We start from the raw sequence: 191,281 nt of genomic DNA, 5'->3' as shown, positions 1-191,281 counted from the left end.
GGGGTGGCCGTGGCGGCTTCGACCGGCGCGACGACCGCCCCCGCGGCCCGCGCCGTGACGACGACCGGCCCTCCGGTGGCGGCTTCCGCCGCGACGACAACCGGGGCGGCGGCTTCCGCCGTGACGACCGGGGTGGCGACCGGAGCCGGGGCGGATACCGCGGCGGGCAGCGCGACGACCGCGACCGCGGGGGCTTCCGCCGCGACGACCGCGACCGGGACCGTGAGCCGATCAAGCGGCTGCCGATTCCGGAGGACGTCACGGGCGACGAGATCGACAAGGACGTGCGCCAGGAGCTCATGAGCCTGCCGAAGACCCTCGCCGAGGACGTCGCGCGCAACCTCGTCATGGTGGCCCGGCTGATCGACGAGGACCCTGAGGAGGCGTACGCGTACTCCCGTATCGCCCTGCGGCTCGCGTCCCGCGTCGCCGCCGTGCGGGAGGCGGCCGGGTTCGCGGCGTACGCGACGCAGAAGTACTCCGAGGCGCTCGCCGAGTTCCGGGCGGCCCGGCGGATGACCGGGTCCGTGGAGCTGTGGCCCGTCATGGCGGACTGCGAGCGCGGTCTCGGCCGACCCGAGAAGGCGCTGGCGATGGCCGGCGAGCCCGAGGTGCAGAAGCTGGACAAGGCCGGCCAGGTCGAGATGCGGCTGGTGGCCGCCGGGGCGCGCCGTGACATGGGGCAGATCGACGCCGCCATCGTGACGCTCCAGAGCTCCGAGCTGGCGTCGCACTCCGTCCAGCCGTGGACCGCCCGCCTGCGGTACGCCTATGCGGATGCCCTGCTGGAGGTCGGGCGCGAGGACGAGGCACGGGAGTGGTTCGGGAAGGCGCTGGAGGCCGACAAGGACGGTTCCACCGACGCGTCCGACCGCCTCGCCGAGCTCGACGGCGTGGAGTTCGTCGACGTACTCGACGAGGAGGCGGACACGGCGGACCCGTCCGGCACGGCTCACGCGGCGGAGGCGGACGACGAGACCGGGTCCGCGCCCGAGGGCCGCGACGAGCAGGACCGCCCGGCCGCGAACTGACGGCTGAGGCCGGCCCGTACGCCGGAGGGCGGCGGCTCCGATCGGAGCCGCCGCCCTCTTCGCGTTCTCCGCGCGCCGGTCGCGTCAGTCGAGCGCCAGGCTCCGCATGACCAGGCCCGTGGCCGGCTTCGGGCCGAACGACGTCGACTTGCGCGGCATCGTCACACCCTGCCGCGCCAGGTCCCGGACGACCTCTTCGCGTACGGGGTGCATCAGGACCGCCGTGGCGCCCAGGCGTTCCGCCTGTTCGACGGCGGCCGCGGTGTCGTGGATGTAGCCGATGTGCTCGGGGGCGTCCGGGACGTCCCACACCTCGTCGAGCAGCGCCGCGTGCAGGACCGTCGCGTCCAGGGTGCGCCACGCCTCGGGACGGTCCGCCCGGACCGTACGGGTCAGCAGGGCCGGATCGGGGCGGTCCACCAGATGGAAGCCGCCGTCGCCGGCGAGCAGGAACGCGTTGCCCTGTGCGGCGGCCCCGGCCAGCGCCTCCAGGGCGCGGGGAAGCGGGCCGTCGATCCGCTCGACGCGGAAGAGGCCGTGCAGGGCCTTCAGCGCCCGCGAGAGCGGCAGGCCGCGCAGAAGACGGTGGATGGCGCGGACCCGGAGCGGATGGCGGACCGTGTCGACCAGGAGGACGAGACCGTAGTCCCACGGCCCGGGAGCGGTCTCCTCCCGCTGGAGCCGCAGATAGGTGGCCCACCGGTGGTGGCCGTCCGCGATGAGCGCCTGCCGGCGGGCGAGGTCCGCCTCGGCCTCGGCCCGGTCTGCCGGGTCCGTCACGGCCCAGAGCCGGTGCCGGAAACCGTCCTCCGTCGTGGTGGCGAGCAGCGGCTCGCGCGCCGCCGTGCGCTCGATCACGGCCGCCGCCCCGGCCGGCTCGCCCGCGTCGCCGCGATAGGTCAGCAGCAGCGGCTCCAGATGGGCCCCCGTCGTCCGCATCAGCTCCGCACGGTCCGCGACGACGTCGTCCATGACGTCCTCGTGCGGCAGGACGACGCCGTCCTCGGCGGGCGAGAGCGCCAGCGCGCCGATCAGACCCCGCTGGAGGATCTCGCCGTCGCTCTGCTCGTAGACGTACAGCACCGGCTCCGGGTCCGGGGCGATGACCCCGTCGGCCAGCCAGCGGCCCAGGGTCGCCGCCGCCTGCCGGTGCCGGTCCCGCGCCGTGTCGGCCTGAGGGAGGATGAGACGCACGATGTTGTGCGGATCCGCGCACTCCAGATGGTGCAGCCCGTCGGGCCGGACGACCACGTCGTACGGGGGCGAGGTCACGGCGGCGAGACTGCCGACCCGCTCGGGGACGTAACGCAGTCCGCGGAACGGGATCAGCCGCAGCCCCTGCGCGACGGGACCTGAAGTCATCATCAGGGCATCGTATGTGCGCGGGGGGCACCCATGACGGCCGGGGCGGAAACAGAGCAAAGAGGAGCGAACCATATGAGCCACCAGCACCACAGGTCTCGGCCTTCGGGGAGCGGTACGGCACTGAACGAGGCGTACGACACGGCCCTCCTCGACCTCGACGGGGTCGTCTACGCGGGCGGGGAGGCCATCGCGTACGCCGTCGAGGCGCTGGCGGAGGCGCGGGCCGGGGGCATGCACCTGGCGTACGTCACCAACAACGCGCTGCGGACACCGGACGCCGTGGCGGAGCACCTGACGGAGCTGGGGGCGCCCGCCGAACCCTCCGACGTGATCACCTCCGCGCAGGCCGTCGCCCGGCTGGTCGCCGATCAGCTGCCGCCGGGCGCGCGGGTCCTCGCGATCGGCGGCGAGGGGCTGCGGGTCGCGCTGCGCGAGCGCGGTCTCGTGCCGGTGGAGTCGGCGGACGACGACCCCGCCGCCGTGGTCCAGGGCTACGGCGGGCCGGACATGGCGTGGGGGCGGTTCGCCGAGGCGAGCTACGCGGTCCGGCGCGGGCTCCCGTGGTTCGCGTCCAACACCGACCTGACCATCCCGAGCGCCCGGGGCATCGCACCCGGCAACGGCGCCGCCGTCGAGGTCGTACGGATCGCCACCGGGGCCGAGCCGCAGGTCGCCGGGAAGCCGCTGCCTCCGATGCACCGCGAGACCGTCCTGCGGACCGGGGCCGAGCGGCCGCTCGTCGTCGGGGACCGGCTGGACACCGACATCGAGGGCGCGTTCAACGGGGGAGTCGACTCGCTGCTCGTCCTGACCGGGGTGACCGACGCGGGCCTTCTCCTCGCCGCACCGCCGCAGCACCGCCCGACCTACGTGGACCGGGACCTGCGGGGACTCCTCACCGGGCAGCCCGAGGTGGTGGCGGCAGGGGAGGGATTCCGCTGCGGTGACTGGACGGCCGCCGTACGCGGGGACCGTCTGGTGCTGGAGACCGCGGGCGGCGGCGAGGACGGGGGCGACGCGCTCGACGGCCTGCGGGCCCTCTGCGCCGCGGCCTGGACGTTCGCCGGTGCGGACGGATGCGACCTGGAGGCGGCGAAGGCCATCGCCCGGCTCGGCCTCTGAAACGCTCCCGGCACCCCTGGGGCACGTCCGGCGGATCAGGACCGGACGGGCCTTGGCGGGCACGGGCGTTGGGGCCGGGGCGACCGTTCGCGTCGATGCCCGGGGCCAGGGGAGCGACGGGGAGGATAGGTTAACCTAACCTGGTGCTGCGCGGTGGTCCGCCCGTGCCCCGCGCCGCTCCACCTCACCGACTCCGGGAGTACGACCATGCAGCGCCTCACCGCAGAATCGGTGACCCTCGGCTACGACCAGCGGGTCATCGCCGAGAACCTCTCGGTGGAGATCCCCGACAACTCCTTCACCGTGATCGTCGGCCCGAACGCCTGCGGCAAGTCGACGCTGCTGCGCGCCCTCGCCCGGATGCTCAAGCCCAGCCGGGGCCAGGTGCTGCTGGACGGGCAGGCCATCCACCAGCTGCCCGCGAAGAAGGTCGCCCGGACCCTGGGGCTGCTGCCGCAAACCTCCATAGCCCCGGACGGGATCACCGTCGCCGACCTCGTCGCCCGCGGCCGCTACCCCCACCAGGGGCTGCTGCGCCAGTGGTCGCCGGAGGACGAGCGGGTGGTCGAGGAGTCCATGGAGTCCACCGGCGTCGCCGAGCTGGCCGACCGCTACGTGGACGAGCTGTCGGGCGGTCAGCGCCAGCGCGTGTGGATCGCCATGGCGCTGGCCCAGCAGACGCCGCTGCTGCTGCTCGACGAGCCGACGACGTACCTCGACATCCAGCACCAGATCGACGTCCTCGACCTCTGCGCGGAACTGCACGAGACGCAGGGCCGCACGCTGGTCGCCGTGCTCCACGACCTGAACCACGCCGCCCGGTACGCCACGCACCTCATCGCGATGCGGGACGGGGCGATCGTCGCGGAGGGGCCGCCCTCGGACGTCGTGGACGCGGCGTTGGTGGAGCGGGTCTTCGGGATGCGCTGCCAGGTGATCGACGATCCGGAGACCGGGACGCCGCTGGTCGTCCCGGCGGCACGCAAGGCGCGGAAGGTCGCCGCCTGAGCGTACGGGGGGCCGGCGGTCCAGCGTACGGAAGCTCGCCGTCCGGAGGTGCCGACGGCCGGGGCGCCCGCCCCCACCGGACGGACGTACCTGCCGGGCCCGACGCCCGGTGGGCCGTGAGCGCTCCTACAGCAGCGATTTCAGCTTCAGCAGGTCCCGGAAGCCCGCCTCCAGGCGTACGCGGCCCGCTGCCCACGCCTTCGCGAAGTTGAGGTCGCCGTCCACCAGCGCCACCAGATCGTCGCTCGTCATCGCGAGCCTGATCTCGGCCTTCTCCCGCGGCGGCCCTTCCAGCGTGTCCCGCACCTCGATCCGGCCGTCGGCCAGCCGGCCGGTGAACGTGATGTCCAGATCCTTGATGTGACAGCTCAGCGAGCGGTTCAGAGCAGCCGCGCCGCGCACGTCGCCGTCGGGAGCCGCGAGGTTGTCGGAGAGTGTGTCGAGTGCGCTGCGGCACTCCGCCATGGTCGCCATCGTGCTCGACGGTACACCGCCCGGTCGCGGTAGCGTTTCGGCATGAGCGACTGGACGCCGGAGGCGGGGACCCCGCCCGTGAGCACGCCCGACGATCCGGTGGGCGAGGAGCCGGCCGGGCCCGGCGAGGACGGGGCGGCCGGGCTGTCCGGCGCGCGCTCCTTCGAGCCCGCCGAGCCCGCGCCCCTCGGAGTCGTACGGACCCCCACCGGGCACGCCGCCGTGGACGCCCGGCTGGAGCGGCTGGCCGATGCCGACCACCTCCCGGCCGACGGACACATCGAGGTGTACGAGGATGTACACCGCGGGCTGCGGGCCGAGCTGACCTCGCTGGACTCCCGTCCGGCGGACGCCGCGCCCGGCCCCGTACGCCCGGGGCCCGCCCCTTCGCACCGCACGCACGACACGCGTCACGACAACAGGAGCTGAACCGAACGTGGCAGGAGTGGCACGTCGCCGCCTCGACGCCGAGCTGGTACGCCGCAAGCTCGCCCGCTCGCGGGAGCACGCGAGCCAGCTGATCGCCGCGGGGCGCGTCACCGTCGGCCGCACCACCGCGACCAAACCCGCCACCCAGGTCGAGACGGCCGCCGCGATCGTCGTCACGAAGGACGACGACGACCCCGACTACGTCTCGCGCGGCGGCCACAAGCTGGCGGGGGCGCTCGCCGCCTTCACCCCGCTCGGGCTGGAGGTGGAGGGGCGGCGGGCGCTGGACGCCGGAGCCTCCACCGGCGGGTTCACCGATGTGCTGCTGCGCGCCGGGGCCCGGCAGGTCGTCGCCGTGGACGTGGGCTACGGGCAGCTCGCCTGGTCCCTGCAGTCCGACGAACGGGTCGTCGTCAAGGACCGCACCAACGTGCGGGAGCTGACGCTGGAGGCCATCGACGGGGAGCCGGTGGATCTGGTGGTGGGGGACCTGTCCTTCATCCCGCTGGGTCTCGTCCTGCCCGCCCTCGCCCGGTGCGCCGGGCCCGACGCGGACCTGGTCCTCATGGTCAAGCCGCAGTTCGAGGTCGGCAAGGAGCGGCTCGGCAGCGGCGGAGTGGTGCGCAGCCCCGAACTGCGCGCCGAGGCGGTCCGGGAAGTGGCCCGGCGCGCCTGGGAACTCGGCCTCGGCGTACGGGGGGTGACGGCCAGTCCGCTGCCCGGCCCGTCGGGGAACGTCGAGTACTTTCTGTGGCTGCGGGCCGGCGCACCCGAGCCGGACCCCGCGGATGTCGACCGTGCAGTGGCGGAGGGGCCTCGTTGACGACGAATGCGGCACGAACAGTCTTCCTTTTGGCGCACACCGGCCGTCCGGCCGCGATCCGCAGCGCCGAACTCGTGGTGCAGGGCCTCCTGCGCAACGGACTCGGCGTGCGGGTCCTGGCGACCGAGGCGGCCGACCTGCCGCTCCCGGACACCGTGGAGACGGTCACGGACACCAGCCCCGCCGCCGTGGACGGCTGCGAGCTGCTGATCGTCCTCGGCGGTGACGGCACCCTGCTGCGCGGCGCCGAGTTCTCCCGGGCCTCCGGGGTGCCGATGCTCGGCGTCAACCTCGGACGCGTCGGCTTCCTCGCCGAAGCCGAACGGGACGACCTCGACCGGGTGGTCTCCCGGGTGGTCTCCCGCGACTACGAGGTCGAGGAGCGGATGACGATCGACGTCCTCGTGCACAGCAACGGCGAGGTCGTGCACACGGACTGGGCGCTCAACGAGGCGGCCGTGCAGAAGGTGTCGCCCGAGCGGATGCTCGAAGTGGTCCTGGAGATCGACGGCCGCCCGGTCACCGGCTTCGGCTGCGACGGGATCGTCTGCGCCACCCCGACCGGTTCGACCGCGTACGCCTTCTCGGCGGGCGGGCCCGTGGTCTGGCCCGAGGTCGAGGCGCTGCTGATGGTCCCGATCAGCGCCCACGCCCTGTTCGCCAAGCCGCTGGTGACCTCGCCCACGTCCGTGCTCGCGGTCGAGGTGCAGCCGCACACCCCGCACGGGGTGCTGTGGTGCGACGGCCGGCGGACGGTGGAGCTGCCCTCCGGCGCGCGGGTCGAGGTGCGGCGCGGCGCGGTGCCCGTACGGCTCGCGCGGCTGCACCAGGCGTCGTTCACCGACCGGCTGGTGGCGAAGTTCGCGCTGCCCGTGTCGGGGTGGCGGGGCGCGCCCCACTGACGTCGGAGGCCGCTTCCGGCCGGTCTCCGCAGGGCCTTCGCACGGCCTTCGTGTCGTCTCCGCGCGGCCTCCGCCTCCGGCCCCGGAACCCTCGGGAGAGTGAATCCCGGGACGGGGGCCGTCGCGCATGCGGTCGGGAACCTCGTAAGGTCATGTCCGTGTTGGAGGAGATGCGGATACGGTCGCTCGGAGTCATCGACGACGCGGTGGTGGAGCTGTCACCCGGTTTCACCGCGGTCACCGGTGAGACCGGCGCGGGCAAGACCATGGTCGTCACGAGCCTCGGGCTGCTGCTCGGCGGGCGCGCTGACCCCGCCCTCGTACGGATCGGGGCCAAGGCCGCCGTCGTCGAGGGCCGGATCACCGTGTCCGAGGGCGACGCGGCGGCGCTGCGGGCCGAGGAGGCCGGTGCGGAGCTGGACGACGGCGCGCTGCTCATCAGCCGTACCGTTTCGGCCGAGGGGCGCTCACGCGCCCACCTCGGCGGCCGGTCCGTGCCGGTGGGGGTCCTCACCGAGCTGGCGGACGAACTCGTCGCCGTGCACGGCCAGACCGACCAGCAGGGGCTGCTCAAGCCGGCGCGGCAGCGCGGCGCCCTCGATCGGTACGCCGGGGACGGGGTGGAGGTCCCGCACGCCAAGTACGCGGCGGCCTACCGGCGGCTGCGGGCCGTCGCCACCGAGCTGGAGGAGCTGACCACCCGGGCCCGGGAGCGGGCCCAGGAGGCGGATCTGCTGAGGTTCGGGCTGAACGAGGTCGCCGCCGTGGAGCCGCTGCCGGGGGAGGACGTCGAGCTGGCCGCCGAGGCGGAGCGGCTCGGGCACGCCGAGGCCCTCGCCTCCGCGGCCTCCCTCGCGCACACCGCGCTGGCGGGGAACCCGGAGGACCCGGAGAGCGTCGACGCCACCACGGTGGTCGCCGCCGCCGGGCAGGCCCTGGACGGGGTCCGGGCCCACGACCCGGCGCTCGCCGCGCTGGCGGACCGGGTCGGGGAGATCTCGATCCTGCTCGCCGACGTCTCCGGGGAGCTGGCCGGGTACGCCGATCAGCTCGACGCCGATCCACTGCGGCTGGCCGTCGTGGAGGAGCGCCGGGCCGCGCTGACCGCCCTGACCCGGAAGTACGGCGAGGACATCACGGCCGTGCTCGCCTGGGCCCAGGAGAACGCGGGCCGGCTCACCGAGCTGGAGGGCGACGACGAGCGGATCTCCGAGCTGACCGCCGAGCGCGACGGGCTGCGGGCCGAACTCTCGGTCCTCGGCCAGGCGTTGACCGACGCGCGGACGGAGGCCGCCGCCCGGTTCGCCGAGGCGGTGACCGAGGAGCTGGCCTCGCTGGCCATGCCGCACGCCCGGGTCTCCTTCGCCATCCGGCAGACCGAGGCGGCGGACGAGGCGTCCGGCATCGACATCGGCGGACGCAGCGTCGTCTACGGTCCGTCCGGAGCGGACGAGGTCGAGCTGCTGCTCGCCCCGCACCCGGGGGCCCAGCCCCGGCCGATCGCCAAGGGCGCGTCGGGCGGTGAGCTGTCCCGGGTGATGCTCGCGGTCGAGGTCGTCTTCGCGGGCTCCGACCCCGTGCCGACGTACCTCTTCGACGAGGTCGACGCGGGCGTCGGCGGCAAGGCGGCGGTCGAGGTGGGCCGGCGGCTCGCCAAGCTGGCCAGGTCCGCGCAGGTCGTCGTCGTGACCCATCTTCCACAGGTGGCGGCCTTCGCGGACCGGCAGCTGCTGGTCGAGAAGACCGTGGACGGCTCCGTGACCCGCAGCGGCGTCACTGTCCTGGAGGGCGAGGACCGGGTACGGGAGCTGTCCCGGATGCTCGCGGGCCAGGAGGACTCCGAGACGGCCCGCGCCCACGCCGAGGAGCTGCTGGCCACGGCGCGCGCGGACGGCTGAGCGTCCGGACCGGTCGGCCGCATCGCACGGCGGGCGACCGGCCCGGACGCGAGGGGAGGGGCGCGCCCGCGGGCGGGCCCCTTTTCCGCGGGTGCGGGCGCGCATGTGTCCGGTGCGGCGGGCACGGAGGCCGGGCAGCGGTCAGGCAGGCGTGATCGGGCGGCCGGGCGTCGAGCGGGCGGGCGTGATCGGGCGGTCGGGCGTCGGGCCGGTGGGCGTGATCGGGCCGGTGGGCGTGATCGGACCGGGCGTCGGGCGACCGGGCGGGATCGGGCGGGCTGCGGGCTCGATCGGGCGTCTGATGGCAACGCCACGCCTTGAAATTCACTCGCAAGGGTGGTGCGGCGCGGTTGGTTGCCGCCGGGGGCGATGCAGCAACGTTACGGCGGCACCGGACGTGCGTACGGACTGGCATCCTTGGCGCTGTCCTTTCCGCCGACTCGGGAGCCCCGGGGAGCCGATCAACGTGTCACAACTGCGTACGGTCCAAGTCCTGGGCGGCGGCAGTGCGGGCAGCAGCGCGCACGTCGGTTCGCTGGCCGCCGGGCTGGTGGCGCGCGGGGTGCGGGTGACCGTCTGCGCCCCGCAAGCGGTGGACAGCGCCCACGACTTCACGGCCGCCGGGTCGCAGTTCCTCCCGGTGCCCCGGCGCAGCGACCCGGCCGCCGTCGCCGCCCTGCGGGCCGCCTGCACGGGGGCGGACGTCGTCCACGCCCACGGCCTCCACGCGGCCGCCCGCACCGCCCTCGCGCTGAGCGGACGCTCCGTGCCCCTGGTGGTGACCTGGCACACCCGGCGGTACGCGGAAGGGGCCCGCCGCCAGATCCTGCACCTGCTGGAACGGCGCGCCGCGCGAGCCGCCGCCGTGGTCCTCGCGCCCACCTCCGACCTGGTCGACCTCGCCCGCGAGCGGGGCGCGCGCGACGCCCGCCTCGCCCCGCTCACCGTTCCGCCGCCGCGCGCGGTCAACCCCGGCCCGGCGGGGAACGGCATCGGAGTGGACAAGATGCGGGCCGAACTCGGCGCGGTCGAGCGGCCGTTGCTGGTCGCCGCCGGCAACCTCGTACCGCAGCACGGCTTCACCACCCTGCTGGACGCTGCCCGCCTCTGGCGGGACCTGGACCCCGAGCCGCTGCTCGTCGTCGCGGGGGAGGGGCGGGAGCGGGACGCGCTGCGACGGCGCATCCGGAACGAGGAGCTGCCCGTCAGCCTCGTCGATCCCGGCGAGGAGCCGGGGGAGTTGCTCGCCGCCGCCGACCTGGCGCTGCTGCCGAGCCGGTGGGAGGGGCGCTCCCGGTTCGCCCAGGAGGCGCTGCGCGCCGGAGTCCCGCTGGTCGCCACCGCCGTCGGCGGCACCCCCGAGCTGGTCGGCGGGGCGGCCGAACTGGTGCCGTACGGGAACGCCGAGGCCCTCGCCCGTGCCGTCGTACGGCTGATCGAGGAGCCGGCGGAGCGCGCCCGGCTCGCCGGGGCCGGGCGGGCGCAGGCGGCCGGCTGGCCCACCGAGGACGACACGATCGCCCATGTGCTCAGCGTCTACGACGAGTTGGCCCAGCCCCTGGCCGCCGGACGCGATCGCTGAACGGGGCGGGCGCGGCCCACGGGAGCCTTCTGACGGGTCAGTTGGTGTGGCGGCGGGCCCGCAGAGCCAGGCTCAGCGCCAGCACCGCCTCCGGATCGTCCAGGTCCGTGCCCAGCAGCTCGCCGATCCGGGCCAGCCGGTTGTAGAGCGTCTGGCGGTTGAGGTGCAGTTCGCGGGCGGTCTCCGCCTTGCGGCCCGCGTGCGCCAGATACGCCTGGAGGGTCGGGAGCAGCGGCGGGCGCGAGACGCGGTCGTGCTCGCGCAGCGGACCGATCGCCCGGTCCACGAACGCCGCCAGATCCGGATGGTCCCGCAGCCGCCACAGCAGCAGGTCGATGTCCAGGCGCCGGGCGTCGTACCAGGAGCGGTCGTCCAGGCCCTGCGCGGCCGTCGCCGTCTCCGAGGCGTGCCGCAGCCCCGCGCCCGCCGCCCCCCAGCCGCCCGCGACGCCCACGACGACCACCGGTGACCGCGAACCGGCCCGGTCCAGTCCGGCCCGCTCCACGCCCGCCCGCAGCGCCGCCGCCACCCGGTCCGCGACCGCCGTGCGCTCGCCCTCCGAACGCAGCCCCAGCAGCAGCGGAACCCGCCCCTCCACCGGGCGTACGCCCAGCAGCACCGGTACGCCGACCGAGGCCAGCTCCTCCAGGACCGCACGGGCAAGCAGCGACCAGTTGCCCGAGGGGGACAGCTCGGGGGTCAGCCGCATCACCACCGGCAGCAGCGGGGCCTCCCCGGGCCGGAAGCCGAGCACCCGGGCCTGCGCCGGGGCGTCCTCCGCGGCGATCCGGCCCTCCGCGAGGTCGGTCAGGAAGTCGCCCCGGCCCCGGGCGGCCAGCTCCTCCTCCTGCCGGGCCTGCATCAGCACGACGGCGAGGAGTCCCGCCGCCCGCTCCGCCGCCATGCGGTGCACGGTCGCCAGCGGCCCGGCCACCGCGAGCAGCACCAGCCGCGCCCGTACCGCGCCGGTCTCCGGCCCGCCGCCCGGCACGTCCACCAGCACCGCGCCGGCCGGCGGGCTCTCCCGGGCCGCCCGGTCACCGCGCATCCCCTCCCAGACCTGGAGCGGGTCCGCGCCCACCGGCCCGGTCCCGGTCGACGCCGCGTACAGGAGGCGGCCGTCGGGGGTCTCCAGGAAGACCGGGTTGGCGGTGAAGTCGGCGAGGATCCCGAGGACCTGCGGCACCCCGCCCCCGTCGAGCAGCGCCCGGGTGGCGCGCCGGTGCACCTCCTCCGCCTGCTGGAGCAGGGCGTAGTGCCCGTTGACGATCTCGGTGTGCACCTCCTCGGTCACCGCGACGAACGGCACCTCCCGGTGCAGCTGCACCAGCGGGAGACCCGCCGCGCGGGCCGCGTCCACGATGGAGGCGGGCAGCCGGCCGAAACGCGGTCCCAGCTCCACCACCAGGGCCGCGATGCCCCGGTCGGCGAGGCGGTGGACGAAGGCGCGCTGTTCGGCGGGGCGGGTGCCGAGGCCCAGCCCGGTCGTCAGGAGCAGCTCGCCGCCCTTGAGGAGGGAGGCGATGTTGGGGACCTCGCCCGCGTGGACCCAGCGCACCGTGCGGTTCAGCCGGTCGGCGCCGGCCACCACCTCCGGCAGTCCGGCGCGCAGCCCCGGCAGCTCCAGCGCCCGCTGCACGGTGATCCCGCTGTGGCTCTCCACGTACCCGGCCCGCTTTCCGTAGTGCCCGGCCCGGCGCTGTCCGGCGGCCGGGCGGTCGTCCTGTGCGGACTGTCCGGAAACAGACCGTCCTGTTCAGGACGCTACCGCCCGGGAAGTGTGACGCACACCGCAGGGGATGCGTACTGGCAGGTAACGAGCGGCGGGGAGGGCACCCGCACGGGTACGACGTGGGGGAGGGGCCCGGAGGCGGACGCCGCCGAGGGGCCCGGAACGCACCCCCTCGGCGAGGGGCCCGGAACACCCTCTCGGCCGCGAGGGCCGGAAGCGGCTCCCTCAGCCGTCGCCCAACAGCCCCGCCAGCGCTCCCCGGCTGAGCCGCAGCGCCTCGATCCGCTCGTCCATGACCGCCAGTTCGCCGTCCAGGATCTCCCGCAGCTCCGCGCACCAGTCGAAGCCCCGGTCGCCCCGGCTGCACGGCAGGACCCGGCGGATCACCTCGGTGGACAGCCCCGCCCGCAGCAGCGCGCGGATCTGTCCCACGGTGCGGACCGCGTCCTCGTCGAAGGCGCGGTAGCCGTTGGTCCCGCGCCGCGCCGTCAGCAGCCCCTGTGCCTCGTAGTGGCGCAGCGACCGTGCGCTGGCCCCCGTCCGCCGGGACAACTCCCCGATCAGCATGTGCCCGTGCCCCGTCCGCTCTTGACCTTGCCACCGGTGTCAGACCCTAACGTCCGTGCCATGAGCGAAGATTCCCCGTACATCACGCACCTCGACGGCCGCCCCGCCACCGCCGCCGACCTCGCCGCGCTCGCCTTCGCGGGCCACGCCCACTTCACCGCCGCGCAGGTCCGCGACGGCCGGTTCCGCGGCCTCGACCTCCATCTGGAGCGGCTGCGGTCCGCGTCCGTGGAGCTGTTCGGCCGGGCCCTGCCCGAGGAACTGGTGCGCTCCCGGCTGCGTACGGCGCTGCGCGACGGACCGGCCGACCTCTCGCTGACGGCCACCGTGCACTCCCCGGCCGGCGAGTTCACCGCCGCCGACGCCGGCCTCGCGCTGCTGGTGCGCACCGGCCCGGCCGCCACCGGCCCGGACGGCCCGCTCGCCCTCACGGCGGTCGGGCACGAGCGGTACCTGCCGCACGTCAAGCACGTCGGGGAGGTGGCCAAGACGCATCTCCTGCGGCAGGCCGCCGCCGACGGGTTCGACGACGCCGCGTTCCTCGACCGGGCGGGCCGGTTCAGCGAGGCGACCATCTGGAACCTGGCCTTCTGGGACGGCGAGGCGGTGGTGTGGCCCCGGGCCGACATGCTGACCGGGACGACCCAGGGCATCGTCCGCCGCCGGCTCGGAACGCTCGGGATCGCCCAGCGGACCGTCGACGTCACCCCCGCCGATCTGCCCGCCCTCGCCGGAGCCGTCGTCATGAACTCCTGGACGCCGGGCGTGCCCGTCCACCGGATCGGGGCCACGGACCTGCCCGCGGCCCCGCGCTTCCTGGACCTGCTCCACCGGGCGTACGGGGCCGAACCCCTCACCGCCCCCTGAGCGAGCCCGGGAAGCGACCGGGCCGGACACGACGAAGGCCGCCCCCGGCACCGGGCCGGGGGCGGCCTTCTCGCAGAGCCCGGGTCAGCCGACGTACGCGCCGCTCGCCGTCAGCCGCAGGGCGGTGTCGATCAGCGGGACGTGGCTGAAAGCCTGCGGGAAGTTGCCGACCTGCCGCTGGAGGTGGGAATCCCACTCCTCGGCCAGCAGGCCCAGGTCGTTGCGGAGCGACAGCAGCTTCTCGAAGAGCCGCCGCGCCTCGTCGACCCGGCCGATCATCGCGAGATCGTCGGCCATCCAGAACGAGCAGGCCAGGAACGCGCCCTCGTCGCCCGCCAGACCGTCGACGCCCGCGTCCTCACCCTCCGTCGGATAGCGCAGGATGAAGCCGTCCTCCGTGGAAAGCTCCCGCTGGATCGCCTCGATCGTGCCGATGACCCGCTTGTCGTCCGGCGGCAGGAAGCCCATCTGCGGGATGAGCAGCAGGGAGGCGTCCAGTTCCTTCGACCCGTAGGACTGGGTGAAGGTGTTGCGCTCCTGGTCGTAGCCGCGCTCGCAGACGTCCCGGTGGATCTCGTCGCGCAGCTCGCGCCACCGCTCCAGCGGGCCCTCGACGTCGCCGGACTCGACCAGCTTGATCGTCCGGTCGACCGCGACCCACGCCATCACCTTGGAGTGCACGAAGTGGCGGCGCGGCCCGCGCACCTCCCAGATGCCCTCGTCGGGCTCCTCCCAGTGCTTCTCCAGGTACTCGATCAGCTTGAGCTGGAGGCCCATGGCGTAGTCGTTGCGCGTCAGACCCGTCATGTGCGCCAGGTGCAGCGCCTCGGTGACCTCGCCGTACACGTCGAGCTGGAGCTGGTTGGCGGCGCCGTTGCCGACGCGGACCGGGGTGGAGTTCTCGTACCCGGGCAGCCAGTCCAGCTCCGCCTCGCCGAGCTCGCGCTCACCGGCGATGCCGTACATGATCTGGAGGTTCTCCGGGTCGCCGGCCACCGCACGCAGCAGCCACTCGCGCCAGGCGCGGGCCTCCTCGCGGTATCCGGTGCGCAGCAGCGAGGAGAGGGTGATCGCGGCGTCCCGCAGCCAGGTGTAGCGGTAGTCCCAGTTCCGTACGCCCCCGATCTCCTCGGGCAGCGATGTGGTGGGGGCCGCGACGATGCCGCCGGTCGGCGCGTACGTGAGGGCCTTGAGCGTGATCAGGGAGCGGACGACCGCCTCCCGGTAGGGCCCGTGGTACGTACACTGATCGACCCATTCGCGCCAGAACAGCTCGGTCGCCTCCAGGGAGTTCTCGGGCTCCGGGAGGGCCGGCGGCTCGTGGTGCGAGGGCTGCCAGCTGATGGTGAAGGCCACCCGGTCACCGGGGCCGACGGTGAAGTCGGAGTAGGTGGTCAGGTTCTTGCCGTACGTGTCCGCCTCGGTGTCCAGCCAGACCGAGTCCGGTCCGGCGACGGCGACCGTGCGGTTGTCGACCTTGTGCACCCACGGGGTCACCCGGCCGTAGCTAAAACGCATCCGCAGCTCCGAGCGCATCGGCACCCGGCCGCTGACGCCCTCCACGATGCGGATGAGCTGCGGGGCGCCGTCACGCGGGGGCATGAAATCGGTCACCCGTACGGTGCCGCGCGGGGTGTCCCACTCCGACTCCAGGACGAGGGAGTCGCCGCGATACCGCCGCCGGTCGGCCCTGGCCGGTTCTGTTCCTTCCGCTCTCGCGGGGCCCAGGCGCCAGAAGCCGTGCTCCTCGGTGCCCAGCAGGCCCGCGAAAACGGCGTGGGAATCGAAGCGGGGAAGGCACAGCCAGTCCGCTGTGCCGTCCCGGCAGACCAGGGCGGCGGTCTGCATGTCTCCGATGAGTGCGTAATCCTCGATGCGCCCGGCCACGTGTATCTCCAGTCGAACGGCCATGTCGCCCTGTCACAGGGCGCTTACTGCGGGTCAAGGGGGTCGTAGGGTCTTTCACCCGGGAAGATCCGACGAGTCCTGTACCGGTGGAGCGGCCTTGGATGGTGCCGTCGCCCGGCCGTCTCGGCAGCGAGTGTTTGAGCAGGATACGACGCAGCAACAAGATCCGCGCGACGGTCTCCGCAAGATCTCTGACCCGATCGAGTGGGACGTGAAACGCCTGCGGTGATGGTGTGACCTCTCTGTGGAGGGTGTGGCCGGAAGCAGCCTCCTCGCGTCGCTGTTACCCTGGTAGCCCGTGGACCGGTGGTCGTTCGCGAGAGCGGACGAGGCCCCCGAACCGCAGCGACGGCACCCCGGAATCCCCGGCTCGGTGGCCGGTACGCACCTCAGAATCGCGACCACGGGAGCCCCCTTTGGCTATGCAGCCCACATCCACGACGACCAAGCACATCTTCGTCACCGGGGGTGTCGCCTCCTCCCTCGGCAAGGGTCTGACTGCCTCCAGCCTGGGTGCCCTGCTCAAGGCTCGCGGTCTGCGGGTCACCATGCAGAAGCTCGACCCCTACCTCAACGTCGACCCCGGCACGATGAACCCGTTCCAGCATGGTGAGGTGTTCGTCACCAACGACGGCGCCGAGACCGACCTGGACATCGGCCACTACGAGCGCTTCCTCGACGTGGACCTCGACGGCTCCGCCAACGTGACCACCGGCCAGGTCTACTCGCAGGTCATCGCCAAGGAGCGGCGCGGCGAGTACCTGGGCGACACCGTGCAGGTCATCCCGCACATCACCAACGAGATCAAGCACCGCATCCGCCGCATGGCCACCGACGACGTGGACGTCGTCATCACCGAGGTCGGCGGCACGGTCGGCGACATCGAGTCGCTGCCGTTCCTGGAGACCGTCCGCCAGGTCCGCCACGAGGTCGGCCGCGACAACGTCTTCGTCGTGCACATCTCGCTGCTGCCCTACATCGGCCCCTCCGGCGAGCTGAAGACCAAGCCCACCCAGCACTCCGTGGCCGCCCTGCGCAACATCGGCATCCAGCCCGACGCCATCGTGCTGCGCGCCGACCGCGAGGTCCCCACCGCCATCAAGCGCAAGATCTCCCTGATGTGCGACGTGGACGAGGCGGCCGTCGTGGCCGCGATCGACGCCAAGTCGATCTACGACATCCCCAAGGTGCTGCACACCGAGGGCCTGGACGCCTACGTCGTGCGCAAGCTCGACCTGCCGTTCCGCGACGTCGACTGGACGACCTGGGACGACCTGCTGGACCGGGTCCACAACCCCGACCACGAGGTCACCGTCGCCCTGGTCGGCAAGTACATCGACCTGCCCGACGCCTACCTCTCGGTCACCGAGGCGATCCGCGCGGGCGGCTTCGCCAACAAGGCCCGGGTCAAGGTCAAGTGGGTCACCTCCGACGACTGCCGCACCGCGGCCGGCGCCGCCGAGCACCTCGGCGACGTCGACGCGATCTGCATCCCGGGCGGCTTCGGCGAGCGCGGGGTCGACGGCAAGGTCGGCGCGATCCGCTACGCCCGCGAGAACAAGGTCCCGCTCCTCGGCCTCTGCCTCGGCCTCCAGTGCATCGTGATCGAGGCGGCGCGCTCGCTCGCCGAGATCCCCGACGCCAACTCCACCGAGTTCGACGCCGCCACCTCCCACCCCGTCATCTCGACGATGGAGGAGCAGCTCGCCTACGTCGAGGGCGCCGGCGACCTCGGCGGCACCATGCGGCTCGGCCTCTACCCGGCCAAGCTCGCCGAGGGCTCCCTCGTACGCGAGGCGTACGACGGCCAGCCCTACGTGGAGGAGCGCCACCGCCACCGCTACGAGGTCAACAACGCCTACCGGTCCGAGCTGGAGAAGAAGGCCGGGCTGGTCTTCTCCGGCACCTCCCCGGACAACAAGCTCGTCGAGTACGTCGAGTACCCGCGCGAGACGCACCCCTACCTCGTCGCCACCCAGGCGCACCCCGAGCTGCGCTCCCGCCCGACCCGCCCGCACCCGCTCTTCGCGGGTCTGGTGAAGGCCGCCGTCGCGCGCCAGGTCGCCGCCGCGGACGGCGCGGAGGCGTAACACCGAGGCATTACGGTTGACCGGGGTACGGATCCGCTGCGGATCGGTGCCCCGGTTTCCTTTTGGTTCGTGGGAGGACGTACGCACATGGGTATCCAGGACACGCCCGAGGAGTGGCAGGTCACCGCGACGGTGACGCCCTTCACCGGCAACAAGACCAGCGTCCGCACCGACCAGGTGGTGATGCCCGACGGCTCCGTCCACGGCCGTGACTACCAGGTCCACCCGGGCTCCGTCGCCGTCCTCGCCCTCGACGACGAGGACCGCGTGCTCGTCCTGCGGCAGTACCGCCACCCGGTGCGCCACCGGCTCTGGGAGATCCCGGCCGGACTGCTCGACATCCCGGGCGAGAACCCCCTCCACGCCGCCCAGCGCGAGCTGTACGAGGAGGCGCACGTCAAGGCCGAGGACTGGCGGGTGCTGACCGACGTCTACACCACGCCCGGCGGCTGCGACGAGGCGGTGCGGATCTTCCTCGCCCGCGACCTCTCCGAGGCGGAGGGCGAGCGGTACGCGGTCGCCGAGGAGGAAGCCGACATGGAGCAGGCCCGGGTCCCGCTGGACGAACTGGTCCGCTCGGTGATCGCCGGGGACCTGCACAACAACTGCCTGGTCGTCGGGGTGCTCGCGCTCACCGCCGTCCGCGCGGGCGACGGCGTGGACTCGCTGCGCCCCGCCGAAGCGCCCTGGCCCGCCCGCCCGTTCGAGGCCTGACGGGCCGTCCGCCCGCCGCTCCACCCCCGATCGGACACCAGAATCGTTCATAAAGAATGAAGAGATTCTGATCCGATCGGGGGATGTTCGCCGTCCGCCGTCCCGCATCGCGGTGATCGTCCCCGACGCTGAACTACGCTCGAAAGGCGCCCGGCCGGAGCTCCGGCGGGCACCGCGTGCAGCGAAGTGGAGCGTGGCTCGTGACCGATCAGGCGGTGGACACCAGCGGCCCGGCGACGGCCCCGGGGGCCGAGGAGCCGTCCGGCGCAGCCCCATCCCGATTCTTCGGCCGCGAACGGGAGTTGAAGGCGCTGCGGGAGGACATCGAGCGCGCCGGCCTGGACACCCTGGCCGGCCGCAAGGCCCCCCGCGCGCGCGTCCTGCTCATCGCCGGCCGCCCCGGTTCCGGCCGCAGCGCGCTCGCCGAGGAGCTGGCCGGAGCGCTCACCGGGACCGACGCCGTCGGCGCCGCGGCGGCCGCCACGGGCGCGCTGCCCTGGTCCGTCCGCGGCACGGGCACCGGCGCCTACCCGGACGGGGTGCTCCGGGTCGGCCTCACCGATCCCGGCGGCGAGCCGGTCCCCACCGAACGCACCGCCGGTGAACTCCTCGGCCTCCTCGGCGTGCCGGTCCCGCCCGGCGCCGACCGGGACGAGCTGTCCGAGCTGGTCCGCGAAGCGCTCGCCGTGCGGCGGATCGTCCTGGTGCTCGACGACGCCGCCGACGCCGAACAGGTCGACCCGCTGCTCCCGGAGAACCCGGACTGCCTGGTCGTCGCCACCGCCACCGGGCCGCTGACCGGCATCCCCGACGTCCGGCCCTGCACGCTCGGCGGGCTGGAGAAGGGCGCGGCCGTACGGCTGCTGGCCCGCGCGATCGGGCAGGTCCGCGTCACCGTCGACCCGCGCACCGCTGAGCGGCTGGCCGAGGAGTGCGGGGGACAGCCCGCCGCACTCACGCTGATGGGCGGTCTGCTCGCCGCCCACCCCAAGGTCTCGGTCGCCGACGTGGCCGGGCAGCTGCACGCACTGCCCGACGCCGGGGAACAGCAGCCCGTCGGGGCCCGCCCGCTGGCCCGCGCGTTCCGGCTCGTCCACGACTCCCTGCCGCAGACCGCCGCCCGGATACTGCGACTGCTGGCCCTCGCCCCCGCCGGACTCGCCGACGCCCACACGGCGTCCGCGCTGGCCGGCTGCTCGGTCTCCGCCGCCCGCTCCACGCTCGACGACTTCGTGAAGCTCGGGCTGCTGCGCACGGACGGCGCGGTCCACCCCCTGTACGCGGTGCCCGGCTGCCTCGCGCCGCTGCTGCGGGCCCTCCTGGAGGACCGGGACCGGCCCGCCGAGATCCAGCTCGCCCGCGCCCGGATGCTGGAGCGGACCGTGCGCCGGCTCCAGTCCTGCCGCGCGGTCACCGAGCCGGAGGGCTCCACCGCCCACCGCAAGCTGGCCGGGCTGCCCCGCTCGCTGCGCTTCCCCAGCGCCGAGGAGGCGGGCGCCTGGCTGCGGGTCCGCCAGCCCGCGCTGCTGGCCTCGGCCCGGCTCGCGGTGGCCGACGGCGAGCTGGACACCCTGGCGCGCCGGCTGGTGGCGGCCCTGGTGCGGGCGCTGGCCGCGCACCGGGGGACCGAGGAGGCGGCCCCGGAGCTGTACGGGCTGCACGGCCTCGTCCTGGACGTGGCCCGCCGCCGCGAACTGCCCCGCGAACAGGCCGCCGCCCTGCTGAACCTCGCCGACCTGGACGCCCGCACCGGCCGCACCCGGGAGGCGCTGACCCGCTACCGGGCCGCGCTGGACGCCGGAAAGGCGGCGAAGGACCTGTACGCGACCGGCCGCGCGATGGAATCCGTAGGCGGTGCGTACGAGCAGCTGGGGGACTACCACCGGGCCGCCGACTGGTACGGCAGGGCGCTCGCCCAGCGCCTGCCCCAGGGGGAGCGCGCGGACGAGGCCCGGCTGTACGGGCGGCTCGGCGCGGTCCACACGTACGCCGGGCGCTACGGGGAGGCGCTGCGGAACTGGCGGGCCGCCGCGTCCGGCCACCGCAGGCTCGGGGACCTGCCGGCCCAGGCGCGGGCGCTCAGCGAGAGCGCCCGGGTCCAGGAGTACGCGGGCCGGCCGCACGACTCGCTCCAGACCTGCCGGGAGGCGGTGGAGCTGGCCCGGCGCGCCGGTGACGTGCGGCTTCAGGCGGCGCTGCAGCTGCGGCTGGCGGACACTCTGGACCGGCTCGGCGATCCCACGGCGGCCCGGTTGCACCGCAGCGCGGCCGACAGATTGCTGGGAGACGAGGCTCCTGCCTACGAAATCCGCAGCGCTTCGACAGAAAGTTAATGCTTTGTAAGGCTAGACAGCACGAAGTCCTTCATTAGACTGGCTCTGCCGCGCTCGTTCGTGGCGTCTCCTATTAAGCTGTATATGTCCGGGTATGCACCGCTGTGCCCGGGCGACCCTCCGAGCCAAGGACCGTGATCGACGTGAAGGTCGGCATCCCCCGCGAAGTCAAGAACAACGAGTTCCGGGTGGCGATCACCCCTGCCGGAGTGCATGAGCTCGTCCGCCACGGCCACCAGGTCGTCATCGAGCACGACGCCGGTGTCGGCTCGTCCATCCCGGACGCGGAGTACGTCGCCGCGGGCGCGCAGATCCTGGCCACCGCCGACGAGGTCTGGGCCGCCGCCGACCTGCTGCTGAAGGTCAAGGAGCCGGTCGCCGAGGAGTACCACCGCCTCCGCAAGGGCCAGACCCTCTTCACCTACCTGCACCTCGCCGCCTCCCGCGAGTGCACCGACGCGCTGCTGGCCTCCGGCACCACGGCCATCGCCTACGAGACGGTCGAGACCGCGGGCCGCGCCCTCCCGCTGCTCGCCCCGATGTCCGAGGTCGCCGGCCGCCTCGCCCCGCAGGTCGGCGCGTACCACCTGATGCGCTCCGTCGGCGGCCGCGGTGTGCTGCCCGGCGGCGTCCCCGGCACCCACGCCGGCAAGGCCGTCGTCATCGGCGGCGGCGTCTCCGGCTGGAACGCCACCCAGATCGCCGTCGGCCTGGGCTTCCACGTCACGCTGCTCGACCGCGACATCAACAAGCTGCGCGAGGCCGACAAGATCTTCGGCACCAAGGTGCAGACCGTCGTCTCCAACGCCTACGAGCTGGAGAAGGCCGTCGTCGAGGCCGACCTCGTCATCGGCGCCGTGCTGATCCCCGGGGCCAAGGCCCCGAAGCTGGTCACCAACGAGCTGGTCGCCAAGATGAAGCCCGGAAGTGTCCTTGTCGACATCGCGATCGACCAGGGCGGCTGCTTCGAGGACTCGCACCCCACGACCCACGCCGAGCCGACCTTCCAGGTCCACGACTCGGTCTTCTACTGCGTCGCCAACATGCCCGGCGCGGTGCCCAACACCTCCACCTACGCGCTCACCAACGCGACGCTGCCCTACATCGTGGAGCTCGCCAACCGCGGCTGGGCCGACGCCCTGCGTCGCGACGCCGCGCTGGCCAAGGGCCTCAACACCCATGAGGGGCAGGTCGTCTACCGCGAGGTCGCCGAGGCGCACGGCCTCCCGCACGTCGAGCTGAGCACGCTCCTCGGCTGACGGGTCAACCGCCACCGTCAACATCGCACGCCCGGCCGGACCTTGCCCCGCGAGGTCCGGCCGGACGCGTGTCGGGGCCCGCGCGCCCCTTGTGCGACTCGTCTCGAACGTAACCCTTTACCCGATTCGTTCGGCGGCGAAATGTGCGGCTTGGTCGCTGTGCGCCCTTGACAGCGGGGTGTTCGATTGCCGACACATCGGGTCGGGTCCGGCGGATTGTGTTGCTGCGAACCGGTGACACGCCATAGAGTCGCCAATCGTCGGCATGGTGCCACGCTGACCTATCGATAAGTTTCCTGGTCACGCCCGAGGAGGTAAGACGACTTGTGAATGAGTCGACAATTACTCCTGGGGGTGGTCAACCAGGGATGCCTGTACGGGGTCTGAGCCCGACCGGGCTCGAAGCTGTCGGCTCCGTCGCGGTCCGCACCTTCGCCACCCAACAGCACATGACGACAGCCCCCCAGACGATGGACGGCCCACACGTGAACGCCACGGCCGGCAACGAGAGCAGCCGGGACACCGACCGCTTCGCCGACTTCGCCGAGGTGCCCGAGGGGCACTTCTACGACCCCGACGCCGAGTACGAGCCCGACCCGGAGTACGCGGCCACCCTCGCGCCCGACGCCGCGCGCCAGCGCCGCGAGCGCATCGGCCCGACCGGACGGCCCCTGCCGTACTTCCCGATCCCGGGACCCCTGACCGAGCACGGCCCCGCGAAGATCATCGCGATGTGCAACCAGAAGGGCGGCGTCGGCAAGACCACGTCGACCATCAACCTGGGCGCCGCGCTCGCGGAGTACGGACGCCGGGTCCTGCTCGTCGACTTCGACCCGCAGGGCGCCCTCTCCGTGGGCCTCGGGGTCAATCCGATGGAGCTCGACCTCACCGTCTACAACCTGCTCATGGAGCGGGGCATGACGGCCGACGACGTGCTGCTCAAGACGGCGGTCCCGAACATGGACCTGCTGCCCAGCAACATCGACCTCTCCGCGGCCGAGGTGCAGCTCGTCAGCGAGGTGGCGCGCGAGTCCACGCTCCAGCGCGCCCTCAAGCCCCTGATGGCCGACTACGACTACATCGTGATCGACTGTCAGCCCTCGCTCGGCCTGCTCACCGTGAACGCCCTGACGGCCGCTCACAAGGTCATAGTGCCGCTGGAGTGCGAGTTCTTCGCGCTGCGCGGGGTGGCGCTGCTCACCGAGACCATCGAGAAGGTCCAGGAGCGGCTCAACCCGGAGCTGGAGCTCGACGGCATCCTCGCCACCATGTACGACTCCCGTACGGTGCACAGCCGCGAGGTCCTCGCGCGCGTGGTCGAGGCATTCGACGAGCACGTCTACCACACGGTCATCGGGCGCACGGTCCGCTTCCCGGAGACCACGGTCGCCGGCGAGCCCATCACCACGTACGCCTCCAACTCGGTCGGCGCGGCCGCCTATCGACAGCTCGCCAGGGAGGTGCTCGCCCGGTGTCACGCCGAGTGAGTCTGCCCGGGGCCGACGAACTGTTCCGTACCACCGGAGGCGGGATGGGCCTCCAGCCGTCCTCCCCCGCGGAGCGGCGGCGCAAGGCGAACGGCGAGCCGCGGGTCCCCGCGCCCGCCGGGGAGAGCGACCCCTCCGGCCCGGCCCCGCAGCCCGGCCGTGAGGAGCACGGCGCGGCCGGCGCCGACGGCGCCGACGCACGCGGCAGGGGCGGCGAGGGAGAGCGCCCGGCCGCCGCCGGGGCCGCCTCCGACGAACGGGCCGCCGCCGCGCCCGCCGAGCAGGCCGCGGCGGTCCAGCCGCAGCGCAGGCGCGGTGCGGGGCGCGGGGCCAACCGCCGCCCCAGCGGCCGGGAACGCCACGACGAGAAGATCACGGTCTACGTCTCCGCCGAGGAGCTGATGGACCTCGAACACGCCCGGCTCGTCCTGCGCGGCGAACACGGCCTCGCCGTCGACCGCGGCCGTATCGTCCGCGAGGCGGTGGCGGTGGTCCTGGCCGACCTGGAGTCCCGGGGCGACGCGAGCATCCTCGTACGGCGGCTGCGCGGCCGCTGAGCGCCACGGCGCGGGTAGCCTGCTGCCCCAGGGCCTGTCGTCACCTTCCCGCGTGCCGGGCGACGCCTGGCACGCGCGTTCGCGGCGTTGCCGAAACGGCCGAGTAGCTCCGCTACGCGACCGTCCCGGCGCCTCGCGACGCCGCGCACCGGACGCCGCCCGGCCGCCCTTCGGGCGACGACGGGAAGGTGACCACAGGCCCTGCCCCCGGCCGCCGGGACCCGCCCGCGCCGCCGCCCCACCCCCCCCTGGACCACCATGCCCACGCCCGACGACCCCGCCGCCCCGCGCCGACGCGCCCTGGGACGGGGGCCGGGCGTGGCGGCGCCGCCGGTTCCGGCGGCCCTGATGCCCTCGGCGGTTCCGGCGGCCTCGGCGGCCTCGGCGGTTCCGGCGGCCTCGGCGGCCTCGGCGGCCTCGGCGGTTCCGGCGGCCTCGGCGGAGGAAGCTCCCGAGGCGGTGGGGGAGCCCGCGCGAGCGGTTCCGGAGCCGGGCCCGGACGCCGTGGACGTGACCGGGGCCGGCGCCGAGGACCGGGGCGAGCCCGGGGCCGCCGAGGAATCCGCGCCCGAGGGCGAGTCCGGGGCGGCCGAGGGGGACGGCAGGCGCTTCACCGTGCGGCTGGTGAACTTCGAGGGCCCCTTCGACCTCCTCCTCCAGCTCATCTCCAAGCACAAGCTCGATGTGACCGAGGTCGCCCTGTCCGAGGTCACCGACGAGTTCATGGCGTACATCCGCGCCATGGGCCCCGACTGGGACCTCGACCAGACCACCGAGTTCCTCGTCGTCGCCGCCACCCTGCTGGACCTCAAGGCCGCCCGGCTGCTGCCCGCCGCCGAGGTGGAGGACGAGGCCGACCTCGCGCTCCTGGAGGCGCGGGACCTGCTCTTCGCGCGGCTGCTCCAGTACCGCGCGTACAAGCGGATCGCGGAGATCTTCCAGGACCGCCTGGAGTCGGAGGCCCGCCGCCATCCCCGTACGGTCGGGCTGGAGGACCAGCACGCGGCCCTCTTGCCCGACGTGGTCATCAGCATCGGGCCCGACGGCTTCGCGAAGCTCGCGGTCAAGGCCATGCGGCCCAAGCCGAAACCGCAGGTCTACGTGGACCACATCCACGCCCCGCTGGTCAGCGTCCGGGAGCAGGCGGGCCTGGTGGTGGAGCGGCTGCGCGCGGCCGGGACGGCGGTGAGCTTCGCGGCGCTGACCGAGGACGCGGCGGACACCCTCACGGTGGTCGCCCGGTTCCTGGCCCTGCTGGAGCTGTACCGCGAGAAGGCCGTCACCCTCGACCAGGACGAGGCGCTGGGCGAGCTGCTGGTGGCCTGGTGCGGCGGGGAGGGTGCGGAGCCGGTGCTGACGGACGAGTTCGACCAGGAGCCGGGCGGCGGGCCCGACGAGGAGGGCGTACGGGATGAGTGAGCAGCCGGACCGGGAGCGGGACGTGACCGAGGTCGCCTCGCTCGATCTCAAGCCCGCCCTGGAGGCGGTCCTCATGGTGGTCGACGAGCCCGCCACCGTCGACCACCTCGCCAAGGTCCTCCAGCGCCCCCGCCGGGCCGTGGCGGACGCGTTGCGGGAGCTGGCCGACGAGTACACCGTGCAGCGCCGGGGCTTCGAGCTGCGGCTCGTCGCGGGCGGCTGGCGGTTCTCCACCCGCCCCGCGTACGCGGCGGCGGTGGAGGGCTTCGTCCTGGACGGCCAGCACGCCCGGCTCACGCAGGCCGCGCTGGAGACGCTGGCGGTGGTCGCGTACCGGCAGCCGGTGAGCCGTTCGCGGGTCTCGGCGGTACGCGGAGTCAACTGTGACGGGGTCATGCGGACCCTCCTGCAGAGGGGTCTGGTGGCCGAGGCGGGCGCGGAACCCGAAACAGGTGCGATCCTGTACAGGACGACGAACTACTTTCTGGAGCGCATGGGCCTGCGCGGCCTGGACGAGCTCCCGGAGCTCGCGCCCTTCCTCCCTGAGGCGGACGCGATCGAGGCTGAGACGCTAGAGGGTGTGCCGTCGTTCGATCCGGACGCACCGGACACCCCGGATACTCACGCAGACGACAAGACGGAATTTTGATGCGAAGCAGTGGCAGGAACAGCGGAAGCGGCAGCGGCGGCCAGGGCGGTCGCCCCGGCGGTCAGGGCGGCGGCGGACGCGGCCAGGGCGGCCGCAGTGGCGGCGGGTCCTTCCGTCAGGGCCAGGGCGGCGGTCAGGGCGGACGCTCCGGCGGTCCCGGCGGCGGCGGACGCGGCGGCAGCGGCCAGGGCGGGCGTCCGGGCGGTCAGGGCGGCCGTTCCGGCGGCCCCGGCGGCCGTCAGGGCTTCCAGGGCGGACGCGACGAGCAGGACCAGCGTCCGCGCCGCCCCCGCCCCGAGGAGCGCCGCTACGACGTCGGCAACGACGCCCCCGGCGCCCGGGACGGCCAGGACGGCCCCCGCAAGGGACGCGGCGCGGCGGCCCGCGGCGGCGCCAAGGGCGGCCCGAAGCCCGCGCAGGGCGGCGGCCCCCGCGGCGCCGGCTTCCGGCGCGGCGGCGCCCCCTCGCGCCCCCGCGAGCTGGACGCCAAGATCGAGCAGCGCAACCGCGACCGGTACGCGAACAAGCCCGACATCAAGCTGCCCAAGACCCACCCGGGCGCCGAGGAGGAGGGCGAGCGGCTGCAGAAGGTCCTCGCCCGCGCCGGCATGGGCTCGCGGCGTGCCTGCGAGGAGCTGATCGACCAGGCGCGCGTCGAGGTCAACGGTGAGATCGTCGTCGAGCAGGGCATGCGCGTGGACGTCCACAAGGACGAGATCAAGGTCGACGGCCTGACCGTCGCCGCGCAGTCGTACCTGTTCTTCGCGCTCAACAAGCCCGCCGGCGTCGTCTCCTCCATGGAGGACCCCGACGGCCGCCAGTGCCTCGGCGACTACGTGACCAACCGCGAGACGCGGCTGTTCCACGTCGGCCGGCTCGACACCGAGACGGAGGGCATCATCATGCTCACCAACCACGGTGAGCTGGCCCACCGCCTCACGCACCCCAAGTACGGCGTGAAGAAGACCTACCTGGCCGCCATCCAGGGCCCCCTGCCGCGCGACCTCGGCAAGCGGCTCAAGGACGGCATCCAGCTGGAGGACGGCTACGCCCGCGCCGACCACTTCCGCGTCGTCGAGAACACCGGCAAGAACTACCTGGTCGAGGTGACCCTCCACGAGGGCCGCAAGCACATCGTCCGCCGGATGCTGGCCGAGGCCGGCTTCCCGGTGGAGCGCCTGGTGCGGACGTCCTTCGGGCCGATCCCGCTGGGCGACCAGAAGTCCGGCTGGCTGCGCCGCCTCACCAACACCGAGGTCGGCATGCTGATGCGCGAGGTCGGCCTGTAGCAGCGCCCCACCCCGTACGAAGGCCCGCGGCCGGTTCTGTTCAGGAGTGTCGAACAGAACCGGCCGCGGGCCTTTCGCCGTCCCCGTCCAACCTTTATAGTCATAGTGACTATTAAGAAGGAGGCGGGCGTGAGTCTCGCGGACGTACTCGAACCCCTGCGACAACCCCTGGTGACCGTCCTGGACACCCCGGTCAGCTGGACCGAGGTGCTCGGCTTCGGCAGCGGGGCGCTGTGCGTCTGGCTCGTGGCCCGCCAGCACATCGCCAACTGGCCGATCGGCATCGCCAACAACGTCTTCTTCATCCTGCTGTTCGCCCAGTCCGGCCTGTACGCCGACGCCGGCCTCCAGATCGTCTTCATCACCCTCGCCGCGTACGGCTGGTGGACCTGGACCCACGGGGGTGGATCAGGCTCCGCCGTCCTGCCGGTGCGCAGAACGACCCGTGCCGAATGGACCTGGCTCCTCGCGGCGGGGGTGGTGGGGACCGCGGCGATCACGCTGCTGCTCGCGCGGGCGACCGACTCCACCGTCCCGTTCTGGGACGCGCTGACCACGTCCCTGTCGCTGATGGCCACCTACGGGCAGTGCCGCAAGCGGCTGGAGTCCTGGTGGCTGTGGATCGCCGCCGACGTGGTCTACATCCCGCTCTACGCCCACAAGGGGCTGTACCTGACCTCGCTGCTGTACGCCGGATTCCTCGCGCTCTGCCTGGCCGGCCTGCGCAACTGGCACCGCGACCTGACCGCCCGCGCGGCCCGCCCGGTGGAGGTGGCCGCGTGAAGCGCTACGGACACGGCCTGGTCCTCGGCAAGTTCTACCCGCCGCACGCCGGCCACCACCACCTCGTCCGGACCGCCCAGGACCGCTGCGAGCGGCTGACCGTCCTGGTCTGCGCCGCCTCCGTCGAGTCCGTGCCGCTCGCCGACCGGGTCGCCTGGATGCGCGAGGCGCACCCGGACGCCACGGTGGTCGGCGCGGTCGACGACACGCACATGGACGTCACCGACCCCGCCGTCTGGGACGCGCACATGGCCGTCTTCACCGCCGCCGTGCCCGAGCCCGTGGACGCGGTCTTCACCTCGGAGGCGTACGGGGAGGAGCTGGGCCGCCGCTTCGGCGCCGCGTCCGTCCTCGTCGACCCCGACCGCACGCTCTTCCCGGTCTCCGGCACCGCCGTGCGCGCGGACCCCGCCGGCTGCTGGGACTTCCTCCAGCCGCCCGTACGGGCCGCCCTCGCGCGCCGGGTCGTCGTCCTCGGCGCGGAGTCCACCGGCACCACCACCCTCGCCCGCGCGCTCGCCGCCCACTACCGGGCGCGCGGCGGAGTCTGGGCCCGCACGGGCTACGTCGCCGAGTACGGGCGCGAGTACAGCGAGCACAAGCTCGCCGCCCTGCGCGAACGATGGCCCGGAGCCGCCTGGGAGGACGTCGTCTTCACCACCGACGACTTCCCCCTCATCGCCCGGACCCAGAACGACCGCGAGGAGGCCGCCGCCCGCGCCGGATCCCCGGTCCTCGTCTGCGACACCGACTCCTTCGCCACCACCGTCTGGCACGAGCGGTACGTCGGCGGCCGCAACCCGCTCGTCGAGGAGATCGCCGACCGGGTCGACCACCACCTGTGGCTCCTCACCGACCACGAGGGCGTCGCCTTCGAGGACGACGGACTGCGCGACGGCGAGGAGCTGCGCCCCTGGATGACCGACCGGTTCCGCGCCGAACTCACCCGCACCGGCAGGCGGTTCGTCGAGATGACCGGGCCGCCCGAGGCCCGGCTCGCCGCCGCGGTCGCCGCCGTCGACGAACTCCTCGCCACCGGCTGGGACTTCGCCGCGCCCCTTCCGGAGAAACGATGACCACCCCCGCCCCCGACGGCTACGACCCGTACGCCTACGCCCCGTTCGCCGTCACCGTCGATCTCGCCGTCTTCACCGTCCGCGAGGCCCGGCTGCACGTCCTGCTCGTCGAACGCGGCCAGGAGCCCTTCCGCGGCCGGTGGGCGCTGCCCGGCGGCTTCCTGCTGCCCCGCGAGTGCGCCGAGGACGCCGCCCGCCGCGAGCTCGCCGAGGAGACCGGCCTCGGCCCGGACACGGTCGGCGGCCTCCACCTCGAACAGCTGCGGACCTACACCGACCCGGACCGCGACCCGAGGATGCGGGTCGTCTCCGTCGCGTACGCCGCCCTCCTGCCGGACCTGCCCGAACCGCGCGGCGGCGGCGACGCCGCGTCCGCCCGGTGGTGGGACGCGGACGGCGCCGGGCCGCTGGCCTTCGACCACGACCGGATCCTCGCCGACGCCCGCGACCGGATCGGCGCCAAGCTCGAATACACCAGCCTGGCCACCGCGTTCTGCCCCGCCGAGTTCACCCTCGGGGAGCTCCAGCAGGTCTACGAGACGGTCTGGGGCGTCGAGCTGGACCGCCCCAACTTCCGGCGCAAGGTCCTGAACGCGCCCGGCTTCGTCGAGGCCGTCGAAGGCCCGCCGCGCCGCACCGGCGGCCGGGGCAAACCGGCCGCACTCCACCGCGCGGGCGACGCCACCGCCCTGCACCCGCCCCTGCTGCGCCCGCCGCGGACCGACCCCGCCGCCCCCTCCTCCGCAACGGAAGGACACGACCGATGACCCTCGCCACCCCGCCCGTGACCAAGCAGGCCGCGACCGGCGTCCTCACCGGGCTCGCGCTCGGCGACGCCCTGGGCTTCCCCACCGAGTTCAACGACGTGCCCTCGATCCTCGCGAAGTTCGGCCCCTGGCGGCAGCTGCCCCTCATGACGCCCGCCGTCGTCTCCGACGACACCCAGATGACGATCGCGCTCGGCCGGGGCATCCGGACCGCCATGGACAGCGGCCTGCTCACCCCCGAGCGCATGGCCGGCCCGGTCAGCGCCGAGTTCGTCGCCTGGTACCACGCGCCGGACAACAACCGCGCCCCCGGCAACACCTGCCTCACCGCCTGCCGCCTGCTCGAACACACCCGGATCTGGCAGGAGGCCAGCCAGCTCGACTCCAAGGGCTGCGGCGCCAACATGCGCGTCGCCCCCGTCGGCCTGGTCCCCGGCCTCAGCGACGAACAGCGCGCCGGGGCCGCCCAGCTCCAGGCCGCCCTCACCCACGGCCACCCCACCGCGCTCGCCGCCTCCGACCTGCTGGCCCGCGCGGTCCTCCTGCTCGCCCAGGGCTGCGAGCCCCTCGGCCTGATCGGGCAGTTGCGCAGCTACGCCGTCGAGAACCGGGGCCGCTACCACGCCCGCTGGCTCGGCGACCTCTGGACCCGCGCCGGCGACGCCACCCCGCAGGCGTACATCCAGCGCGGCTGGGACGAGTGCCTGGCGGCCCTGGAGACCGTCCGGGACGCCCTGCGCGACCCGTCGCCGGAGACCGACCCGTGCGAGCGGACCGGGGACGGCTGGATCGCCGAGGAAGCCCTCGCCACCGCCCTGCACTGCTTCCTGCTCTTCCCCGACGAGCCCGTCACCGCCCTGCGCCGGGCCGCCTGCACCCGGGGCGACTCCGACTCGATCGCCTGCCTGACCGGCGCCCTCGCCGGGGCGCACCTGGGCGCGGCGGCCTGGCCCAAGGAGTGGTCCGAGCGCATCGAGTACCGCAGCGACCTGCTGTCCCTGGCGGCGCTCTGGGACTCCTGAGCCCCGAGGGCGCCCCACCCGGCCGTGCAGCGGTGCGCCCACCGCCCGCCCGTTCAGCCGGACGCCCCCCGCGCCGCCGACGCCCGACGGGTCCGTACGAGGAAGTCCTCCACGGCCGCCCGGTCCGGCTCCGGCGGCAGCGGGGTGCGGGACGCCGCCTCGTCGTTCTCGGCGCCGAGGCGGTCCATGCGGCGCTCCACCTCCGGCCAGCTCACCTCGCCCCGCCGTACCGCCAGCAGCTCCTCGCGGGCGTCGCCCACGTCCACGCGCAGCTCGCCCGTGCGCAGCAGGTCCCGGCTGCTCGCCAGCAGCCGCAGCAGGTGCATCGCGTGCTTCCAGCGCGGTGCCCCGTGCACCCGCACGTCCGCCTCCAGCTTCCGGCGCTGACCCAGCGCGTACCGGACGAACGTGCCGTGCGCGAGCCGCGACAGGAACGCCCCGCGCAGCGCCAGCAGCTCGCGGCCGGTGCCGTCCGCGTACTCCACGAGGGGGGAGTGGAGGCACTCCAGCACGTTCGGATTGGCCCGCAGCGCCAGCTCGCAGAAGCGCTCCAGCTCCCAGGAGAACTGCTCCGGAGCGGGCCCGTCCACATGCGTCGGCGGCTTGTCGAAGCGCCAGAACAGCGGGGTGGGGGCCAGGAACACCCCGCGCCGGTCCGTATCGCTGTCCTCGGTGGCCAGGCCGAACGCGCGCGAGCCCATCACACAGGCGTACACCGTGTGGTCGCGTACGAGAGCCTCGTCGGCGGCGCTGATCATGGCCGTGAGGCTACCCGCACGCCCGCGCCCGTCTCACGGACGGAACGCCGTGACCGCCTCCGTCCCGGCCGATCTAGGGTGGGACGCGAGGAACCGGCGAGGAGCGAGGAGCACGACGTGGCGGTACGAGCGATCCGGGGCGCCGTCCAGCTGGACGCGGACGAGGCCGGGCACATGGCCGAGCGGGTCGGTGAGCTGCTCACCGCCGTCCTGGAGCGCAACGAGATCGTCGCCGACGACCTCATCAGCATCTGGTTCACCGCCACCCCCGACCTGCACAGCGACTTCCCGGCCGCCGCCGCCCGGGGGATCGGCATCGTCGACGTCCCGCTGATCTGCGCGCAGGAGCTGGACGTCGAGGGCGCCATGCCCCGCGTCGTCCGTATCCTCGTGCACGTCGAGACCTACCTCTCGCGCGCCGAGATCAGCCACGTCTACCTCGGCGCCACCGCCGCCCTGCGCAAGGACATCGCCCAGTGAGAACCGCCCTCGTCATCGGAACCGGGCTCGTCGGCACCTCCGCCGCCCTCGCACTGGCCGGCCGCGGCGTCCACGTCCACCTCGCCGACCACGACCCCGGGTCCGCCCGCACCGCCGCCGCCCTCGGAGCCGGCACGGACGAGGCGCCCGAGGGGACGGTCGACCTGGCCGTGATCGCCGTACCGCCCGCGCACACCGCCCACGTCCTCGCCACCGCCATGCGCGACGGGGTCGCCCGCGGCTACCTGGACGTCGCCAGCGTCAAGGGCGGCCCGCGCCGCGAGCTGGAGGCGCTCGGCCTCGACCTCGCCGCGTACATCGGCACGCACCCGATGGCCGGCAAGGAGCGCTCCGGCCCCCTCGCCGCCACCGCCGACCTCTTCGAGGGCCGGCCCTGGGTCCTCACCCCGACCCGGGACACCGACACCGAGGTGCTCAACCTGGCGCTGGAGCTGGTCGCCCTGTGCCGGGCCGTCCCCGTCGTCATGGACGCCGACGCCCACGACCGGGCCGTCGCCCTCGTCTCGCACACCCCGCAACTGATCTCCTCCATGGTCGCCGCCCGGCTGGAGGAGGCCGACGAGACCGCCGTACGGCTGTGCGGCCAGGGCATCCGCGACGTCACCCGGATCGCCGCCTCCGACCCCCGGATGTGGGTGGAGATCCTCTCCGCCAACCCCGGCCCGGTCGCGGACGTGCTCGCCGGGGTCGCCGCCGACCTGGAGGAGACCGTGGCCGCGCTGCGCGGGCTCGGCTCCGCCGACGAGGGGAAGCGGAGCGCGGGCACCCACACCATCGAGGACGTCCTGCGGCGCGGCAACGCCGGTCGCGTGAGGGTCCCCGGCAAGCACGGCGCGGCCCCCACCGCGTACGAGACCGTCGCCGTGCTCATCGGCGACAAGCCGGGCGAGCTGGCCGCGATCTTCGCCGACGCGGGCCGGGCCGGGGTCAACATCGAGGACGTCCGCATCGAGCACGCCACCGGCCAGCAGGCGGGCCTCGTCCAGATCATGGTCGAACCCAGCGCCGCCCCGGTCCTCGAAGCGGCGCTCCGGGAACGCGGCTGGTCGATCCGCGGCTGACCCGCCCCGGCCGAGCGGGGCGCCCCCGGCCGGGCGGGGCGTCGCCGCGCCCGCGCGATCCGCCCCGCCCCGGCGGAGGCCGCAGCCGGGAGGTCCGGCTGACCCGTACGGGGTACATGGGCGCGCCCGGCACTCGGTAACCTGGTACGAGGCCGTTCCCAGGCCCGTACGTCCCCGCCCCGTGTACCAGGAAGGTGTCCACCACCGTGGAAACCGCACGCTCCTCCGTGATCGTCGCCATCGACGGGCCCTCGGGCACCGGAAAGTCGAGCACCTCCAAGGCCGTCGCCGCCGCGCTCGGCCTGAGCTACCTGGACACGGGCGCGCAGTACCGGGCCATCACCTGGTGGATGCTGACCAACGGCGTCGACGTGAGCGATCCGGAGCAGATCGCCACCGCCGCCGCCAAGCCCGTGATCGTCTCCGGCACCGACCCCTCCGCCCCGACGATCACCGTCGACGGCGTGGACGCCTCCGGCCCGATCCGCACCCAGGAGGTCACCTCCAAGGTCAGCGCCGTCAGCGCGGTCCCCGAGGTGCGCACCCTCATCACCGCGCTCCAGCGCTCCATCGCGGCCGCCGCGACCGGCGGCATCGTCGTCGAGGGCCGGGACATCGGCACCACCGTCCTGCCCGACGCCGACCTCAAGATCTTCCTCACCGCCTCCCCGGAGGCCCGCGCCGCCCGCCGCAGCGGCGAGGTCAAGGGCTCCGACCTGACCGCCACCCGTGAGGCCCTGATCAAGCGGGACGCCGCCGACTCCGGCCGCAAGACCTCCCCGCTCGCCAAGGCGGACGACGCCGTCGAGGTGGACACCACCGAGCTGACCCTCCAGCAGGTCATCGAGTGCGTCGTCACCCTCGTCGAGGGGAAGCGGGTCGCCGCGTGAGCGATGCCACGGGCGCGCCCACGCTGCGCGGAGCGGCCGTCGGGCGGGCCATCGGCATCGGCCTGATGTACGGGCTGTGGAAGCCCCGGGTCCTCGGCGCCTGGCGGGTGCCCGCCGCCGGACCCGTCATCCTCGCGGTGAACCACTCCCACAACATCGACGGCCCGATGCTGATGGGCACCGCACCCCGCCCGGTGCACTTCCTGATCAAGAAGGAGGCGTTCGTCGGCCCCCTCGACCCGTTCCTGCACGGGATCGGCCAGATCGAGGTGGACCGCCGGGTCGTCGACCGCACCGCCATCGGCCACGCGCTCGGCGTGCTGGCGGACGGCGGAGCCCTCGGGATCTTCCCGGAGGGCACCCGGGGCGAGGGCGACTTCGCCTCGCTGCGCGCCGGACTCGCCTATTTCGCGGTACGGGGAGGGGCTCCGATCGTCCCCGTGGCGGTGCTGGGGAGCACCGAGCGCCGGGGACGGCTGATACGGGGGCTGCCCCCGCTGCGCAGCCGGGTCGACGTCGTCTTCGGTGACGCGTTCGACGCGAGCGCCGGCGACGGGCGGCGTACGCGCAAGGCGCTGGACGAGGCGACGCTGCGGATCCAGGCGAAGCTGACCGCCCACCTGGAAACCGCCAAGCGCCTCACCGGGCGATAGGCGAGACTTGACCTGACTTGAGTAGTGGACCGCGCTGATCGTGGTCCATCGATGATGATGCAAAGAGGAACGGACTTCATGAACGACCAGATTCACTCCGAGGGCTCGGGCCACGAGCACGGAGAACTTGGCGACGCCGAGTACGCGGAGTTCATGGAGCTCGCCGCGCAGGAGGGCTTCGACCCCGAGGAGGTCGAGGGCGCCCTGGACGAGGCCGGTCACGGCCCGCTCCCCGTGCTCGCCGTCGTCGGCCGCCCCAATGTCGGCAAGTCGACGCTGGTGAACCGGATCATCGGCCGCCGCGAGGCGGTCGTGCAGGACAAGCCCGGTGTCACCCGCGACCGCGTCAGCTACGAGGCCGAATGGGCCGGACGCCGCTTCAAGGTCGTCGACACCGGCGGCTGGGAGCAGGACGTCCTCGGCCTCGACGCCTCCGTCGCCGCCCAGGCCGAGTACGCCATCGAGACCGCCGACGCGGTCGTCTTCGTCGTCGACTCCACCGTCGGCGCCACCGACACCGACGAGGCCGTCGTCAAGCTGCTGCGCCGGGCCGGCAAGCCCGTCGTCCTGTGCGCCAACAAGGTCGACGGCCAGAGCGGCGAGGCCGACGCCACCGCGCTGTGGTCGCTCGGGCTCGGCGAGCCCTACCCGGTCTCCTCGCTGCACGGCCGCGGCACCGGCGACATGCTGGACGCCGTCCTGGAGGCGCTGCCGGAGGCCCCGGCCCAGAAGTTCGGCACGGCGCTCGGCGGCCCCCGCCGGATCGCCCTGATCGGCCGCCCGAACGTCGGCAAGTCCTCCCTGCTGAACAAGGTCGCCGGTGAGGACCGCGTCGTCGTCAACGAACTGGCCGGCACCACCCGCGACCCGGTCGACGAGCTGATCAACCTCGGCGGCATCACCTGGAAGTTCATCGACACGGCCGGCATCCGCCGCCGCGTCCACCTCCAGGAGGGCGCGGACTACTACGCCTCGCTGCGTACGGCCGCCGCCGTGGAGAAGGCCGAGGTCGCCGTCATCCTGATCGACTCCAGCGAGTCCATCAGCGTCCAGGACCAGCGCATCGTCACCATGGCCGTGGAGGCCGGGCGCGCTGTCGTCGTCGCCTTCAACAAGTGGGACACCCTCGACGAGGAGCGCCGCTACTACCTGGAGCGCGAGATCGAGACGGAGCTGGCGCAGATCTCCTGGGCCCCGCGCGTCAACGTCTCGGCCGTCACCGGCCGCCACATGGAGAAGCTGGTCCCGGCGATCGAGACCGCGATCGAGGGCTGGGAGACCCGCGTCCCCACCGGCCGGCTGAACGCCTTCCTCGGTGAGATCGTCGCCGCCCACCCGCACCCGGTGCGCGGCGGCAAGCAGCCCCGCATCCTCTTCGGCACCCAGGCGGGCACCAAGCCCCCGCGCTTCGTGCTCTTCGCCTCCGGCTTCCTGGAGCACGGCTACCGCCGCTTCATCGAGCGCCGGCTGCGCGAGGAGTTCGGCTTCGAGGGCACCCCGATCCACATCTCCGTGCGGGTCCGCGAGAAGCGCGGCCGCAACCCCAAGAAGTAGCCCGGCCGTACGACGAAGCCCCGGACCGCTCTCGCACGGAGCGAGCGGTCCGGGGCTTCGTCGTACGGTCCGTGCCCGTCGGGTTCCGGGGCGGGTCTCAGGAGTCCCGGGGGCCGGAACCGGGGGGCAGGGCGGCGGGGCGGGGGCGCCCCGCGTGCCGCCCGACCCGCTGCCAGGAGCCGATGCCGCCGGTGTGCTGGCTCTGCCCGCCGCCGCCGCCGCTGCCGCTTCCGCCCCGGCCGTCGTGGCCCGGATAGCCGCCCAGCGGGGCCCTGGTGGCGAAGAAGCCCGCGCTGAACGCCGGGAAGGAGAGGTTCTCCTCGCCGCTCCGATCGCCCGGCAAGGCCCGGAACGAGCGCCGGTACTCGGAGTACAGCGCGTCGTAGATCGGCGTGGGGGACACGCCCCCCGACGGATCCTGCGCGGGACGCATGGCGGGAATCTGACTCTGATGCTGGCGAGGGGAGTCGTATGAGTGCACGTAGGTGCCAACGACCTCGTCGCCCGTCGGATGCGGCCGCGCCGGAGAAAACGCCGCACGACGGGAGCGCCCGAGCGGGGCGGACATGCTCAGGTCCCGGCCAGCGGCATCGCCGCGGCGACCAGGACCCCGTTGGCCGCGGCCTTCTCCAGGGCGTCCCGCAGCAGGTCCTCGCGCGGCTGCTGGCCGATGGTGCCGGCCGGGGCGGCGAAGACGAGGACCTGCTGCGACTTGTTGACCGCGGCCCGCCAGCCCTCGGTCACCTGGAGCGGCTGGTGGGCCTGCCACCAGGCGACCGGGTTGCCGCCGCCGGCGCTCGGCTGCAGCACCGCGTGGAGCCGGCCCACCGCCAGCAGCACGGACCAGCCGGGCAGGACCTCCGGCAGCCGGTTCATGTCGGGGGCCGGGCGGAAGCCCTGCTCCAGCAGGAGCTGGAGGAACTCGTCGCCCCCGCTCCCGTCGGTGCCGGGCCGGGCGACCGGTCCGGTCGGTTCGACGACCAGCGCCGGGCGCAGATCGTCCTCGATGAGCACGAGTCCGCTGGTGATGCCGAGGACGGCCTGTTCGGGCATGAGCCCCTCCGTGTTGTTCCGCTCGCTGCCGGTGATGCTGCGCACCGCGCCCTGGAGCTGGTCCTCGGCCACCCTGACGACCTGCGAGGGGATGCACGTCGCGTGGGCGAAGGCGAGGACGGCGGTCTCGTCGCCGACGAACAGCACCGTGCTGGTGCGCTCCTGGTCGGAGTCGCCGGGGGTCCGGCAGGAGGTGCAGTCGTAACTGCCCGGGGCGTTGTCGCCGACGAGCAGCCGGTCGGCTTCGTCGTCGCCGATCTCGGCGCGTACGTCCTGGCTGACGTCGAGCATGCGCGGCACGGGGGCTCCTCGAACTCGGTGCGCGGGCCGGGTGGTTCCCGGCCCTTACCAAGGACAACGCCGGTTCGTGGAAGGGGTCACGCACGGGGCGGACGGAAGTGCGAAAAGACCGGCCGGGATCGATACATCGTCGTAGAGAGCTGTCGACACCTGCCGGTCCTCCACCGGCCGGAACCGGGCCCGGACCGGTCGGCGGGCGGCCTCAGCGGGGCTCCGGGCCGGTCGGCGGGCGGCCCGGGCGGGCGGTGGGGAATCTTTTTCGGGAAGCGCGGGCAACCTCCCGGCATTTTCCTACGTCAAGCACGGGGGAAGTGTCGGCGAACGGGTGGCGGGTAGGCGACCCGCTCACTACCACGACGGCCTGCGCGCGCGGTCCCGTTATTTTCGGGTGTCACCGGCAACCGGATTTCATCGTTCCGGAACCCGCAGGTCAGTGGCGGTCCGGCGGCGGAACGGGGACACCGCGCGCGCATGCGCGGAAGCCCCGGGATTTCCCGGTGCATTTCGGACGGAGAATCCGCCGGGAAGCGCCGCCATGACAAGGTCGGTCGACAGGGGAAAAAGCGACACCATGCATATTTCTTTCCTTCTGCACAATGCCTACGGAATCGGGGGGACCATCCGGACGACGTTCACGCTCGCCCGTACGCTCGCGGAGCGGCACGACGTCGAGATCGTGTCGGTCTTCCGGCACCGGGACGCCCCCGTCCTCGGCGCGCCCGAGGGTGTGACGCTGCGCCACCTCGTCGATCTGCGGAAGAAGAGCGCGACCTACGACGGCGGCGACCCCGACCACGCCCGGCCCGCCACGGTCTTCCCGCGCGGCGACAGCCGGCACAAGCAGTACAGCCGCCTCACCGACGCCCGTATCGCCGCGCACCTGCGCACCACCGAGGCGGACGTCGTCGTCGGCACCCGGCCCGGCCTCAACGTCCAGATCAGCCGGCAGACCCGGCGCGGACCGGTGCGCGTCGGGCAGGAGCACCTGACCCTCGACAGCCACGGCTACCGGCTGCGCCGCGAGATCGCCCACCGCTACACGATGCTCGACGCGCTCACCACCGTCACCCGCGCCGACGCCGACGACTACCGCGCCCGGCTGAAGCTTCCGGGCGTGCGGATCGAGGCCGTCCCCAACGCCGTTCCCGAGCCCGCCTGCCCGCCCGCGGACGGCGACCTGAAGTGGGTCGTCGCGGCGGGCCGGCTGCACCGCGTCAAGCGGTACGACCTGCTGGTGCGCGCTTTCGCCCAGGTCTCCGCGGCCCGCCCCGACTGGCGGCTGCGCATCTACGGCGGCGGCGACGCGACCGGTGACGAACGGGCCGCGCTGCACTCCCTCGTCGACGAGCTCGGCCTGCACAACCACGTCTTCCTGATGGGATCGGCCAACCCGATGGAGGCCGAGTGGCCCAAGGGGTCGATCGCCGCCGTCACCTCGGACCGCGAGTCCTTCGGCATGACCATCGTCGAGGCGATGCGCGGCGGCCTGCCGGTCGTCGCCACCGACTGCCCGCACGGACCGGCCGAGATCGTCGAGGACGGCGTCGACGGCCGGCTCGTCCCGGTCGGCGACCCGGACGCGATCGCCGCCGCGCTGCTCCAGCTGATCGAGGACGACGACCTGCGCCACCGGATGGGCGCCGCCGCGCTGACCGCCTCGGCCCGCTTCGACCCGGCGAGGATCGCCGAGCGCCACGAGAGCCTGTTCTCCGAGCTCGTCGCCCGCGGCGCCCAGGGGCGCGGGCACGGCGCCCTGCGCACCGCGCTGCACCGCACCCGGGGCGGTGTCCTCGACGGAGCGTACGCCCTGCGCTACAAGGCCGCCGACGTACTCCGCAAGGGGAGGACCTCATGAGCACCACCGCCGTACGGGCCGACTGCGCCGCCGATCCGGCCGGAACGCTTACCTTCGTCCTGACCGGCCCGGTCGCCGCCGCGCCCGCGTCCACGCTGCTCCTGCGCCGCCGGGGCGCGGCGGGCGCCAAGCCCGGCGGCACGGTGCGCATACCGCTCGGCGACTTTGGCCCCGGGCGGCTGCGCGCGGTGCTCCCGGCCTCGACACGGCTGGCCGAGGGGCGCTGGGACGCCTACGTCGAGGAGCGGGGGGTCGAGGGGACCCGGGCCCTGGAGCCGGGGCTGCGGGACCTGAGGGCCCTCGTCGACCGTAGCCCGGACACCGGGGCTCCGGGCGTCAGCACCCGGGTGCCGTACCCGACCGTCGACGGCCGGCTCGCCCTGCGCTGCTGGGTCCGCGCCCCGCACGCCGAGGCGGGGGCCGTCCTCGCCGGTCCGGACGGCATGACGGTCGAGGGCTTGCTGTACGGGGCCACCGCGGGGGAGGGCGCCGCGGTGGAGGCACGGCTGCCGGGGGACCCCGCCCGGACCCACACCGTTCCCCTCACCCCGGCCGCCGGGTCCGCGGGCTCCTTCACGTTCACCCTGCCCTACGCCCCGCCGGCCGCCGGGCCGGTGCCCGAGGCGCAGCTCTGGCAGCTGTGGCTGGTCCCGGCGGCGGGCGCGAAGGGGGTGCGGATCTCCCGGATCCTCGACGACGTGTGGTCCCGCCACACGTCCTTCGTCTACCCCGGCTTCCCGGCCGCCCCCGGAGTGCTCGCCACCCCGTGTTACTCCGCCGACAACGACTTCTGCCTCCGGCTGGAACCCGCACCGGCGGGCCGCTGAGAAGACGGGGTGTGGTGTGGGCTCGAACACCCGCCGTCGCGTCCACCCGGTATGTGGGGAAAGCGTGGAGAAAGGAAAGGGGGGCTTGAGAGGGCGGAAAATCCGGCCGTACCGGTCATTCGCCGACCGCCCGGCGGAGCGGGAAAAGAAGCAGGTCATGTCCCTGTTTTCGCAAGGTGGCGAACATCTTTTCGGGCGGATGGACGGAATGGATGGCTATTGCGCGCGGCTTCCCCGGATCGGCCTGTCGCGGCGGGCGGAATGGCGTATATCGGTGTGGGGATCTTGTGACACAAGCGTGACCGGCGCGGCACGTGGAGATGCGATGGCGGACCCGTCCGGCCCGGCCTTCCGTCATGGTCCGGGGCCGCCTACGGTGAAGGCATGGCATCTCAACCGACCCCTCCCGCACAGCCGGACGACGACACCGAGGCGTACGTCGGCCTCGCCGCCGACGCGGCCGAACAGCAGGCCAGGAGCCGCGGCTGGGACACGGTCCGGGCGGTCCCGCCGGGCACGTTCCTCACCATGGAGTTCCGGCACGGCCGCATCAACTTCCAGGTCGAGGACGGCGCCGTGACGCGCTGCTGGCCGGGCTGAGTCCAGGCCCCCTTGTACGTCGAAGGCCCCCACCGCGGTGGGGGCCTTCGACGTACAAGGGGGCCTGCGGCCGGATCAGCCGCCGGTCATCGGGCGCGCCGGGCTGCCGGCGCGCGGTCCCCGGTCGTTGTGCGGCGGCGGACGCCGGACCCCGGCCGGGGCGACCGGCATACCGCCCGGCCGCGCGGGGTGCCCGGTGTGGGCCCGCGCCCGGAGGGCCGTTCCCGCGTGTCCGGCGGGCAGGACCGGCCCCGGAGCGGCGGTCGCCACGGCCTCGGCGGCCGGGCCGTCGGTCGCCATCGACTGCGGCAGGAGCACCGGCTGCGGTCCGCGGCCGGGCGCGGACGCCGGGCGGGCCCCGCCGCGCCGCTCGCGCCACCGCTCCCGCCCCCGCTCGCGCATCGCGAAAATCCACATCTCGGCCCGGGCGATCAGCGGCTCGAACCACGGCAGCGCCAGCAGGATGAGCAGTCCGGCCGCCCATCCCAGCAGGACGTCGCTGAGCCAGTGCGTACCGATGTAGACCGTGGTCAGGCCGACGCCGAGCGAGACCGTCGCGGAGACGGCCGACAGATAGCGCCGGGCACGGGGCGTGGTGGCCAGATAGGCGAGGATTCCCCAGGTCACCACGGCGTTCGCGGTGTGCCCGGAGGGAAATATATCGCCGCCGGCGAACATCTCCGCCGAGCCGATCTGCGTCGCGTAATGCGGGCCGAGCCGCCCGAGCCCCAGCTTGACCGCGCCCACCGTCACGTTGAGCAGCAGCAGCGACGTGCCGAGGACCAGCAGCGGCCGCAGGGTGTGCTGCCGCCAGGAGCGCCAGCCCAGCCAGCAGGCGACCATGACGGCGGTGGGGCCGCGCTGACCGAGCACGACGTAGTAGTCGAGGAAGGCGTGCAGCTCCGGCCATTGCTGGTAGGGCCGGAACAGCATGACCTTCCAGTCCAGGGCCACCAGCCAGGAGGTGATCAGCACCGCCCAGACGATGGCGACGTAGAACGCCAGCGTCCCGCCGAAGAGGGCGATGCGGTGACGGCTCATCCGCGGTGCCTCTATCTTCGGCGGTTCCGGCTCCCGGTCCAGCCGGGCAAAGATGTCGGTACGCACCCAATCGACGTTACAGCGAGTGAGTGTGGGAGCAGGCCGAACCGGCCGCTTTGTGATGACGATGTGATGTGGACTTCGTCTCAGAGAGGCGCCCTTTTCCGGCCCCGGAGAACAATCACCGGGACCGTGGGCCCTATTGCCCGAAGGATTGCCCGCCGGTTCCGTTCGGCCGCGTGTTTGATCTCTCGAAAAAATAACCGCAGCCGAATCCCCGGCAATTGATACCGCCATTCGGGGGAGGCCGCCCCGGGCCTCACTGCCGTCCGTGTGCACCGGCGGGGACCCCGGCGGACCCTCGGTGGGGCCTCGCCGGGACGGGCCTCCGCACGCCTGCGGAGGGGAGCCCCCGGCCGGCCGCGAAATGGCGTACGCCACACTGTGCGGCGGGCCGGGGTATGACGTGGACCACGTGTGACCTCACCGAACTCGCGTACGCTGACGCTTCACTCGCCCGTCGATGCCGGGCCCGAGGGACGCGCACCCCGCGTCGCCGCCGGCCCGCCGAGCGCGAGGACTCATCGGGAGGTAGGCAGATGTCCGGGACGACCACGGCCGGTGGCCGACTGCGCCGGGCCGCCGACGGCGCCAACCGCTGGGTCGTCCTCGTGGTCCTCTGCCTCAGCCTCCTGGTCGTCGCGCTGGACGCGACCGTGCTCCACGTCGCCGTCCCCTCCCTCACCGAGGACCTCCGCCCGAGCGGCACCGCCCTCCTGTGGATCGTCGACGCCTACCCCCTGGTCTGCGCCTCGCTCCTCATCCTCTTCGGCACCCTGGGTGACCGGGTCGGCAGACGCCGTGTGCTGCTCATCGGCTACGCGCTGTTCGGCGTGGCGTCCGCGATCGCCACGACGGCGGACTCACCGTCCGTCCTGATAGCGGCCCGCGCGCTGCTCGGCGTCGGCGGCGCGATGATCATGCCCGCCACACTGTCGATCGTGCGTCAGGTCTTCCCCGACCGCCGGGAGCGGGCGCTCGCCATCGGGGTCTGGACCGCGGTCGCCGCGGTCGGCGCCGCCACCGGGCCGGTCGTCGGCGGCTTCCTGGTCGAGCACTTCTGGTGGGGCTCGGTCTTCCTGATCAACATCCCGCTGATGGCCGTGATCCTGCCGCTGGCCCGCTGGCTGCTGCCCGAGTCGCGCGGCGGCCAGGACGGCCCGTGGGACGTGCTGGGCGCGCTGATGGCCGCGGCCGGGGTGCTCGGCGTCGTCCTCGGCGTCAAGCGGCTGGGCGGCGGCGCGGGCCTCCTGGATCCGGTCGCGCTGGTACCGCTGGCCCTCGGTCTGGCGCTCCTGATCCTCTTCGTGCGCCGGCAGAGGCGCCGCAGGCACCCGCTGATCGACGTCACGATGTTCGCCCGACCGGCGTTCTCCACCGCCGTGGGCTGCATCGTGCTCGCCATGCTGGCCCTGGTCGGCCTCCAGCTCATCGCCGTCCAGTACCTCCAGCTGGTGCTCGGGCTCAGCCCGCTGGAGACCGGGCTGCGGCTGCTGCCGCTCACCTTCGCGGCGATGGCGGCCGGCGCCACCGGCTCGTACACCCTGCGTCGCCTCGGGCCGCGCCGGATGGTCGGCTGGGGCTTCGTCCTCACCGCCGCCTCGGTGCTGCTCCTCACCTCGATGGGCCAGCACGACCGGCCCGCCCTGCTCACCTGCGGCTTCATCCTGCTCGGCTTCGGCCTGCAGACCACGCTCTTCGGGGCGTACGAGTCGATGCTGAGCGACGCCCCGCCGGAGCGGGCGGGCGGCGCGGCGGCGATAGGCGAGACCTCCTACCAGCTCGGCGCGGGGCTCGGCATCGCGCTGCTCGGCAGCGTCATGAACGCCGCGTACGCCCCCGGCCTCGCCTCCCTCCACGAGCAGGGGGTCCCCGCCCGCGCCGGAGCGGCGGCCTCGCACTCCCTGGGCGAGGCGTACCAGGTGGCCGCGCGTCTGGGCGGCCCGACGGGCGACCTCCTGCGCTCCACCGCCCGGCACGCCTTCGTGGACGGCCTCCACATCACCCTTCTCGTCAGCGCCGGTCTCCTGCTGATCGGGGCACTGGCCGCGCTGCGGCTGCCGAGGGCCATGGACTGCCCGGCGAAGGAGGCGGACCCGGCCCTCGCGGAGCCCGCGGCGAAGGGGGCCGGGGCGGAGGCGGGCCCGGCTCTCGCGGAGCCCGCGGCGGAGAGGGCCGGGGCCTCGCCGCCCGGCCCCCGGACGCCCGGACCCGACCGGGCGGTCCCGCGTCCGAAGGTGCCCGCGCGTCGCGAACCGGCCGAGGCGACCGGCTCTGGACGAGCGGCACACTGAGCCGTAACGTCAGCACGACGCCCTGACTACCACTGCTAGTTTTCGGAGGGCGGGGGCGTATCCCGGTCCTCCGAGCACCGTGCGAGCCGCCGGAGGCACCCTCATGTCCAGCACCGAGTCCGCGAAGCCGTCGAAGCTCCCGCCGTTCGACGCCACGGATCCCCTCGGCATCGACGACCTGCTCGGCCCCGACGACCTCGCGATCCGCGACACCGTCCGCACCTGGGCCGCCGACCGCGTCCTGCCGCACATCGCCGAGTGGTACGAGAAGGGCGAGCTGCCGGGCATCCGCGAGCTGGCCCGCGAACTCGGCGCTCTGGGCGCGCTCGGCATGTCCCTGGAGGGCTACGGCTGCGCCGGGGCGAGCGCCGTCCAGTACGGCCTCGCCTGCCTGGAGCTGGAGGCCGCCGACTCCGGGATCCGCTCGCTCGTCTCCGTACAGGGCTCGCTCGCCATGTACGCGATCCACCGCTACGGCTCCGAGGAGCAGAGGCAGCGGTGGCTGCCCGGGATGGCGGCCGGCGAGACCATCGGATGCTTCGGGCTGACCGAGCCCGACCACGGCTCCGACCCGGCCGGGATGCGGACGTACGCCAGGCGCGACGGCGAGGACTGGATCCTCACCGGCCGCAAGATGTGGATCACCAACGGCTCGGTCGCCGGGGTCGCCGTCGTCTGGGCGCAGACCGACGAGGGCGAGGACGGCCGGGGCGTCCGGGGGTTCGTCGTGCCGACGGACGCCCCCGGGTTCTCGGCCCCGGAGATCCGGCACAAGTGGTCGCTGCGCGCCTCCGTCACCAGTGAACTCGTCATGGACGAGGTGCGGCTGCCCGCCGACGCGGTGCTGCCGGACGCGAAGGGGCTGCGCGGCCCGCTGAGCTGTCTCAGCCACGCGCGGTACGGCATCGTCTGGGGGTCCATGGGCGCGGCGCGGGCCAGCTTCGAGGCGGCCCTCGACTACGCGCGGGGCCGGGAGCAGTTCGGCCGGCCGATCGGCGGGTTCCAGCTCACCCAGGCCAAACTGGCGGACATGGCGCTGGAGCTGCACAAGGGCATCCTGCTCGCCCACCACCTCGGCCGCCGGATGGACGCGGGGGCGCTCCGGCCGGAGCAGGTCAGCTTCGGCAAGCTCAACAACGTGCGGGAGGCCATCGAGATCTGCCGCACCGCGCGCACGATCCTGGGGGCCAACGGGATCTCGCTGGAGTACCCGGTGATGCGGCACGCGACGAACCTGGAGTCGGTGCTCACCTACGAGGGGACCGTGGAGATGCACCAGCTGGTGCTGGGCAAGGCGCTCACCGGTCTCGACGCCTTCCGGTGACGGAGGTGCGCGGGAGCGCACGCGCCGACCGGCGGCGTTGACCGGATCCGCTTCCGGCGAGCGCCCTGCTCAGCTCTGGTTGAAGAAGCCGTCGGCCTTCCGGCCGGCGGCTTCGCCCGCCACCACCTGGGTGTCGGCGGGGGAGAGCAGGAAGACCCGGGTGGCCACCCGGTCGATCGAACCGCGCAGACCGAAGATCAGCCCGGCGGCGAAGTCCACCACGCGCTTGGCGTCGGCGGGGTCCATGGCCGTGAGGTTGACGATCACCGGGACGCCGTCGCGGAACAGCTCGCCGATGGCCCGCGCGTCCCGGAAGCTGTCCGGGGTGACCGTCGCGATCCGCCGGTCCTGCTCCTCGGCCGCCTCGGCGGCCACCTGCACCCGGGGGTCGGTGACCCAGGCGTGGTTCCCCGTGCCGGTCTCCGGGCCGTCGTTGTACTCGTCGTCGTAGTACCGCTCGTCGTTGTCCTCCACGAGGCCCAGCCAGGCACTTGCCTTGCGCACCGATCCCATGGATGCCTCCTCTCACCGCGGTTCTGTCGTGTTCCGCATCTCTTTCGTATCCCTATGGTCGTCCATGATGCGGATACCGCGCCAAGTAGATAGTCGGCTCGCAGGCGATTCGTGACGTGACTGGTGCAGAGGATGTGGCGGTTCGTCAGGGTTCGTCCCACATAAGGGGGGTTGAAAAAAGAAAATATGATGCTTCGGGCCGTACGGGTGATCCTGCCGACGTACGGGTGAACGGGTGGCTGGATACGATGCACGACGCTCCGGTGCGCGAGCGTCGCGCACCGGCTGGACGGCTCACGGGGGATCGTCGTGTTCGGAATCGTCAGGCCCTGCACCCACCGGCTCTCCGACGGCCTCAGGGCCGAGTGGATGGCCCATCTCTGCGGCCTCTGCCTGGCCCTGAGGGCGGATCACGGACAGTTCGCCCGCATCGTGACGAACTATGACGGCCTGATCGTCTCCGTCCTGACGGAGGCTCAGGCGGGCCGCACACCCGCGGGCCGGCGCACCGCCGGCCCCTGCCCGCTGCGCGCCATGCGCACCGCGCCGGTCGCCCGGGGAGAGGGGGCCCGGCTCGCCGCCGCCGTCTCGCTCGTCCTCGCCTCGGCCAAGGTGCGCGACCACGTCGCCGACCGGGACGGGCTGTTGGCCCGCCGCCCGGTCGCCGCCGCCGCGCGCCGGGTGGCGGCCGGATGGGACCGGGCGGGGGCGCGGACCGGGGCGGCCCTCGGCTTCGACACCGCCCTCCTGGTCGACGCGGTGGACCGGCAGACCGGCATCGAGAGCCTCGCCGGCCCCGGCACCCCGCTCCTGACGGTCACCGAACCCACGGAGACCGCCACGGCGGCGGCCTTCGCGCACACCGCGGTCCTCGCCGGGAAGCCGCGGAACGCGGCCCCGCTCGCGGAGGCCGGCCGGCTCTTCGGGCGCCTCGCCCACCTGCTGGACGCCGTCGAGGACCGGGAGGCCGACGCCGCCGCGGGCGCCTGGAACCCGCTGACGGCCACCGGCACCCCGCTCGCCGAGGCGCGCCGGCTCTGCGACGACGCGCTGCACGGCGTCCGGCTCGCGCTGCGCGAGGTGGAGTTCGCCGACGGCACGCTCGTCCACGTCCTGCTCGCGCACGAACTGCGCCGCTCGGTCGACCGGGCGTTCGGCACGTCCTCCTGCTCGCACCAGGAGGGCTCGGGGCCGCTGACCCCGGACGCCTCCTTCGGACCGCCGCCGGGCAACCCGTACGGGGCGCCGCCCGGAGACCCGTACGCCCCGGGCGGACCGGGCTCGCCGCCGCCCCCGCCGCGGCCGCCCCGCGACCGGCGCGGCCTGATCGCCGGATGCCTGGTCTGGGCCGGTCTCGCCTGCACCTGCCAGATGTGCTGCGGGACCTACGAGGACCCCTGGAGCCGGGAGCGGCGCGAAGCCCTCTGCAACAACTGCGGCGACTGCTGCGAGGCGTGCGACTGCTGCGGCCAGTGCGGCGAGGGATGCTGCTGCTGCGGGGACTCCTGCGGCTGCGACTGCTGAGAGGGCGCGGGCCGGAGCCGTATCACGTGATCTCGGGCGGCGAGATCTCCGAGGTCTCGATCGCGGACTTCGCGGTGCCCCACTTCTTCAGGATGCGCTCGTAGGTCCCGTCCTCCTTGAGCCGGTTCACCGCCGCCCGGAACGCCGGGGCCAGCGGAGTGCCCTTCTTGAAGGCGAACCCCACGTCGAGCCGTTTGAACTCGTTGAGGAAGCGCAGCCCCTCCTGCTGGCTCACCGCGTACCGCAGGCCGTTGATGGTGGACATCACCACATCGCTGCGCCCCTGCTGGAGCGAGATCCAGACGGCCGCCTGGTCGGCGTACGTCTTCACCTCGTAGGGCTTCTTGCCCGCCCGCGCGCACCGGGACCGGTTCTCCTGGAGCGTCACCTCGAAGGTGGTGCCCGCGCTGGTGGCCACGGTCAGACCGCAGAGCTGGGTGAGGTCGGTGACCTTCCCCAGCGTGCTGTCCTCGCGGACCGCGAAGCCCTGCCCGTCGTTGATGTACGTCACGAAGTCGATGGTCCTGCGGCGCTCGTCGGTGACGCCGAAGTTCCCGGTGCCCAGGTCGTACTTGCCGCTGCCGAGCGCCGGGAGGATCGCCTCGAACGACGCCACCTCGCGGTCCAGCTTCAGCCCGAGCACCCGTGCCGCCGCGTCCGCGAAGTCGATGTCGGCGCCTGCCGGGGTGGAACCGTCCTCCAGGTAGAAGGCCCCGGGCGGAGTGCCGACGGACGAGGCGATCCGCAGCGTGCCCGCCTCGCGCACCTTCGCGGGCAGCAGGGCGGCGGCGGCCTCGTCCTTGCGGACCTTCGAGACCACGTCCGTCGTCGGCGGCCTCCCCTTCGCGGCGGTCTCGTCGGAGCCGCCGCCCGCCGCACCGGTCGGCTCGGCGCAGGCGGTGAGCGTCAGGGCGGCGACGGTGATGAACGCGAACAGGGCGGTATGCCGGGGTCGGGACATGGCGGTGCGTCTCCGGGTTCGTCGAAGGAGGGCAGGCGGGGCGGGCCGATCGCCCCGGGGCGCGGCGGCGAGGAGCCGCGGCGGCCCGGAGAGGCGGCGGAGCGCCGGCGCGAGGCCGGGAGGGTTCAGCGGAGCGAGGGGAGGGCGGCGCGGTGTGGCGGAGGCGAAGTCACGCGGGGAACGGGGCTCGAACGCCGGAGGAAGGCGGCGTGAGCGGGAAGGAACCGGACAGCAGGGGGTCGGCTCAACAGGAGGAGGACCACACGCGACCGAAGTCGATGTGGGAGCGGGTGACCAGCCACTGCTGTGGATGCATGGGCTCAGTGGAACAGGCTTCCGACGGCGCGTCAACCGAAGTGAGACGTACGGCTCACAGTGTGGACAGGCTTGACAACTCCCCGTGTACGCCGCTTATCTCGGAGGCGGACCGGTGCTGAGGGGCCCGGTCCACGTGTGGTCTTTGGTGTGAAGGCACGCCCCGTGTTCGAGCTGAGCATCCACGGAGCTCCCGCATGCCCCCGCAGACCGTTCCGCCCCCTTCGCCGTCGTCCGCCGCCCCGGCCCCGTCCGCCGAGGCCGGCTCCGAGGCCCTTCCCCGGATCGTCCCGGTGCGCCGGACGGGCCGCTGGACGGCGGCCGTCGCCGTCCTCGTCCTCCTCGGGCTCGCGCTGGACTCGGTCGTCCGCAACGACGCCTTCCAGTGGGACGTCGTGCTCTCCTACTTCGCCACCGTCCCCGTCCTGCGCGGACTGTGGCTCACGCTCTGGCTCACCGCCGTGGTCATGGTGCTCGGATTCGCCCTGGGCGCCCTGCTCGCCGTCCTGCGGCTCTCCGGCAACCCGGTGCTCCAGGCCGTCAGTTGGGGGTACGTGTGGCTGTTCCGGTCCACGCCGATCCTGGTCCAGCTCCTGTTCTGGTTCAACATCGGCGCCCTGTACCCGCAGATCCTCGGAGTCTCCACGACCCGCCTCCTCGGCCCGGTCGCCGTCGCCGTCGTCGGGCTGACCCTGCACGAGGCCGCGTACGCCGCCGAGGTCGTGCGCGGCGGCATCCTCTCCGTCGAACGGGGCCAGGTGGAGGCCGCCCAGTCCCTCGGCCTCGGCCCCTGGCGGCGGTTCCGGCGCATCGTGCTGCCGCAGGCGATGCGCTCCATCGTGCCGCCGGCCGGGAACATGCTGATCGGCACCCTCAAGGGCACCTCCATCGTCAGCATCATCGCCGTCCAGGACCTGCTCTACTCCGTCCAGCTCGTCTACCACCGCACCTACCAGGTCATCCCGCTGCTCCTCGTCGCCACCGTCTGGTACGCGGCCGTCACCACGCTGCTGAGCATCGGACAGCGCTACGTCGAGCGGTACTACGCCCGCGGCACGGCGGGTGCGCGATGAGCGCCCGGCCCAGCCTCGTGGTGATCGGCGGCGGCCCGCGCGGCACCGGCGTCATCGAGCGCATCGCCGCCAACGCCGGTGAGCTGTACGGAGACACGCCCCTGGACCTCCACGTCGTGGACCCCCACCCGCCGGGCGGCGGCCGGATATGGCGGCCCGACCAGTCGCCGCTGCTGTGGATGAACTCCATGGCCGAGGACGTCACCATGTTCACCGACGAGACGGTGGAGCTGGCCGGCCCCGTCGTGGCGGGACCGGCCCTGGACGCCTGGGCCGACGACGTGCGCGCCGGGCGCGTCACCCCGGACGCCGACCCCGCCGTGCTCGCCGAGATCCACGGCCTCACCGGAAGCGACTTCCCCACCCGGCGGCTCCAGAGCGCCTATCTGCGCTGGACCTACGAGCGAGCGCGCGCCGCCCTGCCGCCCGGCGTCACCGTCCACGAACACCGCACCACCGCCCTCGCCGTCACCGGCCCGCGCGGCGGCCGCCAGCGCGTCCGGCTCCAGGACCGCCCCGAACCGCTCCTCGCCGACCTCGTCGTGCTCACCGTCGGCCACCTCGACGCCGAGGAGGAGCCCGAGCAGGCGGGACTGGGCGACTTCGCCCGGCGCCACGGCCTGGTCCACCTCCCGCCCGACTTCACCGCCGACAGCGACCTCGGCGCCCTGCGCCCCGGGGAGCCCGTCATCGTCCGGGGGTTCGGGCTCGCCTTCGTCGACCTGATGGTCCTGCTCACCGAGGGGCGCGGCGGCCGGCACGAGGACGGGGTCTACCTGCCCTCGGGCCGGGAGCCCGTGCTGTACGTCGGATCGCGGCGAGGCGTCCCGTACCACGCGAAGATCGGCTACGCCTGGACCGGTGAACGCCCGCCCCTGCCTCGGCACTTGGGGCCCGACTGGACCGAGGCGGCGCTGCGGTCCGCCGGGCCGCTCGACTTCCGGCGCGACGTCTGGCCGGCCGTCGTGAAGGAGCTGGGCCACGCCCACTACCACCGGCTGTTCACCGCCCACCCCGAGCGCACCGCCCTGGCCCACGAGGTCTTCGCCGACAAGTACGCCGCCGCCGACCCGGGCAGTCCCGAACTGGCGGCCCTCGTCGCGGAGGCCGTGCCCGACCCGGCCGACCGGCTCGACCTCGACGCGCTCGACCGGCCGCTCGACGGCGTACGCCACCCCTCGCCCGACGCCCTCCAGGATGCGCTGCGCGCCTACATCACGGACGACCTGGCCCGCCGCCACGACCCGGGGCACAGCGAGGACCTCGCCGTCTTCCTCGGGCTCCTCTCCGCCTACGCCCAGCTCGTCCGGCTCGGCGACATCGGCGGCTGGTGGCACGGCTTCTTCAGCTACCTGGCCTCCGGCCCGCCCGGCCCCCGCCTCCACCAGCTCCTGGCCCTGTCCCGGGCCGGCGTCGTCCGCTTCCTCGGCGCCGACCTGACGGTGGAGGCCGACGAGGAGCGGGGCCTCTTCCGGGCCCGGAGCGCCACCGTCCCCGGCGCGGCCACCGAGGCCCGTGCGCTGGTCGAGGCCCGGCTGCCCGACCCCTCGCTCCGGCACACCGCGAGCCCGCTGCTGCGCGCCCTGCGCGACGAGGGGGCGGCGGTCACCGGCTCCGGACTGCTGTCCGTGGACCCGGCCGACAGCCGGGTCCTGGACCGGGCCGGCCGCCCGCACCCGCGCCGCTTCGCGCTGGGGCCGTTCACCACCGCGCGCAACAGCGGGGCGTTCACCCGCCCCCGGACCGGCGGTCCCGCCTTCCGGCAGAACGACGCCGCCGCGCGCGCCGCGCTCACGTTGCTGCGCGACCTCTCCTGTCCCGGTCGCCTTCCCTCCTGACCCGGCCGCCGCCCTCCCGTACCACCCCGGTTCCGTACCGCCGCCTCCGTCTCCGCGCCCAAGGACTGCCTCCATGTCGCTGACCAGCGATCCACCCGTCGATCCGTCCGCCGGACCGCCCACCGACCCGTCCGCCGGGCCGTCCGCGCCTCCGCCCGCCGACCGCTGTGCCGCGAAGGGGGCCGGCGCCGGGAGCGAGACGCTGACGATCGTCCCCGCCCGCCACCCGTGGCGCTGGGCCGCCATCGCGGCGACGGCCGTCCTGCTCGCCCAGTTCCTCAACGGGCTGATCACCAACCCCGGTTGGGAGTGGGACGTCTTCGCCCGCTTCTTCACCGCGCCGACGATCCTCAAGGCCGTCTGGGTCACCCTCCAACTCACCGTCTACGGAACGGTCCTCGGCTTCGCCCTCGGGATCGTCCTGGCCTTCATGCGGCTCTCGGAGAGCCGGTTCCTGCGGGCGGTCGCCCACGGCTACATCTGGGCCTTCCGCTCGATCCCGCTCATCGTGCAACTGCTGTTCTGGTTCAACCTCGCCTACCTGTACGAGGAGTTGACCTTCGGCATCCCGTTCGGGCCGGGCTTCTTCGCCTTCGACACGATGAACCTCGTCGGCGCGACCAGCGCCGCCGTCCTCGGCCTCGCCCTGCACCAGGCGGCGTACGCGGCGGAGATCGTGCGCGGCGGCGTCCTCGCGGTGGACCGGGGCCAGTCGGAGGCGGCGGCCGCCCTCGGCATCCCGCGCCTGCGGCAGCTGCGGCGGATCGTCCTCCCGCAGGCCATGCGCTCCATCCTGCCCAACGCCGCCAACGAGATCATCTCGCTGTTCAAGGGCACCTCGATCGTCTCCGTCATGGCGATCGGCGAACTCTTCTACCAGGTGCAGGTGGTCTACGGCCGCAACGGCCGGGTCGTGCCGCTGCTGATGGTCGCCACCGTCTGGTACATCCTCCTCACCACCGTGCTCTCCGTCCTCCAGCACTACGTCGAACGCCACTACGCCAAGGGGGCCGTGCGATGAGCGCACCCAGCGACGCCATGGTCGAAATCCGCTCCGTGCACAAGAAGTTCGGCTCCCTGGAGGTGCTGCGCGGCATCGACCTCGCGGTCCGTCCCGGCGAGGTCACCGTCGTCATCGGCCCCTCCGGCTCCGGCAAGTCCACGCTCCTGCGCACCATCAACCACCTGGAGAAGGTGGACCGGGGCTGGATCAGCGTGGACGGCACACTGGTCGGCTACCGCAGGGACGGCGACAAGCTCTACGAACTGCGCGAACGCGAGGTGCTGCGCCAACGCACCAAGATCGGCTTCGTCTTCCAGAACTTCCACCTCTTCCCGCACCTCACCGTCCTGGAGAACATCATCGAGGCCCCGGTCTCGGCGCTGGGCCGCCCCCGCAAGGCGGCCGTGGCGGCGGCGGAGAAGCTGCTCGAACGGGTCGGCCTCCTGGACAAGGCGGCGGCCTACCCCGCACAGCTCTCCGGCGGCCAGCAGCAGCGCGTCGCCATCGCCCGCGCGCTGGCCCTGGAACCCCGCCTCCTGCTCTTCGACGAGCCGACCTCCGCCCTCGACCCCGAACTCGTCGGCGAGGTCCTCGACGTCATCAAGGACCTGGCCCGCGGCGGCACCACGATGATCGTCGTCACCCACGAGATCGGCTTCGCCCGCGAGGTCGCCGACACCGTCGTGTTCATGGACGAGGGCCGCGTCGTCGAACAGGGCCCGCCCGCCGACGTACTCGACCACCCCGTCCAGGAGCGCACCCGCGCGTTCCTCTCCAAGGTCCTCTGACCCGTCCCGCCCCCTCTTCCCTCCCAAGGAGTACGTACGTGTCCGTCCGCCGCAGCACCACGCTCGCCCTCGCCGCCCTGACCGCCACCGGTCTGCTCACCGCCTGCGGCGCCACCGGCTCCGCTGCCGATCCGGCGGCTCCGGAAGGCCACAAGGACGGCGGGGTCAACATCGGGCCCGACCAGGACCGGATCAGAGGCGAGAAGGCGGCGGCCGCCGCCGATCTCGTCCCCGAGGCGGTCCGCAAGCGAGGAACGCTGCGGATCGGGGCCAGCGCGGACGCCTCGCCGCCGCTCGGCTTCTACGCCACCGACGACCGGACCCGGATCGGCTCCGAGATCGACATCGCCACCCTCGTCGCCGACACCCTCGGCCTGGAACCGCGGTTCGAGGAGGTCTCCTGGGAGAACCTCTTCGTCGGCCTGGACAGCTCCAAGTTCGACGCCGTTCTCTCCAACGTCACCGTGACCGAGGAGCGCAAGGAGAAGTACGACTTCGCCACCTACCGGCTCGACAACATCGCCTTCGAGGCGAAGAAGGGCTCCGGCTGGAAGGTGAAGGGCCCCGCCGACGTCGCGGGGAAGAAGATCTCGGTCTCCTCCGGCACCAACCAGGAGAAGATCCTCGTCGACTGGAGCGAGGAGAACGTCAGGGCCGGGCGCGAGCCCGTGGACATCACGTACTTCCAGAAGGAGACCGACTACTACCTGGCCCTCCGGTCCGGCCGCGTCGACGCCCATCTCGGCCCCAGCCCCAACGCCGCCTACCACGTCGCCACGGCGGGCCAGTCCGAGATCATCGGCCAGCTCTCCGGGGCCGGCGGGGACCTCCAGGGCAAGATCGCCGCCACCACCAAGAAGGACAGCGGCCTGGTGAAGGCGTACGCCGCCGCGATCGACCACATCATCCGCAACGGCTCGTACGGCGAGGTCCTCAAGCGGTGGGGGCTGAGCGGCGAGGCCGTGGAGAGGTCGGAGATCAACCCGCCCGGCCTGCCCAGGCCCACCGGCTGACGTCCCGGGCCCGGCCGCGCGTCCCCTCGGCGCGCGGCCGGGCGAGCGGCCCCGCGACACCCCGACCGACCGCCGACCCGAGAGGTCCCGCCATGTCCGCCCGTACGTCCCTCCACCTCGCCGCCGAGATCGGCGGCCCGCCGCACTACGACGCCGGGCACTACCTCCGGCTCGCCCGGCTCGCCGAGGACGGCGCCCTCGACTACGTCACCCTCGGCGACTCCTTCGCCCGCCCCGGGCCCGACGCGCTCGCCGTCCTGGCCCGCGTCGCCCCCGGCACCGACCGGATCGGGCTCGTCCCGACCGTGACCACCACCCACACCGAGCCCTTCCATGTCTCCTCGGCCGTCGCCACCCTCGACTGGGTGAGCCGGGGCCGGGCGGGCTGGCAGGCGGACGTCTCGACCACCGGGGCGGAGGCCCGGCTCTTCGGCCGCCGCGCCGCAGCGCCCCCCGCCGAGCTGTGGCGGGAGGCCGGCGAGGTCGCCGACGTCTCCGGACGGCTCTGGGACAGCTGGGAGGACGACGCCGAGATCAGGGACGCCGCCACCGGCCGCTTCATCGACCGGGACAAGCTCCACTACGTCGACTTCGAGGGCTCCGCCTTCACGGTCAAGGGCCCCGCGATCGTGCCGCGACCACCGCAGGGCCGCCCCGTCACCGTCCTCGACGCCACCACCGCCCCGGCTCGCGAGGCGGCCGCCCGGCACGCCGACGTCGTCCACATCCGGGCCACCACCCCCGAGCAGGCGGCCGCCGTCCGCGACGAGGTGCGCACCAGGGCCGCCGCCCACGGCCGGGACCCGGAGAACCTGCGGGTCCTCGTCGCGCTCACCGTCGACCTCGGCGACGCGGAGACCGCTCCCGAGCCGGGGCTGGAGAGCGGGCCGCGGCTCGCCGGTGGCGGCACCTACTTCCGGGGCGGGCCCGTCGACCTCGCCGACCTCATCGCCCAGTGGCACCGCTCCGGCGCGGCCGACGGCTTCCACCTCACACCCATCACCCCCGAACGCGACCTCGAAAGGATCGTCAACGGCACCGTGGCCCTCCTCCAGCACCGCAGCCTCTTCCGTACCTTCCACCCCGGCGGCACCCTGCGCGAACACCTGGGGCTGCCGCGCCCCGCGAGCCGGTACGCCGGCGTCCGCACCGCCGCGAAGGGGGTCTGACCGTGCCGCGCCCGATGCACCTCGCCGCCCACTTCCCCGGGGTCAACAGCACCACCGTATGGGCCGACCCCCGCTCCGGCAGCCAGATCGACTTCGCCTCTTTCGAGCACCTCGCCCGGACGGCGGAGCGCGGGAAGTTCGACTTCTTCTTCCTCGCCGAAGGGCTGCGGCTGCGCGAGCACAACGGCCGCGTCCACGATCTCGACGTGGTCGGCCGGCCCGAGTCGCTGACCGTGCTCAACGCGCTGGCCGCCGTCACCGAACGGCTCGGCCTCGCCGCCACCGTCAACGCCACCTTCAACGAGCCCTACGAACTCGCCCGCCGGCTCGCCACCCTCGACCACCTCAGCGCGGGCCGCGCCGCCTGGAACGTGGTGACCTCCTCCGACGCCTTCACCGGGGAGAACTTCCGCCGCGGCGGCTACCTCGACCGCGCCGACCGGTACACCCGGGCGGCCGAGTTCGTCGCCACCGCCCGCGAACTGTGGGACTCCTGGACGCCCGACGGCGTCTCGCGGCCGTTCGCCCACGACGGGCCGCAGTTCACGGTCTCCGGGGAGTTCACCGTCCCGCGCTCGCCGCAGGGCCACCCGGTCGTCATCCAGGCCGGGGACTCCGACGAGGGCCGGGAGTTCGCCGCGTCGGCCGCCGACGTCATCTTCACCCGGCACGGCACCCTGGAGGCGGGCCGCGCCTTCTACGCCGACGTCAAGGCCCGGCTCGCGGCGTACGGCAGGGAGCCCGAGAGCCTCAAGATCATGCCCGGGGTCACCGTGGTGACCGGCGACACCGACGCCGAGGCGCAGGAGCTGGCGTACGAGATCCGGCGGCAGCAGGTCTCCCCGCAGAACGCGATCCTCGCCGCCGAACAGGTCTGGGGCACCGACCTCTCCGCGTACGATCCCGAGGGCCCGCTCCCCGCGTTCGACCCGGTGCCCGACTCCGGGATCACCCAGGGCCGGGTCCGGCACGGCGACCCCTTCGCGATCGCCGCCCGCTGGCGCGCGCTCGCCGAGGCCAAGGGGCTCTCGCTGCGGGGGACCGTCATCGAGACGACCACCCGGCAGTCGTTCATCGGCTCGCCCGCCACCGTCGCGGCCGAGCTGACCGCGTTCGTCGACGGGCGGGCCGCCGACGGCTTCATCCTCGTCCCCCACCTCACCCCCGGCGGCCTGGACGACTTCGTCGACCGGGTCGTCCCGATCCTCCAGGAGAGCGGGGCGTTCCGCTCCGCGTACACCGGCTCCACGCTGCGGTCGCACCTCGGCCTGCCGGAGCCGGTGTGGAAAGGTTGACCGCATGAGCACGGACGCACAGCAGCAGGAGCAGGGCGGCGGGCCGACCGCCGCCGAGGAGTGGCAGCGGTGGCACGAAGGGCGGGTCACCGCTGTCGCCGCCCCGTACGGCCCGCTCTCCCTGACCGGGACCCACTGGCTCTCCGACTACCCGGAAGGGCGAATTCCGGCCGTCCCGGGGCAGTGGCGCGAGGACGGCGACGAGGTGGTCCTCACGGCCACCGCCGAGGATCACGTCACCGTCGACGGCGAGCCGCTGACCGGCGAGGTCCGCCTCGGCGCCGACCGGGGGCCGATCGACGCGTCCCGGGTGGCGGCCGGTGACCGGCGGCTGGTGGTGCTGCGCCGCGAAGGACTGTGGGCGGTACGGGACTTCGACCCGGGATCACCCGCGCGGCGCGCCTTCTCCACCATCGACGCCACCCCGTACGACCCCCGCTGGGTGCTGCCGGGGACCTTCCGCCCCTACGACGACGACCGGACCGTACGGGTGGCCAACGCGGACGGGGTCGAGCGCGGTCTGGGCCTCGGCGGCGAGATCGCCTTCGCGGTGGACGGCGAGGAGCACACGCTGCGGGTCGCGGTCGAGCCGGACGGGTCGCTGTGGGCCGTCTTCGCCGACGCGACCAGCGGGAACGGTAGCTACCGCTTCCGCTTCCTGCGGCCCGCCGCGCCCGACGCCGACGGCCGGGTGACCGTCGACCTCAACCGCGCGCTGCTCCCGCCGTGCGCCTTCGCCGATCACTTCATCTGCCCCTTCCCGCCTCCGGGCAACACGCTCTCCGTCGCGGTCCCGGCGGGGGAGCGGAACCGGGTCGACGCCTGAGCGGACCGTATCGACGCCCGACACGGAACCGGCCCCTCCGGCCCCGGCCGCCCCACGGCTCCCGGGGCCGGAGGCAGGTGTGGCCCGCGTGGCCGAAAGGCATTCTTGCGCCCTCCGTTCGACCGCCTCGATACTCCGGGCAGCGATTGTCAGGGGCACGGCAAGTTCGGAATCCGGACCGGCCCCCGACTGCGCCTCACGGGCCCACCACCCCACAGGAGGGCCCCCGATTCCCCTCGGAGGAACCCGACGTGAGGATCAAGCGCACCAACAACCGCTCGGTCACGGCGAGACGCGTCCGGACCACGGCCGTCGTCGCGGGGCTCGCCGCCGTCGCGGCACTGGCCGTCCCCACCGCGAACGCCGAAACCCCCCGTACGTTCAGTGCCGACCAGCTGACCGCGGCGGGCGACGCCGTGCTCGGCGCCGACATCGCGGGCACCGCCTGGAACATCGACCCGCAGAGCAAGCGCCTCGTCGTGACCGTCGACAGCACGGTCTCGCGGGCGGAGATCGACCGGATCAAGAAGTCGGCGGGCCCCAACGCCGACGCCCTGCGCATCGAACGCACCCCCGGGAAGTTCACCAAGCTGATCTCCGGCGGCGACGCCATCTACTCCAGCACCGGACGCTGCTCCCTCGGCTTCAACGTCCGCAGCGGCAGCACCTACTACTTCCTCACCGCCGGGCACTGCACCGACGGCGCGACCACCTGGTGGGCCAACTCGGCCCGCACCACGGTGCTCGGCACGACCTCCGGGTCGAGCTTCCCGAACAACGACTACGGCATCGTGCGCTACACCAACACCACCATCCCCAAGGACGGCACGGTCGGCGGCCAGGACATCACCAGCGCCGCCAACGCCACCGTCGGCATGGCCGTCACCCGCCGCGGCTCCACCACCGGAACCCACAGCGGCTCGGTCACCGCCCTCAACGCGACCGTCAACTACGGGGGCGGCGACGTCGTCTACGGCATGATCCGCACCAACGTGTGCGCCGAGCCCGGCGACTCCGGCGGCCCGCTCTACTCCGGCACCCGGGCGATCGGTCTCACCTCCGGCGGCAGCGGCAACTGCTCCTCCGGCGGGACGACCTTCTTCCAGCCGGTCACCGAGGCGCTGAGCGCCTACGGCGTCAGCGTGTACTGACCGGCCCCGCCCGGCCGGGTACGGAGCTGTCCGTACATACGTGCCCCCGTCCGGAATTCCGGACGGGGGCTCCCGCTCGCCCGGGACCTGTTGAGAGGATGACGCCACGACGGGTCGTCGCGACGGGGTGACGGAGGAGCCGGGGGCGGGCGAGCCCCGGGCCGCCCTCCGCCGGCATCAGGGGGTAGCAGGTCCGTGTACCGCATCGGAGTGACCGGTCACCGCTCCATCCCCGCCGAGGCCCGGCCCCACGTGCTCGCGGGCCTGCGCGCCGCGTTCCGCGGCCGCGAGCGGGCGACGCACGCGCTCTCCAGCCTGGCGGTCGGCGCCGACCAGCTCTTCGCCGACCTGGCGCTGGCCCGCGGCGCCGAACTGACCGCGGTCATCCCCAGCGGCGACTACGAGGCGTGCTTCGAGAGCGCCGCCGACCTCGCCCGCTACCGGGCCCTCAAGGCGCGCGCGGTCCGGGAGGTGCGGCTCGACTTCCCGCACTCCACCGACGAGGCGTACTACGCGGCCGGCGCCTACATCGCCGACCACTGCGACCGGCTGCTCGCGGTCTGGGACGGGCTGCCGGCCCGGGGCCTCGGCGGCACCGGCGACATCGTGACGTACGCCCGCACGCTCGGCCGCCCGGTCACCGTGATCTGGCGCGACGGCGTGCTGCGCGGCTGACCCCGGCCGCACCCGGGCACGCCGGGCGGTCGGGGGCCGGCGCGAGGGCCCGGCCCGGCTGTCGGCGTACGGTGCGAACCCGCCGCCCACGCGGGCGAGAGGCCGCACAGGCTGCGGTCCGGACCGGCGAGAGGCCCCACGGCCTGCGGCCCCGACCGGCGAGTCGCCGCACAAGCCGTGGCCCGGACCGGCGGGAGCCCCGGCTCACACCCGGTGCCGCACCAGCCAGTCGGTGTGCTCCGGCGACACGATCCGCTCCGTCTCGAACACCGCCGACGGCCAGTGCCGCTCGGTCAGCGTGGTCTCCATGGCGGCCTGCATCGACTCCAGGTCCTGCTCCACCAGCGAATGCGCCGAGATCAGCGGATGGTGCCGGCGCGTCTCGTTCCAGGCGAGACAGGCAGCCGCCGCCGCGGACAGCACCCCCGTCAGCCCGAACGACCGGCCCACCCCGAACGCCTGGAGCGCACTCAGCGCCAGCGCCGGCAGCGTCAGCGCGACGACGGCGCCCGACCACAGCAGCGCCCCGCGCCGGGAGGCGTGCTGACGCCTGCGGTACCAGCGCCGCTGCTCGATGAGCCGGTCCCGTACGTACGTCTCCTTGCGGACCGTGTACGCCTTGCCCCGCAGCGCCCGCATCGACTCCGTGATGAGCCCGCCGGAATCCATCAGCTCCTCGCGCGGATCGGCCCAGCCCACCTTCCGCAACTCCTGGAGGCCGTCCTCCAGGCGGTTGGCGAACAACGCCTCCGGATGCTCGGTCGCACTGTCGAACGGGGCGCCGTGGACCGCGTACCGCCAGCAGTTGGACTTGATGAACTCGGCCGCCGAGCGGTTCAGCTGCCAGTGCGACTTCGCCTTGCGGTGGGAGGCGAGGAACGTCGTGAAGAGCACGCCGAGATAGGCCAGCACCGCCGCGCCGTGCAGGACGCGGGAGGCCGTCCCGTCCTCGGCGGACCACGGCAGCGCCGCCGGCACCGTACCGGCCACGAGGAGCGCCAACTGCGCCCGGGTGGTGTTCACGGCCTCACGCTGCCGGGCCACCGCGACCGCGTCCGTGTGGTGGAACAGGGCGGGCAGGTCGTCGTTCCTGAAGACCATGGATCTCAGCGGCTCGGGCAGCGCCGTCACGGTCGCCTCCGTCTGCAGTTGTCGTCTGACCCGGCCGGCCGTCCCCCCTGCCCGTCCGGGGCCATGAGAGTAGGGGTGGGGGCCGGGGGCGGCAAGAGCGCACCGGCCCCGCGGGCGGCCGTCGCGACGCGGTTCGGCCACCGCCGCGACCGCACCCCTTCCTCGCCCGGCGGCGCTGTGGCAGAGTTTCCCAACTGGGCTGTACAGCAGGGGAGTCGACGCCTTTTCGGCGATCGGATCACCTCGGGGCGGGGGAGGGGCCATCGACGAGAGGGACCGGCGGGGAGCGGCGGACGACGAGATCCCGCTCCAGGACGCTCAACGCAGGACGCGCCGCAGTCCGCTGCTCTTCACCGCACCGCTGGTGCTGCTCGTGCTCCTGGTCCTGATCCTGCTGTGGGAGGCCGTGCGGGCCAATGTCCCGCCGGGGGCCGGGGACGACTGGCCCTGGCGGCTGCGACTGCTGGACATGGAGGTGCTCGGAAGTCTGCTGGCCGTGGCGACGGGCGCCGTCCTGGCGCGGGCCCAGTACGCCCGCACGGTGCGGCCCTACCTCGGCTACCGGGGGTCCTGGCGCAAGGGGCTGCTCGCCGAGGGGAAACCGGCGTGGCGGGTGGGAATCCTGAACGGCGGTCAGCACATCGCCGTGGTCGACAGCTGGGAGTGCCGCGTCGTGCTGCGGGGCGTGTCCGACGAGGCGTCGGCGCCGTGGGCAGCCGTCCCGGACGTGGTCTCCACCCTGACCGCCGCCGGGCTCTCGGCGGGCCGGGACTACCAGCTCATCGCCTTCGGGGCGGGATTTCCGCTGGTCGGCACGGGGAACTACGACACTGTGCCGGTGGGCGTCTTCTCGCAGCGGTGCGTCGAGCGGGTCGAGTCGCTCCACATCCGCGTCCGGGTCACCGACGTCGTGGGCGACAGCCACGAACGCGTCCTGGACTGCATGCGGGGCGCCCGTGCGGAGTACAACGTCCCGGGCGCGGAACCGGTGAACGAGTGAGAACCGCCGCCCTCGCCCAGGTCTCGGGGCCGCCGCGCCGAGGCCGTCGCGGGCGCTTCGCGGTGCGCGTGCCGGGCCCCTGTGCGGGTGGTCCTCGGGCCCCCGCGCGCCTCCCACCTGCGAGAGCCGGCGGCGGGTGACCGGGGGCTCCGGCCCGGCGGTCCCGACACACGGGTCCCACTCGCCCGTGCGGTCGAACGGAGGGGGTGTTCCGGCTCGGAAAACACCGGGACGAAGGGCCGCTTCGCCGGCAGGTGAAGGGGGCGCGGCGGTAGTAAAGTGCGCATGCCGGACCGTGTGATGACACGGAATCCGAACGCGTTTGAATGTCCGGAAACAGACCCCCTCAGGACTCCCCTAGGACGGCCGTGAAGACCTACGGAAACACCCCTGCCCCCGCCCCGGCGAAGACCCGCGCGACTCTCGCGGCGACCGATGTCCGCAGCGCCGAGGCGGCCAGGAAGATCAATCGCGCGATGGGCGCGACGACGGCCCGGTCCACCCGGATCTCCACCTTCAGTTCCGCTCTCTGAACAAGCGTCAGAAGTGGCTAGAATGAAGGAATGACAGGACCCCTGGTCCCCTTCCGCGAATTCGTCCTCAAAGTGCACAGCAGGTGCGATCTCGCCTGCGACCACTGCTATGTCTACGAACACGCGGATCAGAGCTGGCTGACCCGACCCAAGGTCATCTCCGACGAGGCGGTTTCCCGGACCGCCCGGCGTCTGGCCGAGCACGCGACGACACACGCGCTCCCCTCCGTCACAGTGATCCTGCACGGCGGGGAACCGCTCCTGGCGGGGCCCGCGCGACTGCGACGGGTCTGCGAGGAGCTCGGTTCGGCCCTGAACGGCATCGCTGAGCTGGACCTCAGGATCCACACCAACGGCGTCCAGCTCAGCCCCCGCTATCTCGATCTCTTCGACGAGTTCCACGTCCGCGTCGGGATCTCGCTCGACGGCGACCGCGCCGCCAACGACCGCCACCGCCGGTACGCCGACGGACGCAGCAGCCACCCCCTGGTGCTGCGCGCGATCGACCTGCTCCACCAGGAGCGCTACCGCCACCTCGACCTCGGCCTGCTCTGCACGGTCGACGTCCGCAACGACCCGGTGGCCGTGCACGACGCCCTCGCCGGACTCGAACCCCCGCTCGTCGACTTCCTGCTGCCGCACGCCACCTGGGACGACCCGCCGCACCGGCCGGACGGCTCGCCCACCGCGTACGCGGACTGGCTGCTGACGGTCTTCGACCGCTGGACCGAGCGGGGCCGCCCCATGCCCGTCCGGATGTTCTCCTCGGTGCTCTCCACGCTGAGCGGCGGCCCCAGCCTCACCGAGTCCCTGGGCCTGGCCCCCACCGACCTCGTCGTCATCGAGACCGACGGAACGCTGGAGCAGGTCGACTCGCTCAAGAGCGCCTACGAGGGCGCCGCCGCCACCGGGTTCGACGTCTTCCGCAACACCCTGGACGAGGTCGCGGCCCACCCCGGCGTCCGGGTGCGCCAGCTCGGTCTGGCGGGGGTCGGCGACACCTGCCGCCGCTGCCCCCTCGTGCGCTCGTGCGGCGGCGGGCTCTACACCCACCGGTACCGCTCCGGCGGCCCCCCGAGCCACCCGGGCGGCGGCTTCGACAACCCGTCCGTCTACTGCGCCGACCTGGCCGCCCTGATCCGCGGCATCGAGGACCGGACGGCCGCCGCCACCGAGTCGCCCGCCCTCCGCTCGCCCGACGCCCTGCTCGCCGCCCACCAGGACCTGACCCGCACCCTGCTTGCCGTGCTCCACGACACCCTCGACGGGCACGGCGGGGAACTCTGGGACTCCTCCTGGCGGCTCGCGGCGGCGGTCGAGGCGGAGACCGGCGGGGCCGACGCGCTCGACGCGGTCCTCGCCCACCCCTACACCCGCACCTGGCTGCTCGACGCCCTGGCGGACGCCGACGCGGGGAGACCGCTCGCGGAACCCGCCGCCGAGCGGTTCGCCGCGACCGTGGCCGCCGCCGCCGTCCGCGCCCGGCTCGACCTCCCGGTGCCCGTGGCGTACCGCGACGGAAGCCTGCACCTGCCCACGCTCGGCACCGTGGTCCTCGGCGGGCCGGGGGACCGGGGCAGGGCGGTGGTGCGCCCGGCGGACGGCGGTCTCCTCGTCCGGGAGCCGGGCGCCGCGCCCGGTACGGAGGTGCGCGTCGCCCACGACGAGCCCGAAGGCCCGCGCTGGCTGCCCGTACGCGTCCTGCGCCGGGCGCCGGCCCCCGTACTCCTGCTGGACGACCTCGACCCCTTCCGCGACCGCTTCGACGCCCCGGCGGCCGACCGCCTCGGGGCGGAGGAGGCCGACGCCCGGGCGCGGCGGTTCGCCGAGGCGTGGTCGCTGCTGGCCGACGCCGTCCCCGGTCAGGCGGCCGAGGCGGCCCGGACGCTCACCACGCTGACCCCGCTCTCCGCCGGAGCCGCAGCCCCGGGGCGGCACGGCCCCGGGGCGCTCGGCGTCGGGCCGGCGGCGGACGCGAGAGGGCTTTCGCTCGGCCTGCTCGGCGCGTTCCGCCGGGCGAAACTGCGGGCGCTCGGCGAAGTGACGGATCTTTACGCCCTGGACGGCACCTGGGAACATCGAACGCCCTGGGGGAGCGAGCGCGTGACGTTCTCCCGGCTGCTGGCCGAGACATACGAACGGGCGGGGCTCGGGCTTTACGATCCGGGCTTCCTCGCGGGTGTTCCGGAAGCCCTCGACATGATCGAGAACGCGGCGGAGGTGACGGTCGACGGCAAACAGCTGGTCGCCGCTGTCCGCAAGGAGATCAGCGGAATCCGGAGCCCCGCCGCGACACCCCGGGACAAAAGCCTTTCACCCGCCGGGCATACGCCCGGAATTCCGGCGTCCGGCCGGAAAGTGATGTTCGAATGACCGAACGGCGAGGGGATGAAAGCGGTCCGCTCCGGAATGATGAGTTCGCTTGCACTCCCCTCCTCCCTCCGGGACGCGAGTGCTCACACAGGACGGGGGTCGTGTGCACGCATCGACGCACCAGCGAGCGGTGGGCCATCGGCCGTATTTCTTTCTGAGCTACGCCCACACGCCGGGATACGGCGCCGGCACGGACCCCGACATGTGGGTCGAACGGCTCTACCAGGACCTCTGCGGCCACGTGATGGCCATGACCGACTTACCCGCCGGGGCGCGCGCCGGGTTCATGGACCGGGAGATACGCTCCGGCGAGGGCTGGTCGGAACGGCTCGGTGACGTCCTCGCCACCTGCCGGGTCTTCGTCCCCCTGTTCTCGCCGCGCTACTTCGCCAGCGAGATGTGCGGCAAGGAGTGGTACGCCTTCGAGCAGCGGGCCATCCACCACCGGGCCCGCTCCAACGAACCGGCCGAGGCCATCGTCCCGGCGCTCTGGGTTCCGGTGCCGCCCAGCCAACTCCCCGGCCCCGCCGAACGGCTGCAGTTCAACCACCGGGACTTCGGGGAACGGTACGTCAGCGACGGGCTGTACGGCCTGATCAAGCTCAGACTCTTCGCCGAGGAGTACGAACGGGCCGTCTACGAACTGGCCAAACGCATCGTCAGCGTCGCCGACTCGGTCCGCATCGACACCGGCCGCCCCGTCGACTACCGCCTGGCCCCCAGCGCCTTCGGCTCCCCCGGCAGCGGAGTCGGCGCCCCCCGGCCGATGCGGATCACCATCGCGGCGCCCACCCGCCACGACCTGCCCGAGGGCCGCAACGGCGACCACTACGGGGACCACCCCCAGGACTGGAACCCCTACCACCCCGCCTCCGCCCGCCCCCTGGCCTACGTCACCGGGGAACTGGTCCGCTCGCTCAACTACCAAGCGGTGATCACCTCGTTCGACGAGGACCGGCACGACGCCAAGGCCGCCCCCAGCACCCCCGAAATCCTCATCGTCGACCGCTGGGCCCTGCGCGACGAGGACCACTGCCGCAGACTCGCCGCGTTCGACGCGGAGAACCGCCCCTGGGTGACCCTGGTCGTGCCGTGGAACCGCGACGACCACCAGAGCAGGGCGGCCGAGGCCGAACTGTCCCAGCGGCTCGAAGCCACCATGCCGGTCAAGATGGGCCAGGGCCGGGCCCTGTGCCGCGCCGCGGCCAAAGGAGTGCCCACGATGGAGGCGTACGTCCAACTCCTGCCCCAGGTGGTGGAGGTGGCCGCCCAGCAGTACCTCAAACACGCGAAGGCGTACCCGCCGGGGCCCGGCGGCGGATCCGGCGAACGGACCCGGCTCACCGGACCCATGGGCGCCACCAGCTACACACCCGACCCGCACGACCCTGCGACGGAAGCGGAGGACCTATGAGTGCCGGTCGTGACGGGCGCATCGTCACCTTCTACTCGTACAAGGGCGGCACCGGGCGCACCATGGCCCTCGCCAACACCGCCTGGATCCTCGCGGCCAACGGCAAACGCGTGCTGGCCGTCGACTGGGACCTGGAGGCCCCCGGACTGCACCGGTTCTTCCACCCCTTCCTCGACCCCGCCACCCTCGGCGCCACCACCGGCGTGATCGACCTGATCACCGAGTACGCCTGGGCCGCCACCAGCCCCGTGCAGCGCCCCGACGACTGGCACCGCGACTACGCCCGCATCCAGCCGCACGCCGTGTCGCTGACCCCGGAGTCGCTGGGCTGGGAGTTCCCCCGGGGCGGCACGCTCGACTTCGTCTCCGCCGGGCGGCAGAACCGCGAGTACAGCGCCACCGTCTCCACCTTCGACTGGGACAACTTCTACGACCGGTTCGGCGGCGGCCACTTCTTCGACGCGCTGCGCGACGACATGAAGGCCCACTACGACTACGTCCTCATCGACAGCCGCACCGGCCTCAGCGACATCGCCGACATCTGCACCGTCCACCTCCCGGACGTGCTCGTCGACTGCTTCACCCTCAGCGACCAGTCCATCGACGGCGCGGCCTCCGTCGCCCGCCAGATCGCCGAGCGCAACACCGGCCGCCCCATCTCCGTCTACCCCGTGCCGATGCGCATCGACGAGGGCGAGAAGGAGAAGGCGGACGCCGGACGGGCGCTCGCCCGGCTCAAGTTCGACCGGCTGCCGCGCAACCTGACCGGCGACGAACTCACCGCCTACTGGGGCGCGGTGGAGATCCCCTACCGCCCCTACTACGCCTACGAGGAGACGCTCGCCACCTTCGGCGACGAGGCCGGGCTCACCAACTCCCTGCTCTCCGCCTTCGAACGGCTCACCGCGGTCGTCACCGACCGTGAGGTCACCTCGATGCCCCCGGTCGGCGAGGAGGTTCGGCTGCGCATCCGCGACGCCTTCACCCGGCGCAGGCCCGCCCTGCCCGCCGATCTCCACCTCAGCTACGTGGCGGAGAACCGGATGTGGGCCGACTGGCTGGAGTCCGTCCTCACCCGGGCCGGCTTCCGGGTCGTCGCGCGCGACGTCACCGCCGACCGCCCCCCGGAGGAGCGGCCCGAGCCCGCGCCGGAGAACGCCGCACGGACCGTGGTGCTGCTCTCCAGCGCCTACCTGAAGTCCCAGCGGGCCGTCGAACTGTGGCAGCGGACCGCCGCCGAGGCCGTGGGCGGCGGCCACCGCCGGCTGGTCCCGCTGCGCGTCGGGGACGTACGCCTGTCCTCCCCGTACATCGACCGCAACCCGGTCGACCTCTTCCGGCTGGACGAGGTGCACGCCACCACCGCCGTGATGCGGGCCCTGGACCGGCCGGTGCAGATCACCGACGGCGTCCCGCCCGGCCCCCGCTTCCCCGGCACCGTTCCGAAGATCTGGAACGCCCCGCCCCGCAACCCCGGCTTCACCGGGCGCTCGCTCGTCCTGGAGCGGATGCGCGACCAGCTCGGCGGCGGCCTGGCCGTCGTCCTGCCGCAGCCGCAGACCCTGTACGGACTCGGCGGCGTCGGCAAGACCCAGGTGGCCCTGGAGTACGTGCACCGCTTCATGGCCGACTACGACCTGGTGTGGTGGATATCGTCCGAACAGCCCGACGACGTGGTCGCCTCGCTCGCCGAACTCGCCGCCCGGCTCGGGGCCCAGGGCGGGGACGACATGGCCGCCGCCTCCAAGGAGGCCGTCGACCTGCTGCGGCGCGGCGTGCCCACGGACCGCTGGCTGCTGGTCTTCGACAACGCGGACGACCCCGAGCGGCTGCGCCGCTACTTCCCGCAGGGAGGCTCCGGCCACATCCTGGTCACCTCGCGCAACCAGAGCTGGTCCCAGCACGGGGACGCCCTGCCCGTGGACGTATTCCTCCGCGAGGAGTCGGTCGAGCACCTCCAGCGCCGCGCCCCGGGGCTCAGCGACGAGGACGCCGACCAGGTGGCGACCGCGGTGGGCGACCTGCCGCTCGCCGTGGAGCAGGCGGCCGCCTGGATCGCGGAGACCGCCACCCCCATCGGCGCCTACCTCGAACAGCTCGCCCGCCAGGCGCCCCAGGTCCTCGCGCTCAACCAGCCCGCCGGGTACCCGCAACCGGTCGCGGCGACCTGGAACATCTCCATCGCCCGGCTCAAGGAACGCTCGCCCGCCGCCGTCCGGCTGCTCCAGCTCTGCGCCTTCTTCGCGCCCGAGCCGATCTCCGCCAACCTCCTCTACAGCAAGGAGATGATCGACGCGCTCAAGCCGTACGACTCCTCGCTCCAGGAGAAGCTGGTGCTGGGCCGGGTCATCCGGGAGATCGGCCGCTTCGCCCTGGCCAAGGTCGACCAGGTCTCCAACTCCGTCCAGGTGCACCGCCTCGTCCAGGCCGTGATCAAGGCGCAGCTCAGCGAGGAGGAGCAGCGCGAGGCCCGGCACGTCGTCCACCGCATCCTGGCCGGCGCCCGTCCCGACGACGACGAACCGATAGACAACCCGGAGACCTGGCCGCGCTTCGCGACGATCTGGCCGCACCTCGGCCCCTCCGACGCCCGCAACTGCAAGGAGCCGGAGACCCGCAGGCTCCTGATCGACCGCGTCCGCTACCTCTGGAAGCGCGGCGACACCAGGACCGCGTGGGCGCTGGGCGAGGAGCTGCGCGAGATCTGGCGCGAGGAGCTGGGCGAGCGCGACCTCCAGTACCTGTACCTCTGCTTCCACCTCTCCAACATCCTGCGCACCCGCGGCCGTTACGTGGAGGCGAGGGAGCTGGACGAGTTCACGCTGGAACGCCAGCGGGAGGTGCTGGGGCCCGAGCATCCGCACACGTACATGACCACCAGCAGCCTGGCCATCGACCTCGGTCTGCTCGGGGAGTACGACCGGGCCATCGAGATGGCGACCGAGGCCCACGAGGGGTTCGGGCAGATCTTCCACGACTCGCATCCGCGGACCCTGGCGGCCGCCAACAACCTGGCGCTGAACCTGCGCAACGTCGGCCAGTACGCCCGCGCCCGGGAGATCGACCAGGACGTCTACGATCTGCGCAGCCAGGTGCTCGGCCCGGAGCACCCCTACAGCCTCTCCTCCGCCATGAACCTGGCGCGCGACCTGCGGGAGGTCGGCCGGTACGAGGACTCGGTGGTGCTGCTCACCACGGCGTACGACAGTTTCAAGCAGACGATGGGCCGCACCTTCCCCGCGACGCTCAGCGCCGCGAAGAGCCTCGCGGTGTCGCTGCGCCGGGCGGGGCGGCTGGAGGACGCGCGCCGGCTCACGGTGGCGACCCGCGCCCGCTACCGGGCGAAGTACACCACGGCCAACCCCGAGTCGCTGGCCTGCGATCTCAACCTGGCGGCCGACCAGTTCGCGGCGGGCGAGAGCGCCGAGGCGCGGGACACGGCGCAGGAGGTCGTGGACCAGTACATGAAGGTGCCGGGGGAGAAGCACCCGTACACGCTGGCGGCGCAGAACAACCTCGGCGTCTATCTGACGGGGGCCGGGGAGCCGGAGGCGGCGGAGCGGGTGCTGAAACTGGTCGTCGCCTCGATGCGGGAGGCGTTCGGCCGGGAGCACCCCAACACGCTGTTCTGCGTCATGAACCTGGCCAGCGCGACGGCCGACCGGGGCGAGCTGGACATCGTGCTGGAGACCGAGCGGCGACTGGCCGTGCAACTGCGCGGGGCGCTCGGGGCACACCACCCCGAGACGCTGGCGATGACCTCGAACATGGCGGTCACGCTGGACTCCATGGGCCGGGAGGACGAGGCGGAGCAGCTGCGGTCGGAGCTGGTCGTCGAGCTGGTGCGCCAGCTCGGTGACGACCATCCGCTGGTCCGGATCGCCCGGACCGAGGAGCGCTTCCGCCGGGAGCTGGAGCCCATGGCGGTGTGAGGCGCGGCCGGCGCCGGGAGCCCCGTCCTCCCGGCGCGGCGGGCTCGCTCCTGTCCTGGGCGGTCCCGGGGGCGCGCGTTCGGCCGGGCTGCCGGCCGGGCGGCGCCGGTCCGTCCGCCGCGCACCGGGGTCAGCCCGCGTCCAGGTGCTCCCGGTCGTCCAGCAGCCAGTCAAGGACCCGGGGGAGTACGGACAGGGCGTCGAAGTGCGCCGCCGCCGGCTCCAGTACGGCGGTGGCGCCCGGGATCTGCCCGGCCAGCCAGCGCGAATGGCCCACGGGGGTGAAGACGTCCTTCTCCCCGTGCCAGAGCATCACCCGGCCGCTGATCCCGGCCGGATCGAACCCCCAGGGACGGCAGAAGGCGATGGCGTCGTCGATCCAGCCGTGCGCCGACGTCCGCAGCCCCTCGCTGTAGTTGCGCAGGAGCATGGACCGGATGCCCACATCGTTGACCACCACCCGGTCGGAGTCGGTCAGTTCCCGGCGCAGATCGTCCAGGAGTCGCACCGGGTTCTGCCGGATCTGGTCGGAGCGGAGGGTGAAGGTCTCCGCGAACCCGTCCGGGTCGGCGGCGGCGGTGGAGTACGCGTCCACGTTGGAGACGGCCATGCCCTCGAACCAGTCGAGCCCTGCCGCGTCCCGAGGGGCGAGGCCGACCAGCGCCGCGGTACGGGTGACCCGTTCGGGCAGCAGGGCCGCGCAGGCCAGTGCGTGCGGGGCGCCGCCGGAGCGGCCCACGACGGCGAAGCGCGCGAGGCCGAGGGAGTCGGCGATGGCCCGGACGTCCTCGGCGACGTCGCGGACCCGGCGGCCCGCGTGCCGGTCGCTGCCGCCGTAGCCCGGGCGGTCGTAGGTGATCAGCTGGGTGTGGCGTTGATACAGGACCATGGAGCGGGGAGCGGGGCCGAGTCTGCTGCCCGGCGTGCCGTGGAGCAGGAAGACCGGTCTTCCCCGCGGATCCCCCCGGCGCTCCACCACCAGATGCCGCCCGTCCGTCGCGAGCACCCGACTGCGCACCCGTGCCTCCTCCGCTCGGTCACCCGGCCGGCCCGGGCACGGTGTGCCCGGCGTGTGCCGCCGTTTCGATGATGACCCATCAGGGGCGTTACGGGGACTGCCGGACCGCGACGAACTGTGAAGGTCCCGGGAGGCTCCGGCGGACGTCCTCCCCGACAGCCGGGCGGTTCACCACGCCGTCCGGGCCGGAAGAGCGCATACCGGACAGGACGGGTGACGCGGGCCGGAGATCCGCCGCCCACCGCCGGCGAATCCCCGCCCCGGGTCACAGCCAGCCGTTGGTTTCCGCGATCCGGGCCGCCTCGGCCCGGGTGCGGGCCTGCGTCTTGCCGATCGCCGACGACAGGTGGTTGCGGACGGTGCCCCGGGACAGCCGGAGCACTTCGGCGATGTCGGCCACGGTGCCGCCCTCGGCGGTGGCGCGCAGCACGTCGGCCTCGCGTCCGGTCAGCGGGCTGGCACCGCCGGCCAGGGCCTCCGCGGCGAGGGCCGGATCCACGAAGCGCAGGCCGGCGTGGACGCGGCGGATCGCGTCGACCAGCTGTTCGGGCGGAGAGTCCTTCACGACGTATCCGGCGGCGCCCGCGGACAGCGCCCGCGAGAGGTAGCCGGGCCTGCTGAAAGCAGTGCAGATGATGGAGCGGCAGCGGGGCAGGGCCCGCTGGAGATCGGCGGCGACGCTCAGGCCGTCCCGGCCGGGCATCTGCACGTCGAGCAGCGCGATGTCGGGCGCGGTCCGTCGCGCGGCGTCCAGCACCTCGGTGCCGGCGCCGACTTCGGCGACCACGTCGAGGTCGGCCTCGAGCCGGAGCATGGCCGCGAGAGCGCCGCGTACGAGTGCCTGGTCGTCAGCCAGCAGGACGCGGATCACGTCGGGTCGGCTTCGTGGTGGGCTGCGGAGCGGACCGCGGGGGCCGGTCCACGGGCGAGGACGCGAAACCCCCCGCCGGGGGCGGGCCCGTGTTCGAGGGTGCCCGACACGGCGGCCAGCCGTTCGGTGAGACCGGTCAGCCCGTTCCCGGCGCACGCCCCGCCGCGGGTACTGCCGTTGTCGGTGACCTCGACCCAGTCGGGCCCGACGCGGACAGTGCACAGTTCGGCGTCGGAGTGACGCAGCACGTTCGTGACCGCCTCCCGCACGACGTAACCGAACACCTCGCCCAGTGCGGGGTGCACGGCGTCGGTCGCGGCGGGCAGTTCGGCCCGTACTCCGGCGGCACGCAGCGCCAGACGGGCGCCGGCCAGCTCGTTGTCCAGCGACAGGGTGCGGTAGTCCGAGATGGTGGCCCGTACGTCGGACAACGCGGTGCGCGCCATGGTCTCCAGCTCCGTGACGTGACCGACGGCGAGGGCCACGTTCCCGGAGGACTCCAGGATGCGCCGGGTCAGACCCAGTTTGACGGTCATCGTGGAGAGGGAGTGGCCGAGGACGTCGTGCATGTCCCGGGCGACCCGCTCCCGCTCCTGGTCCACGGCCAGCCTTCTGACCTGCTCCCGTGCGGCCCGCAGATGACCGATCGTGAAGTTGAGCGCGAAAACGGTGCCGAGCGCCGCGGTCACGCCGACGAGGACGGCCACCTGTGCCCAGGCCACCTCGCCCCGGGCGAGACGCATCCAGACGACCTGCCCCAGCACCGTGCCGAGACCGAGCAGCAGAGCACGGCGCAGCGGCAGCAGCATGAGCCCGACCGACAGGGCGAAGGTCAGGTCGGTCAGGTAGGACGGCGAGGCGAGGAGCACCGCCGGCGCCGCCCCGAGCAGGAACACCGCGGCCACGATGACGACGCGCTCCCGGCGCAGCGCCGTCGGCCCGTACCACGAGGCCAGGACACAGCCGATGCCGTAGCAGGCGAGCAGGCCGATCACGAGCGAGGTGAGCGGGCCGGAGCCGGTGTGGTGTGCGATGCCCACGGCCCGTGCGGTCAGGGCGAGGGAGGCCGATGCCATGGCCGCGGCGACGGCGACGCGGCCCCGGCCGGAGGAACCGCCCGACGGGGCCTTCCAGAAACTCCAGTCCGGCCACTGGCCGACGGAGAACTCGTCCTGTCCGCGTGCCCTCACGTTGGTCATCGTATGCGGGGCCGGCTGCCCGGTCATGCATGACAGATGGCATGGGGCCGGCGGGCGGGCCGGTGGTGGGGTGAGGTCATGTTGCACGCGAAGAGGAACGATCCGCCGAGCCAGCAGTACGAGATCACCGAGGACGGCCGGGCGCTGACGGCGTTCTCGCTGCGCAGAGGCCGCGTCGGCGCGCGCTTCACCCTGCACGGGGTCGACTACCTCGTCCGCACGCACCGTTTCAGCGGTTCCTACGAACTGCTCGGCGCCGACGGGACCGCCGTCGCGACCACGGACCGGGTACGCCGAAGCTGGCACATGACGTGCTCCGGGCGGGTCATCCCGTTCTCCCGGACCGCGGCGGCGGACCGGGAGCACACCATGCTCGACGACGGTGGTGAGCGCGTCGGCGCCATTCGCCTCACCGGACATCTCCGCTCCGAGGCGACCGCCGACCTGCCGGGTCTGGATTCCGGGCTCCAGGTCTTCGCGCTGGTCGTCGTGCTGCTGCGCAGGCGGCGCAAGCGCGCGGCGGCGGCTGTCCGGGGGGCCTCCCTCTCGGGTGGCTGACGCCGGACCGGAGCGTGACCACACCCACTGTTGCGGTAGAGCGAGGGGAAACGACCATGCGCAGGACCTGGCCGGCGGTGCTCGCCATCATGATGACCGCGGCGGCGGTGACCTCGTGCACATCGCGGACGACCGCGGCGGACACGCCGTCCCGGCCGTCGCTGCGGTGGGGCGAGTGCCCCGGCCCGGCGGAGGCGGCGCTGGAGTGCGCGAGGCTCGCGGTACCGCTCGACTACCGCCACCCCCACGGGCGGACGATCGACGTCGAGGTCTCCCGTCTGCCGAGCGGGAAGCCGGCCGAGAAACGCGGCGTGCTCCTGCTCAACCCCGGGGGCCCCGGTCTGCCCGGGCTCCGCGTCCCCGTCCTGATGAAACTGCCCGAGAAGGTGCGCGACCGCTATGACGTGATCGGGTTCGACCCGCGCGGCGTCGGCCACAGCACCCCTGTGAGCTGCGGCTTCACCCGTGCCCAGGGTGAGACCGCGGCCAATCCGCCTACGCCGGGCAGCGCGGCCGACGTGTCGAGGCAGGCCGCCTCCGCGAAGAGCCTTGCGGCACAGTGCACGACGGCGGGGACCGCGAACCTGCTGCCGCACATCACCACCGCGAACACCGCCCGGGACATGGACCGGATCCGAACTGCCCTGGGCGTGCCGAGGATCTCGTACTACGGCGAGTCCTACGGCACCTACCTCGGCGCCGTCTACACCACTCTCTTCCCCGGCCGCGGCGACCGCATCGTGCTCGACAGCAGCCTGCCGCCCGAGGGTTACGACGTCGAAGCCCTGCGCGGACAGGGCGCCGGCTTCGAGACGCGCTTCCCCGACTTCGCCCGGTTCGCCGCCGCCTCGGAGCGGCGGTACCACCTGGGCGGCACCCCGGCCGCTGTGCGCGAGAAGTACTTCCGGCTCGCCGCGCGCCTCGACGACAAGCCCGTGCGGGGATACGACGGCACGACGTTCCGCGTCGTCACCGCGGCGATGATCCGCGCGGACAGCGACCTCGCCGGCCTCGCCGCCGTCTGGCACGCCCTGGACACGAACCAGCCGCCGCCGGGGTCCGCCGCCCCCGGTGGGGGCGCGTACAGCGACAACTACCCCGCCGCCTACCTCGGGGTGATCTGCGGCGACTCCCGCTGGCCGACGGACCTCGCGACCTATCGGCACAACGTCTCGGTCGACCGCGTGCGCCATCCCATGTACGGCGCGTTCACCGCCAACATCCGGCCGTGCGCCTTCTGGCCCGCCCCCGCGGAGCCGAAAGTGAGGATCACCGACTGCGGGCCCTCCGACGTGCTCATGGTGCACAACCTCCGCGATCCGGCGACCCCGCTGTCCGGGGCGCTCCGCACCCGCAGGGCCCTCGGTGAACGAGCCCGGATGGTCACCATCGACCAGGGCGGCCACGTCGCCTACCTGTCAGGCGCGAACGCCTGCGGAAACGACGCCGTGAACGACTTCCTGGTCACCGGGAAGCGCCCTTCACACGACACGTACTGCCCCGCCGCACACCCGGTGCGATGACGTTGAAGCACCGGTGCCCGGATGCGGGTTGCCGGCTCGGCGCGATCCGACGACAGGCCCTGGGCGCCCACCGTCCGCCGGTCCCACGTCGATCCTGGCCGGGGGCACCGCGGGATCGTCGTCGTGCAGCCACCGCATCCAGGCTGCACGAAGAGCGGTGAGGGTGATCCACAGGAAACGTCTCAGTCCTCACCCATGGCCCTCTCCCGTCGGTCCGGGTGTTCGCGAACGGGACCGACGTGGCGTGCCCCGCGGTAAGTGAACGCCTCGCGCGCGAACCGTTGGTGTCGTGTGCACGTCCAGAAGTCGGCCTTGTGCGCGATTCCGGGCCTCGGAATAGTGGGCGGCCCATCCCCTCCGTGTACGGACACCCCACATGTCCCGTCCACGGCCCCACAGGAGGAGGCCGAAGTTGAAGCACCGACGCATATCCAGGAAGCGCACGATGGTCGCCGGGTCGGCCGTCGCCGCCCTGGTCGCAGCGGGACTCACGTTCCAGACTGCGAACGCCAGTGACGACGTACCCCGGTCCGAGGCCAGGACGCTCAGCGCGGACGCGGCCGGAAAGCTCGCCGCCACCCTCGACGAGGAGTTGGGCGCGGACGCGGCCGGGACGTACTACGACACCGGCGCGAAGGCCCTCGTCGTCAACGTCGTGGACGAGGCCGCCGCCGAGCAGGTCCGCCAGGCGGGCGGCAAGGCCAGAATCGTGGAGAACTCCCTCGCCGAGCTGAAGTCGGCCCGGCAGACCCTCACCGACAGGGCGACCATCCCCGGCACCTCCTGGGCGGTCGACCCGGTGACCAACAAGGTGCGCGTCACCGCCGACAGCACGGTCGACGGCGCGGCCTGGAAGAAGCTCTCGGCGGTCGTCGACGGCCTCGGCGGCAAGGCCGAACTCGCCAGGTCCAAGGGTGAGTTCAAGCCGCTGATCGCGGGCGGCGACGCGATCTGGGGCTCCGGCTCCCGCTGCTCGCTCGGCTTCAACGTGGTCAAGGACGGCGAGCCGTACTTCCTCACCGCCGGCCACTGCACGGAGTCGGTCACCAGTTGGTCGGACACCCAGGGCGGCTCGGAGATCGGGGCGAACGAGGGCTCCAGCTTCCCGGAGAACGACTACGGCCTCGTCAAGTACACCTCGGACACCGCGCACCCGAGCGAGGTGAACCTGTACAACGGCTCCACGCAGGCGATCTCCCGGGCGGGCGACGCGACGGTCGGCCAGGCGGTCACCCGCAGCGGCTCGACCACCCAGGTGCACGACGGAGAGGTCACCGGGCTCGACGCCACGGTCAACTACGGCAACGGCGACATCGTCAACGGCCTGATCGAGACGACGGTCTGCGCCGAGCCGGGCGACAGCGGCGGCGCCCTCTTCGCGGGCGACACCGCGCTCGGTCTGACCTCGGGCGGCAGCGGCGACTGCTCCTCGGGCGGCACGACCTTCTTCCAGCCGGTACCGGAGGCGCTGGCCGCCTACGGGGCCGAGATCGGCTGACGTACCACCGCTCCACGGCATGACGGAAGGGCCCCCGGTTCGCCGGGGGCCCTTCGCGCGGATGTCGTCCGCGGGTTCAGACGGCGGTCGAACCGCCGCTCGGCGCGGGGCCGGCGTCCGCCCCGCCGCCGCTTCGCGCCGGGGCGTCCGCCGGATCCTCGGGGCTCCGCTTCCGCATCGACATCAGCATCGTCATCGCTGTGCCGACGACCGCCCAGGCGGAGAGCACCAGCAGGGGCCCGGTGACCGCGTTGCCCCGGAAGTAGGCGATCGAGCGGGCCGTCCAGGTGCCCGCGCCCGGGGGCAGGGCCGGTCCGATCGCCCGCCAGAAGTCCGGGAGCATCGGGAGCGGGAACGCGCCGCCCGCGCTCGGGTTGCCCGCGATGACGACGATCAGGACGGCCAGGCCGATGCCGACGATCCCGGTGAGGGCCTGCAGTGCGAGGGTGATCATGCCGACGGCGAAGACGACCAGCGCGCCCAGGCCGGACAGTCCCCAGAAGCTGCCGGGCAGGGCGCCGAGGATCGGGCCGACGACGATCGCGCCGCCGATGCCGCCCGCGATCGAGTACAGCGCCATGGTCCCGGTACGGATCAGCGCGCGCTGCCGGTTGGCGGGTTTGGCGCCGGCGCTGATCGCCAGGATCGAGGCGCAGAGGTAGCCGCCCACGCACCAGCCGATCACCAGGTAGAAGGACGAGAGGCCGTTGAAGTCCTCGGACGATGCGCCGGCCACGTCCACGGTCTCCACCGTGCGCTTCTCGGAGCCCTCCGCCTCGGTGATGATCCTCTCCAGGGCTCCGGACAGCGCGGTGCCGCCGCCGGAGGCGACGAGCAGGGTGTCGGTGCGTCCCTCGGGGGAGACGATGAGGGCTCCGTAGAGGTCGCGGTTCATGATCTGCTCGCGCGCCTCGTCCTCGCTGCCCACCTCGCGGGGGTCGAGCGGACCGCCGGGGAGGCCGTCGAGATCGCTGACGAGCTGCTGGGACATCTGCTGCGGGGCCACCACCCCGAAGGCGACATCCGTCGGTTTCGGCTTGTGCAGCGCTCCGATGTAGGACGCGATGAACAGGATCTGCAGGGCGAGCACTCCGATGACGAGCAGGGCGGCCCGTGGGGTGACGGCGTTCTTCACCTCGTCGACGAAAGTCATGTCCCCACCGTCCGGGCGGTACCGCCTCGGCGCAGGCGGGACGGGGCCGAACGGCGTAGCCCGTCGGCCGTGGCGCGCGGTCGCGCCGGGTGGGCCGGGCGACGACGGGTGCGCCAGGAGGGGGAGGGCCGCGTCAGGGCGGTCGCGCCGGGACGGCCGGGAGGAGAGGAGGGGCGGGGGAGCTTCCGCCGGCGGGGCCTTCGCCCTCCAGCACTTTTTACCGACGCGTAACTTCCCCCCGGACCTTACCCGTGCGTAATTTGGCATGAGCACTTAAAGCTTGTGGCCCGGGCCACAGGGCGCACCGCCATCGCACCTCCCTTGAGCCGCAAGGAGACCACACGATGCTGCCCTGGTTCCGTGCCGCGCGCGTTCCCCGCACGCGCGGACTGCTCGCCGCCCTGCTTCTCGCCCTCACCCTGCTCATCGCCCCGACGGCCACCGCGACCGCCGCCCCCGCCGCCGCGACGGCCACCTCGCGCGGCTGGAACGACTACGGCTGCAAGCCCTCCGCCGCGCACCCCCGCCCCGTCGTCCTGGTCCACGGGACGTTCGGGAACTCGATCGACAACTGGCTCGTCCTCGCCCCCTACCTGGTCAACCGGGGCTACTGCGTCTTCTCCCTCGACTACGGCCAGCTCCCGGGGGTGCCGTTCTTCCACGGGCTCGGCCCCATCGACAAGTCCGCCGAACAGCTCGACGCGTTCGTCGACAAGGTGCTCGACGCCACCGGAGCCCCGAAGGCGGACCTCGTCGGCCACTCCCAGGGCGGCATGATGCCGAACTACTACCTGAAGTTCCTCGGCGGCGCCGACAAGGTCAACGCGCTCGTCGGCATCGCCCCGGACAACCACGGCACCACGCTGCTCGGCCTCACCAAGCTGCTGCCGCACTTCCCCGGCGTCGAGAAGTTCATCACGGACAAGACCCCCGGGCTCGCCGACCAGGTCGCCGGTTCGCCCTTCATCACCAAGCTCACCGCGGGCGGCGACACCGTGCCCGGCGTCCGCTACACCGTCATCGCCACCAAGTACGACCAGGTCGTGACCCCGTACCGCACGCAGTACCTGGACGGGCCGAACGTACGCAACGTCCTGCTCCAGGACCTGTGCCCGCTCGACCTCTCCGAGCACGTGGCGATCGGCACCGTCGACCGCATCGCCTTCCACGAGGTGGCCAACGCCCTCGACCCGGCCCGGGCCACCCCGACCACCTGCGCCTCGGTCGTCGGCTGACCCCGGACACACCGGAGGGCCGGGGTCCGGCGTCCGACGGAGAGGACGCGGACCCCGGCCCGTCAGGTCCTGCCGCGCCCGACGTCCCGGAGGGACGCGGCAGGAGTCTGGGGGAGGGGAACTGCGGGGTCAGTTGCCGCGGCGGCCCGTGGCGGTGGCCCGACGGCGCTGCGAGGTGAACAGCGCGGCCGCGCCGGCGGCGAGCACCGCGGCGCCGCCGATGGCGAGGTAGGTGGTGCTGCTGGAGCCACCCGTCTCGGCCAGCACCTCTTCGCCGGCCGCCGGGTTCACCGCGGGGGTGTCGCCGCCGGTCGTGGCCTGGCCGGTGCCGCCCGACGCCTGGCCCTCGCCCGCCGGGGCGGCGGTCTTGACCTTCGCGCCGGTGTTCGCGTCGTCGTCGCCGTGGCCGTTGTGCTCGACCGACGACTTCGCGGCGCCCTTGGCGATCGCGTCGTCGGACGGCGCGGTAGGGGTCTTGGCGCTCTGCGCGTCGACGCCGCCCTCCTTCTTCGACTCGCCGCCGAACGTCACGTCGGAGCAGGCGTAGAACGCCTCGGGGGAGTCGGAGCGCTGCCAGATCGTGTAGACGAGGTGACGGCCGGAACGCTGGGGGATCGTGCCGTCGAAGACGTACGAACCGTTCGTGAGCGTCGGGTCGGCGGCGCGGGCGAACGGCTTCGACTCCAGGTCCGACCAGGCGAGCGGCTTCGACGCGTCGTAACCGGGCTTGGTCATGTAGAGCTCGAAGAAGCCCTTGTGCGGCGCCGTCGCACGGAACGTGAAGGTGTGCTTGCCCGCCGACATCTTGCTGGCGGGCCAGTCGGCGCGCGGCAGGTCGAGGCCCTTGAACTTGTCGTTGGCCGCGCTGCAGAGCTTGCCGTCCGGGATCAGGTCGCGGTGCTTGCCGACCGCGTTGGCGATGTTCACGCCGTTCCAGTCGTACAGCGCCTGGGTGCCGCCCGCGGCGACGGCGGCCTTGCACGCCGCCGACTGCGGGTTCTCCGGGCCCTCCGCGTAACAGGCGGACACCCGGCTCACCGGGTCGGTGAGCGAACCATGCGCGACGGCGGGGGCGGCGGTCAGCCCGGCCAGCGCGAGCGGTGCGATACCGAGGGTGAGGATTCCGGCGGCCTTGCGACGAGCGGTCATGGATGGATCTCCTTCTGAGCGTCCCGGCAGCGCCGTCGCTGTGGCGCTGCCGTGGAGGGCGGCGATCAGAAAGCTAGCCGCTCGGAAGGCCGAAAGTCCCTGCTGGGAGGGGGTGATGACGATAATTATGGTGCCTTTAAGGAGTGGTTAGGCATGGGCTCAGGTATCCCCGGCCGAGCCGCTCCCGTCGCGCCGCTCAGCCCGTCCAGCGGTAGCGGCGTTCCGGTCGGCCCGTGCCTCCGTAGCGCAGCGTCACCTCGGCGCGCCCCGTACCGGCGAACCACTCCAGGTAGCGGCGCGCGCTCACCCGGGACAGCGAACCCGCCTCGGCGCACTCGGAGGCGGACAGGCCCCCGGGGTGGTCGCGCAGGGTGCGCTCCACCAGGTCCGCCGTGGGTGCGGCCAGCCCCTTCGGCAGCTCGCGCGAGCCGGGCGGACGGGTTCCGAAGATCTGGTCGACGTCCTCCTGACGGGCCTCCCCGAGGCCGTCCAACCGGGCCCGGAGCGAGGCCACATGGCGCAACTGGTCCTGGAGGGCGGACCGGTGGAACGGCTTGATCAGGTAGTGCAGGGCGCCCGCCCGCAGCGCCGCCCGGATCACCCCCGCGTCCCGGGCGGCCGTGATGAACAGGGCGTCCGTGCTGGGGCGCGAGGTGTCTCGCTCCTGTGCCGAGCGCAACGCGCGCAGGACGTCGATCCCGTCCATGTCGGGCAGATAGATGTCCAGCAGCACCAGATCCGGGCGCAGCCGCTCGGCCGCCCGCAGGGCCTCGGCCCCGTTGTGCGCCACCCCGACGACGTCGAAGCCGTCCATCGTGGACACATAGCGGCTGTGCAGCTTCGCGACCATGAAGTCGTCGTCCACCACCAGCACTGTCGTCACGCCGCCACGCTAGGGCGCGACCTCAACGACCACAACGTCCGTTGATACCGGAAGAGAGACAGGTTCTTAACGCGCGGGCAACATGTGGGCCACTTCACAGTGAAAGGCGGAACCCGTGCGACTGCGCACCCCCCTCGCCCTGTTCGGGGCCGCGTTGCTGGTGGTGGTCGGACCACCCCTGCTCTCCACCGGTGACGGCTCCGGCACCGGCACCCAGATCCCCGGCCTCCGCTTCATGGTCCCCAACACCCCCGGCGGCGGCTACGACATCACCGCCCGCACCCTGGCCAAGAACGCCGAGGACGCCGGACTCACCCACAACATCGAGGTGTTCAACCTGCCGGGCGCCGGCGGAACGGTCGGCCTGACCCGGCTCGTCGGCGAACACGGCAACGGCAAGCTCGCCCTCTCCATGGGCCTCGGGGTCGTCGGAGCCGTCCACACCAACAAGGCCCCCAGCACCCTGGCCGACACCACCCCGATCGCCCGGCTCACCGAGGAGCCGGACATCGTGGTCGTCGCCAAGGACTCCCCGTACCGGACCGTCGCCGACCTGCTCGCGGCCTGGAAGAAGGACCCGGCCCGCGTCCCGGTCGGCGGCGGCTCCTCGCCCGGCGGCCCGGACCACCTCGCCCCGATGCTCATGGCGCGCGCCGCCGGGATCGCCCCGAAGACGGTCAACTACGTACCGTTCGACGGCGGCGGCGAACTCCTCGCCTCCATCCTCGGCAACAAGGTCGGCTTCGGGGTGTCGGGCCTCGGGGAGTACCGCGACCAGATCGAGGCGGGCGAACTGCGGCTGCTCGCGGTGACCGGACCGAAGCGGGTGCCGGGCCTGGACGCCCCCACCCTGCGCGAGGCCGGACTCGACACCGAGTTCACCAACTGGCGCGGCATCGTCGCCCCGCCGGGCCTCTCGGACACCGAACGCGACAAGCTCACCGGCCTCGTCCGCGAACTCCACGGCACGAAGGAGTGGAAGGAGTCGATGAGGAAGAACGGCTGGGACGACGCCCTCCTCGTCGGCGAACCCTTCGGCGACTTCCTCGACGAGCAGGACCGGCGCGTCGCCACCGTCCTCAAGGAGCTGGGACTGTGACCACCGACCCCACCGAGCCCACAAGGCCCACCGGGCCCGCTGAGGCCGCCGGACCCACCGGCCCTTCTGGCCCCACCGGACCCGCCGACGCCTCCCGACCCGCTGACCCCACAAGGCCCACCGCCCCTGCCGACCCCACTGGCCCCGCCGGCACCACAAGGCCCACCGCCCCCGCCCGCCCCGGCGACGCCGAAGCCGCACCCCGGCCGGGCGGCACCCGCTCCTGGCTCCGCGACCACTCCGAACTCGGCGTCTGCGTCCTGCTGTTCGCACTCGGCGTCCTCGTGCTCACCGACGCCTTCACCATGAGCGTCGACATCGCCCAGCGAGGCCCCGTCGGCCCCCGGACGGTCCCCTTCGTCATCGGCGGCCTGTTCCTCCTCATCGCCGTCCTGCTCGCGGCGGACGTCCTGCGCGGCGGGCGCGGCGAGGCGGAGGGCGGCGAGGACGTCGACCTGGACGCTCCCGCCGACTGGCGCACCGTCCTCCTGCTCACCGGGGTCTTCCTCGGGGCCGCCGTCCTGATCGGCCCGCTGGGCTTCCCGATCGCCGGGGCGCTGCTCTTCTGGGGCTCCGCCTACGCGCTCGGCAGCCGGCACCACGGCCGGGACCCGCTCATCGCGGCCGGCCTCTCCCTCTTCACCTACTTCGTCTTCGACAACCTGCTCGGTGTCCCCCTTCCGGGCGGCCCGCTGATGGGGGTGCTCTGACCGATGGATTCCCTCAACTCCCTCATCGACGGCTTCGGTACCGCGCTCACCCCGATGAACCTGCTCTGGGCCGCCATCGGCGTCCTCCTCGGCACGGCGATCGGCGTGCTCCCCGGGATCGGCCCGGCGATGGCCGTGGCGCTGCTGCTCCCCGTGACGTACGGACTCGACCCGACCGGCGCGTTCATCATGTTCGCCGGGATCTACTACGGCGCGATGTTCGGCGGCTCCACCACCTCGATCCTGCTCAACACCCCCGGCGAGAGCGCCGCCGTGGTCGCCGCGATCGAGGGCAACCCGATGGCCAAGGCCGGACGCGGGGCCCAGGCGCTCGCCGCCGCCGCGATCGGCCACTTCGCGGGCGGCATGATCGGCACGATCCTGCTGGTCGTCCTCGCCCCGACCGTCGCGTCCCTCGCCATCGGCATCGGCGCACCCGACTACTTCGCCATCATGGTGCTGGCCTTCATCGCCGTCACCTCCGTCCTCGGCGCCTCCCGCATCCGGGGCGTCGCCTCGCTCCTCATCGGCCTCACCATCGGCCTCGTGGGGCTCGACCAGATGACCGGTCAGCAGCGCCTGACCTTCGGCTCGCTCCACCTGGCCGACGGCGTCGACGTGGTCATCGTCGCGGTCGGACTGTTCGCGATCGGCGAGGCCCTCTGGGTCGCCGCCCACCTGCGCCGCTCCTCCGGCGAACCGATCCCCGTCGGCCGCCCCTGGCTCGGCCGGGCCGACCTCCGCCGCACCTGGAAGCCCTGGCTGCGCGGACCCGTCATCGGCTTCCCGTTCGGCGCGATCCCGGCGGGCGGCGCGGAGATCCCCACCTTCCTCAGCTACGTCGCCGAGAAGCGGCTCTCCCGCCACCGCGACCAGTTCGGCAAGGGGGCCATCGAGGGCGTCGCCGGACCGGAGGCCGCCGCCTCCGCCTCCGCCGCCGGGACCCTCGTCTCGATGCTCACCCTCGGACTGCCCACCACCGCCGTCGCCGCCGTGATGCTGGCCGCCTTCCAGCAGTACGGCATCCAGCCCGGCCCCCTGCTGTTCGAACGCGAACCGGAGCTGGTCTGGGGCCTCATCGCCTCGCTCTTCGTCGGCATGGTGCTGCTGCTCGCGCTCAACCTGCCGCTGGCCCCGGTCTGGGCGAAGCTCCTGCGCATCCCGCGCCCCTACCTGTACGCGGGCATCCTCTTCTTCGCCGCCGTCGGCGCGTACGCGGTCGGCGGGGAGTCCCTCGACCTGGTGATCCTCCTGGTCATCGGCCTCATCGGGTTCGGCATGCGGCGCTACGGGCTGCCGGTGCTGCCCGCCGTCATCGGGGTGATCCTCGGCCCGGCCGCCGAACAGCAGCTGCGCCGCGCGCTCCAGATCAGCGACGGCAGCGTCTCGGGGCTGGTCGACACCCCGTTCTCCGTCACGGTGTACGCGATCGTGGCGCTGATCGTCGCCTGGCCGCTGATCGCCCGGCTGGTCGGGCGCCGGCGCGGCGACCGGAACGGGACGGAGGACACCCGCACTGTCGGTGGCGGCTGAGAGCATCGGCACCATGACCACGATCGACTGGGACGCGGCGGCACAGACCTTCGACCAGGAGCCCGACCACGGGCTCCTGGACCCGGCGGTGCGCGACGCCTGGGCCGGGCGGCTGGAGAGCTGGCTGCCCGCCACCCGCGGCGACGTGCTCGACCTCGGGTGCGGCACGGGCAGCCTCTCCCTGCTCGCCGCCGGCCAGGGCCACCGCGTCACGGCCGTCGACCGCTCGCCGCGCATGGCCGAGCTGGCCCGCGCCAAGCTCGCCGGGGCCGGGGCGGAAGTCCTCGTCGGGGACGCCGCCCGGCCCCCGGTCGGCGAGCGGTCGTTCGACGTCGTCCTCGCCCGGCACGTCGTCTGGCTCCTGCCCGACCCGGCGGCGGCCCTGGCGCACTGGTTCGGCCTGCTCAAGCCGGGCGGCCGCCTCGTCCTGATCGAAGGGGTGTGGGGCGGCGACGGCCTCTCCGCCACCGAGCTGACCGGACTGCTCCGCGCCCACACCGAGCGCGTCCACCACGAGGACCTGGCCCCCGACGCCCGGCTGTGGGGCAAGGAGGTCGACGACGAGCGGTACGCGCTGGTCGCCCGTGCGACGCCCCCGCACCGCCACACCGAGGTCGTCGACGTCCATCTGATCCTCCGCCGGGGCCCGGACGTCCTGCTCGCCCGCCGGGCCGGCACGGGCTACGCCGACGGGCTGCTCCACATGCCCTCCGGCCACGCGGAGGACGGCGAGGACGTCCGCGAGGCGATGATCCGGGAGGCCGCCGAGGAGATCGGTCTGCGCCTGGAGCCCGAGGAGTTGCGGGTGGCCCTCGTGATGCAGCACCGGGGGCCCGGCGGCGGCGCGCGCATGGGCTGGTTCTTCGTCGCGGAGTACGACCCGGCCCGCCCGCCGCGCAACGCCGAGCCGGAGAAGTGCTCCGAGCTGGGCTGGTTCCCGCTCGCCGCGTTGCCCGACGACATGGTCGCGTACTGCCGGGCGGGCCTGGACGGCTACCGGTCGGGCGAGCACTTCATGCTCCACTGGCACCGGGACGGGGAGCCGGTCGCGTACGTCCCCGGAGGCGCGGGGCGGGCCGTGGCGCTGCCCGCCGCCCGGGGGGCCGCCGGCCGGGTGCACCACATCGAACTGTGGGTGCCCGACCTCGCGGAGGCCGAGCGCGGCTGGGGCTGGCTGCTGGAGCGGCTCGGCCACGTCCCGTACCAGCACTGGGCGCACGGGCGGAGCTGGCGGCGCGGTGACACGTACGTCGTGCTGGAGCAGTCGCCCGACCTGGTGCCGGGCGGCCACGACCGCCGCCGCCCCGGGCTCAACCACCTGGCGTTCCACGCCGGGGACCGGGCCGCCCTCGACGCCCTGACGGCCGAGGCCCCGGCGTACGGCTGGCGGCTGCTGTTCCCCGACCGCCATCCGTACGCGGGCGGGGAGGGGCACCGTGCCGCCTATCTGGAGGACCCGGCGGGATACGAGGTCGAACTCGTCGCGGACCCCGGGTCGCCCGCCTGACGCGGGGCCGCCGGGAGGCCGCGGGCCCGACGCCCCCCGTGCGCCGGGTGACCCGTCAGGCCAGCAGGGCGGCCAGGCCCTCCGCACGGGCCAGGCGATCCAGCTCGTCCAGCGCGGCGACCGCCGCCCCGGCCGCAGCCGGATCCCGTCCGGCCAGGCCGCTGTCCGCGAACTCGTCCTCGTCCAGCCGCAGGACCGACGCCCCGTCGGCCGAGACCCACAGGTCCAGGTCCAGGTCCTCGACCGTCAGCACCCCGCCCGCCAGGACGGCGGGTCGGGCGATGTCGCAGTACCAGCCCTTGAGCACGCCGTCCCCGCCCCGGACCTCCTTCACCGCGAACCACCGGTCGCGCCAGTAGTGCTCGGTGAAGACGTCGCCCGGCTCGAACCGGACGAACCCGAAGTCCCGCACCCCGGGCGCCGCCCACGCCGCGCGGACCGTGACGCGGACCCCGTCGTCCCGGACCAGCTCCGCCGGGTACCGGATCTTGGTGCGGCCCGCCTTGGTCAGGGCCACCACCACCTCCCGCGCACCGGCGGGCGCGGGATCAGGGGAGAGCGCGGACATGGCGGACCTCCGTCGCGCAGACCTGGTAGCCGAACCACCGGTTGACGGCCAGCATCGGACCGTTGCCGGTGTCGTTGGACGTGTAGGCGTCCGTGTACCCGGCGGCCCGCGCCCGGTGCAGCGAGTCGTTCTTGGCGAGCTTGGCCAGACCCCGCCCCCGGAACGCCCGCAGGGTGCCGGTCATGGCGCTCAGATAGGTGTGCGCCCCGTCGGTGGTGGCCGCGCTGAACGCCGCCACCCTTCCGTCCACCAGCGCCACCGAGGTGAGCCCCTGGTCGAAGGCCGGATGCCCCCAGATGTTCGTCAGCCAGTCCTCGTAGTCGTCCAGCTCGGAGGTGATGTCGCCCGGCTCGTCCGCCGTCACCTCGGCGTCCGCCTCGAACAGCGCCCGGGGATCGTCCGCGAAGTCGGCCCCGGTCCGCAGCTCGACACCCGGCGGGAGATCCTGACGCGGCGGCAGAGCGCCGTCCGCGAGAGCCAGCCGCTGGAAGTGGGCCGAGCGCTTGGGCTCGTAGCCCCGCCTGCGGGCGAACGCCAGGCTCTCCGGGTCGTCCAGCACCCACGCGTACAGCACCGTGGCCCCGACGCCGGCCAGGTGCTCCTCCGCCGTGCGCAGCAGCAGCGAGCCCGCCCCGCGCCCGGTGCGGCCGGGGAGCGTCTGCGGGGTGAAGTACCCCTGACCCGGCTCCGGGCTGTCGTGGGCGATGCCGGCCTGGGCGGTGGCGATGATCTCGCCGTCCTCCTCGGCGACCAGCAGCCGGTAGTGCCGGTCCGGATGGGCGTGCGCCCGGTCGTGCAGGATCTGTTCGGGAGTGGCCACCATCCAGGGGACCGAGGCCCGGCGGACCCGGGTCCACTCCTCGGCGTCGGACGGCCGGAAGTCGCGCACGATCACAGTCATGCGGGGACCGTATGCGCGACGCCGCCGCGGACGCCTCCCCTTTTTCCCCGGGTGGGGGAGAATCGGGGCGTGACTGACATGATCGTCCTCGACCCGGACTCCGGCATCGCCCCGTACGAGCAACTCCGCGCCCGGCTCGCCGAACTGGCCCGGTCCGGAGCCCTGCCCGTCGGCCACCGGCTCCCGACCGTACGCGGCTTCGCCGAGGAGCTGGGGCTCGCCGCCAACACCGTCGCCAAGGCGTACCGCGCCCTGGAGGCGGACGGGGTGATCGAGACCCGGGGGCGCAACGGGACCTTCGTCGCCGCCGCCGGCGGGGCGGCCGAACAACGGGCCGCGGCCGCCGCCCGGTCGTACGCGGAGACCGCCGAGCGGCTCGGCCTCACCCGTGAACAGGCGCTGTCACTGGCCCAGGACGCCCTCCGGGCCGCGTACGGGGACTGACCCCCGCGCCGGGCCGCCGTCCCGGTCCCGCCGTCCGGCCCGCGCACCGGGCCGCGTACGGAGACCGGCCCACGCACCGGGCCGCGTACGGAGACCGGCCCACGCACCGGGCCGGGTACGGAGACCGGCCCACGCATCGGAACGCGTACGGGACCGGCCCCCGCGCCGCCCGGCGTCAGAGGTACAGCCCCGCGGTGGCGCTCGCGTCCTGGCGGGGCAGCGACGCCGGGCCGGCGCCCCGCCGCAGCGCGTACAGCTCGGCCAGGGAGTTGCCCTCCCGGCCCACCCCCTCGTCCGTGCCCAGCCAGGCCGCCGACTCCTCGCGGGTCAGCGGGCCGACCTCGATCCGGGCCAGGCAGCGGCCGGGCCGCACGACCGCCGGGTGCAGCCGCTCCAGGTCCTCGTTGGTGGTGACCCCCACCAGGACGTTGCGGCCCTGGCCCAGCAGGCCGTCCGTCAGGTTCAGCAGCCGGGACAGGGCCTGGCCCGCCGTGTGCTTGGCCTCGCCGCGGATCAGCTCGTCGCAGTCCTCCAGGAGCAGCAGCCGCCACCGGCCCTCCTCCGTGCCGTCGTCCTCGCCGATCGCGATGTTCATCAGGTAGCCGACGTCGTTGAAGAGCCGCTCGGGGTCCAGTACGCAGTCGACCTGGCACCAGTCGCGCCAGGCCCGGGCCAGGGTGCGCAGCGCGGACGTCTTGCCGGTGCCGGGCGGACCGTGCAGCAGGAGCAGCCGGCCGGCGACGTCGTCCGGGGTCACCTTCATCAGCCGGTCGAGGGCGCCGGCCACCGGGGCGGTGTAGTCGGGACGGGCCTCCTCCCAGCTCCGGGCGCTGATCCGGCGGGTCGTGCGGTGCGGCCCGCGGTTCGGCGAGACGTACCAGAAGCCCATCGTCACGTCCTCGGGCTGGGGCTCCGGTTCGTCCTTCGCGCCGTCCGTGGCCAGGGCGAGGACCTCCGCCGCGAGGTCCGGGGTGGTCGCGATGACGGTCACGTCCGCGTTCCGGCTCCAGCGGGAGGCCAGCAGGGTCCAGCCCTCGCCCTCCGCGAGCGTCGCGCTGCGGTCGTCGCCGCCGGCGTTCCGCAGCACGGTGGCGCCCGGCGGCAGCAGCGTCGCCCCGGCCTTCACCCGGTCGATGGAGGTGTTCCGCGCGTACGGCTGCTCGCCGTTGGCGAAGCGCCCGAGGAAGAGCGCGTCGACGACGTCGGACGGCGAGTCGCCGTCGTCGAGGGTGAGCCGGATCGGCAGAGCGGAGGCGAAGGAGTCGGGCATGGCGCTCATGATCCGCCACGGGTCCGCTCCGTGCACCCGGGTTTCGCGGGGTCCGGCGGACCGACCGGACCCGAGCTCCCGGGCTGAGGAGGCGACAGGGGCGCGCGGCGGAGCGTCCGTTGAACTCCCGGGGGCCGACAGAAGCACACCGGTCATATTTTTGGCATGGACACTACCGGTCGGGCGAGTCCGCTGCTACTACGGAGTAAGCAGACACCCCCTGCTCAAGGAGTCCAAGGAGTTCCATGAAAATGTCCAGACTCGTGGCGTTCTCGTCCTCCCTCCTGCTCGGCGCCGCCCTCGCCCTCACCGGCGTCGGGGTCGCGAACGCCGATTCCTCCGCCGCCGCCGTCGACTACGTGGCCCTCGGGGACTCGTACTCCTCCGGCGTCGGAGCCGGCGCTTACGACGGTTCCGACTGCAAGCGCAGCAGCCGCGCGTACCCCGCGCTCTGGGCCGCCGCCAACTCCCCGTCCTCGTTCGCCTTCGCCGCCTGCTCCGGCGCCCGGACCGGCGACGTCACGAGCGGTCAGCTCGGCAAGCTGAACGCCTCGACCGACCTCGTGTCGATCTCCATCGGCGGCAACGACGCGGGCTTCGCCGACGTGATGACCACGTGTGTCCTGCAGTCCGAGGCCACCTGCCTCAACCGGATCGCCACCGCCCGCTCCTACGTCGACTCCACCCTGCCGGGCCGGCTCGACTCGGTGTACTCGGCCATCCGCTCCAAGGCCCCCTCCGCGCGCGTCGTCGTCCTCGGCTACCCCCGCTTCTACCAGCTGGGCGGCGGCTGCATCGCCGGCCTGAGCGAGAAGGAGCGCTCCGCCATCAACGCGGCCTCCGACCACCTCAACACCGCCACCGCCAAGCGGGCCGCGGACCACGGCTTCGCCTTCGGCGACGTCAGGACGACCTTCGCCGGACACGAGATCTGCTCGAACAGCTCCTGGCTGCACAGCGTGAACTGGCTGAACATCGGCGAGTCCTACCACCCCACCGCCGCCGGGCAGTCGGGCGGCTACCTCCCGGTCTTCAAGTCGGCCGCCTGACAGGCGCGTTCCGTGCTCCGTCCTCCCCGGGCGGGATGCCACGCCCGGGGAGGCGACCCGCCCGTCGAGGCCGGGGAGAGGTGCGCCGTCGGCTGAGAGCCCCCGGCCAAAACCGGCGAACCGCCCCAAGTCGCCCTGGAATCGCGTGGATTCGGTAACGGGCCGTCAACCTCCGTATGTGTGTGCGCAATCCTGTGGCCGGGATACACGGGTGTCCCCGGGGAACGATAGGGTTAACCTGCCCGGACCGGGTGCCCTCGTACGGGTGGGGAGTGACATGGAACAGATAACGGTGCGGAGCAGGCCGCGTGTGCCTGCCATCACGTGTGGGACCGGCGCGACCAGCAGGCGCCTCGACCGCCATCTCGCGGTGCTCGGCGGCCCTGTCGTCCCGCAGCGCGAAGCGGCCGAGGCGACGCTGCTGATGCGCGAGCTGACCTCGCGCGACGTCGCGCACAGCCGCCGGAGCAGGAGCGCGCGCGTCTCGCTCTTCGCGCCGCTGCGGCGACTGCGGCGCTCGCTCTTCGGCAGCCGCCACTGACCCACCGCACGGCATCGCCCGGACCGCCCCTCCGCTCGGGACGGCTCAGGCGATCACCCCGTCCCGGCGCAGCACCGATGTCTGCTCGTCCGTCATCCCCAGGGCTCGCAGCAGCGCATCGGTGTGCTCACCCAGCGCCGGTACGGCGCCCATACGCGCCTCCGCGCTTCCCGGCAGCGTGATCGGCGGCAGCAGCGCCCGCAGCGGCCCCACCGGCGAACCCACCTCCCGCCACCGGTCCCGCGCCGCGAGCTGCGGATGCGCCGCCACATCGGCCACCGTGTTCAGCCGGGCGCAGGCGATGCCCGCCGCCTCCAGCCGGGCCAGCGCCTCACCGCCCGTCAGGGCCGCCAGGGCCCGGGCCACCGTCGCGTCGGTCCGCTCCCGGTTCGCGGTCCGCGCCGCGTTCGTCGCGAAGTCCGGATCGTCGGCCAACTCGGGCCGGAAGAGCACCTGTTCGGCCAGCCGCCGCCACTCCCGGTCGTTCTGCACGGAGAGCAGCACCTGCTCGCCGTCGGCCGTCGCGTAGGCGTCGTACGGAGCGATCACCGAGTGCGCGAGTCCGGTACGCGCCGGGGGAGGCGAACCGTGCATGCCCTGGTGGAGCGGGTGGCCCATCCACTCGGCCAGCGCGTCGAGCATGGAGACCTCCACCGGGCCGCCCCGCCCGGTCGTCGCCCGCCGCAGAAGGGCCGCCAGCACCCCGGAGAAGGCGTACATGGCCGCCGCGATGTCCGCCGCCGGAATCCCCGCCTTCACCGGCTGCGCCGCCGTCCCCGTCACCGAGACCAGACCGGCCTCGCACTGCACGAGCATGTCGTAGGCCCGCTTGTGCGCGTACGGCCCGCCCGCCCCGTACCCGGAGATGTCCACCGCCACCAGGCGCGGATGGGCCGCGCAGAGCGAGGCGGCGTCGAGCCCGAGCCGGGCGGCCGCCCCCTGGGCCAGATTCTGTACGAACACATCGGCCCCGGCCACCAGTTCACGGACGATCGCGAGGCCGCGCGGGTCCTTGAGATCGACGGCCAGGGACTCCTTGCCGCGGTTGCACCAGACGAAGTGCGAGGCGAGGCCGCGTGCCGCCGTGTCGTAGCCGCGCGCGAAGTCGCCGCCGTCCGGGCGCTCCACCTTGACGACCCGGGCGCCGAGATCGGCGAGCTGGCGGGTGGCGAAGGGGGCGGCGACCGCCTGCTCGACGGCCACCACGGTGACGCCTTCGAGAGGGAGAGGGGTGGTGTTCATGCCCCGTGCATACCCTCCGACCGGCCCTTTCGTCACCCCTCCCCGGCCCGGCCCGGCGGGGCGTACGGCGGCACGAGCCGCGACAGCGCGGTGGACGCCCGGCCGGTGGCAGCCGCGACAGTACGGCGGGGTGCCGCGCCGGCGTGGGAGCCCGGCCCGGCCGCTCGTCACAGCAGCGCGAACTGCCCGTCCGGGCCCTCCTCCTGGTGTCCGAGCACCGACGCGGGCCGCCGCGACCGGGCAGGGGCCGGGAGCACCCCCGTCGACCGCAGCTCGGCGGGCCCGATCAGCGGGCCCGCGTCCAGCCGGGCCGCCAGTTCCTTCCGGCGCTCCGCCGCGCCGTCCACGAGGGCGAGCACGGTGATGAGTTCGAGCAGCTCCGACGTCCACTCCCGGGTCCAGCCGCGCGCACCGACCGCGTCCAGGCCGTCCGGGACCTCCCCGTCCGTCCGCAGCCCCGCCGCCGCGGCGGCCCGGAGCCGGAACCACCGCTCCAGCACCCGCACCCCGCCCGCCGTGAACTCCCAGGCCGCCGCGGGCACCGGCGCGATCCGGCCCTCGCCTGCCGTCAGCGCCTCGTCACCGGCGTCGTATGACAGCTCGCCGGGCCGGGCGGGCAGCGCCGCCCGCACATAGGGTCTGCGCCCGCCCGGCAGCCGGGGCCGCTCGCCGTCCCGCCCCCCGCGCGTCTGGAGCCACGTCAGCTCACGGCCGAGCGCCACCCCCGCCGCCCACACCTCGCCGTCGCCCGGCAGCGGGACGAGGGGCCCGGCGGGAGAGGGACGGGCGGCCGCCAGGAACCAGGCCAGCACGGCCTCCGGGGTGAACGCGTCCGGATCCGCCCCGCCGCCGAGCCGCCCGCGCAGCAGCTCCGGAAGTCCCGGCGCGAGGTTGGCCTCCGTACCGCCGGGCCTGCGGAAGAGCGGCCTGATCCGGCCGGGCCGCCCGGCGGGGGAGTACCCGTCGGGCAGCAGCGCGGTCACCGACAGGGCGGGCCCGGAGTCCTCGGGGACCGCGCCGTGCTCGACCGCGAAGAGCTGCCGCCCGTCGGCGACCCGCCACAGCTCCGGACGGGCCGCGTCGATCAGCCGGTGGTCGGGCAGCAGCCACTGTTCGTCGTACGGGCCGTGCAGGACGCGTACGGGGTCGGGGCAGGGGCCGGGCGCGCGGGCGAACCGGGCGGTACCGGTGGAGTGGCCGGGCAGCGCGGCGACCGAGGTGTGCGGCGTACGGGACCGGGTGGGCGCGAACAGCCGCTCCCGCTCCTCGGCTCCGGCGGCGGCGAGGCGCTCCCAACGGGCCCGCAGCGCCGCCGGGTCGGGCCCGCTCACCCAGGTGCGGCCGGGCCTCAGCGGCCGTACGGACCAGGGCATCAGCTCGTCGAGCGGGCAGAACGCGTCGAGCGGCGAGGACTCCGTGTCCCCGCCGGGCGCGGCTGCCGCCGTCCTGCGCGCTGCCACCGAGCCGTCCTCCCCTGTCCGCCGTGACCCATCGCATCGTAACGGCGGTCGGCGGCCCCGCGGGCGGGGTCAGTGGGCCTCCACCGTCACGGAGAAGGCGAACCGGTCGCCCCGGTAGCGGATCCGGGCCACGTCCACGACCTGCCCGTCCTCGTCGTACGTCACGCCCGTGTAGTGCAGGATCGGGCTGAGCAGGGGGACCTGGAGCAGTTCGGCGGTGACGGGGTCGGCGAGCCGGGCCTCCACCGTGTCGGTGATCCGGGAGATCCGCACCCCGACGACGTCGCGCAGCACCTTGGTCATCGGCCAGCGTTCGAGGTCGGCCACGTCGATGCGGGCGGCGATCTCGGGGAGCACCGCGTTCTCCGCCCAGTTGGTGGGCTCGTCGCTGCCGCCGTCGCGGCGCAGCCGCCGGAAGCAGGCGACTTCGGCGCGCCGGGGGAAGAACTCCGCGAGATCGCCCGGCACCGGCACGGTGCCGTGGTCGAGCACGGTCGTGGCCTCCCCGGACTGCTGCGCCACGATCGCGTCCACCGAGCCCAGCAGCCGGACCGGGGAGACCCGCCGGGCACGCGGCTCGATGAACGTGCCGCGCCGCCGGTGCCGGCTGATCAGCCCCTCCGTCTCCAGCTCCTTGAGGGCCTGGCGCATCGTGAGCACGCTGACCCCGTAGTGGGCGGCGAGCTGCTCCTCGGTGGGCAGCCGGGCGGGGGAGCCCTGCGGGCGGCCGAGTATGGAGGCGCGCAGGGACTGGGAGACCTGGTACCAGAGCGGCAGCTTCCGGTTCAGGACCAGGGAGTCGGGGGCGAAGGCGGGCGGGGCGGAGGCGGGCGGGCCCGGCACGGGGTCCGCCGGTGCGGCCGTGTCCGCCGCACCCGCCCCGGCGTCCGGGGCCGCGGTCACGGCCTCCGCCCCGGCGCCGGCGGCTTCTTCGGGCTCCCCGCCGTCCGCCCCGGCCTGTCCGCGGCTCATCGTCACGTCGTCCCCGTCCCCGTCCGGTCCCGTCCCTGGGCCCTTCCGGCCGTCTACGGCCGGAAGGCGCGGGTCAGACCCTGCCACACGTCGTCGTACCCGCGCTGCAGATGGCCGGCCGAGGCCGCCTGCGCGGTCGCGGTGACCGGCCAGCGGGTCTCGAACATGAAGGCCAGCCCGTCGTCGATCTTCTGCGGCTTCAGCTCCGCCGCGCTCGCCCGGTCGAACGTCTCCCGGTCCGGCCCGTGCGCCGACATCATGTTGTGCAGGGAGCCGCCGCCGGGCACGAAGCCGTCCGCCTTCGCGTCGTACGCCCCGTCGATCAGCCCCATGTACTCGCTCATCACGTTGCGGTGGAAGTACGGCGGGCGGAAGGTGTCCTCGCCGACCAGCCAGCGCGGCGCGAAGACGACGAAGTCGACCCCGGCCAGTCCCGGGGTGTCGGACGGCGAGGTCAGCACGGTGAAGATGGACGGGTCGGGGTGGTCGTAGCTGATCGTCCCGATCACGTTGAACCGGTGCAGGTCGTAGACGTACGGGGTGTGGTTGCCGTGCCAGGCCACCACGTCCAGCGGCGAGTGGTCGTACGTGGCCGTCCAGAGGTTCCCGCAGAACTTGTTGACCACCTCCACCGGGCCCTCGCGGTCCTCGTACGCGGCGACGGGGGCGAGGAAGTCCCGGGCGTTGGCCAGGCCGTTGGCGCCGATCGGGCCGAGGTCGGGCAGCTCGAACGGGCGGCCGTAGTTCTCGCAGACGTACCCGCGCGCGGTCTCCTCCAGCAGCTCCACCCGGAAGCGGACGCCGCGCGGGATCAGCGCGACGTGGCCCGGCTCGGCGCGCAGCAGGCCCAGCTCGGTGCGGAGCAGCAGCCCGCCGCGCTCCGGGACGATCAGCAGCTCGCCGTCGGAGTCGCTGAACACCCGGTCCGTCATGGAGGTGTTCGCGTGGTAGAGGTGGATCGCCATACCGGCGCGCTGGGTGGCGTCGCCGTTGCCGCCGAGCGTCCACAGACCGCTCAGGAAGTCCGTGCCGGGCGCGGGGTCGGGCAGCGGGTTCCAGCGGAGCCGGTTCGGGTCCGGCACGGTCTCGGTGAACGGCGCGGAGCGCAGCCCCCCGTTGTCGGTGCGCGTGAACGCCGGGTGGGCCGCCGAGGGGCGGATGCGGTAGAGCCAGGAACGGCGGTTGTCCGCGCGCGGTTCGGTGAACGCGGAACCGCTCAGCTGCTCCGCGTAGAGCCCGAGCGGGGCGCGCTGCGGGGAGTTGCGGCCGTGCGGCAGCGCCCCCGCCACCGCCTCCGAGCTGTGCTGATTGCCGAAACCGGCGGAGTGGTCGAGCCCCTCCGCGGTCTTCCTCGCCTGCTCGATGCCGCTCATCCGCGCTCCCGGTGCCGAAGGAATCCTATGGGCAACAGTAGGAATCGAATCGGGGCGCGTCAACGGCATTCGTCGCGCACAGGGGGTTCCAGAAGATGAACAATGCTCTACTCTCTCGCACATGTCGTGGACACGAAGACTTCTGGTGGTCCTGGCGGCGCTCGCGGCCGCCCTCCTCGCGGCCCCCACAGCACAGGCGCACGAAGAACGTCCGGTCGAACTGCCCGACGGAACCGGAAGCGTTCCCGTGCACCGCACGGGCGAACCCGATCTGCTGGTGTGCAAGGGCGACCGGGCGGACTTCGAGCGCCGGGTGGCGGCCTTCCCGGCCCGGCTGCGCGACCGGAACCTGGAACTCTTCGACCGGTGCCTGGAGTCCGGCTTCCGCCATCTGCAACAGGCGGTCGACGCGGTCGACAGGCCCGGCATGAACATCGCGGTCCTGCCCGGCCTGTACGAGGAGGAGCCCTCGCTGCCCGAACCGGCGGGGGAGTGCGCCCGGCTGAAGGCCCCGGACTCCCAGCTGGGCTACCAGATCCTGTCGTACGCCCAGCAGGAGCGGTGCCCGCACAACCAGAACCTGGTGGCGATCCTCGGCAAGAAGAACCTCCAGATCGAGGGCACCGGCGCCGAGCGCACGGACGTGGTGATCGACGCCAAGTACCGGAAGCTCAACGCGATCCGCGCGGACCGATCCGACGGCGTCTACTTCAAGAACTTCACCGCCCAGCGCACCACCTTCAACTCCCTGTACGTCCTGGCGCAGGACGGCTTCGTCATCGACGACGTCCTCACCCGGTGGAACGACGAGTACGGCTTCCTGACCTTCGCGAGCGACCACGGGCTGTACAAGAACTGCGAGTCGTACGGCAACGGCGACTCCGGCATCTACCCCGGCAGCGCCTCGAACATCAACGACGGCTACGGCTACGACGTACCGCGCTACTCCATCGAGATCACCGGCTGCCGCAGCCACCACAACATGGTCGGCTACTCGGGCACGGCCGGCGACTCCGTCTACGTCCACGACAACGAGTTCGACCACAACATGGGCGGCGCCTCGATGGACAGCGCCTTCCCCGGCCACCCCGGCCTGCCGCAGAACCACGCCCGCTTCGAGCGCAACCTGATCCACGACAACAACGCCGACTACTACCGGTACGTCGCCGACGGCACCTGCGCCAAACCGCCCGTGGAACGGGGCTACGAGGACGGCGTGGTCTGCCCGCAGATCTCCATGCCGCCCGGCTCCGGCATCATCACCGCGGGCGGCAACTGGAACCTGTACGAGAACAACTGGATCTACGGGCACCGGCGCACCGCCTTCTACCTGTCCGCCGTCCCCGCCTTCATCCGGGGCGAGGACGCGCTGTCCAAGCAGGCCGACACCTCCCACCACAACCGGTACGCGGACAACCACCTCGGCAAGGACCGGGCGGGCAACTCCCGGCCCAACGGCGCCGACGTCTGGTGGGACGGCCAGGGCGGGGGCAACTGCTGGCAGGCGGACACCGGGGCGTCGTCCCCGCGCACCCTGCCCACCTGCGGGGCCGAGCGCGGCACCGTGTCCGGCGGCAGCGACCGGCTCGTCGGCGAACCGGTCAAGCTGGCCCAGTTGATGGTCTGCGCCGACTACAACGTGCAGGCGCGGCGGCTGCCGGCGGGCTGCGACTGGTACGGCGCGCGGGGCATCGAGCGCGTCGAGACGCAGGCGACGCTGGCGATCTCCGTGGTGCTCGCGCTGGTCGGCGGGGTGCTGTGGTGGCGCAGGCTGCGGGGCAGCCGGTCCGCCACCGTCGTCACGGCGCTGGGGGCGATCGGCCTCGTGCTGGACGTCGCCGGTTCGACGACGGGGCTCGCCTCCTCCTACGTGCCCGCACTGGCCCTGCTGCTGACCGGGGTGTGGTGGACCGGGATCGGGCTCGTGCTGCGGCGCGGACGGCCGTGGCTGGGGTGGACCACGGTGGTGCTGGGCGCGCTCACGCTGCTGGACGCCCTCGACAAGGCGGTGTTCATGATCCCGTGGATCCCGCTCGGCCCGGCCTGGGTGCGCGGACTCCTCGGCGTGGTCTGGGTGGTGTGGGCTGTGATCGCCACCGCCCGGCACGGCGGACGGGGCGAGGACACCGGGACCCCGGAGACCGCTCCGGCGCCGGAGGCACCGACGGCACCGGAGGCACAGACAGCGCCGACGGCATCGGCGACGGCGACCGAGCGGGCCGCGAAGGCGCCGCGGACCTCGGAAGGGGACGGAGCATGAGGCGTCTTCGCAGGCGGCCGGGGGCCGCCCGGCCGGTCGTCACGGCCGTCACCGTGCTCACCGCTGCCGCCCTCGTGTTCGGGGCGAGCGCCTGCGGCGGGCGGGCCACCACCCATCACAAGCCCGGCACCAGCCACGAGCAGGCCGACGGGGACACCGGCCGGCTGCTCACCACCGACGACGGCTCGGGCAACCGGCTGCGCGAGGTCGACGCCGAGGGCGCCCCCGCCGTGACGGTCGCCGTGCGGCGGGACTCCGAGGACGGGTGGAACGTCCAACTCTCCGTGCGGAACTTCAGGTTCACCCCGGACAGCGTGGGCGGCGCCGCCCTCCTCGGGCGCGGCCACGCCCGGCTGTTCCTCGACGGCCGCCCGCTCGCCCGCGTCTACGGCTCCTGGTACCACCTGCCCGACTCCCTCGTCCGCGGCGCGGGCGGCGGCACCGGCCTCACCGCCGGGCTCTACGCCGACGACCACACCGCCTGGGCCGTGAACGGCGCCCCCGTCCGGGCCGGCGCCTCCCTCGTCGCCTCCTCCGCGAAGCCGGCCCCGGGCACGGCCCGTTCCGGACAACCCCGCTCCGAGGAGCCCCGGCCCGACACGGTCCTGGAGATCACCGTCTCCGGTGGCAAGGTCAGCCCCGCCCCCGGCCGCACCGAGGTCGAGAAGGGCGGGACCGTACGGCTGCGGGTCCGCAGCGACCGCGACGACGAACTCCACGTCCACGGCTACGACAAGGCGGCCCGGCTGCCCGCGGGCCGCACCGCCACCCTGACCTTCACCGCCGACCGCGGCGGGCTCTTCGAGGTCGAGACGCACGGGTCCGGACTGCTCCTGACCCAACTCGTCGTACGGTGACCGCCCTCGCCCACGGCATCGGCTCCCAGCACGACCTGCCGCTGTCCCCCTTCTACGCCTTCGCCGGAGCCTTCACCGCGCTCTTCGTCTCCTTCCTCGCGCTCGGCCTGCTCTGGTCCGCCTCGCGGTTCTGCGGCGACCGGGCGGGCCGTCCGGTCCCGGCCGCCGTCCAGCGCCTCGCCGACGCCCGGCCCACCCGTACCGCCCTGCGCGCCCTGGGGCTCGCCGCCGGGCTGTTCGTCGTGCTCCACCTGCTCCTCGGACCGGATGACCCGGAGCGCAACCCGGCTCCCGGCGCCGTGTACGTGCTCCTCTGGGTCGGGCTGGTACCCGTCTCGCTCCTCCTCGGCCCCGTCTGGCGGCTGGTCAACCCGCTGCGCACCGTCCACCTCGCCGCCTGCCGGCTGCTCCGCCGCGACCCGGGGGAGGGGCGCCCCCTGCCCGCCCGGCTCGGGCTGTGGCCCGCCGCGGCCGGGCTCCTCGCCTTCACCTGGCTCGAACTCGTCGCCCCCGACCCCGCGTCGGCCACCACCCTGCTGCTCTTCCTCACCCTGCACGCCGCCGTCCAGCTCGCGGGCGCCGCGCGCCACGGCGCCGGATGGTTCGACCACGCGGACGCCTTCGAGGTCTACTCCGGCCTGCTCGCCCGGCTCTCCCCGCTCGGCCGCCGCCCCGCCGACGGCCGGCTCGTACTCCGTTCCCCCTTCAACGGCCTCGACGCCACTCCGCAGTCGCCCGGGCTCGTCGCCACCGTCTGCGTCATGCTCGGCTCCACCGCCTACGACGGCTTCTCCGACTCCCCCTCCTGGATCACCACCGTCCAGACCTCGCCCCTGGGCCGCACCGCCGCGGCCACGCTCGGCCTGCTGGCCGCCGTTGCCCTCGTCGCCACCCTCTACGCCCTGTGCTCCGGGGCCGTCCGGCTGATATCCGGCCGGATCCGCCACCCGCTCCCTTCCTTCGCGCACGCGCTCGTCCCGATCGCCCTCGGCTACCTCGTCGCCCACTACTTCACGCTCTTCGTCACCGAGGGGCCGCGCACCGTCCTGATGGCGTTCGGCGCCGACGACCCCGCCCCGCCCGATCCGCTCCTGGGACCCGGCGGCGTCGCCACGCTCCAGGTCCTCGCGATCGTCCTCGGCCACGTGCTCGGCGTCGTCGCCGCCCACGACCGGTCCGTACGCCTCTTCCCGCCCGGCCGCGCCGTCGCGGGGCAGCTCCCGCTGCTGATTCTGATGATCACCTACACCGTCGGAGGGCTTTCGCTGCTCATCGTGTGAGCATCGACGGTGGTCGGCCACCCGTCGCAGAGGAGACCACGGCATCATGGAGCCCGTGTCCCACGTCAACACGAACCTCCGTCGCGCCCCCGTGCAGCAGCGCAGCGCCGAACGCCTCGCCCGGATACTCGACGCCTGCGCCGAACTCCTCGACGAGACCGGCTACGAGCAGTTGTCCACCCGGGCGGTGGCTGCGCGCGCCGAAGTGCCCATCGGCTCCGTCTACCGCTTCTTCTCCAACAAGCGCGCGCTGACCGACGCGCTGGCCCGGCGCAACCTGGACAGCTTCGCCGAACGCGTCACCGGCCGCCTGACCGCCATCCCCACCACCGACTGGCGCAGCGCCATCGACGCCGTCCTGGACGAGTACCTCGCCATGAAGCGCTCCATGGCCGGTTTCGCCCTGGTCGACTTCGGCGTGCCGGCCCCCGTCGACGACCCCGCCGACGACGCCAACCGCCGGGTCGCCGGCCGGCTCGCCGAACTGCTCTCCGGGTACTTCGGCCGGGCCCCCGAGGAGGAGCGGCTCCGCGCCGTCCTGGTCTGCGTCGAGACCGCCGACGCCGTCCTCAGGCTCGCGTTCCGCAGTGACCCGGAGGGCGATCCGGACATCATCACCGAGACCCGCCACCTGCTGCGGGCCTACCTGGCGCGGCTCCTGGACTGACCCGCATGAGCGGGGCCGGACCGCACCCGGCGAGTGAGCACCGCGTTGACCTGGTGTTTTGCTCGTATTGCTCACGCGTCAACGTCTTGTTAACGCTGTGAGGCGGCCCCTAACGTCGTCCGGACCGACCGCCGAGACCGGTGGGAGTTCAACGATGAACGTTAGGTATCCCCCATGCTGACCATCCTCGGCTTCGCCATGATCGCGACCTTCCTGGTCCTGATCATGACGAAGAAGATGTCGCCGATCGCGGCGCTGGTACTGATCCCCGCACTGTTCTGTGTCGCCGTCGGGCAGGGCGCGCGACTCGGCGACTACGTCATCGAAGGCGTCGGCAACCTCGCCCCCACCGCCGCCATGCTGATGTTCGCCATCGTCTACTTCGGCGTGATGATCGACGTCGGCCTGTTCGACCCGGTGGTCCGGGGCATCCTGCGGTTCTGCAAGGCCGACCCGATGCGGATCGTCGTCGGCACGGCGGTCCTGGCCGCGATCGTCTCGCTGGACGGCGACGGCTCGACCACCTTCATGATCACTGTCTCGGCGATGTATCCGCTCTACAAACGGCTGAAGATGAGCCTGGTCGTGATGACCGGTGTCGCGGCCACCGCCAACGGCGTCATGAACACCCTGCCCTGGGGCGGTCCCACCGCCCGCGCCGCCACCGCCCTCAAGCTGGACGCCTCCGAGATCTTCGTGCCGATGATCCCGGCGCTGGCCATGGGCCTCCTCGCCGTCTTCGTGCTGGCGTACGTCCTGGGCCGCCGGGAACGCAAACGGCTGGGCATGCTCACCCTCGACGAGGCGCTGGTCCGGGACGCCGAGCCGGAGACCGTGACGGTCGGCGCCGGAGGGGGCGGCGGCGACCGTCTGCGCAAGAGCCCTGCCGGCGGTGGCGCGGCGAGCACGGAGGAGACCGCCGGGGACCGGGACGCGGACGGCGCCGACGACGAGGAGTTCCAGGGCCTCGACCCGAACCGGCCGACGCTCCGCCCGAAGCTCTACTGGTTCAACGCCGGGCTCACCGCCGCCCTCCTGACGGCGATGATCATGGAACTCATGCCGATCCCGGTGCTCTTCCTCCTCGGCGCCGCCCTCGCGCTCACCGTCAACTTCCCCCACATGCCCGACCAGCGGGCCAGGATCGCCGCCCACGCCGACAACGTTTTGAACGTCTCCGGCATGGTCTTCGCCGCGGCCGTCTTCACCGGCGTCCTCACCGGCACCGGCATGGTCGAGCACATGGCCGACTGGGTCGTCGGCGCGGTCCCCGACGCGATGGGCCCCCACATGGCCGTCGTCACCGGCCTGCTGAGCCTGCCGCTCACCTACTTCATGTCCAACGACGGCTTCTACTTCGGGGTCCTCCCGGTCCTCGCCGAGGCGGGCGCGGCCCACGGGGTCTCGCCGCTGGAGATCGCCCGCGCCTCCCTGGCCGGCCAGGCCCTGCACATGTCCTCGCCGCTGGTGCCCGCCGTGTACGTCCTCGTCGGCATGGCGAAGGTCGAGTTCGGCGACCACACCCGCTTCACCGTCAAGTGGGCCGTGCTCACCTCGCTGGTGGTGCTCGCGGCAGGCGTCCTCTTCGGCATCATGTGATGGCCCGCCGACCGCGATCCGGGCCCGGCAGGGGCTGGCTGCTGCGCCTCGTCATCGCCTTCGCCTTCGCGCAGGGGGCGGTGTCGATGGCGCGGCCCGCCGTCTCCTACCGGGCCCTCGCGCTCGGTGCGGACGAAGCGGCCGTCGGCGTCATCGCCGGGGTGTACGCCCTGCTCCCGCTGTTCGCCGCCGTCCCGCTCGGCCGCCGCACCGACCACGGCCGCTGCGCGCCCCTGCTGCCGCTCGGCGTCCTGCTGATCTCCGGCGGCTGCGCGCTCAGCGGCCTCGTCTCCTCGCTGCCCGCGATGGCCGCCTGGAGCGGGGTGATGGGCCTCGGACACCTGTGCTTCGTGATCGGCGCGCAGTCGATCGTGGCCCGGCAGTCCGCCCCCGACCAACAGGACCGCGACTTCGGGCACTTCACCATCGGCGCCTCGCTCGGGCAACTCGTCGGCCCGGTCGCGGCGGGCGCGCTGATCTCCGGTCAGGGCGGCGCCCTCGGCCGGACGAGCGCACTCGCCCTCCTCGTCTCGGCCGGGGTCTGCGCCCTCGCCCTCACCTCCCTCTGGCGCATCGAGCACCGCCGCACCGCAGACGCCCGGCCGCGCGCCGCCGGAAAGGTCCCGGTCCGCACGATCCTGGGCGCGCGCGGCGTCCCCGCGGGCATCCTCATCAGCATGGCGGTGCTCTCCGCCACCGACATCCTCACCGCCTATCTGCCGGTCGTCGGCGAGCACCGCTCCATCGCGCCCGCCACCGTGGGGCTGCTGCTGAGCCTGCGGGCCGCCGCCACGATCGCCTGCCGGCTGGTGATGACGCCGCTGCTGCGCCTGCTGGGCCGCCGGGCGCTGCTGACCGGCAGCTGTCTGATCGCCGGACTGCTCTGCGCGGCCGTCGCGCTGCCCGTTCCCGTACCCGTGCTCGCCGCCGTGCTGGCCGTGCTCGGGTTCTGCCTCGGCGTCGGCCAGCCGCTGTCCATGACCACGGTCGTCCGCGCCGCCCCCGACGCTGCGCGCTCCACCGCGCTGGCCCTCCGGCTGACCGGCAACCGGCTCGGCCAGGTCGCGGCCCCCGCCGGGGCGGGGCTGATCGCGGGCGCGGTGGGGGTGGCGGCCCCGTTCGTCCTGCTCGGGGCGGGGCTGATCGGCGCGGCGGGGCTCGGCCTGCGCGGAGAGGGGCGTACGCGGCCGGCGCCCGAGCCCGTGGGGCCGGGGGTCGACCGCGCGCCCGCGGGGCCGGATGCGGAGTGCCCGGGTGGCGGGCGGTCGCCCGGGCCGCCGGGCGGCGGGGCCGTCAGCGGCCGGTCGAACCGTCGATCAGCTCCCTGAGGATGTCCGCGTGACCGGCGTGCCGGCCGGTCTCCTCGATCAGGTGCGTCAGGGCCCAACGGGCGCTCGGGGACGGCTTCGAGGACCGCCCGTCCCCAGGGAGGGCCACCGGCGCGCCGAGGTCGGTGCACCCGTCGAGCACCGCGTTCGCCTCCGCGACCGCCTCCCGGTAGCGGGCCACGACAACGGCTGCCCCCACCTCGGCCGGGGCGTGGAAGGTCGCCTGCCAGTCGGCCACCCGCTCGCCCAGGAAGGTGGCCCGCTCGACGTGGGTCAGATGGTGGAGCAGGCCGAGCAGGCTGGTGCCCGAAGGGACCTGGGCGGTACGGGCCGGCGCGTCCGGCGCGCCCTCGACCTTGGCGGCGACCGAGCCCCGCAGGTAGTCGAGGAACCCGCGCAGCACCTCCGCCTCGCTGCCGCCGGTCCGGGGCGGCGGGGTGTCACGGCGTCGGGATCCGGGTGCGGCGGTCATGGTGGCTCCTCGGCTGGGGGTCGGCAGCGGCGGGTCGGTCGGCAATGGCGGGTCGGTCGGCAGCGGCGCGGCGGGAGCGAGAGCCCGGAGGCGGTGGACCGCGAGCGGCGTGGGCCCGGCTCGGCCCGGCACGCCCCCGTCGCGGATCCGGCCGCGCCCGCCTCGGTCCAGTCTCGCCCCGCCGCCCACCACCGGGGCAAGCCGTCATGCCGTTCCGGCAAGTCCCGCCCCGGCGAGGGTGATCGGACCCGGTTCGCGGGTGGCCGCACCGGGAAGCGGGTAGAGGCCCTCGGGCGTACGCGCCCGACGTGACCGGCGTCTCGGAAGGCTCCCTGGCGCCGGAAAACTAACGGCGCTAGTTTGGGCGGGTGCGACGTGCGCCCGCGCCGCACGGCTTCGGCGCTCCGCACAGCACGTCCGGGAGGAATCAGCCATGAGGGCCCATGACGAGATGTACATCGACGGCGCGTGGCGGCCCGCCGCCGGGCGGGACACGATCGCGGTCGTGAACCCGGCCGACGAACGGGTCATCGCCCGGGTCCCCGCGGGCACGGCCGAGGACGTGGACGCGGCGGTACGGGCCGCGCGCGCCGCCTTCCCCGCGTGGGCCGCGACCCCGCCCGCCGAGCGCGCCGCCCGGCTCACCGCCCTCGCCGACGCGCTGGCCGCCCGCAAGGACACGCTGGCCGAGACGATCACGGCCGAGCTGGGCTCGCCGCTGCCGCTGTCGCAGATGGTCCACGCGGGCGTCCCCGTGCTGGTCGCCGCCTCGTACGCCGAACTGGCCGCCCGGTACGCCTTCGAGGAGCGGATCGGCAACTCCACCGTTCTCCTGGAGCCGGTCGGCGTGGTCGGCGCGATCACCCCCTGGAACTACCCGCTCCACCAGATCGTCGCCAAGGTCGCCCCCGCGCTCGCCGCCGGCTGCACCGTCGTCCTCAAGCCCGCCGAGGACACCCCGCTCACGGCCCAGCTCTTCGCCGAGGCCACCGAGGCGGCCGGACTGCCGCCGGGGGTCTTCAACCTGGTCACCGGCCTCGGCCCGGTCGCGGGGCAGGCGCTCGCCGAGCACGAGGGCGTCGACCTGGTCTCGTTCACCGGATCCACCGCCGTGGGCAAGCGGATCGGCGCCATCGCCGGCGCGGCCGTCAAGCGGGTCGCGCTCGAACTGGGCGGCAAGTCCGCCAACGTGATCCTGCCCGGCGCGGACCTCGCCAAGGCGGTCAACGTCGGCATCGCCAACGTGATGACCAACTCCGGCCAGACGTGCAGCGCCTGGACCCGGATGCTGGTGGACGCCGAGCGGTACGACGAGGCCGTCGAGCTGGCGGCGAACGCCGTCACCAAGTACGTGGTGGGGGAGCGGGTCGGACCGCTCGTCAACGCCGCGCAGCAGGCCCGGGTGCGCGGCTACATCGCCCGGGGCGTCGAGGAGGGCGCCCGGCTGATCGCGGGCGGCCCGGACGCGCCCCTGGAGACCGGCTTCTACGTCAGCCCGACCGTCTTCGCCGACGTCACCCCGGACATGACGATCGCCCAGGAGGAGATCTTCGGCCCGGTGGTCTCGATCCTGCGGTACGAGGACGTGGACGACGCCCTGCGGATCGCCAACGACACCGTGTACGGGCTCGCCGGGGCCGTGTGGGCCGCGGACGACGAGGAGGCGGTGGCGTTCGCCCGCCGGATGGACACCGGCCAGGTCGACATCAACGGCGGCCGGTTCAACCCGCTGGCCCCGTTCGGCGGTTACAAGCAGTCGGGGGTCGGCCGCGAACTGGGGCCGCACGGCCTGGCGGAGTACCTCCAGACCAAGTCGCTCCAGTTCTGACCCCGTTCACCCCGTACGGGCGGGCCCCCGGGCGCGCCCGTACTCCCCTCCGTACGCCCCGGGCCGCCGGCGCACCACCGGGCGCCCCGCCCGCGACCGTACCGCCGTACCGCCCCTGTCCGTCCAGCCGTTCGAAGAGTCCTGGGAGTCTGCTCGTGGTCCGCGCTGCCGTCCTGCCCGCCGTCGGAGCTCCGCTGGAGATCACCGACATCGTCCTGCCGGAGCCCGGCCCCGGCCAGGTGCGCGTCGCGCTCGCCGCCGCCGGGGTCTGCCACTCCGACCTGTCCCTGTCCGACGGCACCATGCGCGTCCCGGTGCCCGCCGTCCTCGGCCATGAGGGCGCCGGTACGGTCCTGGCGGTCGGCGAGGGCGTCACCCACGTCGCGCCCGGCGACGGCGTGGTCCTCAACTGGGCCCCCTCCTGCGGGTCCTGCTTCCACTGCGGGATCGGCGAGGTCTGGCTCTGCGCCGACGCCCTCAAGGGCGCCGCCCGCCTCCACGCCCGTACGGCGGACGGCACCGGCCTCCACCCCGGGCTGAACGTCGCGGCCTTCGCGGAGGAGACCGTCGTCGCCGCCAACTGCGTGCTGCCCGCCCCCGACGGCATCCCGCTCACCGACGCCGCCCTCCTCGGCTGCGCGGTCCTCACCGGCTACGGGGCCGTCCACCACAGCGCCCGGCTCCGCGCGGGGGAGAGCGTCGTCGTCTTCGGGGTCGGCGGCGTCGGCCTCGCCGTGCTCCAGGCCGCCCGGATCGCCGGGGCGTCCCGGATCATCGCGGTCGACGTCTCACCGGCCAAGGAGGAGCTGGCCCGGCAGGCCGGGGCGACCGACTACCTGATCGCCTCCGCCACCACCCCGCGCGAGATCCGGAAGCTCACCGGCGGCCAAGGCACGGACGTCGCCGTCGAGTGCGTCGGCCGGCCCGCGACCATCCGGGCCGCCTGGGAGTCCACGCGGCGCGGCGGGCGCACGACGGTCGTCGGCATCGGCGGCAAGGACCAGGAGGTCACCTTCAACGCCCTGGAGATCTTCCACTGGGGCCGGTCCCTGACGGGCTGCGTCTACGGCAACAGCGACCCGGCGCGCGATCTGCCCGTCCTCGCCGACCACATCCGCGCGGGCCGCTTCGACCTGTCGATGATGGTCACCGAGCGCATCGGCCTGGACGGCATCCCCGCCGCCTTCGACAACATGATCGCGGGCAAGGGGGGCCGGGCCCTCGTCGTCTTCCCGTGACGCGGGGCGGTGTCCGGCGCCTCAGGAACCCTCCGGGCGGGCGGCCGCCTCCGCCGGGGCCGGGGCGGCCGCCCCGCCCCCGGTCCCGCCGCGTGCGCGGCTCCGGGAGACCGCCACCCCGGCCAGGCAGAGCACGCCGCCCAGGACGCCGAGCGGCGTCGGCACCTCGTCCAGCAGCACCCACGCCATCAGCACGACGATGGCCGGGACCGCGTACGTCGTCGCGCCCATCCGGCCCGCGGTGGTCCGCGCCAGCGCGTAGCCCCAGGTGGTGAAGGCGAGCGCGGTGGGGAAGACGCCCAGGTAGACCATGTTCAGGGTGGCCGGGAGCGGGGCGTCGGCGGCCTCGGAGACCAGCACCCCGGTGAACGGCAGGCAGGCCACGGCCCCGATCAGGCAGCCGAACGTGTTGATCTGGAGCGAGGAGCCGTGCTCCAGGGCCGGCTTCTGGCTCACCACGCCCGCCGCGTACGCCACCGCCGCCAGGACGCAGAGCACCACGCCCAGCACCGACGAGGAACCGTGCCCGGACATCCCGAGCCCGACGACCACCGCGCCCGCGAACGAGACGCCCATACCGGTCAGCAGCCGGCGCGGCAGCCCCTCACCGAGCATCCTGGCCCCCAGCAGCGCCATCAGGATCGGCCCGATGTTCACCAGCATGGCGGCCGTCCCCGCGTCGACCTCCTGCTCACCCCAGTTCAGGGCCACCATGTACAGCCCGAACCACAGCACGCCCGAGGTGACGATCCCCGGCCAGGCGCCCCGCCGGGGCAGCCCCTCCCGGCGGACGAGCAGGATCGCTCCGAGCACCAGAGCGCCCGTCGCCAGCCGCCCCAGGGCCAGCGCGCCGGGGGAGTACGCCTCGCCCGCGCTGCGGATGGAGACGAAGGCGGAGGCCCACAGCACGACGGTGGTGCAGGCGGCCGCCACCGCGCGCCGGCGCTGGGAGGGCGGTGAGACGGGGAGCGGCGTCGGGGTCGTCGTCATGCCCACGACCGTAGAGCCGCATCGCTTCATCCCCCACCGAATTGTCGATCCCCGTCAATCGGCGTCCGCGCGTACTGCTCGTACTGGAGCGCCAGCCCGTCCAGCAGCGCTCGCAGCCCCGTCTCGAACGCCCCCTCGTCGACCTGGCGGCGGTGGTCCGCCAGCCGGTGGGCCTGGCCGAGGTGCGGGTAGTCGGCGGGGTCGTAGGCGGTCTCGTCGTCGACGAACCCCCCGGCGAAGGAGCCCAGCGCCGAACCGGTGATGAAGTACCGCATCAGCGCCCCGATCCGGGTGGCCTGCGCGGGCGGCCAGCCCGCGCCCGTCATCGCCCCGAACACCGCGTCCGCCACCCGCAGCCCCGCCGGCCGCCGCCGGGGGCCCCGGGCCAGCACCGGGACGATGTGCGGGTGCGCGGCGAGCGCGGCCCGGTACGACAGCGCCCAGTCGTGGAGGGCCGCACGCCAGTCACGGGGGTCCGACGGCTCGAACATCGACAGGTCGACCTGGGCGGAGACCGCGTCGGCGACCGCGTCGAGGATCTCCTCCTTGTTGCGGAAGTGGTTGTAGAGCGAGGGCCCGCTCACCCCCAGGACGGCCGCCAGACGGCGGGTCGAGACGGCGTCGAGGCCCTCGGAGTCCACGAGCGCGCTCGCCGCGCCGACGATGCGGTCTCTGCTGAGGAGGGGCTTGCGCGGTCGGGCCATGCGGCTCATAGTAGGCCCTGGAAACCAGAAACTAGCAGTGCTAATTAAGTGATCGTGGGAAGCGGGGTGGCGCACGATGGACCTGGCGCTCAGCGAGGAGCAGGAAGCCGTCCGGAAGCTGGCCGAGGACTTCGTCGCGCGCGAGGTCGCCCCGCACGTCGTGGACTGGGACCGCGCCGAGGACGTCGACCGCTCGATCGTGCGGAAGCTCGGCGATGTGGGCTTCCTCGGCCTCACCGTCCCCGAGGAGTACGGCGGCTCCGGCGGCGACCACCTGTCGTACTGCCTGGTCACCGAGGAGCTGGGTCGCGGCGACTCCTCGGTGCGCGGCATCGTCTCCGTATCGCTCGGGCTGGTCGCCAAGACCGTCGCGGCCTGGGGGAGCGAGGAGCAGAAGCGGGCGTGGCTGCCCCGGCTGACGTCGGGCGAGGCGATCGGCTGCTTCGGACTCACCGAGCCCGGCACCGGTTCGGACGCCGGGAACCTCGCCACCCGGGCCGTCCGCGACGGCGGCGACTACGTGGTCAACGGCGCCAAGACGTTCATCACCAACGGCACCTGGGCCGACGTCGTCCTGCTCTTCGCACGTACCGGGGAGGCCCCCGGCCACCGGGGCGTCTCCGCCTTCCTCGTCCCCGCCGACACCCCCGGCCTCACCCGCCGCACCATCCACGGCAAGCTCGGCCTGCGCGGCCAGGCCACCGCCGAACTGGTCCTCGAAGACGTCCGGATACCCGCGTCCGCCCTCCTCGGCCCCGCGGGCAAGGGGTTCTCGATCGCCATGTCCGCCCTGGCCAAGGGGCGGATGTCGGTCGCGGCGGGCTGTGTCGGCATCGCCCAGGCGGCGCTGGACGCGGCCGTGCGGTACGCGGGCGAGCGCGAGCAGTTCGGCAAGGCCATCGCCGGCCACCAGCTCGTCCAGGAACTGCTCAGCGACATCGCCGTGGACGTGGACGCCGCCCGGCTGCTGACCTGGCGGGTCGCCGACCTGATCGACCGGGGCCGGGAGTTCGCCACCGCCGCCTCCCAGGCCAAGCTGTTCGCCTCCGAGGCCGCCGTCCGCTGCGCCAACAACGCCATCCAGGTCTTCGGCGGCTACGGCTACATCGACGAGTACCCGGTCGGCAAGCTGCTGCGGGACGCCCGGGTCATGACGCTCTACGAGGGCACCAGCCAGATCCAGAAGCTGATCATCGGCCGCGCGCTGACCGGCGTCTCCGCCTTCTGACCCGCCCGCCGGTCCCGTTCTCCCGCCCGGCGCCCGCGCCGCGTTTCGCACGGATGTCTGAGTAGCCGGTCTGAGTAGGCGCGCGGATGTGGCGTGCGCCACGTCGGCGGGATGCTCGGCCCATGAGCGACACGAACTCCGTCAAGCAGCAGAGCACCGCCGCCTTCTACGGCCAGGCCGTCGCCTCCTTCATGGTGGCGATCGGCGCGGTGGCCCTCGGGATCTTCTTCCTCGACGCCGACGCCTGGGTGCGCGGCTTCCTCGCCATCGGGGTGCTCTACCTCGTCACGTCCTGCTTCACGCTGGCCAAGGTGATCCGGGACCGCCAGGAGGCCGGGCAGATCGTCAACCGGGTCGACCAGGCCCGGCTGGAGAAGATCCTCGCCGACCACGACCCCTTCCAGAAGCTCTGACCCGGCGGGACGCCGGGGCCGCCCTCCCGGCGGTGTTCGGCGGACCGGCGCCGGACACCGCCTAAGCGCTTGCTCAGGTTCGGGGTATGGTGTTCGTCCTGTTGACGGAGAGGGGCCCTGGGCGATGAGTGCGGCGGAGGAGACGACCGGCGAGGACGCGCCGTGGGGCGAGGTCACTCCCGAGGCGGCCAGGCGGCTCCTCGTCGCCGCCGTGGACGCCTTCGCCGAGCGCGGGTACCACGCCACCACCACCCGGGACATCGCCGGACGGGCCGGGATGAGCCCCGCCGCCCTCTACATCCACTACAAGACGAAGGAAGAGCTGCTCCACCGGATCAGCAAGCTCGGCCACGAGCGGGCGCTGTCCGTCCTGGAGGCGGAGGCGGACCGGGAGGGCGCGGCCGCCGACCGGCTCGCCGGGGCCGTCCGCTCCTTCGTCCGCTGGCACGCCGAGCGGCACACCACCGCCCGGGTCGTCCAGTACGAGCTGGACGCGCTGGGCGAGGAGCACCGCACCGAGATCGTCGCCCTGCGGCGCAGGAGCGACGCGGTGGTCCGCCGGATCATCGGCGAAGGCGTGCGGGACGGCGAGTTCGACGTTCCCGACGTGCCGGGCACCACGCTCGCCGTGCTGTCCCTCTGCATCGACGTCGCCCGCTGGTTCAACGCCCGGGGCAGCCGTACGCCCGACGAGGTCGGCGAACTGTACGCCGGTCTCGTCCTGCGTATGGTCGGGGCCCGGCGCCCGCCGCGGGAGCCCGGCGCCGCCCGGTAGCGGCGCGGCTCAGAAGTAGTAGCGGGAGACCGATTCGGCCACGCAGGCCGGCTTCTCGCCGCCCTCGCGCTCGACGGTGACGACCGCCGTGACCTGCACGCCGCCGCCCGTCTCCTCGACCTCGCGGAGCACCGCCGTGGCGCGCAGCCGGGAGCCGACCGGGACGGTCGAGGGGAAACGGACCTTGTTGGTTCCGTAGTTGATGCCCATCTTCATGCCCTCGACCCGCATCACCTGCGGCACCAGCGCGGGCAGCAGCGACAGCGTCAGATAGCCGTGCGCGATGGTCGTTCCGAACGGGCCGTCCTTCGCCCGCTCCGGGTCCACGTGGATCCACTGGTGGTCGCCGGTCGCCTCGGCGAACCGGTCGATCCTCTCCTGCTCGATCTCCAGCCAGTCGCTGTGGCCGAGCTGCTCGCCCACCCCGTCCCGCAGCTCCTGCGCGGACGTGAAGATCCTCGGTTCTGCCATGTTCCCGGTTCCTGCCTTCCGGCTCGGCGCACCATCCGGCGCGATGTCTAAGCGCTTGCTCAGCATCGTCGGGCGGCGCGGTCCTTGTCAACGACGAGGAAGTAGGTTGGGGGACGTGCCCCAGATCCCGCAGTCACTCCACGAACTCTCGGTCGGCCAGCTCTCGGCGCGCAGTGGCGCCGCCGTCTCCGCCCTGCACTTCTACGAGTCCAAGGGCCTGATCAGCTCCACCCGCACCAGTGGCAACCAGCGCCGCTACTCGCGAGACGCACTGCGCCGCGTCGCCTTCGTCCGGGCGGCGCAGCGCGTCGGGATTCCGCTGGCCACGATCCGCGACGCGCTCGCGGAACTGCCCGAGGAGCGCACGCCGAACCGCGCGGACTGGGCGCGCCTCTCCGAGATCTGGCGCGGCGAACTGGACGAGCGCATCACGCAGTTGCACCGGTTGCGCGACCACCTGACCGACTGCATCGGCTGCGGCTGCCTGTCGCTGGAGACCTGTGTCCTCTCCAACCCCGACGACGTCAACGGCGAGAAGATGACCGGCTCCCGCCTCATGCCCGAGCGCGCGCGGCTGCCCGGGCCCGAGCAGCCGACCGGGCAGCCGTAGCCCGGCGGGGCGCCGGCGCTCTCACGCCGCCGCGACCGTGGTCCGCTTCCGGTGGCGGGGCAGCCGTGCGCGGGCCAACGTGCGGTCGGTCAGGGCGGGTTGCGGCAGGGCGATCCCGCAGCCCGTGCAGACCGGGCCCGCCCACGGCTCGTCGCCCCGCTCCTGCCGCCACTCGATCCCGGTCCCCGCGCAGACGGGGCAGGCGGAGCCGGGGTCCGAGCCGAGGGCCGCGATCAGCCGGCGCAGCACCTCGGCGAGCGGCTCGCTGGGATGCACCTCCGGGTCCGTGCAGCGGGCCACCCCGTGGCCGCCCCAGGTGCGTCGGTGCCAGTCGTCGAACGCGCCGGGCCGCCGCAGCCCCGCGTGCTTCTCGCGCCGCCGCCGCTCGGCGAACCGCGCCTCGTACGCGAGCCAGACGGCCCGCGCCTCCTCCAGTTCGTCCAGCGCGCTGATCAGCCGCGCCGGATCGGGGGCCCGGTCCTCGGGATCGATCCCGTGCCGGGCGCACAGATGGTCCCAGGTCGCCCGGTGCCCGTACGGGGCGAACCTCTCCAGACACTTGCGCAGGGAGTACCGCCGCAGGGCGAGGTCGCCCAGCGGATCGCGGACCTGTCTCGCGAGACTCCGGAAACCGGCCATGTCACCGCCACCTCCGTCGTTCGTCCTTGGACGTCAGGGAATGGACGTACGCCTGCCCGTTTCGGCTCCATCGAAAGATGAAATCCGTCCATTGGCCGAGACTCCTCATGCCGGACCGGGTTCCGTACGGCGTGACGGGCGGCGGTGAAGCGGCGCACGCGCGGGGCGTGCACGGCTCGCGCGCTGCCCGGATCGCGGTCCGCGCCCTCGGCCTCCGCGCGGGCGTCGGAGCGGACCGTGCGGTCGCGTCTCCCCGCTGACCAGGGAATTCAGTGGTGGCACCGGTGTGCGATGAGGTTGTGTGACCTCATGACAACAGGATCCCTCCGCCTCGAAGCGGTCACCCCCGACACGGTGCTCGAAGCCTGTCGGCTGGACGTCGCGCCGGAGCAGCGGAAGTTCGTCTCGCCGGTGGCGCAGTCGCTGGCCGAGGCGTATGTGCACCCCGATACCGCCTGGCCCCGGCTGATCCGGGACGGCGACCGCGTCGTGGGCTTCGTGATGGCCTTCTTCGACGTGCGGTTCGACTTCGACGCCGGAGTGCCGGACGCACCGCTCCGCTCCGGCCTGTGGCGGCTGGCCGTCGCCGCGGGCGAGCAGGGCCGGGGGTACGGGCGGTTCGCGGTGGAGGCGGTGAACGACGAGATCCGGCGGCGCGGGGGAACGGTCTCGACCGTGACCTGGCACCTCGGGGAGGGCGGACCGGAGGAGTTCTACCTCCGCCTCGGCTACCGCAAGCGCGGTCTCACCGAGGACGGCGAGGCCCTCGGCGACCTGGACCTGACCGGCTGAGCGACCGGCTGAGCGCGCCAGGCGTACAACCGGGGGCGCCCGTGTTTCGCGGGCCCGGCGCGCCCGAGCCGTGAGCACGGCCGGGGGTCGCCCGTGCTGCGCGGGACCGGCCCGGCCGCCGACGCGTCCGGGCCCGAGCGCGCCCGGACGGTCCCGGCCGCCCGGTGAGCCCGCGCTACCCCCCGTACCGCAGATACTTCCGCCGCTTCGCCCGGAACGCCGACAGGTCCCGCTGCCACGCCCGTACCACCGCGTCGGTGTCCGCGCCCGCGTCGATCATCGTGCGGACCCGGGTGTTGCCGGTGAGCTTGTCGATCCAGTTGTCCGGCCGCCAGGCGAAACCGCTCCACGTCTGCTTCGCCGTGACGAGCAGGGCGATCCCGGTGCGGACCGGGTCGAACACCTCCCGGTCGTGCACGTGCACCTGCACCCCGCCCACCGTCTTCCCCGCGAACTTGGAGAAGGTCGGCGCGAAGTACGCCTCGCGGAAGGCCACCCCCGGCAGCCGCAGCGCGTTGGCGGCGGCCGCCCACCGGTGGTTGATGCCCTCCGCGCCCAGCAGTTCGAAGGGGCGCGTGGTGCCCCGGCCCTCGGAGAGGTTCGTGCCCTCGAAGAGGCAGGTGCCGGGGTAGACGACCGCGGTTTCGGGCGTCGGCATGTTCGGGCTCGGCGGCACCCAGGGCAGCCCGGTGGCGTCGAAGAAGTCCGAGCGCCGCCACCCCGACATCGTCACCACGTCCAGCCGCGCTGGACGCTCGTGGAAGAACTCCGCGTTGAAGAACAGCGCCAGCTCCGCCACCGTCATCCCGTGCGCCTGGGCGATCTCCCGGCGGCCGACGAACGTGCCGAACGCCGGGTCCAGCACTGGCCCCAGCGCCTCCCGCCCGGTCACCGGGTTCGGCCGGTCCAGCACGACGACGCGCTTGCCCGCGAGCGCGGCCGCCTCCAGGCAGTCGTAGAGCGTCCAGATGTACGTGTAGAAGCGCGCGCCCGCGTCCTGGATGTCGAAGAGGACCGTGTCCACGCCCGAGGCGGTGAACACGTCGGCCAGGTCCTGCCCGTTCTTGAGGTACGTGTCGTAGACCGGCAGCCCGGTCGCCGGGTCGTCGTAGCGCCCCTCGGAGCCGCCCGCCTGCGCGGTGCCCCGGAAACCGTGCTCCGGGCCGAACACGGCCGTCAGCTCCACCCGGGGGTCCGGATGCATGACGTCCACGATGTGCCGTACGTCGGCGGTGATCCCGGTCGGGTTGGTGACGATCCCGACCTTCTGGCCCCGCAGCATCCGGTAGCCGTCGGCCGCCAGCCGGTCGAAGCCGGTGCGCACCCGGCCGCGTCCGGGGCCGTGGCCGTGCGCGGGCGAGGCCGTCGCGGAACCGGTGCCGGCCGCCGTCGCCGCCAGGGCTCCCACCGCGCCTCCCGCGGCCAGCACACCACGTCGGGACAGGCTCATTCCGCTACCTCCATGATCGTGCCGACTGTCATGGCCACGCACGCTAGCGCGGGCCGACGCCGCGCGGAACGACCCGTGCGCCACGGATTCCCCGCGCCGGACAGCGGGACGGACGACGGGGCGCCGCCCGGTCCGCCGTCCGCCGGGGCGGAGCCCGCTGCCCGGACCGTGTCGTTCCTCACGGGCCGCCCGGCCCTTCCCGGATGACATACCGACTGGTTAGTCTGCCGGTGCGACCGGACGGAGAGGCGGGATGACGATGGGTACGGTGCAGGGCGTCGGCGTGGTGGTCACCGGGGCCGGAGGCGGCATCGGCGCCGCGCTGGCCCGCAGGTTCGCCGCGGAGGGAGCGCGGGTCGTCGTCAACGACCTGGACGCCGCGCGGATCGAACCGCTCGCGGAGGATATCGGCGGCTTCGCCGTCGCCGGGGACGCCTCGGGCATCGTGGACGCGGCTCGCGAGGCGCTCGACGGCACGGTGGACGTCTACTGCGCCAACGCGGGCCTCGCCTCGCCCGGCGACGCGTTCGCCGACGAGGAGGTCTGGGCCGCCGCCTGGGACGTCAATGTGATGGCCCACGTCCGCGCGGCCAGAGCGCTCCTGCCGGACTGGCTGGAGCGCGGCGGCGGGCGGTTCGTCACCACCGCCTCCGCCGCCGGGCTGCTGACGATGATCGGCGCGGCCCCCTACAGCGTCACCAAGCACGGGGCGGTCGCCTTCGCGGAGTGGCTCTCGCTCACCTACCGCCACCGGGGGATCAAGGTCCACGCGATCTGCCCGCAGGGCGTGCGGACGGACATGCTCACCGCCGCCGGCGCGGCGGGCGAGCTGGTCCTCGCCCCCGGGGCGATCGAGCCGGACGCCGTCGCGGACGCGCTGTTCGCGGCGATGGACGAGGACCGCTTCCTGGTCCTGCCCCACCCGGAGGTGGCCGGCTACTACCGGGCGCGTGCCACCGACCCCGACCGGTGGATGGGCGGCATGAACAAGCTCCAGCAGAAGTGGGAGGCGAGCGGAGCATGAGCGACCCGACGACCCCCGGCGCCCCGTCGCCCGGCGCACCCGCGTCCGGCGGCCACGGCACCGCACAAGGCCACGGCAGCGTGTCCGGCACCGCACAAGACCACAGCAGCGTGTCCGGCGGCCACGGCGGCGCACAAGGCCACGGCACCGCACAAGAGGCCCCGGCCTCCGGCCGCGCCACCACGCCAGGCGCTCCGGCCCCCGGCCGCGCCACCGCACCCGACGCCCCGGTCTCCGACGCCGCCTCCGGCCTCCCCGCCGGATCGATCTACGCCGCCCGGCCCTGGCTGGCCCTCCTCAGCGAGGCCCAGCGCGCCCCCGTCACCCCGCCCCCGAGCGTGCTCCACTCCTGGCGGGCCGCCGTGGAGCGGGCCCCGGACCGCACCGCCCTCGCCTACTTCGACGGCCGTCTCAGCTACCGCGAGACCGACGAACTGTCCGACTCGGTGGCCGGCCACCTCGTCGCCCGGGGGCTGCGGCGCGGCGACCGGGTCGCGATCATGCTCCAGAACAGCCCGCACTTCGTCCTCGCGCTGCTCGGCGCGTGGAAGGCGGGCGCCACGGCCGTCCCGCTCAACCCGATGTACAAGTCCGGCGAGGTCGCCCACGTCCTCGCCGACGCCGGGGTCACCGCGCTGATCTGCTCGGACCGGGCGTGGGACACGTATCTGCGGGAGACGGCCGCCGCCGCCCCGGGCCTCCGTATCGCGCTCACCGCGTGCGAGCGCGACCTCCAGAGCGTGGACGACCCCCGCGTCCTCGGTTTCGAACGGCTCCCCGCCCCCGGTCCCGACGACCTCGCGGACGACCTGCTGACCGCCGCCCGCGCCGGCCTCCCCGCCCCGGCGGACCCGCTCCTCACCGCCGCCGACACCGCGCTGATCAGCTACACCTCCGGGACCAGCGGCGCGCCCAAGGGCGCGATGAACGCCCACGGCAACATCACGGTCAACGCCGAACGCCAGCGCGCCGGCCACCCCGTCGCCGAGGGCTCCGCCTACTTCGCGCTCGCCCCGCTCTTCCACATCACCGGCATGGTCTGCCAGTTCGCCGCCTGCGTCGCCAACGCGGGCACCCTCGTCCTGGCCTACCGCTTCGAGGCGGGCGTCGTCCTGGAGGCGTTCGCCGCCCACCGACCCGCCTACACCGTCGGCCCGTCCACCGCGTTCATGGCGCTGGCCGCCCACCCGGACGCCACCCCCGGACACTTCGCCTCGTTCCGGGTGATCTCCTCCGGCGGCGCGCCCCTGCCGCCCGCGCTGGTGGAGAAGTTCCGCGCGGGCTTCGGCCCGTACCTCCGCAACGGCTACGGGCTCACCGAGTGCACCGCCCCCTGCGCCTCCGTCCCGCCCGAGCGCGAGGCCCCCGTGGACCCGGTGTCCGGCACCCTCTCGGTCGGCGTCCCCGGCCCCGACACCGTCGTCCGCATCCTCGACGAGGAGGGGCGGGAGGCGCCCTTCGGAGAGCTGGGCGAGATCGCGGTGCGCGGCCCCCAGGTCGTGTCCGGCTACTGGAACCTCCCCGAGGCCACCGCCGCCGCCTTCCCCGACGGCGAGCTGCGCACCGGCGACATCGGGTTCATGGACGCGGCGGGCTGGCTGTACGTCGTGGACCGCAAGAAGGACATGATCAACGCGTCCGGGTTCAAGGTGTGGCCCCGCGAGGTCGAGGACGTCCTCCACACCCACCCGGCGGTGCGGGAGGCGGCCGTCGTCGGCGTGCCCGACGCCTACCGGGGCGAGACGGTCCGGGCCTACGTGAGCCTGCGGCCGGGGGCCTCGGTGGAGCCCGGCGAGCTGAGCGCGTACTGCGAGGAACGGCTCGCCGTGTACAAGTATCCGCGCGAGGTCGAGATCCTGACCGAGCTGCCGAAGACGGCGAGTGGGAAGATCCTCAGGCGGGAACTGCGTTCCCCCCGTTAGAACAGCGTCGAAATCGCGCACGCACGGTACGAAAGGAAGGTGGCGGCTCATGTCCAAGGCGACGGACCAGAACGGCACTCCCGTCCCCCAGAGACTGCTGGCCGCCGCCACCCGGCTCTTCGCCGAGCGCGGGTACGACCGCACCTCGGTCCAGGAGATCGTCGAGGCGGCAGGCGTCACCAAGGGGGCGCTCTACCACTACTTCGGCTCCAAGGAGGATCTGCTCCAGGAGGTCTACGCCCGGGTGCTGCGGCTCCAGCAGGAGCGCCTGGACGCCTTCGCGAACGCCGAGGCCCCGGTCGAGGAGCGGCTGCGCGACGCGGCGGCGGACGTGGTGGTCACAACGATCGACAACCTGGACGACGCCTCGATCTTCTTCCGCTCCATGCACCACCTGAGCCCCGAGAAGAACAAGCAGGTACGGGTCGAGCGCCGCCGCTACCACGAGCGCTTCCGGGCCCTGATCGAAGAGGGCCAGCGCAGCGGGGTGTTCTCCTCGGCCACCCCCGCCGACCTGGTCGTCGACTACCACTTCGGCTCGGTCCACCACCTCTCCACCTGGTACCGCCCGGACGGCCCGCTCAGCCGCCAGGAGGTCGCCGACCACCTCGCGGACCTGCTGCTGCGGGCCCTGCGCCCATAGGAGGCCCCGCGCCGCCGGTACGGGACGGGGGCCCGGGCCTCCGTTGGCCCGCTCCGCCCGACGGGGTGAGGCTGGAAGCATGACGTATGTCCCGCCTCCCCACGAGAGACCAGGACGCACGGACGCGGGCCCGGCCGCCGGCGCGGGCCCTGCGGCTCCCGCCGTCCCGCACGTGAGACCGCCCGCCGGTCCGGAGGTGACGGCGCCCCTCGTCCCCGGGGCGACCGCGCCCGCCGTCCCGCACGTGGAGCCGCACGCCGTCCCGCTCATGAGACCGCCCGCCGGTCCGGCTGCCAGGCCGCCCGTCGGCACGCCGCCGAGGCCGCCCGTCGGCACGGTCGCCACCCTGTTCGTTAATAGAACGGTTCTGTCCGGTTTCCGCTCTTGACGGAGCACGGTCATTTCCTTGAGCATCGGTCACGCATTGCGCACCTACCGGGCCCCGCTTCTCCGGGGCCCACGCTCCAGGACCCGGCCGGATCACCACGCGGCCGGGGACCCCCCGCACGTTCCGTCAGTCCCCAACGGAATCCGGAGCCCGTCCCATGAGACCGAACCGCTTCACCCTGCGCAGATCCCCGGCGGCCGTCGCGGCCGTGGCCCTGACCGTCGCCCTCGGCGCCGGCGCCCCGGCCGCCCAGGCCACCGGGGCCGCCGCACCGGCGAAGGCCGCGGCCGCCGCCCCCGACATCCCCGTGGCCAACGTCAAGGCCCACCTGTCGCAGTTCTCGACGATCGCCGCGAACAACGGCGGCAACCGCGCCCACGGCCGTCCCGGCTACAAGGCGTCCGTGGACTACGTGAAGGCCAAGCTCGACGCGGCCGGATACACCACCACGCTCCAGCAGTTCACCTCCAACGGCGCCACCGGCTACAACCTGATAGCCGACTGGCCCGGCGGCGACCCCAACAAGGTCCTGATGGCCGGGGCCCACCTCGACTCGGTCTCCTCCGGCGCCGGGATCAACGACAACGGCTCCGGCTCGGCCGGCGTCCTGGAGACCGCCCTCGCCGTCTCCCGCGCCCAGTACCAGCCCGACAAGCACCTGCGGTTCGCCTGGTGGGGCGCGGAGGAGCTGGGCCTGGTCGGCTCGAAGTACTACGTCAACAACCTGCCGTCCGCGGACCGTTCCAAGCTCGCGGGCTACCTCAACTTCGACATGATCGGCTCGCCCAACCCCGGTTACTTCGTCTATGACGACGACCCGGTCATCGAGAAGACCTTCAAGGACTACTTCGCGGGCATCTCGGTCCCGACCGAGATCGAGACCGAGGGCGACGGCCGCTCCGACCACGCCCCGTTCAAGAACGTCGGCGTCCCCGTCGGCGGCCTCTTCACCGGCGCCGGCTACACCAAGTCCGCCGCCCAGGCGCAGAAGTGGGGCGGCACGGCCGGGCAGGCGTTCGACCGCTGCTACCACTCGTCCTGCGACAGTCTGAGCAACATCAACGACACCGCCCTGGACCGCAACAGCGACGCCGCCGCCCACGCGATCTGGACCCTGTCCGCCGGCTCCACCGGCGAACCGCCCACCGGCACCGTCTTCTCCAACGACGCCGACGTCACCATCCCGGACGCCGGGGCGGCCGTGACCTCGTCCATCGCCGTCACCGGCCGGAGCGGCAACGCGCCGGCCGCGCTCAAGGTCGACGTCGACATCAAGCACACCTACCGGGGCGACCTGGTCGTCGACCTGCTCGCCCCGGACGGCACCGCGTACCGGCTGAAGAACTCCAGCAGCGGGGACTCGGCCGACAACGTCATCGCGACCTACACGGTCAACGCCTCCAGTGAGGTGGCCAACGGGACCTGGAAGCTCCGCGTCCAGGACATCGCCCGCCAGGACACCGGCTACATCGACGCCTGGAAGCTCACCTTCTGACCGTCGCGCCCCACCGGCCCCCGGGCCCGTCCGCCGGTCTCCGGCGACACCGCCGCGGCCCCCTCCCGACGAGCACCTCGGGAGGGGGCCGCACCGCCGTCCGTCACCCGTACCGCTTGATCTCCCGCCGGGCCAGCGACCGCTGGTGCACCTCGTCGGGGCCGTCCGCCAGCCGCAGCGTCCGCGCCGAGGCCCACAGCTCCGCCAGCGGGAAGTCCTGGCTGACCCCGCCCGCGCCGTACAACTGCACCGCCGAGTCCAGGATGTCCACCACCGCGCGCGGGGTGGCGATCTTGATCGCCTGGATCTCCGTGTGCGCGCCCTTGTTGCCCACGGTGTCCATCAGCCAGGCCGTCTTCAGCACCAGCAGCCGCAACTGCTCCACGGTGACCCGGGCGTCCGCGATCCAGTTCTGCACGACGCCCTGAGCGGCCAGCGGCTTGCCGAACGCCGTACGCGCCACCGCCCGCCGGCACATCAGCTCGATGGCCCGCTCCGCCATCCCGATCAGCCGCATGCAGTGGTGGATGCGTCCCGGGCCCAGCCGCGCCTGCGCGATGGCGAATCCGCCGCCCTCCTCGCCGACCAGGTTCGCCGCGGGGACCCGCACGTCGTGGAAGACCACCTCGGCGTGGCCGCCGTGCGAGTGGTCCTCGTATCCGTACACCCGCATCGCACGCCGCACCTCGACGCCCGGGGTGTCGCGGGGGACTAGGATCATCGACTGCTGGCGGCGGATGTCCTCGCCGTCCGGGTCGGTCTTGCCCATCACGATGAAGACCGCGCAGTCCGGGTTCATCGCCCCGGAGATGTACCACTTCCGCCCGTTGACGACGTAGTCCTCGCCGTCCCGGATCATCCGCGTCTCGATGTTCGTCGCGTCCGACGACGCCACGTCCGGCTCCGTCATCGCGAACGCCGAACGGATCTCCCCGGCGAGCAGCGGCTCCAGCCACCGCTTCCTCTGCTCCTCGGTCCCGAACTGGGAGAGCACCTCCATGTTCCCGGTGTCGGGGGCGGCGCAGTTCGTCGCGGTCGGCGCGAGGTGCGGGGAGCGGCCGGTGATCTCGGCGAGCGGGGCGTACTGGAGGTTCGTCAGCCCCGCCCCGTACGCCGCGTCCGGCAGGAAGAGGTTCCACAGCCCCTGCCGGCGCGCCTCGGCCTTCAGCTCCCCGACGACCGCGGGCGTGTCCCACGGGGAGGCGAGCCGGGCCCGCTGCTCCTCGGCGACCGGCTCGGCCGGATACACGTGCTCGTCCATGAACGCGAGGAGCCTGCCCCGCAGTTCCTCGGTACGGGCGTCGAATGCGAAGTCCATGGGTCAGCCTTCCTGGAGGGTGGTGCGGCCGTGCTCGATGAAGACGGGGACGAGGTCGCCGATCCTGTCGAAGCCCGCGCCGACGGTCTGGCCGAGCGTGTAGCGGTAGTGGATGCCCTCCAGGATCACGGCGAGCTTGAACCACGCGAACGCGGTGTACCAGGAGATGGCGGAGGTGTCCCGGCCGGACCGGGCCGCGTAGCGCTCGATCAGCTCGGCGGGGGAGGGGTGGCCGGGGGCGCCGCTGGTGGTGGAGACCGGGGACTCCGGCAGCCCGAGGTCGGAGCTGTACATCACGAGCAGGCCGAGGTCGGTCAGCGGGTCGCCGAGCGTGGACATCTCCCAGTCCAGGACGGCCCTGATCCGTTCGTCCGGGCCGAGCAGCACGTTGTCCAGCCGGTAGTCGCCGTGGACGACGGTGGGCGCGGGGGAGGCGGGCAGGGAGCGGCCGAGGTCGGCGTGGAGCTCGTCGACGCCCGCCAGGTCGCGGTTGCGGGAGGCGTCGAGCTGCTTGCCCCACCGGCGCAACTGCCGCTCCAGGAAGCCCTCGGGCCGGCCGAAGTCCCCGAGGCCGACCGCTCCCGGATCCACGGCGTGCAGGTCGACCAGGGTGTCGACGAGTCCGAGGACCGCCGCCCGGGTGCGCTCGGGGCCCAGCGGGGCGAGCTGCTCGGCGGTGCGGTACGGGACGCCCTCGACGTACTCCATCACGTAGAACGGCGCGCCGAGCACCGCGTCGTCCTCGCAGAGCAGCAGCGGCTCCGGAACGGGCACGGCGGTGGGGTGCAGCCCGCTGATCACGCGGTACTCGCGCGCCATGTCGTGCGCGGTGGCCAGCACATGGCCGAGCGGCGGCCTGCGCACCACCCACTGCCCCGTCCCGTCGCCGACGACGTACGTCAGGTTCGAGCGGCCGCCCTCGATCAGCCGCGCGTGGAGGGGTCCGCTCACCAGTCCCGGCCGCTCGCGGTCGAGACGGGCCCGCAGCGACTCCGGGTCGAGACCTGGCGGGGGGACTGGGCTCATGGTGCGTACCTCCGGGCGGTGGGGCGTGGGCGTGTCCGAAGGATCAGGACCCGATCGGGGTCCGTCGGGCACGCCCGGGGCGGGACGGTCGGAGACCATGATGCCGACCAGTCGGTATGTCGTCCAGTGTCTCTCCCGATCCGATCGCTCCGGCTCCGGCGTCCGACCGGGGTAGCGGATCCGAACCCGCGCGCGTCCGGCGGGGTAGCGGATCCGAACCCGCGCGCGTCCGGCGGGGGAGCGGATCTGGACCCGCGCGCGTCCGGCGGCCCCGCGGCGGCCGTTCCGCTTCGCCCCGCCCTGAGTTGCGGCGGCCCGGCCCTGCGCGGAAGGTCGAGGGATGAAGGCGATCAGCTACAGCGCGTACGGCTCCGCGGACGTCCTGGAGTACGGCGAGCGGCCCGACCCCACGGTCGGCCCGGACAGCGTCCTCGTGAAGGTGCGGGCCGCCGCCGTCAACCCGGTCGACTGGAAGGCCCGCGAGGGCTATCTGCAGAAGGCGCTCGACGCCGTCTTCCCGGTGATCCCGGGCTGGGACGTCTCCGGCGTCGTCGTGCAGCCGGGCGTCGCCGTGGACGAGTTCGCGGTGGGCGACGAGGTCATCGGCTATGTACGGGAGGACTTCCTCTCCCGGGGTACGTTCGCCCAGTACGTCGCCGCCCCCGTGCGCACCCTGGCCCGCAAGCCCCTCAGCCTCAGCTTCGAGGAGGCGGCCGGTCTGCCACTGGCCGGGCTGACCGCGTACCAGGTGCTGCACCGCACCCTGAAGATCCGCGAGGGCGACGCCGTCCTGGTCCACGCGGCGGCCGGCGGGGTCGGATCGCTCGCCGTCCAGATCGCCCGGCACACCGGCTGCCGGGTCGTCGGCACCGCGAGCCCCCGCAACCACGACCACCTGCGCAGCCTCGGCGCGGAACCGGTGGAGTACGGCGAGGGCCTCGTCGAACGCCTTCGGGAGCTGGTCCCCGAAGGCTTCGACGCCTCCTTCGACACGGTCGGCGGCGACGCCCTGCGGGCCTCCGCCGACACTCTCGCCCCGGACGGCCGGCTCGCCTCCGTCGCGGACGAGGAGGTCTTCTCCTACGGCGGCCGCTACGCCTTCGTACGCCCCGACGCGCACGACCTGGCCAAGGTCGCGGAGCTGGCCGAGCGGGGCATCGTCACCGTCCACGTGGACCGGGTGTTCCCGCTGGAGGAGGCGGCCGAGGCGTACCGGCTCAACCAGGAGGGGCGGACCCGCGGCAAGATCGTGGTGACGGTGGACTGGGACGACTGAGGGACGGGGAAGCCCGCCCGCAGGGCGGCGTCACGTCCTCAGAACAGCATCGCCGCCGCGAACGCCGCCAGCGCCACCGTGCACAGCGCCGCCGTCAGCGCGCCGCGCGGCGCCAGCGCCGGGGGGCGGGCCGTCCCGAGCGCCACCACCCGGCGGTGGGCCACCAGCAGGAAGCCCAGCCAGGCGAGCGTGCTCAGCGCCACCGCGACCAGCGCCCCCGGCGTCGCCCCGCTGTGCAGAGCCTGCCGTACGGCCAGCAGCGCGACGACCGTGGCGGAGAGCGTCGTCCGCCGCCACGCCAGCCGCGTCCGCTCGGGCTGCAGCCCGGGGTCCCGCACCGCGGCCGTCACCCGCTCTCCCAGCCGAAGAGGACCACCACCACCATCGCCACGGCCACCACGGCGACCACGAGGCTCAGCAGCGTCGGGAACCGGGACACCGGCAGATCCTCGCCCCGCCGCATCGCCCGCTCGCACCGCACCCAGTGGTTGACCGCGCGCAGCGCGCAGAGCACCCCGGCGGCCAGCAGCCCGAGCGCCAGACCGGCCCGTACGCCCCACGCCAGATCCGGCAGGAACTGGTCCACCGCGAATCCGCCGCCGATCAGGGCCAGCGCCGTACGGACCCAGGCCAGGAACGTCCGCTCGTTGGCCAGCGAGAACCGGTAGTCCGGGGTGTTCCCTTCCTCCCGCACCCGCTGAGGCGCGAACCACAGCCGTACGCTCTGCGCGATCTTGTTCACACGTGAAACCCTAGGCGCTGCCGAATGAACGAGCCCGACCAGGGCCGATCGCATCCGATCAGGCCGGCCGAGATCGGGCCGCGACGACCGCGCCGGGCCCCGCCGGGACAACGGGGCCGGGGCGGCCGCGCCGGGAGGTCCGAGCCGGGACGACTGGGCCCGCACACCCCGCGCCGGGCCCGTCACGCCGGACGCGACTCCCGCAGCCGCCGGTACGCCTCCAGCCCGTCCGGCACCCACGGCCACTCCCCGAGCCGCCGCTCCACCTCCGCCTCGTCCAGGAACGCGTGCCAGGCGACCTCCTCCACCTGCGGCGAGACCGGAAGATCGCAGCGGACCCGGTAGACCGCCGACCACCAGGTGTGCGCGCCGTCCGCGTAGAGGAACCGGAACAGCGGCTCCGGCCGGGGCAGCCCCGTGACCCCCAGCTCCTCCTCCGCCTCACGCAGCGCCGCCTCGTCGTACGACTCGCCCGCGCCCACGACACCGCCGACGAACATGTCGTAGTGCGAGGGGAAGACCAGCTTCGTGTCCGTGCGGCGGTGGACGAAGAGCCTGCCCTCCGCGTCGCGCGCCTCGATGAACACGCACCGGTGCCGCAGCCCCCGCGCGGTCGCCTCACCGCGCGGAGCCTGCCCGACGACCACGTCGTTCTCGTCGACGATGTCCAGGATCTCGTCTGAGGGGTTCATGCACCTCATCCAACCGCACCCGGCCGGGAGGTTGACGTGGCCCCGGCGGATACCCAAGATCTGACGCACGGGTAACTTGAACGTTTCGCCGACCCCGCGCGGCCGGCCGTGCCCACCCGTCCCGCTCCCCCCGAGCCTCCCCGACAGGATGGAAACCATGGCGTACGACGCTGATGTGATCGTGATCGGGGCGGGACTCGCCGGGCTCGTGGCCACCGCCGAACTGGCCGACGCCGGACGCTCCGTGATCCTCCTCGACCAGGAGCCCGAACAGGCCCTCGGCGGCCAGGCGCACTGGTCCTTCGGCGGCCTCTTCCTCGTCGACTCGCCCGAACAGCGCCGGATGCGGATCAAGGACAGCCGCGAACTGGCCCTCCAGGACTGGTACGGCACGGCGGGCTTCGACCGCGAGGACGAGGATCGCTGGCCGAGGAAGTGGGCCGAGGCGTACGTCGACTTCGCCGCCGGCGAGAAGCGCTCCTGGCTGCACCAGCAGGGGCTGCGCATCTTCCCCGTCGTCGGCTGGGCCGAACGCGGCGGCTACGACGCGACCGGCCACGGCAACTCCGTACCCCGCTTCCACATCACCTGGGGCACCGGCCCCGGCGTCGTCGCCCCCTTCGAGCGGAGGGTGCGCGAGGGCGTCGCCAAGGGGCTCGTCCAGCTCCGCTTCCGCCACCGCGTCACCGGACTCTCCCGCACCGCCGGGGCGCTCGACACGGTCACCGGCGAGGTGCTGGAGCCCAGCGCGGCCGAGCGCGGCACCGCGAGCAGCCGGGAGGTCGCCGGAGCCTTCGAGCTCAAGGCCCAGGCGGTGATCGTCACCTCCGGCGGCATCGGCGGCAACCACGACCTGGTCCGCGCCCAGTGGCCGGAGCGGCTGGGCACCCCGCCCGAGAAGATGCTCTCCGGGGTCCCGGCGCACGTGGACGGCCTGATGCTCGGCATCGCCGAGAAGGCGGGCGCGCACCACATCAACCGCGACCGGATGTGGCACTACACCGAGGGCATCGAGAACTGGAACCCGATCTGGGCCCGGCACGGCATCCGCATCCTCCCCGGCCCCTCGTCCCTCTGGCTGGACGCGCGCGGCAAGCGGCTGCCGGTCCCGCTCTTCCCCGGGTTCGACACGCTCGGCACCCTCGAACACATCATGGGCTCGGGCCACGGCTACACCTGGTTCGTGCTCAACCAGCGCATCATCGGCAAGGAGTTCGCCCTCTCCGGCTCCGAACAGAACCCGGACCTCACCGGCAAGTCGGTCCGCGACGTGATCGGCCGGGCCCGCGTGGACGTACCCGCTCCGGTCAAGGCGTTCATGGACCGCGGGGCCGACTTCGTCGTGGAGAAGGACCTCGGCGCGCTGGTGCGGGGCATGAACGCGATCACCGGCGAGGGGCTCATCGACGAGGCGGGCCTGCGCCGCGAGATCACCGCCCGCGACCGCGAGATCGTCAACCCCTTCACCAAGGACCTCCAGGTCACCGCGATCAACGGGGCCCGCGCCTACCTGGGCGACCGCCTCATCCGGACCGTGAAGCCGCACCGCATCCTGGACCCGGCGGCGGGCCCGCTGATCGCCGTCCGCCTCAACATCCTCACCCGCAAGTCGCTCGGCGGGCTGGAGACGGACCTGTCCTCCCGGGTCCTGACCGCCGAGGGCGCCCCGCTCCCTGGGCTGTACGCGGCGGGCGAGGCGGCGGGCTTCGGCGGCGGCGGGGTCCACGGCTACCGCTCGCTGGAGGGCACGTTCCTGGGCGGCTGCGTCTTCTCGGGCCGCGCGGCGGGCCGGGCGGCGGCGGAAGCGACGGCGTAGCGGCGGATTTCCGGAGCCGGATTCCGCCGCTCGTACGGCAGGGGCTCGCGGGCCCCGCCCCGGGAGCGCCCTGCGTCGCTGGAGTGCCGCCGCCCCCGGGAGTGCCGCCCCGGCAGCCCTCCGGCTCGGGAGCGCCGCCGCCCCGCGGACGTACCCGGACCCCCGGTCACTCCCACCGCTCGACCACCCGGAACCGCTCCGCGACGATCAGCGTCCCGTCGTCCACGGTGAACGACGGGTCGCCCAGCGCCTCCCGCATCTCCTCGCTGTGCCAGAACCGCTCGTGCCCCGCCCGCCATTCGGCCACCGAGGCGTACCCCTCGCCCTCGTCCAGCGCGTGCCGCAGGTCCACGGCCCCCAGTGGCAGCACCCGTACGTCCGTCACCTCGACCACCGCCACCTCCCGCCCCTCCGAGTCGATGAGTGCCGAGCGTTCGCCGACCGGCGGCAGTTCCTCCTGTTCCAGCTCGTACTCGCACAGCAGCCCGGTGGTGGACACCTTCTCCCCGGAGAGCACGGCCGCCACCAGCCGGTCCCGCAACGGTCCGGGAAAGGCGAGAAGGTAGGGCTTCAGGGGTTCGCGTGGCTCCATGCGACCAGTGTGGCACTCGGTGCGGCCGCCCTCCGGGCGGCGGTGGCGGTGGCGGTTCGACGACAGGCCCTCGGAGGCGTTCTCCGGCCCCACGCCCCGGGCGCCGCCGGGCCGTTTTTCCCGCCCATTCGACCGGAACCGGCCAACTGGCATACCTATATGAGCAGTTGGCGGCCAACGCCTCTTGACTGAGAGCGCGACCGCCCGCTTTGCTGTGCGCGATCATCCGCTCGCACACCGCATCGAAAGAAGCCCGCGGCATGCCCCCGCCCCCGCCGCCTCCGCCGCCCCTGGGCCGCTCCCGTCGCCGGGGCAGCCGCCCGGACACCGCCTTCGACCCGGCGCTCGACGACGGCGAACTCATCACCGTACGCGGCCGGTTCGCCCGGGGCAGGTGGTCCGAGGCCCGCACCCTGCTGGTGGGCACCGGGCGGGACTGGGACCGCCGCGCACACCGGCTGCTGGCCCTCGCCGAGGTCCCCTCCGCCGCCGACTGGGCGGGCGACTGGCTGCTCGTCGAACCCGAGAGCGCCGACGCGGCCGTCCTCCTCGGCTGCGCCCGGGTGGTCCGCGCCCTGCGCCCCGGGGCGACGCCGCGCGACGCCGCCCACGCCCGCGAGGGGTGCCTGGCCGCCGCCCGCCTGGCCCCCGAGGACCCCACCCCCTGGCTGGCGCTCCTCCTGCTGGACCGGGGGAGCGACGACGGCCGGGACGAGACGGGCAGGCTCTTCGAGGAGGTGCGCTCCCGCCACCCGGACCACCACCACGCCCACCACGTGATGACCGCCCTGCTGGCGGAGAGCAGCCCCGAGAGCGGTCACGACCCGCTCCACGAGGTGTACGACTTCGCCGCCTGGGCCGCCGAACTGGCGCCCGCCGACTCCCCGTTGGCGGTTCTCCCGGTGATCGCCCACGCCGAGCGCTACCGCGTCCTGGTCGCCGCGGGCATCGAGTCGGCCGACCCGGCCGTCTCCGAGCACTGGACCGGACGCCGGGCCCGCCAGGTGATGAAGGCCGCCTTCGACTGGTGGCTGGAGTGGGAGCACGACGACCATCCGCGCCACCGCGTCGACCTGAACTTCCTGGCACACGCCAAGGTCCGCGAGGGCCGGACCGCCGAGGCCGCCGCCCTCTTCCACCGCATCGGCGACCACGCCACCGCCGCGCCCTGGTCGTACGCCGGCGGTGAGCCCCACGCCGCGTTCACCGCCGCGCGCTCCTACGCGCTCGGCACCCCGTGAAACGCGCTCCGGAACCCGCCGCCTCCTGAGAGACGCGCCCCCGCGCCGTACGAAGAGCACCACCCCACCGGCTCCACCACGAAGGAAGGGACCACCCCGCCATGTCGACCGGCAGCTCATTCTCCAGCGAGACCGACGCCCCCGGGAGGGCTGCCGGCACCGGTGGGATCAACACCTACAAGGGCGAGGAACGCGCCCTGCGGGCCGGCCGGCTCGGCACCCCCGGGCTTCTGCTGTCGGTGGTCGCGGCCAGCGCCCCCCTGATGGTGGTCGCCGGGGTGATGCCCACGGTCTTCGGCGTGATGGGCATCGTCGGCCAGCCGCTGCTCTACATCATCCTGGGCGCCGTGCTGATGCTGTTCAGCGTCGGCTACGCGGAGATGAGCCGGCACGTCCACAACGCGGGCGCGTTCTACGCCTACATCGCCCGGGGGCTCGGCCCGACCGCCGGCGCCGGGGCCTCGCTCGTGGCGCTGGTGGCGTACAGCGCGATGCAGGTCGGCATCTACGGCATCCTCGGCTTCGAGGTCTCCGGGATCTTCGCCGCCTACCTCGACATCGAGCTCGCGTGGTGGATCCCGGCCCTGGCCTCGGCGGCGGTCGTCGGCGTCCTCGGCTGGCTCAAGATCGACCTCAACGCCAAGGTGCTCGGCGTCCTCCTGGTCATCGAGTGCGCCCTCGTCGTCATCTTCGACATCGCCGCCGTGGGCAAGCCGGGCCCCGAGGGCCTGTCGCTGCACGCCTTCAACCCCGAGACGCTCGCCGGCGCCGGGCTCGGCACCGCGCTCTGCTTCTGCGTCGCCGCGTTCGTCGGCTTCGAGCAGGCCCCGGTGTACGCCGAGGAGACCAGCCGCCCGCAGGTCGTGGTCTCCCGGGTGATGTTCCTCGCCGTCGGCTACGCCGCGCTGTTCCTGGCGATCAGCTCCTGGGCCCTGACCGTGGCCGCCGGACCCGGCTCCATCGCCGACACCTCCCTCAAGGAGGGCCCCGGCATGCTGTTCGGCCTCACCGAGGAGCGGCTCGGCTCCACCTTCACCGACGTGCTGCACATCCTCTTCGTCACCGGGATGTTCGCGGCGCTCCTCAGCTTCCACAACGTGGTGGCCCGCTACGCCTTCGCGATGGGCCGCGAGGGGCTGCTGCCCGCCCGCTTCGGCCGTACCAACCGGGCGAGCGGCGCCCCCGGCACCGGCTCGCTGCTCCAGACCGCGGTCTCCGTCGTGGTCATCGCGGCGTTCGCGTTCACCGACGACAACCCGGTCGGCGACCCCACCGCCCCCGTCCTGCGGCTCTTCACCTGGATGGGCAACGTCGGCGCGCTCGGCGTCATCCTGCTGATGGCCGCCGCCTCCTTCGCCGTCATCGCCTTCTTCGTCAAGCGCGGGGCGGGCCGCGCGCAGGCCCCGCGCCTGGTCGCCTCCGCCCTCGCCGGACTCGCGCTCCTGGCGATCGCCGTCTTCACCGTCCGCGACTTCGACGTCCTCGTCGGTTCGGGCCCCGGATCGGCGCTCACCTGGCTGCTGCCCGGCGTGATCGTCCTCGCGCTCGTCGGCGGCCTGGTGTACGGAGCGGTGCTGCGCTCGGTCAGGCCCGGGACGCACGCCCGGATCGGCCTCGGCAACGAGGCGTTCCGGCTGGAGAGGGCCGCCGAGAGCGAGGCGTCCCGCCGCTGACCCCTCGCAGCCGGACGCGCGAACGCCCGCCCCGGACCGGGGCGGGCGTTCAGCTGTCAGCCGTACGGACGGCGTTCGCGTATCGGCGTACGGACCTGGCTACAGCAGCAGCGAGAGCAGCAGGATGAACGCCATCGCCACCACGGAGATGATCGTCTCCATGACGGACCAGGTCTTCACCGTCTGGCCCACGTTCATGCCGAAGTACTCCTTCACCAGCCAGAACCCGGCGTCGTTCACATGGCTGAAGAAGAGCGAACCGGCGCCGACCGCCAGCACCAGCAGCGCCGCGTGCGAGGTCGACATGTCGGCGGCCAGCGGGGCGACCAGACCGGCGGCCGAGATGGTGGCGACCGTGGCCGAGCCGGTGGCAAGGCGGATCGCGACGGCGATCAGCCAGCCGAGCAGCAGGGCGGGGATCGACCAGTTCTCGGAGAAGTCCAGGATCATCTGGCCCACCCCGGCGTCGATCAGCGTCTGCTTGAAGCCGCCGCCCGCGCCGACGATCAGCAGGATCCCGGCGATCGGGGCGAGGGACTTCTCCACCGTGCCGGCGAGCCGGCCCTTGGTGAAGCCGGCGGCCCGGCCGAGCGTGAACATCCCGACCAGGACGGCCGCGAGCAGCGCGATCAGCGGCGAACCGATGACCATGGTGACCTTCTGCAGGCCGTTGGCCGGGTCGTCCACCACGATCTCGACGAGCGCGTTGAGCAGCATCAGGAAGACCGGCAGCAGGATCGTCGCCAGGGTCGCCCCGAAGCTCGGACGGCGGTCCAGCTCCTCGGAGGGCCGCTGCGGGATCATGTTCTCCGGCGGCTTGATGTCCACCCAGCGCGCGGCGTAGCGGGAGAAGACCGGACCGGCGATGATCACCGTCGGGACGGCGACCAGCACACCGAGGGCCAGCGTCACGCCGAGGTTGGCGTCCAGCGCGTCGATCGCGACCAGCGGGCCGGGGTGCGGAGGGATCAGCCCGTGCATCACCGAGAGACCGGCCAGCGCGGGGATGCCGATCCGCATCAGGGAGTAGTTCCCGCGCTTGGCGACCAGCAGCACGACCGGGATCATCAGCACGATCCCGACCTCGAAGAACAGCGGCAGCCCGATGATCGAGGCGATCAGGACCATGGCCCAGGGCATCGCCCGGCCGCTCGCCTTCGCCAGGATCGTGTCGACGACCTGGTCGGCGCCGCCCGAGTCCGCGAGCAGCTTGCCGAGGATCGCGCCGAGCGCGATGAGGACGCCCACGCCGGCCACGGTGGAGCCGAGGCCCGCGGTGAAGCTGGCGATCGTGTCCGCCGGGGCCGCGCCCGCGAAGGAGCCGAGCGCCAGCGAACCGATGGTCAGCGCCAGGAAGGCGTGCATCTTGAGCTTGGTGATCAGGAGAACGATGACGGCGATGCCCGCCAGAACGGCGATGCCCAACTGAGCGTTGCCTGCCGAGGTGATCGGTTCGGCGGCGTCCGCTGCCAGCATCTCGACGCTGAGACTGGTCACGGTGAAGGTCCTTAGCTGTCGAGCCGGCGCAGTGCCGCGACGGCTCGCTGGGTGATTTCCGTAGGGGTGCCGGACACGTCGACGCTCACTCCGGCCTCGTCGGCCCGGAGCGGCTGGAGCGTCGCGAACTGCGAGTCGAGGAGCGCGGTCGGCATGAAGTGGCCCTTGCGGTCCGCCATCCGCTCCTCGATCAGCTCCCGGTCACCGGTCAGATGCAGGAAGACGGCGTCGGGCGCCCCCTCCCGCAGCCGGTCCCGGTAGGCCCGCTTGAGCGCGGAGCTGGAGACGACCCCGCCGAGCCCGGCCCGGCCGTGCGCCCACTCACCGATGGCGTCTAGCCAGGGCCACCGGTCGTCGTCGTCCAGGGGGGTGCCGGCCGACATCTTGGCGATGTTCGCCGGGGGATGGAAGTCGTCGCCCTCGGCGTACGGAACGCCGAGCTCGGCGGCGAGCAGCGGACCGATCGTGGTCTTGCCGGTTCCTGCTACGCCCATCACCACGACGACGTGGGGGGTGCTCATGGGGGGTGCGGTGTTCATGGGGGTGTCTCGCTGTCTTCTTCGACATCGGTCCGTCGCGCTACTGAAACCTATTAGGTACGACTTATTCAAGAGCCTGTGACGTAAACGTCGTACTTATTATTCTCGTCGGCCGCCGTTTAGGCTTGCTCCATGACCACACAGAGCCAGGGGCTGCATACGCATGTGCTGGAAACCCTGGGTCTGGAGATCTCCTCCGGCCAGTGCCCGCCCGGCAGCGTGCTGCGCACCGACGAGCTGGCCCGGCGCTTCGACGTCTCCCGCACGGTCATCCGCGAAGTGGTCCGGGTCCTGGAGTCGATGCACCTGGTCGAGTCCCGCCGCCGCGTCGGCGTGACCGTCCGCCCCGCCGCGACCTGGAACGTCTACGACCCCCAGGTCATCCGCTGGCGCCTGGCCGGCGCCGACCGCCCCCGCCAGCTCCGCTCCCTCACCGTGCTGCGCTCCGCCATCGAGCCGGTCGCCGCCTCCCTCGCCGCCCGCCACGCCACCGCCGAGCAGTGCGCCGAGCTGACCGAGCGCGCCCTCGGCATGGTCGCCACCTCACGCGGCCAGCAACTGGAGGGCTACCTCGAACACGACATCGCCTTCCACCGCGTCGTCCTCAACGCCTCCGGCAACGAGATGTTCGCCCGCCTCGGGGACGTCGTGGCGGAGGTCCTGGCGGGCCGCACCCACCACCAGGTGATGTTCGAGGACCCCGACCCGGCCGCCGTCACCCTCCACGTACGCCTCGCCGAAGCCGTCCGCGAGGGGGACCCGGAGGCCGCCGAGCGGATCACCAAGGAGATCGCGGTGGGCGCCCTGCACGAACTGGACGTGCTCGCTCCGTAGCGCGCCCGCCAAGGCGTACGGTGGTCCGCGATCGATCTTCGCGAAGCGCGGGAACAGGGAGAGCAGGGTTATGCCACAGCAGGTGCAAGCGGTCATCGCGCCGGGCAAGGACGAGCCGGTCAGGGTCGAGACGATCGTGATCCCGGACCCCGGACCGGGCGAGGCCGTCGTGAAGATCCAGGCGTGCGGCGTCTGCCACACCGACCTCCACTACAAGCAGGGCGGCATCAACGACGAGTTCCCCTTCCTCCTCGGCCACGAGGCGGCGGGCGTCGTGGAGACGGTCGGCGAGGGCGTCACCGACGTCGCCCCCGGCGACTTCGTCATCCTCAACTGGCGTGCCGTGTGCGGCCAGTGCCGCGCCTGTCTGCGCGGCCGCCCCTGGTACTGCTTCGACACCCACAACGCCAAGCAGAAGATGACGCTGCTCGACGGCACCGAACTGTCGCCCGCCCTCGGCATCGGCGCGTTCGCGGAGAAGACCCTCGTCGCCTCCGGCCAGTGCACCAAGGTCGACCCCGAGGTCGCCCCGGAGGTCGCCGGACTGCTCGGCTGCGGCGTCATGGCGGGCATCGGCGCCGCCATCAACACCGGCCAGGTCGGCCGCGGCGACTCCGTCGCCGTCATCGGCTGCGGCGGCGTCGGCGACGCGGCGATCGCCGGGGCCCGGCTGGCCGGAGCGGCGAAGATCATCGCGGTCGACATCGACGACCGCAAGCTGGAGACGGCGAAGAAGATGGGCGCCACCCACACCGTCAACTCCCGCGCCACCGACGCCGTCGAAGAGATCCGCGCGCTCACCGGCGGCAACGGCGCCGACGTCGTCATTGAGGCCGTCGGCCGCCCGGAGACCTACGAGCAGGCGTTCTACGCCCGCGATCTCGCCGGCACGGTCGTCCTCGTCGGCGTCCCCACCCCCGACATGAAGCTCGAACTGCCGCTCCTGGACGTCTTCGGCCGCGGCGGCTCCCTCAAGTCCTCCTGGTACGGCGACTGCCTGCCCTCCCGCGACTTCCCGATGCTCGTCGACCTCCACCAGCAGGGCCGCCTCGACCTCGCCGCCTTCGTCACCGAGACCATCGGCATCGGCGACGTCGAGCAGGCGTTCGCCCGCATGCACGACGGCGACGTCCTCCGCTCGGTGGTGGTCTTCTGATGGCCGCCCGCATCGACCACCTGGTCACCTCCGGCACCTTCGCCCTCGACGGCGGCGAGTGGGACGTCGACAACAACGTCTGGATCGTCGGCGACGACCACGAGGCGATCGTCATCGACGCCGCCCACGACGCCGCCGCCATCGAGGCCGCGCTCGGCGGCCGTACCCTGCGCGCCATCGTCTGCACCCACGCGCACAACGACCACATCGACGCCGCGCCCGACCTCGCGCGGGCCACCGGCGCCCCGATCCTGCTCCACCCGGACGACCTGCCGCTCTGGCTGCGGACCCACCCGGAGCACACCCCGGACGGCACCCTCACGGACGGCCAGGAGCTGACCGTGGCGGGCATCGTGCTCACGGTCCTGCACACCCCGGGCCACGCCCCCGGCGCCGTCTGCCTGTACGCCCCCGAACTGGGCGCCGTCTTCACCGGCGACACCCTCTTCCAGGGCGGCCCCGGCGCCACCGGCCGGTCGTTCTCGTCCTTCCCGACGATCATCGACTCGATCCGGGACCGGCTGCTCACGCTCCCGGGCGACACCGAGGTCCGCACCGGCCACGGCGACCCCACCACCATCGGCGCGGAGGCCCCGCACCTCGACGAGTGGATCAAGCGCGGCCACTGAGCGCCGCCCGCCTCACCCCTCCGGCCAGGCGGAGAGCCGCAGCCCGCTTACGAAGCGGCGCGGCTCCCCGCCGACCGGATCGGTGAACTCCAGCACCCGCGCCAGCAACTGCAACGGCCGCGAGAAGTCGTCGGCGGCCGACTCCGCCTCCACCACCGGGTACAGCGGATCGTGGACGATCGGCAGCCCCAGGGCGTTCATGTGGACCCGCAGCTGATGCGTCCGCCCGGTCGCGGGCAGCAGCCGGTAGCGCCCGGTCCCGCCCCGCCGCTCCACCAGCTCGATCCGGCTCTCGCTGTTGGCCTCGCCCGGCTCCTCACGGGCGGCGAGCACCCCGCGCTCCTTGACGATCCGGCTGCGTACGGTCCGGGGGAGCGCCACCGAAGGGTCGTACGGAGCCACCGCGTCGTACTCCTTGCGCACCCGCCGGTCCCGGAACAGCGTCTGGTACGCGCCCCGGTCCCCGGGCCGCACCACGCACAGCAGGAGCCCCGCCGTCAGCCGGTCCAGCCGGTGCGCGGGCTGCAACGCCGGCAGCTCCAGTTCCCGCCGCAGCCGGGCCACCGCGGTCTCGGTGACGTGCCGCCCCCGGGGCATCGTCGCCAGGAAGTGCGGCTTGTCCACGACCACGATCCGCTCGTCCCGGTACACCACCCCGACCGGGAACGGCACCGGCTCCTCGGGCGCGAAGTCCCGGTGGAACCAGAGGCACCGCCCGGCGGCGTACGGCTCCGACCCCCGCACCGCGACCCCGTCCGCCCCCACGAACCGCCCGGCCGCGACCATCCCGGCCACCCGGTCCGCCCCGATCGCCCCGCCGAACCGCGCCACCAGATACGCCCCGACGGAGCCCCACCGCCCCTCGGGGTCCTCCGGCAACCGCACCCGCACCGCGTCGATCCCGCCCCGCTGCGGGAGCGGCCCCCCGGCGGCCCTCCTGCGACCTCTCACCGCCGTCCCCATTTCCGCAACCGTCCGACAACGCGAAGGAGCCCCACCGAAGTGGGGCTCCCGCTGGTGTCCGAGGGGGGACTTGAACCCCCACGCCCGATAAAGGGCACTAGCACCTCAAGCTAGCGCGTCTGCCATTCCGCCACCCGGACAAGGTGTCTGTCTCGCGGGCCGTGCCCGTTCCGACGTGGAAAACCATAGCAAACATTCGAGGGTGCTCGATCACGCCCCGGTCCCTGTGAACGGTGCGTGACGGGGGGTGTGCGGCCTTGGGTGTACGCCGTGGGCGCGGGAGGATGAGAAGGAGCACCACAGCGACAGTGGAGGGAACCAGCGTGAGCGAGAGCAGCACGGGCCGGACCGTGACCGGTGGCAACGCCGAGCAGGAGGTCGTCGACCTCTGTCGCGACCTGATCCGGATCGACACCAGCAACTACGGCGACCACTCCGGGCCCGGTGAGCGGCTCGCGGCCGAGTACGTGGCGGAGAAGCTCGCGGAGGTCGGCCTGGAGCCGCAGATCTTCGAGTCCCACAAGGGCCGGGCCTCCACCGTCGCCCGGATCGAGGGCGAGGACCCCTCCCGCCCGGCGCTCCTCATCCACGGGCACACCGACGTCGTCCCGGCCAACGCGGCGGACTGGACGCACGACCCGTTCTCCGGGGAGATCGCCGACGGCTGCGTCTGGGGCCGGGGCGCGGTCGACATGAAGGACATGGACGCGATGACCCTCGCGGTCGTGCGCGAGCGGATGCGCACCGGCCGCAAGCCCCCGCGCGACATCGTGCTGGCCTTCCTCGCGGACGAGGAGGCGGGCGGCACGTACGGGGCCCGCTACCTGGTGGACCACCACCCCGGGCTCTTCGAGGGCGTCACCGAGGCGATCAGCGAGGTGGGCGGCTTCTCCTTCACCGTCAACGAGAACCTGCGGCTCTACCTGGTGGAGACGGCCCAGAAGGGCATGCACTGGATGAAGCTGACCGTGGACGGCACCGCGGGACACGGCTCGATGATCCACAAGGACAACGCCATCACCGAGCTGTCCGAGGCGGTCGGGCGGCTGGGCCGGCACAAGTTCCCGGTGCGGGTCACCAAGACGCTGCGGCACTTCCTGGACGAGCTCTCGGACGCGCTCGGCACCGAGCTGGACCCGGAGAACATGGACGAGACGCTCGCCAAGCTGGGCGGCATCGCCAAGCTCATCGGCGCCTCCCTCCAGAACACCGCCAACCCCACCCAGCTCGGCGCCGGCTACAAGGTCAACGTCATCCCGGGCCAGGCGACCGCGCACGTGGACGGCCGGTACCTGCCGGGGTACGAGGAGGAGTTCCTGGCCGACCTGGACCGGATCCTCGGCCCCAACGTCCGGCGCGAGGACGTGCACGCGGACAAGGCCCTGGAGACCACGTTCGACGGCGCGCTGGTCGACGCCATGCAGACCGCGCTGGTCGCGGAGGACCCGATCGCCCGTGCCGTGCCGTACATGCTCTCGGCCGGCACCGACGCCAAGTCCTTCGACGACCTGGGCATCCGGGGCTTCGGCTTCGCCCCGCTGAAGCTGCCGCCGGAGCTGGACTTCGCCGGGATGTTCCACGGCGTGGACGAGCGGGTCCCGGTCGACGGTCTGCAGTTCGGCGTGCGCGTGCTCGACCGGTTCATCGACCACTCCTGACCGCCCCGGCCGCCGGGCGACCGATCTTCCTCCGGATTCGTCCACCTGTGCGGAGATGTCCGAACGAGTGAAACGAGCCGTTCACACGTAGCCCCGCCACACCCTCCTCGTTACACGGTGTGCGGTCCGCGGCTGGGACCGCACTTTCCAACTAGGAGGAATCATGATCAAGAAGGTCGTCGCAGTTGCGGCTGCCACCGGTGGCCTCGTTCTCGCGGGTGCGGGCATGGCTTCCGCCGACGCGGGCGCCCAGGGTGCGGCCATCGGCAGCCCCGGCGTGCTCTCCGGCAACGTCGTCCAGGTCCCGGTCCACGTGCCGATCAACCTGTGCGGCAACACGGTCTCCGTGATCGGTCTGCTGAACCCCGCCTTCGGCAACACCTGCGTCAACGCCTGACGTTGAACGTCAACCCGTAAGGGTTTGAGCTCGACCGGTCCCGGAGTGCACTCCATGCGCTCCGGGACTGTTCGGCATTCGGCTCCCGCACGGTCATGTCCGGGGGTTTTTCGGAAGCCAGAAGGCAGGAAACGAACCTATGCGACAGGTCACTCGTAAAGGCCTGATCACCATGGCGGCTGCGGGCGGTGTGCTCGCTCTCAGCGGTGGATACGCCCACGCCGACTCCGGAGCGGGCGCCACGGCGGCCGGCTCCCCGGGCGTACTGTCCGGCAACTCGATCCAGGTCCCGATCGAGATCCCGGTCAACGTCTGCGGCAACTCCGTCAGCGTCGGCGGACTGCTCAACCCCGCCAGCGGAAACGACTGCGGAAACGGATCGGCGGGCTCCACGCAGGCCGACCGGTCCGCCGGCGCCCAGGACCGCTCGGTCCCCGGCGGCTCCGGCAACGGCGCCCAGGCCGGTGACACCACCGCGTCGGACCGCCACGGCGAGCCCGGCACCGGCCGCCACCGCGCACCGGGCGGCGGGGCCACGGCCGAGGGGGTCGCCCAGGGCTCGCCCGGCATCCTCTCCGGCAACTCGATCCAGGCGCCGATCGACATCCCCGTGAACGTCTGCGGCAACAGCGTCAGCGTCGTCGGGCTGCTCAACCCGGTCTTCGGCAACAGCTGCTCCAACGACTCCGAGGTTCCGCCCCCGCCGCCCGAGCAGCCGGAGAAGCCCCCGGTCACCCCGGAGAAGCCGGTCGAGCCGCCGGTCAACCAGCCGCCCGAGCCGAACACCCCCGAGCCGCACTTCCCCGAGGAGCAGCTCGCGCAGACCGGTGGGGACGGGCTCGACGTGCTCATCCCGGCCGCCGCCGGACTGCTGCTCGCCGGAGCGGGATCGGTGCTCTACCGCCGCACGCGCAGCGCCGCCTGAACCGGCGCGCACGGCGCGGCGGAGCCGCGGAATGAAGAGCGGGCTCCGCGATCGCGGGGCCCGCTCCCTGTCACCAGGTGGCCCGCAGTTGACGGATGATCCGTCGCCGCAGCCGCACCCTGCGGCTGCCGTCCCTGCGGAGCGTCAGGCGGTCCAGCTCCCAGTGCCCGTACTCGGCGTGGTCGGTCAGGAGTCGGGCCGCTTCCTTGCGGGACACCCCGCGCGGCACGTACACGTCGATGAATTCGTATTCCGGCATCGCATCTATTGTGCGGGCACAGCCCCGGTACGGATAGCGTCTGCACTATGTCTGATGCTGCGCAGCCCACCGCTGCCGAGGTACGTGCCGCCGCCGAAGCGGTCAAAACCGCGATCGACCGTCACCTCGACGCGGTCGAACGCCGTACCGGGGACGACGACCCCGCCGTCTACGACGCGTTCAACGCCCTGGCCGCTGCCGCCGAGGTCTACGACGAACTCCTCTACGACCGCCACGACGAAGTCACTCCTTTCGAGATCCCCGGAGCGGACGACTCCCTGCCTCCCTACGCCGGTCCCGCCGAGCCCAGCGCGCTCAGCGTCCTGATCCGGCGCGACTACGTGGTCGCGGAGCCCCCGCGCCTCCTCGCCCAGGCTCAGCGCCTCGCCGACCTCGACGCCGGTCCCGGCAGCCGGCCGGATACGGCTCCGGTGGTCGGCACCAGCGTCCACGCCGCGCTCGGTGTGCTCTTCGGCGAGTACGAGCCGGACGAGATCGCTTCGCGGCACAAGGAGTTCGGCCTGGAGGAGGGCGACTCCACGCTCTGGGTCTCGGCCGCCGAGGCCCCCGCGGAGCCGGGGGAGTGGCTGGGCGCCCCGTTCGAGGACGCCGACCCCGAACTGGTCGTCTGCCGCTTCGACGTCAGCGCGGTCTTCGACGAGGACGACGAGGACGACGACGATCTCGCCGGGCCCGCGGCGGGGGGCCGCTGACCCGCGCCGGGCATCGAGGGCGGGGCCGGTGCACCGGCCCCGCCCTCGCGCCTACCGGACGTCCCCGGTCATCCGGTCGAAGATGCCGCGTCCGGCGTCAGAAGCGCCTCCAGCAGGGGGCGGAGGCGGGTCGTCCGCTCCTGGGCCGGGACCTCCGCCACCGCGTGCGGCAGCGCCCGGTCGACCCCGTGGACCACGGACAGATGCCGCTCGCCCCGGCCGAACGCGGTGTACACCCACGGGCGGCTCAGCCCCTGCGCGGCGTCGCCCGGCAGCACGACGACCGCGGCGGGCCAGCGCATCCCGGCCGCCTGGTGGGCGCTGAGGGCCCAGCCGTGCCGCACCGACGACTCCACCCGCTCCTGCGGTACGACGACGGGGACGCCGCCGCAGTCCAGATGCAGGCCCTCCCCGTCGGCCGACCGCACCACCCCGGGCACCGCCCGTCCGGGCGCGGGCACATGGACCACCCGGTCACCCGGGTCGAACCCGCCGAACCGGCCGGGGCCCGGGTTGAGCCGCTGCTTCAACGCCTCGTTCAACGCCCTGGTCCCGGCGGCCCCGCCGTGGCCCACGGTGATCACCTGGGTCTCCTCGGCGGGGATGGAGAACGCCCGGGGCACCGAGTCCGCGACCAGCTGCACGGTGCGGTGGACCGCCTCGCCCGCGTCGCGGACCGGGACGATCACCACCTCCTTGCCGGGGGCGTCGACCTGGTTCAGCTCGCCGATGCCGATGCCGGAGACCAGTTCGCCGATGGGGCCCGGGTCCGGGGTGCGGGAGACGACCTGCGGACAGGCGCGGGCGGCCAGCACATCGGCGAAGACCCGCCCGGCCCCCGCCGAGCCCAGCACCCCGGGGTCGCCGCTGAGCACCAGCCGGGCCCCGTCGGCCAGCGCCTCGACCAGGACGGCCGCCCCCTCCACGTCCAGCTGCGGGGAGTCCAGCACGACCAGCAGGTCCAGGGCGAGCGCCCCGTCCTCGTCGCGCCCGGGGCCCTGCGCGCCGGAGAGCAGACCGGCCAGGGTGACCGCCGTCGCGGGATCACCGGTGGCCGCCGCGAGACGGCGCCGGCCGTCCTCGCTGTGGGCCGCGCCCAGGGCCCGCAGCCCGAGCCCGCGCGCCGCCGCGATCAGTGCGGCGGGTTCGGCCCGTGCCGCCTCGCCGCCGCTGTGCACGACCAGTCCTGCGGAGGCGACCGTGCGGATCAGCTCGGCGGCCGACGGGCTCGGCGCCCCGGCGGCGGCCTCCGTCCAGTCGGCGGTCTTCTCGCAGGTGTTGACGAGCCGGGCGAGGCCGTCCGCGAGGCTCTCCTCGGCCAGGGCGTAGCGGTCCAGGCCCAGGAACATCCGGACCGACGCCGCGTCGGCGTCCGCCGTCGAGTCCGCCTCGCGCACGCCGTCCTCGTCCGGCTCGCCGTCCTCCGCGTCCGTCTCGTCCGGCTCCGCGTCGCCGCCCTCGCCGAAGAGCAGGGCGACGCCCTCCTCGACGGCGTTCAGCACGGCGGCGTCCGGGTTGCGCACCGCGTGCCCGGCGAGCGCCGTCCGTACGGCGGCGGCGTCCAGTGCCGTGTGGCCCCGCAGAGCGGCCTGCTCCAGCAGCCGGCCGACCAGGGCCGCCGTCCTGCGCCCGTCGTCCGGGCCGCACTCGGAGCCCAGCAGGGCGCGGGCGAAGCCGTCGGCCTGCTCGGGCCGCACACCGGACACGGCGAGCAGATGCCAGGGGTCGGTGCGCAGCAGCTCGGCCGCCTGCTCGCCCAGGGCGTCGACGGCGGGGCGGGCCAGCGCCTCGGGGGCCCCGCCTTGCGCGAGCACCGCGCGCACCGCCTCCAGGGCCTCCGGGGAGGCGGCCTGCGGCGCGGGGACCTCGGGCACGGCGGGCCGGGGCGGCTGCGCGGCGGCCGGGGCGGGGCGGGGCGACGCCGGAGCGGGGGCCGGGGCGGGAGCGGTCCGGGCGAAGAACGCGGTGCCCGCCTTCTCGCCGCTCTCCACCGCCCGGACGGCCGCGAGCAGGTCGGCGGCCGTACCGCTCAGACCACCGCCGGCGGAGATGGGCGCGGCCTTCTCGGCCTTGCGCTTCTCGATCCGCTCCCGCAGCTCACGCTGGGCGGCCAGCTCGGCCTGCGCCTCGGACAGCTCCGCGGCGGGAGCGGCGTCGGCGGAACCCTCGGCGGTCTCCGAGTCGTCCGCGGAAGCTTCCGAGGTCTCTTCCGCCGCCGAGCCGTCCGCAGACGCCACCGAGGAGTTCGCGGCCTCCGACGGCTTCTCGGTCTTCGCGGACTCCTCCACGGCCTCGGGCGGCTCCTCCGAGGGCGCGGAGGCGGCTTCGGCGACCACGTCCACGGCGTCGGCCCCGGCCGCCCCGCCGGCGGCGGCCTCCTGGGCCTCCGCGGCATCCGGGCCCGCCGTCGGGCCGTCGGGCGACGGGCCATCGGCGCCGCCCCCGGGAGCGGGGGCGGCCGGCGCGTCCTCGGCCGGCGCGTCGTCCGTGCCGGGGGTCTCCCCGGGAAGCGCAGTCACAGGGTGCTCCAGTCCTGGTCGGGATAGCGGTGCACGGGCGCCGACACATCGTCGAGCGCCTGGCGGATCTCGTAGGGAAGACTAAGCGCCTCCACCGACAGAGCCTCTCTGAGCTGGGCGGCGTTGCGTGCGCCGACGACCGGGGCGGCCACGCCGGGCCGGTCGCGGACCCAGGCCAGTGCCACGTGCAGCGGGCTCGTCGCCAGGCCGTCCGCCGCCGTTGCCACCGCGTCCACGACCCGGGCCGCCGCGTCGTCGAGATACGGCTCCACGAACGGGGCGAGCCGCTCGGACGCGCCGCGCGAATCGGACGGGGTCCCCTGGCGGTACTTGCCGGTGAGCACCCCGCGCCCCAGCGGTGAGGACGGCAGCAGCCCGATGCCCAGGTCCAGCGCGGCCGGCAGCACCTCGCGCTCGATGCCCCGCTGGAGCAGCGAGTACTCCATCTGCGTACTGGCCAGCCGGGTGCGCGCCCCCGGTGCGGCGAGCTGCCAGGTCGCGGCCTTGGCCAGCTGCCAGCCGCTGAAGTTCGACACGCCCGCGTACCGGACGCGGCCGGAGGCGACGGCGTGGTCCACCGCCTGGAGCGTCTCCTCCAGCGGGGTCGCCGGATCGAAGGCGTGGACCTGCCACAGGTCGACGTAGTCCGTGCCGAGCCGCTCCAGAGAGGCGTCCAGGGCGGCCAGCAGATGCCCGCGCGAGCCGTTGACACGGCGGTAGGGGTCGGGGACGTTGCCCGCCTTCGTGGCGATGACCAGATCCTGACGGGGGACGAGGCTGTCGACGAGCCGCCCGAGCAGGAACTCCGCCTCCCCGCCCCCGTACACATCGGCGGTGTCCACCAGGGTGCCGCCCGCGTCCCAGAAGCCCTTCAGCTGGTCGGCGGCGTCGTGCTCGTCGGTGTCCCGGCCCCAGGTGAGGGTGCCGAGCCCGATCCGGGACACACGAAGGCCGGTACGGCCGAGATGCCTCTGCTCCATGGGGGCTGAGATTACTGGCCGGGGCCCCGCCGGGCGGAAGCCTGTGGACAACCCGAGGTCCGCCGGGCCTGCCGCGGCGCCGCCGCCCGCGCTAGAGTCCGGAGAAAGGGACGTTACTGATCAGTAAGAGGAGCGGTTATGCGGCTCGGCATCAATCTCGGTTACTGGGGCGCCGGCATGGACGGCGACAACCTCGCCGTCGCGCAGGAGGCCGACCGGCTCGGCTACGACGTCTGCTGGGCGGCCGAGGCGTACGGCTCCGACGCCCCGACCGTGCTGACCTGGGTCGCGGCCCAGACCGAGTCGATCGACGTCGGCTCCGCGATCATGCAGATCCCCGCCCGTCAGCCCACCATGACGGCGATGACCGCCGCCACCCTCGACTCGCTCTCCGGCGGCCGCTTCCGCCTCGGACTCGGCGTATCGGGCCCGCAGGTCTCCGAGGGCTGGTACGGCGTGAAGTTCGACAAGCCGCTGGCCCGCACCCGCGAGTACGTGGAGATCGTCCGCAAGGCCATGACCCGCGAGCGCGTCTCGTACGAGGGGGCGCACTGGACCCTCCCGCTCCCCGGCGGCCCGGGCAAGCCGATCAAGCTCACCGTGCACCCCCAGCGCGAGCACATCCCGCTCTACATCGCCGCGATCGGCCCCAAGAACCTGGAGCAGACCGGCGAGATCGCCGACGGCGCCCTGCTGATCTTCCCCTCCGCCGAGCACCTGGAGGAGACCGCGATCCAGCCGCTGCGCGCGGGCCGCGAGAAGGCGGGCAAGACCATGGAGGGCTTCGACGTCAGCCCGACGCTGCCGCTGGCGGTCGGCGACGACGTGACCGGCCTCGCCGACATGTTCCGCCCCTACACCGCCCTGTACGTCGGCGGCATGGGCAGCCGGAAGCAGAACTTCTACAACCAGCTCGCCCAGCGCATGGGGTACGAGAAGGAGGCCGCCGAGATCCAGGACAAGTACCTGGCCGGCGACAAGGCTGGGGCCGCCGCCGCCGTGCCGCACCAGCTCATCGACCAGACCGCGCTGCTCGGCCCCGTCGAGCGGATCGCGGAGCGGATGCAGGCGTACGCCGCCGCCGGGGTCACCACGCTGAACCTCGCCCCGGCCGGCTTCACGCTGGAGGAGCGGATCACCGCCCTGCGCGCCGGCACGGACGCCCTGGAGCGCTCCGGACTCGCGTGACGCCTCCGGGCAGCACTACGGCCGTGGTGGGGGCTCGGGGGTCTTCCCCGCCACGGCCGTCACCGGGAACAACGCGCCGGGCGCCCGGGAGTTACGCCGTGGCGGCGGGCCCGGCCCGCGCCCCCTCCGGTTGCCGACCGCCCCGCCGGGCCGTTGACTCTCCCTGCGGACTACTGCTCCGCGGGGTGCGGCTCCGCGGGCGACGGGTACGGAGGTGGCCGGCATGCTCTCAGCGCGGAACCTGTTCCAGGAGATCCTGGACGACGACGAGTCCTACCGGCTCTTCTGCTCCATCGCCGCGAGCGGAGAGGCCCAGGGCGGCTGGGAGAACGCCCGGATCGCCGCCCTCGTCCCGGAGAGCAGCCGCGACCTGGCCCCCAAGATCGTCCGGCACGGCGCCGACGAGGACAAGCACGGCCGGATCTTCAACGCCCTGCTGAAGAAGCGCGGACTGCCACCGGTCCAGGTCCCGCCGGAGACCGACTACACGATGCTCCTGGAACAGGAGGGCATCGGACTCGCGCACTCCCGGCTGCGCGGCGAGGAACGGCTCACCGAGCGCGACATCATCACCTATCTGGCCCACAGCCGCGTCACCGAGCAGCGCGCCTCCGAGCAGATGCGCCTGCTGCGCCGGTACTTCGCCGACCACCCCGACATCGGGCGCGCGGTGAAGATGATCTCCAACGACGAGGACAACCACCTCGCCTACTGCCACGAGGAACTGCTCCGCCTCGCCCGCGCCGGGCACGGCCGGACCATCCAGCGGATCATGCGCGAGTGCGCCCTCGCCGAGATCCGGATCTACCGCGACGTCAGCCTCGCCGTCATGGCCAACATGGGCCGCGTCCTGGGCTGGTCGCGCCCCAAGGCCGCGGTGCTCGCCGCGGGAATCCACGCGGTGTACGCGTACGAGTGCCTCGTCGGCTGGCGGCGCATGGTGCGCCTGGAGATGCCGGAGCGGCGCGACGCGCTGGGCAGCCCCGCCGCACCGGAGCACGAGTACGCCTGAGTCCCGGGCGCCCCGGGGAACGCGACCGCCCGCCACGCCGCGCGGGCCGCGGGCCCCTCAGAGCCAGCCGCGCCGCTTGAACAGCCGGTGCAGGCCGACCATCGACACGGCCACCAGACCGACCACCGCCGGATACGTCCACGGCCAGTGCAGCTCGGGCATGTGGTCGAAGTTCATGCCGTAGATGCCCGCCACCATCGTGGGGACGGCGGCCATGGCCGCCCAGGCGGAGATCTTGCGCATGTCGTCGTTCTGCCGCACCCCCATCTGCGCCAGATGCGCCGACAGGATGTCCGAGAGCAGCCGGTCCAGCCCCTCCACCTGCTCGTTGGCGCGCGTCAGATGGTCGGCGACGTCCCGGAAGAACGGCTGCGCGTCGTCGTGGACGAACGGCACGCCCGCCCCCGCGAGCCGGGCCATCGGGCCCGTCAGCGGACCGGCCGCCCGGCGGAACTCCAGTACCTGGCGCTTGAAGGTGTAGATACGGGCGGCGGTGTTCTTCGAGTCGCCCGAGCCGGCCGGAGCGAAGACCTCCGTCTCCAGCTCCTCCAGGTCGACCTGGAGCTCCCCGGCCACGTCCATGTAGTGGTCCACGACCGCGTCGCTGATCGCGTACAGCACGGCGGTCGGGCCGTGCTTCAGCACCTCGGGCTCGGCCTCCAGGCGGCGGCGCACGGCCGCCAGCGGGGCGCCCTCGCCGTGCCGGACCGTCACCACGAACGCGTCGCCGATGAAGACCATCAGCTCGTCGGCGCTGACCGTGTCGCTCTCCGGCTCGTAGACGACCGGCTTGAGCACGGCGAACAGCGAGTCGTCGTACACCTCCAGCTTCGGCCGCTGATGCGCCCGCAGCGCGTCCTCCACGGCCAGCGGGTGCAGGGCGAACTCCGCGCGGACGAGGTCGAACTCCTCCTCGGTCGGCTCGTGCAGCCCGATCCACAGGAACGCGTCGTGCGAGGCCCGTGCCTCGTCGAGGGCGTCGGAGAAGTCACGGGGCCGCTCGGTGCGGCGTCCGTCCCGGTAGATGGCGCAGTCCACGATCACGGCGGGCATTCTTCCCCCAGAACCGCCCCTCACGCACCTTTCCCGGCCCTCTACGCTGGCGGGTATGCCCACGCTGATCCTCGTACGCCACGGACGTTCCACCGCCAACACCGCCGGAGTGCTCGCCGGCCGCACCCCCGGCGTCGGTCTCGACGAGCGCGGCGCCGAGCAGGCCGCGGCCCTGCCCGCCCGGCTCTCCGCCCTCGCCCCGGTGCTCGCCGTCAGCAGCCCGCTGGAGCGCTGTCGGCAGACGCTCCAGCCGCTCCTGGACGCGCGCCCGGACCTCCCGCTGCACACCGAGGACCGGATCAGCGAGTGCGACTACGGCCACTGGTCGGGCCGGAAGCTGGCCGAGCTGGCCGACGAGCCCCTGATGTCCGTCGTGCAGCAGCACCCCTCCGCCGCGGCCTTCCCCGGCGGCGAGTCCATGCGCGCGATGCAGGCCCGCGCCGTCGACGCCGTACGGGACTGGAACGGGCGCGTCGAGGCCGCGCACGGCGAGGACGCCACGTACGTCATGTGCTCGCACGGCGACATCATCAAGTCCCTGGTGGCCGACGCGCTGGGCATGCACCTGGACCTCTTCCAGCGCGTCCACGTCGATCCCTGCTCGGTCACCGCGATCCGCTACACCCGGCTGCGCCCCTTCCTCCTGCGGCTCGGCGACACCGGCGACCTGGCCGCCCTGGCGCCGCGCGGGAACCCGGTCGGGGCGGACGCCGCCGCCTCCCCCTCGGGGGACCGCGCGGCGGACGGAGAGGTCGGCGGCGGCGCGGGCGCGCCGTGATCGCTCCGGGCAGTAGGGTGGACGCGCCGTAGCGCCGCCCAACCACCATCGAAGCTCAAGGGAGCAGGACGTGTCCCGTCAGGTGTTCCTCTACGACCCACCGGACCGATTCGTGGCCGGTACGGTCGGGTTGCCTGGCCGTCGTACGTTTTTCCTGCAGGCGTCCTCGCAGGGCCGGGTCACCAGCGTGGCCCTGGAGAAGACCCAGGTCGCCGCCCTCGCCGAGCGGATCGACGAACTGCTCGACGAGGTGGTGCGCCGCACCGGGGGCAACTCCCCGGTGCCCGCCGTGGCCCCCACCGACGTGACCGACACCGCGCCGCTCGACGTGCCCGTCGAGGAGGAGTTCCGGGTCGGCACCATGGCCCTGGCCTGGGACGGCGAGGAGCAGCGCATGATCGTCGAGGCGCAGGCCCTCGTCGAGCTCGACGCCGACTCCGAGGACGATCTCGCGGAGGCCGAGGAGAAGCTCCTCCAGGACGAGGAGAACGGCCCGCCGATGCTCCGCGTGCGGCTCAGCGGCGCCCAGGCCCGCGCGTTCGCCAAGCGGGCCCTGGACGTGGTCAACGCCGGCCGCCCGCCGTGCCCGCTGTGCAGCCTGCCGCTCGATCCGGAAGGACACGTATGCCCGCGCCAGAACGGATACCGTCGCGGAGCCTGACCGACCCCGGGCTGCTCACCCTGCTCACCGAGGGCACGCTCACCGTCCTCGGGCAGGTCGGCGGGGCGTCCAACGCGGTGCTGCACTGCACGGTGGCGTACGAGGGCGAGGAGCGCACCTGCGCCTACAAGCCGGTCGCGGGGGAGCAGCCGCTCTGGGACTTCCCCGACGGCACGCTCGCCCAGCGGGAGGTGGCGGCCTACGAGATCTCCCGGGCGACCGGCTGGGACCTGGTGCCGCCCACCGTGCTGCGGGAGGGACCGTACGGGCCGGGCATGTGCCAGCTCTGGATCGACGGCCCCGCCGCCGACGAGGAGCCGCCCCCGCTGCTGGCGCTCGTCGAGGACGAGGAGCCGGGCGACGGCTGGAAGGCGGTGGGCCTCGCGGACGTGGGGGAGGGCAGGACCGCGCTCCTGGTGCACGCCGACGACCCCCGGCTGCGGCGGCTGGCCGTGCTCGACGCGGTGATCAACAACGGTGACCGCAAGGGCGGCCATCTGCTGCCCGCGCCCGGCGGAGGGCTCTTCGGGATCGACCACGGGGTCACCTTCAACGCGGACGACAAGCTGCGGACCCTGCTGTGGGGATGGGCGGGCGAGCCGTTGACCGAGGAGGCCCGCCAGGTGCTGGAGCGGCTCGCCGCCCGGCTGGCGCCGGGGAGCGACCTCGCCACCCGGATGGCCGAACTCATCACCGCCGCCGAGCTGGAGGCCCTGCGCGAGCGGGTCGCCGGGCTGGTCGGGAGCGGTGTGCACCCGCAGCCGAGCGGGCAGTGGCCGCCCATTCCGTGGCCGCCGGTCTGACCGTCGGCGCCCGGCTGCTGCCGCACGCCGGCGGTTCTCGCAAGAGTGCCTCTTCGGACAGGATTACGGATCCGGTTCGTATCCGGAAGCATCATCCGGTTACGCTCATGGCATGCATGCCTGGCCCGCTTCTGAGGTCCCCGCCCTGCCCGGCAAGGGCCGCGACCTTCGGATCCACGACACCGCGACCGGCGGACGGATCACCCTTGACCCCGGTCCCGTCGCCCGCATCTACGTCTGCGGCATCACGCCGTACGACGCGACCCACATGGGTCATGCGGCGACCTACAACGCGTTCGACCTCGTTCAGCGCGTGTGGCTCGACACCAAGCGGCAGGTCCACTACGTCCAGAACGTCACCGACGTGGACGATCCGCTGCTGGAGCGGGCCGTGCGCGACGGCCAGGACTGGACCGAGCTCGCGGAGCGCGAGACGGCGCTCTTCCGCGAGGACATGACCGCCCTGCGGATGCTGCCCCCGCGGCACTACATCGGAGCGGTCGAGGCGATACCGGGCATCGTGCCCCTCGTCGAACGCCTCCGGGACGCGGGCGCCGCCTACGACCTGGACGGCGACGTCTACTTCTCCGTCGACGCCGACCCGCACTTCGGCGAGGTCTCCGGGCTGGACGCCCAGGCCATGCGGCTGCTCTCCGCCGAGCGCGGCGGCGACCCGGAGCGCCCCGGCAAGAAGAACCCCCTCGACCCGATGCTCTGGATGGCCGCCCGCCCGGGCGAGCCGAGCTGGGACGGGGCCTCCCTGGGCGAAGGCCGCCCCGGCTGGCACATCGAGTGCGTCGCCATCGCGCTGGACCACCTCGGTATGGGCTTCGACATCCAGGGCGGCGGCTCCGACCTGGCCTTCCCGCACCACGAGATGGGCGCCTCGCACGCCCAGGCGCTGACCGGCGAGCACCCGTTCGCCCAGGCGTACGTCCACGCCGGCATGGTCGGCCTGGACGGCGAGAAGATGTCCAAGTCGCGCGGCAACCTGGTCTTCGTCTCGGCGCTGCGCCGCGACGGCGTGGACCCCGCGGCCATCCGGCTCGCCCTGCTCTCGCGCCACTACCGCTCCGACTGGGAGTGGACCGACCAGGTTCTGGCCGACGCCGTTGAGCGCCTCGCACGCTGGCGTGCCGCCGTCTCCCGCCCCGACGGGCCGTCCGCCGACGCGCTGGTCGAGGAGGTCCGCGCGGCCCTCGCGGACGATCTGGACAGCCCCGCCGCGCTGGCCGCGGTGGACCGCTGGGCCGCGCTCCAGGGGGCGGAGGGCGGCACGGACGAGGGTGCGCCCGGCCTCGTCTCCCGTACGGTCGACGCCCTGCTGGGGGTCGCGCTGTAGCGGCCGCGCCCGGTCGGCTCGAACCGGCCCCGGACTTCTCCACGAAGTCCGGGGCCGGTTCCTTTCATCCTCGGCGACATGCTCCACGTCGCGCTGAATACCTCGCCGCGCCTGAGCCGGACCCGGGCTTCCACGCACCGGAGCGCCGCACGGGATCGTCTCCCCGTACGGCGCTCCGACCGGTCCGCTCCGGCGCGGGCTGTGCGGTCAGTCCTCCTCGGGACGGTCCGGGCCGCCGGCGGAGTCGGTCCCCGGCCCACCGGGCCCGTCCGCTTCACCGGATCCGCCTGCTTCACCGGGCCCGTCCGTCTCGCCGAAGCTGCCCGGTCCGCCGTGGGACGCCTCGCCGGGCCTGCCCGCCCCGCCGTCGGACGCCTCGTCGGAGCCCTTGGGGCCCGGGTCGTCGTCGGCGGTCCTGCTCCGGCCCGTCTCCGGGCGCGGCGGCTTCGGCGGGCGGGTCCGGCCGCTCGCGGTGTCCCGCAGATACGGCACGTCACCCGTCTCCGTGGCGTGGCCGCCCGGGCCCTGCCCGGGGCCGCCGTCCCGCCGCCGCAGATAGCGCTCGAACTCCCGGGCGATGGCCTCGCCGGACGCCTCGGGCAGCTCCGCGGTGTCCCGCGCCTCCTCCAGCGTCTGCACGTACTCCGCGACCTCGCTGTCCTCGGAGGCCAGTTGGTCCACGCCGACCTGCCAGGCCCGCGCGTCCTCGGGCAGTTCGCCCAGCGGGATGCGCAGACCGATCAGATCCTCCAGGCGGTTCAGCAGGGCCAGCGTCGCCTTGGGGTTCGGCGGCTGCGACACGTAGTGCGGAACCGCCGCCCACAGGCTGACCGCCGGCACCCCGGCGTGCGTGCACGCCTCCTGGAGCACACCGACGATGCCCGTGGGGCCCTCGTACCGGGTCTCCTCCAGGTCCATTGTCCGCGCCAGGTCCGCGTCGGAGGTGACCCCGCTCACCGGCACCGGCCGGGTGTGCGGCGTGTCCCCGAGCAACGCGCCCAGGATGACGACCATTTCGACGCCCAGCTCATGGGCGAAGCCGAGGATCTCGTTGCAGAACGACCGCCAGCGCATCGACGGCTCGATACCGCGCACCAGGACCAGGTCCCGGGGCTTCTCGCCGCCCACCCGCACCACGGACAGCCGCGTCGTCGGCCAGGTGATCTTCCGCGTCCCGCCGTCCAGCCACACCGTGGGCCGGTTGACCTGGAAGTCGTAGTAGTCCTCGGCGTCCAGCGCCGCGAACACCTCGCCCTTCCACTCCCGGTCCAGATGAGCGACCGCTGTGGAGGCGGCGTCCCCGGCGTCGTTCCAGCCTTCGAACGCGGCCACCATGACCGGGTCGACCAGCTCGGGCACCGACTCGAGCTCGATCACCCGGGCCTCCTTCCGCTGACTCCATGCGTACGGAGCAACCTTACGGCTTCCGGGGCCCCCGGCCGCAGCCCTCCCGCACGGCCGGGTGAACCCTGCCAGCAGGAGTGGATCAGCGCGCCGAACCGTGCATCATGCACCGCGCGTTCGGCGGCCCGGCGTCCCCATGACGGTCCGGCGCCCCGTCAGAACAGCGGCGAGGACGGCGCCTCCCGCCGTACCACCGGGGCGATCTCCTCCGCGAACCGCTGGAGCGTCTCCACCTGTTCCGCCCGCCCGAGGCCGAAGCCGTCCACGGTGATCGACTGGAGGTCGTGGCGGTAGACCTCGTGCCAGCCGAGGATCTTGTCGATGATCTGCTGCGGACTGCCGATCAGCTGCGGGCCGCCCTCGATCGCCTCCTCGATCGTGCGGAACGGGGTGTTGTACCCCGCCCTGCCCTCCAGATGCGGCTTGAAGGTCTGCCGCACCCGCGCCTCGTACAAGTCCTTGTACCGCGCCACCGCCGCCTGCGAACTGTCCGCGACGAGCAGCCCGCCCGAGCCCGCCGCCACCCGGGCGCCGGCCGGATCGTGCCCGTACGCCTCGAACCGCTCCCGGTAGTGGGCGATGAGCCTCGCGTACGCCTCGCGCGGCTGGATCGCGTTCGCCGTGAACAGCGGGTCGCCGTGTTTGGCCGCCAGTTCGGGGGAGTTGAGGCTGGTCGCCGAGCCGTGCCAGACGCGCGGCACCCCAGCGTACGGGCGCGGCACCGTCGTCACGTTCTTCAGCGGTGGCCGGAACTCGCCCTCCCAGTCGACGCCTTCCTCGCTCCACAGCCGCCGCAGCAGCTCGTACTTCTCCTTCTGGAGGTCCCACTGCCGCTCCTCGTCGAGCCCGAAGAGGGCGAAGTGGCCCGCCTCCGCGCCCTTGCCCACCACCAGTTCGATCCGGCCCCGGGAGATCTGGTCGAGCGTCGCGAAGTCCTCCGCCACCCGCACCGGGTCGAGGATCGCGACGACGGTCACCCCGGTGAGCAGCCGGATCGTGCTCGTCCGGGCGGCGATCGCGCCCAGCACCACGCCCGGACTGGACGAGAGGAAGGCCCCGGCGTGCCGTTCGCCGACGGAGTACGCGTCGAAGCCGAGCTCTTCCGCGACCGTCGCGGTGTCGATCACCTCCTGGAACCGGTCGGCGGCCGGGACGATGTCGCCGGTGAGCGGGTGCGGGTCGTGTCCGATCAGGGAGAGCACGGAGAATTTCATGAACTCCACTGTCCCCGCGCCGTATTGCGCGCGTATGGCGGGAGTGTGGCACCCGTCCGGACGCCCGCCCGCACGGGGAGAGGGGCGCCCGGGCGCGGGCCGGCGCGGCGAACGGGGGCTCGCGGACGCGGCGAACGGGGGCGGTCTCCGTGCGGAGGCCGCCCCCGTTCGCCGTACCCGTGGGGGGTGGTCGGTGGGTCAGTCGCGGTCGGCCAGCAGCTTCTCCACGCCCTCGCGGACGTCGTCCGTCGCCAGGCCGCGGATCGTCAGCGTGGTCCGGCGGCGCAGCACGTCGTCCGCCGTCTCGGCCCACTCGTGGTCCCGGGCGTACGCGACCTGGGCCCAGATCTCCGGGGCGTCCGGGTGGACGCGCTCGGCCAGCTCCGGGTGCTCGTTGGCGAGGCGGGCGATGTCGAAGGCGAGCGAGCCGTAGTGGGTGGCCAGGTGGCGGGCGGTGTCCGGCGCCATCCGCGGGCCGGGCGCGGGGCCGTCGACCAGCAGCCGGTGGGCGACCGCGTTCGGGTTGGCGATGCCGGGGAGGGGGAGCTTGCGCGGCAGCCGGTTCATCGGCTCCATGTCCTCGGCCAGCGGGTGGCCCGGGAGGGCGGCCAGCTTGTTCATGACGGTGCGGCCGATGTGGCGGAAGGTTGTCCACTTGCCGCCCGCGACCGACAGCATCCCGCCGCGGCCCTCGGTGACGACCGTCTCGCGCTTGGCCTTGGAGGTGTCGCCGGGCCCGCCGGGCAGGACGCGCAGACCCGCGAAGGAGTACGTGATCAGGTCGCGCGAGAGCTGCTGGTCCTTGATCGAGAAGGCCGCCTCGTCGAGGATCTGCGCCGTGTCGGCCTCGGTCACCGCGACGTCCGCCGGGTCGCCCTCGTACTCCTCGTCCGTCGTGCCGAGGAGCAGCATGTCCTCCCACGGCAGCGCGAACGTGATGCGGTACTTGTCGATCGGGGTGGCCAGCGCCGCCCGCCACGGCCGGGTCCGCTTGAGGACCAGGTGCGCGCCCTTGGAGAGGCGGATCGAGGGGGCCGCGTTCGGGTCCTCCATCTTCCGCAGGTGGTCGACCCAGGGGCCGGTCGCGTTCAGGACGAGGCGGGCGGTGACGCCGAACTCCGTACCGTCCGTGCTGTCCTTCAGGTCCGCGCCGGTGACCCGGCCCCGGGTGAAGCGCAGGCCCGTGACGGCGGCGTGGTTGAGGACGACCGCGCCGGCGTCGACGGCCGCGCGGACCGTCATCAGCGCCATGCGGGCGTCGTTCATCTGGTCGTCGCCGTAGACCGCGACGGCCTTGAGGTTGTCGGTGCGCAGTTCGGGGACGTCGCGCTGGGCCTTGGCGGGGGAGATGACGTGGCCGACGCCGTCGCCGAACGCGGAGAGCGCGGAGTAGGCGAAGACGCCCGCGCCGAGCTTGGCGGCCCCGTGCGGGCCGCCCTTGTAGACGGGCAGGTAGAAGGTGAGTGGGTTGGCCAGGTGCGGGGCCACCTCGCGGGAGACCGCGCGCCGCTCGAAGTGGTTCTCCGCGACCAGCTTCACCGCGCCGGTCTGGAGGTAGCGCAGACCGCCGTGGAGGAGCTTGGAGGAGGCGGAGGAGGTGGCGCCGGCGAAGTCGCCGGCGTCCACCAGTGCCACCCGCAGCCCGGACTGCGCGGCATGCCAGGCGGTGGAGATGCCCAGGATGCCGCCGCCGATGACCAGGAGGTCGTACGTGGCCCGGGACAGCTGGTCCCGGGTCTCGGCGCGGCTCGGCAGCGAGCCGGAGGCCGGGTGCGTTCCGAGGGCGGGAACGCTCTGCAGGGTGGTCATGGTGATGCTCCTCGTCAGCTTTCTTCGTCCTCGATCCAGCCCATGGTCCGTTCGACGGCCTTGAGCCAGCTCTTGTACTCGCGGGCACGGGTGTCCGCGTCCATGCGGGGTGTCCACTCGGCGGCCCGGCGCCAGTTGGCGCGCAGCGCGTCGGTGTCCGGCCAGAAGCCGACGGCGAGACCGGCGGCGTAGGCGGCGCCGAGGCAGGTGGTCTCGGCGACCATCGGGCGCACCACGGGCGCGTCCAGGAAGTCGGAGAGCGTCTGCATCAGCAGGTTGTTGGACGTCATGCCGCCGTCGACCTTGAGCGCGGTCAGCTCGACGCCGGAGTCCTTCGTCATGGCGTCGCTGATCTCGCGGGTCTGCCAGGCGGTGGCCTCCAGGACGGCACGGGCGATGTGCGCCTTGGTGACGTAGCGGGTGAGACCGGCGATCACGCCCCGGGCGTCGGGACGCCAGTAGGGGGCGAAGAGACCGGAGAAGGCGGGCACGAAGTAGGCGCCGCCGTTGTCCTCGACCGAGGAGGCCAGCGTCTCGATCTCGGCGGCCGACTTGATCAGGCCCATCTGGTCGCGCATCCACTGCACCAGTGAACCGGTGACCGCGATGGAGCCCTCCAGGGCGTACACCGGGGGCTTGTCGCCGATCTGGTAGCCGACGGTGGTGAGCAGTCCGTTGTACGAGTTGACCGGGGTGCCACCGGTGTTCATCAGCATGAAGGTGCCGGTGCCGTACGTGGACTTGGCCTCGCCCTCGGCGAAACAGGTCTGGCCGAACAGCGCGGCCTGCTGGTCGCCCAGCGCGGAGGCGACGGGCACGCCGTCGAGGATGCCGCCCTTGGCGTTGCCGTAGACCTCGGCGGAGGAGCGGATCTCGGGGAGCACGGCGGCGGGGATGCCGATGGAGGAGAGGATCTTCTCGTCCCACTCCATCCGGTGCAGGTTCATCAGGAGGGTGCGGGAGGCGTTGGTCACGTCGGTGACGTGGACGCCGCCGTCGGTGCCGCCGGTCAGGTTCCAGATGACCCAGGAGTCCATGGTGCCGAAGAGGATGTCGCCGGCCTCGGCGCGCTCGCGCAGCCCCTCGACGTTGTCGAGCAGCCAGCGGACCTTGGGGCCGGCGAAGTACGAGGCGAGCGGCAGCCCGGTCTCGCGCCGGAAACGGTCCTGGCCCACGTTGCGGCCGAGCTCCTTGCAGAGCGCGTCCGTACGGGTGTCCTGCCAGACCAGCGCGTTGTGCACCGGCTCACCGGTGTTCTTGTCCCACAGCAGGGTGGTCTCGCGCTGGTTGGTGATGCCGATCGCCTTGACGTCGGCGGACGTGATGCCGGCCTTGACGATGGCCCCGGCGACGACCTCCTGGACGTTCTCCCAGATCTCGGCCGCGTCGTGCTCGACCCAGCCGGGCTTCGGGAAGATCTGCTCGTGCTCCTTCTGGTCGACGGAGACGATCCGGCCGTCCTTGTCGAAGACGATGCAGCGGCTGGAGGTGGTGCCCTGGTCGATGGCCGCGATGAACGGGCCGGTGCCGTGGGTGCCGGTGGTGTGTGCGTCGGTCACGGTGTGCTCCCGGAGGTCTGTGGGGTGATGAAGGGGTCTCTAGGCGAAGGCGAGGTTGTAGAGCCCGCCGGCGAGTGCGCCGCCGACGAGCGGACCCACGATGGGTACCCACGCGTAGCCCCAGTCCGAACCACCCTTGTTCGGCAGCGGCAGCAGGGCGTGCACGATGCGCGGACCGAGGTCGCGGACCGGGTTGATGGCGTAGCCGGTCGGGCCGCCGAGCGAGAGGCCGATGCCGACCACGACCAGGGCGGTGATCAGCCCGCCGAGCACGCCGATGCCGTTGCCCTCGTCGTTGAGGCCCTGGGTCAGGATCGCCAGGACCAGCACGGCCGTCGCGATGATCTCGGTGACGACGTTCTGCACGCCGTTGCGGATCTCCGGACCGGTGGAGAAGATCCCGAGCACCGGGCCCGCCTTCGGGGCGGCGGCCCGGTCGACCATGCCCTCGTCGGTGGACTTCGTCCCGACGATCTCCGGGTCGGTCAGGTGGGCGTGGAACTGGCCGTAGTAGACCGCCCAGACCAGCAGGGCGCCGATCATCGCGCCGAGCAACTGGGAGCCCAGGTAGAGCGGCACGTCGCCCCACTCGGTACCGCCCTGGATGGCCAGGCCGACGGTGACCGCCGGGTTGAGGTGGGCGCCCGATACGCCGCCGGCGAGGTAGGCGCCGGTCAGCACGGCGAAGCCCCACCCGAAGGTGATGGCGAGCCAGCCCGCGTCCCGGGCCTTGGAGCTCTTCAGCGTGACGGCGGCACAGACACCGCCGCCGAGCAGGATGAGTACGGCGGTACCTATGGTCTCGCCGATGAAAATGTCGGAGCTGGACACCCGCGACTCCTTTGTCCTTCGTCCAGGGGAGAGCGGACCACCGGTCCCGCCGGTGTTCCGCGCCCCAGATGGGTATCCACGAAGCGTGGGCAGCCCACCTGTAAGGGCTTGACCGGCCCTTGGCACTGTCACACCCTAACGCGTATTGCCGTTAGGCGTTCGACAATGCCGACCGTTGAACGGCAGTGTTTCCCCCGAGTGAAGGAAGCGTCAAGGGTTGTGTGGTCCAGGACTCGGTGCGCGACGCGATCGTTACCGCACGTGTGGAGGGGGCGGGGGCGGCGGCTCGCCCGGAGGCGGGTTCCCGCTCGTGAGGTGACCGCCGGCTCCCCGGCGGGGCCTCGGCGCTTCCGTGAGCCCGGACGCGCGGCGGGCCGGATACGCGGCGGTCCGCGGTTCGGGCACGGGCGGCCCCTGCCTCGCCGGATGCGTCAGAGCCGCCTCACCGCAGACGTCAGGGCCGTCCCACCGCAGGTGTCAGGGCGTCGCCGGAGCTGTCCCCGGCCGCGTCAGAAGCGCCCGGCGCCCAGGTCCCGGGAGACCGCGCGGGCGCAGTCCCGTACGGCCGCGATCAGCTCGGGCCGCAGCGCCCCGCCCGGCGCCACCCGCTCCACCGCACCGGTCACGGCCACCGCTCCGACCGGCATCCTGCGCCGGTCGTGCACCGGCGCGGCCACGGCGGCGACGCCCTCCCAGGTCTCCTCGGCGTCGGCCGCCCAGCCCTGGGCGCGGACCAGGTCGAGCATCGCCTCGAAATCGTCGGAGGCGGTGACCGTACGCCCGGTGAAGGACCGGCGCTCCGCCTCCATGACCTCGCTGTGGGCCACCGGGTCGTACGCCGACAGGACCTTGCCCAGCGCCGTGGAGTGCAGCGGCTGCATCGCCCCGACCTCCAGCACCTGGCGGCTGTCGTCGGGCCGGAAGACGTGGTGGACGATCAGCACGCCGTGCTGGTGCAGCACCCCGAGGTGGACGCTCTCCCCGCTGGAGCGCGCCAGGTCGTCCGTCCAGACCAGGGCGCGCGCCCGCAGCTCGTGGACGTCCAGATAGCTGTTGCCCAGACGCAGCAGCTCCGCGCCCAGCTGGTAGCGGCCCGAGGCCGCGTCCTGCTCGACGAACCCCTCCAGCTGGAGGGTGCGCAGGATGCCGTGCGCGGTGCCCTTGGCCAGCCCCAGGGCGGAGGAGATGTCGGAAAGCCCGAGCCGGCGCTCGCCGCCCGCCAGTAGACGCAGCATCGCGGCCGCCCGCTCCAGCGACTGGATGTTCTTGGCCATCGCGCCGTACTCCTCCACCTCGGTTCGACAATGCTGAACACTATCGGTCGATGCCGACCTCCGCCGGACTCCGGGGGAAAGTCTCCGCCACCGCGCCCCTCGCACGGCACCCGCACAGCATGCGGTCCGCCGTTCGGACGCGCCGACGGCCCCGGAGGCGGTCGGGCTAGGCTGGCGGGGTGCGCCTTCCCCGAGAAGGACGCAAAGCCGACAGCCGTCGCATCCCTGGGAGATCATCCATGGCCTCGTTGCCGACATCCGCCGCCGACAGCCGGACCCGCGCAGACGCGCTCCGAGAGGCACTCGCCACCCGCGTGGTGGTGGCCGACGGGGCGATGGGCACCATGCTCCAGGCACAGGACCCCACGCTGGAGGACTTCGAGAACCTCGAAGGCTGCAACGAGATCCTCAACATCACCCGGCCCGACATCGTCCGCTCGGTCCACGAGGAGTACTTCGCGGTCGGCGTCGACTGCGTGGAGACCAACACCTTCGGCGCCAACCACTCCGCCGCCAACGAGTACGAGATCGCCCACCGCATCCACGAGCTCTCCGAGTCCGGCGCCCGGATCGCCCGCGAGGTCGCCGACGAGTTCGCCGCGAAGGACGGCCGCCAGCGCTGGGTCCTCGGCTCGATCGGCCCCGGCACCAAGCTGCCCTCGCTCGGCCACATCACGTACGACGTCCTGCGCGACGGCTACCAGCGGAACGCCGAGGGACTCCTCGCCGGCGGCTCCGACGCGCTGATCGTCGAGACCACCCAGGACCTGCTGCAGACCAAGTCCAGCATCATCGGCGCGCGCCGGGCCATGGACGCCCTCGGCGTGCAGGTCCCCCTGATCTGCTCGCTCGCCTTCGAGACGACCGGCGTCATGCTCCTCGGCTCCGAGATCGGCGCGGCCCTGACCGCCCTGGAACCCCTCGGCATCGACCTGATCGGCCTGAACTGCTCCACCGGCCCGGACGAGATGAGCGAGCACCTGCGCTACCTCGCCCGCCACTCCCGTACGCCCCTGATGTGCATGCCCAACGCCGGGCTGCCCGTCCTCACCAAGGACGGGGCGCACTTCCCCCTCGGCCCCGAGGGGCTCGCCGACTCCCAGGAGCACTTCGTCCGGGACTACGGCCTCTCCCTCATCGGCGGCTGCTGCGGTACGACCCCCGAGCACCTGCGGGCCGTCGTCGAGCGGGCCCGCGGGCTGACGCCGACCGAGCGCGAACCGCGCCCCGAACCCGGCGCCGCCTCCCTCTACCAGCACATCCCGTTCCGCCAGGACACCGCCTACCTGGCGATCGGGGAGCGCACCAACGCCAACGGCTCCAAGAAGTTCCGCGAGGCCATGCTGGAGGCCCGCTGGGACGACTGCGTGGAGATGGCCCGCGACCAGATCCGCGAGGGCGCGCACATGCTCGACCTCTGCGTCGACTACGTGGGCCGCGACGGCGTCGCCGACATGACCGAGCTGGCCGGCCGCTTCGCCACCGCCTCCACCCTCCCGATCGTGCTGGACTCCACCGAACTGCCCGTCCTGCGCGCCGGTCTGGAGATGCTCGGCGGCCGGGCCGTGCTCAACTCGGTCAACTACGAGGACGGCGACGGCCCCGACTCCCGCTTCGCCAAGGTCAGCGCCCTGGCCGCCGAGCACGGCGCCGCCCTGATCGCGCTGACCATCGACGAGGAGGGCCAGGCCCGCACCGTCGAGCACAAGGTCGCCATCGCCGAGCGGCTCATCGAGGACCTCACCGCCAACTGGGGCATCCGCGAGTCCGACATCCTCATCGACACCCTGACCTTCACCATCTGCACCGGTCAGGAGGAGTCCCGGGGCGACGGCATCGCCACCATCGGGGCCATCCGCGAGCTGAAGAAGCGCCACCCCGACGTCCAGACCACGCTCGGCCTCTCGAACATCTCCTTCGGCCTCAACCCGGCCGCCCGCGTGGTGCTGAACTCCGTCTTCCTCGACGAGTGCGTCAAGGCCGGCCTGGACTCCGCGATCGTCCACGCCTCCAAGATCCTGCCCATCGCCCGGCTGGAGGAGGAGCAGGTCAAGGTCGCCCTCGACCTGATCCACGACCGCCGCGCCGAGGGCTACGACCCCCTCCAGCGGCTCATGGAGCTCTTCGAGGGCGTCAACATGAAGTCGATGAAGGCGGGCAAGGCCGAGGAGCTGATGGCCCTCCCGCTGGACGAGCGGCTCCAGCGCCGCATCATCGACGGCGAGAAGAACGGCCTGGAGGCCGACCTCGACGAGGCGCTCCAGGACACCCCCGCCCTCGACATCGTCAACAACACGCTGCTGGAAGGCATGAAGGTCGTCGGCGAGCTGTTCGGTTCCGGCCAGATGCAGCTTCCCTTCGTCCTCCAGTCCGCCGAGGTCATGAAGAGCGCGGTGGCCCACCTGGAGCCGCACATGGAGAAGTCCGACGACGAGGGCAAGGGCACCATCGTGCTGGCCACCGTCCGCGGCGACGTCCACGACATCGGCAAGAACCTCGTCGACATCATCCTCTCCAACAACGGCTACAACGTCGTCAACCTCGGCATCAAGCAGCCCGTCTCCGCGATCCTGGAGGCCGCCGAGGAGCACCGCGCCGACGTCATCGGCATGTCCGGCCTCCTGGTGAAGTCCACCGTGATCATGAAGGAGAACCTGGAGGAGCTGAACCAGCGCAAGATGGCCGCCGACTTCCCGGTCATCCTCGGCGGCGCCGCGCTGACCAGGGCGTACGTCGAACAGGACCTCCACGAGATCTACGAGGGCGAGGTCCGCTACGCCCGCGACGCGTTCGAGGGCCTGCGCCTCATGGACGCGCTCATCGGCGTCAAGCGCGGCGTGCCGGGCGCGGCCCTGCCCGAGCTCAAGCAGCGCCGCGTCCCCAAGAAGGACGTCCCCGTGCCGGCGGTCGAGGAGCCCGAGGGCTCGGTCCGCTCGGACGTCTCCACCACCAACCCCGTCCCCGAGCCGCCGTTCTGGGGCACCCGCGTCATCAAGGGCATCCCGCTCAAGGAGTACGCCTCCTGGCTGGACGAGGGCGCCCTGTTCAAGGGCCAGTGGGGCCTCAAGCAGGCCAGGACCGGCGACGGACCGACGTACGAGGAGCTGGTGGAGACCGAGGGCCGGCCGCACCTGCGCGGCTGGCTCGACCACCTCCAGTCCAACAACCTCCTGGAGGCGGCCGTCGTCTACGGCTACTTCCCCTGCGTCTCCAAGGGCGAGGACCTGATCCTCCTCCACGAGGACGGCTCCGAGCGCACCCGTTTCACCTTCCCGCGTCAGCGCCGGGGCCGCCGCCTCTGCCTCGCGGACTTCTTCCGCCCGGAGGAGTCCGGCGAGAGGGACGTCATCGGCCTCCAGATCGTCACCGTCGGCTCCCGGATCGGCGAGGCCACCGCCGAGCTGTTCGCCGCCAACTCCTACCGCGACTACCTGGAGCTGCACGGCCTGTCCGTCCAGCTCGCCGAGGCGCTGGCCGAGTACTGGCACGCCCGCGTCCGCGCCGAGCTGGGCTTCGCGGGGGAGGACCCGGCGGACGTCGAGGACATGTTCGCGCTGAAGTACCGGGGCGCGCGGTTCTCCCTCGGCTACGGTGCGTGCCCGGACCTGGAGGACCGGGCGAAGATCGCCGAGCTGCTCCAGCCGGAGCGGATCGGCGTGCACCTCTCGGAGGAGTTCCAGCTCCACCCGGAGCAGTCCACCGACGCCCTCGTCATCCACCACCCCGAGGCGAAGTACTTCAACGCCCGGTAACCCGGTGTTCGGGCCGTGGCCCCGCGCCCTTCGCGCACCGCGGCCCGAGACGTCGTACACTGGTCGGTCCAGCGCAGGCCGGTCGCCCTCCCACCCGTGGGAACGGCGGCCGGCCTTCTCGTCCCTCTACGGAAGGTGTGCCGGATGACCAGTACGGTCCCCGCGTCCTTGACCCGCACGGCCGAAGGCGCCGCCCTGCAGGCGGTCCTTCTCGACATGGACGGAACCCTGGTCGATACCGAGGGCTTCTGGTGGGACGTGGAGAAAGAGGTCTTCGCGGGCCTCGGGCACCGGCTGGAGGAGTCCTGGCGGGACGTGGTCGTCGGCGGCCCGATGACCCGCAGCGCCGGCTACCTCATCGACGCCACGGGCGCCGACATCCGGCTGGACGAGCTGACCGTGCTGCTCAACGACGGGTTCGAGAGCCGCATCAGCCGGGGCGTCCCGCTGATGCCGGGCGCCGAGCGGCTGCTGGCCGAACTGGCCGTCCACGAGGTGCCCACCGCGCTCGTCTCGGCCTCGCACCGCCGGATCATCGACCGGGTGCTGGACTCGGTGGGCCACCACCACTTCGCGCTCACGGTCGCCGGCGACGAGGTGGCCCGGACCAAGCCCCACCCCGAGCCCTACCTCACCGCCGCCGCCGGGTTCGGCGCCGAACCCTGGCGCTGCGCGGTCATCGAGGACACCGCGACCGGGGTCGCCGCCGCCGAGGCCGCCGGCTGCCGGGTCGTCGCGGTGCCGTCCGTCGCCCCCATCGCCCCCGCGGTCGGGCGCGTCGTGGTCGGCTCGCTGGAGGACGTCGATCTGGCCTTCCTGCGGAAGCTCATCACCGGGACGGGCTGAGCGGGCACTTGTGAACGAACGGCGGACGTTCTGCTGAGCCCGTGCGCGTTCCGGTGACGTTCCGTGGATGTGGATCATCCGGGAGGCGCATCTGTGAAGAGGGGGGAACGGTGACCTTCCTCACGTGGAACCCCCTGCAAGGGCGTCATGATCAGATGATCTGTCCGTAATGGTGATCGTATGATCTGCCGACCCGGAGTCGGGGGAGCGCGGGCCGCCCGCCGGACCGTCAGGGGCGCCGGGCCACGGCTACTAGCGTTGATTCCTCACCTGCCGGGATGAGGGAGAACGTCCAGATGAAGCGCAAGACCCTGGTGCTGCCGGCCGTCGTCGGCCTGCTCGCCCCCGTGCTGGCCGCGTGCGGCGGCACGGACAGCGGCGCCGATGGCAAGGGTGCCATCGTCGTCGGCACCACGGATCAGCTCGTGGCCTCCCAGGAGAACCCCGCGCCGCTCGACCCGGCCATCGGCTACGAGGCGGGCGTCTGGAACGTCCTGCGCCAGACCGTGCAGACCCTCACCACCGTGCCCAACGGCGGCGGCGAGCCGGTGCCCGAGGCCGCCCGCAGTTGCGCCTTCACCGACACCGCCAACGAGAGCTACCGCTGCACCCTGCGGTCGGGCCTCACGTTCGCCGACGGGACGCCCGTCACCGCCGAGGACGTGAAGCACTCCGTCCAGCGCGTCATCGACATCGACGCGGAGAGCGGTCCGGTCGGCCTGCTCGCCAACATCGACATGATCGAGACCAAGGGCGAGGACCAGGTGATCTTCCACCTGAAGACGCCCGACGCGACCTTCCCGTACAAGCTCGCCACCCCCGCCGCCGGCATCGTCCCGAAGGCGCAGTACCCGGCGAAGGCCGCGCGCAAGGGGTTCCAGGTCGACGGCTCCGGCCCGTACACCATGAAGCCGGAGGTCGAGGACGGCCGCGTCGTCAGGATCGCCTTCGAGAAGAACCCCTCGTACAAGGGCGAGCTGAAGGTCCTCAACGACAAGGTCGAGATGGACCTCTTCCCCGACACCGGCGCCATGGGCAAGGCGCTCGACGAGAAGAAGATCCACCTCATGACCCGGGCCATGTCGCCCGAGCAGGCCCACGAGATGCTCGTGTCGCCGAAGGAGGGCGTCGACCTCACCGAACTGCCCGGCCTCGCCATCAGCTACCTCGGCTTCAACACCAAGGACCCGGTGGTCACCAAGCCGGTACGGCAGGCCATGGCGCAGATCATCGACCGCGGCCAGATCGCCGGCAAGGTCTACGGCACCACCGCCGAACCCCTCTACTCGCTCATCCCGTCCAGCATCGCCGGGCACACCAACGCCTTCTTCAACAAGTACGGCGAACCCAGCACCGCCAAGGCCGCGAAGATCCTCGACAAGGCCGGGGTCGAGACGCCGGTGAAGTTCACCCTCCACTACACCAGCGACCACTACGGCCCGGCCACCGCCGAGGAGTTCAAGGCGATCCAGCAGCAGCTCAACGCCTCGGGCCTCTTCAAGGTCTCCGTCCGGGGCGAGGAGTGGTCGACGTACCGCCCCGAGCAGAAGCGCGGCGACTACGCCGCCTACGGCATGGGCTGGTTCCCCGACTTCCCGGACCCGGACAACTACACGGCGCCCTTCCTGGACGCCAACAACTTCCTCAACTCGCCCTACCGCTCCCGCGAGGCGGAGAAGGTGCTCATCCCGCAGTCCCGCCGCGCCGCCGACCGCACCGCCGCCGCGGACGCCTACGAGAAGCTCCAGGACATCGTCGCCGACGACGTGCCGGTGCTCCCGATCTGGCAGGGCAAGCAGTACGTGGCCTCCCGCGACGGCATCGCCGGTGTCGAGCGGTCCGTCAGCGCCACCTCCGAACTGCAGCTCTGGGAACTCAACCGGCCCAACGCCTGAGCCCCGAGAACCCTCCGGCCCGCCACCCTCCGCACTGGAGGGCGACGGGCCGGACGGCTCGGCGGGCGCGGGGGCCGCTACTGCGCGCCGGGGCGCACCAGCCCGCTCTCGTACGCGTACACCGCGGCCTGCACCCGGTCCCGCAGGCCCAGCTTCGTGAGCACATGGCCCACATGCGTCTTGACCGTCGTCTCGCTGACGAACAGGTCGGCCGCGATCTCCGCGTTGGACAGGCCCCGCGCCACCAGCTTCAGCACCTCCAGCTCACGGTCCGTCAGCGTGTGCAGCGCGTCCGGGACCGGCTCCTCACCGGAGGGCAGGTGGTCCGCGTACTTGTCGAGCAGCCGCCGCGTGATGCTCGGCGCGAGCATCGCCTCGCCCGCCGCCACCACCCGGATCGCCTGCACCAGCTCGGCCGCCGGGGCGTCCTTGAGCAGGAAGCCGCTCGCCCCGGCCCGCAGCGCCTCCACCACGTACTCGTCGAGATCGAAGGTGGTCAGCACCAGCACCTTCGCCGGGCCGTCCTTCCCGGGACCGGTGATCTGACGGGTCGCCTCCACCCCGTCCATCCGCGGCATCCGGATGTCCATCAGCACCACGTCGGGCTGCAGTGCCCGCACCTGGTCGATCGCCTGCAGACCGTCGCCGGCCTCGCCGACCACCGCCAGATCGCCCTCCGCCTCCAGGATCATCCGGAAACCGGTGCGCAGCAGAGGCTGGTCGTCGACCAGAAGGACGCGGATCGCCACAGGAAACTCCTTAAGGGCCCTCAAGGGCCACGGCTCGGCCGGCCTCGGCCCGGACCGGTCCCATTCTGCCCTGACCGCCCTCGTCCGCGTCCGCCGGGCGGACCGGCAGCGGATAGACCGGGGGAGTGCCGCCGAATTCCGGACAGAGCGCCCGGTGGTCGCACCAGCCGCACAGCTTCGTCGGCCGCGGCCGCCAGTCACCGGTCTCCGTCGCCCGCGCGATCGCGTCCCACAGCGCCATCAGCTTGCGCTCCACACGCTCCAGATCCGCCATCACCGGGTCGTACGTCAGCACGTCCCCGCTGCCCAGATAGACCAGCTGGAGCCGGCGCGGCAGCACACCCTTCAGCCGCCAGATCACCAGCGCGTAGAACGTCATCTGGAACAGCGGCCCGTCCGCGTACTCCGGCCGGGGCGCCTTCCCCGTCTTGTAGTCGACGATCCGGACCTCGCCGCTCGGCGCCACGTCCACCCGGTCGATCACCCCGCGCAGCCGCAGCCCCGACTCCAGCTCGGTCTCGACGGACATCTCGCGCTCCGCCGGCTCCAGCCGCGTCGGGTCCTCCAGCGAGAACCACCGCTCCACCAGACCCTCCGCCTCGCCCAGCCAGCGCGCCAGCCGCTCGCCCCCGGCGTCCTCGGCGAACAGCTCTTCCAGCTCCGGCCGCGACTCCAGCAGCCGGTCCCACTGGCCGGGGATCAGCGCCCGCGCCCGCGGTGCCGTACGGTCGGCCGCCGGGGCGTCGAAAAGGCGCTCCAGCACGGCATGGACCAGGGTGCCGCGGGTAGCGGCCTCGCTGGGCTTCTCCGGCAGCTTGTCGATCACCCGGAAGCGGTAGAGGAGCGGGCACTGCATGAAATCGCTCGCCCGCGACGGCGACAGGGAGGTCGGCGGCTGGGGCGGACGCGGCACGGAGGTCATGTCATCAGACCCTACGGCCCGCCACCGACAGCGAGCGGCATACCATCGACGGCAGACCCTCGCACGTGCATGATCGTGGCACAGGCCACACACCCCGACCGAAGGGAACCCGTGGACGACAGCGGCGACAGCGGGCGGCCGCAGCCCGGCGCAGGGGACCCTGATCCCGGCGCCGGCCCCGGCAAGCCGAAACGCCCCGCGGAGCCCGGCGGCGGCCTGCTCATGGGCCGCCCCTTCGGCGTACCCGTCTACGTGGCCCCCAGCTGGTTCGTCGTCGCCGCGCTGATCACCTGGGTCTTCGGCGGCCAGCTCGACCGCGTCCTGCCCGAGCTGGGCGCCGCCCGCTACCTGGTCGCCCTCTTCTTCGCGATCGCCTTCTACGCCTCCGTACTCGTCCACGAACTGGCCCACACGGTCGCGGCCCTGCGCTACAAGCTCCCGGTCCGCCGCATCCAGCTCCAGTTCTTCGGCGGCGTATCGGAGATCGAGAAGGAGAGCGAGACCCCCGGCCGCGAGTTCGTCCTCGCCTTCGTCGGGCCCCTCCTCTCCCTGGTCCTCGGCGGCGTCTTCTACGGCGCGATGCAACTCGTCGAGCCCGGCACGGTCCCCGGCGTCCTCCTCGCCGGCCTCATGATCTCCAACCTCATCGTGGCCGCCTTCAACCTGCTGCCCGGCCTGCCCCTGGACGGCGGCCGGATGCTCCGCGCCGTCGTCTGGAAGATCACCGGCAAGCCCATGAGCGGCACCATCGCCGCCGCCTGGGTCGGCCGCGGCCTCGCCGTCGTCGTCCTGGTCGGACTGCCGCTGCTCACCCACACCGGCACCCTCGGCGGCGGCTCCCAGGACATCGGCGGGGTCGAGACCGTCATGGACGCGCTGCTCGCCGCGATCCTCGCCGGAATCATCTGGACCGGCGCCGGGAACAGCCTCCGCATGGCCCGCCTGCGCGAGCACCTGCCCGACCTCCGGGCCCGCACCCTGACCCGCCGCGCCGTCCCCGTCGAGTCCGCGACCCCGCTCTCCGAAGCGCTCCGCCGGGCCAACGAGGCCGGAGCCCGCGCCCTTGTCGTCGTCGACGGACAGGGCAACCCCAAGGCCCTCGTCCGCGAGGCCGCCATCGTCGGCGTCCCCGAGCACCGCCGCCCCTGGGTCGCCGTCAGCGGCCTCGCCCAGGACCTCACCGACGGCATGAAGGTCCCCGCCGAACTGGCCGGCGAAGCCCTCCTCGACCGGCTCAAGGCCACCCCCGCAACCGAGTACCTGGTCGTCGAGGAGACCGGCGAGATCTACGGCGTCCTCTCCACCGCCGACGTGGAGCGCGCCTTCGTCAAGGCCATGGCCCGCCCCGGCTCCTGAGAGCCCTCCGGGCGCGGGGGACGGGCGGCAGGAGGCCCCGAGATCACCGGTAGGCTGGTCACATGTCTGAACCGACCGGTGCCGCCCGCCGACGTGGGCCCTTCAAGGTCGGGGACCAGGTACAGCTCACCGACCCCAAGGGACGCCACTACACCTTCACGCTCGAAGCCGGAAAGAACTTCCACACCCACAAGGGTTCTTTCCAGCACGACGAGCTGATCGGTGCTCCCGAGGGCAGTGTTGTCCGCACCACGGGAAACGTCGCCTACCTCGCGCTGCGCCCCCTGCTCCCCGACTACGTCCTGTCCATGCCCCGCGGCGCCGCCGTGGTCTACCCCAAGGACGCGGGCCAGATCCTGGCCTTCGCGGACATCTTCCCCGGCGCGCGCGTCGTGGAGGCCGGGGTCGGCTCCGGTTCGCTCAGCACCTTCCTGCTGCGCGCCATCGGTGAGCAGGGCATGCTGCACTCCTACGAGCGCCGCGAGGACTTCGCCGAGATCGCCCAGCAGAACGTCGAGCGTTACTTCGGCTCCCCGCACCCGGCCTGGCAGCTGACCGTCGGCGACCTCCAGGACAACCTCTCCGACACCGACGTCGACCGGGTCGTGCTGGACATGCTCGCCCCCTGGGAGTGCCTGGAGGCCGTCTCCAAGGCCCTGGTGCCCGGTGGCATCCTCTGCGCCTACGTGGCCACCACCACCCAGCTCTCGCGCACCGTCGAGTCCATCCGCGAGATCGGCTGCTTCGCCGAACCGCAGCCCTGGGAGTCGATGATCCGCAACTGGCACGTGGAGGGCCTCGCCGTCCGCCCCGACCACCGCATGATCGGCCACACCGGCTTCCTGGTCACCGCCCGCCGACTCGCGGACGGTGTCGAGCCGCCGCAGCGTCGGCGCCGCCCCTCGAAGGGCGCCTACGGCGAGGACTACGAGGGCCCCAACAGCCGGGGCGGCGCCGCCGCCTCCGGCAGCTGACCCGACCCGCGCACCGGCGCCGCCGCGCGGCCCCCGACCGACCGGGGGCCGCGCGGCGGCGCTTTTTCCGTCGGCCCCGGCGTTCCGCCCGGGTGTGAGGTGTGGCACGATTCCGGCAACCCCTCGGGGCGCTCCCCCTCCCACGGGCTCCCAGGAACCATCAGGAGACGTACCGCGTGCAGACACCCGCGCTCCCGGACCTCGCCCACACCGCCGCCAAGCCGGTGCACTGGCTCGCCACGGCCGCGGCGATGGCGGGAGTCGTCGCGCTGGCCGGGCTGCTCCAGCCCCGTACGGCCACCGCGACCGCCACGGCCCCCGAGCAGCGGACCACCACGCGAGGCGGCGCCCCCGTGCCCGCCCCGGACCCGGCCGACGCGCGGTTCCCGCTGGAGTGCGGCGCGGTCGGGACGACCGTGGCCCGGCACGCGACCGGCGACCTCGACGGCGACGGGCGGCCGGAAACCGTCGCCGTGGCGCACTGCGACGCCGGATCGGGCACCCCGCCCGCCGGCGTCTACGTCCTGACCCGGACGAACGGGGCCGCGCCCCGGGTCGTGGCGACCCTGGTGGACCCCGCGGACCGTACGACGGTCAAGGAGCTCGACGTGCGCGACGGCGCCGTCTCGGCGACCCTGCTCGGCTACTCCTCGCCGGACATCCCCCGCTGCTGCCCCGACCAGGAGGAACAGGTGTCCTGGCGGTGGCAGGGGAACGCCTTCGTCCGCAGCGCCGGAGACCTCGCCCGGAGCGCCTGAGCGCGGTCGGCCCGGGTGACCCGGACCGAGGGCCGGCCGACTAGTCGGCGTCCGGCCCGTACACCTCGACGCTGTCCTTGACGCGCCGCACGTGGATGCAGTCCCCCGGGCACTCCTTGGCCGAATCGACCACGTCCTGGAGCAGCGGCAGCGGAACCGGAGTGGTCGCCCCCGGGTCCTGGAGCAGCTCGTCGTCCGCGCTCTTCACGTACGCCAGGCCGTCGATGTCCAGCTCGAAGACATCGGGGGCGTACTGCACGCAGATGCCGTCGCCCGTACAGAGGTCCTGGTCGATCCAGACCTCCAGGTCCTGCGTGTCACTGTCGCCCGGCGAGTCCTGCTGCACGGTCATGTGTCCTGCCGTTCCTGCGTATCCGAACCAATTGGAGCCAGCCCTGACGGGTGTTGACCGGTTCGACGATACAACCGGCGGCTTTCCGGTGCCGAAGGGTGGGTATTCCCTTGACGTGAGGGAGAGCGCAAGGGTGAAGATCGGACACACCCCGCAGTCTTTGTGATCTAGGGGTTTCAATCACCACCCACCCAGGTAGGGTCAGGAAGCGTCCAGCTCCCCATGGAGGAGGTGAGGACCGTGGCAGCCCACGACGACGACATCAACCGCGGCACCCGGCCCGCGCGAGGGTCCGAGGACCCAGCCGGCCAGGTTGCCTATCTCGAGCAGGAAATCGCCGTCCTGCGACGTAAGCTCGCCGACTCTCCGCGCAGCACGAGGATTCTCGAAGAGCGGATCGTCGAGTTGCAGACGAATCTGGCAGGCGTGTCCGCCCAGAACGAGCGGCTCGCCAACACGCTCCGCGAGGCGCGTGACCAGATCGTGGCCCTCAAGGAGGAGGTCGACCGGCTCGCGCAGCCGCCGGCCGGCTTCGGCGTCTTCCTTCAGGCCAACGAGGACGGCACGTGCGACATCTTCACCGGGGGCCGCAAGCTCCGGGTGAACGTCAGCCCCAGCGTCGAGATCGAGGACCTGCGGCGTGGCCAGGAGGTCATGCTCAACGAAGCGCTCAACGTGGTCGAGGCCATGGAGTTCGAGCGCGCCGGGGACATCGTCACCCTCAAGGAGATCCTCGAGGACGGCGAGCGCGCCCTGGTGGTCGGGCACACCGACGAGGAGAGAGTGGTCCGGCTCGCCGAGCCCCTGCTCAACCTCACCATCCGCTCCGGCGACGCCCTGCTCCTGGACTCCAGGTCGGGTTACGTCTACGAGGTGGTCCCCAAGAGCGAGGTCGAGGAACTCGTCCTCGAAGAGGTCCCGGACATCGACTACGACAAGATCGGCGGCCTGGGCGACCAGATCGAGCTGATCCGCGACGCGGTCGAGCTTCCGTATCTGCACCCCGACCTCTTCAAGGAGCACGAGCTCCGCCCGCCGAAGGGCATCCTGCTCTACGGCCCGCCCGGCTGCGGCAAGACGCTCATCGCCAAGGCCGTCGCCAACTCGCTCGCCAAGAAGGTCGCCGAGGTGACCGGGCAGCCCGCGGGGAAGAGCTACTTCCTCAATATCAAGGGCCCCGAGCTGCTCAACAAGTACGTCGGCGAGACCGAGCGGCACATCCGCCTGGTCTTCCAGCGGGCGAGGGAGAAGGCGAGCGAGGGCACCCCCGTCATCGTCTTCTTCGACGAGATGGAGTCCCTCTTCCGCACCCGCGGCAGCGGCGTCAGCTCGGACGTGGAGAACACCATCGTCCCGCAGCTGCTCGCCGAGATCGACGGTGTGGAGGGCCTGGAGAACGTCATCGTCATCGGCGCCTCCAACCGTGAGGACATGATCGACCCCGCCATCCTGCGCCCCGGCCGCCTCGACGTGAAGATCAAGATCGAGCGTCCGGACGCCGAGGCCGCGAAGGACATCTTCGCGAAGTACCTGACCCCGTCGCTCCCGCTGCACGCGGACGACCTCTCCGAGCACACCGGCTCGCGCGAGGCCGCCGCCCACGCCATGATCCAGTCGGTCGTGGAGCGGATGTACACGGAATCCGAGGAGAACCGCTTCCTCGAGGTCACCTACGCCAACGGCGACAAGGAAGTCCTGTACTTCAAGGACTTCAACTCCGGCGCGATGATTCAGAACATCGTCGACCGGGCCAAGAAAATGGCCATCAAGGCATTCCTGGAACAGGGCCAGAAGGGACTGCGGGTCGCCCATCTCCTGCAGGCCTGCGTGGACGAGTTCAAGGAGAACGAGGACCTGCCCAACACCACCAACCCGGACGACTGGGCCAGGATTTCCGGAAAGAAGGGCGAGCGGATCGTCTTCATCCGCACACTCGTCACCGGAAAGCAGGGCGCGGACACCGGACGCTCCATCGACACGGTGGCCAATACCGGCCAGTACCTGTAAAAGCACGGACCGGCTGCGGAAGGCCCGAAAGGGCCTCCGCAGCCGGTCGCATTCCCCGCTCCGGCCGCGCCGGAGCCAATGTCGTAATGGAGCTCCCCACCGGCGCAGAGGCGCTCTAGGCTCTGCGGTACCGCCGAGTCGCGCAGTGCGGTGTCGGGCACCACACACGCACCGGACCAAGAAGCGGTACGTGAGCGTCGCTCCCGGGCGGGAGCGACGCCGGGCAAGGAGGGCCGCATGACCGTACGGCGAGTAATGGGCATCGAGACGGAGTACGGGATCTCCGTCCCCGGCCACCCCAACGCCAATGCCATGCTCACCTCGTCCCAGATCGTCAACGCCTACGCGGCGGCGATGCACCGGGCGCGCCGCGCCCGCTGGGACTTCGAGGAGGAGAACCCGCTGCGTGACGCGCGAGGCTTCGACCTCGCCCGTGAGACCGCCGACTCCAGCCAGCTGACCGACGAGGACATCGGCCTGGCCAACGTCATCCTGACCAACGGCGCCCGGCTCTACGTCGACCACGCCCACCCCGAGTACAGCTCGCCCGAGATCACCAACCCGCGCGACGCGGTGCTCTGGGACAAGGCGGGCGAGCGGATCATGGCGGAGGCCGCCGAGCGGGCGGCCGCCATCCCCGGGGCCCAGCCGATCCACCTCTACAAGAACAACACCGACAACAAGGGCGCCTCCTACGGCACGCACGAGAACTACCTCATGCAGCGGGAGACGCCGTTCTCGGACATCGTGCGCCACCTGACGCCGTTCTTCGTCTCCCGCCAGGTCGTGACGGGCGCCGGCCGCGTCGGCATCGGCCAGGACGGCAACGAGCACGGGTTCCAGATCAGCCAGCGCGCCGACTACTTCGAGGTCGAGGTCGGCCTGGAGACCACGCTCAAGCGCCCCATCATCAACACCCGCGACGAGCCCCACTCCGACGCCGAGAAGTACCGCCGGCTCCACGTGATCATCGGGGACGCCAACCTCTCGGAGATCTCCACCTACCTCAAGCTCGGCACCACGTCCCTGGTGCTGTCCATGATCGAGGACGCGTTCATCACCGTGGACCTCGCCGTCGACCAGCCCGTCCGCACCCTGCACGAGGTCTCGCACGACCCGGACCTCCGTCAGCTGATCACGCTCCGCAGCGGCCGGACGCTCACCGCGGTCCAGCTCCAGATGGAGTACTTCGAGCTGGCCCGCAAATACGTGGACGAGCGGTACGGCGCGGACGCGGACGACCAGACCAAGGACGTTCTGACCCGCTGGGAGGACACCCTCAACCGGCTGGAGACCGACCCGATGAGCCTGTCGGGCGAGCTGGACTGGATCGCCAAGCGGGAGCTGATGGAGGGCTACCGCCGCCGTGACGGGCTGGACTGGGACGCCCCCCGGCTCCACCTGGTGGACCTCCAGTACGCGGACGTACGGCCCGACAAGGGCCTGTACAACCGTCTGGCGGCCCGCGGCAGGATCAAGCGCCTCCTGGACGAGGACGAGGTCACCCGGGCCCGCACGAAGCCGCCGGAGGACACCCGCGCGTACTTCCGCGGCCGCTGTCTGGAGCAGTACGCCGACGACGTGGCGGCCGCTTCCTGGGACTCGGTGATCTTCGACCTGCCCGACCGTGACTCCCTGCAACGGGTGCCCACCCTGGAGCCGCTGCGCGGGACCAGGGAACACGTCGAGGGACTGCTCGACCGCTGCCGTACGGCGGAAGAGCTGGTCCGCGCCCTTTCGGGCGGCTGAAAGTCCTCCGGGCTGGGAATCAATCACCCGAGGCCCGGACGTTGAACAACTACCGGGCCAGATGTCGGACCACGTGGGTAGGGTCTGATCAAGAGCTTCGATTGCTTCGAACCGAGCGGGGTGAGCTACATGGCGACCAAGGACACCGGCGGCGGACAGCAGAAGGCGACGCGTTCCACCGAGGAGGCCGAGGAGCAGGCGCAGGACGCGCAGGCGTCCGAGGACCTCGCGGAACGCCAGGAGAAGCTGAGCGACGACGTCGACTCGGTGCTGGACGAGATCGACGACGTGCTCGAAGAGAACGCCGAGGACTTCGTGAGGTCCTTCGTCCAGAAGGGCGGGCAGTAACCGCTCCGCGCGGCGCCCGGGGCCTCCCGGGCGCCCCTGCGGACCGGCGGGGGAGACGGGGTGGGGCCGCGCCCCTCGGCGCGCGCCCTCACCCCTCCCGCCGGCGCGGAGTACCGCCGCCCGGCCCGCGGTATCGGTGCGGACAACCTCCGCCGAACATGTGGATCACTCCCGCCGGGCGGGTAGGGTCCCTGGCGTACGCAGTGCTTCAACGGCAATTCGGCCATCGGCAAGTTGGGGGATGATCCTGACTCTCTTGCGCAGGGCCATCGCATACCTGGAGGGAAACGCGTGGAAGCCAACACTCGTAGCACCGGGCGTCTACCAGCTGCCTTCCTGACGCCGGGTTCGTCCTCGTTCATGGACTTCCTGTCGGACCATTCGCCCGAGATGCTCCCGGGCAAGCGGAGCCTGCCGCCGCTCCAGGGAGCCGTCGAGGCGCCGCACGGGACGACCATCGTCGCCGCGTCCTTCCCCGGTGGTGTGGTCCTCGCCGGCGACCGGCGCGCCACCATGGGCAACATGATCGCGCAGCGCGACATCGAGAAGGTCTTCCCGGCCGACGAGTACTCGGCGGTGGGCATCGCCGGCACCGCCGGACTGGCCGTGGAGATGGTCAAGCTGTTCCAGCTGGAGCTGGAGCATTTCGAGAAGGTCGAGGGCGCCCAGCTCTCCCTGGAGGGCAAGGCCAACCGCCTCTCCACCATGATCCGCTCCAACCTCGCGATGGCCATGCAGGGCCTCGCCGTCGTGCCGCTGTTCGCGGGCTACGACGTCGACCGCGACAAGGGCCGCATCTTCTCCTACGACGTCACCGGCGGCCGCTCCGAGGAGAACGGCTACGCCGCCACCGGCTCCGGGTCGATCTTCGCCCGCGGCTCCATGAAGAAGCTCTACCGCGAGGACCTGACGGAACAGCAGGCCCTCACCCTGGTCGTGCAGGCGCTGTACGACGCGGCGGACGACGACTCGGCGACCGGCGGCCCGGACGTGGCCCGCCGCATCTACCCGATCGTCACCGTCATCACCGACGAAGGCTTCCGGAGGCTGACCGACCAGGAGTCCTCCGAGATCGCGCGCGCCGTCCTGGAGCGCCGGCTCGAGGAGCCCGACGGCCCGCGCGCCGCGCTGCTCTGACCCGGACCCCTGCCAGGCCCTTCGTCCGGACCGGGCGGGACCCGCGAGCCCGCTGAGTCCGGACGGGAGGCCACGGCCTCCCCCCGACGCACTCGTCACTGACAGAAAGGGACGGACAGCCGGTGTCGACTCCGTTCTACGTCTCACCCCAGCAGGCCATGGCCGACCGGGCGGAATACGCCCGCAAGGGCATCGCCCGCGGTCGCAGCCTCGTCGTGCTGCAGTACGCCGACGGCATTGTGTTCGTCGGCGAGAACCCGTCCCGCGCACTCCACAAGTTCAGCGAGATCTACGACCGGATCGGCTTCGCCGCCGCCGGCAAGTACAACGAGTACGAGAACCTCCGCATCGGCGGGGTGCGCTATGCCGATCTGCGCGGATACACCTACGACCGGGACGACGTGACGGCCCGTGGGCTGGCCAACGTCTACGCGCAGACGCTCGGCACCATCTTCTCCAGCGCGGCCGAGAAGCCGTACGAGGTGGAGCTGGTGGTCGCCGAGGTCGGCACCGAGCCCGAGGGCGACCAGATCTACCGGCTGCCGCACGACGGTTCGATCGTGGACGAGCACGGCTCGGTCGCGGTCGGCGGCAACGCCGAGCAGATCAGCGGCTTCCTCGACCAGCGCCACCGCGACGGCATGACGCTGGCCGAGGCGCTCAAGCTCGCCGTGCAGGCCCTCTCCCGCGAGCCGGGAGGCGGCGAGCGGGAGATCCCCGCCGAGCGGCTGGAGGTGGCGGTCCTGGACCGCACCCGCCCCCAGCAGCGCAAGTTCAAGCGGATCGTCGGCCGTCAGCTGGCCCGGCTGCTGGAAGCGGACGCCGCTGCCGCCACTCCCACCGACGCCCCGTCCGACACCGAGGACGGCGACACCCCCGACACGGACACCGGCAGCGCGTCCGGTTCCACGAAGGAGTAGCGGGAAGCGTCCCGCGAAGCCCCCGGGCCACGGCGAGATCCACGGCCCGGGGGCTCCGTCATGCCCCGGCCGCGGGCGGCGCCGTCGAGCCGCGTACGACGAGCCGGACCGGCAGGCGCCCGGGCTCGGCGGGACGGCCGTCCAGTACGGCGAGCAGCGCCTCCATGCCCCGCTCCCCGACCCGCTCGGCCGGCAGCCGCACCGTGGTCAGCTCCGGTTCCAGGGCGGTGGCCAGCGCCAGATCGTCGAAGCCGGTCACGGACAGTTCGTCCGGCACCCGCAGTCCGAGCCTCCGGGCGGCCTTGCACGCGCCCGCCGCCAGGATGTCGTCGTCGCAGACGATCGCGGTGGGCCTCTCCCCGGCGGCCGCCAGCGCCCGCTCCACGGCCTCCCGGCCCGCCCGCACGTCCAGCGCGGCCCGTACGGTCCGTACCGTCGCGTCCTCCACCGCGTCCAGCGCTCCGTGCAGCGCATCGGCGCGCACCGCGAACGTCCAGGTGTCCACGGCGGACGCCAGGTGCAGGAAGCGGCGGTGGCCGAGGCCCAGCAGATGCTCCGTCACCTGCCGCATGCCGTCCGCGATGTCCAGGTTCACCCGGGCGGCGGGCCCGGTGTCCGACGGGTCGCTGTCCAGCATCACCAACGGCAGATCCGCCCCGTGCAGCGCCTCCAGCGCCCCGGCGGCCATCGAGGACGCGATGACCCCGTCGAGCGCGGCCCGGGCCGAGGCGAACGGGTCCCTGGCCGGGCCCGTGCCGTCCGGCGAGGGGTAGAGCACCACGCCGAAGTCGTGCTCGGCGGCGAGCGCCGCGGCCCCCGCGTACACCCGGGCGAAGAACTCGTTGGTGAGTGCGGGCACCACCAGCAGCGCCGTCCTGGTGCGGCCGAGCCGCAGACTGCGGGCCGCCAGATTGGGCCGGTAGCCGAGGTCGGACGCCGCGTCCCGCACCCGCCCGGCCGTGGCCTCGGACACCCGGCCCGGCCACTTCCCGCCGAGCACCAGGGAGACCGTCGCCTGCGAGACGCCCGCCGCGCGGGCCACGTCGCGGCTGGTGGGCCGGGCGGGGACGGGCTGCTGCGCGCTGGTCACTCATGCCTCCGTGCGGGGTGTTCCGTGACGCCGCGGGCTGGACCCGCGAACTGCGCACATGGTACGTATGAGCCTCGAAGTTATACGTAACACCTCGGCGCGCGGGCGGCCGGGGCGGAGAGGGGCGGGAATGGCCGCGGGATATCTGGACATCCTCCGGGCGCGGCACGCCGCCCGGCTGCTGACGGGCACCCTGGTGGGGCGGCTGCCCAACGGCACCGGGCCCATCGCGATCGTGCTGTTCATCCGGGCGGAGGGCGGCAGCTACACCCTGGCCGGGGCGCTCGCCGCCGCGTACGGGCTCGCCACCGCCGTGGGGCAGCCGCTGCTCGGCCGGGCGGTGGACCTGTACGGGCAGCCGCGCGTCCAGCTCCCGGCCGCCGTGGTCTCCGCGCTCGGGATGGTCCTGCTGGCCCTCACCGGCCTCGGATCGCTCCCGCTGGCCTACCTCGGCGTCATCGTCGCCGGGGTCGCCACACCGCCCCTGGAAGGCGGCCTGCGCGCCCTGTGGCCCAGCGTCCTCAAGAGCGAGGACCGGGTGCACCGGGCCTACGCCATGGACGCGGTGGCGCAGGAGATCATGTTCACCGTCGGGCCGCTCCTGGTGACGCTGCTCGTCTCGCTGTGGTCGCCGGCCGCCGCGCTGCTCGTCATCAACGCCCTCGGCGTCCTCGGCGCGCTCTCCGTCGTCCTGTCCGAGCCCTCGCGCACCTGGCGCTCCGCGCCCCGCGAGGCGCACTGGCTCGGCGCCCTGCGCTCGCCCGGACTGCTCGCGCTCCTCGGCTCGTTCTTCTTCGTCGGGCTCGCCCTCGGCTCCATCACGGTGGCCGCGGTGGCGTACGCCGACGACCACGGGCGGGAATCGGTGTACGGCTGGCTCATGGCCGCGCTCGGCCTCGGCGCGCTCATCGGCGGTCTGGCCTACGGGGCGCGGCAGTGGGCGGGCGCCCCCGAGAAGCGGCTGCGGGTCATCGCCGGGCTCCTGGCGCTGGGCTATCTGCCGCTGACGCTCACCCCCTCGGTCCCGGTCATGACCGCCCTCGCCGCCCTCTCCGGGGTGTTCCTCGCCCCCGCCATCGCCTGCTCCTTCATCGTGGTCGACCGGCACGCCCCGCGCGGCACGGTGACCGAGGCGTTCTCCTGGCTCGTCACCACGTTCGGGGTGGGCGCGGCGGCCGGCACGGCGGTCGCCGGGCCCGCCGTCGAACTCGGTTCGACCGCCTGGAGCTTCGCCGTCGCCGGGGCCGGAGGGGCGGCGGCCCTGGTCGTCCTGCTGGCCACCGGAAGGCTTCTCGCGGCCCCCGTTCGCACGGCCGCGGTCGTGACGGGATCGGAAAATGATCGAAACGGTGCCGTCGAACCCGGTTTCAGCTCGGGCCACAAGGCGTAATGTTCAGTCATGGACCGCCGCATTTTCGGGCTGGAGAACGAGTACGGCGTCACGTGCACGTTCAGGGGACAGCGCCGACTGTCACCTGACGAAGTGGCGCGCTACCTCTTCCGCCGTGTTGTGTCATGGGGCCGCAGCAGCAACGTCTTTCTGCGGAACGGCGCCCGCCTCTACCTCGACGTGGGATCGCATCCGGAATACGCCACACCCGAGTGCGACAACGTGACCGAACTGGTCACGCACGACAAGGCGGGCGAGCGCATTCTGGAAGGCCTGCTCGTCGACGCCGAACGCCGCCTGCACGAGGAGGGAATCGCGGGCGACGTCTATCTGTTCAAGAACAACACCGACTCGGCGGGAAACTCCTACGGATGCCACGAGAACTACCTCGTGGCCCGGCACGGGGAATTCTCCCGACTCGCGGACATCCTCATTCCGTTCCTCGTCACCCGTCAGCTGATCTGCGGCGCGGGCAAGGTGCTCCAGACCCCGCGCGGCGCGGTCTACTGCGTCAGCCAGCGCGCCGAGCACATCTGGGAGGGCGTCAGCTCCGCGACGACCCGCTCCCGGCCGATCATCAACACCCGCGACGAGCCGCACGCCGACGCCGAGCGGTACCGCCGCCTCCACGTCATCGTCGGTGACTCCAACATGTCCGAGACGACCATGCTGCTCAAGGTCGGCGCCACCGACCTGGTGCTCCGCATGATCGAGGCGGGCACGGTGATGCGCGACCTGACCCTGGAGAACCCGATCCGGGCGATCCGCGAGGTCAGCCACGACCTCACCGGCCGCCGCAAGGTGCGGCTGGCCAGCGGCCGGGAGGCATCGGCCATCGAGGTCCAGCGGGAGTACTACGAGAAGGCCGTGGACTTCGTCGAGCGCCGGGGCATCCGCACCGGCACCGTCGACCAGGTCCTGGAGCTGTGGGGCCGCACCCTCGACGCGATCGAGGCCGAGGACCTCGACCGGATCGACACCGAGATCGACTGGGTCATGAAGTACAAGCTCATCGAGCGCTACCGGGCCAAGCACAACATGACCATGTCGAATCCGCGGGTCGCCCAGATAGACCTCGCCTACCACGACATCCACCGCCGCCGCGGGCTCTTCTACCTCCTGGAGAAGAAGGGGCAGACCGCCCGCATCTGCAACGACCTGAAGATCTTCGAGGGCAAGTCGGTGCCCCCGCAGACCACCCGGGCGCGACTGCGCGGCGACTTCATCCGCCGGGCCCAGGAGCAGCGCAGGGACTTCACCGTCGACTGGGTCCACCTCAAGCTCAACGACCAGGCGCAGCGCACGGTCCTGTGCAAGGACCCGTTCCGCTCCGTGGACGAACGGGTGGAGAAGCTGATCGCCGGCATGTGACCGGCCCGCACGCCCCTCGGGCCGCCACAGCGCGACCGGAGGGCGTGCAAGCAGGACGAGGCCCCGGCCCGCGCTCCCTCGCGCGGGCCGGGGCCTCGTCCTGCGGAAGGGGCGGCGCCGGGGGAGCGGGCGGACGAACGCCGGGGCGGCGGCTCCGGGCGAACCGGCCATGCTAGCCGTCCGGAGCCCGTCCAGGCGGGAGCCGTGTCGGGACTCGTGGTGCGCCTGGGGTGAGGTCGTACAGTGGCGGGACTTGCCCGGAGCCCCCTATTCGCGAGTTGGACTGATGAACCCCACGAAGACTGCCCGGTACGCGGCCGCCGCACTGGTCGTGCCCGCCCTCCTGTTCACCGCCGCCTGCGGGTCCGACTCCAAGGACGACGACGCGCCGAAGTCGGGCGCCGTCGGGAAGGTGTCCGGAAAGTTCGGATCCGAGCCCAAGATCGAGGTGCCGAAGGGCGCCAAGGCCGCCGACGACATCGTGGTGAAGGACGTCTCCACCGGTGACGGCGCCGAGGTGAAGAAGGGCGACATCGTCCGCCTGGACTTCGCCGGCAACCTGGAGGCGCTCGGCTCCACCTGGGCCCAGCGGCAGAACGCCGAGACGAAGGGGCCGCGCGCCCAGGTCGTCCAGGAGGTCGGCCAGCAGGGCCAGATGCTGCCCACCAAGGTCGCGGACGCGCTGGCCGGCCACAAGGTCGGCAGCCGGGTCCAGGTCGAGGGCACGGCCGAGGCGATCGTCGGCGAGCAGCTGAACCCGCAGTCCGGGATCAAGCCCACCGACCCCCTCGTCTGGGTCGTCGACATCGTCAACGCCAAGAAGGTCGACAAGAAGGGCGAGGCGAAGGGCGAGCAGGCCGCGAGCGAGGCCGGGATGCCCGAGGTCGAGGCGGCGTCGCAGAAGGCCGCGACGATCACCGTCCCGAAGGGCGCCAAGGCGCCGAAGGACCTCAAGGAGCAGGTCCTGATCAAGGGCGACGGCGCCGAGGTCAAGGCCGGCGAGGGCCTCGTCGTCCAGTACACCGGGGTGAAGTGGGAGGACGGCAAGAAGTTCGACTCCTCCTGGGACCACGGCGGCGCGAGCGCCTTCCCGATCGGCGTCGGCGGCGTCATCCAGGGCTGGGACAAGGGTCTGGTCGGCAAGCACGTCGGCGACCGCGTCCTGCTGACCATCCCGCCGAACCAGGCGTACGGCGCCGACCCGTCGAACCAGCTCGCCAAGAACAACCTGGTCTTTGTCGTCGACATCCTCGGCACCGTCTGACGCACGGCGCGGCCCCGCACGGTCCGGCCGCCGGGGCGACCCGTGCGAGACTTGTCGTCCCCAAGATTTTTGAGGAGCAGTTCAGTGAGCATCGAGAAGCCCGAGGTCGACTTCCCGGGCGGCGAGCCGCCGGCCGACCTGGAGATCAAGGACATCTGGGAGGGCGACGGCCCGGTGGCCCAGGCGGGCCAAACCGTCTCCGTCCACTACGTGGGTGTCTCCTTCTCCAGCGGCGAGGAGTTCGACGCGTCCTGGAACCGCGGCACCCCGCTGCAGTTCCAGCTCGGCGCCGGCCAGGTCATCGCCGGCTGGGACAAGGGCGTGCAGGGCATGAAGGTCGGCGGCCGTCGCCAGCTGACCATCCCCGCCCACCTCGCCTACGGCGACCGCGGCGCCGGCGGCGGCAAGATCGCCCCCGGTGAGACGCTGATCTTCGTCTGCGACCTCGTCGCGGTCTGATCCGCACCGCTCGCGCGACATGAGGGCCCCCGCCGCACGGCGGGGGCCCTCACGCGCTCTCCGGCGGGCCCCCCGGCGCCGTTCCACGCGGGCCCGCACCACCCGGAGCCCGGAAGCCCGGCTTTGGCCCGCACACCCCGGGGCGGTACGGTCGACCGTCGTAGAGCACCAGAGAAAGGGCGTCGATGGCGATTGCCAAGGCCGAGCGGCTGATGAACCTCGCGCTGTGCCTGCTGGGGACCCGGCGCCCGCTCAGCAAGCGCGAACTCCGCGGATCCATCGAGGCGTACCTCGAAGCGGGCTCCGACGACTCCTTCAACCGGATGTTCGAACGGGACAAGGACGATCTGCGCGAGCTGGGGCTCGTCATCGAGACCGTCGAGAACCTCGACGGCGACACCGGCTACCTGGCCCGCCGCGACAGCAACCGGCTGCCCCCCATCACCCTCGACGCCGAGGAGGCCGCCGCCCTCGGCCTCGCCGCCAAGGTCTGGCAGCAGGCCCGCCTCGCCGGGGCCGCCAGCGGCGCCCTGCAGAAGCTGCGCGCCGCCGGCATGCCCGAGTCCGAGGACGCCTACGAGGTCCACAGCGCCCTCGAACCCCGCATCCCCGTCCACGAGGCCGCCTTCGAGCCCCTGATGCTCGCCTGCCGCGACCGCCGCCCCGTCACCTTCGACTACCGCAAGGCCAACTCCGCCCGCGCCGAGCAGCGCCAGGTGGAGCCGTGGACCCTCGAATGCTGGCGCGGCCACTGGTACCTCGCCGGCTGGGACCGCGAACGCGGCGCCGAACGCGTCTTCCGGCTCTCCCGCATCACCGGCAAGGTCCGCTCCCGCGCCGGGGCGTTCACCGCCGAGGTGCCCGACGTGGTCACCGTCCGCGAGACCGTGGAGAGCTGGGCCGGCGAGGTCGCCACCCGCACCGCCCGGATCAGGCTCCGCGCCGGGGCCGGCTACCCGCTGCGGTCGCGCGCGACGGCGGTGCGGGAACGCGGCGACGGCTGGGACGAGCTGGAGATCCCGTACGGGCACGGCCTCGACGCCTGGCTCGTCGAGTTCGGGCCGGACGTCGTCGTGGAGGAACCCGCCGATCTGCGGGCCGATGTGGTGGACCGGCTCCGCGCCGTGGCCAAGGACTAGGGGAGCGGAACAGATGGCCACGAACGCGATCGACCAGACCCGGCGGATGCTGTCCCTGGTGACGTATCTGCGCGAACGCCCCGGCGCCCACGTCCAGGACGTGGCGCGGGCCTTCGGGATCACCGAGGACGAGCTGATCTCGGACCTCGACGTCCTGCCCATGTGCGGAACCAGCTTCCGCGGCGGCGACCTCCTCGACATCGACACCGACGGCGACCGGATCTGGTGGCACAACCCGGACGACGTCGCCGAACCGCTCCGGCTCGCCGCCGACGAGGCCACCGCGCTGCTCGTCGCCGCCCGTGCCGTCGCCACCCTGCCCGGTCTGCGCGAGAGCGACCGGGACGCCCTCGTCCGCGCCACCGCCAAGCTGGAGACGGCCGCCGGCGAGTCCGGGGCCGCCAGCTCCCGGCTCTCGGTGACCTTCGAGGCGGAGGGCGGCGTCTTCGCCGACGTCGACCGGGCCATCTCCGAGCGCCGCAGGCTGTGGCTGCGCTACTACTCGCCCGCCCGCGACGAACTCACCGAGCGCGAGGTCGATCCGATCCGGCTCTTCGCCGTCGGCCACACCTACCTGGAGGGCTGGTGCCGGCTCACCGAGGCCCGCCGGACCTTCCGGCTGGACCGGGTCGCCGAGATCCGCCTCCTCGACGCGCCGGCCGCCCCGCCCGAGCTGGAACTGCGCGACCTGTCCGCCGGGCTGGTGCAGCCTGCCGCCGAGGACCCGGAGGTCGTGATCGAGGTCGGCACCGGCGGCCGCTGGGTCGCCGAGTACTACCCGCACGACTCCGCCGAGGAACTCCCCGACGGCGGTCTGCGGATCACCCTGCGCACCCCGGACCCCGCCTCCCTGCGCCGGCTCGCGCTGCGCCTGGGTGGCGACGGCCGCATCGTCACTCCGCCGGAGCTCGCCGACAGCGCCCGCGACGCCGCGCGCGAGGCGCTCGCCGCCTACGAGGGCGCGCTCTGAGGGCCCGGGGAGGCGAGACGACGATGAACCGGACGCACCTCTTCCCGGCCACGGCCGCCGGGACCCGCCCGGCGCAGCTCTCCGGCACCGGGCCCGTCCCCGTGGCCGCCGCCCGCTTCCGGGCCGCCTGCCCCGACTGCCGCGGGCGCTTCGAACTGGCCGCGGCGGCGCTGCGGCTGGCGATCGGCGCCACCCGCCGCACCACCTTCTACACCTTCACCTGCCCCGACTGCGGGGCCGCGGTCCGCAAGCCCGCCGGTGAGCGCATCATCGAACTGCTCACCGGCGGCGGCGTACGGACCCTGCGTCTGCACACCGCCCTGCAGCGCCCCGGGCCGCCCGCCCGCCACCCCGCAAGCCCGTAGGCATGCGTCGGCATGCGCGGGAATTCGTAGGAAGAGGCACGCCTTATGTTCTGGCCCATGCTCGCCATCGCCCTCGGTTTCCTGGGCGTCGCCGTCCTCGGGGTGCTCGGCATCAAGGTCTTCGTGGAGGCCCAGCGCCTCGGCCGGCAGGTCTCGGCCACCACCGAGCGGATCAACCGGGTGTCCGAAGACCTCGAACAGGCCGCCACCCGGCTCGCGGCCACCGGCGACAGCCTGCGCTGACGGGCCCGCGGCCTGATGGCCGGGCCCGCGAGGGGGGTACGCTGCAGGGGTCGGCCCAGGCAGGGAGGTACGGGCCGCAAGCTGGAGTACGCACGGGCATTGCCTCGCGTTTACCCCTGCGGGTTACGATCGCTGGCAAGCGCAACGATCGGACGTACACCCGGTCGAACGGGTAGCGAGCCCGCCCCCCAGCCCAGCCGCCTCAGTGAGAAGGAAGTCGCACATGATCGGCAATCTGAAGCCCCTCGAGATCGTTCTGATCATCGCTGTCATCCTGCTGCTCTTCGGTGCCAAGAAGCTTCCCGACATGGCGCGTTCGCTCGGCAAGTCGGCCCGCATCCTCAAGAGCGAGGCCAAGGCCATGAAGAAGGACGACGCGGCGACCGCGGCGCCCACCACGGAGACCGTCGACGACACGGTTCCCCCGCAGGCCGCCACCGCGCGCACCATCCAGGCCGCCCCGGGAGACGTCACCAGCTCCCGCCCGGTCAACGAGCCCAAGCCCACCACCCAGAGCTGACCGCTGACGCCTTCCGCCGACAGCCGCCGCACGAGACGAGGGAAGTGGGTTGCTCAAGTCTGCCCGCAAGCAGGAGAAGAACGACGAGGGGCGGATGCCTCTCCTCGATCACCTGCGTGAGCTGCGTAACCGGCTGCTGAAGGCCGTGCTGGCGATCGTCGTGGTGACGATCGCGGCGGCGTTCTTCCAGAAGGAGATCTACGACTTCCTTCTGCGCCCCCTCCTCGAATCCGTCGGCTGCAAGGACGGCGTGGTCATCGCTGTCAACGGCAAGCCCTGCGCCCTGCTGAAGACCAACACCCTGCTGGCGCCGTTCACCAACGCCCTCAAGGTCGCCCTGATGTCCGGTGTGCTGCTGGCCACTCCGGTCTGGCTGTACCAGCTGTGGGCGTTCGTGGCTCCGGGGCTGCACAAGGGCGAGAAGCGTTACGCCTATGCCTTCGCCGTCGTGGGCGCGCCGCTCTTCCTCTCTGGTGGCTACCTCGCCTACGCGATCCTGCCGCAGACCGCCGAGATCATGCTCGGCTTCAGCCCCGACAACGTGCAGAACCAGATCGAGCTCGACAGCTATCTCGACCTCCTGGTCCGCATGGTGATCGTCTTCGGCCTGGCCTTCGAGCTGCCCCTGCTGCTCATCGCGCTCAACATGACCGGTGTGGTCTCCGGCAAGCGGATGCTCGGCTGGTGGCGCGGCATGATCGTCGGCCTCACCGCCTTCGCGGCCATCGCCACGCCCGGTGGCGAACCGCTTTCCATGCTTCTCCTCGCCGGGCCGCTCGCCGTCCTCTACTTCATCGCCACCGGCTTCTCGCTGCTCAACGACAAGCGGCGCAACCGCGCGAACCCCGACGCCGAGCTCGCCGACGACGAGGCGTCCCAGCTCGATCTGACGCCCGAGCCCGTCGGTCGCGTGGAGAACGTCTCCTCCTCCCGCCCCGCCCTTCCCGGGCAGGCGTCCGGCGAGGCGGACGGCCCCGGATCGCACCGGCTGAACGGTTACGACGACATCACCTGACCTTGTAGGGTCCGGCGGGTGACCAGCGAGATCACTCTGTTCGTCAATCCCACCGCGGGACGCGGCCGGGGCGCGCACGCCGCGCAGCCGGCCGCTTCCGCGTTGCGGGATGCCGGATTCTCCGTCCGTACGGTGCTGGGCGAGGACGCCGACGACGCCCTGCGCCGGGCGCGCGAGGCCGTCGCCGCGGGGACCGGGGCGCTGATAGCCGTGGGCGGGGACGGACTGATGTCCCTCGCCCTCCAGGCCGTCGCCGGGACCGCCACCCCGCTCGGGGTCGTCGCCGTCGGCACCGGCAACGACTTCGCCCGGACGCTGGGCCTGCCCGTCCGCGATCCGGCCGCCGCCGGACGGCTGGCCGCGCGGGCGCTCAGGGAGGGCGGCCTCCGGGAGATCGACCTCGGACGGGTCGGGGAGCGCTGGTTCGGCACGGTCCTCGCCTCCGGCTTCGACTCCCGTGTCAACGACCGCGGCAACCGGATGCGCTTCGTGGGCGGCCGCTTCAAGTACGACCTGGCGATCCTCGCCGAGCTGGCCGCCTTCCGGCCGATCCCGTACCGGCTCCGGTTCGACGGGGGAGAGCCCGTGGAGACCGAGGCCACCCTGATCGCGGTGGGCAACGGGACCACGTACGGCGGCGGCATGCGGATCTGCGCCGGAGCGAAGACGGACGACGGGCTCTTCGACGTGACTGTGGTCGGCCCGTGCACCCGCGCCACCCTGCTCAAGGTCTTCCCGAGGGTCTACCGGGGCACACACCTGGACCACCCCGCCGTGACCGTGCACCGGGTCTCCTCGATCGAACTGGCGGCGGCCGGGATCACGGCGTACGCGGACGGGGAACCGATGGGTCCGCTTCCGCTCACCGCCACCTGTGTACCGGGCGCGGTACGGGTGCTGACCGGCGGCTGACCGGTACCGCCCGGGGAGATCCAAGCGCGCTTAAAGATCGGGCTGACTGTCGGAGGTGGCGGGTAGGCTCGTAGCCAAGATGACAGAGGACCTCTCACCAGCTGAGCGATACCAGGCTTCTCGCGAGCGCGCGGCCGAGATGGCGACGGCTCTCGGGCCGTTCCGCGAGATGTACGAGTTCGGTCTGGACCCGTTCCAGATCGAGGCATGCCAGGCCCTGGAGGCCGGCAAGGGGGTGCTGGTCGCGGCCCCCACCGGGTCGGGCAAGACGATCGTCGGCGAGTTCGCCGTGCACCTGGCCCTGGAGCAGGGCCGCAAATGCTTCTACACCACACCGATCAAGGCGCTCTCCAACCAGAAGTTCGCCGACCTGGTCAAGCGGTACGGCGCGGACAAGGTCGGGCTGCTGACCGGCGACAACAGCGTCAACTCCGAGGCGCCGGTGGTCGTGATGACCACCGAGGTCCTGCGGAACATGCTGTACGCGGGTTCCCAGTCCCTCTCCGGCCTGGGCTATGTGGTCATGGACGAGGTGCACTACCTCTCCGACCGCTTCCGGGGCGCGGTCTGGGAGGAAGTGATCATCCACCTCCCGGAGTCGGTGACGCTGGTCTCCCTGTCGGCGACCGTCTCCAACGCGGAGGAGTTCGGCGACTGGCTGGACACCGTGCGCGGCGACACCGAGGTGATCGTCTCCGAGCACCGTCCGGTGCCGCTCTGGCAGCACGTGATGGCCGGACGCCGGATGTACGACCTCTTCGAGGAGACCACCGACCACGGCGGCCGGGGCGCCGGACGCCGCGAGGTCAACCCGGACCTGGTCCGGCTCGCCCGCCAGGAGAACCAGAACACCTACAACCCGCGCGACCGGCGCCGGGGCAAGATGGTGCGCGAGGCCGACCGCGAGCGCGAGCGGCGCCAGCGCGGCCGGATCTGGACGCCCGGCCGGCCCGAGGTCATCGACCGGCTGGACAACGAGGGCCTGCTGCCCGCCATCACCTTCATCTTCAGCCGTGCGGGCTGCGAGGCCGCCGTCCAGCAGTGCCTGTACGCCGGCCTCCGGCTCAACGACGAGGACAACCGCCGGCTGGTCCGCGAGATCGTCGAGGAGCGGACCGCCTCCATCCCCGGCGAGGACCTGCACGTCCTGGGCTACTACGAGTGGCTCGAAGGACTGGAACGGGGCATCGCCGCCCACCACGCGGGCATGCTCCCGACCTTCAAGGAGGTCGTCGAGGAACTGTTCGTCCGGGGGCTGGTCAAGGCGGTCTTCGCCACCGAGACGCTGGCGCTCGGCATCAACATGCCCGCGCGCTCCGTGGTGCTGGAGAAGCTCGTCAAGTGGAACGGCGAGCAGCACGCCGACATCACCCCCGGCGAGTACACCCAGCTCACCGGCCGGGCCGGACGGCGCGGCATCGACGTCGAGGGCCACGCGGTGGTCCTGTGGCAGCGCGGCATGGACCCGACGGCGCTGGCCGGCCTCGCGGGCACGCGCACGTATCCGCTGCGCTCCAGCTTCCGCCCGTCGTACAACATGGCGGTCAACCTGGTGCAGCAGTTCGGGCGGCACCGTTCGCGCGAACTGCTGGAGACCTCGTTCGCCCAGTTCCAGGCGGACAAGTCGGTCGTGGGGATCTCGCGGCAGGTGCAGCGCAACGAGGAGGGCCTGGAGGGCTACAAGGAGGGCATGACCTGCCACCTCGGGGACTTCGAGGAGTACGCGCGCCTGCGGCGCGACCTCAAGGACCGCGAGACGGAGCTGGCCAAGCAGGGCGCGGCGCAGCGACGAGCGGCGGCGGCCTCCTCGCTGGAGAAGCTGAAGCCCGGAGACGTCATCCACGTGCCGACGGGGAAGTTCGCGGGGCTGGCGCTGGTGCTGGACCCGGGGCTGCCCGCCGGGCGGGCCAACGGGCACCGCGGGTTCGACCACCACGACGGGCCGCGACCGCTAGTGCTGACCGCCGAGCGGCAGGTCAAGCGGCTCGCCTCGATGGACTTCCCGGTGCCGGTGGAGGCGCTGGACCGGATGCGGGTCCCGAAGTCGTTCAACCCGCGTTCGCCGCAGTCCCGGCGCGACCTTGCCTCGGCGCTGCGGACCAAGGCCGGGCACATCGTGCCCGACCGGCACCGCAAGGGGCGGGCGCCCGCCGCCGACGACCGGGAGATCGCCCGGCTGCGGACCGAGCTGCGCGCCCACCCGTGCCACGGGTGCGACGAGCGCGAGGACCACGCGCGGTGGGCCGAGCGCTACCACCGGCTGCAGCGGGACACCCGGCAGCTGGAGAAGCGGATCGAGGGGCGGACGAACACGATCGCCCGGACCTTCGACCGGATCGTCGCGCTGCTCACGGAGATGGACTACCTCCGGGGCGACGAGGTCACGCAGAACGGGCGCCGGCTGGCCCGGCTCTACGGCGAGCTGGACCTGCTCGCCAGCGAGTGCCTGCGGGACGGCGTGTGGGAGGGCCTTAACCCGGCCGAACTCGCCGCGTGCGTCTCGGCGCTGGTGTACGAGGCACGGCAGGCCGACGACGCGGTCCCGCCCAAGGTGCCGTCCGGTCCCGCCAAGGTCGCGCTGGGCGAGATGGTGCGGATCTGGGGGCGGCTGGACGCCCTGGAGGAGGACTTCAAGATCAACCAGGCGGAGGGGGTCGGCCAGCGCGAACCCGACCTCGGTTTCGCCTGGGCGGTCTACATGTGGGCCTCCGGCCGGACGCTGGACGAGGTGTTGCGCGAGGCGGAGATGCCTGCGGGGGACTTCGTCCGGTGGTGCAAGCAGGTGATCGACGTGCTGGGCCAGGTGGCGGCGGCCGCGCCCCGGGACGCGGGGGGCGGGGCGGACGGCACCGGGGGCGCCGGCGTGGCGAAGAACGCGCGCAAGGCGGTGGACGCGGTGCTGCGGGGGGTTGTGGCGTACAGCTCTGTGGGGTGAGCGGGTCGGGGGCGGCGCGGTGGGGGAGTGCGTTGCGCCGGGGCGTGGGGCGTGGGGTGGGGGCCTGGGCGCCTGCGGCGGGCTCATCCCCCACCCCGCCCCCTCCCGAAAACCCCCCGGGGGCCCCCCCCCCCCCCCCCCCCCCCCCCCCCCCGGCGGGGGGGGGGGGGGGGGGGGGGGTTGGCGCGGC

170 protein-coding genes, 1 tRNA gene and 1 pseudogene are annotated in these 191,281 nt (G+C 73.0%); 117 read left to right on the top strand and 55 right to left on the bottom strand.

Annotated features, from left to right (window positions below; all coding sequences use genetic code 11):
- The first annotated feature begins 299 nt into the window (after nucleotides 1–299).
- On the top strand, nucleotides 300–1,031 hold the full coding sequence (locus IF19_RS0117650; RefSeq protein WP_030114313.1) for a tetratricopeptide repeat protein: 732 nt from the start codon (nucleotides 300–302) through the stop codon (nucleotides 1,029–1,031).
- Between the two features lie 84 nt (nucleotides 1,032–1,115).
- On the opposite strand, the gene IF19_RS0117645 is transcribed toward IF19_RS0117650, so the two are convergent.
- Nucleotides 1,116–2,396: a DUF1015 family protein gene (locus IF19_RS0117645; protein ID WP_030276405.1), complete on the bottom strand. Its 1,281-nt coding sequence runs from the start codon at nucleotides 2,394–2,396 to the stop codon at nucleotides 1,116–1,118.
- 72 nt (nucleotides 2,397–2,468) lie between these two features.
- Here IF19_RS0117645 and IF19_RS0117640 point away from each other — a divergent pair, with 72 nt between their 5' ends.
- Nucleotides 2,469–3,518: an HAD-IIA family hydrolase gene (locus IF19_RS0117640; protein WP_030276403.1), complete on the top strand. Its 1,050-nt coding sequence runs from the start codon at nucleotides 2,469–2,471 to the stop codon at nucleotides 3,516–3,518.
- Nucleotides 3,519–3,725: 207 nt separating this feature from the next.
- Nucleotides 3,726–4,526, top strand: coding sequence for an ABC transporter ATP-binding protein (locus tag IF19_RS0117635; RefSeq protein ID WP_030114309.1), 801 nt, complete (start codon nucleotides 3,726–3,728; stop codon nucleotides 4,524–4,526).
- Between the two features lie 126 nt (nucleotides 4,527–4,652).
- Here IF19_RS0117635 and IF19_RS0117630 read toward each other — a convergent pair whose 3' ends face one another.
- Nucleotides 4,653–5,000: an SCP2 sterol-binding domain-containing protein gene (locus IF19_RS0117630; protein ID WP_030114308.1), complete on the bottom strand. Its 348-nt coding sequence runs from the start codon at nucleotides 4,998–5,000 to the stop codon at nucleotides 4,653–4,655.
- A gap of 42 nt (nucleotides 5,001–5,042) precedes the next feature.
- Between IF19_RS0117630 and IF19_RS0117625 the strand changes: the two genes are divergently transcribed.
- The 5 genes from IF19_RS0117625 (at nucleotide 5,043) to IF19_RS0117600 (ending at nucleotide 10,634) form a co-directional block, all read left to right on the top strand.
- Complete coding sequence (locus tag IF19_RS0117625) at nucleotides 5,043–5,429, top strand: hypothetical protein (RefSeq protein WP_030114307.1); 387 nt, start codon at nucleotides 5,043–5,045, stop codon at nucleotides 5,427–5,429.
- Between the two features lie 7 nt (nucleotides 5,430–5,436).
- Nucleotides 5,437–6,252 (top strand): TlyA family RNA methyltransferase, encoded by an 816-nt coding sequence (locus IF19_RS0117620; protein ID WP_030192135.1) that lies wholly within the window; start codon nucleotides 5,437–5,439, stop codon nucleotides 6,250–6,252.
- Nucleotides 6,249–7,154 carry an NAD kinase gene (locus IF19_RS0117615; RefSeq protein ID WP_030114305.1) on the top strand — a complete coding sequence of 302 codons (906 nt, stop codon included), beginning with the start codon at nucleotides 6,249–6,251 and terminating at the stop codon, nucleotides 7,152–7,154. Before IF19_RS0117620 ends, IF19_RS0117615 begins: the two co-directional genes overlap by 4 nt.
- 152 nt (nucleotides 7,155–7,306) lie before the next feature.
- A complete protein-coding gene (recN, locus tag IF19_RS0117605) occupies nucleotides 7,307–9,052 on the top strand; it encodes a DNA repair protein RecN (RefSeq protein WP_030120473.1) in 1,746 nt (581 codons plus the stop codon).
- 466 nt (nucleotides 9,053–9,518) lie between these two features.
- Nucleotides 9,519–10,634 (top strand): glycosyltransferase family 4 protein, encoded by a 1,116-nt coding sequence (locus IF19_RS0117600; RefSeq protein ID WP_030114303.1) that lies wholly within the window; start codon nucleotides 9,519–9,521, stop codon nucleotides 10,632–10,634.
- 37 nt (nucleotides 10,635–10,671) lie between these two features.
- Here IF19_RS0117600 and IF19_RS0117595 read toward each other — a convergent pair whose 3' ends face one another.
- Complete coding sequence (locus IF19_RS0117595) at nucleotides 10,672–12,297, bottom strand: PucR family transcriptional regulator (RefSeq protein WP_030114302.1); 1,626 nt, start codon at nucleotides 12,295–12,297, stop codon at nucleotides 10,672–10,674.
- 294 nt (nucleotides 12,298–12,591) lie between these two features.
- Entirely contained in the window at nucleotides 12,592–12,933 is a 342-nt protein-coding gene (locus tag IF19_RS0117590) for a MerR family transcriptional regulator (RefSeq protein WP_030114301.1), read from the bottom strand.
- Between the two features lie 60 nt (nucleotides 12,934–12,993).
- Between IF19_RS0117590 and IF19_RS0117585 the strand changes: the two genes are divergently transcribed.
- Nucleotides 12,994–13,800, top strand: a complete 807-nt coding sequence (locus IF19_RS0117585; RefSeq protein WP_030114300.1) for an aminotransferase class IV — start codon at nucleotides 12,994–12,996, stop codon at nucleotides 13,798–13,800.
- Nucleotides 13,801–13,884: 84 nt separating this feature from the next.
- Here the strand turns inward: IF19_RS0117585 and IF19_RS0117580 are convergent, their stop codons facing one another.
- Nucleotides 13,885–15,711 (bottom strand): glycoside hydrolase family 15 protein, encoded by a 1,827-nt coding sequence (locus IF19_RS0117580; protein WP_097901175.1) that lies wholly within the window; start codon nucleotides 15,709–15,711, stop codon nucleotides 13,885–13,887.
- A 419-nt stretch (nucleotides 15,712–16,130) separates the two neighbouring features.
- On the opposite strand from IF19_RS0117580, the gene pyrG reads away from it, so the two are divergent.
- The 13 genes from pyrG (at nucleotide 16,131) to IF19_RS0117515 (ending at nucleotide 31,153) form a co-directional block, all read left to right on the top strand.
- A complete protein-coding gene (gene pyrG, locus IF19_RS0117575; protein WP_030114298.1) occupies nucleotides 16,131–17,798 on the top strand; it encodes a CTP synthase in 1,668 nt (555 codons plus the stop codon).
- A gap of 87 nt (nucleotides 17,799–17,885) precedes the next feature.
- Nucleotides 17,886–18,512, top strand: a complete 627-nt coding sequence (locus tag IF19_RS0117570) for an NUDIX domain-containing protein (RefSeq protein ID WP_030114297.1) — start codon at nucleotides 17,886–17,888, stop codon at nucleotides 18,510–18,512.
- A 200-nt stretch (nucleotides 18,513–18,712) separates the two neighbouring features.
- Nucleotides 18,713–20,845, top strand: a complete 2,133-nt coding sequence (locus IF19_RS0117565) for an ATP-binding protein (protein ID WP_030290024.1) — start codon at nucleotides 18,713–18,715, stop codon at nucleotides 20,843–20,845.
- Between the two features lie 143 nt (nucleotides 20,846–20,988).
- Entirely contained in the window at nucleotides 20,989–22,104 is a 1,116-nt protein-coding gene (ald, locus tag IF19_RS0117560) for an alanine dehydrogenase (RefSeq protein ID WP_030114294.1), read from the top strand.
- Nucleotides 22,105–22,472: 368 nt separating this feature from the next.
- Nucleotides 22,473–23,591: a ParA family protein gene (locus IF19_RS0117555; protein WP_030114293.1), complete on the top strand. Its 1,119-nt coding sequence runs from the start codon at nucleotides 22,473–22,475 to the stop codon at nucleotides 23,589–23,591.
- Nucleotides 23,588–24,148, top strand: a complete 561-nt coding sequence (locus IF19_RS0117550) for a hypothetical protein (RefSeq protein ID WP_030192123.1) — start codon at nucleotides 23,588–23,590, stop codon at nucleotides 24,146–24,148. Before IF19_RS0117555 ends, IF19_RS0117550 begins: the two co-directional genes overlap by 4 nt.
- A gap of 258 nt (nucleotides 24,149–24,406) precedes the next feature.
- Entirely contained in the window at nucleotides 24,407–25,567 is a 1,161-nt protein-coding gene (locus tag IF19_RS0117545) for a segregation and condensation protein A (RefSeq protein WP_030290023.1), read from the top strand.
- Nucleotides 25,560–26,216 carry an SMC-Scp complex subunit ScpB gene (gene scpB / locus IF19_RS0117540; protein ID WP_030192120.1) on the top strand — a complete coding sequence of 219 codons (657 nt, stop codon included), beginning with the start codon at nucleotides 25,560–25,562 and terminating at the stop codon, nucleotides 26,214–26,216. The genes IF19_RS0117545 and scpB overlap by 8 nt, the downstream gene beginning before the upstream one ends.
- Nucleotides 26,216–27,505 (top strand): pseudouridine synthase, encoded by a 1,290-nt coding sequence (locus IF19_RS0117535; protein ID WP_030114288.1) that lies wholly within the window; start codon nucleotides 26,216–26,218, stop codon nucleotides 27,503–27,505. The genes scpB and IF19_RS0117535 overlap by 1 nt, the downstream gene beginning before the upstream one ends.
- 129 nt (nucleotides 27,506–27,634) lie before the next feature.
- Nucleotides 27,635–28,288: a nicotinamide riboside transporter PnuC gene (gene pnuC, locus IF19_RS0117530; protein ID WP_030114287.1), complete on the top strand. Its 654-nt coding sequence runs from the start codon at nucleotides 27,635–27,637 to the stop codon at nucleotides 28,286–28,288.
- Nucleotides 28,285–29,364, top strand: coding sequence for an AAA family ATPase (locus IF19_RS0117525; RefSeq protein ID WP_030276397.1), 1,080 nt, complete (start codon nucleotides 28,285–28,287; stop codon nucleotides 29,362–29,364). Before pnuC ends, IF19_RS0117525 begins: the two co-directional genes overlap by 4 nt.
- Nucleotides 29,361–30,131 (top strand): NUDIX hydrolase, encoded by a 771-nt coding sequence (locus tag IF19_RS0117520; RefSeq protein ID WP_030120478.1) that lies wholly within the window; start codon nucleotides 29,361–29,363, stop codon nucleotides 30,129–30,131. Before IF19_RS0117525 ends, IF19_RS0117520 begins: the two co-directional genes overlap by 4 nt.
- Nucleotides 30,128–31,153, top strand: coding sequence for an ADP-ribosylglycohydrolase family protein (locus IF19_RS0117515; RefSeq protein ID WP_030114284.1), 1,026 nt, complete (start codon nucleotides 30,128–30,130; stop codon nucleotides 31,151–31,153). The genes IF19_RS0117520 and IF19_RS0117515 overlap by 4 nt, the downstream gene beginning before the upstream one ends.
- A gap of 53 nt (nucleotides 31,154–31,206) precedes the next feature.
- Here the strand turns inward: IF19_RS0117515 and IF19_RS0117510 are convergent, their stop codons facing one another.
- Nucleotides 31,207–31,911, bottom strand: a complete 705-nt coding sequence (locus tag IF19_RS0117510) for a nucleotidyltransferase domain-containing protein (protein WP_030120479.1) — start codon at nucleotides 31,909–31,911, stop codon at nucleotides 31,207–31,209.
- A 117-nt stretch (nucleotides 31,912–32,028) separates the two neighbouring features.
- Here IF19_RS0117510 and aroH point away from each other — a divergent pair, with 117 nt between their 5' ends.
- The 5 genes from aroH (at nucleotide 32,029) to der (ending at nucleotide 36,570) form a co-directional block, all read left to right on the top strand.
- The gene (aroH, locus tag IF19_RS0117505) at nucleotides 32,029–32,391 is read left to right on the top strand and encodes a chorismate mutase (protein WP_030114281.1); all 363 of its coding nucleotides are present in this window, start codon (nucleotides 32,029–32,031) and stop codon (nucleotides 32,389–32,391) included.
- The gene (locus IF19_RS0117500) at nucleotides 32,388–33,473 is read left to right on the top strand and encodes a prephenate dehydrogenase (protein WP_030114280.1); all 1,086 of its coding nucleotides are present in this window, start codon (nucleotides 32,388–32,390) and stop codon (nucleotides 33,471–33,473) included. The genes aroH and IF19_RS0117500 overlap by 4 nt, the downstream gene beginning before the upstream one ends.
- A 194-nt stretch (nucleotides 33,474–33,667) precedes the next feature.
- Nucleotides 33,668–34,363 carry a (d)CMP kinase gene (gene cmk / locus IF19_RS0117495; RefSeq protein WP_030114279.1) on the top strand — a complete coding sequence of 232 codons (696 nt, stop codon included), beginning with the start codon at nucleotides 33,668–33,670 and terminating at the stop codon, nucleotides 34,361–34,363.
- On the top strand, nucleotides 34,360–35,016 hold the full coding sequence (locus tag IF19_RS0117490) for a lysophospholipid acyltransferase family protein (protein ID WP_030114278.1): 657 nt from the start codon (nucleotides 34,360–34,362) through the stop codon (nucleotides 35,014–35,016). The genes cmk and IF19_RS0117490 overlap by 4 nt, the downstream gene beginning before the upstream one ends.
- A 78-nt stretch (nucleotides 35,017–35,094) precedes the next feature.
- The gene (gene der, locus IF19_RS0117485) at nucleotides 35,095–36,570 is read left to right on the top strand and encodes a ribosome biogenesis GTPase Der (RefSeq protein ID WP_030120480.1); all 1,476 of its coding nucleotides are present in this window, start codon (nucleotides 35,095–35,097) and stop codon (nucleotides 36,568–36,570) included.
- A gap of 97 nt (nucleotides 36,571–36,667) precedes the next feature.
- On the opposite strand, the gene IF19_RS0117480 is transcribed toward der, so the two are convergent.
- Together IF19_RS0117480 and IF19_RS0117475 are read right to left on the bottom strand one after the other, a co-directional pair.
- Nucleotides 36,668–37,003: a hypothetical protein gene (locus IF19_RS0117480; protein ID WP_030114276.1), complete on the bottom strand. Its 336-nt coding sequence runs from the start codon at nucleotides 37,001–37,003 to the stop codon at nucleotides 36,668–36,670.
- Nucleotides 37,004–37,140: 137 nt separating this feature from the next.
- Entirely contained in the window at nucleotides 37,141–37,923 is a 783-nt protein-coding gene (locus IF19_RS0117475) for a hypothetical protein (RefSeq protein ID WP_030276395.1), read from the bottom strand.
- A 571-nt stretch (nucleotides 37,924–38,494) separates the two neighbouring features.
- Between IF19_RS0117475 and IF19_RS0117470 the strand changes: the two genes are divergently transcribed.
- The 3 genes from IF19_RS0117470 to IF19_RS0117460 all read left to right on the top strand — a co-directional run bounded on the left by IF19_RS0117470 (nucleotide 38,495) and on the right by IF19_RS0117460 (nucleotide 41,205).
- Nucleotides 38,495–39,778: a glycosyltransferase family 4 protein gene (locus IF19_RS0117470; RefSeq protein ID WP_030276394.1), complete on the top strand. Its 1,284-nt coding sequence runs from the start codon at nucleotides 38,495–38,497 to the stop codon at nucleotides 39,776–39,778.
- Nucleotides 39,775–40,605, top strand: coding sequence for a hypothetical protein (locus tag IF19_RS0117465; RefSeq protein ID WP_030114271.1), 831 nt, complete (start codon nucleotides 39,775–39,777; stop codon nucleotides 40,603–40,605). The genes IF19_RS0117470 and IF19_RS0117465 overlap by 4 nt, the downstream gene beginning before the upstream one ends.
- Before the next feature lie 384 nt (nucleotides 40,606–40,989).
- Complete coding sequence (locus IF19_RS0117460; RefSeq protein ID WP_030114270.1) at nucleotides 40,990–41,205, top strand: I78 family peptidase inhibitor; 216 nt, start codon at nucleotides 40,990–40,992, stop codon at nucleotides 41,203–41,205.
- 75 nt (nucleotides 41,206–41,280) lie between these two features.
- Here IF19_RS0117460 and IF19_RS0117455 read toward each other — a convergent pair whose 3' ends face one another.
- The gene (locus IF19_RS0117455; protein ID WP_030114269.1) at nucleotides 41,281–42,312 is read right to left on the bottom strand and encodes a phosphatase PAP2 family protein; all 1,032 of its coding nucleotides are present in this window, start codon (nucleotides 42,310–42,312) and stop codon (nucleotides 41,281–41,283) included.
- 533 nt (nucleotides 42,313–42,845) lie between these two features.
- Between IF19_RS0117455 and IF19_RS0117450 the strand changes: the two genes are divergently transcribed.
- A complete protein-coding gene (locus IF19_RS0117450; RefSeq protein ID WP_030276392.1) occupies nucleotides 42,846–44,600 on the top strand; it encodes an MFS transporter in 1,755 nt (584 codons plus the stop codon).
- A gap of 103 nt (nucleotides 44,601–44,703) precedes the next feature.
- Entirely contained in the window at nucleotides 44,704–45,924 is a 1,221-nt protein-coding gene (locus IF19_RS0117445) for an acyl-CoA dehydrogenase family protein (protein WP_030114267.1), read from the top strand.
- A gap of 69 nt (nucleotides 45,925–45,993) precedes the next feature.
- Here IF19_RS0117445 and IF19_RS0117440 read toward each other — a convergent pair whose 3' ends face one another.
- Entirely contained in the window at nucleotides 45,994–46,437 is a 444-nt protein-coding gene (locus IF19_RS0117440) for a cell division protein SepF (RefSeq protein WP_030114266.1), read from the bottom strand.
- 309 nt (nucleotides 46,438–46,746) lie between these two features.
- Here IF19_RS0117440 and IF19_RS0117435 point away from each other — a divergent pair, with 309 nt between their 5' ends.
- Nucleotides 46,747–47,961, top strand: coding sequence for a DUF5685 family protein (locus IF19_RS0117435; protein WP_030114265.1), 1,215 nt, complete (start codon nucleotides 46,747–46,749; stop codon nucleotides 47,959–47,961).
- Nucleotides 47,962–47,983: 22 nt separating this feature from the next.
- Here IF19_RS0117435 and IF19_RS0117430 read toward each other — a convergent pair whose 3' ends face one another.
- The gene (locus IF19_RS0117430; RefSeq protein WP_030276390.1) at nucleotides 47,984–48,922 is read right to left on the bottom strand and encodes an ABC transporter substrate-binding protein; all 939 of its coding nucleotides are present in this window, start codon (nucleotides 48,920–48,922) and stop codon (nucleotides 47,984–47,986) included.
- A gap of 512 nt (nucleotides 48,923–49,434) precedes the next feature.
- On the opposite strand from IF19_RS0117430, the gene IF19_RS0117425 reads away from it, so the two are divergent.
- The 10 genes from IF19_RS0117425 to IF19_RS0117380 all read left to right on the top strand — a co-directional run bounded on the left by IF19_RS0117425 (nucleotide 49,435) and on the right by IF19_RS0117380 (nucleotide 60,068).
- Nucleotides 49,435–50,310, top strand: a complete 876-nt coding sequence (locus IF19_RS0117425; protein ID WP_030114262.1) for an amino acid ABC transporter permease — start codon at nucleotides 49,435–49,437, stop codon at nucleotides 50,308–50,310.
- Nucleotides 50,307–52,148: an FAD/NAD(P)-binding protein gene (locus IF19_RS0117420; protein WP_030120490.1), complete on the top strand. Its 1,842-nt coding sequence runs from the start codon at nucleotides 50,307–50,309 to the stop codon at nucleotides 52,146–52,148. The genes IF19_RS0117425 and IF19_RS0117420 overlap by 4 nt, the downstream gene beginning before the upstream one ends.
- A gap of 73 nt (nucleotides 52,149–52,221) precedes the next feature.
- Nucleotides 52,222–53,169 carry an amino acid ABC transporter permease gene (locus IF19_RS0117415; protein ID WP_030114261.1) on the top strand — a complete coding sequence of 316 codons (948 nt, stop codon included), beginning with the start codon at nucleotides 52,222–52,224 and terminating at the stop codon, nucleotides 53,167–53,169.
- A 17-nt stretch (nucleotides 53,170–53,186) separates the two neighbouring features.
- Nucleotides 53,187–53,939: an amino acid ABC transporter ATP-binding protein gene (locus IF19_RS0117410; RefSeq protein WP_030120491.1), complete on the top strand. Its 753-nt coding sequence runs from the start codon at nucleotides 53,187–53,189 to the stop codon at nucleotides 53,937–53,939.
- A gap of 38 nt (nucleotides 53,940–53,977) precedes the next feature.
- Nucleotides 53,978–54,952 carry an ABC transporter substrate-binding protein gene (locus IF19_RS0117405; protein ID WP_030114258.1) on the top strand — a complete coding sequence of 325 codons (975 nt, stop codon included), beginning with the start codon at nucleotides 53,978–53,980 and terminating at the stop codon, nucleotides 54,950–54,952.
- 92 nt (nucleotides 54,953–55,044) lie between these two features.
- Nucleotides 55,045–56,121 carry an LLM class flavin-dependent oxidoreductase gene (locus IF19_RS0117400; RefSeq protein ID WP_030192090.1) on the top strand — a complete coding sequence of 359 codons (1,077 nt, stop codon included), beginning with the start codon at nucleotides 55,045–55,047 and terminating at the stop codon, nucleotides 56,119–56,121.
- A gap of 14 nt (nucleotides 56,122–56,135) precedes the next feature.
- The gene (locus IF19_RS0117395) at nucleotides 56,136–57,416 is read left to right on the top strand and encodes an NtaA/DmoA family FMN-dependent monooxygenase (protein WP_030114255.1); all 1,281 of its coding nucleotides are present in this window, start codon (nucleotides 56,136–56,138) and stop codon (nucleotides 57,414–57,416) included.
- A 4-nt stretch (nucleotides 57,417–57,420) separates the two neighbouring features.
- A complete protein-coding gene (locus IF19_RS0117390) occupies nucleotides 57,421–58,242 on the top strand; it encodes a DUF1684 domain-containing protein (protein WP_030276389.1) in 822 nt (273 codons plus the stop codon).
- Nucleotides 58,243–58,493: 251 nt separating this feature from the next.
- Nucleotides 58,494–59,393: a S1 family peptidase gene (locus IF19_RS0117385; protein ID WP_030114252.1), complete on the top strand. Its 900-nt coding sequence runs from the start codon at nucleotides 58,494–58,496 to the stop codon at nucleotides 59,391–59,393.
- Between the two features lie 195 nt (nucleotides 59,394–59,588).
- Entirely contained in the window at nucleotides 59,589–60,068 is a 480-nt protein-coding gene (locus IF19_RS0117380; protein WP_030114251.1) for a hypothetical protein, read from the top strand.
- 204 nt (nucleotides 60,069–60,272) lie between these two features.
- Here the strand turns inward: IF19_RS0117380 and IF19_RS0117375 are convergent, their stop codons facing one another.
- Nucleotides 60,273–61,169: a DUF4231 domain-containing protein gene (locus tag IF19_RS0117375; protein ID WP_030276387.1), complete on the bottom strand. Its 897-nt coding sequence runs from the start codon at nucleotides 61,167–61,169 to the stop codon at nucleotides 60,273–60,275.
- Between the two features lie 394 nt (nucleotides 61,170–61,563).
- Here IF19_RS0117375 and IF19_RS0117370 point away from each other — a divergent pair, with 394 nt between their 5' ends.
- The 5 genes from IF19_RS0117370 (at nucleotide 61,564) to fxsT (ending at nucleotide 70,451) form a co-directional block, all read left to right on the top strand.
- On the top strand, nucleotides 61,564–62,199 hold the full coding sequence (locus IF19_RS0117370) for a hypothetical protein (RefSeq protein ID WP_234310466.1): 636 nt from the start codon (nucleotides 61,564–61,566) through the stop codon (nucleotides 62,197–62,199).
- Nucleotides 62,200–62,567: 368 nt separating this feature from the next.
- On the top strand, nucleotides 62,568–62,732 hold the full coding sequence (locus IF19_RS1000000137685) for an FXSXX-COOH protein (protein ID WP_156095455.1): 165 nt from the start codon (nucleotides 62,568–62,570) through the stop codon (nucleotides 62,730–62,732).
- A 30-nt stretch (nucleotides 62,733–62,762) separates the two neighbouring features.
- Nucleotides 62,763–65,105 carry a radical SAM/SPASM protein FxsBH, inactivated beta-hydroxylase extension form gene (fxsBH, locus tag IF19_RS0117360; protein WP_030276379.1) on the top strand — a complete coding sequence of 781 codons (2,343 nt, stop codon included), beginning with the start codon at nucleotides 62,763–62,765 and terminating at the stop codon, nucleotides 65,103–65,105.
- A gap of 79 nt (nucleotides 65,106–65,184) precedes the next feature.
- Nucleotides 65,185–66,519 carry an FxsC protein gene (fsxC, locus tag IF19_RS0117355; RefSeq protein ID WP_158706244.1) on the top strand — a complete coding sequence of 445 codons (1,335 nt, stop codon included), beginning with the start codon at nucleotides 65,185–65,187 and terminating at the stop codon, nucleotides 66,517–66,519.
- Entirely contained in the window at nucleotides 66,516–70,451 is a 3,936-nt protein-coding gene (gene fxsT, locus IF19_RS0117350) for an FxSxx-COOH system tetratricopeptide repeat protein (protein ID WP_030276377.1), read from the top strand. The genes fsxC and fxsT overlap by 4 nt, the downstream gene beginning before the upstream one ends.
- A 130-nt stretch (nucleotides 70,452–70,581) precedes the next feature.
- On the opposite strand, the gene IF19_RS0117345 is transcribed toward fxsT, so the two are convergent.
- The 3 genes from IF19_RS0117345 to IF19_RS0117335 all read right to left on the bottom strand — a co-directional run bounded on the left by IF19_RS0117345 (nucleotide 70,582) and on the right by IF19_RS0117335 (nucleotide 73,539).
- Nucleotides 70,582–71,469: an alpha/beta fold hydrolase gene (locus IF19_RS0117345; RefSeq protein ID WP_030114242.1), complete on the bottom strand. Its 888-nt coding sequence runs from the start codon at nucleotides 71,467–71,469 to the stop codon at nucleotides 70,582–70,584.
- Between the two features lie 265 nt (nucleotides 71,470–71,734).
- Nucleotides 71,735–72,340, bottom strand: coding sequence for a response regulator transcription factor (locus IF19_RS0117340; RefSeq protein WP_030114241.1), 606 nt, complete (start codon nucleotides 72,338–72,340; stop codon nucleotides 71,735–71,737).
- Nucleotides 72,337–73,539 (bottom strand): sensor histidine kinase, encoded by a 1,203-nt coding sequence (locus IF19_RS0117335; RefSeq protein WP_030114240.1) that lies wholly within the window; start codon nucleotides 73,537–73,539, stop codon nucleotides 72,337–72,339. The genes IF19_RS0117340 and IF19_RS0117335 overlap by 4 nt, the downstream gene beginning before the upstream one ends.
- Nucleotides 73,540–73,617: 78 nt before the next feature.
- Between IF19_RS0117335 and IF19_RS0117330 the strand changes: the two genes are divergently transcribed.
- The 3 genes from IF19_RS0117330 (at nucleotide 73,618) to IF19_RS0117320 (ending at nucleotide 77,118) form a co-directional block, all read left to right on the top strand.
- On the top strand, nucleotides 73,618–74,097 hold the full coding sequence (locus tag IF19_RS0117330; protein ID WP_030114239.1) for a hypothetical protein: 480 nt from the start codon (nucleotides 73,618–73,620) through the stop codon (nucleotides 74,095–74,097).
- Between the two features lie 56 nt (nucleotides 74,098–74,153).
- Nucleotides 74,154–75,620 carry an alpha/beta hydrolase gene (locus IF19_RS0117325; protein WP_030114238.1) on the top strand — a complete coding sequence of 489 codons (1,467 nt, stop codon included), beginning with the start codon at nucleotides 74,154–74,156 and terminating at the stop codon, nucleotides 75,618–75,620.
- A gap of 412 nt (nucleotides 75,621–76,032) precedes the next feature.
- The gene (locus IF19_RS0117320; RefSeq protein ID WP_032747544.1) at nucleotides 76,033–77,118 is read left to right on the top strand and encodes a S1 family peptidase; all 1,086 of its coding nucleotides are present in this window, start codon (nucleotides 76,033–76,035) and stop codon (nucleotides 77,116–77,118) included.
- A 76-nt stretch (nucleotides 77,119–77,194) separates the two neighbouring features.
- Here IF19_RS0117320 and IF19_RS0117315 read toward each other — a convergent pair whose 3' ends face one another.
- Nucleotides 77,195–78,271, bottom strand: a complete 1,077-nt coding sequence (locus tag IF19_RS0117315; protein ID WP_030114236.1) for a membrane protein — start codon at nucleotides 78,269–78,271, stop codon at nucleotides 77,195–77,197.
- Between the two features lie 344 nt (nucleotides 78,272–78,615).
- Between IF19_RS0117315 and IF19_RS0117310 the strand changes: the two genes are divergently transcribed.
- Entirely contained in the window at nucleotides 78,616–79,506 is an 891-nt protein-coding gene (locus IF19_RS0117310) for an esterase/lipase family protein (protein WP_030114235.1), read from the top strand.
- 129 nt (nucleotides 79,507–79,635) lie between these two features.
- Here IF19_RS0117310 and IF19_RS0117305 read toward each other — a convergent pair whose 3' ends face one another.
- Both IF19_RS0117305 and IF19_RS0117300 read right to left on the bottom strand, forming a co-directional pair.
- The gene (locus IF19_RS0117305) at nucleotides 79,636–80,655 is read right to left on the bottom strand and encodes a lytic polysaccharide monooxygenase auxiliary activity family 9 protein (RefSeq protein ID WP_030114234.1); all 1,020 of its coding nucleotides are present in this window, start codon (nucleotides 80,653–80,655) and stop codon (nucleotides 79,636–79,638) included.
- A 196-nt stretch (nucleotides 80,656–80,851) separates the two neighbouring features.
- Nucleotides 80,852–81,538, bottom strand: a complete 687-nt coding sequence (locus IF19_RS0117300; protein ID WP_030114233.1) for a response regulator — start codon at nucleotides 81,536–81,538, stop codon at nucleotides 80,852–80,854.
- A gap of 115 nt (nucleotides 81,539–81,653) precedes the next feature.
- Here IF19_RS0117300 and IF19_RS0117295 point away from each other — a divergent pair, with 115 nt between their 5' ends.
- From IF19_RS0117295 to IF19_RS0117280, 4 genes are read left to right on the top strand one after another with little or no spacing between them, the layout of a single operon-like run.
- The gene (locus IF19_RS0117295; protein ID WP_030114232.1) at nucleotides 81,654–82,637 is read left to right on the top strand and encodes a Bug family tripartite tricarboxylate transporter substrate binding protein; all 984 of its coding nucleotides are present in this window, start codon (nucleotides 81,654–81,656) and stop codon (nucleotides 82,635–82,637) included.
- Nucleotides 82,634–83,347 carry a tripartite tricarboxylate transporter TctB family protein gene (locus tag IF19_RS1000000137050; RefSeq protein WP_030114231.1) on the top strand — a complete coding sequence of 238 codons (714 nt, stop codon included), beginning with the start codon at nucleotides 82,634–82,636 and terminating at the stop codon, nucleotides 83,345–83,347. The genes IF19_RS0117295 and IF19_RS1000000137050 overlap by 4 nt, the downstream gene beginning before the upstream one ends.
- Nucleotides 83,348–83,350: 3 nt before the next feature.
- The gene (locus tag IF19_RS0117285) at nucleotides 83,351–84,880 is read left to right on the top strand and encodes a tripartite tricarboxylate transporter permease (protein WP_030114230.1); all 1,530 of its coding nucleotides are present in this window, start codon (nucleotides 83,351–83,353) and stop codon (nucleotides 84,878–84,880) included.
- A 13-nt stretch (nucleotides 84,881–84,893) separates the two neighbouring features.
- Entirely contained in the window at nucleotides 84,894–86,387 is a 1,494-nt protein-coding gene (locus tag IF19_RS0117280; protein WP_078580646.1) for a trifunctional class I SAM-dependent methyltransferase/NUDIX hydrolase/VOC family protein, read from the top strand.
- A gap of 55 nt (nucleotides 86,388–86,442) precedes the next feature.
- On the opposite strand, the gene IF19_RS0117275 is transcribed toward IF19_RS0117280, so the two are convergent.
- Both IF19_RS0117275 and IF19_RS0117270 read right to left on the bottom strand, forming a co-directional pair.
- Nucleotides 86,443–86,955 (bottom strand): ribonuclease FAU-1 family protein, encoded by a 513-nt coding sequence (locus tag IF19_RS0117275; protein ID WP_030114228.1) that lies wholly within the window; start codon nucleotides 86,953–86,955, stop codon nucleotides 86,443–86,445.
- Entirely contained in the window at nucleotides 86,936–87,856 is a 921-nt protein-coding gene (locus IF19_RS0117270) for a GNAT family N-acetyltransferase (protein WP_030114227.1), read from the bottom strand. Before IF19_RS0117270 ends, IF19_RS0117275 begins: the two co-directional genes overlap by 20 nt.
- Nucleotides 87,857–87,925: 69 nt before the next feature.
- Here IF19_RS0117270 and IF19_RS0117265 point away from each other — a divergent pair, with 69 nt between their 5' ends.
- The gene (locus tag IF19_RS0117265; protein ID WP_030114226.1) at nucleotides 87,926–88,300 is read left to right on the top strand and encodes a GntR family transcriptional regulator; all 375 of its coding nucleotides are present in this window, start codon (nucleotides 87,926–87,928) and stop codon (nucleotides 88,298–88,300) included.
- Nucleotides 88,301–88,475: 175 nt separating this feature from the next.
- On the opposite strand, the gene IF19_RS0117260 is transcribed toward IF19_RS0117265, so the two are convergent.
- The gene (locus tag IF19_RS0117260) at nucleotides 88,476–89,579 is read right to left on the bottom strand and encodes a DUF5925 domain-containing protein (protein WP_030114225.1); all 1,104 of its coding nucleotides are present in this window, start codon (nucleotides 89,577–89,579) and stop codon (nucleotides 88,476–88,478) included.
- 236 nt (nucleotides 89,580–89,815) lie between these two features.
- Between IF19_RS0117260 and IF19_RS0117255 the strand changes: the two genes are divergently transcribed.
- Together IF19_RS0117255 and IF19_RS0117250 are read left to right on the top strand one after the other, a co-directional pair.
- The gene (locus IF19_RS0117255) at nucleotides 89,816–90,619 is read left to right on the top strand and encodes an SGNH/GDSL hydrolase family protein (protein ID WP_030114224.1); all 804 of its coding nucleotides are present in this window, start codon (nucleotides 89,816–89,818) and stop codon (nucleotides 90,617–90,619) included.
- 277 nt (nucleotides 90,620–90,896) lie between these two features.
- A complete protein-coding gene (locus IF19_RS0117250) occupies nucleotides 90,897–91,160 on the top strand; it encodes a hypothetical protein (RefSeq protein ID WP_030192051.1) in 264 nt (87 codons plus the stop codon).
- A gap of 45 nt (nucleotides 91,161–91,205) precedes the next feature.
- Here IF19_RS0117250 and IF19_RS0117245 read toward each other — a convergent pair whose 3' ends face one another.
- From IF19_RS0117245 to hmgA, 4 genes are all read right to left on the bottom strand, one after another.
- Nucleotides 91,206–92,402, bottom strand: coding sequence for a CaiB/BaiF CoA transferase family protein (locus tag IF19_RS0117245; protein ID WP_030114222.1), 1,197 nt, complete (start codon nucleotides 92,400–92,402; stop codon nucleotides 91,206–91,208).
- A 167-nt stretch (nucleotides 92,403–92,569) separates the two neighbouring features.
- The gene (locus tag IF19_RS0117240) at nucleotides 92,570–93,862 is read right to left on the bottom strand and encodes a type ISP restriction/modification enzyme (RefSeq protein ID WP_030114221.1); all 1,293 of its coding nucleotides are present in this window, start codon (nucleotides 93,860–93,862) and stop codon (nucleotides 92,570–92,572) included.
- 69 nt (nucleotides 93,863–93,931) lie between these two features.
- The gene (locus tag IF19_RS0117235) at nucleotides 93,932–94,840 is read right to left on the bottom strand and encodes a GntR family transcriptional regulator (RefSeq protein ID WP_030120502.1); all 909 of its coding nucleotides are present in this window, start codon (nucleotides 94,838–94,840) and stop codon (nucleotides 93,932–93,934) included.
- 47 nt (nucleotides 94,841–94,887) lie between these two features.
- A complete protein-coding gene (hmgA, locus tag IF19_RS0117230; RefSeq protein WP_030114219.1) occupies nucleotides 94,888–96,207 on the bottom strand; it encodes a homogentisate 1,2-dioxygenase in 1,320 nt (439 codons plus the stop codon).
- A 121-nt stretch (nucleotides 96,208–96,328) separates the two neighbouring features.
- On the opposite strand from hmgA, the gene IF19_RS0117225 reads away from it, so the two are divergent.
- The 6 genes from IF19_RS0117225 (at nucleotide 96,329) to IF19_RS0117200 (ending at nucleotide 104,198) form a co-directional block, all read left to right on the top strand.
- A complete protein-coding gene (locus IF19_RS0117225) occupies nucleotides 96,329–98,467 on the top strand; it encodes a right-handed parallel beta-helix repeat-containing protein (protein WP_078580643.1) in 2,139 nt (712 codons plus the stop codon).
- Nucleotides 98,464–99,324 carry a cupredoxin domain-containing protein gene (locus tag IF19_RS0117220; RefSeq protein ID WP_030114216.1) on the top strand — a complete coding sequence of 287 codons (861 nt, stop codon included), beginning with the start codon at nucleotides 98,464–98,466 and terminating at the stop codon, nucleotides 99,322–99,324. The genes IF19_RS0117225 and IF19_RS0117220 overlap by 4 nt, the downstream gene beginning before the upstream one ends.
- Nucleotides 99,321–100,604: a hypothetical protein gene (locus tag IF19_RS0117215; RefSeq protein WP_030114215.1), complete on the top strand. Its 1,284-nt coding sequence runs from the start codon at nucleotides 99,321–99,323 to the stop codon at nucleotides 100,602–100,604. The genes IF19_RS0117220 and IF19_RS0117215 overlap by 4 nt, the downstream gene beginning before the upstream one ends.
- Before the next feature lie 46 nt (nucleotides 100,605–100,650).
- The gene (locus IF19_RS0117210; RefSeq protein ID WP_030114214.1) at nucleotides 100,651–101,271 is read left to right on the top strand and encodes a TetR/AcrR family transcriptional regulator; all 621 of its coding nucleotides are present in this window, start codon (nucleotides 100,651–100,653) and stop codon (nucleotides 101,269–101,271) included.
- Between the two features lie 174 nt (nucleotides 101,272–101,445).
- Nucleotides 101,446–102,870, top strand: coding sequence for a CitMHS family transporter (locus IF19_RS0117205; RefSeq protein WP_030114213.1), 1,425 nt, complete (start codon nucleotides 101,446–101,448; stop codon nucleotides 102,868–102,870).
- Nucleotides 102,870–104,198 (top strand): MFS transporter, encoded by a 1,329-nt coding sequence (locus tag IF19_RS0117200; RefSeq protein ID WP_050493823.1) that lies wholly within the window; start codon nucleotides 102,870–102,872, stop codon nucleotides 104,196–104,198. The genes IF19_RS0117205 and IF19_RS0117200 overlap by 1 nt, the downstream gene beginning before the upstream one ends.
- On the opposite strand, the gene IF19_RS0117195 is transcribed toward IF19_RS0117200, so the two are convergent.
- Entirely contained in the window at nucleotides 104,164–104,670 is a 507-nt protein-coding gene (locus IF19_RS0117195) for a mycothiol transferase (protein WP_030276373.1), read from the bottom strand. The genes IF19_RS0117200 and IF19_RS0117195 overlap by 35 nt on opposite strands.
- A 433-nt stretch (nucleotides 104,671–105,103) precedes the next feature.
- Between IF19_RS0117195 and IF19_RS0117190 the strand changes: the two genes are divergently transcribed.
- Complete coding sequence (locus IF19_RS0117190; protein WP_030114209.1) at nucleotides 105,104–106,498, top strand: aldehyde dehydrogenase family protein; 1,395 nt, start codon at nucleotides 105,104–105,106, stop codon at nucleotides 106,496–106,498.
- Between the two features lie 155 nt (nucleotides 106,499–106,653).
- Entirely contained in the window at nucleotides 106,654–107,736 is a 1,083-nt protein-coding gene (locus IF19_RS0117185) for a Zn-dependent alcohol dehydrogenase (protein WP_030114208.1), read from the top strand.
- Between the two features lie 21 nt (nucleotides 107,737–107,757).
- Here the strand turns inward: IF19_RS0117185 and IF19_RS0117180 are convergent, their stop codons facing one another.
- Nucleotides 107,758–108,726: a DMT family transporter gene (locus IF19_RS0117180; protein WP_030120505.1), complete on the bottom strand. Its 969-nt coding sequence runs from the start codon at nucleotides 108,724–108,726 to the stop codon at nucleotides 107,758–107,760.
- A 26-nt stretch (nucleotides 108,727–108,752) separates the two neighbouring features.
- Complete coding sequence (locus IF19_RS0117175; protein ID WP_030114206.1) at nucleotides 108,753–109,430, bottom strand: TetR/AcrR family transcriptional regulator; 678 nt, start codon at nucleotides 109,428–109,430, stop codon at nucleotides 108,753–108,755.
- A gap of 76 nt (nucleotides 109,431–109,506) precedes the next feature.
- Between IF19_RS0117175 and IF19_RS0117170 the strand changes: the two genes are divergently transcribed.
- From IF19_RS0117170 to IF19_RS0117160, 3 genes are all read left to right on the top strand, one after another.
- On the top strand, nucleotides 109,507–110,658 hold the full coding sequence (locus IF19_RS0117170; RefSeq protein ID WP_030114205.1) for an acyl-CoA dehydrogenase family protein: 1,152 nt from the start codon (nucleotides 109,507–109,509) through the stop codon (nucleotides 110,656–110,658).
- 122 nt (nucleotides 110,659–110,780) lie between these two features.
- Nucleotides 110,781–111,071, top strand: coding sequence for a YiaA/YiaB family inner membrane protein (locus tag IF19_RS0117165; RefSeq protein WP_030120506.1), 291 nt, complete (start codon nucleotides 110,781–110,783; stop codon nucleotides 111,069–111,071).
- A 124-nt stretch (nucleotides 111,072–111,195) separates the two neighbouring features.
- On the top strand, nucleotides 111,196–111,846 hold the full coding sequence (locus IF19_RS0117160) for a TetR/AcrR family transcriptional regulator (protein ID WP_030114203.1): 651 nt from the start codon (nucleotides 111,196–111,198) through the stop codon (nucleotides 111,844–111,846).
- Nucleotides 111,847–111,855: 9 nt separating this feature from the next.
- Here IF19_RS0117160 and IF19_RS0117155 read toward each other — a convergent pair whose 3' ends face one another.
- A complete protein-coding gene (locus IF19_RS0117155; protein WP_030114202.1) occupies nucleotides 111,856–112,317 on the bottom strand; it encodes a MaoC family dehydratase in 462 nt (153 codons plus the stop codon).
- 115 nt (nucleotides 112,318–112,432) lie between these two features.
- On the opposite strand from IF19_RS0117155, the gene soxR reads away from it, so the two are divergent.
- Complete coding sequence (soxR, locus tag IF19_RS0117150) at nucleotides 112,433–112,927, top strand: redox-sensitive transcriptional activator SoxR (protein ID WP_030276371.1); 495 nt, start codon at nucleotides 112,433–112,435, stop codon at nucleotides 112,925–112,927.
- A 21-nt stretch (nucleotides 112,928–112,948) separates the two neighbouring features.
- Here the strand turns inward: soxR and IF19_RS0117145 are convergent, their stop codons facing one another.
- Complete coding sequence (locus IF19_RS0117145) at nucleotides 112,949–113,566, bottom strand: hypothetical protein (RefSeq protein ID WP_030192018.1); 618 nt, start codon at nucleotides 113,564–113,566, stop codon at nucleotides 112,949–112,951.
- 309 nt (nucleotides 113,567–113,875) lie between these two features.
- Between IF19_RS0117145 and IF19_RS0117135 the strand changes: the two genes are divergently transcribed.
- Complete coding sequence (locus tag IF19_RS0117135) at nucleotides 113,876–114,358, top strand: GNAT family N-acetyltransferase (RefSeq protein ID WP_030114199.1); 483 nt, start codon at nucleotides 113,876–113,878, stop codon at nucleotides 114,356–114,358.
- Nucleotides 114,359–114,533: 175 nt separating this feature from the next.
- On the opposite strand, the gene IF19_RS0117130 is transcribed toward IF19_RS0117135, so the two are convergent.
- On the bottom strand, nucleotides 114,534–115,808 hold the full coding sequence (locus tag IF19_RS0117130) for an exo-beta-N-acetylmuramidase NamZ family protein (protein ID WP_030114198.1): 1,275 nt from the start codon (nucleotides 115,806–115,808) through the stop codon (nucleotides 114,534–114,536).
- Between the two features lie 253 nt (nucleotides 115,809–116,061).
- Between IF19_RS0117130 and IF19_RS0117125 the strand changes: the two genes are divergently transcribed.
- The 4 genes from IF19_RS0117125 (at nucleotide 116,062) to IF19_RS0117110 (ending at nucleotide 121,280) form a co-directional block, all read left to right on the top strand.
- Nucleotides 116,062–116,832 (top strand): SDR family oxidoreductase, encoded by a 771-nt coding sequence (locus IF19_RS0117125; protein ID WP_030114197.1) that lies wholly within the window; start codon nucleotides 116,062–116,064, stop codon nucleotides 116,830–116,832.
- Nucleotides 116,829–118,754 (top strand): AMP-binding protein, encoded by a 1,926-nt coding sequence (locus IF19_RS0117120; RefSeq protein ID WP_234313200.1) that lies wholly within the window; start codon nucleotides 116,829–116,831, stop codon nucleotides 118,752–118,754. Before IF19_RS0117125 ends, IF19_RS0117120 begins: the two co-directional genes overlap by 4 nt.
- 49 nt (nucleotides 118,755–118,803) lie before the next feature.
- The gene (locus IF19_RS0117115) at nucleotides 118,804–119,397 is read left to right on the top strand and encodes a TetR/AcrR family transcriptional regulator (protein ID WP_030114195.1); all 594 of its coding nucleotides are present in this window, start codon (nucleotides 118,804–118,806) and stop codon (nucleotides 119,395–119,397) included.
- A gap of 545 nt (nucleotides 119,398–119,942) precedes the next feature.
- The gene (locus tag IF19_RS0117110) at nucleotides 119,943–121,280 is read left to right on the top strand and encodes a M28 family metallopeptidase (protein WP_030114194.1); all 1,338 of its coding nucleotides are present in this window, start codon (nucleotides 119,943–119,945) and stop codon (nucleotides 121,278–121,280) included.
- 103 nt (nucleotides 121,281–121,383) lie between these two features.
- Here IF19_RS0117110 and IF19_RS0117105 read toward each other — a convergent pair whose 3' ends face one another.
- Complete coding sequence (locus IF19_RS0117105) at nucleotides 121,384–122,598, bottom strand: acyl-CoA dehydrogenase family protein (protein ID WP_030114193.1); 1,215 nt, start codon at nucleotides 122,596–122,598, stop codon at nucleotides 121,384–121,386.
- Nucleotides 122,599–122,601: 3 nt separating this feature from the next.
- Nucleotides 122,602–123,624 (bottom strand): phosphotransferase family protein, encoded by a 1,023-nt coding sequence (locus IF19_RS0117100; RefSeq protein ID WP_030114192.1) that lies wholly within the window; start codon nucleotides 123,622–123,624, stop codon nucleotides 122,602–122,604.
- A gap of 340 nt (nucleotides 123,625–123,964) precedes the next feature.
- On the opposite strand from IF19_RS0117100, the gene IF19_RS0117095 reads away from it, so the two are divergent.
- Nucleotides 123,965–124,900, top strand: coding sequence for an NADP-dependent oxidoreductase (locus IF19_RS0117095; RefSeq protein ID WP_030192001.1), 936 nt, complete (start codon nucleotides 123,965–123,967; stop codon nucleotides 124,898–124,900).
- Nucleotides 124,901–124,938: 38 nt separating this feature from the next.
- On the opposite strand, the gene IF19_RS0117090 is transcribed toward IF19_RS0117095, so the two are convergent.
- The 3 genes from IF19_RS0117090 to IF19_RS0117080 form a co-directional block, all read right to left on the bottom strand.
- Entirely contained in the window at nucleotides 124,939–125,250 is a 312-nt protein-coding gene (locus IF19_RS0117090) for a DUF202 domain-containing protein (protein WP_030114189.1), read from the bottom strand.
- Nucleotides 125,247–125,642: a YidH family protein gene (locus tag IF19_RS0117085; protein WP_030114188.1), complete on the bottom strand. Its 396-nt coding sequence runs from the start codon at nucleotides 125,640–125,642 to the stop codon at nucleotides 125,247–125,249. The genes IF19_RS0117090 and IF19_RS0117085 overlap by 4 nt, the downstream gene beginning before the upstream one ends.
- A gap of 182 nt (nucleotides 125,643–125,824) precedes the next feature.
- The gene (locus tag IF19_RS0117080; protein ID WP_030114187.1) at nucleotides 125,825–126,334 is read right to left on the bottom strand and encodes an NUDIX domain-containing protein; all 510 of its coding nucleotides are present in this window, start codon (nucleotides 126,332–126,334) and stop codon (nucleotides 125,825–125,827) included.
- Between the two features lie 157 nt (nucleotides 126,335–126,491).
- Between IF19_RS0117080 and IF19_RS0117075 the strand changes: the two genes are divergently transcribed.
- The gene (locus IF19_RS0117075; RefSeq protein ID WP_030276369.1) at nucleotides 126,492–128,150 is read left to right on the top strand and encodes an FAD-binding dehydrogenase; all 1,659 of its coding nucleotides are present in this window, start codon (nucleotides 126,492–126,494) and stop codon (nucleotides 128,148–128,150) included.
- Between the two features lie 166 nt (nucleotides 128,151–128,316).
- Here the strand turns inward: IF19_RS0117075 and IF19_RS0117070 are convergent, their stop codons facing one another.
- Nucleotides 128,317–128,742, bottom strand: a complete 426-nt coding sequence (locus IF19_RS0117070) for an ASCH domain-containing protein (RefSeq protein ID WP_030114185.1) — start codon at nucleotides 128,740–128,742, stop codon at nucleotides 128,317–128,319.
- A 260-nt stretch (nucleotides 128,743–129,002) separates the two neighbouring features.
- Here IF19_RS0117070 and IF19_RS0117065 point away from each other — a divergent pair, with 260 nt between their 5' ends.
- Together IF19_RS0117065 and IF19_RS0117060 are read left to right on the top strand one after the other, a co-directional pair.
- The gene (locus IF19_RS0117065; protein ID WP_030114184.1) at nucleotides 129,003–129,983 is read left to right on the top strand and encodes a hypothetical protein; all 981 of its coding nucleotides are present in this window, start codon (nucleotides 129,003–129,005) and stop codon (nucleotides 129,981–129,983) included.
- 101 nt (nucleotides 129,984–130,084) lie between these two features.
- Nucleotides 130,085–131,656 carry an APC family permease gene (locus IF19_RS0117060; protein ID WP_030114183.1) on the top strand — a complete coding sequence of 524 codons (1,572 nt, stop codon included), beginning with the start codon at nucleotides 130,085–130,087 and terminating at the stop codon, nucleotides 131,654–131,656.
- Between the two features lie 99 nt (nucleotides 131,657–131,755).
- Here the strand turns inward: IF19_RS0117060 and IF19_RS0117055 are convergent, their stop codons facing one another.
- Together IF19_RS0117055 and IF19_RS0117050 are read right to left on the bottom strand one after the other, a co-directional pair.
- Nucleotides 131,756–133,153 carry a GntP family permease gene (locus tag IF19_RS0117055; protein WP_030114182.1) on the bottom strand — a complete coding sequence of 466 codons (1,398 nt, stop codon included), beginning with the start codon at nucleotides 133,151–133,153 and terminating at the stop codon, nucleotides 131,756–131,758.
- Between the two features lie 11 nt (nucleotides 133,154–133,164).
- Nucleotides 133,165–133,674 (bottom strand): gluconokinase, encoded by a 510-nt coding sequence (locus IF19_RS0117050; protein ID WP_030114181.1) that lies wholly within the window; start codon nucleotides 133,672–133,674, stop codon nucleotides 133,165–133,167.
- Nucleotides 133,675–133,824: 150 nt separating this feature from the next.
- Here IF19_RS0117050 and IF19_RS0117045 point away from each other — a divergent pair, with 150 nt between their 5' ends.
- The 3 genes from IF19_RS0117045 (at nucleotide 133,825) to IF19_RS0117035 (ending at nucleotide 136,311) form a co-directional block, all read left to right on the top strand.
- Nucleotides 133,825–134,526 carry a FadR/GntR family transcriptional regulator gene (locus IF19_RS0117045; protein WP_030114180.1) on the top strand — a complete coding sequence of 234 codons (702 nt, stop codon included), beginning with the start codon at nucleotides 133,825–133,827 and terminating at the stop codon, nucleotides 134,524–134,526.
- Between the two features lie 70 nt (nucleotides 134,527–134,596).
- Nucleotides 134,597–135,682: an S-(hydroxymethyl)mycothiol dehydrogenase gene (locus IF19_RS0117040; protein WP_030114179.1), complete on the top strand. Its 1,086-nt coding sequence runs from the start codon at nucleotides 134,597–134,599 to the stop codon at nucleotides 135,680–135,682.
- On the top strand, nucleotides 135,682–136,311 hold the full coding sequence (locus IF19_RS0117035; protein ID WP_030114178.1) for an MBL fold metallo-hydrolase: 630 nt from the start codon (nucleotides 135,682–135,684) through the stop codon (nucleotides 136,309–136,311). Before IF19_RS0117040 ends, IF19_RS0117035 begins: the two co-directional genes overlap by 1 nt.
- A 12-nt stretch (nucleotides 136,312–136,323) precedes the next feature.
- Here the strand turns inward: IF19_RS0117035 and IF19_RS0117030 are convergent, their stop codons facing one another.
- Together IF19_RS0117030 and IF19_RS0117025 are read right to left on the bottom strand one after the other, a co-directional pair.
- A complete protein-coding gene (locus IF19_RS0117030; protein ID WP_030276364.1) occupies nucleotides 136,324–137,262 on the bottom strand; it encodes an RluA family pseudouridine synthase in 939 nt (312 codons plus the stop codon).
- 64 nt (nucleotides 137,263–137,326) lie between these two features.
- Nucleotides 137,327–137,414 (bottom strand) — tRNA-Leu (locus tag IF19_RS0117025).
- Nucleotides 137,415–137,597: 183 nt separating this feature from the next.
- On the opposite strand from IF19_RS0117025, the gene IF19_RS0117020 reads away from it, so the two are divergent.
- From IF19_RS0117020 to IF19_RS0117010, 3 genes are all read left to right on the top strand, one after another.
- The gene (locus IF19_RS0117020) at nucleotides 137,598–138,932 is read left to right on the top strand and encodes a M20/M25/M40 family metallo-hydrolase (RefSeq protein ID WP_030114176.1); all 1,335 of its coding nucleotides are present in this window, start codon (nucleotides 137,598–137,600) and stop codon (nucleotides 138,930–138,932) included.
- A gap of 163 nt (nucleotides 138,933–139,095) precedes the next feature.
- Complete coding sequence (chpH, locus tag IF19_RS0117015) at nucleotides 139,096–139,329, top strand: chaplin ChpH (protein WP_015607544.1); 234 nt, start codon at nucleotides 139,096–139,098, stop codon at nucleotides 139,327–139,329.
- 139 nt (nucleotides 139,330–139,468) lie between these two features.
- Complete coding sequence (locus tag IF19_RS0117010; RefSeq protein WP_030114175.1) at nucleotides 139,469–140,254, top strand: chaplin; 786 nt, start codon at nucleotides 139,469–139,471, stop codon at nucleotides 140,252–140,254.
- Nucleotides 140,255–140,324: 70 nt separating this feature from the next.
- Here IF19_RS0117010 and IF19_RS0117005 read toward each other — a convergent pair whose 3' ends face one another.
- On the bottom strand, nucleotides 140,325–140,513 hold the full coding sequence (locus IF19_RS0117005) for a DUF5703 family protein (protein ID WP_030114174.1): 189 nt from the start codon (nucleotides 140,511–140,513) through the stop codon (nucleotides 140,325–140,327).
- A gap of 47 nt (nucleotides 140,514–140,560) precedes the next feature.
- Between IF19_RS0117005 and IF19_RS0117000 the strand changes: the two genes are divergently transcribed.
- A complete protein-coding gene (locus tag IF19_RS0117000; protein ID WP_030114173.1) occupies nucleotides 140,561–141,226 on the top strand; it encodes a hypothetical protein in 666 nt (221 codons plus the stop codon).
- A 68-nt stretch (nucleotides 141,227–141,294) separates the two neighbouring features.
- Here the strand turns inward: IF19_RS0117000 and IF19_RS0116995 are convergent, their stop codons facing one another.
- Both IF19_RS0116995 and IF19_RS0116990 read right to left on the bottom strand, forming a co-directional pair.
- Nucleotides 141,295–143,745 carry a helix-hairpin-helix domain-containing protein gene (locus tag IF19_RS0116995; protein WP_030276361.1) on the bottom strand — a complete coding sequence of 817 codons (2,451 nt, stop codon included), beginning with the start codon at nucleotides 143,743–143,745 and terminating at the stop codon, nucleotides 141,295–141,297.
- A complete protein-coding gene (locus IF19_RS0116990) occupies nucleotides 143,742–144,725 on the bottom strand; it encodes an aldo/keto reductase (protein WP_030114169.1) in 984 nt (327 codons plus the stop codon). The genes IF19_RS0116995 and IF19_RS0116990 overlap by 4 nt, the downstream gene beginning before the upstream one ends.
- A 138-nt stretch (nucleotides 144,726–144,863) precedes the next feature.
- On the opposite strand from IF19_RS0116990, the gene IF19_RS0116985 reads away from it, so the two are divergent.
- Complete coding sequence (locus tag IF19_RS0116985) at nucleotides 144,864–145,913, top strand: LLM class F420-dependent oxidoreductase (protein WP_030191981.1); 1,050 nt, start codon at nucleotides 144,864–144,866, stop codon at nucleotides 145,911–145,913.
- 223 nt (nucleotides 145,914–146,136) lie between these two features.
- Nucleotides 146,137–146,925, top strand: a complete 789-nt coding sequence (locus tag IF19_RS0116980; protein ID WP_030114166.1) for a hypothetical protein — start codon at nucleotides 146,137–146,139, stop codon at nucleotides 146,923–146,925.
- A gap of 57 nt (nucleotides 146,926–146,982) precedes the next feature.
- Here the strand turns inward: IF19_RS0116980 and corA are convergent, their stop codons facing one another.
- Entirely contained in the window at nucleotides 146,983–147,978 is a 996-nt protein-coding gene (corA, locus tag IF19_RS0116975; protein WP_030114165.1) for a magnesium/cobalt transporter CorA, read from the bottom strand.
- Between the two features lie 55 nt (nucleotides 147,979–148,033).
- On the opposite strand from corA, the gene IF19_RS0116970 reads away from it, so the two are divergent.
- The 4 genes from IF19_RS0116970 (at nucleotide 148,034) to mshC (ending at nucleotide 151,562) form a co-directional block, all read left to right on the top strand.
- Nucleotides 148,034–148,756: a histidine phosphatase family protein gene (locus tag IF19_RS0116970; RefSeq protein WP_030114164.1), complete on the top strand. Its 723-nt coding sequence runs from the start codon at nucleotides 148,034–148,036 to the stop codon at nucleotides 148,754–148,756.
- Nucleotides 148,757–148,826: 70 nt separating this feature from the next.
- Entirely contained in the window at nucleotides 148,827–149,417 is a 591-nt protein-coding gene (locus IF19_RS0116965) for a DUF3090 domain-containing protein (protein WP_030114163.1), read from the top strand.
- Nucleotides 149,381–150,220 (top strand): SCO1664 family protein, encoded by an 840-nt coding sequence (locus IF19_RS0116960; protein ID WP_030114162.1) that lies wholly within the window; start codon nucleotides 149,381–149,383, stop codon nucleotides 150,218–150,220. Before IF19_RS0116965 ends, IF19_RS0116960 begins: the two co-directional genes overlap by 37 nt.
- 112 nt (nucleotides 150,221–150,332) lie before the next feature.
- A complete protein-coding gene (gene mshC, locus IF19_RS0116955; protein ID WP_030114161.1) occupies nucleotides 150,333–151,562 on the top strand; it encodes a cysteine--1-D-myo-inosityl 2-amino-2-deoxy-alpha-D-glucopyranoside ligase in 1,230 nt (409 codons plus the stop codon).
- A gap of 207 nt (nucleotides 151,563–151,769) precedes the next feature.
- Here mshC and IF19_RS0116950 read toward each other — a convergent pair whose 3' ends face one another.
- From IF19_RS0116950 to IF19_RS0116925, 6 genes are all read right to left on the bottom strand, one after another.
- Nucleotides 151,770–152,939 carry a PAC2 family protein gene (locus tag IF19_RS0116950; RefSeq protein ID WP_078580641.1) on the bottom strand — a complete coding sequence of 390 codons (1,170 nt, stop codon included), beginning with the start codon at nucleotides 152,937–152,939 and terminating at the stop codon, nucleotides 151,770–151,772.
- Nucleotides 152,940–153,121: 182 nt separating this feature from the next.
- Nucleotides 153,122–154,180, bottom strand: a complete 1,059-nt coding sequence (locus tag IF19_RS0116945; protein WP_030114159.1) for an LLM class flavin-dependent oxidoreductase — start codon at nucleotides 154,178–154,180, stop codon at nucleotides 153,122–153,124.
- A gap of 198 nt (nucleotides 154,181–154,378) precedes the next feature.
- On the bottom strand, nucleotides 154,379–155,989 hold the full coding sequence (locus tag IF19_RS0116940; protein ID WP_030114158.1) for a glycerol-3-phosphate dehydrogenase/oxidase: 1,611 nt from the start codon (nucleotides 155,987–155,989) through the stop codon (nucleotides 154,379–154,381).
- 14 nt (nucleotides 155,990–156,003) lie between these two features.
- Complete coding sequence (glpK, locus tag IF19_RS0116935; RefSeq protein WP_030114157.1) at nucleotides 156,004–157,548, bottom strand: glycerol kinase GlpK; 1,545 nt, start codon at nucleotides 157,546–157,548, stop codon at nucleotides 156,004–156,006.
- Between the two features lie 39 nt (nucleotides 157,549–157,587).
- Entirely contained in the window at nucleotides 157,588–158,379 is a 792-nt protein-coding gene (locus tag IF19_RS0116930; RefSeq protein ID WP_030114156.1) for an MIP/aquaporin family protein, read from the bottom strand.
- A gap of 509 nt (nucleotides 158,380–158,888) precedes the next feature.
- Nucleotides 158,889–159,653 (bottom strand): IclR family transcriptional regulator, encoded by a 765-nt coding sequence (locus IF19_RS0116925; protein WP_030114155.1) that lies wholly within the window; start codon nucleotides 159,651–159,653, stop codon nucleotides 158,889–158,891.
- A gap of 239 nt (nucleotides 159,654–159,892) precedes the next feature.
- Between IF19_RS0116925 and metH the strand changes: the two genes are divergently transcribed.
- From metH to IF19_RS0116910, 3 genes are all read left to right on the top strand, one after another.
- Complete coding sequence (gene metH, locus IF19_RS0116920; RefSeq protein ID WP_030114154.1) at nucleotides 159,893–163,405, top strand: methionine synthase; 3,513 nt, start codon at nucleotides 159,893–159,895, stop codon at nucleotides 163,403–163,405.
- A 144-nt stretch (nucleotides 163,406–163,549) separates the two neighbouring features.
- Complete coding sequence (locus IF19_RS0116915) at nucleotides 163,550–164,251, top strand: HAD family hydrolase (protein WP_030114153.1); 702 nt, start codon at nucleotides 163,550–163,552, stop codon at nucleotides 164,249–164,251.
- 296 nt (nucleotides 164,252–164,547) lie between these two features.
- The gene (locus IF19_RS0116910; protein WP_030191961.1) at nucleotides 164,548–166,146 is read left to right on the top strand and encodes an ABC transporter substrate-binding protein; all 1,599 of its coding nucleotides are present in this window, start codon (nucleotides 164,548–164,550) and stop codon (nucleotides 166,144–166,146) included.
- Between the two features lie 77 nt (nucleotides 166,147–166,223).
- Here IF19_RS0116910 and IF19_RS0116905 read toward each other — a convergent pair whose 3' ends face one another.
- Nucleotides 166,224–166,895: a response regulator gene (locus IF19_RS0116905; protein ID WP_030114150.1), complete on the bottom strand. Its 672-nt coding sequence runs from the start codon at nucleotides 166,893–166,895 to the stop codon at nucleotides 166,224–166,226.
- Nucleotides 166,896–166,905: 10 nt separating this feature from the next.
- Nucleotides 166,906–167,751: a RecB family exonuclease gene (locus IF19_RS0116900; protein ID WP_030114149.1), complete on the bottom strand. Its 846-nt coding sequence runs from the start codon at nucleotides 167,749–167,751 to the stop codon at nucleotides 166,906–166,908.
- A gap of 177 nt (nucleotides 167,752–167,928) precedes the next feature.
- On the opposite strand from IF19_RS0116900, the gene IF19_RS0116895 reads away from it, so the two are divergent.
- From IF19_RS0116895 to IF19_RS0116885, 3 genes are all read left to right on the top strand, one after another.
- Entirely contained in the window at nucleotides 167,929–169,173 is a 1,245-nt protein-coding gene (locus tag IF19_RS0116895) for a site-2 protease family protein (RefSeq protein ID WP_030114148.1), read from the top strand.
- Between the two features lie 62 nt (nucleotides 169,174–169,235).
- A complete protein-coding gene (locus IF19_RS0116890) occupies nucleotides 169,236–170,147 on the top strand; it encodes a tRNA (adenine-N1)-methyltransferase (protein WP_030114147.1) in 912 nt (303 codons plus the stop codon).
- A 176-nt stretch (nucleotides 170,148–170,323) separates the two neighbouring features.
- Nucleotides 170,324–170,905, top strand: a complete 582-nt coding sequence (locus IF19_RS0116885; RefSeq protein ID WP_030120524.1) for a hypothetical protein — start codon at nucleotides 170,324–170,326, stop codon at nucleotides 170,903–170,905.
- Between the two features lie 40 nt (nucleotides 170,906–170,945).
- Here the strand turns inward: IF19_RS0116885 and IF19_RS0116880 are convergent, their stop codons facing one another.
- Nucleotides 170,946–171,257: a ferredoxin gene (locus tag IF19_RS0116880; RefSeq protein ID WP_030114145.1), complete on the bottom strand. Its 312-nt coding sequence runs from the start codon at nucleotides 171,255–171,257 to the stop codon at nucleotides 170,946–170,948.
- A gap of 240 nt (nucleotides 171,258–171,497) precedes the next feature.
- On the opposite strand from IF19_RS0116880, the gene arc reads away from it, so the two are divergent.
- The 6 genes and pseudogenes from arc (at nucleotide 171,498) to prcA (ending at nucleotide 177,418) form a co-directional block, all read left to right on the top strand.
- Complete coding sequence (gene arc, locus IF19_RS0116875; RefSeq protein ID WP_030114144.1) at nucleotides 171,498–173,264, top strand: proteasome ATPase; 1,767 nt, start codon at nucleotides 171,498–171,500, stop codon at nucleotides 173,262–173,264.
- Between the two features lie 237 nt (nucleotides 173,265–173,501).
- Nucleotides 173,502–175,013 carry a depupylase/deamidase Dop gene (gene dop, locus IF19_RS0116870; RefSeq protein ID WP_030191950.1) on the top strand — a complete coding sequence of 504 codons (1,512 nt, stop codon included), beginning with the start codon at nucleotides 173,502–173,504 and terminating at the stop codon, nucleotides 175,011–175,013.
- Between the two features lie 129 nt (nucleotides 175,014–175,142).
- The gene (locus IF19_RS0116865) at nucleotides 175,143–175,361 is read left to right on the top strand and encodes a ubiquitin-like protein Pup (RefSeq protein ID WP_030114141.1); all 219 of its coding nucleotides are present in this window, start codon (nucleotides 175,143–175,145) and stop codon (nucleotides 175,359–175,361) included.
- Nucleotides 175,362–175,512: 151 nt separating this feature from the next.
- Nucleotides 175,513–175,701, top strand: a pseudogene (locus tag IF19_RS1000000138280) (endonuclease domain-containing protein); the annotation flags it as partial.
- The gene (gene prcB, locus IF19_RS0116860) at nucleotides 175,653–176,498 is read left to right on the top strand and encodes a proteasome subunit beta (RefSeq protein WP_030723944.1); all 846 of its coding nucleotides are present in this window, start codon (nucleotides 175,653–175,655) and stop codon (nucleotides 176,496–176,498) included. The pseudogene IF19_RS1000000138280 and the gene prcB, both read left to right, overlap by 49 nt.
- Nucleotides 176,499–176,620: 122 nt before the next feature.
- The gene (prcA, locus tag IF19_RS0116855) at nucleotides 176,621–177,418 is read left to right on the top strand and encodes a proteasome subunit alpha (RefSeq protein ID WP_030120528.1); all 798 of its coding nucleotides are present in this window, start codon (nucleotides 176,621–176,623) and stop codon (nucleotides 177,416–177,418) included.
- Nucleotides 177,419–177,476: 58 nt separating this feature from the next.
- Here the strand turns inward: prcA and IF19_RS0116850 are convergent, their stop codons facing one another.
- A complete protein-coding gene (locus IF19_RS0116850; RefSeq protein WP_030114137.1) occupies nucleotides 177,477–178,508 on the bottom strand; it encodes a LacI family DNA-binding transcriptional regulator in 1,032 nt (343 codons plus the stop codon).
- Nucleotides 178,509–178,638: 130 nt separating this feature from the next.
- Here IF19_RS0116850 and IF19_RS0116845 point away from each other — a divergent pair, with 130 nt between their 5' ends.
- From IF19_RS0116845 to IF19_RS0116790, 12 genes are all read left to right on the top strand, one after another.
- Nucleotides 178,639–179,898, top strand: coding sequence for an MFS transporter (locus IF19_RS0116845; RefSeq protein WP_030276358.1), 1,260 nt, complete (start codon nucleotides 178,639–178,641; stop codon nucleotides 179,896–179,898).
- A gap of 9 nt (nucleotides 179,899–179,907) precedes the next feature.
- Nucleotides 179,908–181,269: a Pup--protein ligase gene (gene pafA / locus IF19_RS0116840; protein WP_030114134.1), complete on the top strand. Its 1,362-nt coding sequence runs from the start codon at nucleotides 179,908–179,910 to the stop codon at nucleotides 181,267–181,269.
- 286 nt (nucleotides 181,270–181,555) lie between these two features.
- Nucleotides 181,556–182,533 (top strand): FKBP-type peptidyl-prolyl cis-trans isomerase, encoded by a 978-nt coding sequence (locus IF19_RS0116835; protein ID WP_030114133.1) that lies wholly within the window; start codon nucleotides 181,556–181,558, stop codon nucleotides 182,531–182,533.
- Nucleotides 182,534–182,617: 84 nt separating this feature from the next.
- A complete protein-coding gene (locus IF19_RS0116830; protein ID WP_030114132.1) occupies nucleotides 182,618–182,992 on the top strand; it encodes an FKBP-type peptidyl-prolyl cis-trans isomerase in 375 nt (124 codons plus the stop codon).
- A 185-nt stretch (nucleotides 182,993–183,177) separates the two neighbouring features.
- On the top strand, nucleotides 183,178–184,131 hold the full coding sequence (locus IF19_RS0116825) for a helix-turn-helix transcriptional regulator (protein ID WP_030114131.1): 954 nt from the start codon (nucleotides 183,178–183,180) through the stop codon (nucleotides 184,129–184,131).
- Nucleotides 184,132–184,144: 13 nt separating this feature from the next.
- Nucleotides 184,145–185,101 carry a helix-turn-helix transcriptional regulator gene (locus IF19_RS0116820; RefSeq protein ID WP_030114130.1) on the top strand — a complete coding sequence of 319 codons (957 nt, stop codon included), beginning with the start codon at nucleotides 184,145–184,147 and terminating at the stop codon, nucleotides 185,099–185,101.
- A gap of 23 nt (nucleotides 185,102–185,124) precedes the next feature.
- Nucleotides 185,125–185,466 carry a hypothetical protein gene (locus IF19_RS01000000134805; RefSeq protein ID WP_172674276.1) on the top strand — a complete coding sequence of 114 codons (342 nt, stop codon included), beginning with the start codon at nucleotides 185,125–185,127 and terminating at the stop codon, nucleotides 185,464–185,466.
- A 45-nt stretch (nucleotides 185,467–185,511) separates the two neighbouring features.
- Complete coding sequence (locus IF19_RS0116810) at nucleotides 185,512–185,709, top strand: hypothetical protein (RefSeq protein WP_030114129.1); 198 nt, start codon at nucleotides 185,512–185,514, stop codon at nucleotides 185,707–185,709.
- A 223-nt stretch (nucleotides 185,710–185,932) separates the two neighbouring features.
- Nucleotides 185,933–186,229: a Sec-independent protein translocase subunit TatA gene (gene tatA, locus IF19_RS0116805; RefSeq protein WP_030114128.1), complete on the top strand. Its 297-nt coding sequence runs from the start codon at nucleotides 185,933–185,935 to the stop codon at nucleotides 186,227–186,229.
- Nucleotides 186,230–186,278: 49 nt separating this feature from the next.
- Nucleotides 186,279–187,244, top strand: coding sequence for a twin-arginine translocase subunit TatC (gene tatC, locus IF19_RS0116800; RefSeq protein WP_030114127.1), 966 nt, complete (start codon nucleotides 186,279–186,281; stop codon nucleotides 187,242–187,244).
- A gap of 18 nt (nucleotides 187,245–187,262) precedes the next feature.
- Nucleotides 187,263–188,156: a diacylglycerol kinase gene (locus IF19_RS0116795; protein WP_030114126.1), complete on the top strand. Its 894-nt coding sequence runs from the start codon at nucleotides 187,263–187,265 to the stop codon at nucleotides 188,154–188,156.
- 79 nt (nucleotides 188,157–188,235) lie between these two features.
- The gene (locus IF19_RS0116790) at nucleotides 188,236–191,091 is read left to right on the top strand and encodes a DEAD/DEAH box helicase (RefSeq protein WP_030276354.1); all 2,856 of its coding nucleotides are present in this window, start codon (nucleotides 188,236–188,238) and stop codon (nucleotides 191,089–191,091) included.
- Nucleotides 191,092–191,281: the final 190 nt, after the last annotated feature.

Source organism: Streptomyces californicus, from assembly GCF_000717645.1.
Taxonomy (GTDB): Bacteria; Actinomycetota; Actinomycetes; order Streptomycetales; family Streptomycetaceae; genus Streptomyces; species Streptomyces californicus.
The sequence above is the reverse complement of the archived record's forward strand: the minus strand, read 5'-3'. Positions and strand labels throughout refer to the sequence as shown.

Coding starts and splice junctions, on each gene's coding strand:
- IF19_RS0117170 (WP_030114205.1), top strand. CDS start 109,507: ATGGACCTGGCGCTCAGCGAGGAGCAGGAAGCCGTCCGGAAGCTGGCC.
- IF19_RS0117100 (WP_030114192.1), bottom strand. CDS start 123,624: ATGAGCCCAGTCCCCCCGCCAGGTCTCGACCCGGAGTCGCTGCGGGCC.
- IF19_RS0117335 (WP_030114240.1), bottom strand. CDS start 73,539: ATGACCAACGTGAGGGCACGCGGACAGGACGAGTTCTCCGTCGGCCAG.
- dop (WP_030191950.1), top strand. CDS start 173,502: ATGACCGTACGGCGAGTAATGGGCATCGAGACGGAGTACGGGATCTCC.
- IF19_RS0117635 (WP_030114309.1), top strand. CDS start 3,726: ATGCAGCGCCTCACCGCAGAATCGGTGACCCTCGGCTACGACCAGCGG.
- IF19_RS0116925 (WP_030114155.1), bottom strand. CDS start 159,653: ATGGCCAAGAACATCCAGTCGCTGGAGCGGGCGGCCGCGATGCTGCGT.
- IF19_RS0116910 (WP_030191961.1), top strand. CDS start 164,548: ATGAAGCGCAAGACCCTGGTGCTGCCGGCCGTCGTCGGCCTGCTCGCC.
- mshC (WP_030114161.1), top strand. CDS start 150,333: ATGCATGCCTGGCCCGCTTCTGAGGTCCCCGCCCTGCCCGGCAAGGGC.
- IF19_RS0117270 (WP_030114227.1), bottom strand. CDS start 87,856: ATGACTGTGATCGTGCGCGACTTCCGGCCGTCCGACGCCGAGGAGTGG.
- IF19_RS0117040 (WP_030114179.1), top strand. CDS start 134,597: ATGCCACAGCAGGTGCAAGCGGTCATCGCGCCGGGCAAGGACGAGCCG.
- IF19_RS0116790 (WP_030276354.1), top strand. CDS start 188,236: ATGACAGAGGACCTCTCACCAGCTGAGCGATACCAGGCTTCTCGCGAG.
- IF19_RS0117245 (WP_030114222.1), bottom strand. CDS start 92,402: ATGAACACCACCCCTCTCCCTCTCGAAGGCGTCACCGTGGTGGCCGTC.
- IF19_RS0116940 (WP_030114158.1), bottom strand. CDS start 155,989: ATGACCACCCTGCAGAGCGTTCCCGCCCTCGGAACGCACCCGGCCTCC.
- IF19_RS0117415 (WP_030114261.1), top strand. CDS start 52,222: ATGTCGCTGACCAGCGATCCACCCGTCGATCCGTCCGCCGGACCGCCC.
- corA (WP_030114165.1), bottom strand. CDS start 147,978: ATGCCCGCCGTGATCGTGGACTGCGCCATCTACCGGGACGGACGCCGC.
- IF19_RS0117120 (WP_234313200.1), top strand. CDS start 116,829: ATGAGCGACCCGACGACCCCCGGCGCCCCGTCGCCCGGCGCACCCGCG.
- IF19_RS0117470 (WP_030276394.1), top strand. CDS start 38,495: ATGCATATTTCTTTCCTTCTGCACAATGCCTACGGAATCGGGGGGACC.
- IF19_RS0117045 (WP_030114180.1), top strand. CDS start 133,825: ATGACCACACAGAGCCAGGGGCTGCATACGCATGTGCTGGAAACCCTG.
- IF19_RS0117625 (WP_030114307.1), top strand. CDS start 5,043: ATGAGCGACTGGACGCCGGAGGCGGGGACCCCGCCCGTGAGCACGCCC.
- IF19_RS0116810 (WP_030114129.1), top strand. CDS start 185,512: ATGTTCTGGCCCATGCTCGCCATCGCCCTCGGTTTCCTGGGCGTCGCC.
- IF19_RS0117125 (WP_030114197.1), top strand. CDS start 116,062: ATGACGATGGGTACGGTGCAGGGCGTCGGCGTGGTGGTCACCGGGGCC.
- IF19_RS0117285 (WP_030114230.1), top strand. CDS start 83,351: ATGGATTCCCTCAACTCCCTCATCGACGGCTTCGGTACCGCGCTCACC.
- IF19_RS0117400 (WP_030192090.1), top strand. CDS start 55,045: ATGTCCGCCCGTACGTCCCTCCACCTCGCCGCCGAGATCGGCGGCCCG.
- IF19_RS0117535 (WP_030114288.1), top strand. CDS start 26,216: ATGCGAAGCAGTGGCAGGAACAGCGGAAGCGGCAGCGGCGGCCAGGGC.
- IF19_RS0116945 (WP_030114159.1), bottom strand. CDS start 154,180: ATGAAATTCTCCGTGCTCTCCCTGATCGGACACGACCCGCACCCGCTC.
- IF19_RS0117460 (WP_030114270.1), top strand. CDS start 40,990: ATGGCATCTCAACCGACCCCTCCCGCACAGCCGGACGACGACACCGAG.
- IF19_RS0117430 (WP_030276390.1), bottom strand. CDS start 48,922: ATGTCCCGACCCCGGCATACCGCCCTGTTCGCGTTCATCACCGTCGCC.
- scpB (WP_030192120.1), top strand. CDS start 25,560: ATGAGTGAGCAGCCGGACCGGGAGCGGGACGTGACCGAGGTCGCCTCG.
- IF19_RS0117260 (WP_030114225.1), bottom strand. CDS start 89,579: ATGAGCGCCATGCCCGACTCCTTCGCCTCCGCTCTGCCGATCCGGCTC.
- recN (WP_030120473.1), top strand. CDS start 7,307: ATGTCCGTGTTGGAGGAGATGCGGATACGGTCGCTCGGAGTCATCGAC.
- IF19_RS0117195 (WP_030276373.1), bottom strand. CDS start 104,670: ATGACCGCCGCACCCGGATCCCGACGCCGTGACACCCCGCCGCCCCGG.
- IF19_RS0117200 (WP_050493823.1), top strand. CDS start 102,870: ATGGCCCGCCGACCGCGATCCGGGCCCGGCAGGGGCTGGCTGCTGCGC.
- IF19_RS0117190 (WP_030114209.1), top strand. CDS start 105,104: ATGAGGGCCCATGACGAGATGTACATCGACGGCGCGTGGCGGCCCGCC.
- IF19_RS0117210 (WP_030114214.1), top strand. CDS start 100,651: ATGGAGCCCGTGTCCCACGTCAACACGAACCTCCGTCGCGCCCCCGTG.
- IF19_RS0117315 (WP_030114236.1), bottom strand. CDS start 78,271: ATGACTTTCGTCGACGAGGTGAAGAACGCCGTCACCCCACGGGCCGCC.
- IF19_RS0117570 (WP_030114297.1), top strand. CDS start 17,886: ATGGGTATCCAGGACACGCCCGAGGAGTGGCAGGTCACCGCGACGGTG.
- IF19_RS0116835 (WP_030114133.1), top strand. CDS start 181,556: ATGAACCCCACGAAGACTGCCCGGTACGCGGCCGCCGCACTGGTCGTG.
- IF19_RS0117105 (WP_030114193.1), bottom strand. CDS start 122,598: ATGGACTTCGCATTCGACGCCCGTACCGAGGAACTGCGGGGCAGGCTC.
- IF19_RS0117000 (WP_030114173.1), top strand. CDS start 140,561: ATGTCTGATGCTGCGCAGCCCACCGCTGCCGAGGTACGTGCCGCCGCC.
- IF19_RS0117135 (WP_030114199.1), top strand. CDS start 113,876: ATGACAACAGGATCCCTCCGCCTCGAAGCGGTCACCCCCGACACGGTG.
- IF19_RS0117035 (WP_030114178.1), top strand. CDS start 135,682: ATGGCCGCCCGCATCGACCACCTGGTCACCTCCGGCACCTTCGCCCTC.
- IF19_RS0117060 (WP_030114183.1), top strand. CDS start 130,085: ATGTCGACCGGCAGCTCATTCTCCAGCGAGACCGACGCCCCCGGGAGG.
- IF19_RS0117175 (WP_030114206.1), bottom strand. CDS start 109,430: ATGGCCCGACCGCGCAAGCCCCTCCTCAGCAGAGACCGCATCGTCGGC.
- IF19_RS0117110 (WP_030114194.1), top strand. CDS start 119,943: ATGAGACCGAACCGCTTCACCCTGCGCAGATCCCCGGCGGCCGTCGCG.
- IF19_RS0117065 (WP_030114184.1), top strand. CDS start 129,003: ATGCCCCCGCCCCCGCCGCCTCCGCCGCCCCTGGGCCGCTCCCGTCGC.
- IF19_RS0116865 (WP_030114141.1), top strand. CDS start 175,143: ATGGCGACCAAGGACACCGGCGGCGGACAGCAGAAGGCGACGCGTTCC.
- IF19_RS0117205 (WP_030114213.1), top strand. CDS start 101,446: ATGCTGACCATCCTCGGCTTCGCCATGATCGCGACCTTCCTGGTCCTG.
- IF19_RS0117280 (WP_078580646.1), top strand. CDS start 84,894: ATGACCACGATCGACTGGGACGCGGCGGCACAGACCTTCGACCAGGAG.
- der (WP_030120480.1), top strand. CDS start 35,095: ATGAACGACCAGATTCACTCCGAGGGCTCGGGCCACGAGCACGGAGAA.
- IF19_RS0117395 (WP_030114255.1), top strand. CDS start 56,136: ATGCACCTCGCCGCCCACTTCCCCGGGGTCAACAGCACCACCGTATGG.
- IF19_RS0117645 (WP_030276405.1), bottom strand. CDS start 2,396: ATGATGACTTCAGGTCCCGTCGCGCAGGGGCTGCGGCTGATCCCGTTC.
- IF19_RS0117160 (WP_030114203.1), top strand. CDS start 111,196: ATGAGTGCGGCGGAGGAGACGACCGGCGAGGACGCGCCGTGGGGCGAG.
- hmgA (WP_030114219.1), bottom strand. CDS start 96,207: ATGAGCGGCATCGAGCAGGCGAGGAAGACCGCGGAGGGGCTCGACCAC.
- IF19_RS0117050 (WP_030114181.1), bottom strand. CDS start 133,674: ATGAGCACCCCCCACGTCGTCGTGGTGATGGGCGTAGCAGGAACCGGC.
- IF19_RS0116915 (WP_030114153.1), top strand. CDS start 163,550: ATGACCAGTACGGTCCCCGCGTCCTTGACCCGCACGGCCGAAGGCGCC.
- IF19_RS0116890 (WP_030114147.1), top strand. CDS start 169,236: ATGTCTGAACCGACCGGTGCCGCCCGCCGACGTGGGCCCTTCAAGGTC.
- IF19_RS01000000134805 (WP_172674276.1), top strand. CDS start 185,125: ATGAACCGGACGCACCTCTTCCCGGCCACGGCCGCCGGGACCCGCCCG.
- IF19_RS0117310 (WP_030114235.1), top strand. CDS start 78,616: ATGCTGCCCTGGTTCCGTGCCGCGCGCGTTCCCCGCACGCGCGGACTG.
- IF19_RS0116845 (WP_030276358.1), top strand. CDS start 178,639: ATGGCCGCGGGATATCTGGACATCCTCCGGGCGCGGCACGCCGCCCGG.
- pafA (WP_030114134.1), top strand. CDS start 179,908: ATGGACCGCCGCATTTTCGGGCTGGAGAACGAGTACGGCGTCACGTGC.
- pyrG (WP_030114298.1), top strand. CDS start 16,131: ATGCAGCCCACATCCACGACGACCAAGCACATCTTCGTCACCGGGGGT.
- fxsT (WP_030276377.1), top strand. CDS start 66,516: ATGAGTGCCGGTCGTGACGGGCGCATCGTCACCTTCTACTCGTACAAG.
- IF19_RS0117440 (WP_030114266.1), bottom strand. CDS start 46,437: ATGGGATCGGTGCGCAAGGCAAGTGCCTGGCTGGGCCTCGTGGAGGAC.
- IF19_RS0117410 (WP_030120491.1), top strand. CDS start 53,187: ATGGTCGAAATCCGCTCCGTGCACAAGAAGTTCGGCTCCCTGGAGGTG.
- chpH (WP_015607544.1), top strand. CDS start 139,096: ATGATCAAGAAGGTCGTCGCAGTTGCGGCTGCCACCGGTGGCCTCGTT.
- IF19_RS0117095 (WP_030192001.1), top strand. CDS start 123,965: ATGAAGGCGATCAGCTACAGCGCGTACGGCTCCGCGGACGTCCTGGAG.
- tatA (WP_030114128.1), top strand. CDS start 185,933: ATGATCGGCAATCTGAAGCCCCTCGAGATCGTTCTGATCATCGCTGTC.
- IF19_RS0117255 (WP_030114224.1), top strand. CDS start 89,816: ATGAAAATGTCCAGACTCGTGGCGTTCTCGTCCTCCCTCCTGCTCGGC.
- IF19_RS0117420 (WP_030120490.1), top strand. CDS start 50,307: ATGAGCGCCCGGCCCAGCCTCGTGGTGATCGGCGGCGGCCCGCGCGGC.
- IF19_RS0117425 (WP_030114262.1), top strand. CDS start 49,435: ATGCCCCCGCAGACCGTTCCGCCCCCTTCGCCGTCGTCCGCCGCCCCG.
- IF19_RS0117115 (WP_030114195.1), top strand. CDS start 118,804: ATGTCCAAGGCGACGGACCAGAACGGCACTCCCGTCCCCCAGAGACTG.
- IF19_RS0117585 (WP_030114300.1), top strand. CDS start 12,994: ATGAGCGAAGATTCCCCGTACATCACGCACCTCGACGGCCGCCCCGCC.
- IF19_RS0117510 (WP_030120479.1), bottom strand. CDS start 31,911: ATGATCAGCGCCGCCGACGAGGCTCTCGTACGCGACCACACGGTGTAC.
- IF19_RS0117145 (WP_030192018.1), bottom strand. CDS start 113,566: ATGGCCGGTTTCCGGAGTCTCGCGAGACAGGTCCGCGATCCGCTGGGC.
- IF19_RS0116880 (WP_030114145.1), bottom strand. CDS start 171,257: ATGACCGTGCAGCAGGACTCGCCGGGCGACAGTGACACGCAGGACCTG.
- IF19_RS0117450 (WP_030276392.1), top strand. CDS start 42,846: ATGTCCGGGACGACCACGGCCGGTGGCCGACTGCGCCGGGCCGCCGAC.
- IF19_RS0116990 (WP_030114169.1), bottom strand. CDS start 144,725: ATGGAGCAGAGGCATCTCGGCCGTACCGGCCTTCGTGTGTCCCGGATC.
- IF19_RS0117130 (WP_030114198.1), bottom strand. CDS start 115,808: ATGAGCCTGTCCCGACGTGGTGTGCTGGCCGCGGGAGGCGCGGTGGGA.
- IF19_RS0117220 (WP_030114216.1), top strand. CDS start 98,464: ATGAGGCGTCTTCGCAGGCGGCCGGGGGCCGCCCGGCCGGTCGTCACG.
- IF19_RS0117330 (WP_030114239.1), top strand. CDS start 73,618: ATGTTGCACGCGAAGAGGAACGATCCGCCGAGCCAGCAGTACGAGATC.
- IF19_RS0116825 (WP_030114131.1), top strand. CDS start 183,178: ATGGCGATTGCCAAGGCCGAGCGGCTGATGAACCTCGCGCTGTGCCTG.
- IF19_RS0117070 (WP_030114185.1), bottom strand. CDS start 128,742: ATGGAGCCACGCGAACCCCTGAAGCCCTACCTTCTCGCCTTTCCCGGA.
- IF19_RS0117480 (WP_030114276.1), bottom strand. CDS start 37,003: ATGCGTCCCGCGCAGGATCCGTCGGGGGGCGTGTCCCCCACGCCGATC.
- IF19_RS0117005 (WP_030114174.1), bottom strand. CDS start 140,513: ATGCCGGAATACGAATTCATCGACGTGTACGTGCCGCGCGGGGTGTCC.
- IF19_RS0117325 (WP_030114238.1), top strand. CDS start 74,154: ATGCGCAGGACCTGGCCGGCGGTGCTCGCCATCATGATGACCGCGGCG.
- IF19_RS0116970 (WP_030114164.1), top strand. CDS start 148,034: ATGCCCACGCTGATCCTCGTACGCCACGGACGTTCCACCGCCAACACC.
- IF19_RS0117305 (WP_030114234.1), bottom strand. CDS start 80,655: ATGACCGCTCGTCGCAAGGCCGCCGGAATCCTCACCCTCGGTATCGCA.
- IF19_RS0117390 (WP_030276389.1), top strand. CDS start 57,421: ATGAGCACGGACGCACAGCAGCAGGAGCAGGGCGGCGGGCCGACCGCC.
- IF19_RS0117520 (WP_030120478.1), top strand. CDS start 29,361: ATGACCACCCCCGCCCCCGACGGCTACGACCCGTACGCCTACGCCCCG.
- IF19_RS0117640 (WP_030276403.1), top strand. CDS start 2,469: ATGAGCCACCAGCACCACAGGTCTCGGCCTTCGGGGAGCGGTACGGCA.
- IF19_RS0117165 (WP_030120506.1), top strand. CDS start 110,781: ATGAGCGACACGAACTCCGTCAAGCAGCAGAGCACCGCCGCCTTCTAC.
- IF19_RS0116980 (WP_030114166.1), top strand. CDS start 146,137: ATGCTCTCAGCGCGGAACCTGTTCCAGGAGATCCTGGACGACGACGAG.
- IF19_RS0117275 (WP_030114228.1), bottom strand. CDS start 86,955: ATGTCCGCGCTCTCCCCTGATCCCGCGCCCGCCGGTGCGCGGGAGGTG.
- IF19_RS0117250 (WP_030192051.1), top strand. CDS start 90,897: ATGGAACAGATAACGGTGCGGAGCAGGCCGCGTGTGCCTGCCATCACG.
- IF19_RS0117445 (WP_030114267.1), top strand. CDS start 44,704: ATGTCCAGCACCGAGTCCGCGAAGCCGTCGAAGCTCCCGCCGTTCGAC.
- IF19_RS0117375 (WP_030276387.1), bottom strand. CDS start 61,169: ATGGTCTTCAGGAACGACGACCTGCCCGCCCTGTTCCACCACACGGAC.
- IF19_RS0116985 (WP_030191981.1), top strand. CDS start 144,864: ATGCGGCTCGGCATCAATCTCGGTTACTGGGGCGCCGGCATGGACGGC.
- IF19_RS0117555 (WP_030114293.1), top strand. CDS start 22,473: ATGCCTGTACGGGGTCTGAGCCCGACCGGGCTCGAAGCTGTCGGCTCC.
- IF19_RS0117650 (WP_030114313.1), top strand. CDS start 300: ATGAGCCTGCCGAAGACCCTCGCCGAGGACGTCGCGCGCAACCTCGTC.
- IF19_RS0117630 (WP_030114308.1), bottom strand. CDS start 5,000: ATGGCGACCATGGCGGAGTGCCGCAGCGCACTCGACACACTCTCCGAC.
- IF19_RS0117515 (WP_030114284.1), top strand. CDS start 30,128: ATGACCCTCGCCACCCCGCCCGTGACCAAGCAGGCCGCGACCGGCGTC.
- IF19_RS0117080 (WP_030114187.1), bottom strand. CDS start 126,334: ATGAACCCCTCAGACGAGATCCTGGACATCGTCGACGAGAACGACGTG.
- fxsBH (WP_030276379.1), top strand. CDS start 62,763: ATGACAGGACCCCTGGTCCCCTTCCGCGAATTCGTCCTCAAAGTGCAC.
- IF19_RS0116960 (WP_030114162.1), top strand. CDS start 149,381: ATGCCCGCGCCAGAACGGATACCGTCGCGGAGCCTGACCGACCCCGGG.
- IF19_RS0116820 (WP_030114130.1), top strand. CDS start 184,145: ATGGCCACGAACGCGATCGACCAGACCCGGCGGATGCTGTCCCTGGTG.
- IF19_RS0117155 (WP_030114202.1), bottom strand. CDS start 112,317: ATGGCAGAACCGAGGATCTTCACGTCCGCGCAGGAGCTGCGGGACGGG.
- IF19_RS0117225 (WP_078580643.1), top strand. CDS start 96,329: ATGTCGTGGACACGAAGACTTCTGGTGGTCCTGGCGGCGCTCGCGGCC.
- IF19_RS0116900 (WP_030114149.1), bottom strand. CDS start 167,751: ATGCAGTGCCCGCTCCTCTACCGCTTCCGGGTGATCGACAAGCTGCCG.
- IF19_RS0117545 (WP_030290023.1), top strand. CDS start 24,407: ATGCCCACGCCCGACGACCCCGCCGCCCCGCGCCGACGCGCCCTGGGA.
- IF19_RS0117590 (WP_030114301.1), bottom strand. CDS start 12,933: ATGCTGATCGGGGAGTTGTCCCGGCGGACGGGGGCCAGCGCACGGTCG.
- metH (WP_030114154.1), top strand. CDS start 159,893: ATGGCCTCGTTGCCGACATCCGCCGCCGACAGCCGGACCCGCGCAGAC.
- IF19_RS0117010 (WP_030114175.1), top strand. CDS start 139,469: ATGCGACAGGTCACTCGTAAAGGCCTGATCACCATGGCGGCTGCGGGC.
- IF19_RS0117075 (WP_030276369.1), top strand. CDS start 126,492: ATGGCGTACGACGCTGATGTGATCGTGATCGGGGCGGGACTCGCCGGG.
- IF19_RS0117465 (WP_030114271.1), top strand. CDS start 39,775: ATGAGCACCACCGCCGTACGGGCCGACTGCGCCGCCGATCCGGCCGGA.
- IF19_RS0117180 (WP_030120505.1), bottom strand. CDS start 108,726: ATGACGACGACCCCGACGCCGCTCCCCGTCTCACCGCCCTCCCAGCGC.
- IF19_RS0117580 (WP_097901175.1), bottom strand. CDS start 15,711: ATGGCCGTTCGACTGGAGATACACGTGGCCGGGCGCATCGAGGATTAC.